The organism is Nitrospirillum amazonense (assembly GCF_029594735.1).
In the GTDB taxonomy this organism is placed as follows: domain Bacteria; phylum Pseudomonadota; class Alphaproteobacteria; order Azospirillales; family Azospirillaceae; genus Nitrospirillum; species Nitrospirillum amazonense.
The window spans coordinates 2,272,454-2,498,940 of record NZ_JARPAF010000002.1 but is presented as its reverse complement, the minus strand read 5'-3'; the positions used below and the strand labels follow the sequence as shown (position 1 = coordinate 2,498,940).

At 67.5% G+C, this 226,487-nt stretch carries 205 protein-coding genes, 1 tRNA gene, 1 other RNA gene, 1 pseudogene and 1 riboswitch (2 of these 209 running past the window's edge); of the genes and pseudogenes, 113 read left to right on the top strand and 95 right to left on the bottom strand.

Going from position 1 to position 226,487, the window contains the following annotated elements; genetic code table 11:
• From rplS to ffh, 5 genes are all read right to left on the bottom strand, one after another.
• A protein-coding gene (rplS, locus tag P5F91_RS17490) for a 50S ribosomal protein L19 (protein ID WP_145611276.1) crosses the window boundary here: on the bottom strand, positions 1-106 show its 5' end (the start). 281 nt of this gene lie to the left of the window's left edge; the window shows 106 of its 387 coding nt (coding positions 1-106); the start codon lies at positions 104-106; the stop codon falls past the left edge of the window.
• Between the two features lie 43 nt (positions 107-149).
• Entirely contained in the window at positions 150-986 is an 837-nt protein-coding gene (gene trmD / locus P5F91_RS17485; RefSeq protein WP_277907727.1) for a tRNA (guanosine(37)-N1)-methyltransferase TrmD, read from the bottom strand.
• 4 nt (positions 987-990) lie between these two features.
• The gene (rimM, locus tag P5F91_RS17480; RefSeq protein ID WP_145611278.1) at positions 991-1,626 is read right to left on the bottom strand and encodes a ribosome maturation factor RimM; all 636 of its coding nucleotides are present in this window, start codon (positions 1,624-1,626) and stop codon (positions 991-993) included.
• Between the two features lie 120 nt (positions 1,627-1,746).
• Positions 1,747-2,097, bottom strand: a complete 351-nt coding sequence (gene rpsP / locus P5F91_RS17475) for a 30S ribosomal protein S16 (protein WP_040848024.1) — start codon at positions 2,095-2,097, stop codon at positions 1,747-1,749.
• 71 nt (positions 2,098-2,168) lie between these two features.
• The gene (gene ffh / locus P5F91_RS17470; RefSeq protein ID WP_088872013.1) at positions 2,169-3,524 is read right to left on the bottom strand and encodes a signal recognition particle protein; all 1,356 of its coding nucleotides are present in this window, start codon (positions 3,522-3,524) and stop codon (positions 2,169-2,171) included.
• A gap of 659 nt (positions 3,525-4,183) precedes the next feature.
• Here ffh and P5F91_RS17465 point away from each other — a divergent pair.
• The 11 genes from P5F91_RS17465 to P5F91_RS17415 all read left to right on the top strand — a co-directional run bounded on the left by P5F91_RS17465 (position 4,184) and on the right by P5F91_RS17415 (position 16,401).
• Complete coding sequence (locus P5F91_RS17465; protein WP_246134432.1) at positions 4,184-5,386, top strand: pentapeptide repeat-containing protein; 1,203 nt, start codon at positions 4,184-4,186, stop codon at positions 5,384-5,386.
• A 102-nt stretch (positions 5,387-5,488) separates the two neighbouring features.
• On the top strand, positions 5,489-7,177 hold the full coding sequence (locus tag P5F91_RS17460) for a hypothetical protein (RefSeq protein WP_277907726.1): 1,689 nt from the start codon (positions 5,489-5,491) through the stop codon (positions 7,175-7,177).
• Between the two features lie 24 nt (positions 7,178-7,201).
• Positions 7,202-8,170: a glycosyltransferase family 2 protein gene (locus P5F91_RS17455; RefSeq protein WP_145611281.1), complete on the top strand. Its 969-nt coding sequence runs from the start codon at positions 7,202-7,204 to the stop codon at positions 8,168-8,170.
• Positions 8,171-8,174: 4 nt separating this feature from the next.
• Positions 8,175-8,642: a GtrA family protein gene (locus P5F91_RS17450; RefSeq protein ID WP_145611282.1), complete on the top strand. Its 468-nt coding sequence runs from the start codon at positions 8,175-8,177 to the stop codon at positions 8,640-8,642.
• An 88-nt stretch (positions 8,643-8,730) separates the two neighbouring features.
• Positions 8,731-9,576, top strand: coding sequence for a diaminopimelate epimerase (gene dapF, locus P5F91_RS17445; RefSeq protein WP_145611283.1), 846 nt, complete (start codon positions 8,731-8,733; stop codon positions 9,574-9,576).
• Positions 9,573-10,901, top strand: coding sequence for a tRNA (N(6)-L-threonylcarbamoyladenosine(37)-C(2))-methylthiotransferase MtaB (gene mtaB / locus P5F91_RS17440; protein WP_246134433.1), 1,329 nt, complete (start codon positions 9,573-9,575; stop codon positions 10,899-10,901). The genes dapF and mtaB overlap by 4 nt, the downstream gene beginning before the upstream one ends.
• On the top strand, positions 10,898-12,082 hold the full coding sequence (ftsY, locus tag P5F91_RS17435; protein WP_422394477.1) for a signal recognition particle-docking protein FtsY: 1,185 nt from the start codon (positions 10,898-10,900) through the stop codon (positions 12,080-12,082). Before mtaB ends, ftsY begins: the two co-directional genes overlap by 4 nt.
• 49 nt (positions 12,083-12,131) lie before the next feature.
• Positions 12,132-13,100 (top strand): catalase family peroxidase, encoded by a 969-nt coding sequence (locus P5F91_RS17430; protein ID WP_211106962.1) that lies wholly within the window; start codon positions 12,132-12,134, stop codon positions 13,098-13,100.
• 198 nt (positions 13,101-13,298) lie between these two features.
• A complete protein-coding gene (locus P5F91_RS17425) occupies positions 13,299-14,807 on the top strand; it encodes an AMP nucleosidase (RefSeq protein ID WP_145611285.1) in 1,509 nt (502 codons plus the stop codon).
• Positions 14,807-15,379, top strand: a complete 573-nt coding sequence (locus tag P5F91_RS17420; protein WP_145611286.1) for a septation protein A — start codon at positions 14,807-14,809, stop codon at positions 15,377-15,379. The genes P5F91_RS17425 and P5F91_RS17420 overlap by 1 nt, the downstream gene beginning before the upstream one ends.
• A gap of 2 nt (positions 15,380-15,381) precedes the next feature.
• Positions 15,382-16,401, top strand: coding sequence for a hypothetical protein (locus P5F91_RS17415; RefSeq protein WP_145611287.1), 1,020 nt, complete (start codon positions 15,382-15,384; stop codon positions 16,399-16,401).
• Here the strand turns inward: P5F91_RS17415 and P5F91_RS17410 are convergent.
• Positions 16,398-19,091 carry a hypothetical protein gene (locus P5F91_RS17410; protein WP_277907721.1) on the bottom strand — a complete coding sequence of 898 codons (2,694 nt, stop codon included), beginning with the start codon at positions 19,089-19,091 and terminating at the stop codon, positions 16,398-16,400. The two genes, P5F91_RS17415 and P5F91_RS17410, sit on opposite strands and share 4 nt — an antisense overlap.
• A gap of 264 nt (positions 19,092-19,355) precedes the next feature.
• Here P5F91_RS17410 and P5F91_RS17405 point away from each other — a divergent pair, with 264 nt between their 5' ends.
• Positions 19,356-19,682: a hypothetical protein gene (locus P5F91_RS17405; RefSeq protein WP_145611289.1), complete on the top strand. Its 327-nt coding sequence runs from the start codon at positions 19,356-19,358 to the stop codon at positions 19,680-19,682.
• Here the strand turns inward: P5F91_RS17405 and P5F91_RS17400 are convergent.
• From P5F91_RS17400 to sdhC, 6 genes are all read right to left on the bottom strand, one after another.
• On the bottom strand, positions 19,666-22,335 hold the full coding sequence (locus P5F91_RS17400; protein ID WP_277907719.1) for a glycosyltransferase family protein: 2,670 nt from the start codon (positions 22,333-22,335) through the stop codon (positions 19,666-19,668). The two genes, P5F91_RS17405 and P5F91_RS17400, sit on opposite strands and share 17 nt — an antisense overlap.
• Before the next feature lie 8 nt (positions 22,336-22,343).
• Positions 22,344-25,016 carry a hypothetical protein gene (locus tag P5F91_RS17395; RefSeq protein WP_145611291.1) on the bottom strand — a complete coding sequence of 891 codons (2,673 nt, stop codon included), beginning with the start codon at positions 25,014-25,016 and terminating at the stop codon, positions 22,344-22,346.
• A gap of 109 nt (positions 25,017-25,125) precedes the next feature.
• Positions 25,126-25,908 carry a succinate dehydrogenase iron-sulfur subunit gene (locus P5F91_RS17390; RefSeq protein WP_145611292.1) on the bottom strand — a complete coding sequence of 261 codons (783 nt, stop codon included), beginning with the start codon at positions 25,906-25,908 and terminating at the stop codon, positions 25,126-25,128.
• A 26-nt stretch (positions 25,909-25,934) separates the two neighbouring features.
• A complete protein-coding gene (gene sdhA / locus P5F91_RS17385) occupies positions 25,935-27,722 on the bottom strand; it encodes a succinate dehydrogenase flavoprotein subunit (RefSeq protein WP_145611293.1) in 1,788 nt (595 codons plus the stop codon).
• 12 nt (positions 27,723-27,734) lie between these two features.
• Positions 27,735-28,133, bottom strand: a complete 399-nt coding sequence (gene sdhD, locus P5F91_RS17380) for a succinate dehydrogenase, hydrophobic membrane anchor protein (RefSeq protein ID WP_145611294.1) — start codon at positions 28,131-28,133, stop codon at positions 27,735-27,737.
• Between the two features lie 16 nt (positions 28,134-28,149).
• Positions 28,150-28,548 carry a succinate dehydrogenase, cytochrome b556 subunit gene (sdhC, locus tag P5F91_RS17375; RefSeq protein WP_198924759.1) on the bottom strand — a complete coding sequence of 133 codons (399 nt, stop codon included), beginning with the start codon at positions 28,546-28,548 and terminating at the stop codon, positions 28,150-28,152.
• 377 nt (positions 28,549-28,925) lie between these two features.
• Here sdhC and P5F91_RS17370 point away from each other — a divergent pair, with 377 nt between their 5' ends.
• Both P5F91_RS17370 and P5F91_RS17365 read left to right on the top strand, forming a co-directional pair.
• Positions 28,926-29,678 carry a GNAT family N-acetyltransferase gene (locus P5F91_RS17370; protein ID WP_145611295.1) on the top strand — a complete coding sequence of 251 codons (753 nt, stop codon included), beginning with the start codon at positions 28,926-28,928 and terminating at the stop codon, positions 29,676-29,678.
• 147 nt (positions 29,679-29,825) lie between these two features.
• The gene (locus tag P5F91_RS17365; RefSeq protein WP_145611296.1) at positions 29,826-30,770 is read left to right on the top strand and encodes a hypothetical protein; all 945 of its coding nucleotides are present in this window, start codon (positions 29,826-29,828) and stop codon (positions 30,768-30,770) included.
• Between the two features lie 951 nt (positions 30,771-31,721).
• On the opposite strand, the gene P5F91_RS17360 is transcribed toward P5F91_RS17365, so the two are convergent.
• Positions 31,722-32,645, bottom strand: coding sequence for an HpcH/HpaI aldolase/citrate lyase family protein (locus P5F91_RS17360; RefSeq protein WP_145611297.1), 924 nt, complete (start codon positions 32,643-32,645; stop codon positions 31,722-31,724).
• Between the two features lie 223 nt (positions 32,646-32,868).
• Between P5F91_RS17360 and P5F91_RS17355 the strand changes: the two genes are divergently transcribed.
• Together P5F91_RS17355 and P5F91_RS17350 are read left to right on the top strand one after the other, a co-directional pair.
• Positions 32,869-33,408, top strand: a complete 540-nt coding sequence (locus tag P5F91_RS17355) for a hypothetical protein (protein ID WP_186454791.1) — start codon at positions 32,869-32,871, stop codon at positions 33,406-33,408.
• Between the two features lie 14 nt (positions 33,409-33,422).
• Positions 33,423-33,920 carry a thioredoxin family protein gene (locus P5F91_RS17350; RefSeq protein ID WP_277907718.1) on the top strand — a complete coding sequence of 166 codons (498 nt, stop codon included), beginning with the start codon at positions 33,423-33,425 and terminating at the stop codon, positions 33,918-33,920.
• Positions 33,921-34,008: 88 nt separating this feature from the next.
• Here P5F91_RS17350 and P5F91_RS17345 read toward each other — a convergent pair whose 3' ends face one another.
• Entirely contained in the window at positions 34,009-35,025 is a 1,017-nt protein-coding gene (locus P5F91_RS17345; RefSeq protein WP_145611299.1) for an aspartate-semialdehyde dehydrogenase, read from the bottom strand.
• A 174-nt stretch (positions 35,026-35,199) separates the two neighbouring features.
• Between P5F91_RS17345 and P5F91_RS17340 the strand changes: the two genes are divergently transcribed.
• The 3 genes from P5F91_RS17340 (at position 35,200) to P5F91_RS17330 (ending at position 37,262) form a co-directional block, all read left to right on the top strand.
• Positions 35,200-35,541 (top strand): Mpo1-like protein, encoded by a 342-nt coding sequence (locus P5F91_RS17340; RefSeq protein ID WP_145611300.1) that lies wholly within the window; start codon positions 35,200-35,202, stop codon positions 35,539-35,541.
• A 44-nt stretch (positions 35,542-35,585) separates the two neighbouring features.
• On the top strand, positions 35,586-35,846 hold the full coding sequence (locus tag P5F91_RS17335; RefSeq protein ID WP_040844662.1) for a hypothetical protein: 261 nt from the start codon (positions 35,586-35,588) through the stop codon (positions 35,844-35,846).
• 168 nt (positions 35,847-36,014) lie between these two features.
• Entirely contained in the window at positions 36,015-37,262 is a 1,248-nt protein-coding gene (locus tag P5F91_RS17330) for a pentapeptide repeat-containing protein (RefSeq protein ID WP_186454793.1), read from the top strand.
• A gap of 143 nt (positions 37,263-37,405) precedes the next feature.
• Here the strand turns inward: P5F91_RS17330 and leuB are convergent, their stop codons facing one another.
• The gene (gene leuB, locus P5F91_RS17325; protein WP_145611302.1) at positions 37,406-38,515 is read right to left on the bottom strand and encodes a 3-isopropylmalate dehydrogenase; all 1,110 of its coding nucleotides are present in this window, start codon (positions 38,513-38,515) and stop codon (positions 37,406-37,408) included.
• Positions 38,516-38,729: 214 nt separating this feature from the next.
• The gene (gene leuD / locus P5F91_RS17320; protein WP_040849669.1) at positions 38,730-39,344 is read right to left on the bottom strand and encodes a 3-isopropylmalate dehydratase small subunit; all 615 of its coding nucleotides are present in this window, start codon (positions 39,342-39,344) and stop codon (positions 38,730-38,732) included.
• A gap of 331 nt (positions 39,345-39,675) precedes the next feature.
• Here leuD and zapE point away from each other — a divergent pair, with 331 nt between their 5' ends.
• The 8 genes from zapE (at position 39,676) to lpdA (ending at position 52,148) form a co-directional block, all read left to right on the top strand.
• A complete protein-coding gene (zapE, locus tag P5F91_RS17315; protein ID WP_145611303.1) occupies positions 39,676-40,800 on the top strand; it encodes a cell division protein ZapE in 1,125 nt (374 codons plus the stop codon).
• 82 nt (positions 40,801-40,882) lie between these two features.
• Positions 40,883-42,136 (top strand): DUF2336 domain-containing protein, encoded by a 1,254-nt coding sequence (locus tag P5F91_RS17310; protein WP_145611304.1) that lies wholly within the window; start codon positions 40,883-40,885, stop codon positions 42,134-42,136.
• A gap of 374 nt (positions 42,137-42,510) precedes the next feature.
• Entirely contained in the window at positions 42,511-43,470 is a 960-nt protein-coding gene (gene mdh, locus P5F91_RS17305; protein ID WP_145611305.1) for a malate dehydrogenase, read from the top strand.
• Between the two features lie 225 nt (positions 43,471-43,695).
• The gene (gene sucC, locus P5F91_RS17300; protein ID WP_277907716.1) at positions 43,696-44,892 is read left to right on the top strand and encodes an ADP-forming succinate--CoA ligase subunit beta; all 1,197 of its coding nucleotides are present in this window, start codon (positions 43,696-43,698) and stop codon (positions 44,890-44,892) included.
• Positions 44,893-44,894: 2 nt separating this feature from the next.
• Positions 44,895-45,770, top strand: a complete 876-nt coding sequence (gene sucD / locus P5F91_RS17295) for a succinate--CoA ligase subunit alpha (RefSeq protein WP_145611307.1) — start codon at positions 44,895-44,897, stop codon at positions 45,768-45,770.
• A 467-nt stretch (positions 45,771-46,237) separates the two neighbouring features.
• Positions 46,238-49,177 (top strand): 2-oxoglutarate dehydrogenase E1 component, encoded by a 2,940-nt coding sequence (locus P5F91_RS17290; protein ID WP_277907715.1) that lies wholly within the window; start codon positions 46,238-46,240, stop codon positions 49,175-49,177.
• Positions 49,178-49,263: 86 nt separating this feature from the next.
• Positions 49,264-50,502: a 2-oxoglutarate dehydrogenase complex dihydrolipoyllysine-residue succinyltransferase gene (gene odhB / locus P5F91_RS17285; RefSeq protein ID WP_277907714.1), complete on the top strand. Its 1,239-nt coding sequence runs from the start codon at positions 49,264-49,266 to the stop codon at positions 50,500-50,502.
• Positions 50,503-50,735: 233 nt separating this feature from the next.
• A complete protein-coding gene (gene lpdA, locus P5F91_RS17280) occupies positions 50,736-52,148 on the top strand; it encodes a dihydrolipoyl dehydrogenase (RefSeq protein WP_277907713.1) in 1,413 nt (470 codons plus the stop codon).
• 73 nt (positions 52,149-52,221) lie between these two features.
• Here the strand turns inward: lpdA and P5F91_RS17275 are convergent, their stop codons facing one another.
• The 5 genes and pseudogenes from P5F91_RS17275 to fsa form a co-directional block, all read right to left on the bottom strand.
• Positions 52,222-53,115, bottom strand: coding sequence for a DUF2167 domain-containing protein (locus P5F91_RS17275; RefSeq protein ID WP_277907712.1), 894 nt, complete (start codon positions 53,113-53,115; stop codon positions 52,222-52,224).
• A gap of 11 nt (positions 53,116-53,126) precedes the next feature.
• Complete coding sequence (locus tag P5F91_RS17270; RefSeq protein ID WP_277907711.1) at positions 53,127-54,089, bottom strand: tyrosine recombinase XerC; 963 nt, start codon at positions 54,087-54,089, stop codon at positions 53,127-53,129.
• Between the two features lie 291 nt (positions 54,090-54,380).
• Positions 54,381-54,690, bottom strand: a pseudogene (locus P5F91_RS17265) (IS630 family transposase); the annotation flags it as partial.
• Between the two features lie 103 nt (positions 54,691-54,793).
• On the bottom strand, positions 54,794-55,504 hold the full coding sequence (locus P5F91_RS17260) for a DUF484 family protein (protein WP_277907710.1): 711 nt from the start codon (positions 55,502-55,504) through the stop codon (positions 54,794-54,796).
• Positions 55,505-55,617: 113 nt separating this feature from the next.
• Complete coding sequence (gene fsa / locus P5F91_RS17255) at positions 55,618-56,298, bottom strand: fructose-6-phosphate aldolase (RefSeq protein WP_088871978.1); 681 nt, start codon at positions 56,296-56,298, stop codon at positions 55,618-55,620.
• A gap of 202 nt (positions 56,299-56,500) precedes the next feature.
• On the opposite strand from fsa, the gene P5F91_RS17250 reads away from it, so the two are divergent.
• A complete protein-coding gene (locus P5F91_RS17250) occupies positions 56,501-58,741 on the top strand; it encodes a primosomal protein N' (RefSeq protein ID WP_277907709.1) in 2,241 nt (746 codons plus the stop codon).
• A 9-nt stretch (positions 58,742-58,750) separates the two neighbouring features.
• On the opposite strand, the gene P5F91_RS17245 is transcribed toward P5F91_RS17250, so the two are convergent.
• Both P5F91_RS17245 and P5F91_RS17240 read right to left on the bottom strand, forming a co-directional pair.
• Entirely contained in the window at positions 58,751-59,662 is a 912-nt protein-coding gene (locus P5F91_RS17245; RefSeq protein ID WP_277907708.1) for a hypothetical protein, read from the bottom strand.
• 49 nt (positions 59,663-59,711) lie between these two features.
• Entirely contained in the window at positions 59,712-60,866 is a 1,155-nt protein-coding gene (locus P5F91_RS17240) for a helix-turn-helix domain-containing protein (RefSeq protein WP_145611316.1), read from the bottom strand.
• A 247-nt stretch (positions 60,867-61,113) separates the two neighbouring features.
• On the opposite strand from P5F91_RS17240, the gene P5F91_RS17235 reads away from it, so the two are divergent.
• Complete coding sequence (locus P5F91_RS17235; protein WP_145611317.1) at positions 61,114-61,839, top strand: RT0821/Lpp0805 family surface protein; 726 nt, start codon at positions 61,114-61,116, stop codon at positions 61,837-61,839.
• 53 nt (positions 61,840-61,892) lie between these two features.
• Here P5F91_RS17235 and P5F91_RS17230 read toward each other — a convergent pair whose 3' ends face one another.
• Both P5F91_RS17230 and P5F91_RS17225 read right to left on the bottom strand, forming a co-directional pair.
• On the bottom strand, positions 61,893-62,900 hold the full coding sequence (locus tag P5F91_RS17230; RefSeq protein WP_277907707.1) for an alpha/beta hydrolase: 1,008 nt from the start codon (positions 62,898-62,900) through the stop codon (positions 61,893-61,895).
• A gap of 79 nt (positions 62,901-62,979) precedes the next feature.
• Positions 62,980-64,332, bottom strand: a complete 1,353-nt coding sequence (locus P5F91_RS17225) for a TldD/PmbA family protein (protein WP_145611319.1) — start codon at positions 64,330-64,332, stop codon at positions 62,980-62,982.
• A gap of 526 nt (positions 64,333-64,858) precedes the next feature.
• Here P5F91_RS17225 and P5F91_RS17220 point away from each other — a divergent pair.
• The 5 genes from P5F91_RS17220 to P5F91_RS17200 all read left to right on the top strand — a co-directional run bounded on the left by P5F91_RS17220 (position 64,859) and on the right by P5F91_RS17200 (position 68,880).
• Positions 64,859-65,566, top strand: a complete 708-nt coding sequence (locus tag P5F91_RS17220; protein ID WP_277907706.1) for an amino acid ABC transporter permease — start codon at positions 64,859-64,861, stop codon at positions 65,564-65,566.
• On the top strand, positions 65,566-66,237 hold the full coding sequence (locus P5F91_RS17215; RefSeq protein WP_277907705.1) for an amino acid ABC transporter permease: 672 nt from the start codon (positions 65,566-65,568) through the stop codon (positions 66,235-66,237). The genes P5F91_RS17220 and P5F91_RS17215 overlap by 1 nt, the downstream gene beginning before the upstream one ends.
• 28 nt (positions 66,238-66,265) lie before the next feature.
• The gene (locus tag P5F91_RS17210; RefSeq protein WP_277907704.1) at positions 66,266-67,039 is read left to right on the top strand and encodes an amino acid ABC transporter ATP-binding protein; all 774 of its coding nucleotides are present in this window, start codon (positions 66,266-66,268) and stop codon (positions 67,037-67,039) included.
• A complete protein-coding gene (locus tag P5F91_RS17205; RefSeq protein ID WP_277907703.1) occupies positions 67,036-67,953 on the top strand; it encodes an isoaspartyl peptidase/L-asparaginase in 918 nt (305 codons plus the stop codon). Before P5F91_RS17210 ends, P5F91_RS17205 begins: the two co-directional genes overlap by 4 nt.
• A 147-nt stretch (positions 67,954-68,100) precedes the next feature.
• A complete protein-coding gene (locus P5F91_RS17200) occupies positions 68,101-68,880 on the top strand; it encodes a transporter substrate-binding domain-containing protein (protein ID WP_277907702.1) in 780 nt (259 codons plus the stop codon).
• Here the strand turns inward: P5F91_RS17200 and P5F91_RS17195 are convergent.
• On the bottom strand, positions 68,877-69,887 hold the full coding sequence (locus P5F91_RS17195) for a LacI family DNA-binding transcriptional regulator (protein WP_277907701.1): 1,011 nt from the start codon (positions 69,885-69,887) through the stop codon (positions 68,877-68,879). The two genes, P5F91_RS17200 and P5F91_RS17195, sit on opposite strands and share 4 nt — an antisense overlap.
• Positions 69,888-69,976: 89 nt before the next feature.
• On the opposite strand from P5F91_RS17195, the gene P5F91_RS17190 reads away from it, so the two are divergent.
• Together P5F91_RS17190 and P5F91_RS17185 are read left to right on the top strand one after the other, a co-directional pair.
• Positions 69,977-70,900 (top strand): ROK family protein, encoded by a 924-nt coding sequence (locus P5F91_RS17190; RefSeq protein ID WP_422394471.1) that lies wholly within the window; start codon positions 69,977-69,979, stop codon positions 70,898-70,900.
• A gap of 15 nt (positions 70,901-70,915) precedes the next feature.
• Positions 70,916-71,674 carry a copper homeostasis protein CutC gene (locus P5F91_RS17185; RefSeq protein ID WP_277907699.1) on the top strand — a complete coding sequence of 253 codons (759 nt, stop codon included), beginning with the start codon at positions 70,916-70,918 and terminating at the stop codon, positions 71,672-71,674.
• Here P5F91_RS17185 and P5F91_RS17180 read toward each other — a convergent pair.
• The 5 genes from P5F91_RS17180 to ubiA are packed head-to-tail and all read right to left on the bottom strand — an operon-like array spanning position 71,662 to position 75,433.
• Complete coding sequence (locus tag P5F91_RS17180) at positions 71,662-71,976, bottom strand: type II toxin-antitoxin system RelE/ParE family toxin (RefSeq protein WP_145611327.1); 315 nt, start codon at positions 71,974-71,976, stop codon at positions 71,662-71,664. The two genes, P5F91_RS17185 and P5F91_RS17180, sit on opposite strands and share 13 nt — an antisense overlap.
• Before the next feature lie 4 nt (positions 71,977-71,980).
• The gene (locus P5F91_RS17175) at positions 71,981-72,220 is read right to left on the bottom strand and encodes a hypothetical protein (RefSeq protein WP_145611328.1); all 240 of its coding nucleotides are present in this window, start codon (positions 72,218-72,220) and stop codon (positions 71,981-71,983) included.
• 44 nt (positions 72,221-72,264) lie between these two features.
• Positions 72,265-73,794 (bottom strand): UbiD family decarboxylase, encoded by a 1,530-nt coding sequence (locus P5F91_RS17170; protein WP_277907698.1) that lies wholly within the window; start codon positions 73,792-73,794, stop codon positions 72,265-72,267.
• A 56-nt stretch (positions 73,795-73,850) separates the two neighbouring features.
• Complete coding sequence (locus P5F91_RS17165; RefSeq protein WP_145611330.1) at positions 73,851-74,504, bottom strand: class I SAM-dependent methyltransferase; 654 nt, start codon at positions 74,502-74,504, stop codon at positions 73,851-73,853.
• Positions 74,501-75,433: a 4-hydroxybenzoate octaprenyltransferase gene (gene ubiA, locus P5F91_RS17160; RefSeq protein WP_277907696.1), complete on the bottom strand. Its 933-nt coding sequence runs from the start codon at positions 75,431-75,433 to the stop codon at positions 74,501-74,503. Before ubiA ends, P5F91_RS17165 begins: the two co-directional genes overlap by 4 nt.
• 196 nt (positions 75,434-75,629) lie before the next feature.
• Between ubiA and P5F91_RS17155 the strand changes: the two genes are divergently transcribed.
• Both P5F91_RS17155 and P5F91_RS17150 read left to right on the top strand, forming a co-directional pair.
• Entirely contained in the window at positions 75,630-76,421 is a 792-nt protein-coding gene (locus tag P5F91_RS17155; protein ID WP_145611332.1) for a 16S rRNA (uracil(1498)-N(3))-methyltransferase, read from the top strand.
• An 86-nt stretch (positions 76,422-76,507) separates the two neighbouring features.
• Positions 76,508-77,875 (top strand): glutamate--cysteine ligase, encoded by a 1,368-nt coding sequence (locus tag P5F91_RS17150; RefSeq protein ID WP_145611333.1) that lies wholly within the window; start codon positions 76,508-76,510, stop codon positions 77,873-77,875.
• Positions 77,876-78,014: 139 nt separating this feature from the next.
• Here P5F91_RS17150 and P5F91_RS17145 read toward each other — a convergent pair whose 3' ends face one another.
• The 3 genes from P5F91_RS17145 to tldD all read right to left on the bottom strand — a co-directional run bounded on the left by P5F91_RS17145 (position 78,015) and on the right by tldD (position 80,609).
• Positions 78,015-78,401 (bottom strand): hypothetical protein, encoded by a 387-nt coding sequence (locus tag P5F91_RS17145; protein WP_277907695.1) that lies wholly within the window; start codon positions 78,399-78,401, stop codon positions 78,015-78,017.
• Positions 78,402-78,553: 152 nt separating this feature from the next.
• Positions 78,554-79,138, bottom strand: a complete 585-nt coding sequence (locus P5F91_RS17140) for a DUF5655 domain-containing protein (protein ID WP_277907694.1) — start codon at positions 79,136-79,138, stop codon at positions 78,554-78,556.
• Positions 79,139-79,175: 37 nt separating this feature from the next.
• A complete protein-coding gene (gene tldD, locus P5F91_RS17135; RefSeq protein ID WP_277907693.1) occupies positions 79,176-80,609 on the bottom strand; it encodes a metalloprotease TldD in 1,434 nt (477 codons plus the stop codon).
• Positions 80,610-81,193: 584 nt separating this feature from the next.
• On the opposite strand from tldD, the gene coxB reads away from it, so the two are divergent.
• The 10 genes from coxB (at position 81,194) to P5F91_RS17085 (ending at position 88,953) form a co-directional block, all read left to right on the top strand.
• On the top strand, positions 81,194-82,084 hold the full coding sequence (coxB, locus tag P5F91_RS17130) for a cytochrome c oxidase subunit II (protein WP_145611337.1): 891 nt from the start codon (positions 81,194-81,196) through the stop codon (positions 82,082-82,084).
• Between the two features lie 55 nt (positions 82,085-82,139).
• Positions 82,140-83,753, top strand: a complete 1,614-nt coding sequence (gene ctaD / locus P5F91_RS17125) for a cytochrome c oxidase subunit I (RefSeq protein ID WP_145611338.1) — start codon at positions 82,140-82,142, stop codon at positions 83,751-83,753.
• A 134-nt stretch (positions 83,754-83,887) separates the two neighbouring features.
• On the top strand, positions 83,888-84,799 hold the full coding sequence (gene cyoE / locus P5F91_RS17120; RefSeq protein ID WP_145611339.1) for a heme o synthase: 912 nt from the start codon (positions 83,888-83,890) through the stop codon (positions 84,797-84,799).
• 44 nt (positions 84,800-84,843) lie between these two features.
• On the top strand, positions 84,844-85,038 hold the full coding sequence (locus tag P5F91_RS17115; protein ID WP_277907692.1) for a hypothetical protein: 195 nt from the start codon (positions 84,844-84,846) through the stop codon (positions 85,036-85,038).
• 101 nt (positions 85,039-85,139) lie between these two features.
• Positions 85,140-85,769 (top strand): cytochrome c oxidase assembly protein, encoded by a 630-nt coding sequence (locus P5F91_RS17110; RefSeq protein WP_277907691.1) that lies wholly within the window; start codon positions 85,140-85,142, stop codon positions 85,767-85,769.
• Between the two features lie 186 nt (positions 85,770-85,955).
• Positions 85,956-86,825, top strand: coding sequence for a cytochrome c oxidase subunit 3 (locus tag P5F91_RS17105; protein ID WP_040845183.1), 870 nt, complete (start codon positions 85,956-85,958; stop codon positions 86,823-86,825).
• 122 nt (positions 86,826-86,947) lie between these two features.
• Positions 86,948-87,298, top strand: a complete 351-nt coding sequence (locus tag P5F91_RS17100) for a DUF983 domain-containing protein (protein ID WP_338424078.1) — start codon at positions 86,948-86,950, stop codon at positions 87,296-87,298.
• Positions 87,295-88,062 carry an SURF1 family protein gene (locus P5F91_RS17095; protein ID WP_277907690.1) on the top strand — a complete coding sequence of 256 codons (768 nt, stop codon included), beginning with the start codon at positions 87,295-87,297 and terminating at the stop codon, positions 88,060-88,062. The genes P5F91_RS17100 and P5F91_RS17095 overlap by 4 nt, the downstream gene beginning before the upstream one ends.
• 57 nt (positions 88,063-88,119) lie before the next feature.
• Positions 88,120-88,455: a ribbon-helix-helix domain-containing protein gene (locus tag P5F91_RS17090; protein WP_145611341.1), complete on the top strand. Its 336-nt coding sequence runs from the start codon at positions 88,120-88,122 to the stop codon at positions 88,453-88,455.
• A 57-nt stretch (positions 88,456-88,512) separates the two neighbouring features.
• Positions 88,513-88,953 carry a type II toxin-antitoxin system VapC family toxin gene (locus P5F91_RS17085; RefSeq protein WP_145611342.1) on the top strand — a complete coding sequence of 147 codons (441 nt, stop codon included), beginning with the start codon at positions 88,513-88,515 and terminating at the stop codon, positions 88,951-88,953.
• Positions 88,954-88,975: 22 nt separating this feature from the next.
• Here P5F91_RS17085 and P5F91_RS17080 read toward each other — a convergent pair whose 3' ends face one another.
• Together P5F91_RS17080 and P5F91_RS17075 are read right to left on the bottom strand one after the other, a co-directional pair.
• On the bottom strand, positions 88,976-89,557 hold the full coding sequence (locus P5F91_RS17080) for a hypothetical protein (protein ID WP_145611343.1): 582 nt from the start codon (positions 89,555-89,557) through the stop codon (positions 88,976-88,978).
• Entirely contained in the window at positions 89,554-90,126 is a 573-nt protein-coding gene (locus P5F91_RS17075) for a hypothetical protein (RefSeq protein WP_145611344.1), read from the bottom strand. Before P5F91_RS17075 ends, P5F91_RS17080 begins: the two co-directional genes overlap by 4 nt.
• Positions 90,127-90,450: 324 nt before the next feature.
• On the opposite strand from P5F91_RS17075, the gene thrC reads away from it, so the two are divergent.
• From thrC to P5F91_RS17060, 3 genes are read left to right on the top strand one after another with little or no spacing between them, the layout of a single operon-like run.
• A complete protein-coding gene (gene thrC, locus P5F91_RS17070; RefSeq protein WP_145611345.1) occupies positions 90,451-91,872 on the top strand; it encodes a threonine synthase in 1,422 nt (473 codons plus the stop codon).
• Entirely contained in the window at positions 91,869-93,140 is a 1,272-nt protein-coding gene (locus P5F91_RS17065; protein ID WP_145611346.1) for a M16 family metallopeptidase, read from the top strand. Before thrC ends, P5F91_RS17065 begins: the two co-directional genes overlap by 4 nt.
• A 51-nt stretch (positions 93,141-93,191) precedes the next feature.
• Positions 93,192-93,782 carry a GNAT family N-acetyltransferase gene (locus P5F91_RS17060; RefSeq protein ID WP_004272455.1) on the top strand — a complete coding sequence of 197 codons (591 nt, stop codon included), beginning with the start codon at positions 93,192-93,194 and terminating at the stop codon, positions 93,780-93,782.
• A 10-nt stretch (positions 93,783-93,792) separates the two neighbouring features.
• Here P5F91_RS17060 and P5F91_RS17055 read toward each other — a convergent pair whose 3' ends face one another.
• The gene (locus P5F91_RS17055; protein ID WP_145611347.1) at positions 93,793-94,293 is read right to left on the bottom strand and encodes a DUF2199 domain-containing protein; all 501 of its coding nucleotides are present in this window, start codon (positions 94,291-94,293) and stop codon (positions 93,793-93,795) included.
• Between the two features lie 92 nt (positions 94,294-94,385).
• Positions 94,386-98,393 carry an autotransporter outer membrane beta-barrel domain-containing protein gene (locus P5F91_RS17050; protein ID WP_277907688.1) on the bottom strand — a complete coding sequence of 1,336 codons (4,008 nt, stop codon included), beginning with the start codon at positions 98,391-98,393 and terminating at the stop codon, positions 94,386-94,388.
• Positions 98,394-98,651: 258 nt separating this feature from the next.
• Here P5F91_RS17050 and P5F91_RS17045 point away from each other — a divergent pair, with 258 nt between their 5' ends.
• Complete coding sequence (locus P5F91_RS17045) at positions 98,652-98,939, top strand: hypothetical protein (RefSeq protein ID WP_186454798.1); 288 nt, start codon at positions 98,652-98,654, stop codon at positions 98,937-98,939.
• Between the two features lie 120 nt (positions 98,940-99,059).
• A complete protein-coding gene (locus tag P5F91_RS17040; RefSeq protein WP_186454799.1) occupies positions 99,060-99,488 on the top strand; it encodes a hypothetical protein in 429 nt (142 codons plus the stop codon).
• A 1,407-nt stretch (positions 99,489-100,895) separates the two neighbouring features.
• Here the strand turns inward: P5F91_RS17040 and P5F91_RS17035 are convergent.
• From P5F91_RS17035 to P5F91_RS17020, 4 genes are all read right to left on the bottom strand, one after another.
• A complete protein-coding gene (locus P5F91_RS17035; protein ID WP_277907687.1) occupies positions 100,896-106,913 on the bottom strand; it encodes an autotransporter domain-containing protein in 6,018 nt (2,005 codons plus the stop codon).
• Positions 106,914-107,336: 423 nt separating this feature from the next.
• On the bottom strand, positions 107,337-107,774 hold the full coding sequence (locus tag P5F91_RS17030; protein ID WP_277907686.1) for an NUDIX hydrolase: 438 nt from the start codon (positions 107,772-107,774) through the stop codon (positions 107,337-107,339).
• 337 nt (positions 107,775-108,111) lie between these two features.
• Positions 108,112-108,972: a DUF3108 domain-containing protein gene (locus tag P5F91_RS17025; protein ID WP_145611351.1), complete on the bottom strand. Its 861-nt coding sequence runs from the start codon at positions 108,970-108,972 to the stop codon at positions 108,112-108,114.
• 57 nt (positions 108,973-109,029) lie between these two features.
• Positions 109,030-109,602: a YqgE/AlgH family protein gene (locus tag P5F91_RS17020; RefSeq protein ID WP_145611352.1), complete on the bottom strand. Its 573-nt coding sequence runs from the start codon at positions 109,600-109,602 to the stop codon at positions 109,030-109,032.
• A gap of 314 nt (positions 109,603-109,916) precedes the next feature.
• On the opposite strand from P5F91_RS17020, the gene P5F91_RS17015 reads away from it, so the two are divergent.
• Positions 109,917-110,399, top strand: a complete 483-nt coding sequence (locus tag P5F91_RS17015) for a peroxiredoxin (protein ID WP_145611353.1) — start codon at positions 109,917-109,919, stop codon at positions 110,397-110,399.
• Positions 110,400-110,497: 98 nt separating this feature from the next.
• On the opposite strand, the gene rnhA is transcribed toward P5F91_RS17015, so the two are convergent.
• On the bottom strand, positions 110,498-110,971 hold the full coding sequence (gene rnhA, locus P5F91_RS17010; RefSeq protein ID WP_145611354.1) for a ribonuclease HI: 474 nt from the start codon (positions 110,969-110,971) through the stop codon (positions 110,498-110,500).
• Positions 110,968-111,960, bottom strand: a complete 993-nt coding sequence (locus P5F91_RS17005; RefSeq protein WP_277907685.1) for a homoserine kinase — start codon at positions 111,958-111,960, stop codon at positions 110,968-110,970. Before P5F91_RS17005 ends, rnhA begins: the two co-directional genes overlap by 4 nt.
• Positions 111,961-112,258: 298 nt before the next feature.
• On the opposite strand from P5F91_RS17005, the gene P5F91_RS17000 reads away from it, so the two are divergent.
• The 3 genes from P5F91_RS17000 to P5F91_RS16990 all read left to right on the top strand — a co-directional run bounded on the left by P5F91_RS17000 (position 112,259) and on the right by P5F91_RS16990 (position 113,527).
• A complete protein-coding gene (locus P5F91_RS17000) occupies positions 112,259-112,405 on the top strand; it encodes a hypothetical protein (RefSeq protein ID WP_186454800.1) in 147 nt (48 codons plus the stop codon).
• Positions 112,406-112,461: 56 nt separating this feature from the next.
• A complete protein-coding gene (locus P5F91_RS16995; protein WP_145611356.1) occupies positions 112,462-113,139 on the top strand; it encodes a PspA/IM30 family protein in 678 nt (225 codons plus the stop codon).
• Between the two features lie 115 nt (positions 113,140-113,254).
• The gene (locus tag P5F91_RS16990; protein WP_081486478.1) at positions 113,255-113,527 is read left to right on the top strand and encodes a PspC domain-containing protein; all 273 of its coding nucleotides are present in this window, start codon (positions 113,255-113,257) and stop codon (positions 113,525-113,527) included.
• Between the two features lie 124 nt (positions 113,528-113,651).
• Here P5F91_RS16990 and P5F91_RS16985 read toward each other — a convergent pair whose 3' ends face one another.
• Positions 113,652-114,254 carry a methylated-DNA--[protein]-cysteine S-methyltransferase gene (locus tag P5F91_RS16985; RefSeq protein WP_277907684.1) on the bottom strand — a complete coding sequence of 201 codons (603 nt, stop codon included), beginning with the start codon at positions 114,252-114,254 and terminating at the stop codon, positions 113,652-113,654.
• 39 nt (positions 114,255-114,293) lie between these two features.
• Positions 114,294-115,241, bottom strand: coding sequence for a 4-hydroxy-3-methylbut-2-enyl diphosphate reductase (ispH, locus tag P5F91_RS16980; protein WP_004272219.1), 948 nt, complete (start codon positions 115,239-115,241; stop codon positions 114,294-114,296).
• 312 nt (positions 115,242-115,553) lie between these two features.
• Between ispH and P5F91_RS16975 the strand changes: the two genes are divergently transcribed.
• The 7 genes from P5F91_RS16975 (at position 115,554) to P5F91_RS16945 (ending at position 122,981) form a co-directional block, all read left to right on the top strand.
• Positions 115,554-116,051, top strand: a complete 498-nt coding sequence (locus P5F91_RS16975; RefSeq protein ID WP_145611359.1) for a hypothetical protein — start codon at positions 115,554-115,556, stop codon at positions 116,049-116,051.
• Positions 116,052-116,191: 140 nt separating this feature from the next.
• Positions 116,192-116,298, top strand: a riboswitch (glycine riboswitch).
• Positions 116,299-116,522: 224 nt separating this feature from the next.
• Positions 116,523-117,638, top strand: coding sequence for a glycine cleavage system aminomethyltransferase GcvT (gene gcvT, locus P5F91_RS16970; protein WP_145611360.1), 1,116 nt, complete (start codon positions 116,523-116,525; stop codon positions 117,636-117,638).
• Between the two features lie 91 nt (positions 117,639-117,729).
• Positions 117,730-118,104 carry a glycine cleavage system protein GcvH gene (gene gcvH, locus P5F91_RS16965; RefSeq protein ID WP_145611361.1) on the top strand — a complete coding sequence of 125 codons (375 nt, stop codon included), beginning with the start codon at positions 117,730-117,732 and terminating at the stop codon, positions 118,102-118,104.
• Entirely contained in the window at positions 118,104-119,447 is a 1,344-nt protein-coding gene (gene gcvPA / locus P5F91_RS16960; protein ID WP_277907683.1) for an aminomethyl-transferring glycine dehydrogenase subunit GcvPA, read from the top strand. The genes gcvH and gcvPA overlap by 1 nt, the downstream gene beginning before the upstream one ends.
• Complete coding sequence (gene gcvPB / locus P5F91_RS16955; RefSeq protein ID WP_277907682.1) at positions 119,447-121,000, top strand: aminomethyl-transferring glycine dehydrogenase subunit GcvPB; 1,554 nt, start codon at positions 119,447-119,449, stop codon at positions 120,998-121,000. Before gcvPA ends, gcvPB begins: the two co-directional genes overlap by 1 nt.
• Before the next feature lie 256 nt (positions 121,001-121,256).
• Positions 121,257-121,628, top strand: a complete 372-nt coding sequence (locus P5F91_RS16950) for a hypothetical protein (protein WP_145611364.1) — start codon at positions 121,257-121,259, stop codon at positions 121,626-121,628.
• Positions 121,629-121,811: 183 nt separating this feature from the next.
• Entirely contained in the window at positions 121,812-122,981 is a 1,170-nt protein-coding gene (locus tag P5F91_RS16945) for an aminotransferase (RefSeq protein WP_277907681.1), read from the top strand.
• A 45-nt stretch (positions 122,982-123,026) separates the two neighbouring features.
• On the opposite strand, the gene P5F91_RS16940 is transcribed toward P5F91_RS16945, so the two are convergent.
• From P5F91_RS16940 to trxB, 3 genes are all read right to left on the bottom strand, one after another.
• Positions 123,027-123,530: a PAS domain-containing protein gene (locus P5F91_RS16940; RefSeq protein ID WP_277907679.1), complete on the bottom strand. Its 504-nt coding sequence runs from the start codon at positions 123,528-123,530 to the stop codon at positions 123,027-123,029.
• 413 nt (positions 123,531-123,943) lie between these two features.
• Complete coding sequence (locus P5F91_RS16935) at positions 123,944-124,858, bottom strand: LysR family transcriptional regulator (protein ID WP_088871934.1); 915 nt, start codon at positions 124,856-124,858, stop codon at positions 123,944-123,946.
• 301 nt (positions 124,859-125,159) lie between these two features.
• Positions 125,160-126,128 carry a thioredoxin-disulfide reductase gene (trxB, locus tag P5F91_RS16930; protein ID WP_277907678.1) on the bottom strand — a complete coding sequence of 323 codons (969 nt, stop codon included), beginning with the start codon at positions 126,126-126,128 and terminating at the stop codon, positions 125,160-125,162.
• 260 nt (positions 126,129-126,388) lie between these two features.
• On the opposite strand from trxB, the gene P5F91_RS16925 reads away from it, so the two are divergent.
• Positions 126,389-128,572, top strand: coding sequence for a protein-disulfide reductase DsbD family protein (locus P5F91_RS16925; protein WP_277907677.1), 2,184 nt, complete (start codon positions 126,389-126,391; stop codon positions 128,570-128,572).
• Between the two features lie 45 nt (positions 128,573-128,617).
• Here P5F91_RS16925 and P5F91_RS16920 read toward each other — a convergent pair whose 3' ends face one another.
• The 5 genes from P5F91_RS16920 to P5F91_RS16900 all read right to left on the bottom strand — a co-directional run bounded on the left by P5F91_RS16920 (position 128,618) and on the right by P5F91_RS16900 (position 133,394).
• Positions 128,618-129,157, bottom strand: a complete 540-nt coding sequence (locus P5F91_RS16920) for a GNAT family N-acetyltransferase (RefSeq protein WP_277907676.1) — start codon at positions 129,155-129,157, stop codon at positions 128,618-128,620.
• Positions 129,154-129,429 carry a type II toxin-antitoxin system TacA family antitoxin gene (locus P5F91_RS16915; RefSeq protein WP_145617103.1) on the bottom strand — a complete coding sequence of 92 codons (276 nt, stop codon included), beginning with the start codon at positions 129,427-129,429 and terminating at the stop codon, positions 129,154-129,156. Before P5F91_RS16915 ends, P5F91_RS16920 begins: the two co-directional genes overlap by 4 nt.
• A 90-nt stretch (positions 129,430-129,519) precedes the next feature.
• Positions 129,520-131,463, bottom strand: a complete 1,944-nt coding sequence (locus P5F91_RS16910; RefSeq protein ID WP_277907675.1) for a hypothetical protein — start codon at positions 131,461-131,463, stop codon at positions 129,520-129,522.
• A 96-nt stretch (positions 131,464-131,559) separates the two neighbouring features.
• Positions 131,560-132,273, bottom strand: coding sequence for a 2OG-Fe(II) oxygenase (locus P5F91_RS16905; RefSeq protein WP_277907674.1), 714 nt, complete (start codon positions 132,271-132,273; stop codon positions 131,560-131,562).
• Between the two features lie 209 nt (positions 132,274-132,482).
• A complete protein-coding gene (locus P5F91_RS16900) occupies positions 132,483-133,394 on the bottom strand; it encodes a mitochondrial fission ELM1 family protein (protein WP_145611370.1) in 912 nt (303 codons plus the stop codon).
• A gap of 231 nt (positions 133,395-133,625) precedes the next feature.
• On the opposite strand from P5F91_RS16900, the gene P5F91_RS16895 reads away from it, so the two are divergent.
• A complete protein-coding gene (locus tag P5F91_RS16895) occupies positions 133,626-134,141 on the top strand; it encodes an Lrp/AsnC family transcriptional regulator (RefSeq protein ID WP_145611371.1) in 516 nt (171 codons plus the stop codon).
• A 92-nt stretch (positions 134,142-134,233) separates the two neighbouring features.
• Here the strand turns inward: P5F91_RS16895 and greA are convergent, their stop codons facing one another.
• From greA to carA, 5 genes are all read right to left on the bottom strand, one after another.
• Positions 134,234-134,707: a transcription elongation factor GreA gene (greA, locus tag P5F91_RS16890; RefSeq protein WP_145611372.1), complete on the bottom strand. Its 474-nt coding sequence runs from the start codon at positions 134,705-134,707 to the stop codon at positions 134,234-134,236.
• 159 nt (positions 134,708-134,866) lie between these two features.
• Positions 134,867-138,160 carry a carbamoyl-phosphate synthase large subunit gene (gene carB / locus P5F91_RS16885; protein WP_145611373.1) on the bottom strand — a complete coding sequence of 1,098 codons (3,294 nt, stop codon included), beginning with the start codon at positions 138,158-138,160 and terminating at the stop codon, positions 134,867-134,869.
• 246 nt (positions 138,161-138,406) lie between these two features.
• Positions 138,407-139,027, bottom strand: a complete 621-nt coding sequence (locus P5F91_RS16880; RefSeq protein WP_277907673.1) for a hypothetical protein — start codon at positions 139,025-139,027, stop codon at positions 138,407-138,409.
• 117 nt (positions 139,028-139,144) lie between these two features.
• Complete coding sequence (locus P5F91_RS16875) at positions 139,145-139,477, bottom strand: hypothetical protein (RefSeq protein WP_145611375.1); 333 nt, start codon at positions 139,475-139,477, stop codon at positions 139,145-139,147.
• Positions 139,478-139,629: 152 nt separating this feature from the next.
• Positions 139,630-140,799 carry a glutamine-hydrolyzing carbamoyl-phosphate synthase small subunit gene (carA, locus tag P5F91_RS16870; protein WP_040849170.1) on the bottom strand — a complete coding sequence of 390 codons (1,170 nt, stop codon included), beginning with the start codon at positions 140,797-140,799 and terminating at the stop codon, positions 139,630-139,632.
• Between the two features lie 395 nt (positions 140,800-141,194).
• On the opposite strand from carA, the gene P5F91_RS16865 reads away from it, so the two are divergent.
• From P5F91_RS16865 to P5F91_RS16845, 5 genes are all read left to right on the top strand, one after another.
• Positions 141,195-141,653: a GatB/YqeY domain-containing protein gene (locus P5F91_RS16865; protein WP_145611377.1), complete on the top strand. Its 459-nt coding sequence runs from the start codon at positions 141,195-141,197 to the stop codon at positions 141,651-141,653.
• A gap of 77 nt (positions 141,654-141,730) precedes the next feature.
• Entirely contained in the window at positions 141,731-143,596 is a 1,866-nt protein-coding gene (gene dnaG / locus P5F91_RS16860) for a DNA primase (protein WP_145611378.1), read from the top strand.
• A 455-nt stretch (positions 143,597-144,051) separates the two neighbouring features.
• The gene (gene rpoD, locus P5F91_RS16855) at positions 144,052-146,043 is read left to right on the top strand and encodes an RNA polymerase sigma factor RpoD (protein WP_145611379.1); all 1,992 of its coding nucleotides are present in this window, start codon (positions 144,052-144,054) and stop codon (positions 146,041-146,043) included.
• Positions 146,044-146,106: 63 nt separating this feature from the next.
• Positions 146,107-146,463 (top strand): BrnT family toxin, encoded by a 357-nt coding sequence (locus P5F91_RS16850; RefSeq protein WP_277907672.1) that lies wholly within the window; start codon positions 146,107-146,109, stop codon positions 146,461-146,463.
• Positions 146,450-146,767, top strand: coding sequence for a BrnA antitoxin family protein (locus tag P5F91_RS16845; RefSeq protein ID WP_277907670.1), 318 nt, complete (start codon positions 146,450-146,452; stop codon positions 146,765-146,767). The genes P5F91_RS16850 and P5F91_RS16845 overlap by 14 nt, the downstream gene beginning before the upstream one ends.
• A gap of 16 nt (positions 146,768-146,783) precedes the next feature.
• Here P5F91_RS16845 and P5F91_RS16840 read toward each other — a convergent pair whose 3' ends face one another.
• From P5F91_RS16840 to ssrA, 3 genes are all read right to left on the bottom strand, one after another.
• A complete protein-coding gene (locus tag P5F91_RS16840; protein ID WP_277907669.1) occupies positions 146,784-147,203 on the bottom strand; it encodes a TfoX/Sxy family protein in 420 nt (139 codons plus the stop codon).
• Between the two features lie 27 nt (positions 147,204-147,230).
• A complete protein-coding gene (locus tag P5F91_RS16835; RefSeq protein ID WP_277907667.1) occupies positions 147,231-147,716 on the bottom strand; it encodes an SspB family protein in 486 nt (161 codons plus the stop codon).
• 150 nt (positions 147,717-147,866) lie between these two features.
• Positions 147,867-148,190: a transfer-messenger RNA gene (ssrA, locus tag P5F91_RS16830) on the bottom strand.
• A 182-nt stretch (positions 148,191-148,372) separates the two neighbouring features.
• Between ssrA and thyA the strand changes: the two genes are divergently transcribed.
• From thyA to P5F91_RS16770, 12 genes are all read left to right on the top strand, one after another.
• Positions 148,373-149,263, top strand: coding sequence for a thymidylate synthase (gene thyA, locus P5F91_RS16825; protein WP_277907666.1), 891 nt, complete (start codon positions 148,373-148,375; stop codon positions 149,261-149,263).
• Between the two features lie 183 nt (positions 149,264-149,446).
• Positions 149,447-149,788, top strand: coding sequence for a hypothetical protein (locus P5F91_RS16820; RefSeq protein WP_145611385.1), 342 nt, complete (start codon positions 149,447-149,449; stop codon positions 149,786-149,788).
• 95 nt (positions 149,789-149,883) lie between these two features.
• Positions 149,884-151,419, top strand: coding sequence for a serine hydrolase (locus tag P5F91_RS16815; RefSeq protein WP_277907665.1), 1,536 nt, complete (start codon positions 149,884-149,886; stop codon positions 151,417-151,419).
• A gap of 93 nt (positions 151,420-151,512) precedes the next feature.
• On the top strand, positions 151,513-152,595 hold the full coding sequence (locus tag P5F91_RS16810; RefSeq protein ID WP_277907664.1) for a hypothetical protein: 1,083 nt from the start codon (positions 151,513-151,515) through the stop codon (positions 152,593-152,595).
• Positions 152,588-152,908, top strand: a complete 321-nt coding sequence (locus tag P5F91_RS16805) for a hypothetical protein (protein ID WP_277907663.1) — start codon at positions 152,588-152,590, stop codon at positions 152,906-152,908. Before P5F91_RS16810 ends, P5F91_RS16805 begins: the two co-directional genes overlap by 8 nt.
• A 78-nt stretch (positions 152,909-152,986) precedes the next feature.
• Positions 152,987-153,520 carry a dihydrofolate reductase gene (locus P5F91_RS16800; RefSeq protein ID WP_277907662.1) on the top strand — a complete coding sequence of 178 codons (534 nt, stop codon included), beginning with the start codon at positions 152,987-152,989 and terminating at the stop codon, positions 153,518-153,520.
• The gene (locus tag P5F91_RS16795) at positions 153,517-154,164 is read left to right on the top strand and encodes an elongation factor P hydroxylase (protein ID WP_277907661.1); all 648 of its coding nucleotides are present in this window, start codon (positions 153,517-153,519) and stop codon (positions 154,162-154,164) included. Before P5F91_RS16800 ends, P5F91_RS16795 begins: the two co-directional genes overlap by 4 nt.
• Before the next feature lie 146 nt (positions 154,165-154,310).
• Complete coding sequence (locus P5F91_RS16790; RefSeq protein WP_277907660.1) at positions 154,311-155,726, top strand: pyridoxal-phosphate dependent enzyme; 1,416 nt, start codon at positions 154,311-154,313, stop codon at positions 155,724-155,726.
• 47 nt (positions 155,727-155,773) lie between these two features.
• On the top strand, positions 155,774-156,967 hold the full coding sequence (locus P5F91_RS16785) for a cystathionine gamma-synthase (RefSeq protein ID WP_277907659.1): 1,194 nt from the start codon (positions 155,774-155,776) through the stop codon (positions 156,965-156,967).
• Positions 156,968-157,200: 233 nt separating this feature from the next.
• Complete coding sequence (locus P5F91_RS16780) at positions 157,201-157,350, top strand: hypothetical protein (RefSeq protein WP_277907658.1); 150 nt, start codon at positions 157,201-157,203, stop codon at positions 157,348-157,350.
• Between the two features lie 74 nt (positions 157,351-157,424).
• Positions 157,425-157,634, top strand: a complete 210-nt coding sequence (locus tag P5F91_RS16775) for an addiction module protein (protein WP_277907656.1) — start codon at positions 157,425-157,427, stop codon at positions 157,632-157,634.
• A gap of 8 nt (positions 157,635-157,642) precedes the next feature.
• On the top strand, positions 157,643-157,990 hold the full coding sequence (locus P5F91_RS16770) for a hypothetical protein (RefSeq protein WP_277907655.1): 348 nt from the start codon (positions 157,643-157,645) through the stop codon (positions 157,988-157,990).
• Here the strand turns inward: P5F91_RS16770 and P5F91_RS16765 are convergent.
• Together P5F91_RS16765 and P5F91_RS16760 are read right to left on the bottom strand one after the other, a co-directional pair.
• Entirely contained in the window at positions 157,942-158,628 is a 687-nt protein-coding gene (locus tag P5F91_RS16765) for an MT-A70 family methyltransferase (protein WP_277907654.1), read from the bottom strand. The genes P5F91_RS16770 and P5F91_RS16765 overlap by 49 nt on opposite strands.
• A 122-nt stretch (positions 158,629-158,750) precedes the next feature.
• The gene (locus P5F91_RS16760) at positions 158,751-159,665 is read right to left on the bottom strand and encodes a uracil-DNA glycosylase (RefSeq protein ID WP_277907653.1); all 915 of its coding nucleotides are present in this window, start codon (positions 159,663-159,665) and stop codon (positions 158,751-158,753) included.
• A gap of 155 nt (positions 159,666-159,820) precedes the next feature.
• Between P5F91_RS16760 and P5F91_RS16755 the strand changes: the two genes are divergently transcribed.
• The 3 genes from P5F91_RS16755 (at position 159,821) to P5F91_RS16745 (ending at position 164,284) form a co-directional block, all read left to right on the top strand.
• A complete protein-coding gene (locus P5F91_RS16755; protein WP_277907652.1) occupies positions 159,821-161,482 on the top strand; it encodes an electron transfer flavoprotein-ubiquinone oxidoreductase in 1,662 nt (553 codons plus the stop codon).
• Positions 161,483-161,650: 168 nt separating this feature from the next.
• Complete coding sequence (locus P5F91_RS16750; RefSeq protein ID WP_277907651.1) at positions 161,651-163,348, top strand: tetratricopeptide repeat protein; 1,698 nt, start codon at positions 161,651-161,653, stop codon at positions 163,346-163,348.
• A 36-nt stretch (positions 163,349-163,384) separates the two neighbouring features.
• Complete coding sequence (locus P5F91_RS16745) at positions 163,385-164,284, top strand: 4-(cytidine 5'-diphospho)-2-C-methyl-D-erythritol kinase (RefSeq protein ID WP_145611404.1); 900 nt, start codon at positions 163,385-163,387, stop codon at positions 164,282-164,284.
• A gap of 3 nt (positions 164,285-164,287) precedes the next feature.
• On the opposite strand, the gene P5F91_RS16740 is transcribed toward P5F91_RS16745, so the two are convergent.
• Positions 164,288-165,229 carry an SEL1-like repeat protein gene (locus P5F91_RS16740; RefSeq protein ID WP_277907650.1) on the bottom strand — a complete coding sequence of 314 codons (942 nt, stop codon included), beginning with the start codon at positions 165,227-165,229 and terminating at the stop codon, positions 164,288-164,290.
• 150 nt (positions 165,230-165,379) lie between these two features.
• Here P5F91_RS16740 and P5F91_RS16735 point away from each other — a divergent pair.
• The 3 genes from P5F91_RS16735 (at position 165,380) to P5F91_RS16725 (ending at position 168,431) form a co-directional block, all read left to right on the top strand.
• Positions 165,380-165,454, top strand: a tRNA-Gln gene (locus tag P5F91_RS16735).
• A 528-nt stretch (positions 165,455-165,982) separates the two neighbouring features.
• Positions 165,983-167,203 (top strand): EAL domain-containing protein, encoded by a 1,221-nt coding sequence (locus P5F91_RS16730; protein ID WP_246134438.1) that lies wholly within the window; start codon positions 165,983-165,985, stop codon positions 167,201-167,203.
• Between the two features lie 196 nt (positions 167,204-167,399).
• Entirely contained in the window at positions 167,400-168,431 is a 1,032-nt protein-coding gene (locus tag P5F91_RS16725) for a hypothetical protein (protein WP_145611410.1), read from the top strand.
• A 37-nt stretch (positions 168,432-168,468) separates the two neighbouring features.
• Here the strand turns inward: P5F91_RS16725 and P5F91_RS16720 are convergent, their stop codons facing one another.
• From P5F91_RS16720 to P5F91_RS16705, 4 genes are read right to left on the bottom strand one after another with little or no spacing between them, the layout of a single operon-like run.
• Positions 168,469-170,589 (bottom strand): hypothetical protein, encoded by a 2,121-nt coding sequence (locus P5F91_RS16720; RefSeq protein WP_277907649.1) that lies wholly within the window; start codon positions 170,587-170,589, stop codon positions 168,469-168,471.
• Positions 170,586-173,342: a DUF4159 domain-containing protein gene (locus P5F91_RS16715; RefSeq protein ID WP_277907648.1), complete on the bottom strand. Its 2,757-nt coding sequence runs from the start codon at positions 173,340-173,342 to the stop codon at positions 170,586-170,588. The genes P5F91_RS16720 and P5F91_RS16715 overlap by 4 nt, the downstream gene beginning before the upstream one ends.
• Positions 173,342-174,331 carry a DUF58 domain-containing protein gene (locus P5F91_RS16710; RefSeq protein ID WP_277907646.1) on the bottom strand — a complete coding sequence of 330 codons (990 nt, stop codon included), beginning with the start codon at positions 174,329-174,331 and terminating at the stop codon, positions 173,342-173,344. Before P5F91_RS16710 ends, P5F91_RS16715 begins: the two co-directional genes overlap by 1 nt.
• Entirely contained in the window at positions 174,331-175,347 is a 1,017-nt protein-coding gene (locus P5F91_RS16705) for an AAA family ATPase (RefSeq protein ID WP_411861219.1), read from the bottom strand. Before P5F91_RS16705 ends, P5F91_RS16710 begins: the two co-directional genes overlap by 1 nt.
• 177 nt (positions 175,348-175,524) lie before the next feature.
• On the opposite strand from P5F91_RS16705, the gene P5F91_RS16700 reads away from it, so the two are divergent.
• The 3 genes from P5F91_RS16700 (at position 175,525) to P5F91_RS16690 (ending at position 178,184) form a co-directional block, all read left to right on the top strand.
• A complete protein-coding gene (locus P5F91_RS16700) occupies positions 175,525-176,175 on the top strand; it encodes a DUF1285 domain-containing protein (protein ID WP_145611416.1) in 651 nt (216 codons plus the stop codon).
• Positions 176,172-176,828, top strand: a complete 657-nt coding sequence (locus tag P5F91_RS16695) for a CoA pyrophosphatase (protein WP_145611418.1) — start codon at positions 176,172-176,174, stop codon at positions 176,826-176,828. Before P5F91_RS16700 ends, P5F91_RS16695 begins: the two co-directional genes overlap by 4 nt.
• Positions 176,829-176,921: 93 nt before the next feature.
• The gene (locus tag P5F91_RS16690; protein ID WP_145611420.1) at positions 176,922-178,184 is read left to right on the top strand and encodes a CCA tRNA nucleotidyltransferase; all 1,263 of its coding nucleotides are present in this window, start codon (positions 176,922-176,924) and stop codon (positions 178,182-178,184) included.
• 139 nt (positions 178,185-178,323) lie between these two features.
• Here P5F91_RS16690 and P5F91_RS16685 read toward each other — a convergent pair whose 3' ends face one another.
• The 3 genes from P5F91_RS16685 to P5F91_RS16675 form a co-directional block, all read right to left on the bottom strand.
• On the bottom strand, positions 178,324-178,764 hold the full coding sequence (locus tag P5F91_RS16685) for a c-type cytochrome (protein ID WP_277907645.1): 441 nt from the start codon (positions 178,762-178,764) through the stop codon (positions 178,324-178,326).
• Positions 178,765-178,789: 25 nt separating this feature from the next.
• The gene (locus P5F91_RS16680) at positions 178,790-180,361 is read right to left on the bottom strand and encodes an NAD(P)/FAD-dependent oxidoreductase (RefSeq protein WP_277907643.1); all 1,572 of its coding nucleotides are present in this window, start codon (positions 180,359-180,361) and stop codon (positions 178,790-178,792) included.
• A gap of 352 nt (positions 180,362-180,713) precedes the next feature.
• Positions 180,714-181,700 carry a hypothetical protein gene (locus tag P5F91_RS16675; protein WP_277907642.1) on the bottom strand — a complete coding sequence of 329 codons (987 nt, stop codon included), beginning with the start codon at positions 181,698-181,700 and terminating at the stop codon, positions 180,714-180,716.
• A gap of 249 nt (positions 181,701-181,949) precedes the next feature.
• On the opposite strand from P5F91_RS16675, the gene P5F91_RS16670 reads away from it, so the two are divergent.
• The gene (locus tag P5F91_RS16670) at positions 181,950-182,495 is read left to right on the top strand and encodes a CREC-EF hand family protein (RefSeq protein ID WP_145611428.1); all 546 of its coding nucleotides are present in this window, start codon (positions 181,950-181,952) and stop codon (positions 182,493-182,495) included.
• Between the two features lie 342 nt (positions 182,496-182,837).
• Here the strand turns inward: P5F91_RS16670 and hemF are convergent, their stop codons facing one another.
• Entirely contained in the window at positions 182,838-183,794 is a 957-nt protein-coding gene (hemF, locus tag P5F91_RS16665; protein WP_277907641.1) for an oxygen-dependent coproporphyrinogen oxidase, read from the bottom strand.
• A gap of 33 nt (positions 183,795-183,827) precedes the next feature.
• Positions 183,828-184,337 (bottom strand): tRNA (cytidine(34)-2'-O)-methyltransferase, encoded by a 510-nt coding sequence (locus P5F91_RS16660; RefSeq protein WP_277907640.1) that lies wholly within the window; start codon positions 184,335-184,337, stop codon positions 183,828-183,830.
• Between the two features lie 290 nt (positions 184,338-184,627).
• Here P5F91_RS16660 and petA point away from each other — a divergent pair, with 290 nt between their 5' ends.
• From petA to P5F91_RS16645, 3 genes are read left to right on the top strand one after another with little or no spacing between them, the layout of a single operon-like run.
• Entirely contained in the window at positions 184,628-185,200 is a 573-nt protein-coding gene (gene petA, locus P5F91_RS16655; protein WP_277907639.1) for a ubiquinol-cytochrome c reductase iron-sulfur subunit, read from the top strand.
• Positions 185,201-185,223: 23 nt separating this feature from the next.
• Positions 185,224-186,555, top strand: a complete 1,332-nt coding sequence (locus P5F91_RS16650) for a cytochrome b (protein ID WP_277907638.1) — start codon at positions 185,224-185,226, stop codon at positions 186,553-186,555.
• Entirely contained in the window at positions 186,555-187,337 is a 783-nt protein-coding gene (locus P5F91_RS16645) for a cytochrome c1 (protein ID WP_277907637.1), read from the top strand. Before P5F91_RS16650 ends, P5F91_RS16645 begins: the two co-directional genes overlap by 1 nt.
• 77 nt (positions 187,338-187,414) lie before the next feature.
• Here P5F91_RS16645 and P5F91_RS16640 read toward each other — a convergent pair whose 3' ends face one another.
• Positions 187,415-188,467 (bottom strand): M48 family metallopeptidase, encoded by a 1,053-nt coding sequence (locus tag P5F91_RS16640; protein ID WP_277907636.1) that lies wholly within the window; start codon positions 188,465-188,467, stop codon positions 187,415-187,417.
• Entirely contained in the window at positions 188,464-189,549 is a 1,086-nt protein-coding gene (locus P5F91_RS16635; protein WP_277907635.1) for a YjgN family protein, read from the bottom strand. Before P5F91_RS16635 ends, P5F91_RS16640 begins: the two co-directional genes overlap by 4 nt.
• 130 nt (positions 189,550-189,679) lie before the next feature.
• Here P5F91_RS16635 and P5F91_RS16630 point away from each other — a divergent pair, with 130 nt between their 5' ends.
• Together P5F91_RS16630 and P5F91_RS16625 are read left to right on the top strand one after the other, a co-directional pair.
• On the top strand, positions 189,680-190,231 hold the full coding sequence (locus tag P5F91_RS16630; RefSeq protein WP_246134439.1) for a DUF924 family protein: 552 nt from the start codon (positions 189,680-189,682) through the stop codon (positions 190,229-190,231).
• A gap of 141 nt (positions 190,232-190,372) precedes the next feature.
• A complete protein-coding gene (locus P5F91_RS16625) occupies positions 190,373-191,269 on the top strand; it encodes a tetratricopeptide repeat protein (RefSeq protein WP_145611443.1) in 897 nt (298 codons plus the stop codon).
• 49 nt (positions 191,270-191,318) lie between these two features.
• Here P5F91_RS16625 and P5F91_RS16620 read toward each other — a convergent pair whose 3' ends face one another.
• A complete protein-coding gene (locus tag P5F91_RS16620; RefSeq protein WP_145611446.1) occupies positions 191,319-191,714 on the bottom strand; it encodes a VOC family protein in 396 nt (131 codons plus the stop codon).
• Positions 191,715-191,833: 119 nt separating this feature from the next.
• Between P5F91_RS16620 and P5F91_RS16615 the strand changes: the two genes are divergently transcribed.
• A complete protein-coding gene (locus tag P5F91_RS16615; RefSeq protein WP_145611447.1) occupies positions 191,834-192,595 on the top strand; it encodes an AraC family transcriptional regulator in 762 nt (253 codons plus the stop codon).
• Here the strand turns inward: P5F91_RS16615 and P5F91_RS16610 are convergent.
• A complete protein-coding gene (locus P5F91_RS16610) occupies positions 192,568-193,479 on the bottom strand; it encodes a LysR family transcriptional regulator (RefSeq protein WP_145611449.1) in 912 nt (303 codons plus the stop codon). The two genes, P5F91_RS16615 and P5F91_RS16610, sit on opposite strands and share 28 nt — an antisense overlap.
• Positions 193,480-193,615: 136 nt before the next feature.
• Here P5F91_RS16610 and P5F91_RS16605 point away from each other — a divergent pair, with 136 nt between their 5' ends.
• Positions 193,616-194,626: an aldo/keto reductase gene (locus P5F91_RS16605; RefSeq protein ID WP_277907634.1), complete on the top strand. Its 1,011-nt coding sequence runs from the start codon at positions 193,616-193,618 to the stop codon at positions 194,624-194,626.
• Positions 194,627-194,708: 82 nt separating this feature from the next.
• Here P5F91_RS16605 and ychF read toward each other — a convergent pair whose 3' ends face one another.
• The 4 genes from ychF to gloB all read right to left on the bottom strand — a co-directional run bounded on the left by ychF (position 194,709) and on the right by gloB (position 197,813).
• On the bottom strand, positions 194,709-195,806 hold the full coding sequence (ychF, locus tag P5F91_RS16600; protein WP_277907633.1) for a redox-regulated ATPase YchF: 1,098 nt from the start codon (positions 195,804-195,806) through the stop codon (positions 194,709-194,711).
• Positions 195,807-195,908: 102 nt separating this feature from the next.
• Entirely contained in the window at positions 195,909-196,361 is a 453-nt protein-coding gene (locus P5F91_RS16595) for a cupin domain-containing protein (RefSeq protein WP_211106969.1), read from the bottom strand.
• A 3-nt stretch (positions 196,362-196,364) separates the two neighbouring features.
• Complete coding sequence (locus tag P5F91_RS16590) at positions 196,365-196,970, bottom strand: glutathione S-transferase N-terminal domain-containing protein (protein ID WP_277907632.1); 606 nt, start codon at positions 196,968-196,970, stop codon at positions 196,365-196,367.
• Between the two features lie 42 nt (positions 196,971-197,012).
• Entirely contained in the window at positions 197,013-197,813 is an 801-nt protein-coding gene (gloB, locus tag P5F91_RS16585) for a hydroxyacylglutathione hydrolase (protein WP_186454802.1), read from the bottom strand.
• 131 nt (positions 197,814-197,944) lie between these two features.
• On the opposite strand from gloB, the gene P5F91_RS16580 reads away from it, so the two are divergent.
• From P5F91_RS16580 to P5F91_RS16555, 6 genes are all read left to right on the top strand, one after another.
• Positions 197,945-198,580, top strand: a complete 636-nt coding sequence (locus tag P5F91_RS16580; protein WP_145611456.1) for a hypothetical protein — start codon at positions 197,945-197,947, stop codon at positions 198,578-198,580.
• Between the two features lie 5 nt (positions 198,581-198,585).
• A complete protein-coding gene (locus P5F91_RS16575) occupies positions 198,586-199,122 on the top strand; it encodes a hypothetical protein (RefSeq protein WP_088871889.1) in 537 nt (178 codons plus the stop codon).
• 231 nt (positions 199,123-199,353) lie between these two features.
• Positions 199,354-199,860, top strand: a complete 507-nt coding sequence (locus tag P5F91_RS16570) for a hypothetical protein (protein ID WP_145611458.1) — start codon at positions 199,354-199,356, stop codon at positions 199,858-199,860.
• Positions 199,861-200,057: 197 nt separating this feature from the next.
• Positions 200,058-200,432, top strand: a complete 375-nt coding sequence (locus tag P5F91_RS16565; protein ID WP_145611460.1) for a c-type cytochrome — start codon at positions 200,058-200,060, stop codon at positions 200,430-200,432.
• Positions 200,433-200,640: 208 nt separating this feature from the next.
• The gene (locus P5F91_RS16560; protein WP_145611461.1) at positions 200,641-202,500 is read left to right on the top strand and encodes an autotransporter domain-containing protein; all 1,860 of its coding nucleotides are present in this window, start codon (positions 200,641-200,643) and stop codon (positions 202,498-202,500) included.
• A 106-nt stretch (positions 202,501-202,606) separates the two neighbouring features.
• Positions 202,607-203,116 (top strand): hypothetical protein, encoded by a 510-nt coding sequence (locus tag P5F91_RS16555; RefSeq protein ID WP_186454803.1) that lies wholly within the window; start codon positions 202,607-202,609, stop codon positions 203,114-203,116.
• A 68-nt stretch (positions 203,117-203,184) separates the two neighbouring features.
• Here the strand turns inward: P5F91_RS16555 and P5F91_RS16550 are convergent, their stop codons facing one another.
• The 10 genes from P5F91_RS16550 to P5F91_RS16505 all read right to left on the bottom strand — a co-directional run bounded on the left by P5F91_RS16550 (position 203,185) and on the right by P5F91_RS16505 (position 219,660).
• Positions 203,185-205,563 carry an efflux RND transporter permease subunit gene (locus tag P5F91_RS16550; RefSeq protein ID WP_277907630.1) on the bottom strand — a complete coding sequence of 793 codons (2,379 nt, stop codon included), beginning with the start codon at positions 205,561-205,563 and terminating at the stop codon, positions 203,185-203,187.
• A 72-nt stretch (positions 205,564-205,635) separates the two neighbouring features.
• On the bottom strand, positions 205,636-206,706 hold the full coding sequence (locus P5F91_RS16545) for a WD40/YVTN/BNR-like repeat-containing protein (protein WP_277907629.1): 1,071 nt from the start codon (positions 206,704-206,706) through the stop codon (positions 205,636-205,638).
• A gap of 113 nt (positions 206,707-206,819) precedes the next feature.
• Positions 206,820-209,069: a DUF1302 domain-containing protein gene (locus tag P5F91_RS16540; RefSeq protein ID WP_145611467.1), complete on the bottom strand. Its 2,250-nt coding sequence runs from the start codon at positions 209,067-209,069 to the stop codon at positions 206,820-206,822.
• Between the two features lie 238 nt (positions 209,070-209,307).
• The gene (locus tag P5F91_RS16535) at positions 209,308-212,301 is read right to left on the bottom strand and encodes an EAL domain-containing protein (protein ID WP_145611469.1); all 2,994 of its coding nucleotides are present in this window, start codon (positions 212,299-212,301) and stop codon (positions 209,308-209,310) included.
• Positions 212,302-212,421: 120 nt separating this feature from the next.
• Positions 212,422-212,823: a hypothetical protein gene (locus P5F91_RS16530; RefSeq protein WP_145611471.1), complete on the bottom strand. Its 402-nt coding sequence runs from the start codon at positions 212,821-212,823 to the stop codon at positions 212,422-212,424.
• Positions 212,824-212,892: 69 nt separating this feature from the next.
• Positions 212,893-213,300, bottom strand: coding sequence for a VOC family protein (locus P5F91_RS16525; RefSeq protein WP_277907628.1), 408 nt, complete (start codon positions 213,298-213,300; stop codon positions 212,893-212,895).
• A 144-nt stretch (positions 213,301-213,444) separates the two neighbouring features.
• A complete protein-coding gene (locus P5F91_RS16520) occupies positions 213,445-214,257 on the bottom strand; it encodes a GIN domain-containing protein (protein WP_186454804.1) in 813 nt (270 codons plus the stop codon).
• Between the two features lie 225 nt (positions 214,258-214,482).
• On the bottom strand, positions 214,483-216,756 hold the full coding sequence (gene ligA / locus P5F91_RS16515; RefSeq protein WP_277907627.1) for an NAD-dependent DNA ligase LigA: 2,274 nt from the start codon (positions 216,754-216,756) through the stop codon (positions 214,483-214,485).
• Between the two features lie 40 nt (positions 216,757-216,796).
• On the bottom strand, positions 216,797-218,482 hold the full coding sequence (gene recN / locus P5F91_RS16510) for a DNA repair protein RecN (protein ID WP_277907626.1): 1,686 nt from the start codon (positions 218,480-218,482) through the stop codon (positions 216,797-216,799).
• A 128-nt stretch (positions 218,483-218,610) separates the two neighbouring features.
• Positions 218,611-219,660 (bottom strand): outer membrane protein assembly factor BamD, encoded by a 1,050-nt coding sequence (locus P5F91_RS16505; RefSeq protein ID WP_422394470.1) that lies wholly within the window; start codon positions 219,658-219,660, stop codon positions 218,611-218,613.
• Positions 219,661-219,950: 290 nt separating this feature from the next.
• Between P5F91_RS16505 and P5F91_RS16500 the strand changes: the two genes are divergently transcribed.
• The 5 genes from P5F91_RS16500 (at position 219,951) to P5F91_RS16480 (ending at position 222,163) form a co-directional block, all read left to right on the top strand.
• Complete coding sequence (locus P5F91_RS16500; protein ID WP_145611481.1) at positions 219,951-220,874, top strand: hypothetical protein; 924 nt, start codon at positions 219,951-219,953, stop codon at positions 220,872-220,874.
• 256 nt (positions 220,875-221,130) lie between these two features.
• The gene (locus P5F91_RS16495) at positions 221,131-221,268 is read left to right on the top strand and encodes a hypothetical protein (RefSeq protein WP_157999494.1); all 138 of its coding nucleotides are present in this window, start codon (positions 221,131-221,133) and stop codon (positions 221,266-221,268) included.
• Between the two features lie 36 nt (positions 221,269-221,304).
• Complete coding sequence (locus P5F91_RS16490) at positions 221,305-221,460, top strand: hypothetical protein (RefSeq protein ID WP_186454805.1); 156 nt, start codon at positions 221,305-221,307, stop codon at positions 221,458-221,460.
• Positions 221,461-221,643: 183 nt separating this feature from the next.
• Positions 221,644-221,955 (top strand): hypothetical protein, encoded by a 312-nt coding sequence (locus tag P5F91_RS16485; protein WP_145611483.1) that lies wholly within the window; start codon positions 221,644-221,646, stop codon positions 221,953-221,955.
• Between the two features lie 64 nt (positions 221,956-222,019).
• Positions 222,020-222,163, top strand: coding sequence for a hypothetical protein (locus tag P5F91_RS16480; RefSeq protein WP_186454806.1), 144 nt, complete (start codon positions 222,020-222,022; stop codon positions 222,161-222,163).
• 110 nt (positions 222,164-222,273) lie between these two features.
• Here P5F91_RS16480 and P5F91_RS16475 read toward each other — a convergent pair whose 3' ends face one another.
• Positions 222,274-222,732 carry a DUF4265 domain-containing protein gene (locus tag P5F91_RS16475; RefSeq protein WP_145611485.1) on the bottom strand — a complete coding sequence of 153 codons (459 nt, stop codon included), beginning with the start codon at positions 222,730-222,732 and terminating at the stop codon, positions 222,274-222,276.
• Between the two features lie 306 nt (positions 222,733-223,038).
• On the opposite strand from P5F91_RS16475, the gene P5F91_RS16470 reads away from it, so the two are divergent.
• Both P5F91_RS16470 and P5F91_RS16465 read left to right on the top strand, forming a co-directional pair.
• A complete protein-coding gene (locus tag P5F91_RS16470; protein ID WP_186291146.1) occupies positions 223,039-223,176 on the top strand; it encodes a hypothetical protein in 138 nt (45 codons plus the stop codon).
• Between the two features lie 80 nt (positions 223,177-223,256).
• Entirely contained in the window at positions 223,257-223,388 is a 132-nt protein-coding gene (locus P5F91_RS16465) for a hypothetical protein (protein ID WP_276328575.1), read from the top strand.
• A gap of 187 nt (positions 223,389-223,575) precedes the next feature.
• On the opposite strand, the gene lpxC is transcribed toward P5F91_RS16465, so the two are convergent.
• A complete protein-coding gene (gene lpxC / locus P5F91_RS16460) occupies positions 223,576-224,529 on the bottom strand; it encodes a UDP-3-O-acyl-N-acetylglucosamine deacetylase (RefSeq protein WP_145611487.1) in 954 nt (317 codons plus the stop codon).
• A 497-nt stretch (positions 224,530-225,026) separates the two neighbouring features.
• Positions 225,027-226,487: the 3' portion of a cell division protein FtsZ gene (ftsZ, locus tag P5F91_RS16455; RefSeq protein WP_145611489.1), read on the bottom strand. 318 nt of this gene lie beyond the right edge of the window; only the last 1,461 of its 1,779 coding nucleotides appear in the window; its start codon lies beyond the right edge, outside the window; the stop codon is at positions 225,027-225,029.

Here is a 226,487-nt window from a genome sequence, read left to right as displayed (position 1 = left end):
CCTTCACGTTCACCTTCACGGTGTCGCCCGGGGAGAATTCCGGGACCGCACGGGTGGCGGTCAGCTTTTCAATCTGCTCTTGCTCGAGCTTCTGGATGATGTTCATGGCACTCAACTCCACATGATGACAATGGCCAGCCTCACGGCGGTCAATCCAGGTTTGGCACAGGCGCCGTTTCCGCGGTGGGGTCCACCAGGGAAACGCCATCCTCTAGGGGCGAACCGCTTCGCGGCTTGCGCCGGCGGCGGCTCTTGGCTTCGGCCTTGGGCCGGCTCTCCTCGTAGCGCTGCCACAGGTCCGGTCGCCGGTCCCTGGTGATGCGCTCCGCCTCGGCCAACCGCCAGGCTTTCACCTTCTCATGGTGCCCGGAGAGTAGAACCTCGGGCACCGCGCGGTCCTGCCAGATGGCTGGCCGCGTATAGTGGGGATACTCCAGCAATCCCCGCTCGAAACTCTCTTCGCCCGCCGTCTCGACGTTGCCCATGACGCCCGGCAACAGCCGGACGCAGGCGTCGATCAGGCACAGCGCCGCGGGCTCACCCCCCGAAAGCACAAAATCCCCGAGGCTCACTTCCTCGAGGCCCTGCGCTTCCAGGACCCGCTCATCCACCCCCTCGTACCGCCCGCACAACACGGTGAGGCTGGGCACCGACACGAGTTCTCGTACCAGCGCCTGGTCCAGCACACGTCCACGCGGCGAGAGGTAGATCGCCCGGCCCCGTTCCCTCTGGTCCTGGCTCAATCGCGACCGGCTGGCGGTCAGCGCTGCATCCAGAACGTCGGGCCGCATGACCATGCCTGGTCCGCCGCCGAACGGGGTGTCGTCCACGGAGCGGTGTTTATCACTCGCGAACGACCGGATGTCCACTGATTCCAGCGACCAGGTGCCATTTTCAAGCGCTTTCCCCGCAAGGCTCATGCCCAGCGGTCCCGGAAACATCTCCGGGAACAGGGTCAGCACCGTCACATGCCAGCCGGCCGTCATCGAATCAGGCCTCTTCGTCACCATTGGCCTCGTGGGCCTCGGGCACGCCGCCTTCCGACGCCACCGCCTCGTCAGCGGCGGGGCCGCCTTCCATCTCGGCCAATTCCTCCGGTGTCGGCTTGACCTTCTCGAACAGGCCGGCCGGCGGCTCAACCGTGACGATCCCCGCCTTCACGTCCACCACCGGAACGGCGGCGCGGGTGAAGGGGATGGTGACCATCTTGCCGGAGGCCGCGTGCGCGATCTCCAGCATGTCGCCGCCACCGAAATCGTAGATGGCCTTGATCTCGCCGAAGGGCTCGCCGTCGGCGGTGGTCGCCACCAGGCCGATCAGGTCGGCGTGGTAGAACTCATCCTCGTCGTCGGTCGCCGGCAGCTGGTCGCGGTTGATGTACAGCCGCGTGCCCTTCAGGGCGTCGGCGGCGTCACGGTCGCGCACGCCCTGCAATTCCGCCAGGAAGTGATCCTTGCCCATGCCGGTCATGGTCAGGGCGAAGGCGCGGGCGCCCGATTCGTCGGTCAGCTGGCCATAGGCGAACAGCGACTCCGGCACGGCCGTATAGCTCTTCACCTTGACGCGGCCGCGCACCCCGTGGCTGCCCACGAACTGCCCGACGCAGATGCGCGTGGCGGTTTCCATAACGATACTCTCTGGAAGACTGTAAACGGCGAAAAAGCTGAACGGGGGCGGTCACCCGCCCCCGTCGCAACCCGTCAACCTTCATGCCGGCCAACCAATGGCGAGCCGGCCTCAGGCCAATCAGCCCTCGCTGCCGGCGGCAGCGGCGGCCAGCTTGGCGCGCTCCTGGGCCTTCGCCTTCGGGGCGGACTTCTTCGGGGTCTCGCGGACCTTCGGCAGCTCGATGATGTTGGCGCGGCCCAGGAACAGGGCGACGCGGTCGGTCGGCTGGGCGCCCACGGACAGCCAGTGGCGGGCGCGCTCTTCCTTCAGGGTGATGCGCTCGGCATGGTCACGCGGCAGCATCGGGTTGTAGGTGCCGATCTTCTCGATGAAGTTGCCGTCGCGGGGCGAACGGCTGTCGGACACGACGATGCTGTAGAACGGACGCTTCTTGGCGCCACCGCGGGCCAGACGAATCTTGAGGGACATTTCTTACTTCCTGACTCTGATGTTGAACTGAAGGTGATGGTGAAAGGCGGATACTAAATTTGACTGGCGGATCAGCGGCCCTTGGGCATCAGGGCCGACAGGCCCTGGCGCATGAGGCCCTTTTTCCCCAGTTTCTTGAACTTGCGCATCATGTCGGCCATGTCCTGGTACTGCTTCAGCAGCCGGTTGACGTCGGCCACCGTGGTCCCGGACCCCAGCGCGATGCGGCGCCGGCGCGATGCGTTCAGTATCTTGATGTCGCGGCGCTCTTTCTGGGTCATGGAGGTGATGATCGCCTCCTGACGCTTCAGCATGCGCTCGTCGATGTTGGCCTTGGACAGCTGGTCCTTGATCTTGCCCACGCCGGGCAGCATGGACAGCATGCCGCCCATCCCGCCCATCTTCCGGATCTGGCGCAGCTGGGACAGCATGTCGTCCAGGTCGAAGTTGCCCTTCTCCATCTTCGCGGCAAGCTTCTCGGCTTCCTCGCGGTCGATGGTCTCGGCGGCCTTCTCCACCAGGCTGAGCACGTCGCCCATGCCCAGGATGCGGCCGGCGATGCGATCAGGGTGGAAGGCCTCCAGCGCGTCGATCTTTTCGCCGGTGCCCAGCAGCTTGATGGGGCGGCCGGTAATCTGGCGCATCGACAGGGCGGCGCCGCCCCGGGCGTCGCCGTCGATGCGGGTCATGACGATGCCGGTGACGCCGACCTTGTCATTGAAATTGGTGGCTACGGTGACGGCGTCCTGGCCGGTCATGGCGTCCACCACCAGCAGGCTTTCCACCGGCTTGGTCACGTCGCGGATGCGCACGACCTCGTCCATCAACTCCTCGTCGATGGCGAGGCGGCCGGCGGTGTCCAGCATGACGACGTCATAGCCTTCCAGTCGGCCGACGCGCATGGCGCGCTGGGCGATCGTCACCGGGTCTTCGCCGGGGACGATGGGCAGGGTGGCCACGTCCACCTGCTCCCCCAACACCCGCAGCTGTTCCTGGGCGGCTGGGCGTCGCGTGTCCAGCGACGCCATCAGCACCTTTTTCTTTTCGCGGGTCTTCAGCAGGCGGGCGATCTTGGCGGTGCTGGTGGTCTTGCCCGAGCCCTGCAGGCCCAGCATCAGCACCGGCACCGGCGCCTCGGCGTTGAGGTTGATGCCCTCGTTCTGCTCGCCCAGCATCTCGACCAGGTGGTCGTGGACGATCTTGATGACCATCTGGCCGGGGGTGATGGACCGCAGCACCTCCTGCCCGACGGCCTTTTCCTTCACGCCGTTGATGAAGGACTTGACCACGGGCAGGGCCACGTCGGCTTCGAGCAGGGCCACGCGCACTTCGCGCAGCGCGGCGCCAACGTCCTCTTCGGTGAGGGCGCCGCGCCGACGCAGCCGGTCGAAGATATCGCCGAGCCGTCCTGTCAAGCCGTCAAACATAACCCGTCCTGGCCATTGCCGTTCCGATCTTCATCCCGCCCCTAGTCCAAGCGTCCATTCAGGCCCATTTGCCCAAACGAAAAGCGCCAGTGCACGAAACTCGTGGACTGGCGTCGCGCCTTGGCGCGGGATGCGGTCTCAGTCCCGGATCTGACGGATCCAGGGCCGAGGTGGGGCTATCTAGACCTGTGGAGGGCGTCTGTCAATGCTTCTGGAGTCAAGGACGCCCCGCGGCAAGGCGGTGATGGTAACGGCGATGTCGCGCCTGGATCAGGGACGGCGGCGGCGGGTCCTTAACCAAAACGGGCGATTGTCAACGGCCTGTACACCTGTAATAGACGGGGTGACAGGCCCGCTATTTCGCCTAGAGGCTCATTTTGGGTGCGCGCCCCCTCTTCCAGCGCGCCTTTAAGATAAGGTATGAACGGGTTATCGGGGTAGTCTTTGGGTAGTGCGCCATTCCGTGGCGGATTCGAATTGCGGGGGGGACCGGCCCCGCGGAGGCTTGTATGTCGATGTCGTCCGGCAGAAATGCCGAACCCGAACGGTCCAGGATGAGCCAGACGGAGTTGCTGGCGATTGTTGGCAAGCATCGGGCGTTTCTGACGAAGCAGCCTGGGGGCGTGCGTGCCAGCTTCAAGCTGCGTGACCTTTCGCATATGGATCTGTCCGGTCTGAACCTGGCCGAGGCCGATTTCTCGGGCGCCAAGCTGTTCGGCGCCCGCATGGTGGATTGCGTCCTGACAGGGGCGTCGCTGTACGCCGCCGACCTGCGCCTGGCCAACCTGGAACGCTCCGACCTGCGCCGGGCCGACCTGCGCGGCGCCTGCATGCGCGGCGCCGTGCTGAACCAGGCCTCCATGGCCGAGGCCGACCTGCGCGAAGGCACCATCATGCACGTCCGCAAGGACGGCAGCATCACCGCCCACGAATTCGACGCTGTGCCCGTGCAGACGGAACTGTCCTGCGCCACCGTGGTGGGCGCCGACCTCAGCCGGGCCAAACTGTCCAACACCTTCCTGGTGCAGTCGGACCTGACGGATTGCATCATGCGCGGCGCCAAGATGGCGCGCGCCAACCTGACCAACACCAACCTGACCGGCTGCGATCTCAAGGGCGCGGATCTGACGGGCGCCAACCTGACGGGCGCCAAGCTGCACGGCGCGGACCTGACGGGGGCGGAGCTGGGGCTTGCCCGATTCGCCGGCGCCCTGATGATGGGCACCATCCTGGACGACAACGCGCGTCGCGCCGAAGAGGTGCTGGAGGGCATTCACGCCCCCACGCCCGAGGACGCCGGCCTGGACCTGTCCGCCATGCTGGTCCTGCATTCCGAATGGGTGGAGACGGGGGGGCGTGAGGGCGCCCGGGCCGATCTGTCCAGTCTGGACCTCAGCGGCGTCGATCTGGCGGGCGCTAATCTGTCGGCCGCCCTGCTGCACTGCGCCTGCCTGCGCAAGGCCAACCTGGTGGGCACCTCACTGCCCATGGCCGACCTGTCGCTGGCCGACCTGCGCGACGCCAACCTCAGCCGCGCCGACCTGCGCGGCGCCTCGCTGGAGCGCGCCACCCTGAATGGCGCGCAGCTGGTGCGGGCCGATCTGGGGCCTGTGTTGATTCAAAGCTCCACGGGGCGGTTGTGGAGCGCCAACCTGCACCGCGCCCGCCTGGACGGCGCCAACCTGACCGGCGCCATGCTGAAGCGGGCGGTGCTGTCCCAATCCTCGCTGGTGGGGGCGGTGCTGAAGGATGCGGAACTGTCGGACGCCAAGATGGCGGGGGCTGACCTGCGCGACGTCGACCTGGCCAATACCGACCTGGATGGGGCGGACATGGCCGACGTGGTCGGTATGGTACACTGACATGGTGCACTGATCGGCTGTCACCGACCTAGTTTCGCCCTAGTTTCCTGACAATTCTGTAGCCCAATCCGCCGCCCGCCAATTCCTGCCTGCCGGACGCCCATGCTGCTGCCCACACAAGACCGTTCCGCTCGCCGCCTGGCGCTCAGCCTGCTGCTGGCGGGCCCCTTCCTGTTCGGCCTGTGGGCGGTGCTGCTGGGCCAGGATGGCAACTGGGATTTGCGCAACTATCATTGGTACAATGCCTACGCCTTCCTGACCGGGCGCTGGGGCATGGATGTGGCGCCGGCCCAGGTGGCCAGCTTCTACAACCCCACCCTGGACCTGCCCTTCTTCATGGCCGCCCAGGTGCTGCCCGCCCGCGTGGTGGAGTTCCTGCTGGGCAGCATCCAGGGCGCGAACCTGGTGCTGCTGTACGGCCTGGCCTGGACGGTGCAGCGTTCAGCGACGCCGGAACGCCGCCGCGTTCTGGTGGCTCTGGCCGTCGCCGTCTGCGGCATGGTGGGCGGCGGCCAGGTCGGCTTGCTGGGCACCACCTTCTACGACAACGTCATCAGCCTGTTCGTCCTTGGCGGCATCCTGGTGGCCGTTGGCGGGGAAGGGGCGGCCTGGAGTGCGCCCAATGGCCCGGCCTTCCGCCGCGTGGTGCTGGCGGGCCTGCTGGTGGGCAGCGGCGTGGGGCTGAAACAGCCCACCATCGTCTTCGCCGTGGGCACCTGCGCCGCCTTCCTGGCAGCAGGCGGCACGCCCTGGCGCCGCCTGCTCCTGGCCTTCTTCTTTGGGCTGGGCGTGCTGGCCGGCATGGCGATCTTCTCCGGCCACTGGATGTGGTTCCTGTGGAGCCATTTCCAGAATCCGCTGTTCCCCTATTTCAACAACGTCTTCCATTCCCCCTGGGGCACGCCCGACCCCTACCGGGACGACAAGTTCATCCCCAAGGGGCCCGTCGCCGCCGCCCTGTTCCCCTTCGCCTGGGCCCTGGATCCCAAGCTGGTGGGTGAGATCGTCTTCCGCGATTATCGCGTGCTGGCGGCCTATGTCGTGCTGCTGCTGACGGGCCTGATGGTCCTGGCCCGCTGGCTGCGCGGACAGTTCGCGGCCGAGGGGCCGCCCGTGGTGGACACCTCCGGCCCAGCCCGCGCCCGGCGTTACCTGCTGCTGGCCGGCAGCTTGAGCTACCTGGTGTGGCTGAAGCTGTTCGCCATCTACCGCTACCTGATCCCGCTGGAGATGCTGGCGCCCGTGCTGATCCTGGCGGCCGTGGCCCTGTGGCCGGCGCCGGCCCGGGCGCGGGGCATCATCACCGCCGTCCTGCTGCTGCTGCTGGCCGCCACCGGCCAGTCGGGCACCTGGGCCCGCGTGCCCTGGGGCGACCGGCCCTTCGGCGCCAAGGTGTCCGAGGTGCAGGCACCCGTCCTTCCCCGGCCGGACCACACCGTCATCCTGATGACCGGCTACGCCCCCACCAGCTTCCTCATCCCCGGTTTCCCGCCGCAGATCCCCTTCCTGCGGGTGCAGAGCTATTTCATTCATCCGGACCAGGGCGACATCCTGCTGAACCGCCAGATGCGCCGGCGCATCGACCAGGGCATCGCCAACGGCGATGACTTCTACCTGCTGCTGGCGCATTGGGAGACCTGGACGATGGACCAGATTTTGCCACGCTATGGCCTCAAGGGTGCCGGGGAGCCCTGCCAGCCTGTCACCTCGACGCTGGACGAGCCCATGATGTTGTGCCGCATCATCCCGCTGCAACCTGCGGCGGACCGTGATATGAACCCCGTGAACTAACGCCTATTTCAAGGACTACATGCGATGGTCGACACCACCGCCCTCCAGCCCGGCAAGCCCACCGTGGCCGTGCTGGTGCCCTGCTATAACGAGGAAGCCGCCATCGCCAAGGTGGTCGCCGACTTCAAGGCGGCCCTGCCCGATGCCGTCGTCTATGTCTACGACAACAATTCCAAGGATCGCACCGTGGAGGTGGCGCGCGCCGCCGGTGCCGTCGTCCGGACCGAGCCGCTGCAGGGCAAGGGCAACGTGGTGCGCCGCATGTTCGCCGACATCGAGGCGGATGTGTACGTCATGGTCGATGGCGACGATACCTACCACGCCGCCAGCGCCCCGGCCCTGATCGACCGGCTGGTGACCGAGCAGCTGGACATGGTGAACGGCGCTCGCGTAACGGAGATCGAGGCTGCCTACCGCCCCGGCCACCGCTTCGGCAACATGCTGCTGACTGGCCTGGTGACCTTCATTTTCGGCAAGCGCACCAACGACATGCTGTCGGGCTACCGCGTCTTCTCCCGCCGTTTCGTGAAGTCATTCCCGGCGCTGGCCGGTGGCTTCGAGACGGAGACGGAGCTGACGGTGCACGCGCTGGAACTGCGCATGCCGATCGCGGAGGTGGAGACCCCCTACAAGGACCGTCCCCCCGGGTCGGTCAGCAAGCTGTCCACCTACAAGGATGGCATGCGCATCCTGTGGATGATCACCAAGCTGGTGAAGGAAGAGCGGCCCATGCTGTTCTTCGGTGTCGCCGCCATCCTGCTGGCGCTGCTGTCGATCATCCTGGGCATTCCCATCTTCATCACCTTCGTGGAGACGGGCCTGGTCCCGCGCCTGCCCACGGCGGTGCTGGCCACCGGCCTCATGACCCTGGCCTTCCTGTCGCTGACCTGCGGCCTGATCCTGGACACGGTCACCCGCGGGCGTCGCGAGATGAAGCGCCTGCGCTATTTGGAAATCCCGGCGCCGGATTTCGCCCCGCTGGGCCGGGGCTGAGGGCGTGGCTGATCTGCCAAAGGGCGATCTGCCGGATGGCAAGCCGAAACACGTGAAGGCGGAGGTCATGTCCTTCGCCCTCATCGGCGTGGCCGGCCTGTTCGTGGACATGGGGGCGCTGTGGGTGGCCCTGAACCCCTTAGGTTTGGACAAGCACAGCGCCGGCTTCTTCTCCTACTTCGTGGCCGCCACCTTCACCTGGTGGATGAACCGGCAGTTCACCTTCACCGGCGCCAGCCGGCGGGGCGCGATCCGCCAGTGGGCCAAGTTCCTGGCGGCCAACGCCGTGGGCGGCGTCGTCAACCTGGCGACATACAACCTCATCGTCTGGCTGGACGCGCCTGCCTTCGCCGTCGCCGTCTTGCCCTGGCTGCCCACCTTGTGGCCCTACGGCGCCAAGGGTGCAGGCTCCCTGGCCGGCATGGGCTTCAACTTCGTCCTGTCCAAGATGCTGGTGTTCGGCCGGAAATAGTCTTTCCCCAACCTGCGGTGGGGGCGGGGCGGCATTGCCGGGCACGCCCATGGACAGGGGGCGGATCGTCGCCATATAACCGGGCATCATGGCGCGCCGGTTTCTCAAGATGCACGGGCTTGGCAACGACTTCGTCGTTCTGGACGCCCGCCACACCCCCCTGTCCTTGACGGGCGCGCAGGCGCGCGTCCTGGCCGACCGCCGCTTCGGCGTCGGCTGCGACCAGATCATCATCCTGGAACCGCCGCAGTCGGCTGGCGCCGATGTCTTCATGCGCATCCTGAACCCGGATGGCAGCGAGTCCGGCGCCTGCGGCAACGCCACGCGCTGCGTCGCCTCGCTGGTGGCGGCCGAGGGGGCTGGGCGGGACAGCCTGACGGTGGAAACCATCAGCGGCCTGTTGCCCGCCACCCACCATGCCGATGGCACGGTGACGGTCGACATGGGCCCCGCTCGCCTGGACTGGCGGCAGATCCCGCTGGCTGAACCGGCCGACACCCTGTCGCTGGAGGTGGCCGCCGGACCGCTGTCGGCCCCTTGCGCCGTCAACATGGGCAACCCCCACGCCGTGTTCTTCGTGGACGATGCGGAGGCTGTGGACCTGGCGCAGTGGGGTCCCCAGCTGGAACACCATACCGCCTTCCCCGAGCGCGCCAATATCGAGGTGGCGACCGTGGTGACACCCGGCCAGGTGCGCATGCGGGTGTGGGAACGCGGCGCCGGCATCACCCTGGCCTGCGGCTCCGGCGCTTGCGCCACCCTGGTGGCGGCCGCCCGCCGCGGCCTGACGGGCCGCAAGGCCGAGATCGTGATGGATGGCGGCGCGCTGACCATCGAGTGGCGCGAGGACGGGCACGTGCTGATGACCGGGCCGGTGGCCACGGCCTTCAGCGGGACGCTTGATGACAGTCTGCTGGCGGGCGCCGCGCGATGAGTGCCGAGCACGCTGACACTGATCATGGGCACGAGCACCGCCAGGAAGGCTCCGGTCCGGAGATCTCCGGCGAGGCCGGCGGGCCGCAGGTCGTCACCTTCGGCTGCCGCCTGAACGCCTATGAATCCGAGGTGATGCGCGACCACGCGCGCGCCGCCGGCCTGGGCCCCGTGCTGATCTTCAACACCTGCGCCGTGACGTCGGAAGCCGAGCGGCAGGCCCGCCAGGCCATCCGCAAGGCCCGGCGGGAGAACCCGGGTACCCGCATCGTCGTCACCGGCTGCGCCGCCCAGGTGAACCCCGGCACCTTCGCCGCCATGCCCGAGGTCGACCAGGTTCTGGGCAACGATTTGAAGCTGAAGGCCGACAGCTGGACCAGCTTCGGCACCGGCCAGGCGGAGCGGGTGATCGTCAACGACATCATGTCGGTGCGCGAGACCGCCAGCCACCTGATCCAGGGCATGGAAGGCCGCGCCCGCGCCTTCATCCAGGTGCAGAATGGCTGCGACCACCGCTGCACCTTCTGCATCATCCCCTATGGCCGGGGCAATTCCCGCTCCGTCCCCATGGGCGAGATCGTGACCCAGGTGCGCACCCTGGTGGACCAGGGCTACCGTGAGGTGGTGCTGACCGGCGTGGACGTCACCAGCTACGGCCCCGACCTGCCGGGCGCCCCGACCCTGGGGCAGATGATCCGCCGCCTGCTGGCCCTGGTGCCGGAGTTGCCGCGCCTGCGCCTGTCCTCGCTGGACCCGGTGGAAATCGATGACGACCTCTGGCGCCTGATCGCCGAGGAGCCACGCCTGATGCCCCACCTGCACGTCAGCCTGCAGGCCGGCGACGACATGGTGCTGAAGCGCATGAAGCGCCGGCACAGCCGCGCCGATGCCGTCGCCTTCTGCCAGCGCGCGCGCGACCTGCGGCCCGACATGGTGTTCGGCGCCGACCTTATCGCCGGCTTCCCCACGGAAACCGATGAGATGTTCCGGAACACCCTGGACGCCGTGGCCGATTGCGGCCTGACTTGGCTGCACGTCTTCCCCTACAGCCCGCGCCCCGGTACGCCGGCGGCCCGCATGCCCCAAGTGGACAAGGCGGTGCGCAAGGAACGGGCGGCCCAGCTGCGTGCGGCGGGCGAGGCGGCGGTGCGCCGGCACCTGGCCAGCCAGCAGGGGCGCACCGTCACGGTGCTGGTGGAAAAGGGCCGTATCGGCCGTACGGAACAATTCGCCGAGGTGCGGCTGGATCGCGATTTCGCGCCGGGCACGCTCGTGGACGCCCGGATTTCCGGGCTGGATGGCGACATGCTGATGGGTTGCTGCTGATGTTCGATTGGATCAAGCGTAAGAAGCCCGCCGCCGAAGCCCCGGCCGTCGTTCCCCCCACGCCTGAAATTCCAGTCGCCGTCGAGCCTGTTTCGCCACCGGAACAATCCCCGGCGTTGTCAGAGGTAGCCCAGCCCGAGGTCGCCGAGCTGGAGCCGGTGCCGGCCCCCGTGGCCCCCCCGCTGCCAGTGACGCCCCCGAGATCCGCCCTGGTCCTGGATGTCGTCCCGGCGGCGCCGGTGGAAGAGGCGCCCACGGGCAGCTGGCTGTCGCGCCTGCGGCGCGGCCTTTCCAAATCCACCAGCCGGCTGACCGACGGCATCGGCGGCATCTTCACCAAGCGCAAGCTGGATGATGAGACGCTGGAGGAACTGGAGGAGCTGCTGATCCAGGCGGACCTGGGCCCCGCCATGGCCGCGCGCGTCACCGGCGATCTGGCCAAGAGCCGTTTCGGCAAGGAGATCTCGCCCGATGAGGTGAAGCGCTTCCTGGCGGATGAGATCGGCAAGGTGCTGGCCCCCGTGGCCCGGCCCCTGGTGCTGGACGGCAATCACAAGCCCCATGTGGTGCTGGTGGTGGGCGTGAACGGCACGGGCAAGACCACCACCATCGGCAAGTACGCGCGGGAACTGCGCGCCGCCGGCAAGACCGTGTGGCTGGCCGCCGGCGACACCTTCCGCGCCGCCGCCGTCAGCCAGCTGCAGATTTGGGGCGAACGCACCGGCGCCCCGGTGGTGGCCAAGGAGACGGGGGCCGACGCCGCCGGCCTGGCCTATGAGGCGCTGGAGAAGGCGCGGGCCGCCGGCGCCGACGTGCTGCTGATCGACACCGCCGGCCGCCTGCAGAACAAGCAGGGCCTGATGGATGAGCTGCGCAAGATCGTGCGCGTCATCAAGAAGGTGGATCCCACCGCCCCCCACACCACCCTGCTGACCCTGGACGCGACCACCGGCCAGAACGCCCATTCGCAGGTGGAGGTGTTCAAGGAGATGGTGTCGGTCAACGGCTTGATCCTGACCAAGCTGGACGGCTCCGCCCGCGGCGGTGTGCTGGTTTCGCTGGCGCAGAAGTTCGGCCTGCCGGTCCACGCCATCGGCGTGGGCGAGGGCATCGACGACCTACGCCCCTTCGACGCCCAGTCCTTCGCCGCCTCGCTGGTGGGGTTGGAAGACGGCCGGTGAGGTGAGCGTCTGAACGGCCGCAACGATGGCATGGGGGAGGGGGGTAAGGATGCGGCGTTTGACGCGATGCGCGGCGCTGGCTGGCCTGATGGCCGCCATCTCTTCCCTGGCCATGGCCCAGCCCGTCGATCCCAAGGCGACCTTGGATGCTTTGGACCAGGCCTTCGGTGGCCATCAGCCAGGTGCCCGCGCCGTGCACGCCAAGGGCCTGGTGGTGGAGGGGACCTTCGTCCCGTCCCCGGCCGCCGCCGGCGTCAGCCGGGCGCCGCACTTCCAGGCGGGCCCGACGCCCGTCACCATCCGTTTCTCCAACTTCGCCGGCATCCCCACCCAGGCGGATGGCGACGCCATGGCCAGCCCTCGTGGAATGGCGCTGAAGTTCCATCTGGCCGACGGCACCGACACCGACATCGTCGCCCATTCCGTGAACGGATTCCCGGTAGCGACGGCGGCTGATTTCCTGGCCATGGTCCAGGCGGCGGCCGCGCACGACCTTCCGACCTTCCTGGCGTCCCACCCGGGGGCCCGTGCCTTCGAGGCGTTGCCCAAGCCCATCCCCGCCAGCTACGCCACCCTGGGCTATTTCGCCGTCAACGCCTTCCGCTTCACCAACGCCCAGGGCCGGGCCACCCTCGGCCGCTACCGCCTGGTGCCGGAGGTGGGGCAGACGCTGCTAACTCCCGCCGAGGCGGCGGGCCGGCCGGCCGATTATCTGACGGCGGAGATGGCGCGGCGCCTGGCCCAGGGCCCGGCGCGCTTCCGCCTGATGCTGCAGGTGGCGGAGACCGGCGACAGGGTCGATGACGCCACTGTCGCCTGGCCGGAGACGCGGCGGCAGGTCGATCTGGGCACGCTGACCCTGACTGGCGTCGCGTCCGACCAGGACTTCCAGCAGCGCACCCTGTTGTTCCTGCCCGGCCGCCTGCCCGCCGGCATCGAGCCCGCCGACCCCATGGTCGATGCCCGCACCCCCATCTACGGCGCCTCTTTCCGCCGGCGCATGGGGGAGACTGGCTGAGTGTTCCGCCGCACAACGGTCATCAGGGTGCGCTTGACAGGGGCCTGGGTCTTGACCAACTATGAAGGATGAAGCCGCACACGGGAAAAGCCCGGTGCGGCTTTTCTATTTTTAAAAGACTTTGCTGACGAAGGGGTCCGCCGACGGCAATCCGGCCGCAGGCGGGAAGGACCCCAGAATAAAAGAGGAGTTTTCCGATTGAACGCACCGGTTTCCCTGCAGGCTGACAAGGTCGTCACCTTCACCGACGCGGATGCTGCCTTCACCCATGTGCTGGCGCTGTACAATGATGCGGTCGGGCATTTGCGGGCCCGCTTCCAGGATTATGCCAGGGGCGAGAGTTTCACCGGCCGGGTGCGCCGCTTCTATCCGTTCGTGCAGGTGACGGTGGACCATGAGCCCCGGGTGGACAGCCGCCTGGCCTATGGCTTCGTTTCCGGTCCCGGCACCTACCGCACCACGCTGACGCGGCCCGACCTTTACGCCCACTACTACCGCCACCAGTTCCAGCAGCTGCTGCGCAACCACACCACCAGCATCGAGGTGGGGGTGAGCGACATGCCCATCCCCATCCAGTTCGCCTTCCCGGAAGGCATGCATGTGGAAGGCGACCTGCCGCCGGAACATTTGCGCAAGCTGCGCGAGGTCTTCGACCTGCCCGACTTGGCGGTCATGGATGACAGCATCGTCAACGGCACCTATGAATGCCCGCCGGGCTCGCCTGAGCCGCTGGCCCTGTTCACCGGGCCGCGCGTGGACTACAGCCTGCACCGGCTGAAGCACTATTCCGCCACGGCGCCGGACCACTTCCAGAACTACGTGCTGTTCACCAACTACCAGTTCTACATCGACGAGTTCGTGCGCCGGGGGCTGGAGACCATGCAGCCGTCGGACGATCCGGAGGTGCAGGCCTACCGCTCGCAATACGTGGCCTTCGTCGAGCCCGGCGACCACGTGACTTTTAATCAGGCCGTGGAACCCGGCCGCGCCACTGAGGGGGAGCGGGTCAAGCGCCTGCCCCAGATGCCCGCCTATCACCTGAAGCGGGCGGACGGGAACGGCATCACCATCGTCAACATCGGTGTCGGCCCCAGCAACGCCAAGACGATCACCGACCATATCGCCGTGCTGCGGCCCCACGTCTGGCTGATGCTGGGCCACTGCGCCGGCCTGCGTGAGACGCAGCGCCTGGGCGACTACGTCCTGGCCCACGGCTACGTGCGCGAGGACAAGGTGCTGGACGCCGACCTGCCCACCTGGATCCCCGTGCCGCCCCTGGCCGAGGTGCAGGTGGCCCTGGAAAAGGCGGTGGGCCACGTCACCGGGCTGGAGGGCTGGGAGCTGAAGAGCCTCATGCGCACCGGCACAGTGGCCACCATCGACAACCGCAACTGGGAACTTCGTGACTACCGCGAGCCGGTGCAGCGCTTCAGCCAGAGCCGCGCCATCGCGCTGGATATGGAATCGGCCACCATCGCCGCCAACGGCTTCCGCTTCCGCGTGCCCTATGGCACCCTGCTGTGCGTGTCGGACAAGCCGCTGCATGGCGAGCTGAAGCTGCCCGGCATGGCCAACCACTTCTACCGCGCCCGGGTGGACCAGCACCTGGCCATCGGCATGCTCGCCATGGAGCTGATGCGGGAGAACGGCCTGGAACGCCTGCACAGCCGCAAGCTGCGCAGCTTCGTCGAGGCGGCGTTCCAGTAATGTCCCAGCTGATCCGTCTGCTTCTGGAATGGGGCCCGTTGGTCGTCTTCTTCGTGGCCAACGCCAAGGGTGGGATCATGGTCGCCACCGCCGCCTTCATGGTGGCGGCGGTGGTGGCCCTGCCCATTTATCGCAAGCTGGACGGCAAGTGGCCGCTGATGCCGCTGGTCACCTGCGGCTTTGTGCTGGTGTTTGGCGGCCTGACCCTGTGGCTGAACGATGAGACCTTCATCAAGGTGAAGGCCACCATCATCTACCTGCTGTTCGCCCTGGCCCTGGCCGTGGGCGTGGCCCTGCGCCGCAACCTTCTGGCCCAGGTGCTGGTGGGCGTGGAGCTGGATCCCGCCGGCTGGCGCCGCCTGACCGTGCGCTGGATGGCCTTTTTCCTGGTGCTGGCCGGCGCCAACGAGGTGGCGTGGCGTTTTCTGACCACCGACCAGTGGGTGGCCTATAAGTCCTTCGTCGTCATTCCGCTGTTCGTGCTGTTCAGCATGGCTCAGGTGCCCCTGATCCTGAAGCATCAGGTGCCGGAAGCCGGGGGCGGTGCGGACGGCCAGGGCGGCGGAGCGTAAGGATGCGCAAGCGGCGCAGCGGACTTGCGGTGGCGCTGATGCTGGGCCTGGCGGCTTGCGCCAGCAACAACGCCCAGGAACATGGCACCGCCCTGCATCATCTGGGCGGCCCCGCCGATGGGGTGGTGCTGCCGCCGGTGGAGGGCCCCCGCCAGCCCGGCGCCGACGGGGCCGATCCCCAAGTCGCGCCGGACGTGGCGCCGGTCCCTGGCGCGCCATCCGCCGCGACGACGGGCAAGCGGCCGGCCGCCGCCCTGTCACGATCCGCCCAACCTGCGCCGGCCACGGCCGCCGGGCCGTTCGCGCCGCCCCCGGACACCGGCATCCAGGAGGTGGTGGTGACGCCCTTGGACGTCAGCGGCTATTGGAAGATCACCGCCCGCTCCACCTTCGGCCTGGGCGATTCGGCTTTCTACAAGCGCTATGAGAACGACACCCACATCTGCCGGTTCGAGCAGACGCGTGGCCGCCTGCGGGCCTATTGCCCCCTGCTGGACTCGGTGGGGGAGGGGGAGCTGGAGGAGCGCCACCTCAGCCTGTCATGGAGCCTGGCGGGTGGCATCGCCTTCCATGTCGATGCCGAGGTCGAGGGAACGGCGGGCCAGCAATTATCCTTCACCGGCCAGGCCAACGGCCGGCTGGTGGGTTTCCTGCCGGTGACGGCGCAGGTGCCGGCGCGTGGCGTGCATTTCGAACCACCGGCGGACGCGGCCCCGCCCAGCCTGGCGGCCCTGCGCCAGGCCCTGGCCGACTGGGATGGCGGCCAGCTGACGCCTGGCCTCTACACCCCCAACCTGCTGCCCCGCCTGAGCAAGCTGCTGGCCCGCCCGAACCGCGCCGCGGGGCGGGGCGCCTTGCAGGGCCTGCGCTATATCGGCAGCATCGAGCGCGCGCTGAACAAGAAGGACGCGCCCGACGCCCGCGTCAGCCACGACGTCTATGAGGCGCGGTATGCCAGCGGTACCTGGCTGTGCGTGGTCCACCTGGACGCCGATGGCAAGATCAGCGATTTCGCCTGCTAGCTGCCGGCGCGGGACGCTTTTTCCCGCCCCCTCCATGTCCGCCATCCCAGGGCCGTCAGCAACAAGCCGGCGGCGAAGGCCGCGTACCCCAGGGGCATGAAGGGCGGGCGGAAGTGGAACTCCACCACCGACCGGCCCGCAGGCAGGGCGACCCGCTGGAACAGTTCCCCCTGCCGCAGGACGGGGCTGTCCTGGCCGTTGACGGTGGCTGTCCATCCAGGCAGGTAGAGTTCCCGCCGTGTCAGCGTTGCCGGCGCGGGACAATCCACGGCCGCCTGCACGCGCACGGTGGCGTCGATCGCGCACCCGTCAGCCTGGAAATAGGGTGCCGGGGGCTGGCGCATCTCATAAATGTCCATGACGGCATCGGAATAGACGGGCGCATCCACGAAGGCCGGAACGAGTGAGCCCAGGCCGATGACGGCTTCCCATCCCGGCTTGGGTACGCCGTCCAGGGCCAGGGCGCGGGGCCGGCCGGCATGGCCTTGAATGGCCCAGATGACCACCGGCACCGCGCCGCCGGACTTGCGCCATTCCAGGGTGACCGGCGCGCTGCCGGGCAGCAGGGGATGGTCCAGGGAGATGCGGGCATAGCGGCCGTCACGGGCGGTGGCCAGGTCGGTTCGCCCGGTGGCGCAGACGTCGCCCCGGCACGCCGTCACCAGCAAAGCCCCGTCGCTCTTGTCGCCGTAGGTTCCCAGCATGACGCTGACGTCATGCACCTCATTCCCCGCCGGATAATCCGGCACCTCCAGCGTCACCCGCGTGCCGTCGTCCAGGCGCAGGGGCTGGTGGCCAGGGTCGTTCGGGTCCTGGCCGGCATCCCATCCGAAGGGCGAAATGCCCGGCGGGGCGACCACGTATTTGACACCCACCTCGCGGAAGGCGTCCAGGTTGCGCATCAGGTTTTGCGCCTGGCTGCCCCGGCTGGGATCCAGGTGTCCATAGGGGCCGAAGGTCACACCGGTGGTGTTGTCGTCCAGATGGTCGTGAACGTAGCGCGTCCAGGCGGCGGGCAGGGGCAGGTCATCGTGGTTCAGGCTGGCGACGCCGTAAAAGGACCCATAGTTGGGCTGTATCGGGCCCAGGGTGTAAAAGCGCTGCAATCCCAAATTCTGCCGCAGGAAGTGGATGCCCCCCAGCTGCAGCGTGCCGGCCCTGACCGTCCACACCGCCGGCACCAGGAACAGGGCGATGGCCTCCACGACGGTGAAGGCCGCCAGGCCCAGGGCCTGGCGCCGGCCATCCAGACGCGGGAATGCCAGGATGCAGACACCCAGCGCCAAGGCCGCGGCGCAGCCCATCGATAGCCGGTACCATGTCAGGACGGCGGCGTCGTTGAAGCGGCCCCACGACAGGACGGCGGCGGCCAACACCAGCAGCGCCAGGGCGGCGGCCCCGTTCCGAAAAAGCGGGCGGGCCCACAATCGCCGCATATCGCCGGCCTGGGCCAAGTCGTGGGAGGCCAAGTCGTGGCAGGCCAAGCCGGCCAGGACAGCCAGGGCGAATTCGAAAGAGGGCGGCAGGTAGCGCGTGAAGATGCTGTTGGTGACCATGGGCACGGCGGTGACCAGATGGGTCAGGCCAGGCACGCCGTAGAGGGTGGCGATGGTGAAGAGCGACCATGCGCCCAAGGTCAGGCGCAGGCCGCGCCACCGCCGCGCCCACAGGCCCATCACTGCCATGGCCGGCATCATCATGCCGATATAGCCCCCGGCCCGCCCCCAGAAGACGCCGGCGTCCGCGGTGGTAGCGTCCGTCAGCCGCCCATGGAGGTAGGGCATCAGTAGGGTGATGAGGCGTTCCTGACCCAGTCGGACATAACGATAGCCTTCGCCGCCATGGGCGCCCACGAAAGCGTGCGGCAGATATCCCAGGAAGGCGATCAGGATGGGGGCGGCCAGCAGGACGCCGGTCCCGACGCCCAGCGCCAGGCGCGCCAGGTACATCGCGGCTTGGCGGCGTTCCAGGCCGGGCAGGCGGGCCATGGTCCAGGCGGCGGCCAGCAGCCCGTCCAGGTAGGCCATTTCCGGAAAGCCGGCGTACAGGGACAGCGCGACCCCCAGCCCGATCCAGCCCCATCCCCCCCGGCGCGTCCCCTCGCGGCCGGCGATCACAGTCAGACGGACATCCTCCACTCCCAGCAGGATCATGGGCAGGAAGCAGATGGGGTTGATGACGGCGTTGGCCAGCCAGGCGTACGTGCCGTTGAATTCGAACAGCAGGGCGGCGGTGCCGGCGGCCAGGGCGTCCGTGCCCAAGCGGCGCATCAGCAGCACGGTGAAGATGCCGGCGATGATCTGCATCGCGATGTGCATGTAAAGCTGGCCGTCCGGCAGGGCCAGCAGCGGCGTCAGGGGGAACAGCGCCGCCGACTGCATCTCTCCGGCCAGCGGCATGCCCACGCCTTCATACGGGTTCCACCAGGGCAGGTGGCCTGACAGCAGGTCCAGGGCCGCGCGATGCCCCAGCGTCTGGCTGGTGAAGCCGACGTTGGGGTCCAGCGACGACACCCCGTCGGCGTTCAGCCCGGTGACCAGGTCGCTGTTCATCAGGGCCGGGTTGGCCAGGCGCAGATGCAGGATTTGGTGCAGCTTGGCCAGCACAGGCATCAGCACCGCCAGGATGAACGCCGTGCGAAAGCCGTTGCGGCTGTTCCGGTCCGGCGGTGCGCCTGCGGCTGCGGGCATCTGGGGCATTGGCGGTCCTGCGGCTGGAGATGTTGGGACTGGATCCCTCAATGGTCCGTGGATTTCAAGTCCCGCAAGGCTCTACCGCCCTGGATTGAATCCCTCCCGTTTGAATCTCTTGCGTTACGGTGGGGCGGCCCCGCGTTACCGCCCGGTAAATTCGGGTAACCTCCTGGTTTCGCCGCCTTGTCCTTCCCCACCGTCCTTGTAGAGAGGGCGGGCGCGCCCTCGCGCGCCATCGCCATATAAGGGGAGAATAGGGCCATGCGTAACCGGATGATCTTGGGCGCCGCCATCGGCTGCCTATCCTTGAGCGGCTGCGTCATCAACGCCGACGACAGCGGCCACCACTACGACATGCCGCGCACGGCCACCACCGTCTGCCGGCGTGAGGTCGACCATGTGTACGACGACTATTACAAGATCGCCTTCGACCTGCCCATGTTGGCCACCGATGCCGATGGCCGCCAGACGGTGGTCCAGCCCTTCACCCTGATGCCCCGCCGCGACATCACCGCCGCCGCCGGCCGCCATGTCATGCGCTGCGTCGTCAAGGACACGGCCCTGATCTCGGTCAGCGAGGATCGCTGAGGTTTCGCCGCCGGCCTTGGCCCATGCCAAGCACGGTCAAGGCCAAGCCGGCGGCGAAGGCGCCGTAGCCCCACCCGATGTGCGGCGGAGTGTAGCGAAAAACGACATCCGACCGGCCGGCGGGCAGATTGACCTTCTGGAACAGCGGGCCGTCGGCCGCCATGGTCTGTTCCTGGCCGTTCACGGTGGCCCTCCAGCCCGGCATGAACAGCTCCAGCCGGGTCAGTGTGGCCGGGGCGGCGCAATCGGCCGCCAGCCGTTCCCGGCTGACCGGCGCCAAGTGGCAGCCGTCGGCACCGAAGTACGGCCGGGGGGCGGGCAGCGCGTCGATCTGCATCACGTCGTCGCGGAAGACGGGGCCGCCGCCTTCATCGGCAGGCTCGGCATCGGCTGGCTCGGCCGCGACCAGGGCGAAGGCGACATGGGGTTCCACGCCCGTGATCGGTCCGCCGTTCAGGGTAAGGGTTCGCCCCGTATCCGTCCCCGCCGTCCACATGGCCAGGCCGAAACGCTTGCGTCCGCCCACCCGGCTGATCGCCAGCGTCAGGGGCGCGTCACTCGCCAGCGGAACGGTTCCAGACAGCGGAACCAGAATGTAGCTGCCACCAACGACATCCGATAATGCGTACCCGCCGTCGGCGCATGTCGTACCCGCACAGAGGCGCAGTGTCAGGCGGCCGTCGGCGGCGCCGTTCTTCAGGGAACTGACATGCAGGCCCACGGCGGATACATGGCCGCGCCTGGCATCGAAGGGCACCCGGCTGGCGCCCGCCGGCAGGGTCAGGATCGCCGTATCCCCGTCGGCCAGGGCGAGCGGACGTTGGCTCAGGTCGACCATCCCGGGAGGAGCCCAGTCGAAGGGGCCTTTGCCTGGTATGGAAACGACGTAGCGGACGCCCATGTCGCGATAGGCGTCGGGGTTGCGCCGCAGATTTTCCACTGCGGTGGGCCCTGTGGCGGCGCGGCGGTCCCGGCCATCGAAGGCGATCGGATAGGTGTTGTCGTCCAGTTGTTGAACGACATGGTCCACCCAGGTGGCCGGCAGGGGCAGGTTGTTGTGGTTGATGCCGGCAATGCCGTAATAGGCGCTGTAGTTGGGCTGGATGGGACCCAAGGTGTAAAAGCGCTGCAGGCCCAGATGGCTTCGCAGGAAAGCGATGCCGCCCTCCCGGAGGTCGCCGGTACTCGGATAAAATACGGTGGGTACCAGCAGCAGCAGCACCGCCTCGGCCACCGCCATGCACCCCAGCCACTGAGCGCGGCGATGGCTGCCCAAGGTGGGGTGGCGCAGAACGGCCGCCATGCCCCCCAGGACCATCGCGGCCACCGCCAGCGAGCCCCAAAGCCAGGGCGAGCGGTAGGGCTTCAGCGCCAGCAGGGGGGTGGCGAGGCCCACGGCCAGCGCGATGAACGCCAGTGCCGTCAGGAAACCCAGCCTTTGCCGGCGCGTTGGCTTTGCCGCTTCCGTCAGATCCTGGCAGGCCAGTCCCGCCAGGACGGCCAGGGCGAAGGCCACCGAGGGGGCGAAATAGCGGAAGAACATGGCCCAGCCGACGCCGGGGATGGCGGTCACCAGTGTATTGACCACGGGCAGGCCATACATGGCGCCGGTGACGATGGCGACCCACCCCGCCAAGGCCAGGCGCAGGGGACGCAGGTGGGTGCCAACGGCGCCGATCATGCCCAGGGCCAGCAGGCCCACACCGGCGTAACCGCCCACTCCCCCCCAGAAGCCGAAGCTTTCGGCCGTGCCGGGGTCGCTCAGCCGGCCCAGGGCATAAGGCAGGACCAGGGTGAGCAGGCGGGCGGCGGACAGGTGCACGTGGCGGAAGCCGCCGTTACTGTGATCGCCCAGGTTGGCGTCCGGCAGATAGCCCAGGAAGGCGACCAGGATGGGCCCCGCCACCAGCAGGCCGCCCATTGCGCCCAGCGCCACCCGCGCAAGGTAATCCGCCCGCTGCCGGCGGGAAAGGTCCGCCAGCCGTGCCAGCGTCCAGACGCCGACCAGCAGGCCGTTGAAATAGGCGACCTCGGGGAAGCCGGCATAAAGCGACAACGCCAGACCCAGGATGATCCAGGCCCAGCCGCCGTGACCGCCCGCCTGGACGCGGGCCCGCACGGTTTCCACGCCCAGCAGGGTCATGGGCAGGAAGCAGATGGGATTGACGACGGCATTGCCCAGCCAGGCGTATGTGCCGTTGAACTCGAACAGCAGGGCCGCCACAGCGGATGCCATGGGCGCCAGGCCCAGCCGCCGCAGCAGAATCCAGGTGAAGAGGCCGGCCAGGACCTGCAGGCTGATGTGCATGTAGAGCTGCCCATTGGGCAGGGCCAGCAGCATCGTGAGCGGGAACAGGGCGGCGGACTGCATGTCGCCGGCCAGAGGCATGCCGACGCCGGAATAGGGATTCCACCAGGGAATGGTGCCTGACAGCCAGTCCAGCGCCGCGCGGTGGCCCAGGGCTTGGCTGGTATAGGCGATGTTGGGGTCAAGCGTGGACAAGCTGCGGCGCAGCACCCGGGCGGCGATGCCGCTTTCCAGAAAGCGGGCATCGGCCAGGCGCCAGCCCAGGATCAGGTGCAGCTTGGCCAGGATGGGGGCGATGAGGACAAGGAACAGCGGCCTTCGGCTGCTGGCGGCATTTGATGTCATCGTTGTCGTCAGGGTGTCGCGACGGAACGTCGGTTACGGGCGAAGGGCAGGGCGCTGGCTGCCGCCAAACCAAGCCCGGCAAGGAAGGCGGCATAGCCCCAGCCCATGTGGGGCGGCTGATAGTGGAAGCGCACGTCCGACCGGCCGGCGGGCAGGTCGACCTTCTGGAACAGCGGGCCGTCCTGGCCGACCGCCTGGGGCGTCCCGTTCACCGTCGCCGTCCAGCCCGGCATGAACAGTTCCAGGCGCGTCAGTGCGGCCGGGGCGGGGCAGTCGGCTGTCATCCTCTCACGGCTGGCGGGCGTCAGCCGGCATCCCTCGGCTGTGAAATAGGGACGGGCGCCGGGCAACTCGACGATGTCCATGACCTCATCGCCGGCCACGGGGGACGCGAAACGCAAGGTCACTTGCGGATTCCGTGCCGGTGCCGGCGTGGTCCACAGCCCCACAGGGAAGTCGCCCCCGACCTTGCGGAAGGTGATGGTCATGGGGCCCGCCCAAGGCACCGGCGTGTCCAAGGGAATGGACAGGTACTGGTTGTCGGCCGCCGTGGCCAGGTCCCGGCGTCCTTCCGCGCAGCGGTCGGCGGCGCAGAAGCGCACGGCCAGCGTGCCCTTGCTCTGCCCCACATACGTGGCCACCAGGACGCCGACCGACCGCACCTCGCGGTCGGCGGCCATGGACGGGTCAGGCGGCAGGATCAGGCTGGCGCTGCCGCCGTCGTCCAGGCGCAAGACCTCGGTCATGCTGACGGCCACGCCCGGCGGTTTCCAGTCGAAGGGGCTTTGGCCGGTGGGCGCCACCAGGTATTTCACGCCCAGGGCCCGATAGGCGTCGAGATTAGCGCGCAGGTTCTCCAGGGCAGTGGGGCCCCCCGCCACCTTGCGGTCATGGCCGTCGAAGGCCGATTCGATGGTGTTGTTGTCCAGATGGGTGAAAACGTGGTCCACCCAGGCCGCGGGCAGCGGCAGGTCGTTGTGGTTGATGCCCGCGATACCGTAATAGGCGCTGTAGTTGGGCTGGATGGGCCCCAGGGTGTAGAAGCGCTGCAGGCCCAGGTTGTTCTGCAGGAACTCTACGCCGGCTGTCTGTAACCGGCCGCTTTTGGGATAGTTGCGCAGGGGCAGCACGAACAGGACCACCGCCTCGGCAACGGCCGCGGTGCCCAGTACCCAAGCCCGCGTGCGGTTGCTGAAGGTACCGCCGCCCAGTTCGCGGACAGCCAGCAGCGCCACTACGGCGTAAATCAGCGACCGGGCCAGGATGGGCACGAAGGGGGCGTTCATGTACAGCCGATGGGACAGCCAAAGCGGCGCCGCCAAGCAAGCCACTCCCGCGGCCAAGCCGCTCCAGTATACGAGCCCGGGTCGTCGTTCCGCCGCCCGCTCCGCCAGGTCATGGCAGGCCAGGCCGGCCAGCACGGCCAGCGCGAACGAGATCGAGGGGTTGAAGTACCGGAAGAACATCGCGTCGCCGACCGCCGGGATGGCGGTAAGCAAGGCCACCATCGCATGCTGGCCATAGACCGCGCCCGTCACCACCACGCACCAACCGGCCAGCGTCAGCCGCAACCCGCGCAGCCAGGGGCGCCAGACCGCCATCGCGGCCACCACCACCAGGACCAGGCCGGTATAACCGCCGACGGCGCCCCAGAATATGAAGGCTTGCGCGTCCGGGGTATGGCCCAGGTCGCCCAAGGCATAGGGCAGGAACAGGGTCAGCAGGCGCTGGATGTCGAGATGCGAATGACGAAACACGCCGGCGGCATGGTTGCCCAGATAGCCGTGGCCCAGATATTCCCCGAAAGCGATGAGGATGGGGGCGGCCAGCAGCAGGCCAGCCACCGTCCCGGTGGCGATACGCGCCATGTACGCCATGGAGCGGCCCCCCAGGCCTGCCAGCCGTGCCAGGGTCCAGAGGGCGATCAGCAGACCGTTGAAGTAGGCGACTTCGGGAAAGCCGGCGTAAAGCGACAGCGCCAGACCGCCGGCGATCCATCCCCATCCGCCCGGCTGGCCGGCCAGCGCGCGGGCCCGCGCCTCCTCCACTCCCAGCAACACCATGGGAAGGAAGGGGATGGGGTTGATGACGGCATTGGCCAGCCAGGCGAAAGTGCCGTTGAATTCGAACAGCAGGCTGGCCACGATGGCGCCCAGCGCTGTGACCCCCAGGCGCCGCATGAGCAGCCAGGTGAAGACGCCCGATGCGATCTGCAGGCTGATGTGCAGATACAACTGGCCATTCGGCAGGGCCAGCAACAGGGTGGGCGGAAACAGGGCGGCGGATTGCATGTCGCCGGCCAGCGGCATGCCGATGCCGGAATAGGGGTTCCACCAGGGAATATGGCCGGACAGCCAGTCCAGCGCCGCGCGATGCCCCAGGGCATGGCTGGTGTAGGCGATGTTGGGATCCAGCGTGGACAGCCCGTCGCGCGTGACGCCGCTGGCCAGCCAGCCTTCGACGAAGCGCGGGTCCGCCGGGCGCCAGCCCAGGATCAGGCCGAGCTTGGCCAGGATGGGGGCGAGGATGAGCAGGGTGATGGCCCGGAAGCCGCTGGAGCGCCACAGAGGTGCTGGGATTTCCGCACCGGTGGGCTGTGGCGGCAGGCGTTGCATCAGGCTGTTGGGCAAGGCGTCCATCTCGGCGGTGGAGAGGCGGGTTGATCCTTTCTCATCGGCCATGCCGGACACTTTTGCAACCAGCCTGTGCCAGTGACGCCGCCCAAAGCAAAACGCCGCGACGGGCGTACCGTCGCGGCGTTTGCAATCATCGGCGCGTTGAGGACCGGCGTCAGGCGGCGCGGGCCACCATCAGCTTCTTGATCTCGGCGATGGCCTTCGCCGGGTTCAGGCCCTTGGGGCAGGTCTGGGTGCAGTTCATGATGGTGTGGCAGCGGTACAGCCGGAAGGGATCTTCCAGGTTGTCCAGGCGCTCACCGGTCATCTCGTCACGGCTGTCGGCGATCCAGCGGTAGGCCTGCAGCAGGATGGCCGGGCCCAGGTACTTGTCGCCGTTCCACCAATAGCTGGGGCAGCTGGTGGAGCAGCAGAAGCACAGGATGCACTCATAGAGGCCGTCCAGCTTCTCACGCTCCTCCGGGCTCTGCAGCCGCTCACGCGACGGCGCCGGGCTCTGGCTCTGCAGCCAGGGCTTAATGGAGGTGTACTGGGCGTAGATCGTGTTCAGATCCGGCACCAGATCCTTCACCACCGGCATGTGCGGCAGCGGGTAGATCTTGACGTCGCCCTTCACGTCCTCGATGGCCTTCAGGCAGGCCAGCGTGTTGCGTCCGTCGATATTCATGGCGCAAGAGCCGCAGATGCCCTCGCGGCACGACCGGCGGAAGGTCAGCGTGCTGTCGATGTCGTTCTTAATGTGGATCAGGGCGTCCAGCACCATGGGGCCGCACTTGTCGAGGTCGATCTCGTAGCGGTCCTCGGTGGGGTTGCTGCCCTTGTCCGGGTCGTAGCGATAGATGCGGAAGGTCTTGGCCCGCTTGGTGGCGGACGTCTTCACCGACGTGGTCTTGCCGGCGTGAACCTTGGAATTGGCGGGAAGGGAGAACTCGGCCATGGCATCGGGTCCGTTCGGCTAAGGCGTCAGTAGACGCGCTTCTTGGGCGGGATGACGTCAATGTCACCGGTCAGGGTGTACATGTGGACGGGGCGGTCACCGAGGGTGACGGTGCCCTTCTCATCCACCCAGGACGTGGTGTGCTTCATCCACTCGTGGTCGTCGCGCTCGGGGAAGTCCTCGCGGGCGTGCGCCCCGCGGCTTTCCTTGCGGTTGGCCGCCGAGTTGATGGTGACCACGGCCTGGCGCATCAGGTTGTCCAGCTCCAGCGCTTCCACCAGGTCGGAGTTCCAGATCAGCGAGCGGTCGCTGACGGCGATGTCGTCACGCTTGGACCACACGCCCTTCATCAGCTCGACACCTTCCTCCAGCACCTCGCCGGTGCGGAAGACGGCGCAGTTGTTCTGCATGATCTTCTGCATTTCCAGGCGCAGGTGGGCGACGCGGGTGCCGCCCTTGGCGTTGCGCACCTTGTCCAGGTGGGCCAGCGCCTTGTCCGTCACGTCCTGCGACAGGGTCTTGTGCGCGGCACCCTTCTTCACCGTCTCGGCGGCGCGGTTGGCGGCGGCGCGGCCGAACACCACCAGGTCCAGCAGCGAGTTGGAGCCCAGGCGGTTGGCACCGTGCACCGACACGCAGGCCGCCTCGCCGATGGCCATCAGGCCCGGGACCACTTGGTCCGGGTTCTCGGCCGTCGGGTTGATGACCTCGCCGTGGTAGTTGGTGGGGATGCCGCCCATGTTGTAGTGCACGGTCGGCAGCACGGGGATGGGCTCGCGCGTCACGTCCACGTTCGCGAAGACCTTGGCGGTCTCGGCGATGCCGGGCAGGCGCTCGTGGATGATGGCCGGGTCCAGATGCTCCAGGTGCAGGTGGATGTGGTCCTTGTGCTCACCCACGCCGCGGCCCTCGCGGATTTCCACGGTCATGGAGCGGCTGACCACGTCGCGGCTGGCCAGGTCCTTGGCCGATGGGGCGTAGCGCTCCATGAAGCGCTCGCCCGAGCTGTTGGTCAGGTAACCGCCCTCACCGCGCACACCCTCGGTGATCAGGCAGCCGGAGCCGTAGATGCCTGTGGGGTGGAACTGCACGAACTCCATATCCTGCAGGGGCAATCCTGCGCGCAGCACCATGCCGCCGCCGTCGCCGGTTGAGGTGTGGGCCGAGGTGCAGCTGAAGTAGGCGCGGCCGTAGCCGCCGGTGGCCAGCACCGTCTGGTGGCCGCGGAAGCGGTGGATGGTGCCGTCGTCCAGGTTCCAGGCCAGGACGCCCTTGCACTCGCCGTCTTCCATCAGCAGATCCAGCGCAAAGTATTCCACGAAGAATTCGGCTTCGTGCTTCAGGCTCTGCTGATACAGGGTGTGCAGGATGGCGTGGCCGGTGCGGTCGGCGGCGGCGCAGGTGCGCCGGGCCTGGCCCTCGCCGTAGCGGGTGGTCATGCCGCCGAAGGCGCGCTGGTAGATCTTGCCTTCCGGGGTGCGCGAGAAGGGCACGCCGTAGTGTTCCAGCTCGATGATGGCCGGGACGGCCTCACGCACCATGTACTCGATGGCGTCCTGGTCGCCCAGCCAGTCCGACCCCTTCACGGTGTCGTACATGTGGTAGCGCCAGTCGTCCTCGCCCATGTTGCCGAGGGCGGCGGAAATGCCGCCCTGGGCCGCCACGGTGTGGCTGCGGGTCGGGAACACCTTGGTGATGCAGGCCGTCTTCAGGCCCTTTTCGGCCATGCCGAAGGTCGCGCGCAGGCCGGCGCCGCCGGCGCCCACGACGACGACGTCGTACTGATGGTCGATGATGGGATAGGCGTTAGCCATGACAGTCCTTCCTCACGCCCCGAAGGCGATCTTGAGCACGGCGAAGACGCTCGCGGCGGCCAGCAGGATGGCGGCGCCGTTGGTCAGCCCGATGGCGATCAGGCGCGCCAGCTTGCCGTGGATGTAGTCTTCGTACACTTCGCGCATGCCGGCGGCGGCATGGTGGAAGGTGGCGATCAGGGTGATCAGCAGCAGGACCGCGTTCACCGGCTGGTGCACCCAGGCGATGGCGTCGGCATGTTCCGCCTTGGCCAGGCGGACGATGGAGATCAGGAACCAGACGGTCAGCGGCACCAGCAGGACCGCGACCATGCGGTAGGCCAGCCAATGGGCGCCGCCGCTCTTGGCGGAGCCGAGGCCGCGCACGCGGCCGAGGCGCGTGCGGAAGCCGTTGTCGGACGTAGAAGCCATGGAATGCGCGCTCCCGTCAGAGGGCGAAAGCGGCGATCCAGACGATCGCCGTCAGAACGAAGGAACCGCCGAACACCAGGGCGGAGCTGCGCTGCGCGCTGGCATTGGTGATGCCGGTGCCGGTGTCCCAGATCAGGTGCTGGATGCCCTTCAGCAGGTGGTAGCCGAAGGCCCAGGTCCAGCCCAGCAGGCAGAGCAGGCCGATGGGGCTGCCCAGCACGTGCTGGGCCGTGTCGAAGTCGTCGGGGCCGCTGGCGGCCGCCACCAGCCACCAGGTCAGTACCAGGGTGCCAACGGTCAGGGCGATGCCGGTGAAGCGGTGCGTGATCGACGACACGGCGGGCAGGGGTAGGCGATAGACCTGGAGGTGGGGCGACAGCGGCCGTGCCTTTTTGGCCACGCTGGTCTCGCTCATGATTCGCGCGTCCTCGTCCTTTTGGATTATCAGGTGCCGGTGCCGCACCGGCCATATGGCGCCCGCGACATGCGTGTCGCGACGCCGGCCGAATTGTTGCACCGCCGGGGGCGGATAGGATGTGAAGTCAATTACGCCCCCGCCTCTTGTCCGTCAACGCCCTGTCTGGGGCCGACTTTTGCGAATACAAGGGGTGGGGCGCATGGGTGCGTGATTCTTTCGACATGGCTGGCGACATGGCTGGCGACATGGCTGGCGACCCGCCCCGGCAAACGTCCTTGCCCGGCGGCTTCGCCATCGGCCGGGTCGATTGCCGCGCGTCGGGGCGGCCGGTACAGTGCCGGTGTCAACCTCGTCGCCTTGCGAAAGTTTCCATCTTGTCCGCCAACGACTTGTGCCGCCTGCTGGAAGAGCTGTGCCTGACGGCTTGGCCCGCCCTGAAAACCATCCACGATGATGGCTGGCTGCTGCGGTTTTCAGAAGGGCATTCGGGCCGCTCCAACTCGGTGACCTGCCTGTCGGCCGGCGTGCTGCCGGTGGCGGAAAAGGTGGACCGGGCGGAGGCGGCCTACACCCGCGAAGGCCTGCCCCCCCGTTTCCGCATCACGCCCCTGGCCCCGCCTGACCTGACGGCGGAACTGGATCGGCGCGGTTATCTGCGGCAGGAGGAGAACCTGGTGCAGGCGGCCACCATCCCGCCGGGCCTGGCGCCAACGGCGGATGGCCTGGACTGGCGGTTGGAAACGACACCGGCCCCTGACCTGCTGGCCAGTTACGCGGCGGCCCTGCCGCTGCCGGCGCGGGAGGCGGACCCGATGCGCCGCCTGCTGGACGCTATCGCCGTGCCCACCCTGTACCTGAGCGCGTGGGATGGCGGTCGCTATGTTGGCAGCGCGCTTGGAGTCGCCGATCGCGGCTGGCTGGGCGTCTACAAGGTGCTGGTGGCGCCGGAGCAGCGAGGCCGGGGCGTGTCGCGGCGCCTGATGACCCGCCTGCTGGCGGCGGGGGCGGACGCGGGTGTCGCCCACGCTTATCTGCAGGTGGGCGGCGCCAACCGGCCGGCGCTGGCGACGTATGCCCGGATGGGGTTCCGGACCGTTTATCGCTATCAATATCGCCAGAAAGATTAGTTGCATAGTTGATGCGCGTCGCGCCTGAAAGTAGATTGCCCCTATGGCAGCCTACCGGGTGTTGGCATGGTGACGATCAGGGGCGCCGTTTTGGGCTTGGGTTTGGTCCTGCTGGGGCCAGTCCTGGCACAGGCGGAAGAGCCGACCATGGAATCGTTGACCAGGATCGTTCAGACCCAGCTCTTTTCCGATGATCCGGCGGGGCGCGGTGGGCTGGTGGAGGTGCACGACGGTTACAAGTTCGTCCAGTGCCGGCATATGCCGCATCAGACGGCCATCATCTGCGAGGCGGCGGGAACCCGCGGGCAATCCTGGATGCGCCATGTCCTGACCAAGGAACGCAGGGCGGCCTTGAGGGAGCTGGGCTTCGCCGCCGACCGGCAGACGGGAAACTTCATCCGGCGATGGGATGCGCCGCCTGGGCCCAAGCTGCTGATGGCCTTCATGGTTCATGCCCTGGATGTCGGTTATGGCAACAGTGGGCAGGACACTGAAATGCAATATGGCTGGTTTGCCGCGGCCGAGTGCCCGGCGCGGGTTACTTCCGGGAATCCATATGGCGGGGCTGTCGTGCTTCTCGGCACCAAGGTCAAGAACCTGGCGGAGGGGTGCCGCCTGGAGCCGGAGGATGAAGCGGATCAGAAGCCCTTGCCGCGACCGCCGGCCATGCCGGACGACGCGCCGGATCTCAGATCCCGGCAATACAAGGCCATCGCCGAGGCGGTGCACTGGGTGGCTGGCGGCACCGGGCCGGAGCATCACATCGCCATCTTTTCCTGGGGCGACTTTTATATTCAGTGCCTGAAGGCGGAGGATCCCTCGATGCAGTGCGAGGTGGTGTCCGCCGACATCAATCCCCGGCTCAAGCCCGTGCTGACACCGGCTGTCGGACGGCGGCTGAAGAAATTGGGGTTCCTCGAGCCCGGCTACTCCCTGAACTACGCCCAGGTCTTTCCCCTCAAGGCAGGCGCCGCCGATGACAGCGCCAAGGCCGTCGCGGAGACGCTGGCCCAGGCGGCGCAGCAGGGCTTCGGCAACTATGCCTTCCTGCCGCTGCAGGTGGAGCGCCTCACCTCCGAACCCGCTCGTTAAAGGGCCCGCCGATTAATGGAGATGTCGATGAAGGGCGTGATGATCGTCGTGGCGGGCCTGATGATGGCTTTCGCGCCCACGTCGGAAGTTTGGGCGGGGGAAGCGCCTGAGCAGACCTTCCAAGGCGGTCGCCGTCCTGGCGCATGCCGACCAGATGGATGGGCGCGGCGCCGCGGTGGAGGCGCACGACGGCGACCAGTTCGTGCAAGCGGCGGGCGAACCTGAAGGATCTGGGCTATGTCTCCGACCGCAAGACCGGCAATTTCGTTGCGCGCCTGGACCCGTCGGAATGGCCCAACGACAAGCTGGCCGGTTTCATGGTCGCCACGCTAGCCGGTGGCTACGACGTCGCCTTGGCTGATATCATGACGGAAGCCGGCTCCTACCCTGCGGTGGCCTGCCCCCCGCGCAATCCCACCGGCCGCGACTTCGGCGGGGAAATCGCGTTCAACGACCGTTCCCAGAAGGACCTGGAGGAAAACTGCGAGGTCGCGGGCATGGATGACGAGGACGAGTCGCACTTGCCCAAACCCTTGAAATCCATCCCCATGAATCTCGACGATGCCGGGACCCAGCTCAGGCAAAGCGCCAAGGACCTGGCCGACACCTTCAAGTGGCTGGCGGAGGCGACGGGGCCCGGCCTCCGGTTCGCCATCTTCAGTTGGGGCGAGTTTTATATCCAATGCATGAAGCGGGGCGACCCGGTGATCCTGTGTGAGGTCGAGTCCGCAGACGCCAACCCTTCCCTGCGTCGTATCGTGACCACGGCGGTGGGGCGTAAATTGGAATCAATGGGGTTCCGGCCGCCGGGCTATTCCAAGAATTACATCGGGAGCATCGGCATCAAGGAAGGCAAGGCGGAGGATTGGAGCTCGGTCGTTATGAAGGCGGCGTTGATCGCTTTCGGCGGGTACGCCATCCAGCGGCCGGTCACCGTGGAGCGCCACGTTATCAAAGGGGAAACCCTGAGCGGATACTGTCAAGGCCGGTTTGATCAGGGGCACGGATCGCCGCCGCCAGCGTCACCAGCCGGTGGGCCTCCGCCACATGCAAGGCCTCCACCAGGCGGCCGTCCACCAGCACCACAGCCTTGCCCTGGGCCATGGCCTCGGCATGGGCGGCGATGACGCGGCGGGCGCGGTCCAGGGAGGCAGCGTCGGGGGCGAAGGCGGCATTGGCGGCGGCCAACTGCCTGGGATGGATCAGGGTCTTGCCGTCGAAGCCTAGCTCCACCCCTTGGCGGCAGCTGGCTTCCAGGCCGGCATCGTCGTCCAGGTCCAGGTGCACGCCGTCCAGGATGGCCAGGCCGTGGGCGCGGGCCGCCAGCAGGCAGAGGCCCAGGGCCGTGATCATGGGCAGGCGCAGGGGCGTGTGATGGGCGTGCAGTTCCTTGGCCAGGTCCGAGGTGCCCAGCACCAGGCCGGCCAGCCTGGGGGAGGCGGAAGCGATCTCCTTGGCGTTCAGCATACCCAGGGCCGTTTCCATCATGACCCACAAGGGAAGGCCGTTGGGCGTCCCGGGGGCCGCCCCATGCGCCGCCAGCAGGCGATCCGCCTGACGTACCGCCTCCGCCGACTCCACCTTGGGGATCAGCACGCCGTGGGCGCCGGACCGGGCCGCCGCCGCCAGGTCGGCATGGCCCCAGGGCGTGTCCAGGCCGTTGACGCGAATCAGCACCTCGCGCCGGCCGAAGCCGCCGGCGGCCACGGCGGCCAGCACCTGATCGCGCGCCAGGTCCTTGGCGTCCGGCGCCACCGCGTCCTCCAGATCCAGGATCAGCACGTCGGCCTCCAGTCCCTTGGCCTTCTCCAGCGCGCGGGCGTTGGACCCCGGCATGTACAGGGCGGAGCGGCGGGGACGGGCGGTGGTGGCCATGAGGCGGGCTCGTACAAGAAGGGCGAAACGGGATGGGGCAGCATAGCGCCAGCCTGTGACGGAGGCGACGGCCGGTAGTCTTCCATCCGTGGTAACAGTCTTCGCGTCCCTTTGTCCCGCGTCATGCGGCTTGCCCACAGGCTGCGGCGGGGCTACCCCTAGGACAGGCCGTCCGCCCCGTCCCTTTGGGGGCCGGTCCATTGCCACGAGGAGCCTTTCCCCGATGCCGTCGCGTCCCCGCCGTCCGATTATCTTCTCCGCAACGCGCCGTGGCACCCAACTGGAAGGCGCCCTGCTGGCGGCTTTGCTGTGTCTGGCTGCCGGCGGCGCCCTGGCTCAGGCCGCTCCGCCGCCGCAGGAAGGCGCGCCGGGTGCGGGCGAGCCCGTGACCGCCAACCAGCCGCTGCTGCGCGATCCCCGTCTAGTGGGCAACGCCAAGGCGCCCCCGCGCGACGTGGAATGCGTGGTGGGGACCGGCAGCCCTTGCACCGGCCGGATGGATTTCAACGATGGCCGCAGTTTCGGCTTCAAGATCAGCGGCCCGGGCGAGGCGCTGTTCCGCAACATCGGCAACCGCCGCTGCACCCTGGAATACATCCTGACCGACAGCACGGTGGCCACGGCCGGCCGCACCATGGACCTGGCGGCCGGCGCCGCCACCACGCTGAAGGTGCGCGACGCCCAGGGCATGCACGTCCGCCTATCGGCGCGCGGCATGGCCTCCCCTATCTGCGAATTGGAAGTGACGGCCAAGCAGTCGTGAGAGGAGCGGCCCCGATGCGCCCCCTGCTGATCGCGCTGTCCCTGGTGGTGGCGCCCCTGATAATGCCAGTGGCCGCCCATGCCGCGGACACCGCGCCCGCCGCGGTCGAGGCGTTCGATCCCGCCCGGGACGCTGCCCATGATGTGGCCGAGGCGGCGGCCCAGGCCAAGGCGCAGGGCAAGCGGGTGCTGGTGGACGTGGGCGGGGAGTGGTGCGTGTGGTGCCATCGCTTCGACGCCCTGTTCACCGATGACGCGCGGCTGCGCACGCTGCGCGACCAGGGCTTCGTCACCGTGAAGGTGAACTGGAGCAAGGAGAACAAGAACGAGGCGCTGCTGGGCCAGTGGCCCAAGGTGGCAGGCTATCCCCACCTGTTCGTCCTGGATGGCGAGGGCAAGGTGTTGCACTCCCAGGACACCGGCCTGCTGGAACAGGGCAAAGGCTACGATACCGGCAAGGTGGCGGCCTTCCTGACGCAATGGGGCACCAAGGCGCCCGGCTCCCACATCTGATGCCATGCCAGGAAAAAGGGCGCCAGCCTGATCGAGGCGGCGCCCTTTTTCCTGGGTGCGGTCAAACGGGGTGCCGTCAGCCCGCCGCCTACTTCTTCAAATGATCCTTGATCAGCCGTTCGGCGATCTGCACGGCGTTCAGCGCGGCGCCCTTGCGCAGGTTGTCGGAGACGACCCACAGGTTCAGGCCGTTTTCCACGGTGAAGTCCTCGCGCAGGCGGCTGACGAACACAAGGTCGTCGCCGGCGGCCTCGACGGGGGTGACATAGCCCTCGTCGGCCTGATGGTCGATCAGCGACACGCCCTTGGCCCGGCGCAGGGCGGCGCGGGCCTCGTCGGCGCTGATGGGGTTCTCGAACTCCACGTTGATCGCCTCGGAATGGGCGATGAACACCGGCACGCGCACGCAGGTGGCCGTCACCTTGATGGACGGGTCCAGGATCTTCTTGGTCTCCACCGTCATCTTCCACTCTTCCTTCGTGGTGCCGTCTTCCATGAAGACGTCGATGTGGGGGATGACGTTGAAGGCGATCTGCTTGGTGAACTGCTTCTTCTCGACAGGGTCGTTCACATAGATGGCGCGGGTCTGGGTGAACAGCTCATCCATCGCTTCCTTGCCGGCACCCGACACGGACTGGTAGGTCGACACCACCACGCGGCGGATGCGGGCCAGGTCGTGCAGGGGCTTCAGCGCCACCACCATCTGGATGGTGGAGCAGTTGGGGTTGGCGATGATCCCCTTCTTCCTGTAGCCGGCGATGGCCTCGGGGTTCACCTCCGGCACCACCAGGGGCACGTCCGGATCCATGCGGAAGTGGCTGGTGTTGTCAATGACCACGGCGCCGGCGGCGGCGGCCTTGGGCGCGAACTGGGCGGAAACCTTGGCGCCGGCCGAGGACAGGACGATGTCGGTGCCGGTGAAGTCGAACTTGGCCAGATCCTGCACCCGCAGGTCATCGTCGCCGAAGCTGATCTCCGACCCGATGGACCGCTCGGACGCCAGGGCCACCACCTCGCTCACCGGGAATTCCCGTTCCGCCAGGATCTGCAGCATCTCGCGCCCGACATTGCCCGTGGCGCCCACGACGGCGACTTTATAGCCCATGGTCATGCTCCTCATATCTCTGGCGGGGACCAGGGGCAGGGCCGCTTGCGGGGGCGGGGGCCGCTCTGGTCTAATCCGGCGGAGACTTAAGGCCGGCCGGCGGGCTTTGCAAGCGCGCAGGCGTCAGTGCCGCCCCGCGAACGGGCGGCGGCCTCTAGACTGGGAGGGAAGACCATGACGGTACACGAGCCGCGAATCGCCACCTATGACGCGTTCTGGCCCTTCTACCTGGGCGAACACGCCCTGCCGGCCACGCGGGCCTGGCACTTCGTAGGCACCGGCCTGGTGCTGCTGGCGCTGGCCGCCGGCCTGGCCACGGGGGATTGGCGCTACTTCGCCGCCGCCCCGGTGTGCGGCTACCTCTTCGCCTGGATCAGCCACTTCTTCGTGGAACACAACCGGCCCGCCACCTTCACCTATCCGTTATGGTCGCTGATCAGCGATTTCCGGATGTTCTTCCTGTTCGTGGCCGGGCGGCTGGGGGCCGAGCTGCGCCGCCACGGGATCAGCCGCTGACGGATCGTTACCGTTTCAGGCCTGCCACCAAAGGATAAGCCGCCTTGGCTCAGATCGTCGACACCATCGCCCAAGCCATCAAGCGCGCGGACAAAACTTTCTTTAACGAAAATTATACCAAGCAGGCCCAAGCTGTAGTCGACGGCCTGCGCAAGGCGGGTTTTGAGATTGTTCCGGTCAAACCCCCGGAAGTACTGGTGGAGTACGCCGTTGAAAACATCCCCTTCGGCCGACTGCGCCCGTCAGAGTTGATCCGTGCCCTGTACGGTACAATGGTTGAGAATTGCCGTAAGTTTGTATCCTAGAAACGACAATTTATTTCCCTGAATGCCGGTGAATCCGCTTCTAAAATGCGCGCCCCCGGTGCAACAATGTAGTCAGCGCGCCTGATTTCAGGGCGATGGTGGTAAGTCGGGTGGCTAGGCTGCATGCATCCTGAACGGCAATACCAGGACGGATTTGAATTTCGGCGGGTGACCCCGGCCGAGGTCATCGAGGCGGCCCGCAAGCATGAACGGCTGATCGAGGGACGCATCGGTGGCGCCCGTTTCGCCTTTATCCTGCACGACCTCCGGGGCGCCGTCCTGTCCACCCTGAACCTGACCGACGCGGACCTGACCGGCAGCCGCCTGGACCAGGCCCAGTTGGTGGGCACGCGGCTGCGCAACGCGTCCCTTTTCGCCTGCGATTTCCGCCTGGCCTGCCTGCGACAGGCCGACCTGTCGAAATCCGACCTGCGCGGCGTCAGCATGCGTGGCGCCGACCTGAGCAAGGCCCGCATGCGTGAGGCGGACGTGCGCGAGGCGGTGCTGGCCGTCTACCGCGGCGGAAGGCCTCTGCCCGAAACCTTCGACGGCCGCATCCCTGACCTGACCTCCGCCATCGCAGTCGGCGCCGACATGGGCGAAAGCCGCATGAATGGCGCCTGGACCCTGAACGCCGATTTCACCGACGCCAACCTGGCGGGGGTGGATTTTCGCGGCGCCGACCTGCGCGGCGCCGTGTTCAAGGGGGCCAACATGCAGGGCGCCAACCTGTCGGAAACCAGGTTGCACGGCACCTCCTTCGCCGGGGCTCTCTTGACCGACGCCATCTTCACCGACGCCATTCTCGAAGACGCCAACTTCCGTGGCGCCATCATGGAATCCGGCCTCGTCGGCCGACTGCGCGGCAAGGGTGCCGTCCTACCGGGTGAAGGCGGGGAAGGCGCCCGGCCCGTGACGGAGGTGGTGGAGGACCATGCCGTCTGGGTGGCCGCGGCCGGTCGCTCCGGTGCCCGTGCCGATCTGTCGGGCCGCGACCTGAGCGGCCTCATCCTTTCGGGGCGCAACCTGACCGCGGCCAAGATGGCCTATGCCGTTGCGCGCCGCCTGGTGCTGACGGGGTCATCCCTGGTCATGGCCGACCTGGAATGCGTGGACCTGCAGGACGCGGTATTGGTGGGCGTGGACGCCCGAGGCGCCAATTTCGAGCGTGCCCACCTGAACGGCGCCGACCTGCAGAACGCCAACCTGGGCCTGTTGGAAAGTGCCGAGCAGCCGGACCGCAAATGGCCGGCCCGTCTGACCCGCGCCCGTCTGCGCAACGCCAACCTGCGGGGGGCGAACCTGCGCGGCGCCGTGCTGCGGGAGGCGGACCTGACCGGCGCCGATCTGCGCGACGCCCAGGTGGATGGCATCGTCCTGGACGGCGCCAACACCGCGCAGGTGAGGTCACGATAACCCCTCCAGTTGCCGGGCGCCGTGATCCCGCACTCCCACCTTGGGCCCGCACCTCATAAGCAAGGGCCTGGCGGAGGGAACAGGATTCTGAAATGAAAAGGCCCGGGCATCGCTGCGCCGGGCCTTTTTGGCTTCAAGCGGGCTTAGCCCACCAGCTTGTCCAGCTCGCGCAGGATGCTGTCGCCCATCACGCTGGTGGAGCAGCGGGCCATCCCCGGGGACATGATGTCGGCGGTGCGCATGCCGCCTTTCAGGACGTTCTGCACCGCCCGGTCCAGCAGGTCGGCTTCCTCACTCCGGTCGAAGGAGTAGCGCAGCGCCATGCCGAAGCTCAGCAGCGAGGCAATGGGGTTGGCGATGTCGCGGCCGGCGATGTCGGGGGCGGAGCCGTGCACCGGCTCGTACAGCGCCTTGCGGCGGCCGCTGGCATCAGCGGCGCCCAACGAGGCCGAGGGCAGCATGCCGATGGAGCCGGTCAGCATGGCGGCCTCGTCCGACAGGATGTCGCCGAACAGATTGTCGGTGACGATGACGTCGAACTGCTTGGGGTTGCGCACCAGCTGCATGGCGGCGGCGTCGGCCAGCATGTGGCTCAGCTCCACGTCCTTGTATTCCGCCGCGTGCAGGGCGGTGACGTCCTGGTTCCACAGCAGGCCGGACTCCATGACGTTGCGCTTCTCGCAGGAGCAGACCTTGTTGCCGCGCTTGCGCGCCAGCTCGAAGGCGACGCGGGCCACGCGCTGGATCTCCGGCGTGGTGTAAACCTGGGTGTTCACGCCCCGGCGGATGCCGTTGCCCAGGTCTTCGATGCCGCGGGGCTCACCGAAATAGACGCCGCCCGTCAGCTCGCGGACGATCATGATGTCCAGGCCGCGCACCACCTCGGGCTTCAGCGTCGAGGCATCGACCAAGGCGTCAAACACCACGGCCGGACGCAGGTTGGCGAATAGCTCCATCTCCTTGCGCAGGCGCAGCAGGCCGGCCTCGGGCCGCTTGTCGAAGCTGACGCCGTCCCACTTCGGGCCGCCCACGGCGCCCAGCAGCACGGCGTCGGCGGCCAGCGCCTGGGCCATGGTTTCATCGGACAGGGGCACGCCGTAGGCGTCGATGGCGCAGCCGCCGACCAGACCTTCCGACACGGTGAACTCCAGGTCGCGGCGACGGCCCATCCAGTCGATGACGCGGCGGACCTGGCGCATGACTTCCGGCCCGATACCGTCGCCCGGCAGCATGAGAAGAGAGTAAGCGGCCATGGATGAACCCTTTTTGTCGGATGGTGCGGCGTTGCCGCGGCCGCCGGCTTCCCTGTTCGGGGGTGGGCGCGCGGCCGGCCGGGCGTGCGGCCTTTGGATATTGGTTAGCGAAAATACGGGTGGGCCGGCATCCTGCCAACCCCTGTTTCGGCCGGGAACCGCGCCGATGCGCCGGTCACCGGGCCGTCACAGGATGGTCACGGGGGGCGGCTGTTCAGCGCGCCCAGCGCCACGGCTGCCCGGTCTGCTGCTGCGCCTCGAACGCGTCGATGGCGCTGACCTGCTGCAGGGTCAGGCCGATGTCGTCCAGGCCGTTCAGCAGGCAGTGGCGGCGGAACGGCTCCACATCGAAGCCGACGCTCTCGCCATCCGGGGTGGTGATGGTCTGCTTCTCCAGATCCACGGTGAAGGTGGCGTTGGCGCCCTTGGCCGCCTCGTCCATCAGCCGGTCGACCACGTCCTGGGGCAGGGCGATGGGCAGGATGCCGTTCTTGAAGCAGTTGTTGAAGAAGATGTCGGCGAAGCTGGGGGCGATGACGCAGCGGATGCCGTAGTCCAGCAGGGCCCACGGCGCATGTTCACGGGAGGAGCCGCAGCCGAAGTTGTCGCCCGCCACCAGGATGCTGGCCTTGCGGTAGGCCGGCTGGTTCAGGATGAAGTCCGCCCGGTCGCTGCCGTCCTCGTTGAAGCGGAGGGAGGAGAAAAGCCCGCTGCCCAGACCGGTGCGCTTGATGGTCTTCAGATACCGCGCCGGGATGATCATGTCCGTGTCGATATTCTGGATCGGCAGGGGGGCGGCGACGCCGGTCAGGATGGTGAACTTGTCCATGGGCTCTCGTCCGGTGACTACAATACGGGTGACGCTGTCCCTTTCTGCCACAAGGCGGATGAGGCCAACAACCACCCGCGACAATGCGCTAACGCGCGACAGCCCCCACCGAAACGCAAGGGAAGTACGGCAATGGGTCATTCTGCGAACTTATATTGCGTCTGCGGGACAATGAGACCGGTTGGCCGGCCGCCAGGGTGGTACGGTGCAAGGGTGCGTTGATGCCCCGCCGGTTGCTGGAAACGGGCCGTTTCGATATGAGGAACGGCCCCTTTTTCCCCGCGCCCGGTGTTCGCCCCATGACTGAAGGCCCCCATGACTGAAGGCCCCCATGACTGAAGGCCCATTGTCCGTCTACCGCGCCCGCCGCGGCACCGGCACGCTGAAGGACGACCCTGCCCAGGAACTGGCGGCGGAGAAGCTGCAGAGCCTGTACCAGGCGTTGCGGGATTACCGCCCGGCGCAGGGCCAGTCCGGCTGGCGCGCCCGTTTCGGCCTTGCGCGGCGGCCGGATCCGGCGCCGCAGGGCCTGTACATCTACGGTGACGTCGGCCGGGGCAAGTCCATGCTGATGGATCTGTTCTTTGAGACGGCGCCGGTGTTGCGCCGCCGCCGCGTCCACTTCCACGCCTTCATGCAGGAGGTGCACCAGTCCCTGCACAGCCTGCGGCAGCGTCCCGACCTGCGCCGGAACGGGGCGGATGAGTCGCTGCCGGAACTGGCGCGCACCATCGCCGACCAGGCTTGGCTGCTGTGCTTCGACGAATTCCACGTCACCGACATCGCCGACGCCATGATCCTGGGCCGGCTGTTCACCCACCTGTTCGACCTGGGGGTGGTGGTGGTGGCGACCAGCAACTGGGCGCCCGATGACCTGTACAAGGACGGCCTGCAGCGCGACCTGTTCCTGCCCTTCATCGCGCTGCTGAAGGAAAAGCTGGACGTCCTGCACCTGGAAGGCGCCCGGGACTACCGCCTGGCCCGCATTCGCGGCCGCCAGGTCTATTTCGATCCGTTGGGCCCTGCCGCCACCGCCGCGCTGGAAAGAACCTTCGGTGAGTTGACGGACGCCCAGCCCACCGCCACCCACCTGATGGTGCAGGGGCGCAGGCTGCCGGTGCCGCGCCAGGCCAAGGGTGTGGCCTGGTTCACCTTCGACGAGTTGTGCCGCCAGCCCCTGGGCCCCGGCGATTACCTGGCCATCGCCACGCATTACCACACCGTGCTGCTGGATGGCGTGCCCATGCTGGATCCGTCCTTGCGCAACGAGGCCAAGCGCCTGATGACCTTCATCGACGCCCTCTATGAGCACAAGGTGCACCTGATCATGGCGGCCGAGGCCGCTCCCGGGCAGCTCTACCCCGAGGGCCAACACGCCTTCGAATTCCAGCGCACCGTCAGCCGCCTCATGGAAATGCAGTCGGAGGATTATCTGGCGGCAGGGCATCTCACTTAAGGCCTGGCCACTGGAACTGACGGTTCGCCTACCGACATGGTAATGTGGGCGCGTTAGCCCATGATCCAGCCGGAGGCAGCTTGTGTCGCCGTCCAAGCCGTCCATCGACTATGAGACCGCCAAGACGGTGGCCGCCGGGGGCGACGTGGCGGCGCGGATCGAGTTGGCGAACAGTCCCGACACCCGGCCCGAGCTGCTCTATTACCTGGCCGACGACGATGACGAGCGGGTGCGTGGCGCCGTCGTGACCAACGCCATGACGCCGGTGCGCGCCTTCGGCCGCCTGGCCCGCGACCCTAGCGACCGGGTGCGCGCCCTGCTGGCGGACAAGCTGACCCGCCTGTTGCCCGACCTGTCGCGGCCCGAGGTGGGGGCGGTGCGCGATGTCGCCTTCGCGGCCCTGGAACTGCTGGCCGCCGACCAGGTCATCCGCGTACGCACGGCGCTGTCCAGCGCGCTGGCCGACGTGGAATGCGCCCCGCCCAAGCTGGCCGTCACCCTGGCCCGCGACGTGGCCCGCGACGTGGCGGGCCCGGTGCTGCGCTGGTGCATGGCACTGTCGGACGAGGAACTGCTGGATATCCTGTCCCGTCGGCCCGAGCCCTGGGTGGTGGAGGCGGTGGCCGGCAGGCGTACCGTGTCCCGGCCGGTGGGCGACGCCGTGGTGGCGATGGGCGACCACGGCTCCTGGGCCACCCTGGCCGGCAACCCGGGCGCCGACCTGTCGCCCAAGGCCCGCCGCCTGCTGGCGGAGCGAGGCCACATGCCGATCGGCGGCGTGCCCCCCGAAGAGGTACCTGATCCAAACGCGCCGCCACCTCCGCCCGCCGGTCCGGCGGAGGTGTCGCAGCGCCTGGCCAGCGCGGTGGAGGATGCCCTGCGCGACGGCCTGGCGGGGCAGGGGCTGGACAAGGCGGGGGTGGAGGCGGTGGTGGCCGCCGCTTCCCGCCGGTTGGACTGGGCGGCCGGCTACGGCAAGCCGGAGGGCGCGGGGGACAAGGCCGCGCGCTTGGCGGTCTCCGGCGGCCTGAACGAGGATGTGGTGTGCGACGCCCTCAGCTGGGGCGACCGCGACTTCGCCCAAGAAGCGGTGGCGCTGCTGGCCCGCGTGCCGGTGGACGCCGTGCGCCGCATTCTGGCGACGCAAAGCCCCAAGGCCGTGACGGCGCTGGCCTGGCGGGCGGGCTTTTCCATGCGCGGCGCCCGCACCCTGCAGGCCCGGGGTGCTGGAATCGCCCCGCGCAAGCTGCTGAACGCGCGGCTGGGGACGGACTACCCCATGACCGACGTCGAGATGCACTGGCACCTGGAGCTGTTCGATATCGCGCCGAAGTGATTGCGCCGGGGCGGCCTGTCAGGACGCGCCCCGGCGGTGCGCCGCAGCAAGCTGCACCTGGGGTTGGCGATCGTGCGCCCGCTCGTTGGTTCTGAACCATATCTTTTGCGGGAGGCCTGCCATGGGCGACGCGCGCGCCTGATCGTGTACGGGGCGCCTTGCCCGGCAGGCGGATTCAGGCTAATCAGCCCGCCAGCGGGTTCCCTCGCTCCTCGGGCCCCGAAGGCCGGGCGCCCAGGCGCCTGGGACCCCCGCACGGCGAATTTCCGGGACTTTCGCCCGACGCCTTCAGCCTTGGGCGGCGCGGTCCCCTGTTTCGTTAGCGCCTTATTGTTGAACCCAAATTCGCAACCCAAAGTTCAAGGAACCCAACCATGGCACGCAAGAAGATCGCGCTGGTCGGCGCCGGCCAGATCGGCGGCACCCTGGCCCTGTTGGCCGGCCTGAAGGAGCTTGGCGACATCGTCCTGTTCGACATCCCTGACTTCGAGGGTGTCGCCAAGGGCAAGGCGCTGGACATCGCCGAAGCCGCCCCCGTGGAAGGGTTCGACAGCGCCCTGACCGGTGCCTCCGACTATGCCGGCATCGCCGGCGCCGACGTGGTGATCGTCACCGCCGGTGTGCCGCGCAAGCCGGGCATGAGCCGCGACGACCTGGTGGGCATCAACGCCAAGGTCATCAAGACCGTCGGCGCGGGCATCAAGGAACACGCCCCGAACGCCTTCGTCATCGTCATCACCAACCCGCTGGACGCCATGGTCGGCCTGATGCAGCAGGTCACCGGCTTCGACCCTGCCAAGGTGGTCGGAATGGCCGGCGTGCTGGACAGCGCCCGCTTCCGCCACTTCCTAGCGGACGAGTTCAAGGTCTCGGTCGAGGACGTCACCGCCTTCGTGCTGGGCGGCCACGGCGACACCATGGTTCCCTCCGTCCGCTACTCCACCGTCGCCGGCATCCCGCTGCCCGACCTGGTGAAGATGGGCTGGACCACGCAGGAGAAGCTGGACCAGATCGTGCAGCGCACCCGTGACGGCGGTGCGGAGATCGTCGGCCTGCTGAAGACCGGTTCCGCCTTCTACGCCCCGGCCGCCTCCGCCATCGCCATGGCCGAGAGCTTCCTGAAGGACAAGAAGCGCGTGCTGCCCTGCGCCGCCAAGCTGACCGGCCAGTACGGCGTGGACGGCCTGTACATCGGCGTGCCGGTGATCATCGGCGCCGGCGGCGTCGAAAAGATCATCGAGATCGAGCTGAACGCCGAGGAAAAGGCCAACTTCGACAAGTCCGTTGCCGCCGTGCAGCAGCTGGTCGAAGTCACCGCCAAGGTCGCCGGCTGATCGTTCGGGTTCCGGTATGACGTAGTGGATGGCCCCGCCCGCTTCCCGCCGGCGGGGCCATTTGCCAAACAGATACCGGAATAGCGTCCTTAGCCACCCTTCCGTCACTTTACGCGGTTGATCGCCCCGGCATTGCTCTCTACAGTGCCCGCGGCGCGGGGTTGGCCCCGCGATCGGCCGCAATCATGCGAGGCCGTTTCCCAACCGGAAGCGGGCGATCCCCGAATGAATATTCATGAATACCAGGCCAAGGGCCTGCTGAAGAAATACGGCGTGGCGGTTCCCCGCGGCGGCGTTGCCTACACCCCCGAAGAGGCCAAGACCGTGGCCGCGGAACTGGGCGGCCCCGTGTGGGTCGTGAAGTCCCAGATCCACGCCGGCGGCCGTGGCGCCGGGCGGTTCAAGGAGAACCCCGAGGGCAAGGGCGGCGTCCGCGTCGTGAAGTCGATCGACGACGTCGTGTCCAACGCCAAGGAAATGCTGGGCCACACGCTGGTGACCAAGCAGACCGGTCCGGAAGGCAAGGAGGTCAAGCGCCTCTATGTCGAGGAAGGCTGCGACATCAAGCGCGAGCTGTACCTGTCCCTGCTGCTGGACCGCGCCACCTCCCGCGTGACCGTGATCGCCTCGACCGAGGGCGGCATGGAAATCGAGGAAGTGGCCCACAGCCACCCCGAGAAGATTGTCAAGGTCGCCATCGACCCGGTCGGCGGCCTGCAGGGCTACCACGCCCGCCAGATCGCCTTCGGCCTGAAGCTGGAAGGCAAGCAGGTCGGCGCCGCCGTAAAGTTCCTGTCCGCCATGTACAAGGCGTTCGTGGAACTGGACGCCTCGCAGGTCGAGATCAACCCGCTGGTCGTGACCGGCGCCGGTGAGGTCATCGCCCTCGACGCCAAGATGAACTTCGACGACAACGCCCTCTACCGTCACAAGGACATCGAAGAGCTCCGTGACGAGAGTGAGGAAGAGGCGTCGGAGACCGAGGCCACGAAGCACGGCCTGAACTATGTGAAGCTGGATGGCAACATCGGCTGCATGGTCAACGGTGCCGGCCTGGCCATGGCCACCATGGACATCATCAAGCTGTACGGCGGCGAGCCGGCCAACTTCCTGGACGTGGGCGGCGGCGCCACCCGTGAGCGCGTGACCACCGCGTTCAAGCTCATCCTGTCCGACCCGAATGTCGAAGGCATTCTGGTCAACATCTTCGGCGGCATCATGCGCTGCGACGTCATCGCCGAGGGCGTGGTGGCGGCGGCCCGTGAGGTCAGCCTGCACGTTCCGCTGGTCGTCCGCCTGGAAGGCACCAACGTCGAGCTGGGCAAGAAGATCCTGGCCGAATCCGGCCTGCCGATCCTGTCCGCCGACAACCTGGCCGACGCCGCTGAAAAGATCGTCAAGGCCGTGAAGGAGGCCGCGTAATCATGGCCGTGTTGGTTGACAAGAACACCAAGGTGATCTGCCAGGGCTTCACCGGCGCGCAGGGCACCTTCCACTCCGAACAGGCCATCGCCTACGGCACCAAGATGGTCGGCGGCGTGACCCCCGGCAAGGGCGGCACCACCCACCTCGACCTGCCGGTGTTCGACACCGTGGCCGAGGCCGTGCACACCACCGGCGCCAATGCCTCGGTGATCTACGTGCCGCCGCCCTTCGCCGCCGACGCCATCCTGGAAGCCATCGATGCGCAGATCCCGCTGGTGGTCTGCATCACCGAGGGCATCCCGGTGCTGGACATGGTGACGGTGAAGCGCGCCCTGGCCGGGTCCAAGACCCGCCTGATCGGCCCGAACTGCCCCGGCGTGATCACCCCGGACGAGTGCAAGATCGGCATCATGCCGGGCCACATCCACAAGCGTGGCAAGATCGGCATCGTCAGCCGCTCCGGCACCCTGACCTATGAGGCCGTGGCGCAGACCACCGCGGCCGGCCTGGGCCAGACCACCTGCATCGGCATCGGCGGCGACCCGGTCAACGGCACCAACTTCGTGGACAGCCTGCAGCTGTTCCTCGACGACCCGGAGACCGAGGGCATCATCATGATCGGTGAGATCGGCGGTTCGGCGGAAGTCGACGGTGCCGAGTTCATCCGCGAGTCCAAGACGAAGAAGCCGGTCGTCGGCTTCATCGCCGGCCGCACGGCCCCCCCGGGCCGCCGCATGGGCCACGCAGGCGCCGTGATCTCCGGCGGCAACGACACGGCCGACTTCAAGGTCGAGGCCCTGCGCGCCGCCGGCATCCATGTTGCCGACAGCCCCGCCAGCCTGGGTTCCACCATGCTGAAGGCGCTGAAGGGCTGATACCGGCCTTTCGGTTGAAATGACGGGCCGGCCCGGATCACCGGGCCGGCCCGAGGAGGAACGGCGGCACCCGCCCAGCACATGTCTGGTACCCGGGGCCGCCGTTTTTCCATGGCTGGCATGAGGCATCGCATCCCCTGCGTCGCTTGACCCCGTGGGATGCTGGTGCCACCTCATTGTTAGCGTGCACATTTACAATTTTGATGGGCACGCGCCGACGCCATGATGATCACCTCGTCCAGCGTTGCGCAACAAAAAGGCCGGACGCTCTTCAGGCTCGATGGTTTTGTTGCGGAAACTGGGCGTTTCTTATGCGTGGTAGGCGTTTTCGTGGCAACGGCCCCACCGCCGTCGCATATTGAAGGCGCAGGTATCATGGCGTAAAAGAACGCGAATTTCGGTCCCATCGGGACGCCTGCCACGTAGACGCGGGCGCCCTATCCCTCCCAGATCAAGCGCAGAGCGCCATGGTAACCGATCAAAGCTCCCTGTTTTTCGCCGGCAACGCGACCTTCGTCGCCGAGCTTTACGCCCGCTACCTGCAGGATCCGGCCTCCGTCGATCCTTCGTGGAGCAGCTTCTTCGCCGGGCTGGATGATGATGCCCGCGTCGTGCTGGGCGAAATCAAGGGGGCGAGCTGGGCGCCCAACAAGGCTGCCGTCATCGGCGTGCCCGATCCCGATGCCAAGCCGGCCGCTCCGGCCAAGGGTGCGAAGGGTGCCAATGGCGCCGCCGCCCCGGCCGCCAATGGCGCCGTGGCCAGTAACGCCATTGGGGGTGGCATCACGCCCGAGCAGCTGCGTCAGGCGCAGCTGGACAGCATCCGCGCCCTGATGCTCATCCGCGCCTACCGCGTCCGTGGCCACCTGATGGCCAAGCTGGACCCGCTGGGCCTGGAGAAGCGCAGCGAGCATCCGGAGCTGGACCCCAAGACCTACGGCTTCACCGACGCCGACCTGGACCGCCCGATCTTCATCAACAACGTGCTGGGGATGGAGACCGCCACCCTGCGCCAGATCGTGGACGCGGTGCAGCGCACCTACTGCGGCCACATCGGCGTGGAGTTCATGCACATCCAGGATCCCGAGCAGAAGGCCTGGATCCAGGAGCGTATCGAGGGCATCCGCAACCAGACCGACTTCACGGTCCAGGGCAAGAAGGCCATCCTGCAGCGTCTGACGGCCGCCGAGGGCTTCGAGCGCTTCCTGCAGCTGAAGTACACCGGCACCAAGCGCTTCGGCCTGGAGGGTGGTGAGGTCTGGGTCCCGGCCATCGAGCAGATCCTGAAGCGCGGCGGTCAGCTGGGCTTGAAGGAACTGGTCATCGGCATGGCGCATCGCGGCCGCCTGAACGTCCTGGCCAACGTGATGAACAAGCCGTACAAGGCCATCTTCTCCGAATTCCAGGGCAACGCCGCCAATCCCGAGGACGTGCAGGGTTCGGGCGACGTGAAGTACCACCTCGGCACCTCGGCCGACCGCGAGTTCGACGGCAACTCCATCCATCTGTCGCTGACGGCCAACCCGTCGCACCTGGAAGTGGTGAACCCGGTCGTGTGCGGCAAGGTTCGCGCCAAGCAGGTGCAGCGCTCCACCATGCCGCCGACGGATGAGGCCCGTGCCGAGGTCATCGGCCTGCTGCTGCACGGCGACGCCGCCTTCGCCGGCCAGGGCCTGGTGCCCGAGACGCTGCTGCTGTCCGAGCTGAAGGGCTACCGCACCGGCGGCATCATCCACATCATCACCAACAACCAGATCGGCTTCACCACCGCGCCGCAGTACGCCCGTTCCGGCCCGTACCCGACGGAAGTGGCCAAGGCCATCCAGGCGCCGATCTTCCACGTCAACGGCGACGATCCCGAGGCCGTGATCCACGTGACGCGCATCGCCGTGGAGTTCCGTCAGAAGTTCCTGAAGGACGTGGTGCTGGACATCGTCTGCTATCGCCGTCAGGGCCACAACGAAGGCGACGAGCCGGCGTTCACCCAGCCGCTGATGTACAAGGCGATCCGCAACCACCCCACCACCCGCGAGCTGTACGCTAAGCAGCTGATCGCCGAGGGCGTGATCACCGCCGAGGAAGCCGACGGCTTCGTCAAGGACTTCCATAAGGCCATGGAAGCGGAGTTCGAGGCGTCGACCACTTACAAGCCGAACAAGGCCGACTGGCTGGAAGGCAAGTGGCAGGGTCTGAGCGCCGCCAAGAACGACGATCGCAAGGGCAAGACCGCCGCGCCCATGGATCTGCTGCAGGAAGTGGGCAAGGCCATCTCCGCCGTGCCGGAAGGCGTGGACGTGAACGCCAAGGTGGTGCGCCAGCTCAAGGCCAAGCAGGAGATGTTCGCCTCCGGCAAGGACCTGGACTGGGCCACGGCCGAGGCGCTGGCCTTCGGCACCCTGCTGGTCGAGGGCGTGCCCGTGCGCCTGTCCGGCCAGGACGTGGGCCGCGGCACCTTCTCGCAGCGCCACTGCGTGCTGGTCGACCAGACCACCGAGGCCAAGTACGTGCCTCTGGACCACATCCGTGCCGACCAGGCCCGGTTCGAGGTGCACGACAGCCCGCTGTCCGAAGCGGCCGTGCTGGGCTTCGAATACGGTTTCACCCTGGCGGAGCCGCACGCCCTGGTCCTGTGGGAAGCCCAGTTCGGCGATTTCGCCAACGGCGCCCAGTCCATCATCGACCAGTTCATCAGCTCGGGCGAGAGCAAGTGGCTGCGCATGTCCGGCCTGACCATGCTGCTGCCGCACGGCTATGAGGGCCAAGGTCCGGAGCACAGCTCCGCCCGTCTGGAGCGCTTCCTGCAGCTGTCCGGCGAGGACAACTGGCAGATCGTGAACTGCACCACCCCGGCCAACTACTTCCACGTGCTGCGCCGGCAGGTGAACCGCGAGTTCCGCAAGCCGCTGGTGGTCTTCAGCCCCAAGTCGTTGCTGCGCCACAAGCTGTGCGTCAGCGAGCTGTCCATGTTCACCGGCAACGAGTCGTTCCACCGCGTCCTGTACGAGACCGGCGTGGATCTGGTCGAGCCGGCGAAGATCCGCCGCGTCGTTCTCTGCTCGGGCAAGGTCTATTACGACCTGTTCCAGGAGCGGGAGAACCGGGGCGTGAAGGATGTGGCCTTCCTGCGCCTGGAGCAGCTGTACCCCTTCCCGGGCGACGCCCTGAAGGTGGAGCTGGCCAAGTATCCCAACGCCGACGTGGTGTGGTGCCAGGAAGAGCCCGCCAACATGGGCGCCTGGAGCTTCGTCGACCGCCGCATCGAGGGCGTGCTGAAGGAACTGAACCACAAGGCCGGCCGTCCGTCCTACGTGGGCCGCGCCGAGGCCGCCTCGCCGGCCGCCGGCCAGCTGAAGCGCCACAACCAGGAACTGGCCAAGTTCCTGGACGAGGCGCTGACCATCGCTTGATCCAATAACGTTCCGGGGCCCGTTGCGGCCCCGGAATGATTTTATTCTGAAACCCTTTGTTAGAAACGAACCAAGGTCCCAAAAACATGGCGACGGAAATCCTGGTGCCCACCCTCGGCGAGTCCGTGTCGGAAGCGACGGTCGCGCGGTGGCTGAAGAAGGTTGGCGACAGCGTCAAGGCGGATGAAACGCTGGTGGAGCTGGAGACCGACAAGGTCACCTTGGAAGTCAACGCCCCGGCCGCCGGCACGCTGGGCGAAATCCGCGCCGCCGAGGGCGCCAACGTGGGCGTGAGCGCCGTCCTGGGCGTGATCAGCGAGGGTGCCGCCGCCGCCGCGGCCGCCCCCGCCGCCGCTCCGGCCCCAGCCAAGACCGCCGCCCCGGCGCCGGCCGCCGTCCCGGTTGCCGCCCCCGCCAGCAACGGCGCCGCCGGCGTGATGCCGGCCGCCGCCAAGATCGCCGCCGACGCCGGCGTGAACCCGGCCACCATCGCCGGCACCGGCAAGGACGGCCGCGTCACCAAGGGTGACGTGATCGACCACCTAGCCGCCCCGAAGGCCGCCCCGGCCCCCGTCGCCGCTCCGGCCCCGATCGCCAAGGCCCCGGCCGGTCCGCGCGCCCGCGCCGATCGTGAGGAGCGGGTGCGCATGACCCGCCTGCGGCAGACCATCGCCGCCCGCCTGAAGGACGCCCAGAACACCGCGGCCATGCTGACCACCTACAACGAGGTGGACATGACCAACGTGATGAAGCTGCGCAACGAGCTGAAGGACCAGTTCGAGAAGAAGCACGGCGTGAAGCTGGGCTTCATGTCCTTCTTCGTGAAGGCCTGCCTGGTCGCCCTGAAGGAAATCCCGGCCGTCAACGCCGAGATCGAGGGCACCGACCTGATCTACAAGAACTACTACGACATCGGCGTCGCCGTCGGCACGCCGTCCGGTCTGGTGGTTCCGGTGGTGCGCGACGCCGACCAGATGGGCTTCGCCAAGATCGAGCAGTCGATCAACGAGCTGGGCAAGAAGGCCCGCGACGGCAAGCTGTCCATGGAGGACATGACCGGCGGCACCTTCACCATCTCCAACGGTGGTGTGTACGGCTCGCTGATGAGCTCGCCCATCCTGAACGCCCCGCAGTCGGGCATCCTGGGCATGCACAAGATCCAGGAGCGTCCCATGGTCGTCGGCGGCCAGATCGTCATCCGCCCGATGATGTACCTGGCCCTGTCCTACGATCACCGCATCATCGACGGCCGCGAGGCCGTGACCTTCCTGGTGCGCGTCAAGGAATGCATCGAGAACCCGGAACGCATCCTGCTGGATGTCTGATCCGACGGACGGGGGGCCCCACGGCCCCCCGTTTGCTGACCGCCTGACCACTTAATCCACAATCAGCGCCAAAGCCTCCAGCGCCATACTTTACGGAGCGCAGCGACTAGGACGCGACTGCGTCCGCCGCAGCGAGCACCGCAGGGCGCAGCGAGGATAAGCCAAGGGCCGGATGGCCCGCCGGCGTTTGAGGCTAACTGAAACCTCCGCCCGGCGCCTGAGGGAATCCAAACATGACCACCGAAACCCAATTCGATCTCGTCGTTATCGGCAGCGGCCCCGGCGGTTACGTCGCGGCCATCCGCGCGGCCCAGCTGGGCATGAAGGTCGCCTGCGTCGAGATGCGCAAGACCCTGGGCGGCACCTGCCTGAACGTGGGCTGCATCCCCTCCAAGGCCCTGCTGGTCGCCAGCGAGAAGTTCGAGGAAGCGTCCCACTCCCTGGGCAATTTCGGCGTCAAGGTCTCGGGCGTGGAGCTCGATCTGCCGACGATGATGAAGCACAAGGACGACGTGGTTAAGTCCAACGTCACCGGCGTGGAATTCCTGTTCAAGAAGAACAAGATCACCCGCTTTACCGGCAAGGGCAGCATCGCCGCCCCGGGCCAGGTGACGGTGACCAAGGAAGACGGCGCCACCGAGACCGTCACCACCAAGAACATCCTGATCGCCACCGGCTCCGACGTCATGCCCCTGCCGGGCGTGACCATCGACGAGAAGCGCATCGTCTCCTCCACCGGCGCCCTGGATCTGGCCGGCGTGCCGAAGCGCCTGGTGGTCATCGGCGGCGGCGTCATTGGGCTGGAGCTGGGCTCCGTCTGGCAGCGCCTGGGCGCGCAGGTCACGGTGGTGGAGTTCCTGGACCGCATCCTGCCCGGCATGGATGGCGAGGTCTCCAAGCAGTCCCAGCGCATCCTGGGCAAGCAGGGCCTGACCTTCAAGCTGTCGACCAAGGTCACCTCGGCCGTGGCTGCTGACACCGGCGTCACCCTGACGGTGGAGCCCGCCGCCGGCGGCACGGCCGAGACCATCGAGGCCGATGTGGTGCTGGTGGCCATCGGCCGCCGCCCCTACACCGAGGGCCTGGGCCTGGACAAGGTCGGCGTCGAGCTGGATGAGCGCAAGCGCGTCAAGACCGACCACCACTTCCGCACCAACGTGCCCGGCATCTGGGCCATCGGCGACGTGATCGCCGGCGCCATGCTGGCCCACAAGGCCGAGGAAGAGGGCGTGGTCTGCGCCGAGGTGATGGCGGGCCAGTCCGGCCACATCAACTACGACGCCATCCCGGGCGTGGTCTACACCTGGCCGGAAATCGCCGCCGTCGGCAAGACGGAGGAGCAGCTGAAGGCCGAGGGCGTGGCCTACAAGGTCGGCAAGTTCCCCTTCACCGCCAACGGCCGCGCCCGCTCCATGCAGGCCACCGAGGGCTTCGTGAAGCTGCTGGCCGACGCCCATTCCGACAAGCTGCTGGGCGCCCACATCATCGGCGCCTCGGCCGGTGAGATGATCGAGGAGCTGGCCCTGGCCCTGGAATTCGGCGCCTCGTCCGAAGACATCGCCCGCACCAGCCACGCTCACCCCACGCTGACCGAGGCCATCAAGGAGGCGGCCCTGGGCGTGCTGGGCCGCACCATCCACATGTAAGCCTTTCCGTTCGGGAATGCGGAAACGGCGCCGGGTCACACCGGCGCCGTTTTGCATTCAGGGCCCTCTTTGTTCACGACCAGGGCCCCTTGGGGCCGTCATAATCGTCGCGCTTGGGCGGTGAGGGTGGGACGGGCGGCCCCTGATCCCGCGCCGGCGGCGGCTTCGGCCCCCAATAGCGGCGCAGGCGCGGTGCCCCGAGCATCATGATCAGCACCGCCACCAGATAGATGAAGTTCTGGCTGCGGATGCCATTCCACAGATGGTCCAGCAGGCCGCCCTTCACCAGGGCGTCGCCGGCGACCAGGCCGCTGAGGCCCAGGGTGACGGATTGGTCGGCCACGGGCACGTAGTCGCGATAGCCGTTGCCGGGGGTGAAGCGCAGCATGGACAGCAGCGCCGGCATCTGGCCCTCGATGGCCGGCAGGTCGCTCATGCGGGCGGCGATGTCCAGGCCCAGCACGCCGCGCCGGCCCAGCAGGCGGGCATGGTAATCTAGCCCATCGACGGCGCCGCCGTCGGCTTGGCGCCGCGTGGCCCAGATCAGCGTGTGGCTGGCGCTGTCGTAGACCGGGGGCTGGGCCCAGCCCGTCAGACGCGATCCGCCACTGTCGGCGGATTTCAACGCCGACAGCAGGGCGTCGGCGTCCAGCCGGCCGGCATCCAGGTCGCTGACATGGCCGCTGCCGTCATAGCTCAGGGCCACCAGCCAGGCGGGGTCGGGGGCTGAGCCCACCGGCACCAGCAGGCCCAGCCCGGCACCGCCTGCCAGGGGGCGCCCCTGCCAGTGCCGGCTGAGGAAAGCCTGGGTGTCGGCACCGGCCACGTACTGGAAGGCGGGGCTGGGGGTCAGGGTGATGGCCTTGTCCGCCAGCGAGATCGGGGTTTCATCCGTGGCGGCGGCTGGTGGGGTGACGCCCAGAAGCGCGGCGCATAGCAGCGGGGCCAGCAATCTCATAAGCCGCATGGGGCCAGTCCTCAAGAGCGGTTGCCGCGACGGGCCCGGGGGTGCGCCGTCTCATAGACCGACAGCAGCTGCTCGGCATCCACGTCGGTGTAGCGCTGGGTGGTGGACAGGCTGGCATGGCCCAGCAGGTCCTGGATGGCGCGCAGGTCGGCGCCGCCGCCCAGCAGATGGGTGGCGAAGCTGTGGCGCAGGGCGTGCGGCGTGGCGGTGTCGGGCAGGCCCAACAGCTGTCGCAGGGTCTGCATGGCCAGGCGCGCCACCCGGTCGTTCAGCCGGTCGCCGCGCACGCCTACGAACAGCGGCCCGCTGGCGGGCAGGGGGTGCGGGCAGGCCTCGATATAGGCGGCCAGTGCTTGGCGCACGGCGGGCAGGACGGGCACGTCGCGCTGTTTCGATCCCTTGCCGGTGACCCGCAGGGTGTCGCTGTCCAGCGGCGCTTCGGCCCTCGTCAGGCGCAAGGCCTCATCCATGCGCAGACCGCAGCCGTAGAGCAGGGTGAACAAGGCGCGGTCGCGCAGGCCAACCCAAGGTGCCTGGGGGATGTCGGACGATTCCGCCAGCAGGATGCCGGCGTCGTCCACCGTCAGGGGGCGGGGGATGGGGCGCTTCACCTTGGGGGCGTTCAGCAGGCCGATGGCGGGGTTGTGCAGCCGGCCGGAGCGGTCCAGCCAGCGGAACAGGTTGCGCACGCCGGAAACGGCGCGGGCCCGGCTGGCGGCGATGGCACCCTCACCCGCGCGGGCCGCCAGCCAGGCGCGGAAGTCGCCCAGCTTCGCCCCGCCCAGGTCGTTCAGGCTGGGCGCCCGGCCCAGATGCTCCGTCAGAAAGGACAGGAAGGCGGCGACATCACCCTGATAAGCACGCAGCGTGTGGGGCGACGCCGTCTTCTCCGACGTCAGCCAGCGCCGCCACTCCTCCAGCACCGCCGCCACGTCGGGCGCGCAGGAATATCCCAGGGCGGGGGGCTTGGTCATGATGATCTCTCTAGTGAATCGAATCTGACGGATGTGTCCCATTGCAGGGCGCTCGCGATGTGGTGAAGTACAGACCGGATACCGCGCCCAAGATTGCGCCCAGCGGCATCGTCAATATAACGAGGAACCCCGCCCCATTGTCAGTATAGTCATTTTCCATGTAACTTATTGAAAGCCCAAATAATATAGGCCCGAAAAAGCCCAATGTTGTGCCGAGCAGACCTCCGATCAAAAGCCCTGCCATCCCTCGAAGGAAATGCCGCAACTTCATCTTTTTCCCACTGTTCTCGTTTAATCGTTTTCTCTAACTATGACCCCGCATCGCACTGCGACGATGATTTTATCCGGGTCGGGAACCATGAAAAAGGGCGGGGATTTTCGTTGGTTTCGGCAGGGAAGCGTTTGATGGCAGCCTATAATGGAACACTAAGCGCGGATGCCGGTCGAGCCAAGCGCGCACCTTCAGGTGCTTGTGGCTGCCGTAGTTGTCGAGAATGACGTGGACGCCTTTGCCGACTGGCACCTCGGTCTCGATGGCGTTGAGGAAGCGGATGAGCTACTGATGCCGGTGGCGTTGCATGCGGCGCCCGATCACCTCCCCTTATAGGCCCCGACTGGGGCCGCCGGACCTTTCCGGGAAGCGAAGTGAACCGGAAAGGGAGGATAAGCCAAGGGGTGGATGCCCCGCGGGCGCTTGAGGCAACTCAAAGAGTCAACCAATTCCGGATACACCGTTCCACCACGCGGGCCAGGAAGCTCAACAGTTCGGTACCCTGGCCAGGGTGGAACAGGTCGGCGTCGCGCGAGGCGAAGGCGAGCAGGCCCGCCGGCGCGTCGGGTGCCACTTGCAGGCGGACCAGCGCTTCCGATCGCACGATGGGCGCGGCGGGGCCGTAGATCTCGGCCAGGCCCTGGATGTTGCCGCGCAGGATGATGTCGCGCTTGCCTATCCACTGGCTGATGGCGCCGGTTTCCACCAGTTGCAGGCCACTGCGCTCGGCATGCAGCACCAGGCGGCTGTCCTCCGGCTGTTCCATCACCAGGCAGGCCAGGTCTAGGTCCAGCAGGACGGCCAGGTCGGTGGTGATGGTCTGGATGAGGTGCTCGAAGCTCTGCGCGTCCATCAGGTAGAGGGCCGCGGCGTGCACCCGGGTCTGGTTGTTGATGTTGGCGCGGGCGGTGGCGATCAGCTCTTCCTGCTGGGCCGTCAGCTCGGCCACCTCGCGTCGCAGCTTCAGCAGCATGAAGTGCTGCAGGTCGGCGACCCCGTTGCCCCGGTTCTCGGGCGGTGGGATCAGGTGGTGGACCACGTCGGGATGCTGCTGCAGGAAATCCGGGGTCTCGCGCAGGTATGTCGCCACATCCTCCGCGGTCAGGGCATCGCCCAAGGCGCTGTGCGGTGTCTTGCCGCCCATATGCTGCTCTTCCCTTCAGGCCGGCTCGCCCGGCGGTCCCATAGGTTCAAACGCAAACCGGCCCGCCCATCGCTGGGCGGACCGGTCAGGCATCCGCTGGAACGCGACAGGGATCAGCGGGTCGGCAGCGGCTGATCCAGGATAGTCTGCCCGGTCTTGGCCCAGTCCGCAACGAACTGCGCCAGGCCCTTGTCGGTCAGCACATGGTTGAACAGCTGACGGATGACCGAGGGCGGCATGGTGGCCACGTGGGCGCCCATCTTGGCCGACTGGGTGACGTGGATGGGGTTGCGGATGGAGGCGACCAGGACTTCGGTGGTGAAGTCCGGGTAGTTGTCATAGATGGTGACGATCTCTTCGATCAGGCTCAGGCCGTCCTGGCCCATGTCGTCCAGGCGGCCGACGAAGGGCGACACGAAGGTGGCGCCGGCCTTGGCGGCCAGGATGGCCTGCGCGGCGGAGAAGCACAGGGTCACGTTGACCATGGTGCCTTCCTGCGACAGATGGTGGCAGACCTTCAGGCCGGCCGGGGTCAGGGGCACCTTCACCGCCACGTTGGGGGCGATCTTGGCCAGGTGCTTGCCTTCCTTCAGCATGGTCTCGAAATCAGTCGAGGCGACTTCGGCGCTGACGGGGCCCTTCACCACGTCGCAGATCTCGGCGATCAGGTCGATGAAGCTGCTGTGACCGGACTTGGCGACCAGCGACGGGTTGGTGGTGACGCCGTCCAGCAAGCCGGTGGAGGCCAGCTCGCGAATGTCGTTGATGTCGGCGGTATCGACGAAGAACTTCATGGGGGAATGCCCTCAAGATCTGGATCAGGACCGGGGCCCGCCCCCGGGTTGGCCGGCACTCTAGCGGAGGCCGCACCAGGGTGCACGGGCTGAAATGGCGGGCCAGGGGATGGGGGGCATGCGCGCTTGGGGGCGCGTTCCCTATATAAGACCATATAGGGAACGGTGGCGCTCCAGGGCCACCTGGTGGTAACAGCAGGCCATGGATTTGTTGACGGCAAGCGGGATAGAGACGGCGGCCCCACCGGTGCGGCGGGTACGCGTCCTGCTGCCCCTGCCGCTGGCCAGCCCCTATGACTATCGCGTCCCCGACGACATGGAGCTGGAGGCCGGCGCCTATGTCGAGGTGCCGCTGGGCCCGCGCCATGTCTTCGGCGTTGTCTGGGCCGTGGGCGGCCCAGGGGACAATTGGGAGGCGGGCGTGGCGGCCAGCCGCCTGAAGCCCGTCATCCGCCGCTTCGACCTGCCGCCCATGCCCGAGGTGTCGCGGCGCTTCGTCGACTGGGTGGCGGCCTACACCCTGTCGGCACCCGGATCGGTACTGCGCATGGCGGTCAGCGTGTCGGCGGCGCTGGAGGATCCCAAGCAGCTGCTGGCTTATCTGCCGTCGGGCGAATCGCCACCGCCGGGCTTCAAGATGACGGATGCGCGCCGCCGCGTGCTGGCGCTGATGGAGGAGGACGGGCCGCCCCGGACCCCGGCCGACCTGGCGCGCGACGCCGCCTGCGGCATCGGCGTGATCCGGGGCCTGGCCGAATCGGGGCTGCTGACACCCGTTGCCCTGCGTGCCCAGCCGCGCCCGCCCATCCCCGACGCCGACAGGGCCGGGCCGGAGCTGTCACCCGACCAGGCGGCGGCGGCCGGCGCCCTGTGCACGGCGGTGGATGCCCGCGCCTATTCCGCCACCCTGGTCGACGGGGTCACCGGCTCCGGCAAGACGGAGGTGTATTTCGAGGCCATCGCCGCCTGCCTGCGTCTGGGACGCCAAGCCCTGGTGCTGCTGCCGGAAATCGCCCTGTCCAGCCAGTGGCTGGACCGCTTCGCCCGGCGATTCGGGGTGCGGCCGGTGGAATGGCATTCCGACCTCGCCGGCGCCCATCGCCGCGCCGCCTGGCGCTCCATCGCCAATGGCGAGGCGCCGGTGGTGGTGGGCGCGCGCTCCGCCCTGTTCCTGCCCTATCCCGACCTGGGCCTGATCGTGGTGGACGAGGAGCATGAGGCCGCCTTCAAGCAGGAGGACGGCGTCATCTACCATGCCCGCGACATGGCGGTGGCGCGTGCCTTCCTCGGCGGCATCCCCGTGGCCCTGGTCTCCGCCACGCCGTCGCTGGAGACGCTGACGAATGCGGAAACGGGGCGCTATGGCCGCATCGATCTGCCGGCCCGCCACGGCGGCGCCAGCCTGCCCGAGGTCACGCTTATCGACCTGCGCCGGTCCGACAGCCGGCCGCCGGCCCGCCACTGGCTGTCCCCCATCCTGACGCAGGCGATGGCCGAGACGCTGGCGGCCGGGGAGCAGGCGATGCTGTTCCTGAACCGCCGGGGCTACGCGCCGCTGACCCTGTGCCGCAGCTGCGGCTTCCGCCTGCAATGCCCCAACTGCACCGCCTGGCTGGTGGAGCATCGCCTCAGCCGCCGGCTGCAATGCCACCACTGCGGCTACACCGATCGCCTGCCTGAAACCTGCCCGTCGTGCGAGGCGGAGCATTCCTTCGTCGCCTGCGGCCCGGGGGTGGAGCGCGTGGCGGAGGAGGTGGCGCAACTGTTCCCCGACGCGCGGGTGGCGCTGATGACCAGCGATACCCTGGTCGGGCCCCACGCCATCCAGACGGTGATCGAGGAGGTGCGGGCCCACAAGGTCGACATCCTGATCGGCACCCAGGTGATGGCCAAGGGCCACCATTTCCCCATGCTGACCCTGGTGGGGGTGGTGGACGGCGACCTGGGCCTGGGCGGCGGCGACCTGCGCGCGGCGGAGCGCACCTTCCAGATGTTGCACCAGGTGGCGGGCCGCGCGGGCCGCGAGAGCCGGCCGGGGCGCGTCTTCCTGCAGACCCACATGCCGGAGCATCCGGTGATGCAGGCGCTGGCCGCCCATGACCGCGATGCCTTCCTGGCGGCGGAGGCGGACCAGCGCCGGGCCATGGACCTGCCGCCCTACGGCCGGCTGGCGGCCCTGATCATCTCCGGTGAGGATGAGCGCCAGGTGGACAAGCTGGCCCGCGACCTGGCCCGCGCGGCGCCGCAGGGCGACGACCTGCAGGTGCTGGGGCCCGCCCCGGCACCCCTGGCCCTGCTGCGCGGCCGCCACCGCCGGCGCCTGCTGCTGAAGACGGCGCGCGGGGTGGCGGTGCAGCCGCTGCTGCAGACCTGGCTGGGGTCCGTGCCCATCCCCACGGCCGTGCGGGTGCAGGTGGACGTCGATCCCTACAGCTTCATGTAGGGGGCCGCCTCATGCGGGCCCGGTCTTCGTCAGCCAGTAGGCATGCCGCAACAGGGGTAGCTGCCCGGCTTGGGCGCTGGTCGTGCTGAAGGACAGGGTGGCGCCCCGGCGGGCCAGCACCAGGCGCAGGCTGACCGGCCGCCCGTTTTCCTCCCCCGCGCCATCCGCCACCAGGGTGATGTCGTCCGGCCCGGGCCCCGCCCGGAACGCCATCACACGGTAGCAGTGGCTGGCGGTCTCCGCGATGCACCAGGTCGTGGGATCCAGGGACCATGTCTCGCGGGAATGGACGGTCTTGCCCGGCCCGTCATCGAAGGTGAAGGCCAGCACGGGCACCAGGCCGGCGGAGGCCGTCAGCCGCGTTGGCAGTATGACGCGACGGTCGCTGCCATAGTCCCGGTAATCCAGCGTGCCGGCCCAGGCGCCCGACAGGGCCGCCCCAAGGCGCGCCGCGCCCGCCGCCATCGTCCGGTCCCCACCGTCAACGCCGCCGGCCAGATCGATCACCGTGTCGAAGGGCTGTCGCCGCTTCACCCCGGGGACGGCCGCGATGGGTGGCGATGGCGTGGCGGCCGGCGCCAGATCCGATTGCGTCAGCCGGCTGTCGCCCAACCGCTTCCATTGGATGGACCACCGCTCGGGCGCGCCGCCCGGGGCTGGCCAGTGGTCGGCCGGCGCGATGGCCTGGTCCAGGCGGGACAGCCCCCAGGGCACGGGCTCGCCATTGATGGCGGTGACTTCAGACCCGGGCGGCGGCGCATCCGGCTGCCCGTCGTTGGACAAGACCATCATCCGCCCCTCCACCAAGGCGAAGCGGAAGGGGAGGGGGGCGGAACGCGGCGGCTCATCGGCATGGGCCGTGGACAAACCGGCCAAGGCACCGGCCAGCAGCAGGGGGATGAGATGGCGGGAGGGGCGCATCGGTTACCTCTGGGGTTGTGCCGGGACCCTTTCCGGCGCGGAACCCCAGCTAGCCGCCATCGCCGCCCACCGTCGCCTCATTTCCCGTAAATCCGCCGTTTTCCGCCTTTTGAGCCGCGCGCCAGGCGCTGGGGCTCATGCCGGTATGGTCGCGGAACACCCGGTTAAAGCTGGCCTTGGACGCAAAGCCGCAGTCCAGCGCCACCGACAGCAGGTCCCCCGGTTCCGCCTGGCGTAGCCGGGCCTGCACCGCCTCCACCCGCAGGCCGTTGACCAGGGCGCTGAAGGTGTGGCCCAGGCCCTGGTTGAGCGCGCGGGACAGGTAGGTCTCATTGGTGCCCAGGCGCTGGGCGACCTCGGCCAGGGTGAGGCCCGGTTCACGCCACCACCCTTCACGGCGGATGGCGGCCTGCCACCGGGTGGCGGTCTCGGTCCAGTCGCGCCCGCGCGGCCGAGGCGGTTCCGGCTCCGGCCCCGTCGGTCCCATGGGCGGATAAGCGCGTCCCGCATGACGCCAGCCCTCCAGCCCCAGGGTCAGGACAATGGCGGCGAACGCCAGGTATTGGGGGAAGCGGTCGTAGTAGCTGAGCGGTGCCACCAGGGTGTCGACGGCGTCGAAGGCCACCGTCACCACCAGCCACAAGCCCAGCGCCAGCAGCAGCGTCCGCTGCCAGGGCGGCTGTCGTTCCCGGGGATTGCTGACGGCACCCGCCAGCCAGCGGCCGTAGTGCGCGTGGAACCGGGCCGCCGCCAGGAAATAGAGCATCAGCGACAGGGCGCCCGCCCAGGTCTGCACCGGGTCGATCCAGCGGGCATGCACCGCATCGTTCCACCGCGTCTTGTCATCCAGCGGCAGGGAGAAGGCCCAGAGGGTGTAGAGCAGGTTCAGGGCCGCCGGCGCGAAATGCCAGAACCATCCGCGCGACAGGCGCGGTGTCACCAGGCGGCAGACGTAGAGGTACAGCAGCGGCCCGGTGGCCAGCGCGAAGTTGAAGGGTGCGAACGACAGCCAGGGATAGGCGTCGTAGAAGCCGGCGAAGCCCAGGACATAGGGCATCAGCCGCAGCACGGCCACGCCCAGCAGGGCCGCCAGCAGGCGGTTCGCCACGCGGTTGCCGGGGGCGTTCAGCAACAGCAGGGCCACCAGCGCGCCGAACCCGGCGGCCATGCCCAATATCGTGCTCCACGGACCGAAGCGGATCATGGCCCCTCCGTCCGTCAGTCTAGGACAGTCCGGCCGCCGGCTGGAAGGACAGGCTTTTCTGGCTACACCGGCCAGCTACACCGGCCAGCTACACCGGCCAGCTACACCGGCCAGCTACACCGGAAGGACAGATGACGCGCCCCCTCGGGCTGCCCCATGGTCGCCACGATCGGCGTCATAATGTCGCTGATACGACCCCTATCGGTGACATGCCGTCACCCAAGCATCGGAAGAAATGAGGGCCATCATGAAGCGCTCTTCCCGTCTCATCGCCGCCGCCGCGACCGCCATCGTGGCCTTGGGCGCCACCCTGCCGGCCTGGGCCGATCCGCCGCCCTGGGCGGAGGCGTCCGGCTATCGCTACCGGGACCGGGATTGGCATGACGACCACCGTGGCGATGACCGCCGGGGGGACGACCGCCGGGACGATGATCATTGGCGCGATGAGCATCGCGGGGACGACCATTGGCGCGACGACCACCGGGGCCCGCCGCCCCGTTACGTTGACCGCCGCTCCCCGCATTACCGGGAGTTCTACGCCGCCGACGTGGGCATCGATGAGGGCCGCTGCGACCGTGGCGCTGTCGGCCTGAACGTCGGCACGGTGGTAGGCGCGCTGCTGGGAGGCCTGGCCGGTTCGCAGTTCGGCCACGGCGGCGGCAAGGCCGCCATGACCGGTGCCGGCGTGCTGCTGGGCGCCCTGGCCGGCAACGCCGCCTTCAACAGCATGGACCAGAGTGACGAAGGCTGCTTCGCCCAGGCCATGGAAAAGGCGCCGGACGGCCAACAGATCGTCTGGAACAACCCCGACAACGGTGCGCGCTATCAGATGACCCCGGTCAAGACCTGGCAGGAATCGGCCGACAACTACTGCCGCGAATACCAGAGCGTGGCCACCGTGGGCGGCCGCAAGCAGACCGTCACCGGCACCGCTTGCCGGCAGCCCGACGGCCAGTGGAAGATCGTGAATTAAACACCGTCAGCGAACCGGCGGCAGGACTTCCCCTGCCGCCGTTACTGCAAACCTCACACAAACCCATGCCGGCTCAACCAGCGGCGGTATAGATCCGGCCAGGGTTCGGCGGGACGGCCCGGCGTGTCGCGGATGGCGAAGCCGTGGCCGCCGGATTCGAAGATGTGCATTTCCGTCGCCACGTTCTGGCGGCGCAGGGCCTGGAACATGGCCAGGCTGTTGCCCACGGGGACGGCGTCGTCATCGGCGGCATGGAACAGGAAGGTGGGGCAGGTGCCCGTCCGCACGATCTGGTCCGGCGAATAGGCCCTTACCTGTTCGGCCGATGGGCTGTTGCCCAGCAGATGCTGGCGCGAGCCCGGATGCGTCAGCGACTCATCCATCGAGATGACGGGATAGGCCAGGCAGGCCAGTTGGGGGCCGGCCGGCAGCTTGTCGGCCTCGTCCACCGGCGTGTACACGGTGGCGTCGTGGCGGGTGAGCAGGCTGGCAGCCAGGTGGCCGCCGGCGGAGAAGCCGATGATGCCGATGCGGCCGCCATCCACCGCCCAGGCCTTGGCCTTGGCGCGCAGCAGGCGCATGGCGCGCTGCGCGTCCTGCAGCGGCACATCCGCACCGTTCTTCCAGCCCGCCGCCGGTAGGCGGTAGGTGAGGACGGCGGCGTGCAGGCCGGTGGCGTTCAGCCAGCGGGCGATCTCATAACCCTCCTTATCGAACCACACGCTGGAGTAGCCGCCGCCGGGGATGACCAGGATGGTGGCGCGCGGGCCGGGGCTGGCGCTGCGGAAGAAGGCCAGGGTGGGGATGGACACGCCATCCGCCGAGCGGTCGGGAGGGCCGCCCACGGGGCCATGGTCGGTGACGATGTCCTTGACGGTCACGCCCTCGCCGCCCGGCGGCGTGCCGGGCCACAGGGGCAGCAGCACGTCCGGGTCGCGGCGCTGGCGCGAAAGCTGCACCAGGTCGGTCGCGGGCGTGCCATCCGCCTTCGCGGACTGCGCCAGGACGGCGCCGGCCACGGCGGCCAGGGCCAGGCCGCGGCGGTTCAGGGTGAAGGTCATGGGGGCTGCCTCCCTCAAGGCTGTTCCGTTTCTGTTACCGGTAACTTAGCCGAGAGGGCGGCGGGAATGCCAGCCCGCGTCAGGTGCCGGCCACCGTCATGCCTTCCACACGCAGGGTGGGGCTGTCCACGCCGTGGCGGAATTCCAGGTCGTTGGCCGGCCGCAGGGTCAGGTACATGTCCTTCAGGTTGCCGGCGATGGTGACCTCGGCCACCGGGAAGGCGATCTTGCCGTCCTCGATCCAGAAGCCCGAGGCGCCCCGGCTGTAGTCGCCGGTGATGCCGTTGACGCCGCTGCCCATCAGCGAGGTGACGTAGAAGCCCTGGCGGATGTCGGCCAGCAACTGCTCCGGCGTCTCCTCGCCCGGCGCCAGATAGACGTTGGTGGCGCTGGGGCCGGGCGGGCCGCCGGTGCCGCGCGACGCGTGGCCGGTGGAGGCCAGGCCCAGCTGGCGGGCGGAGCGGCAGTCCAGCAGCCAGGTGGTCAGCACGCCGCCGTCGATCAGGTTGCGGCGGCCGTTGGCCTGTCCCTCGGCATCGAAGGGCTTGGAGCGCAGGCCGCGGCGGATGTGTGGGTCGTCCACGATGGTGATGCCGGGCGCGAACACCGCCTGGCCCATCTTGTCCTTCAGGAAGCTGGTGCCGCGCGCGATGGCGGCGCCGGAGATGGCGCCCGTCAGGTGGCTGACCAGACCCCCGGCCACGCGCGGGTCGAACACCACGGGCACGGCCTGGGTCGCCACCTTGCGCGGGTTCAGGCGGGCCACCACCCGCTCACCGGCGCGGCGGCCGATGGTGACGGGCGACTCCAAATCACCGGCATAGATGGCCGAATGATAGTCGTAGTCCCGCTCCATGCCCGTGCCGCTGCCCGCCAGGACAGAAACGGACAGGCTGCGGCGGCTGACGCTGTAGCCGCCGGAAAAGCCGTTGCTGGCCGCCAGCGTGACGGTGGAGCGCGACCAGCCGGCGTCCGCCCCTTCGGAATTGCTGACACCGGGCACGGCCAGCGCCGTCTCCTCCAGCTCCGCGATCTGAGCCAGCAGATCTTCGGCCACCGGCTCGGATGGGTCGCACAGGTCCAGGTCCGGCCAATCGCGGGCCAGGCTGTCGGGATCGGCCAGGCCGCAGAAATCATCTTCCGGCACCAGGCGGGCCATGGCCACCGCCCGCTCCGCCAATTCCTTCAGCAGCGCCGGGCTGCGGTCGGTGGAGGAGACGATGGCCTGGCGCTTGCCCACGAACACCCGCAGGCCCAGGTCGCCCGATTCGGCGCGCTGCACCTCCTCCGGCTTGCCCAGGCGCTGGCTCATGGACATGGCGGCGCTGTCCACCAGCAGGGCGTCGGCGGCATCCGCGCCGGCCTTGCGCGCCAGGGTCAGCAGGTCGTCCAGGATGCCGGCGGCGGTGGCGTCGGGGGGCAGGGGGGGCATGGGTGCGCAAGCTCCAGGCTTAGGTCACGGTCCCCCAGGGCAAACCAAAGGGGCAAGGCCACATGTGGGCATTCGGTGCCAGCTTGCCAGGTGGCGGGGCCCCGGGGGAAGCCTGACCTTGAGTGAAGGCGTTCGCGCGGTGGAAAAGCCGGCCCATAGCCGGAAATGTTTCTGAAAGGTAACTGAAAGCACAATTGCAACGATTTGTTTCTTAGCCTATCAACAAGTGACATCCGTTTGTTACCGACCGGGTCTAGGTTCCCCAGACCAATGCGCGAAGGCTGCCCCGCCTGACGCATTCGGTCGGTCGAATGGACCACTACGGGGATCTGCCGCCCCGGTTCGTTCGGTCAACCTTTCGGGTTTCTTCCCGGAAGTAGTCCATCAACCTTACAGGGCCCGGGCGCCAACCCCGTGGCCCTGTTTTCTTTTCTGGCATCGGCGACGTGGATTCCCCATGGTGCTGAGGACGGTGCGGGTGATACGCTCCTAGAACTGAAACCGATTTCACCAACAGGAATCGCCTTTGCCCTTCGACCCTACGGTGCTGACGTCCCATCTCGACACGCTGTTGGCGGGCGCCTGGCTGACGGCGGAGGTGTGCGCACTGGGTATCGCCGCCGCTTTTGCGCTGGCCGCCGCGCTAGGGGTGCTGGCGGTGGGGCGCGGCTGGGCGGGGCGATTGGCGCGGCTGTATGTCGACGTCTTCCGCAATGTGCCCTTCGTGGTGCAGGTCTTCTTCCTGTTTTACGGCCTGCCCGAGGTGGGCGTGTACATCGACGCCTTCTGGACCGGGGTGCTGGCGCTCGGCCTGGTGGGCGGCGCCTATGGCAGCGACGTGGTGCGCAGCGGCATCCTGGCGATCGAGCCTGGGGTGGTCGAGGCCGCGAAGGTCGGCGGCCTATCCCGGCTCGCCATCATCCGCCGCATCGTCCTGCCCATCGCCCTGCGCACCGCCATCCGGCCCCTGGGTTCCGTCTTCGTGAACCTGGTGCTCAGCTCCTCCATCCTGTCCATGATCACGCTGGACGAGGTGACGGGGACGGCCCGGGGCGTGGCGTCGGAAACCTACCGCCCGTTCGAGGTCTACGCCTTCCTGCTGGCCGCCTACGCCGGCCTGACCTATGCCGTGTCGATGGGAATCGACGCCCTGCATCGGCGCCTTAACCGGCACATGGCGGATAACGGGGCGGCCCCCGGGGTGGCCCATGGGGCGATGAGGGGGACGGCTTGATGCGGCACGCCGGCTTCACCTGGCATGACGGCACCTTGCTGGCCCAGGGGCTGGGCGTCAGCCTGGGCCTGTTCGCCGGCACCTTCCTCATCGGGCTGGTCCTGGGATCGGCCGCGGCAGTGCTGCGCCATTTCCGTGTGCCGGCGCTGGGCACCCTGCTGCATACCGGCCTGGAGCTGCTGCGCAATTCGCCGGTGCTGGTGCAATTGTTCCTGGTCTTCTTCGGTGTGCCGGCCTTGATCCACCAGCCGCTGACGCCCGTCTTCGCCGCGGGCCTGACCCTGTCGGCCAACACGGCGGCCTTCGTCTATTTCATCGCCGTCGCCGGCCTGGATGCGGTGGGGCGGGACCAGGTGGAGGCGGCGCGCGTCTTCGGCCTCAGCCGTGTCCAGCAGGTGCGCCACATCCTGGGCCCCCAGGCGCTCGCCTTCGCGGTGGCGCCGCTGGTGGGCCTGGCGGTCAACCAGCTGCAGGTGACCTCCCTGGTTTCCGTCATCGGGGTGGTCGACCTGACCAAGGCCGGTGACATCCTGAACCTGCGCACCCTGCGTCCTTTCGCCGTGTGGACCCTGGTGGGCGTGCTGTATTTCGCGGCGGCCAAGACGCTGACACTGCTGGGCAATCGATGGGAACGGCGGCTGCGCGCCCATGCCGCCCCGCTTGGGCTTTAGGGGGCTGGGGCTTTAGGGAGATGAGGGCATGATAGCGGTGGAGGGCGTGGTCAAGCGCTTTGGCGCCCACACGGTGCTGGACGGGGTCAGCCTGACGGTGGCGCCGGGGGAGGTGGTCACCATCCTGGGGTCCAGCGGGTCGGGCAAAAGCACGTTGATCCGCTGCATCAACGGGTTGGAGACACTGGATGGCGGCCGCATCACCGTGGACGGGCTGGACGTGGCCGACCCGCGCCAGCTGGCCCAGGCACGCCGCCTGTCGGCCACCGTGTTCCAGCTGTTCAACCTTTACCCCCACATGACCGTACTGCGGAACATCACCCTGGCGCCGGAACTTGTGCTGAAGCGTCCGAAGGCGGAGGTGGACGGTCAGGCCCGCGCCCTGCTGGCCAGCGTGGGGCTGGCGGGGAAGGCCGACTCCTATCCAGGCCAGCTGTCGGGCGGGCAGCGTCAGCGCGTGGGCATCTGCCGGGCACTGGCCATGAATCCGCGCTACCTGCTGCTGGACGAGGTGACCAGCGCGCTGGATCCCGAGATGACGGCGGAGGTGCTGGCCATCCTGGGGAAACTGGCGACCCGTCAACCAGGAGGGGCCGGCACCGCCATGCTGTTCGTGACGCATGAGGTGGAATTCGCCCGGCGCATCTCCACCCGCATCGTCTTCCTGGACCAGGGGCGCCTGATCGTCGACCTGCCCAGGGACCAGTTCTTCGCCGCGGACGGGGGCCTGGCCCATCCGCGCATCCGTCAATTCCTGTCCAAGATGGCGCCCGCCGCCCCCCTTGCCGAGATTCCCGCATGATGTTGATCGCAAATTCCGAGGCTTGGCCCGGGTTCCAGACCTCCGTCGATCACCTGAGGGCGGGGGAGCGGGGCCCCGACCCCCTGGTGGCCGGCATCGCGCGGGTGGAGCGTGAGGCGACGGTGCGCAGCGTCGGTTACGGCGGGTGGCCCAACATGTTGGGGGAGATGGAATTCGATGCCGGGGTCATGGACGGCGGCACCCGCCAAGTGGGGGCCGTCGGAGCGTTGCGCGACGTCATCCCGGCCAGCGCGGTGGCCCTGCAGGTCATGCGCCGCCTGCCGCACACCCTGCTGACCGGTGACGGGGCCCGCCGCTTCGCCCTGGAGTGCGGGTTCGACGTGGAACCGACGCTGCTGGAGGATTCGCGCCGGGTGTGGTGGGCGCGGCTGGAGAAGGAGCTGCCGCCCGATGACCTCGCCGCCTTTCCCAACATCCCGCTGGCGCCGCTCAGCCGCGCCATCACCGATCCGGAGCGGGTGCGCGACACCACCGTCTTCCTGGGCCGGGATGCCGGCGGCGACCTGCACGCGGCCACCAGCACCTCGGGCTGGGCGTGGAAGTACCCCGGCCGTCTGGGTGACTCACCCGTCGCCGGTGCCGGCTTCTACGCCGACAGCCGTTTCGGCGCCGCCGCCTGCACCCATACGGGGGAGATGACGGTGCGCTGCGGCACCGCCCGCGCCATCGTCCTGGCCTTGCAACTGGGCAAATCCCTGCGTGAGGCGGTGGACCTGGCGGTGGCGGACCTGGCGGAGCTGCGCGGGGGCTTCCTGGCCGGCGTGGTCATCCACGCGCTGGACGCCCACGGCAACCATGAGGTGGTCAGCTTCCGCTGCGGTCCCGCCATCCGCTATTGGTATTGGGATCCGTCGCTGTCCGCCCCTGAAGAACGCACTGCCCGCACGGTTTAACCCAGCGGCATGGGACGCGGCTCACGCCGCTGTCGGACACGATTGTGTCCGCCGGAGGTTTTCGGGGAACGCGGTGGACTGGAAACGGAGGAAGCCAAGTCGCCGGATGGCGGCGTCCGGCGTCCGAGGATCGCATAAGGAATTCTCATGCTGCGCAAGCTGCTGCTCATGCTCGCCGCCCTCCTGGTCGTGACGCCCGCCTGGGCCGGCAAGCTGGAGGATATCCGCCAGCGCGGCGTGCTGCGCGTGGGGGTGTCGCTGGGTGGGGAACCGGTGGGCTTCCGCGACGACCGCAACGCGCCCGCCGGCTATGACGTGGACGTGGCCAAGCGCCTGGCGGACAAGCTGGGGGTGCGGGTGGAATACACCGACGTTTCCGGCGACGCGCGGGTCAGCATGCTGGTGTCGGGCCAAATCGACGTGGCGGTGGCCAACCTGACGGCCACGGCGGAACGCGCCAAGACCATCGCCTTCACGATCCCCTACAACCGCGCGGGCCTGCGCGTCATCGTCCAGAAAAGCGCCGGCATCAACCAGCTGTCGGATCTGGCGGGCAAGAGGGTGGTGGTGGGCCGCAGCACGACGGGGGAGACCTTCCTGCGCCAGGCTGTGCCGGGGGCGAAGCTGGTGCACACCGATAGCTTTGCGCCCGATGGCGTGCTGCTGCTGGTGCAGCGGCGGGTGGACGCCGGCATCGAGGATTCATCCATGATGGACTATCTGGCCAGCGTCTATCCCACTTTGAAGATACTGCCCGACCTCTATTCCAACGCGCCCATCGCCATTGGCCTGGCCCAGGGCGATCCGGAATTCCTGCGCTGGCTGAACGGCTTCGTCGCCGACTACATCAAGTCCGGGGCGTATGAGGCGAACTATCGCAAATGGTGGGGCCGGGACGCTGCCGTTCCGGCGCTGTCGGCCAGTTAGCCGGTCAGCCGGGGATGGAAGCGCGTGGGCAGGGTCAGGGGCCAGGGGCCGGTGGCCGCACCGGTCAGCACAGCGATGACCGCCGCCACATAGGCCTGCTTGTCATAGCCGATGGAAGAAATGGGATAGGCGTCGAAATCCGTCAGCGACAGGTTGTCGAAGCCATACAGGCGGGTGGTGGTGGCGCGGCCCTGGGGGAAGTCCGCCCGCAGGCGGTCCAGCACGCCCATGGCCATGGCGTCGGAGGTGCAGAAGATGGCGTCCGGACGGGGTGTGAGCGCCAGCTCCTCCCCCGCCTTGTGGCCGCTGGCATAGGAATAGTCGCCCTGCAGGCTGGCCGTCAGCCGGATGCCCTGGGCCGCCAGGGCTGCGTGGTACAAGCGGATGCGCGCCTGCTCCAGGACGGACGTGAGGCGGCCCGTCACCAGGGCGGCGCTCTTCACCCCCTGGCGTGCCGCGTGGGCCATGGCTTCGGCGATGCCCACCCGCTCATCGGGGATGACGGCGGGGGAGTCGTCATCGTGCCTGCCATTCAGCATCAGCACCTGGTCGCTGCGGAACAGCGTGCGGGCGGTAGCGGCATCGGCGAAATCGGAAAAGACGATGGCGGCATCGACGTGATAGGCGACGCCGGTACGCAGGAAGGACTCTACCCGGTCGCTGGAGCCCACCCGGATGAAAATCACCTGCTTGCCCATGTTCTGTACGGCGGCCAGCAGGGGATCGAACAGATCCAGGTCGCTCAGGTCATGGATGTGGTTGACGACGACGGCCACCAAGTTGACGCTTTTGGTGGTCAGGCTGCGGGCCAGCAGGTTGGGGCGGAATCCCAGCTCCTGCGCCGCCTGCAGCACGCGCGCCTTTTTCTCCGCCGACACCGGCCGTTGTTCGTCAGACAGCGCCCGGGACGCCACCGCCCGCGACACGCCGGCCCGTTCGGCCACGTCGCTGATGGTGGGGTTGGCTGGAAGGGGTGCGCACAGCTTGTCGGTTCCGTTCCCGTCCATCCCAACCATTCCCCATTCTTTCCCAACGCCGATAAGGTGCCGGCGGTTTCCTATAAAACCGGGCACATTAACGAAAGAAGATTTCAATCTTGATATACTGTTTCGATATCGGCGGGTCATACATTTCCCTGGGGACAGCCAGTACAGATGTCGCGGTGACAGGGGCGCTGACCCGTGTCGGTCGGGTGCCGACGCCGGCACGCGACCGCGCCGCCTTCGTCCAGGCGCTGGCCAGCCTGATCGATCAGGCGCCAGGGCCCGAGGACGCGCCGGTGGCCCTGGCGCTGGCCGGTGACATCGACCCCGCGACGGGACTGGCCAGCTGCGCCAACATCCCCTGCCTGACGGGCACGCCCCTGGTGGCCGACCTGACGGCGGCGCTCGGCCGCCCCGTGGTGGTGGGCAACGACGCCGCCTGCTTCGTCCTGGCGGAGGCGATGGTGGGGGCGGCGCGCGGCCAGGACACCGTTTTCGGCATCATCCTGGGCACGGGCGTGGGCGGCGGCCTGGTGGTGGAGGGCCGCCTGGTGCCGGGCGCTGGGGAATGGGGCCACGGGCCGGTGGTGAAGCAGGTGGCGGGCGACCCCAGCGTCACCCTGGCCCGCCTCCCCTGCGGCTGTGGCCAGGCGGGCTGCGTCGACACCATTGGCGGCGCCCGGGGGCTGGAGCGCCTGCACCACGCCCTGCACGGCGTGCGGCTGGACAGCCAGGCGCTGACGGCGGCGTGGCATGCCGGCGACCGCGACGCCACGCGCACGATGGACATCTATGTCGATCTGGTTGCCGATCCCCTGGCGGTGGTGGTGAACGCCGTGGGTGCGGGCCTGGTGCCGGTGGGCGGCGGCCTGTCCTCCGACGCCGCCCTTGTTTCGGCGTTGGACGCCGCCGTGCGCGCCCGTATCCTGCGCCGCACGGGCACGCCGCTGCTGGTGCCCACGGCGCTGGGCGGGGCGGCTGGCATGTTGGGGGCGGCCATCCTGGGCGCCCGGTGGCTGGAACGGAACAGGGCTTGAAAGGGGACGGCGGGGATGACCCGGGTGGATGCGAATCGCGTGCGGCTTGAGGTGTGCGTGGACAGCCCGGCGGGGGTGGCCGCCGCCATCAAGGGGGGTGCCAACCGGCTGGAGTTGTGCGCCGCCCTGGTGGTGGGCGGCCTGACGCCGTCGCGCGGCCTGATGGCGCTGGCGGCGGCCAGCGGGCGGCCCGCCTACGCCATGATCCGTCCCCGGCCGGGCGACTTCGTCTATGGCCCCGCCGACCTGGACGTCATGGGGGATGATATCGACACGGTGCGGGCCTTGGGCCTGCCCGGCGTGGTGCTGGGCGCCAGCCTGCCCAGCGGTGAACTAGACGCGGCCGCCCTGTCCATCCTGGTGGACCGCGCCGGCGGCCTGGGCATGACCCTGCATCGGGCCATCGACCTGACCCCCGACCCCATCGAGGCCTTGGATATCGCCATCGAACTGGGGTTCGAACGGGTGCTGACCTCCGGCGGCGCCCGCACGGCGGTTGAGGGGGCCGAGACCATCGCCGAGCTGGTGGACCATGCCCAGGGCCGTATCAGCATCATGGCCGGTAGCGGCGTCACCCCCGACAACGCCGTCGACCTCATCCGCCAGACCGGGGTGGCCGAGGTCCACGCCTCCTGCGGCATGGCCCCGGCGGTGGTGGACCAGCACCTGCTGCACTTCGGCTTCGTCCAGCCTGGTGCCCGGGAGACGGACGCGGCGACGGTCATGTGGCTGGCGGCGGCGATCCGGGACATCGAGGCCGATCAGTGGCCGTAATGCTCGTCCCGCATGATGCGTTCATGGTCGCGAGCACCATGAAGAATATGGAGAATTTCGATCGCGTTCAGTTTGGGGACTGAGCGGTAGTAGATGATATAGTTCTTGTAAGGGAAACAACGGCCGCCAGACAGAAGATGGTCGCAAGCCTTTCCGGCGGCGGGAAAAAGAGCGCGCTTCTGGCAGATGGCCTCAAGTTCTTCAGCGAACGCGAGCGCACGATCCACGTCGTCCTGGGCGATGAAATAAGTGATGTCCTTCAGGTCTTGCTCAGCCAAGGGATGGAAGAAGGCTCTCGGCATAGGCTCACTGAGCCTGCGCCTTTTTCATTTCGAGCAAGCGGGCTTTCAGGTCACCGAACACCTTTTCCGCCGGGATAGGTGTTTGCCCATCTGATGCTCTGGCCTGGAGTATGGCCCGAATATGGGCTTCCGCCTCTTCCTCCGTCGCGTCAATGATTCGCACTTCGACGCGGCGGTTGCCGGCGAAGGGGGCGAGTTCGTCTGACAGCTTGTCGACGGTGGTACGGATGATGGTTTCAGCCATGCCCCCAGCATATGCCGTGGGCTGCCGTTGCGCCAGTGGATGCCTCACTTCCGCCAGATCGGCTTGCCACTCCCCGGCAGGCCGTAGCTGGCCCATTTGCGGCTGACCTCCTCCACCACGCCCTGGTCCATGGCGATCTTCTCGCCCCATTCGCGGTGGGTTTCGGGGGGCAGCTTGTTGGTGGCGTCCAGGCCGACCTTGCCGCCCAATCCGGACTCGGGGCTGGCGAAGTCCAGGTAGTCGATGGGCGTGCCCTCGATGACGGTGATGTCTCGTGCCGGGTCCATGCGCGTGGACACGGCCCACATCACGTCCTTCCAGTCGCGGACGTTGATGTCGTCGTCCACGACGATCACCCACTTGGTGTACATGAACTGCCGCAGGAAGGACCACACGCCCATCATCACCCGCTTGGCGTGGCCCGGATAGGCCTTGCGCATCGAGACGACGGCGATGCGATAGGAACAGCCCTCCGGCGGCAGCCAGAAATCGATGATCTCCGGAAACTGCTGGCGCAGCAGGGGGATGAAAACCTCGTTCAGGGACTCGCCCAGCACGGACGGCTCGTCCGGCGGCCGGCCGGTGAAGGTGGAGAGGTAGATGGGGTCGCGGCGCATGGTGATGGCCGTGACCTGGAAGACGGGGAACTTCTCCACCGAATTATAATAGCCGGTGTGGTCGCCATAGGGGCCCTCGTCCGCGTACTCGTCCAGCGAGACGTAGCCTTCCAGGACGATCTCCGCCTGGGCCGGCACCTTCAGCGGCACGGTCTTGCAATCGACCAGGTCCACCTTCTTGCCGCGCAGCATGCCGGCGAACTGGTATTCCGACAGGGTCTCCGGCACCGGGGTCACGGCGGCCAGGATGGTGCCGGGATCGGCGCCCAGCACCACGGCGGCGGGCAGGGGCTCGCGCTTGCCGGCCGCCTTCCAGCGATGATGGTGCTGGGCCCCGCCGCGGTGCTTCAGCCAGCGCATGATGGTGCGGTCGCGCCCCAGCACCTGCATGCGGTAGATGCCCAGGTTGAAGCGATCCTCCGCCATGCCGTCCCGGTCGTTGGCGGTGGGGCCTTGCGTCACCACCAGGGGCCAAGTGATCAGGGGGGCCGGCTCACCCGGCCAGCAGCTTTGGATGGGCAGGCGGCCAAGGTCGACCTGGTCGCCGGTCAGCACCACCTCCTGGCAGGGCGCGCTGCCCACCGTACGCGGGCGCATCGCCATGACCGTCTTCACCAGGGGCAGCATCTCCCACGCGTCGCGCAGGCCGCGCGGCGGCTCCGGCTGCTTCAGGAAGGCCAGCGTCTCCCCCACGTCGCGCAGTTCGTGCGGCTCCCGGTCCATGCCCCAGGCCACCCGTTCCACCGTGCCGAACAGGTTGACCAGCACCGGCATCTCCGACCGGGTACCGTCCGCCTTGATGACGTTCTCGAAGATCACGGCGGGGCCGCCCTCGGCCAGCAGGCGGGTCTGGATCTCGGTCATCTCCAGCACGGTGGAAACCGGGGTCTTGACCCGCACCAGGCGGCCCGACTGTTCCAGCCGGTCGATGAACTCACGCAAGGAGGCGTAGGGCATGGGAAATATCCAGGTGGGAAGTCAGGCGGTAAAGGAGCGGATGCGGCCCCGCCAGGTCAAGCCTCCACCCGCCAGACGACGCTGTCGCGGTGGGTGCGGTCCTCCAGCTCCAGCGTCGTCGGCACGCGGTACGTGGCCAGGGGAACCAGACCGTCCTTCGGCAGGTATGTACGGCCGGGATCCCCCATCAGGATCACCAGTCCGTCGCCGGCCAAGGCGCGCAGCCAGGCCATGACCCGCTCCGCCATCGGTTTCTCGTAGCAGACGTCGCCCACCAGCACGACGTCGATGTCCGTCAGGGGCTGGCCCACCACGTCGCGCTCCACCGCCGTCACGGCCACGCCGTTCAGCTGGGCGTTGAGGCCGATGGCGGCGATGGCGTAGGCGTCGATCTCCACCGCCATGACGGCGGCCGCCCCCGCCTTGGCGGCGGCGATGGCGATCAGGCCGCTTCCGGCGGCGAAGTCCAGCACGCGGGCGCCCCGCACCAGCTCCGGATGGTCCAGCACGTGGCGGGCGACGGCCTGCCCGCCGGCCCAGGGGAAGGCCCAGAAGGGGGGTGGCAGATCCTTGGCCGCCAGCGTCTCCTCCGTCGCCAGCCACAGGGGCGTGATCTCGGTGGCGGTCAGCAGCGTCAGCTCGGGCACCAGGGCCGGGGCTTCCGGGGCGGTGTTGGCGCGGATGAAGGCGGCGCGATCGATGTCGCTCAAGACGCGGCCGCCATGCCCAGGATGATGCTGGCCAGCAACACCCAGCCGGCGACGCGGGCGGCGCGGAAGGCGGCCAGGCTGTCGGCCGGGTCCTCGGGGCGCCACTGCCAGGCCTGGCGCAGCAGCATGCCGCCGGTCAGGACCACGCCCAGGTAGGCCAGCGGGTGGACGCCGGCGGCCATCAGGGCCAGCGCCCACAGCGCCGTGGCGCCGGCGTAGAAGCCCAGGATCCAGCGCTTGGAGGCGGCGCCCAAGCGCAGGGCGGTGGACTTCACGCCCACCTTCACGTCGTCCTCGCGATCCTGGTGGGCGTAGATGGTGTCATAGCCTAGGGTCCACAGGATGCCGCCGGCGTAGAGCAGCACCGGCGGCCAGGCGAGCTCGCCCGTGACCGCCACCCAGCCCAGCAGGGCGCCCCAGTTGAACGTCAGGCCCAGGAAGGCCTGGGGCCACCAGGTGATGCGCTTCATCAAGGGATATGCGGCCACCAGCACCAGCGAGGCGGCGCCCATGACGATGGTGGGCCGGTTCATCTGCACCAGCACGGCCAGGCCCACCAGGCACTGGGCGATCAGGAAGGCGATGGCCTGGGGCACGCCGACGGCGCCGCTGGGGATGGGGCGCACGCGGGTGCGTTCCACCAGGGCGTCGAACTTGCGGTCGATGATGTCGTTGATGGTGCAGCCGGCGCCACGCATGACCACCGAGCCCACGGCGAACAGCACCATGAGCCACAGCCTGGGCAGGTGGCCGGGTTCCGCGGCCAGGGCGATGGACCAGAGCCCCGGCAGCAGCAGCAGCCAGGTGCCGATGGGCCGGTCCAGCCGCGCCAGCCGGGCGTAGGGGCGGGCGCGGGGGGGCACATGCCGATCGATCCAGTCGCCCTGGCGGATGTCGGTATGGCCGGCGCTTATGGTCTCGCTGGGCATTGGGGAAGCCTTGTTCGGGTGTTTGCAGGGACCTTAGCGGGAAGAGGGCGGTCAAGAAAGGGCGGCCGGTCACCCTTCAGGCGGACGGGCTGACCCTTGAAAAATGCTCGAGTGTTCAATGGTAGAATGGACAAAGGAATGATTGTTCCGCATCTAGACCTCTCCCGTTCCGTCTCCTTTCTCCGCGACTGACCCCATGGCCGACCGCCCCCGCACCCGCCTGCATATCGACACGCCCCTGGCCGCCGGCCAGTCGGCACCGCTGTCGGGCGACCAGGCGCACTATTTGCGCGGCGTGCTGCGCCAGGCACCCGGCGACCGGCTGCTGGCCTTCAACGAGGCTGGCGGCGAATGGCTGGGGGAGATATCGGCGCTGACCAAGTCGGGAGGCACCATCACCCTGCTGGAACAGACCCGGGCGCCGGTGGCGGTGCCGGACGTCTGGCTGCTGTTCGCGCCGCTGAAGGGTGGCCGCACCGAGTACGTGGTGGAAAAGGCGACGGAACTGGGCGTGGCCCGCCTCTGCCCCGTGCTGACCCGCCGGGGCGATGTGCCGCGGGTGAACCTGGACCGCTTGCGCGCCAACGCGGTGGAGGCGGCGGAACAGTGTGAGCGGCTGTCCGTGCCCGTGGTCGACCCGCTGGCCGACCTTTCGTCCGTGCTGGCCGGCTGGCCCGCTAACCCCCTGACCCGGGATCGTACGCTGTTCGTGGCGGCGGAGACGGGGGCCGCCCAGCCCCTGGCCACGGCTGTGACGGCGGCTACTGCGTCGGGGCGCCCGGCGGCGTTCCTTGTGGGACCGGAGGGGGGCCTCCATCCCGGTGAGCTTGACCAGCTTGCCAAAACACCCTTTGTTGTCCCGGTAGGACTGGGTCCACGCATTCTGCGGGCGGACACGGCCGCTTTCGCTGTGCTTGCCCTGTGGCAGGCGCTGGCGGGCGACTGGACCGCCGCCCCAGGGCAGGACGCGCGCCCGCCGTTCCGTTGAGAGTCCCGTTCCCTGTTCCCGGCCCCCAGCCGCGCTTTGATACCCAAGCCGTGTAAAGCCAAGCCGTGTAAAGAAGGACCGACCTGATGTCTGCGCCGCCGAAGAGCCCGGGTGCCCCCATCACCGACCGCCGCGAGCTGGTCGAATATCTGGAACAGGGCAACAAGCCGGCGGATGCTTGGCGCATCGGCACGGAACACGAGAAGTTCGCCTTCCGCCTGGGCGACAACCGCCCGCTGCCCTATGAGGGCGAGCAGGGCATCGGCCGCATCCTGTCCGAGATGGCGACCCGCTACGACTGGACCCCGGTGAAGGAAGGCGAGAACATCATCGCCCTGACCAGGGGCCAGGCCAGCATCACGCTGGAGCCGGGCGGCCAGTTCGAGCTGTCGGGTGCGCCGCTGAGCACCATCCACCAGACCTGCGGCGAGGTTTCGGAGCACCTGGCCCAGGTGCGTGCGATTGGCGCTGACCTCGGCATCGGCATGATCGGCCTGGGCTTCAATCCCAAGTGGAAGCGGGAAGATATTCCCTGGATGCCCAAGGGCCGCTACCGCATCATGCGCGACTACATGCCCAAGAAGGGCACCATGGGCCTGGACATGATGACCCGCACCTCCACGGTGCAGGTCAACCTGGACTTCAGCTCCGAGGCCGACATGGTGAAGAAGTTCCGGGTCAGCCTGGCGCTGCAACCCATCGCCACGGCCCTGTTCGCCAACAGCCCCTTCAAGGAAGGCAAGCCCAACGGTTTCCAGAGCCTGCGCAGCCATGTGTGGACGGATACCGACCCCGACCGCTGCGGTGACCTGCCCTTCGTGTTCGAGGATGGCTTCGGCTTCGAGCGCTACGCCGACCACGCGCTGGGCGTGCCCATGTACTTCGTCTATCGCGACGGCCAGTACATCGACGCCTCGGGCCAGGACTTCCGCGCCTTCCTGAGGGGGGAACTGCCGGCCTTGCCGGGTGAGCGGCCGCTGATCACCGACTGGGTGGACCACCTGACCACCCTGTTCCCCGAGGTGCGGCTGAAGCGCTTCCTGGAGATGCGCGGCGCCGACGGCGGCCCATGGGCCCGCCTGTGCGCCCTGCCGGCCCTCTGGGTGGGCCTGCTGTACGACACCACGGCGCTGGACGCCGCCTGGGACATGATCAAGGACTGGACGGAGGAGGAGCGGGCGCAGTTGCGCAACAACGTGCCGCGCCTGGGCCTCGACACGCCTTTCCGCAAGGGCACCGTTCTGGACCTCGCACGTCAGACGGTGGCCATGTCGCGCAGCGGCCTGGACAACCGGGCGCGCCTGGCCGGCATGGGCGACAACGAAAGCCACTTCCTGGACGCGCTGCAGGCCATCGTGGACAGCGGCGTTTCGCCGGCCACGGAGCTGCTGAACAAGTTCAACGGGGAATGGGGCGGCGATATCGATCGCGTCTACGCGGAATACGCGTACTGAGGCCGGCCGTTCAACGGACCTTAGTGCCTCGCGTTTGGTTATTTGCCCCGGCTATGGCCGGGGATTCCTCCCTATAATCGACGCCATCTGGCTTCCCCCCGGAAACCGTGGCGTCATTCCCATCGCGTGGTCCGCGGGCTTACGATCCAGGGACCTTGGTGCCCAGCGGGCGGTTCAGCATATCCTTGGGGTCGGCGTGGCTGACGTCGTTGCAATTGCCGGCCAGGCGGCTGCCCGTGTTCACGCACCGCTGCTGGGCCGCGGCCTTGGGCGCGGCGGCACTGGCCGTCTGGGCATTATCCGGCTGGGTCTGGCAACCGGCCGTGAGCAGGGCGAGACCAAAAGTTGCTGCCAATAACTGATAGTGACGCATAAAAACCCCGTTTGATGTGGATGACGCAACAAACGGATTTATGCGTACCGCGGCGATGTGGGCAACCAGTCTTTTGTCCGGAAGCGTTGCGAAATTGATACCGGTTTCCATCCAGTCCCGCGTCTGACGCATCCAGGCCGCAAGAATGGCCAAGACGCGCAAAGATCCCTCTAACGCCGCGGCATTCCGGACGGGTTGGGTAGGGTCTTCGGAAGTTGGGGGGGAAGTGGCCCGCGTGCCGGCTTGAGGTCGCCTCCCGGCCGGTTGGTCGGCGGCGGGGTGCCTGCCGCGATGGCGGCGGAAATTCAGTCGCGCGTCGCAACCCGGGCATGGGCGCGCGCCAGCCAATCCGCGACCTCCTCGGTGATGTCATCCACCGAGGCTAATGGGATCCTGTAGGTGATGCGATCGCTGGGATCCGCGGTCTTGACCGGGCTCAGGGAGACGGCGCCTGGCGGCAGGGGCTCCCGGCCCAAGGCCAGGCCCAGGTCGATTCGGCCCTTACCCGCCGGCTTGGCTTCCGCGAACTTCAACCCCGCGCTGAAGGAGACCATGGTGGACAGGACGGTGCTGGTGACATCCGCGCCCAGGCCCAGGGCTAGGGCGGTCAACCGGTTGCCAATGGGGCGCAGGGTCTCCCGCCCTTGATACAGCTTATCCAGCCGTTGTTCCGGCGATAGATCGTGGACCCCGCCCAGGGCATGGGCCGCCAGCACCTGTGCCGTGGCGCCGCCCAAGCCGTAGGCCTGCTTCAGCCAGCGGGCGCAGGCCTTGGGCTCGGCCGGCCCCTCCGCCTTGATCAGGGCGGTCCAGGCGCCCGCGTCCCGGCCGGTCTTGGCTGGTAGGTTGCGCAGGATGGCGGCCATCATCTCGTCCGGGCTCTTGCCCATGGCCACCCTCCCTCTCGTCCGGTTCAGGCCGCCTCCATCAGGCCGCGGTGCCGCCGACGGTCAGGCCGTCGATGCGCAGCGTGGGCTGGCCGACGCCCACCGGCACGCTTTGCCCCTGCTTGCCGCAAACACCGATGCCCTCGTCCAGGCAACTGTCGTCGCCGATCATGGTGACCTTGGTCAGGGCGTCCGGGCCGTTGCCGATCAGGGTCGCGCCCTTCACCGACGGGCCGATCTTGCCGTCCTCGATCAGATAGGCCTCCGAGGCGGAGAAGACGAACTTGCCGGACACGATGTCCACCTGGCCGCCGCCGAAGTTCACCGCGTACAGCCCGCGCTTCACCGAGGCCAGAATCTCCTCCTTGGTTCGGTCGCCGGAGCGCATCATGGTGTTGGTCATGCGCGGCATGGGCACGCTGCTGAAACCCTGGCGGCGGCCGTTGCCCGTGGGCTTCACCCCCATCAGGCGGGCGTTCATGCGGTCCTGCATGTAGCCGACCAGGATGCCGTCCTCGATCAGGGTATTGCACTGGCTGGGCGTGCCCTCGTCATCCACGGTGATGGAACCGCGGCGCCCCTCCAGCGTGCCGTCGTCCACCACGGTGACGCCGGGGGCGGCCACCCGCTGTCCGATGAGGGAGGAGAAGGCGGAGGTGGCCTTGCGGTTGAAGTCGCCTTCCAGCCCGTGGCCGATAGCCTCATGCAGCAGCACGCCGCACCACCCGGGCCCGAGGACCACGGGCATCTCGCCCGCCGGCGCCGGGATGGCGGCTAGGTTGACCAGGGCCTGGCGCAGCGCCTCATCGACATGGTGGCGCCAGGTTTCCGGCTGCATGTAGCGCTCATAGGCTAGGCGGCCGCCGGCGCCGAAGCTGCCGGCCTCCATGCGGTCGCCCTCGCCGACGACCACGGAGACGTTCAGGCGCACCAGCGGGCGGATGTCCGCCACGCGGTGACCGTCGGCGCGGATGATCTGCACGGCCTGCCACTCGCCGGTCAGGCTGGCGCTGACCTGGCGCACGCGCGGGTCGCGGCCCCGGGCATAGGCGTCGATGTCGGCCAGCAGCTTCACCTTGGCCTCGAACGGCACGATGGCCAAGGGGTTGTCGGCAGCGTAGAGGGCGCGGTTGGTGCCCACCGGCGGCTCCGCATAGGTGCCGCCATGGCCGGCCTGGACCGTGCGCACGGTGGCGGCCGCGCGCTTCAGCGCCTCCTCCGTCAGGGTGGAGGCATGGGCAAAGCCCGTGGTCTCCCCGGCCACGGAGCGCAGGCCGAAGCCCTGCGTGGTATCGAAGGACGCGCTTTTAAGCTTGCCGTCATCCCAGAACACGCCTTCAGACTGGGCGTACTCCAGGAACAACTCGCCATCGTCGCCGCCCTTCAGCGCGTCGGCGACGATCGATTCGGTGCGCGCGCGGTCCAGTCCGGCGCGGGTGAAAAACAGATCGTCGGTCTGGGCGAGCAGGCTCATGGTCGCGAAACTCCAAGGAACGGGCCGAAAAGCCGGGGCGGCGGCGGGGCCGGCCAACCCGGCGGGGCGTGACATCCATAACATGGCGTGTCGATGCCGCCATCGCCAGGGGAAAGGCCACCCTTCGAAGGCGGAGGTGGATGGGGTCGGGAATCCTCAAGCACGCCAAGGCTGTAGCGCCGGGCCGTTTTTGCGCCACCCTGGCGCGTCCGGCGGGCGGGTCAGTGCGCCCAACGGTATGCGCTGGGACGCGTTGTCCGCTTTACGTCAAGGATTGGGAACGTTATGGTCTGCCACGATGCAGGTGTCCCTTAACCATCGGGGGCGCTTGCGATGCTGGGTCTAAACTCCCGGACAGGTGCCCCGATCGCCGACGCCGTCGCCGCTTCGTCCCGCCGCAACGGGAGGTGGGGGCGGGGGCAGGTCGATCAAGGACGGGCCCCCATAATAAACGGGAGGATGGGACGGCATCCCGCGTTCGGTGCGGCGCCTGAACAGGGGGCGTGCAGGGCCGGCGTGGGTCACCAGGACAATCTTCGGGTGGGACGTGTCACGCGTCCCCGGCAACGAGAGAGTGGTAAGGGATGTCCGTACGCAAGAACGCCGCCGCCTTCGCGGCCCTTTTGACGGCCCTGGCGGGGCGCGCTTCCGTGGCGCTGGCCGACCCGGTGGTGAGCATGCCGGAGGCGGGCAAGCTGGGCATGCAGCATGCCTACTCGCCCGTGGCGGTGCAGCTGGAGAACTTCCACAACCTGCTGCTCTACATCATCATCGGCATCGTCGCCTTCGTGTCGCTGCTGCTGCTGACGGTCATGGTGCGCTTCAACAAGCGCGCGAACCCCGTCCCGTCCAAGACCAGCCACCACACCCTGCTGGAAGTGGCGTGGACCGTGGTGCCGGTGCTGATCCTGGTGATCGTGGCCGTGCCGTCCTTCCGCGTCCTCTACTACGGTGACCGCACGCCCAATCCTGAGATGACGGTGAAGATCACCGGCCACCAGTGGTACTGGTCCTACGAATACCCGGACAACAACGACATCTCCTTCGACAGCAACATCGTCTCCGACGGTGATCTTAAGCCGGGTCAGCCCCGCCTGCTGACCGTAGACAACGAGATGGTGGTGCCGGTGGGCACGCCCGTCCGCCTGCTGCTGACCGGCGCCGACGTCATCCACTCCTGGTACGTGCCCTCGCTGGGCGTTCAGTTGCACGCCGTCCCCGGCCGCATCAACGAGACGTGGCTGCAGGCCAGCACCGAAGGCACCTTCTATGGCCAGTGCACGCTGATCTGCGGCACCAACCACGGCTTCATGCCCATCGTCGTCCATGCCGTCAGCAAGGAGGACTACAAGGCCTGGGCCGAGAAGACCAAGACCGCCGGCATCGACGCGGGCCGCGCGTTCCTCGCGTCGCTGGAAGCGGCGAAAGGGGCCACCAAGACCGCCCTGGCGACGGACAATGGCGCCGCGCGCTGAGCCCGCCCCGTCTGATATTTAACCCCGGCAGAGATTAACGAGGGGAACTGGAATTATGGCGCACGCAGCCCACGATACGGCTCACGACGCGCATCACGACCATAAGCCCGGGTTCGTGAAGCGGTGGTTGTTCTCGACCAACCACAAGGACATCGGCACGCTCTACCTCATCTTCTCCGTGATCGCCGGCCTTATCGGCGGCGCCATCTCGGTGATCATGCGAATGGAACTGCAGGAGCCGGGCATCCAGATCCTGAACCACCTGTCGGCCGACATCGGCCAGCAGTGGAATGTGCTGATCACCGCCCACGGCCTGATCATGGTGTTCTTCGTGGTCATGCCCGCCGTCATCGGCGGCTTCGGCAACTGGTTCGTGCCGCTGATGATCGGTGCGCCGGACATGGCCTTCCCGCGCCTGAACAACATCAGCTTCTGGCTGCTGGTCCCGGCCTTCCTGCTGCTGGTTTCGTCCTCGCTGATCGGCCCGGGCGCCGGCACCGGCTGGACCATCTACCCGCCGCTGTCCTCCACCGTGGGACACAGCGGCCCCTCGGTCGACATGGGCATCTTCGCCCTGCACCTGGCGGGCGCGTCCTCCATCCTGGGTGCCGCCAACTTCATCACCACCATCTTCAACATGCGGGCGCCGGGCATGACCCTGCACAAGATGCCGCTGTTCGTGTGGTCGATGCTGGTGACCGCCTTCCTGCTGCTGCTGGCCGTGCCCGTGCTGGGCGGCGCCATCACCATGCTGCTGGCCGACCGCAACTTCGGCACCCACTTCTTCGACCCGGCCGGCGGCGGCGACCCGCTGCTGTTCCAGCACCTGTTCTGGTTCTTCGGCCATCCCGAAGTGTACATCATGATCCTGCCGGCATTCGGCATCATCAGCCAGATCGTCTCCACCTTCTCACGCAAGCCGGTGTTCGGCTACCTGGGCATGGCCTACGCCATGGTCGCCATCGGCGTGGTCGGCTTCATCGTCTGGGCGCACCACATGTTCACCGTGGGCCTGGACGTCGACACCCGCGCCTACTTCACTGCGGCGACCATGATCATCGCCGTGCCGACGGGCGTTAAGATCTTCTCCTGGATCGCCACCATGTGGGGCGGCTCCATCGAGTTCAAGCCGCCCATGGTCTGGGCCATCGGCTTCATCTTCCTGTTCACCGTGGGCGGCGTCACCGGCGTGGTGCTGGCCAACGGCGGCCTGGACGTGATGCTGCACGACACCTACTACGTCATCGCGCACTTCCATTACGTGCTGAGCCTGGGCGCCGTGTTCGCCATCTTCGCTGGCTACTACTACTGGATCGGCAAGATGTCGGGCCGGGAGCATCCGGAATGGGCGGCCCACCTGCACTTCTGGACCACCTTCATCGGCGTGAACCTGATCTTCTTCCCCCAGCACTTCCTGGGCCTGCAGGGCATGCCGCGCCGCATCCCGGATTATCCGGACGCGTTCCACATGTGGAACCAGATCTCCTCCATCGGGGCCTACATTTCCTTCGGCTCCACCTTGTTCTTCGTCGTGATGGCCCTTTATACCCTGATGTTCGGCCGGCGCGTCGGCGCCGACTACTGGAACACCGGTGAGACGACGCTGGAGTGGACCCTGTCCAGCCCGCCGCCGTTCCACCAGTTCGAGGTTCTGCCCCGCATCAAGTAAGGTGCTGAGGGTGGCACCGGCTGCATAGGCGACGACCGCGCGGGAGGGGTGGCTTCCCGCGCGGTTTTGCCTGATTAAAGACGCCATCGGTTCCCCGCATGGAGCCGGCGACGTCGGATGAGATGCGAAGACAGATGACCGATACCGCCTTCGAAGGCCAGACCGCCCCCGACCAGGCCGCCAGCCTGCCGGGCAGCGTGGCCGACTACATCGCCCTGCTGAAACCCCGGGTCATGTCGCTCGTGGTGTTCAGCGGCTTGGCCGGCTTGGTGGTGGCTCCCGGCACCCTGCACCCGGTTCTGGCGGTGGTGGCCCTGCTGTGCATCGCCGTCGGCGCCGGTGCCGCCGGAGCCATCAACATGTGGTACGACCGCGACATCGACGCCGTCATGGAGCGCACCCGCGGCCGGCCCATCCCCCAGGGCAAGGTCAACCCGGATGAGGCGCTGGCCTTCGGCGTGGTGCTGTCCGTCGCGTCCGTCCTGCTGATGGGCCTGGCGGTCAACTGGGTGGCCGCCGCCATCCTGGGCGTGGCCAACGCCTTCTACGTCTTCGTCTACACCATGTGGCTCAAGCGCCGCACGCCGCAGAACATCGTCATCGGCGGGGCCGCCGGCGCCTTCCCGCCCATGATCGGCTGGGCGGCGGTGACGGGCGACGTCAGCATCGGCCCGGTGCTGCTGTTCTGCCTGATCTTCTTCTGGACGCCACCGCACTTCTGGGCGCTGGCTCTGTTCCGCAGCGGTGATTACAGCCGTGCCGGCGTGCCCATGCTGCCCGTGGTGGCGGGCGAGGCCGCCACCAAGCGCCAGATGCTGGTCTACACCCTGCTGCTGCTGCCCATCGCCATCGCCCCCCACTGGTTCGGTGTGGGCGGTATGGCGTACCTGGTGGGCGCCACGGTGCTCAGCCTGCTGTTCATCCTCTGCGCCGTGCGGGTCATGCTGGACAAGACCCATCGCGCCGCCAAGCAGATGTTCGCCTATTCCATCCTCTACCTTTTCCTGCTGCTCGCCATCCTGATCGGTGAGAAGCTGGTGGCCTGACGCCCTCGCCTGAGAGGGCCCCTCCGCATAGGAACCCTGACCGCATGGCCAACACCATCAATCCCACCGGCCCCTCCGCTGGCACCGCCTCCCCATCTGAGCCCGTCCTCGACGCGGCCGAGCGGGCGCGCCGCCAGCGTGGCAAGAACCTGGCGCTATTCTTCTCGCTGCTGGGCTTCGTGGCATTGATCTATGTCGTGGCCATCGTGCGCATGGGGCTGCACGCGCAAGGCCAGTAACCCCCTTTCCCAATAAGAATTGGGCGGGTGAACCCGCCATCGGCGCGCAAGGACGGCCGCCTACCGCAAAGGGGCGTCGTCAAAGCCAGGGAGGCGACAGGTTGGCTGACACTCCAGGTCCCGATTCCCCGCAGACTCCGCCCGCGCGGCCTGATCTGGCCCGGCGCAACCGGCGCATGCTGGTGGGCGCGCTGACCATCGTGGCCGGCATGGTGGGGCTCAGCTTCGCCGCCGTGCCGCTTTACCGGGTGTTCTGCAAGGCCACCGGCTTCGGCGGCACGACGCAGGTGGCGGAAAAGGGCGCCGACCGCGTGGTCGACCGCACCGTCACTGTTCGTTTCGATGCCGAAGTGAACCGCGAATTGCCTTGGCAATTCCGACCCCTTCAGAATGCCGTGCAGGTTAAGCTGGGGGAGGTGCGAGAGATCCGCTACCACGCCAAGAACCTGTCGGACAAGGCGTTGGTGGGCACCGCCACCTTCAACGTCACGCCCGACAAGGCCGGCATTTATTTCAACAAAATCCAGTGCTTCTGCTTCACCCGCCAGCGGCTGGAGCCGGGGCAGGAACTGGACATGCCCGTCACCTTCTTCGTCGATCCCTCGTTGGCCGACGACCCGCACATGAAGGACGTGGCCACCATCACCCTGTCCTACACCTTCTTCCTGGCGGCCGACCAGACGGCGGCAGCCGTTCAGGACCAGGCCGTCAAAGCGCGTCCGGGCGGCTGAAGCGTACCCGGGCAACGGCTTCGCCACCGTACAACCTCTGGACGGGCGGGGCAGGAACGTTTACCAAGGGAGTGTCCAGTCCCCCGAACGCGGGGGACCAGGGAGGGCACGAATAAGGACCGGGGCGGCAATGTCCGCCGATATCTGACGACCACCGCGTTGTTTTGATCCGAGGGAAACAAGAACATGGCTGATGTCCAGGCTAACTCCGCTCCCGGAAATTCTGAGGGCATAAAGCAGCCCTACCACCTGGTGGACCCCAGCCCTTGGCCCTTGGTCGCCTCCGTCGCGGCGGGCCTGCTGACCAGCGGTGCTGTGTTGGGCATGCATGGCCATGGCTGGATCCTGGCCATCGTCGGTTTCCTGGGCGTGCTGGGCGTCATGTTTGCCTGGTGGCGCGACGTCATCGGCGAATCGGTGGTGCGCAAGCTCCACTCCCCGGTGGTGAAGATCGGCCTGCGCTACGGCATGACCCTGTTCATCGCGTCCGAGGTGATGTTCTTCGTGGCCTTCTTCTGGGCCTTCTTCGACACCAGCATCTACTTCAACGAGGCGCAGCAGATCGGCCGCGTCGCCGCCAATGGCGGCGTCTGGCCGCCCAAAGGGATTGAACCGGTCAACCCCTTCGACATGCCTATCCTGATGACCGTCATCCTGCTGCTGTCCGGCACCACGGTCACCTGGGCGCACCATGCGCTGGTCGAGGGCCGCAACAAGGAAGCGGCCCGGGCCTTGGGCTTCACCATCCTGCTGGGCCTGCTGTTCACCTGCTTCCAGGCATATGAGTACATGCACGCCGAATTCGGCTTCGCCCAGAACGCCTACACCTCGGCCTTCTTCATGGCGACCGGCTTCCACGGCTTCCATGTCATCGTCGGAACGATCTTCCTGATCGTCTGTTTCTTCCGCACCCGCGCCGGCCACTTCACGCCCAAGAGCCACTTCGGCTTCGAGGCCGCGGCCTGGTACTGGCACTTCGTGGACGTGGTCTGGCTGTTCCTGTTCGTCAGCATCTACTGGTGGGGTTCCACGCCGCGCGGCGTGATCCCGCACTGATGCCGGGACCGTCGTTCCGTTCCTGACGGAAATGAACCTTGGAACCTAATGCCTCCTCCGTCGCCCCGATCCTGGCGGGCTTGCGCTGCAAGTGTCCCCGCTGTGGTCGGGGCGATTTGTTCGTGGGTTTCCTCACCGTGGCGGAGCGTTGCCCCGTCTGCGGCCTGGAACTGGCCCGGGGCGACAGTGGCGATGGCCCGGCCGTCTTCCTGATCTTCATCCTGGGCTTCGTCATCGTGCCCGTCGCGTTGATGGTGTCCATGCGGGTGGATTGGCCCTTATGGCTGACCGGCCTGGTCTGGGGCGTTGTCATCCTGGGTGGCACGCTGGGCCTGCTGCGCCCGGCCAAGGGCGTGGTGTTCGCCCTGCAATACCGCTACCGCCGGGCCGAATTCGAAGGGCCCCCCGAAGACACGCCCGGACATGGCGCCGGGCATGGCGATAGTGACAGCGATAGGAATTCTGGCGCATGACTTCTTCGTCCACCGCTTCCCCCACCGGCGCCGCGCCTGGTCCCGTCGCGAAGGGACACCGGCGCTTCCGTCCGACCTTCTGGGCCGGCTTGGTGGCTGGGGGCGCCATCCTGTTCATGGCCGGCCTGGGCACGTGGCAGGTGCAGCGCCTGTTCTGGAAGCAGGGCATCCTGGACCACATCCAGCAGCAGATGGCGGCCGCCCCGGCCGAACTGCCGGCCAAGATCGATGATCCCAAGGCCTGGGATTATCGCCGGGTGCGCATCACCGGCCACTTCCTGAACGATCATGAGCTGTACCTGGGCGCCCGCTCGCTGAAGGGGGCCCCCGGCTACGACGTCGTTACGCCCTTCGTGCGGGCGGACGGCGGCGGCGTGGTGCTGATCGACCGCGGCTGGGTTCCCACCCAGGGCAAGGACCCGGCGCGCCGGCCTGACGGCCAGCTGGAAGGCGAGGTGACGGTGGACGGCGTGGCCCGCGTGCCGCCGCCGCGTGGCTGGATGCAGCCGGACAATCTGGTGAATGACAATTTCTGGCTCTGGTACGACCTGCCCGCCATGGCGGCCAAGGCGGGGACCGAGGTGCCGGAGCCCGTGGTGGTCGAGGCCGGCGCCACGCCCAACCCCGGCGGCTTCCCCGTGGGCGGCCAGACCCGCGTCACCATCCCCAATGACCATCTGCAGTACGCCATCACTTGGTACTGCCTGGCCATTGCCCTGGCGGTCATCGCCTACTTGCGTTTCAGCCGGGTGGAGAGCGACTGAGGCTGCTTTCTTCCGGTTGGTTGGCTTTCAAGGTCGATAGGGTTGGTGAATTGACCAATGCTGAGAGAGCATTATAATTCTTCCACGATTCCTATTCGGGCAGTTGCCATGAAAAGCGCAGCAACCCACGAAATGACCGTTACCGTATCTATGCCGAGCGACCTAAAGGCGGCTTTGGACGCGGAAGCGATTCGCGTGCAGGTTTCGCCGTCTGACTTGGTTGTAGAAGCCGTACGGCAGCATCTGAATGTGGCCGCCCCGCCGTCTGGCGGCGACGATCGTAAAGCCGCATTTGCTCGCCTTCGCTCTTTCGCTGGTACTGGCGTCGCCATTGTCGGTTCGCAGAGTGACGATGAAATTATGCGCCGTATCCGGGAAGTTAGAGAAGACTGACGCAGCCAGAGCGCGTTATCAATTGGAAGCCTTTCAATTCTAAGCTGTGAGCGCCAGATGCCCGCCGAGAGACGCGTATATCTGGATGCAAACATCTTCATTTATCTTCTTGAGGGCACGCCGGACTTCCAGCGGCGTAGTCTTCACATATTTGACGAGATAGAGAGCTGCGGCGCCTCCATATACACCAGTGAAATCACGATCGCAGAGTGCCTAGCGGGCGCCCGAAAACAAGGCGCATCGCGCCTGGTGACTAGGTATATGAGCCTATTCACTGAACCTGGCGCCATCGAACTTGTCGAGGTCAGTCGCGTGATCCTCTTTGACGCATCCGCGATTGTCGGACTTACCGGGCATAAGCTGGTAGATGCCATACATCTGGCCACAGCGATACGGATGGGGTGTGAGGTATTGTTTACGAATGATCGGGGAATTCAGTCCGTAGATGACAGTCTTGTCATCCTGAACGATGCGGCTGCCTGGAAATATCAAGACTAAAAGCTTCGTGATTCAGCGCAGCTTAACTGGCAGTCAACCTGGCCGCCTTCGCCGCCCGAGTCTCCAGCCCGCCGCCGGTGGCGGCCGGCGGGGCGGCGGCGGTGTGGCTGGGGCGCAGCATCAGTTGGCTGACACGGAAGCCGCTGCCGTGGGGGAAGCGGCGCTCCAGACGGGCTCGCGCGCCCTCATCATCGCCGGCCCACAACAGGAAGCGGCGGCGCTGCCACGGCACGGCGGCGGGCAGGGCGCTGTCGGCGACGGTGCCGCCCACCTCCACCGTGGCGATCCAGGCGGCATCGGCGGGGTTGCGGCGCTCCTCCAGCACGAAGATGCGGTTTTCCGGGCGGGCAATGCGCTTGATGTCCTGCTCCAGCCGCGCGCATTCGTCCTGCAATGTCTCCATGGTCAGCTGGATGTGGCGGCGTTGCTGCTTCAGGCTGTAGGTGGCGCGCGCCAGGCGGCGGATGCGCTGGCTTTGTTCACGCTGCCGGTTCAGGGCCTGGCGGCGGCGGGTCTTGGCCTCGCTGACGCGGGTCCAGGCGCGTTCCCCGGTCAGGCCTGCGGTGACCACCACGGCCAGCAGGGTCAGCATCAAGGCGATCATGCGATGCTCTCCTTCTGCGCGGCCGCGTCGGCCTTGCCGCTGTTGGCCAGCTGGATGCTCAGCAGCACATAGCCCAAGGGTGCGGGAAAATAGCGCTGCAGGTCGCGCCGGGCGTCGGCCAGGTTTTCCGACCACACCTCGATCATCTGCGGGCCGGCCCATTCAGGGTCTAGCGCCACGGCGGTCTTGGTGTCGCCTTGGGCCTGCTGCACCAGGCGGTTGACCATCCAGGCGACGAAGCGATTCAGGCCGGCGTCCTCACGCCCCACCACACGCACCGGGGCCTGGGCGCTACGGCGCGCATCCTCCAGGTCCTTGTCCAGGGCGTAGCGGCGGCGGCGCACCTCGCCCAAGGCGCCTTGCAGGGCCGTCAGCTCGGCGCGCAGCTCCGCCTCGCGTCCTTCCAGCCGATTCTCGACCTGGGCACCCAGGGGCAGGCGGTCGAGGGCACGGCGGAAGTCCGGCTGGCGTTCCACCGCCGCCTCGCCCAACTTGCCCAGAACCAGAATGATCAGGCCCGCCACCACCGCCAGGGCGCCGGCCAGCATGATCGCGTGCATCAGCCCCATGGTGCCGCGGAACGCCCCTTCTCGAAGACCCCACGGCGTTCCGGAACGATGCCTCGTCCGGTCCATCCTGGCGGGGAATGTTGCTATTGAACGGCGGAGCCAAGCCCCGGCCGTCGGTTCTATTGCAGCGCAACCGAAGGCGGTTTCCAAGTGTCATTTCCGGGAAAATTGGATGTCCTGGAACATCGCGCCGGGGCCTTGACACGCCGCTGTTCTTCCCATGCGAATCACCCATGTTTCCGTGAGGGGCTGGCGGGCTTGCGGGACCTTGGCGCCACTGGCTACTGTAGGGGTTCGAGTTGAGCCAAGGGATGGATGCCTAGGGTGGATTATATCAGCACGCGGGGCCGGGCGCCGGCCTTGGGCTTTGAGGATGCGCTACTGGCGGGCTTGGCCCGTGATGGCGGACTGTATGTGCCGGCGGCCTGGCCGGTCTTCGACGCCAGCGCCTTGCGCGCCCTGCGCGGCCTCAGCTATGGCGAGCTGGCCACCCGCGTGATGGCCCCCTTCATGGGCGGCGCCATTTCCGAGGATGAGCTGCGCGCCCTGGTGCATGACGCCTATGGCAGCTTCGCCCACGCCGCCGTCACCCCCCTGACCCAGTTGGGTCAGGAGGATTGGGTGCTGGAGCTTTTCCACGGCCCCACCCTGGCCTTCAAGGACGTGGCGCTGCAACTGCTGGGCCGCCTGTTCGACCATGTGCTGGCCAAGCGCGGTCGTCGTATCACCGTGGTGGGCGCCACCTCGGGCGATACCGGTTCCGCCGCCATCGAGGCCTGCCGGGATCGTGAGCTAGTGGACATCGTCATCCTGCACCCCGAGGGCCGCACGTCCGAGGTGCAGCGCCGGCAGATGACCACGGTCCTGTCGCCCAACGTGCACAACGTGGCGCTGGAGGGCACCTTCGACGATTGCCAGGCCATCGTGAAGGCCCTGTTCAATGACCAGGCCTACCGGGATGAGCTGAACATCTCCGCCGTCAACTCCATCAACTGGGCCCGCATCCTGGCCCAGGTGGTGTACTACGTGGCGGCCGGTGTGGCCCTGGGCGCGCCGGACCGGCCGGTGGCCTTCTCCGTTCCCACCGGCAACTTCGGCAACGTCTATGCCGCCTATGGCGCCCGGGCCATCGGCCTGCCCATCCAGCGCCTGGTGGTGGGCACCAACAGCAACGACATCCTGACCCGCTTCTTCCAGTCCGGCACCATGGCCACCAACGGCGTGGTCTCCACCATCAGCCCCAGCATGGACATCCAGGTGTCCAGCAATTTCGAACGCCTGCTGTTCGACCTGCTGGGCCGTGACGGCGCCGCCGTAACAGGCGTGATGGACGGCTTCGCCGCCAGCGGCCGCTTCACGGTGGACGGCCGCCAGCTCGCCGAGGCGCGGGGCCTGTTCGACGGCTTCCGCGCCGATGAGCAGGAAACGGCGGAAACCATGCGCCGGGTGTTCGAGACCACGGGTTATCTGCTGGACCCGCACACGGCTGTGGGTGTGCACGCGGCGGCCCAGGCCCGCGCCGCCGGCACCGTCCCGGCCGAGGTGCCGCTGGTGTCGCTGGCCTGCGCCCATCCGGCCAAGTTCCCCGACGCGGTCAAGGCCGCCACTGGCGTGCACCCGCCGCTGCCCCGCCACTTGGCCGACCTTTATGAGCGTGAGGAGCGCGTGACCGTCCTGCCCAATGATGTCGAAGCCGTGAAAGCCTTCGTGCGCTCCAAATCCCGCGTCACGGGAGCCGCCCGATGAGCGACGGTGGCGGAATCCAGGTCACCACGCTGGACAACGGCCTGCGCGTCGTCACCGACAGCATGGCTGGGGTGGAGACAGTGTCGCTGGGCGTCTGGGTCGGCGTCGGCACGCGGGATGAGGCGCCCGAGGTCAACGGCGTCGCCCACCTGGTAGAGCATATGCTGTTCAAGGGCACGCCCAAGCGCGACGCCTACCAGATCAGCCAGCAGATCGAGGATGTGGGCGGCCACCTGAACGCCTACACCACACGGGAGCACACGGCCTACTACGGCAAAGTGCTGAAGGAAGACGCGGGCCTGGCCCTGGACATCGTGGCCGACATGGTGCAGCACGCCAGCCTGGACGCCGACGAGCTGGCCAAGGAGCGCACGGTCGTCCTGCAGGAGATCGGCCAGGCCGAGGATACGCCCGACGACATCATCTTCGACCATTTCCAGGCGACGGCCTTTCCCGGCCAGGCGCTGGGCCGCCCGGTGCTGGGCCTGCCGGAGATTGTGGAGAGGCTCAGCCGCGATGATCTGAACGCCTATGTCCAAGGTCATTATTCCGGCCCGGCCATGGTGGTGGCGGCGTCCGGCCGCATCGAGCACGCCCGCATGGTGGACATGGCGGCCGAGATGTTCGGCGCCCTGCCGGAGCATCGGGACTGGACGCACGAAAAGGCCAGCTATCACGGCGGCGATTTCCGGGACGAGCGCGACCTGGAACAGACCCACGTCGTGCTGGGCTTCGAGGCAGTGGGCGTCCATCACGAGGACAACTACGCGACGCAGGTGCTGTCCACCCTGCTGGGCGGCGGCATGTCATCCCGCCTGTTCCAGGAGGTGCGGGAGAAGCGCGGGCTGGTCTACAGCATCTACAGCTTCGCCAGCCATTTCGCCGAGACGGGCCTGTTCGGCATCTATGCCGGCACGGGACCGGAACAGGTGGCGGAACTGGTGCCCGTGGTCTGTGGCGAGGTCGCCAACCTGGTGGGCAGCATCCGCGAGGATGAGGTGGCGCGCGCCCGCGCCCAGCTGAAGTCCAGCCTGGTCATGGCCTTGGAAAGCAGCATGGCGCGGTGCGAGCAGGTGGGGCAGCAGATGCTGATCCACGGCCGCCCCATCCCGGTGGCGGAGATGCTGGCCCGGGTGAACGCGGTGGACGTGGACGCCGTGGAACGGTGCGCCCGCCGGCTGTTGGAGAGTGAGCCGGTGGTGACGGCCCTGGGGCCGCTGGCCGGCTTGGAATCGTATGACCGCATCCGGGCCCGGCTGGGCCATTGAAGCCGGTAAGGATGGGGCGGCGGTGATGGGGGTAGGGAGGGGCTTGCGGCGGTGATACGGCTGTTACATGCCGATATCCTAAGCACACCGGCCATCCGCCTGGACGGGCCGCAGGTCTACCTGCGCCCGGCCCAGGTCAAGGATTGGCGGGAGTGGGCCGACCTGCGCGAACGCAGCCGGGACTTCCTGGCCCCGTGGGAACCCACCTGGCCGGCGGACGCCCTGCTGCGCTCTTCCTTCCTGCGCCGGGTGCGCCGGCACACGGCGGAATGGCGCAATGACGAAGCCTACAGCTTCCTGATCTTCGAACGCTCCAGCGATCGGCTGGTGGGCGGCATCGGCCTCTCCAATGTGCGCCGCGGCGTGGCCCAGATGGCCACCATGGGCTATTGGGTGGGTAAGCCCTACGCCCGGCGCGGCTATACCAGCGAGGCGGCCAAGGCCAGCCTGGGCTTCGCCTTCGGCCAGCTGGGCCTGCACCGGGTGGAGGCCGCCTGCCTGCCCACCAACCAGCCCAGCCAGGGCCTGCTGGAAAAGGTAGGCTTCGTACGCGAGGGCTATGCCCGGGGCTATCTGCGCATCGACGGCCGCTGGGCCGACCATGTGCTGTACGGCATCCTGCGTGACGACTGGCGCGGTTAGAGCGCGCCCGTCAAAGCGCGCCCAAGGCTTTCAGAATCTCATGGTGGCGGTCGGCGCCCATACCCGTCCGCTGTTCCTGGGCCAGGGGCGACATGTCGTCGTGGGTGAGTCGCAGCGTGGGCCGGGCGCTGGCGGCGCCGAACTGGATTAGCACCGGATGTCCCAGCGGCGCGTCGTAGAGGCTGATGACGTTGGCCAGCGTGCCGGGCAGCGGCGGTTCCGTACTGCCGTCCGCCTCGTATAAATCCAGATAGCGCAGGAAGGTCGAACGCCCGACCTCTGCCCACACGCCCCAGCCGAAGAAGTCCGCCTGGTGGGTGAAGGGGATGGGCAGGACGCAGCGGATGAAGAAGCGCCCGTCATAGGCGCACACGTCCTCGGTGAAATCGGCGGCGCCCTCACGGTCGCCCTCGGGAATGGCCCAGATCGCGTCGGGCAGCTTCCAGGCCCATTGGGTGGGCAGGCCCTCATGGGGCTGGCCGCAAACACTGCAGACGAACGCCTCACTCATGCCCGTTTCCCTCGCCGTTGTGCCCCCAGGATATGGCAACGGCCCGGGTGGATGCCACCCGGGCCGTTGTGAGGCATGAGTCTAAGCCCGCCTTACCAGCTGAGGCGGAAGCCGGCGGTGAAGACGTGGTCGGTCTCGTGCCGGCGGAGCGTGCCGTCGTAGTTGGCGTAGAGGTTCAGGTTGTTGCCTTCCTGCAGGGTCAGGCCGCCGCCGATGCCCAGTGCGTTAGCGCCGGTGTCGGGACCGGTCACGGCGAAGGTGGTGCCGGCCAGCGCCGCCTGGCTGGTCAGGGCCCGGTCACGGAAGTCGTGCAGCCAAGCCGCCCGCAGCGCTGGGGTGATGACCGTGCCGCCGTCCGTCTTCCAGCTGGCCGAGGCCCGGCCGCCCACGCTGCTCTGCAGGGCCGTGGCGTCCAGGTCCTGCAGCACCAGGTTCAAGGCGCCGGCGCCCGTCTCAGTGAAGCCGTCGCGGCCCACCTTCAGCCACTGGATGCCGGCCTGCGGCTCCAGCGTCAGGTTGGACACCCGCACCCGGTAGCCGGCCGTGACACCGGCGCTCAGCTCGTCACCGGTGGTGTGGCCGAAGGCCGTGCGGCTGAGGCCGCCGAAGCCCATGGTCCGCGCCGTATCGTACTGGTCGTAGGTGTAGCCGGCGTTGCCGGTGACGAACAGGCCGTCGCCGAGATCCACGTTGCCGTAGGCCGACAGGCCGTAGCTGCTGGTCTCGTTCGACCCGCCCGAGGTGCTCTGCAGCAGAACGCCGGCCAGGCCCAGGGTCACGCCCGGCGCCACTGTGCGGTCGCCGCCGAACAGGCCGCCGCCGGTGTTGCTGTGCCCGCCCGCGGCGTTGCCGTCGCTGTCCACCCGGGTGAACGCCCCCAGGCCCTGGGCCCAGAAGTGCCAGCCTTCCTCCGGCGCCGAGCCGGCGGCCGCACCGCGCTCGTCCTCAATCACTGCGCCGTCGGTGCCGCTGGCCATGCTGGTGTAGAGGGTGCGGCCGACCAACTGGGCCTGCATCGTGCCCTGCATGCCGCCCGCCACGCCATCGCGCACGGCCGCCAGGCGCTGGCCCAGCACCTGGGTGGCGGCCAGGCCCCGGTTCAGGCTGTAGGCGACGATGTTGGCCTGGCTGCTGCCGCCGATCTGGGCCAGGGCGTCCAGCGACGCCCCCACCGTGGGCAGACCATAGAGCGCCTTCAGCACGGTGCCGAGGTCAGCGTTGCCGGTGCTGCTCAGGCCCGCCACCACGCGGCCCATGGTCTGCTGGTTGGCGCTGGCGCCCAGGCTGGCCAGGGAGCCGTAGGTGGGGGTGACGTACAGGTCGATGGCGTTGCTGCCGTACAGTGCCGTGAACTGCGTGCCGGCCAGCAGCCCGCTGCCGGGCTGGGTGATGCCGGCGAAGGTGCCCTGCACGCCGCCCGCGGCCTGCACGATGGCGAAGTCCGTGCCCAGGCCCGGGGTGTAGGTGTTGCTGGCGCTGCCCGTCATGCCGCGCAGGTTGGGCTGCAGCACCGCGCCGGAGCCGATGACGTAGCTGCCGCCCGTCACCAGGACGCGGGAGTAGTTGCCAGCCCCCTTGCCGGTGCCCGTGCCATCGATATCGATGGACAGCACCGACTTGGCTGTCTGGGTCAAACCGTTAGTGAAGGTCAGCGTGCCGGGCGAATTGCCCGGACGCAGCACACCGGCCACGGTGGCCGCCCCGGTGATGACGCCGGACCCGCGCAGGGTGCCGCCGCTGCCCACGGTGACGGGGCCGGAGGCGGTGCCGTTCAAGGCCACCAGGCCGCCGTTGATGGCCAGGGGCGCCTGCACCGTGCCGCCCAGGTTCAGGCTGCCGCCCTGGACCTGCACCGCCGTCGTGCCGGCGATGGTGGACCCGGCGCCCTGGGTCAGAGTGCCGCCGCTGATGGTGCCCAGGGTGGCGCTGCCGCCGGCCAGCGCGATGGTGCCACCCGTGACGGTGCCCAGGCTGGCGGAACCACCGCTCTGCGTCAGGGTGCCGCCGCTGATGGTGCCCAGGGTGGCGCTGCCACCGGTCAGGGCGATCGCGCCACCGTTGATGGTTGCCAGAGTGGCGGTACCACCGCTCTGTGTCAGGGTGCCGCCGCTGATGGCGCCCAGGGTGGCATTGCCGCCGGTCAGGGCGATCGCGCCACCGCTGACGGTTGCCAGGGTGGCGGTACCACCGCTCTGCGTCAGGGTGCCACCGCTGATGGCGCCCAGGGTGGCGCTGCCGCCGGTCAGGGCGATCGCGCCACCGTTGACGGTGCCCAGGCTGGCCGTGCCACCCGTCTGCGTCAGGGTGCCACCGCTAATGCTGTCCAAGGCAACGTCGCCGCCCGTCAGAGCGATCGTGCCGCCGCTGACGGTGCCCACTGCGGGCGTACCGCCGGTCAGGACCAGGCTGCCACCCGTCATCTGATCCAGTGATGCGGCACCGCTGGAGATGGTGGCCGTGCCGCCGGCCGATAGGCTGCTGCCGCTCACGCGGATGATCAGGTCGGTCTGGCCGCCGACCACCGTGCTGGTGACGGTGGTGGAATCGTAGCCCGGGGCCAGCGCGGTCACGCTGGCATAGCTGGAGGCGGCGTCGCCGGCCGCCACGATAGTGTAGGCGGCGCCGCTGGTCAGGCCGTAGGCGTATTGCGAGGTCAGCACCACGGTGGCGCCGCTGATGCTGGCGCTGCCGCTGACCTGCAGGCCGCCCACGGTGCCGCCGGCCTCCAGGACCGTCAGCGTGCCGCCCGCCTGGGCATAGTTGCCGGTGATGGTGGTGGGGGCCGCCAGCACAAGGCTGCCGCCATTCTCCGCCAGGGTATGGCCGGCGACGCTGACGCTGTCGTTCAGCACGAGGTTGCCGGCCAGCGTCACGTTGCTGGCCGTGCTGGACAAGGTGCCACGGGCGCCGCCGACACCCGTCAGGGTGCCGAACACTGTGCCGCTGCCGCCGGTGATGGACAGGTCTGTGGCGGCGGTGTGGACGATGTCGCCGGCGATGACGCCGGTGTTCGTGACCGGGCCTAGGGTGCCGCTGTCACGGATGGCCGCCACGGCGCCGGTGATGGTGCCGCTGTTGGTCAGGGTGCCGATGGTGCCGGCGTTGATGATGCCGGTCTGGCCGCCCTGGATCAGGCCGCTGTTGACCAAGGTGCCGATGACGGCCGTGGCGGCGCCGTTGTCGATGCCCGCCACCGTCGTGCCCAGGATGGTCCTGCTGTTCATCAGCGTGCCGATGGTGCCGCCGATGGGGCCAGTGGTACCAATCACTAACGATGTGGAGTCGCTATAGGGAGAATAACGGAAGACCCTACTTTCCACCGTCTGGCTGGCCGAAGCGATTCCATTGACGATACCGCTTTGACCGCCGGTGATCGTGCCGCTGTTGGCCAGCGTGCCGATAATACCGCCCCCGCTGGAGGAGGTCCGAATGATAGTGGTTTGGCGGCTGGGGACATCGCTCACGGAAAAAGAGAAGTCATACAGGTGACCAATGTTGATCACGCCGTTGCCGGTGCCGCCGATGATGACACCGCTGTTGTGCAGATCACCGATGCGGTCGCTAGACCCGATGCCGTTCGCGCCGCCGGCAATGATTCCTGTATTGCTGAAGGTGCCGATGGCCAACGGCTGGGCGTCAAGACCCTCCGCCGAAGTAGAAGCATAGTGGCTTACGTCGATTGCCGTCGTGCCGCCCTTCAGTGTGCCACTGTTGCTAAGCGTGCCAATCCTGGACGACAGTAATCCCAGTCCCGAGCTTGCGCCAGCGATGGTGCCCACTGCCAGGTTCAGCAGCGTGTCCACGATGCCATAACTAATGGTGATCCCCGCCCCGGTGGTGGATGCGCCTTGGTTGGTGATCAAGCCCGCGTTGCGTAACGTGCCGACATCGGTCGCGAGTTGGATCGCCCCGGATCCGCCCATGCCGACCAGCGTGCCCTTTATCAGGTTGTCGAGCAGGCCGATAGTGCCGTGGAGTACCGTTAATGCTGCCTTGCCAGATATCAGGCCATTGTTGCTGATGGTGCCGACATTGACTTCGCTAAGATCGACAGCTGGTCCGCTGTCGACAACCGTCCCGGTCAGGACTCCGACCGCCATGATGGTGCCCGTGTTCACCATGGTGCCAATTAGCGGCGGGCTCGGCATCGAGGCGAAATAGTCAATATCTGCAATGATGCCAGCGTACGTGCCGGAAATTAAGCCATCGTTTATCAAGGACCCGACGTTGCCACCACTAATAGATAAGGCGGCACTGACGCCCGAAATTGTGCCGGAGGCGCTATTGGTCAGGTTGTTGATCTGGGCTGGGGCTATTGTCGTTCCATTAAACAGGCCCCCGTTGATATCAAGGCCAACATGGGTGCCGCCATTGATCACGCCAGCGTTGGTCAGGGTGCCGATCGTCGCGCCATAGATGTTGAGACCGTTATAATCACCGTTTACGGTGGCGCCTTGAAGATTGGCCAGAGTCCCGATGAGAACCGTCACCACGGGACTGGGATCGACGGAATAGCCGCCCAATATAGCGCTCTCAATATCAAACCCGTTGCCTCCGGCATTAATCCGCCCGGCATTGATCAGGGTATCTACTGTGGCGCCGCGTACAATGATGCCTGCGGCATTGCCAATGATGGTGCCGGTTGAATTATTGACCAGCGTCCCGATTGTCCCTGGCGTGATGTCGGTACCAAGATCCACCGCGGCGGTGATTTGAAGGCCAGCTTCCTCCCCCGCAATCAATCCGCTATTGGACAGCGTCCCAAGATGTCCCCCGGCAACCTGGATGCCGGAGTGGGTTCCGGAAATAATGCCTGTAAGATCATTGGCCAAGCTGAAGACCTGACCACCCACAAATGTCGCACCGTCATACCCCGTCAACAACGAGATGCCATAGCCACCGCCACCGATCAGTCCGGCGTTGGCGATGGTTTCAATGGTGGCACCACTGACCTGGATACCGTTGACAGCACCACTGATGGTCGCACCCACGCCGTTGACCAAGGTGCCTATGCTGCCGGGGGTCACCGTTGTACTGGAGGTGTTGGAGGCGGCGTCATAGACGCTTTCAGTCTTTCCGGTAACCACCACACCTTGCCAACCCGTGCCGATGATCTGGCCATCGTTCACCAGGGTGCCGATGGTTCCTCCCTCCAGCCGAATGCCTGTGCCGCCGGTAACCAGCGCACTGGCTGAATTGGCGAGGGTGCCCATTGTGGCCCCAACAGCTTGATAATGTCCCGTCTGCGCCACCGGATCGTAAACATAGGTTTGGTCGCCCGTTAAAGCGATGCCGACACCCCAAATGCTACCGCCTTGAATGGCGCCAACGTTGGTGAGGCCACCAATGCCCGTACCCCTGAGATCAACGCCATTGTATCCACCTTGGACGGTACCTTCGTTAAGAACGGTGCCTATGGTCCCCCCGTTGCCAAATTGGCTGATCTGGATCCCATAGTCGCCCCCCGTCGCCACCCCCGTATTGACGAAAGTGCCCAGCGTTCCGCCCGGTACCTCCAATCCGATATAGCCGCCGATAATCGTTCCGCTGTTGGTTACGGTGTCTGTGACAATCAGGATGTCGACACCCTTCAGGGCACCGTACGCTGTTCCGGAATTATTGATCTCCTTCGCAGAGCCCCAATCGACAATGCCACCACTGTCAATACCGGTCACAATGCCCGAATTATTGATCGCCTGGACGGTTCCCCAGTTAGTTATGCCTTCATGGCTGCCGGTAATTGTAGCTGTGTTATATACTGTTCCCACATATCCGAAATTAGAAATGCCACTGCCATATCCCCCGTTTCCGAGAATAGAGCCGCTATTGGCCAGGGTATTTAGCCTCCCCCAGATCTCCACACCATTCTGACTTGTACTATTAATAAAACCGGTATTTGAAAGCACGGTTGCTGAGCCGTTGACGGTTACCGCAATCCCCTGGCCGGTGCCGAGCACCGTCCCATTGACGAAAAGACTACTGCCCGACAGTTCCAAAGGTCCCGATGACCCGGTGATCGTCGTATCCGCCCGTGCCCCGGGTGAGGCCATCGCAATGGCTAATGCGGAGGCAGAAAGCAACAGGGCGTTCAAGCGGCGGGGAGAGGTTTTGGGCATTGGAATTCCCGAAATATGGTTTGGGGAGACGCGCCGAAGACGATGGAAATTGAAATTTGCGCTTATTTGGAAGATTTCATTGAAGAAATGCAATCTCCATGCCTCAAAGTGCTTGGAGATGAAAGCGCAGAATTGCGCTTGGTGGCGTAACCCCATTAGCCAGAGCTAGGTTGCTGGATCTGGGGCTGGGCAACGGCCGGGACGTGGTGCCGGGCCTATCTGCTGAGCCTTGAAGGGGCGAGCGGCGTGCCGAAGCGAACGGCATCACATACGCTGCCCGTTGCAGTGCACATTGCAACGAGCTATTGCCCCGAGCATTCCGCATTACACGAGGGCACGGCGGTCACCACATACCAATGGCTAAAGCGCCAGGGCCATTTGGCGCAGGGTTTTGCCGGGTATCGTTTCGGCGAATGGGGCGCTCGTAAACAAACGGCCCGGGTGGATGCCACCCGGGCCGTTGTGAGGCATGAGTCTAAGCCCGCCTTACCAGCTGAGGCGGAAGCCGGCGGTGAAGACGTGGTCGGTCTCATGCCGGCGAAGCGTGCCGTCGTAGTTGGCGTAGAGGTTCAGGTTGTTGCCTTCCTGCAGGGTCAGCCCGCCGCCGATGCCCAGCGCGTTGGCGCCGGTGTCGGGGCCGGTCACGGCGAAGGTGGTGCCGGCCAGGGCGGCCTGGCTGGTCAGGGCCCGGTCGCGGAAGTCGTGCAGCCAGGCCGCCCGCAGCGCCGGGGTTATCACCGTGCCGCCGTCCGTCTTCCAGCTGGCCGAGGCCCGGCCGCCCACGCTGCTCTGCAGGGCCGTGGCGTCCAGGTCCTGCAGCACCAGGTTCAAGGCGCCGGCGCCCGTCTCAGTGAAGCCATCGCGGCCCACCTTCAGCCACTGGATGCCGGCCTGCGGCTCCAGCGTCAGGTTGGACACCCGCACCCGGTAGCCGGCCGTGACACCCGCGCTCAGCTCGTCACCGGTGGTGTGGCCGAAGGCCGTGCGGCTGAGACCGCCGAAGCCCATGGTCCGCGCCGTATCGTACTGGTCGTAGGTGTAGCCGGCGTTGCCGGTGACGAAGAGGCCATCCCCCAGGTCGACGTTGCCATAGGCAGACAGGCCATAGCTGCTGGTCTCGTTGGACCCGCCCGAGGTGCTCTGCAGCAGCACGCCGGCCAGGCCCAGGGTCACGCCCGGCGCCACCGTGCGGTCGCCGCCGAACAAGCCGCCGCCGGTGTTGCTGTGCCCGCCCGCGGCGTTGCCGTCGCTGTCCACCCGGGTGAACGCCCCCAGGCCCTGGGCCCAGAAGTGCCAACCCTCCTCCGGCGCCGAGCCGGCGGCCGCCCCGCGCTCGTCCTCAATCACTGGGGCGTCGCCGCTGGCCATGCTGGTGTAGAGGGTGCGGCCGACCAGCTGGGCCTGCATCGTGCCCTGCATGCCCCCCGCCACGCCATCGCGCACCGCGGCCAGGCGCTGGCCCAGCACTTGGGTGGCGGCAAGGCCCCGGTTCAGGCTGTAGGCCACGATGTTGGCCTGGCTGCTGCCGCCGATCTGGGCCAGGGCGTCCAGCGATGCGCCCACCGTGGGCAGCCCGTAGAGGGCCTTCAGCACGGTGCCGAGGTCGGCGTTACCGGCCCCGGTCAGGCCCGCCACCACGCGGCCCATGGTCTGCTGGTTGGCGCTGGCGCCCAGGCTGGCCAGGGAGCCGTAGGTAGGGGTGACGTACAGGTCGATGGCGTTGCTGCCGTACAGCGCCGTGAACTGCGTGCCGGCCAGCAGCCCGCTGCTGGGCTGGGTGATGCCGGCGAAGGTGCCGGAGACGCCCCCCGCGGCCTGCACGATGGTGAAATCGGTGCCCAGGCCCGGGGTGTAGGTGTTGCTGGCGCTGCCGGTCATGCCCCGCAGGTTGGGCTGCAGCACAGCACCGGAACCGATGACGTAGCTGCCGCCCGTCACCAGGACGCGGGAGTAGTTGCCGGCGCCCTTTCCGGTACCCGTGCCGTCGATATCGATGGACAGCACCGACTTGGCCGCCTGGGTCAAACCGTTAGTGAAGGTCAGCGTCCCGGGCGAATTGCCGGGACGCAGCACCCCGGCCACGGTGGCCGCCCCGGTGATGACGCCGGACCCGCGCAGGGTGCCGCCGCTGCCCACGGTGACGGGGCCGGAGGCGCTGCCGTTCAACGCCACCAGGCCGCCGTTGACCGCCAGTGGCGCCTGCACTGTGCCGCCCAGGTTCAAGCTGCCGCCCTGGACCTGCACCGCCGTGGTGCCGGCGATGGTGGACCCGGCGCTTTGCGTCAGCGTGCCGCCGCTGATAGTGCCCAGGGTGGCGCTGCCGCCGGTCAGCGCGATGGTGCCACCCGTGACGGTGCCCAGGCTGGCGGAACCGCTGGTCTGGGTCAGCGTGCCGCCGGCGATGGACCCCACCGTGGGCGTGCCGCCGGTAATGGCCAGGGTGCCGCCCGTCATCTGGTCCAGCACGCCGGCGCCGCCGGCGATGGTGGCCGTGCCGCCGGCGGCCAGGCTGCTGGCGCCGATGCTGATGATCAGGTCGGTCTGGCCGCCGACCACCGTGCTGGTGACGGTGGTGGAACCGTAGCCCGGGGCGAGCGCGGTGACGCTGGTGTAGCTGGAGGCGGCGTCGCCGGCCGCCACGATGGTGTAGCTGGCGCCGCTGGTCAGGCCGTAGGCGTATTGCGAGGTCAGCACCACGGTGGCGCCGCTGATGCTGGCGCTGCCGCTGACCTGGAGGCCGCCCACGGTGCCGCCGGTCCCCACAGCAGTCAGCGTGCCGCCCGCCTGGGCATAGTTGCCGGTGAGGGTGGTGGGGGCGGTCAGCACCAGGCTACCGCCATTCTCCACCAGGGTATGGCCGGCGACGCTGACACTGTCGTTCAGCACGATGTTACCGGCCAGGGTCACGTTGCTGGCGGTGCTGGACAAGGTGCCGCGGGCGCCACTGACGCCCGTCAACGTGCCGAACACCGTGCCGCTGCCGCCGGTGATGGACAGGTCTGTGGCGGCGGTGTGGATGATGGCGCCGGCGATGACGCCGGTGTTGGTGACCGGGCCCAGGGTGCCGCTGTCCCGGATGGCCGCCCCGGCGCCGGTGATGGTGCCGCTGTTGGTCAGGGTGCCGATGGTCCCGGCGTTGATGATGCCCGTCTGGCCGCCCTGGATCAGGCCGCCGTTGACCAGCGTGCCGATGACGGCCGTCGCGGCGCCGTTGTCGATGCCGGCGGTCGCGGTGCCCAGGATGGTGCCGCTGTTCATCAGCGTGCCGATGGTGCCGCCAATGGGGCCGGTGGTGCTGACGACCGTCGATCGGGACAGGATGGAGGCGGAGAAGGCGTCACGGGTGTAAGTGATGATGGTTTTGGGCCCGGCGGCCAGCCCGTTGATCAAGCCAGTTTCACCGCCGCTGATCACGCCGGTGTTTTTCAGCGTCCCGATGGCGCCGCCCACGGTGGTGGTGACCCTGGTCGTGGTGGCAACGGCGACCGGGGCGTACCACGGCGTGGTCGTGTAAGTCGTCTGGCCCGCTGTACCGAGATTTTGAATGCCAACGGCTGTCCCGCCTATGATGGTGCCGGCGTTCGACAGGCTACCGATGCTGCCGGATGAGATGACGCCCGTGGCGCCGCCGCCGATCAGGCCGGTATTGCTCAGCGTTCCAACACTGCCCTTGAAGCTGCTCGATGATGTGAATGAGCTGTAGCTGCTGACATAAGAATAGACGTGGCTGTTGATGCCGGCTGTAGCGCCGGTAAGCGTGCCGGCGTTGTTGAGAACGCCGATGGTGTCGTATAAGCCCACGGCTGCGCCAGAAGCCGTGATCGTGCCGGTGGTGGCGTTGGTCAAGGTTCCCACCAACGCATCGACGTTGATGGCCGACGCGTGTGTGCCGGCCATGGCGCTGATCAGGCCGGCGTTGGTGATGGTATGGATGGTCCCCTCGGCATCGATGGCCGCAATCGTGCCGGTGCCGACAAGCTGACCCCCCGCCTGATTGTCGAGCAACTCCAGCGCGCCTGTTGTAACGCTGCCTGTCGTGTAGCCGTAAACCGCCAGGGCAGAATAACCAGAAATGACGCCGCTGTTCTTGATGGTTCCGACGTTGACATCGGTGAAGTCAAGAGCCGCCCCACCCGTCGTTGTTCCAGTCGCCAAGATGGTGCCGGTATTGACGATGGTGTCGATTAGCGGCCGGTTTGTATAACCATAGGAGGCGACGCCGGAGATGCCGGCTAGCATTCCAGAGATCAGACCATTGTTCACCAAGGATGTCACGGTGCCCCGTGAGACCTGGACGCCTTCGGCACCCCCTCTGATTGTGGCACCGCCATCGTTGAGGATGGCGGTGATCGACGGTTCCGGGTAGGTGCTGTCGTAAGAATAGTAGTTGCTCCGGCCTAGGGCGACGCCGGCGTAGCTCGCGCCCTGGATGACGCCGGCGTTGTGTAACGTGCCGATGGTGCCGCCGCTGGCGGCGATGCCGGTGTAACCCCCGCTAATGACAGCGCCGGCAGCGTTGGTCAGGGTGGGAATGGTGGATGGCAGATACAGCGAACCGCAATAGGTTCCAAAACAGCCGGACACACCCGCAATCTCGAGGTCGATGGCGGAAACCGAGCCGGCAATGGTGCCAGCATTCGCCAAGGTGCCGATGATGCCGCCCGTCAAGCCCAGGCCGCTATTGCCCTGGATCGTGCCCGAAGCGCTATTCGTGAGGCTGGTGATCGACCCGGCCAGGATGCTGGACGCGCCGGACGTGTAGCCGAGGTTTATCGCCGCCCCCGTGGTGCCTCGGATCAAGCCGTTGTTCTGAAGGGTGCCGATGGTATCGGATAGGGAGAGGCCACCGGCCCCTCCGCTGATTGTGGCGCCAGCGGCGTTGATGAGGGTGCCCATGCCGTGGGCGAGGGTGGTGTAGCCGCTGCCGTAGTAGACCAGGGCGGTGCCGGCGCCGGACAGAATCGTCCCATCGTTAATCAGGGTGCCGATGCTGCCACCATTGAGGAGGATGCCGTTGTTCCCGCCGTAGATCGTACCGGTACTCTCATTGAGCAAGGTGCCGATGGCGGCGGCCGATCCGGAGATGCCCGTTCCTGTGCCATAGTAGTAAGAGCCAACAGTGCCGGCGATGATCAGTCCGGCATTGTCGATCAGGTCGCTATCGCCGCCGAGTAGGACGCCGTTGTTTTGAGCTTGGATGACACCGCTGGTGCTATTGGTCAGCGTGCCCAGCCGGGACCTGAACTGTTGTGTCGTGTAAACATAGCTCGAGGTCACCGAATCGAAGACGGTGGTTCCGAGATAGGCGGAAGCGGCATTGATACCGGTGCCCGCCTTGATGGTTCCGTCATTCTGGATGACGCCGATGGTACTGCCCGTCAGGGCGATGCCGTCGGCAGCGTAGCCGTTGGCGATGATTTGGCCGCCGGCCGTGTTGACCAGGGTTCCCAGCGTGCCAGCCACATCCGTCCAAGCGGAATTACGATACACCTCATTGGCGCGCAGATCGATGGCGGCGGCGCCATACGTTGAGGTGAAGGCGCTGGCGGCGGAGATGGTGCCGCTGTTGGTCAGTGCGCCGATGGTGCTCCCGCTGAGGGCCAAGCCATCGGTGAAGCCCGAAATGGTGCCGCCGGCGCGGTTGGTGATGGCGCCGATGGTGGTGGTGAGCGCGGTCAGCGCGTTCGTCCCGTAGAAGGTTGTCGTGCCCTGCATCAGACCGGCATTGTCGATGGTGGCAATGCTGCCACTGAGGATCACGTTGCCGAAAATGCTGCCGCTAGCAGTGTTGATGAAGGTGCTGATCGACCCAGGCGACGCATATGTCTGATAAGTGAAGATCGAACCGTTGTAGGTCGGGACATAGCTACTAAAGCTGCCTACGTTGATAGCGCTGCCATTAAGCCCGCCGTTGGCGATGATCCCGGAATTGATCAGGGTATTGATCGTGCTGCCCGTGAAGTCGATTCCGCCGTACCCGGCAATGGTGCCGCCGGCGTTGTTGATCAAGGTGTCGACGACAACATTCCGTACCGTGCCGGACACCACAGAGGCGACGGCACCAATGACATTGCCGTAATAGGCATAAGATGTCGCGATAGTCCCGCTGTTGGATACGGTGTTGATCGTGGCATTGTTCAACAAAACACCCATCCAGCCGCCCTGGATGATGCCACCTGCGTTATTGGCCAGCGTTCCCAAGGCCGCCGGCGTGGACCCGTCCGTCGAACCGTGCAGGTTCAGCACAGTGCCTGAGAAGCCCGATACGAGTAGGGCGCCGCTATTGGCGATGCTGCTTAGGGAACCCGACGCATCGACCACCGCGCTGTAGGAGCCGCTGATCGTTCCACTGTTCTGCAACCCGCCCGAGGTGATGGTCACCGGACCGGAGTTGCTCGTAACCACGGTATCGGCTCGGGCAGGGCCCTGCCACGAGGTGGCGAGCGCCAGGACAGAGGCGCCGAGCAGAAGGGCCTTGGAACGGGTCGGGGTGGCGGTACGCATGGCGGCAAATGCTCCTGAAAACATGGATTTCAGTGTCGAGAATCGGTCCAGCGGCGGGATGCGCCCTGGTGGGGAGGTGGATTGCGGAGGAATGCGAGGCTTAGCCCGGCGGTACCGGGCACGAAGAAGTCCGGTGCGCGCATGCAGTTGGCGCTCGCCGGCGCGCGGCGGAGCTCAGGTTAATGTGACCTGGAACACGCATATCGATTCACAGCCCATCTCTTATACATTTTGGCTGAGACGATATAGCAAATGGATAATTTGTTAATCCATTTTTGCAAATTTAAATGCGTGCAGCTGTGAGCCGCCGGCTGTCAACGGTGCGTCCGGAAGTGAAAATACAAGTGTAGCGCATCAATTCGGAGGAGAGGGACGCCCCGGGGCATGGAAATGCAGGGCGGTCGAGACTCGGGCGGCCGGACCTTAGCCCTCGTCGCTAACCGCCACGCTGGCCAGCGACAGCAGGATGCTGACGAGGCCGCCCTCGGCCACCATCAGGGCCGCCTGCGACGGGCTGACCCAGCGGCGTTCGCGCTGGCCTTTTTCCGGCCAGTCCTCCAGCTCCCGCTCCACCTCAAAAAGGTAGGCGTCCACGGCACAGGGCAGGCGCTTGCCCGTGGGCATGACCTTGTAATAGTGGAAGGTGCCCAGCGGCTTCTTGTGGATGGTGCCGACCAGTCCCGCCTCTTCGAACGCCTCGTTCGCCGCGACGCCGCGGGCGTTCAGCTTCTTCTCCGGCCAGCCCTTGGGCACCACCCAGCGCCGCGTCTCCCGCGAGGTGATCAGCATCACCTGCAGCTGCCCGTCCTGCACCCGGACGGGAATGGCGGCGTACTGGCGTTCGGCGGCCTCGCAGCCCATGGCTGGTTTATCCGAAACGAGAAGGGGGGCGGCGTGGGGCAGGGGGTGGAACCTTGTCGCGAAAGGTGGTGTCGAAAAAAGGTGGAGGTAACCGCGGTGGCGGGGACGATCCCCGACGATCGTACACCCGCATCCTTGTTTCATATAATCCCTGAACGGTTGCCAAGCCGTAAACGTTTTCAGTCATCTAAGACCAAAATGTGCGCCGGCGCGCCCATGCGGTCGATAGGACGCCCATTCGGCCTATCCTGACCAGATGGTCAGGGGCGAAAAAGGGGTCGCTTTTACGGAAGGAAAAGGGGGTGGGGCCGACTCAGGTGCGCTTGACGGAGGTGATTCAGGGCGACGGCGGCAGGACATCGACCTGGACCAGATGGCCGATGACATGGGTGAAGAACAGTTCCGCAGCCTCCAGCCGCACCGGCACCACCGGGCCGCCCGGCACCGGCCGGCCGACCCAGAGATCGAAGCCGCGCGGCTTGCCGTCCGGCGCTGCGGTCCAGAAGTTCTGGCTACCGCGCCCCGCCGGCTGGAAGCCTGCTACCGGCAGGATGGCGACATGGCAGCCGATGGCGTCGCCGTCGAAGACCGTATAGTCCGACTTTTCGATATGGCGGCGGGGCCGGCTTTCCATCAGCACGTCATAGCGACGCCGGCCATCATAGACGGGCAGGCGGCTGGCGCAGTCGCCGCCCTCGGCATGGCGGCTGATGGCGACGGCGGCGCTCAGCAGGTCGACGGTGCCGGGGCGCTGGTCCGCCGGCACCGCGGTGGCGTCGTCGGGCGAGGGCGGTGGCGTCTGGATGAAGGTCACGGCCGTGTCGCGTGTGCCATAGGGGGCGGCATAGCTCAGCGTCGCGTCCCAGCTCTTGTCCCGCAGGGTGCGCAGGCTGTGGAAGTGGCGCGGGGCGACGCCGTTGACGCCGCCGAGGCGTCCGTCCGCCTCGGCCGCGTAGGACCATTTGATCAAACGGGCCAGCATGTCGCCGGCCTCGGCTGCCACGGTGACGCGGTAGTCCTGGCCCTTGATCTCCGTCTCCAGCGTCATGCGCCCCATTTTCAGCCCGCCGACATAGACGTCGTAGCCCAGGCGCAGGTGCTGTGGGGTTTCAGCCGTGTGGGCCGTCAGGGGGCTGGCCAGGGCCGACAGCATCAGCACGGCGGCGCGGACGGCGCGGGGAAGGGTGATGGTGGTCATGCCCCCATCCTCAGTTGTGAAGATGGCGGCGGCAAGGCGCGGCGAAAGGAAGGGCCCTCAGGCGTGCCCAACCTCGGCCGACAGCATGGGCAGGCTGACGCCCAGCTTGGCGATGGCCCGTTCCCACTTGGTGTCCATGTCGTCGTCGAACAGCAAGGTGGGGTCGGCCGGCACGTGGAGCCAGCCGTTGGCCTGCATCTCCTGGTCCAGCTGCCCTGCCGCCCAGCCGGCATAGCCCAGGGCCAGCAGGCACTGGCGGGGGCCGCGCCCTTCCGTAATGGCGCGCAGGATGTCAACCGTGGCGGTCAGCGCCACCTCATCCTCCACCCGCAGCGTCCCTTCGCGCTGGTAATCGGTGCTGTGCAGCACGAAGCCGCGGCCCGGTTCCACCGGTCCGCCGAAATGCACGCGCAGGCGGTCGTCCGGATCACCGCCGTCGATGCCCAACTGCTCCAGCAAGCCACCGGCGTCGATGCCGTCGAACAGCCGGTTGATCACCAGGCCCATGGCGCCGTCATCGGTATGGGCGCAGACATAGATAACGGTGCGGGCGAAGCGCTCGTCCGGCATGGCGGGCATGGCGACCAGCAGTTGCCCGGTCAGGAAACGTCGGATGGTGGTGTCCTTCATGGGCGGCGCCTTCCCTTGCCACGTCGGCCCCCGCCAGGGGAAGGGACCGCTGAGCACCGGCCCACGCGGCCGGCGCTGTCATACTGCCTATCCATGCCGCTCAGCGTAGCATGGCCGAAACGGTCCGTCGCCCCCGTGGGCCGCGCGTGACCGTTCCTATTCTGGTCATATTGCGCGCCGCCGGCCTGTGACAAGGGGTGGAAAGCCGTTTCCCTTGCCCATCCCGCCCCTGGGACATAGAACCACAGGGCCTGAACCATCCAGCACCTCCGGCATTTACGCTCAAGGCCAAACATCAACGGGAGTTCCAGACCATGACCATCCAGGTTGGCGATACCTTCCCCAGCGTCTCCGTGAAACACCTGACCGATGCCGGCATGCAGGAGACCAGCACCGACGCCCTGCTGAAGGGCAAGAAGGTCGTCCTCTTCGCCGTGCCCGGCGCCTTCACCCCCACCTGCTCCGCCAAGCACCTGCCCGGCTTTATCCAGAACGCCGAGGCCCTGAAGGCCAAGGGCGTCGATGCCATCATCTGCCTGGCGGTCAACGACCCCTTCGTGATGCAGGCCTGGGCCAAGGCCAACGACGTGGGCGACACGGTGTTCATGCTGCCCGACGGCAACGGCACGCTGACCCGTGAACTCGGCCTCACCATGGATGGCACCGCCTACAACCTGGGCCACCGCAGCCAGCGCTTCGCCCTGATCATCGACGACGGCGTCGTGACCCGGGTGGACGTGGAAAAGCCCGGCGCCTTCGAGGTGTCCAGCGCCGAGGCGGTGCTGAAGAACTTGTAAAACCAGCACCATAACGCCAGAAGGCCCGCGCCGGTTCCCAACCCGCGCGGGCCTTCCTTATGCCGTGCCGCCCAGGGCCGGCGCTCGAGGCGACCGAACTAACGTCCCCGGGCCTCCGCCAGTCCCTCGCGCGCCAACTGGTCGGCGCGTTCGTTCTCGGGATGGCCGGCATGGCCGCGCACCCAATGGAACACCACCTCGTGCCGGTCGGCCTGGGCGGACAGCCGCTGCCACAGATCCACGTTCTTCACCGGCTTCTTGTCTGCGGTCAGCCAGCCCTTGGCCCGCCAGCCGTGGATCCACTTGGTGATGCCGTCGCGCAGGTACTGGCTGTCGGTGTGCAGGTCCACCTTCACCGGCCGTTTCAGCGTTTCCAGCGCCTGGATGGCGGCCATCAGTTCCATGCGGTTGTTGGTGGTGTCGGGCTCCCCGCCCTTCAGCTCCCGCTCCGTGCCGTTCCAGCGCAGGATGGCGCCCCAGCCGCCGGGGCCGGGGTTGCCGCTGCAGGCGCCGTCGGTGAAAATCTCCACACGCGGGCTGGGAACCTTCTGGGGGGCGGGGGTGTCGGTCACGTCAGTTCCTCCGGCGCCAAGCCGTAATCGGCCAGGCCACGGGCCTGCTGGTGGAAGCGCAGCTTGTGCAGGTATTCCAACGGGTCCTTGCGTTTCACCAGCGCCCCGGCGGGTGTGTTTACCCAGTCATACAGCCGGGTCAGCAGGAAGCGCAGGGCGCTGCCCCGGGCCAGCAGGGGCAGGGACGCCACCTCCGCCCCCGTCAGCGGCCGCACCTTGGCGTAATTGGCCAGCAGCAGGCGCGACTTGGTGACGTTGAAGGCGCCGTCCGGCTCGAAACACCAGGCGTTCAGGCAGATGGCTAGGTCGTAGGCCAGCATGTCGCTGCAGGCGAAATAGAAATCGATCAGCCCGGACAAGGCGCCGTCGCGGAAGAAGACGTTATCCGGGAACAGGTCGGCGTGGATGATGCCCTGCGGCAGGCTGGGGCGACCGTCGCGGCCGGGCCACAAGGATGCCAGGGCGGCCAGCTCATCCGCCAGGGCCGCCTTCAGGCCGGGCTTCACGCCGTCTGCCCCATCCGCTGTCGCCGCCACCAGGGCGCGCCAGCCGTCCAGCGACAGGCTGTTGGGCCGGGGCGTGGCGTAGTCGGCCCCGGCCAGGTGCAGCTGGGCCAGGGCCGTGCCCAGGGCCGCGCAATGCTCAGGTAGGATACGGCGGGGCCACATGCCGGTAAGGAAGGTGACGATCACCGCCGGCCGGCCAGCCAGCACGCGCAAGGCCTCGCCGTCACGGCCGGGGACCGGCTGGGGACAGACGATGCCGCGCGCCGCCAGATGCCGCATCAAGCCCAGGAAGAAGGGCAGGTCGGCCGGGTTCACCCGCTTTTCATAGAGGGTGAGGATGTAAGGCCCGTCTGTCGTCACCAGCAGGTAGTTGGAGTTCTCCACGCCCTCGGCGATGCCCTTGCACGAGATCACCTCGCCGATCGCGTAATCGGCGATGAACGCGCGCAGTTCCTCATCGGTGACTTCGGTATAGACGGCCATGCCTTGCGAGGTAGCGGGATTTCCGGCCGGGGTCAATGGTCGCGGCGGAGCGGACCGCGCCTTTTCCGGCCCGTCGCCAGGAGGCGGACGGTGCTGGTGGCGAGTTCGGCGATTTAGTGGCGAGAATTGTCACGCTGCTGCGGCCCGCCATAGTCGCCAAAAAATTTTATATAGCAAAAACAATGAATTATCGTCCTGCTCCGAAACTGGCACGGCGGTTGCTTTTAAGGGGACATGGCCGACACCGCCACCGGCGACCGGCCCTCGAGACAACCGAGCTTCGCTCACGGAGACTGAAATGACCGACCTGACCATGATCGCCGCCACCCGGACCTTCACCGCCCACGCCGGCCACACCCCCCGGGGCCTGGCCGCCGCCATCCGGCACCTGCCGCTGCTGGCCGTGACCGCCCTGCTGTCGGTCGCCATCCTCAGCCTGTTCTAAGCGCCTGCCGTCACCGCCTCCGTCCGCCACCGCCTCATCTCTCAAGGACGCCTGCCATGGGACTGTTTTCCCGCCTCGGCGACATCATCGATGCCAACCTGAACGCCATGCTGGACCGGGCTGAAGACCCGGAGCGCCTGATCGGCCTGGTCATCCAGGAGATGGAGGACACGCTGGTGGAGGTGCGGGCGGAAGCCGTGCGCTCCATGGCCCGCCGCAAGGAGCTGGAGGCCCGCTACCGCGATGTCGAGTTCGAATTGCTGGAATGGGACCGAAAGGCCGAACTGGCGGTGACCAAGGGCCGCGAGGATCTGGCCCGGGGCGCCCTGGTGGCCAAGGCCCGGCTGGCCGATGCCGCTGATCCCATCCGGCGCGAGATCCAGGCCATCAGCGACAGCCTGGCCAAGGGCGCCGACGACGTGGCGCGGCTGGAGGCCAAGCTGGCCGACGCCCGGGCCCGCCAGGGCAGCCTGATGGCCCGGCACCGCAGCGCCACCGCCCGCCTGCGCCTGCGCAGCCAGATCCACGACAACCGTCTGGAAGAGGCGTTGTCCCACTATGGCACCCTGCAACGCGACATCGACCTGCTGGAAAGCGAGGCCGAGGTCATGGAGATGGGGCGCCAACCGCGCGGCTTGGCCGCCGAGATCGACGCCTTGGGCGACGACAAGGTGACCGCCGAGCTTGAGGCGCTGAAGGCCCGCGTGGCCAGCCGCGCCAACCCGCAAGGCTAAGCCCGCCCGCAAGGCCAAGTTTCAGATGACCCGCACACGACCGCAGCGCCCGCCGGCGCTGGGCTTCACTGAACACCGGCGCACCTCGCGCCTTATGAACACGGGAGAGGGGATTATGAGGAGCTTTCAGCGTATTTCCGCCACCATGCGCCGTCATCGCCTGGCCAAGGACCCCAGCCGCGCCGTCCTCTTCGGCGTCTGCGCCGGCCTGGCGCGCTACACCGGCCTGCCGGCCACCTTCATCCGCATCCTGACGGTGCTGAGCCTGTTCTGCTTCTTCGGCGCCACCTTGGTGGTCTATGGCGTCCTGGCCCTGGTGCTGGACAGCGAGTACGCCGACCGCGAGGACATCTACGTCAGCCGCAGCTTCTATCGCGCGCACTGGTAAAGGGATCGGACGGTTCGCGGGGGACCGTCCCGACCGGCCCCCGCCGCACCCGGGAACCCGGCCCAATAGGCCAGAGGTGCCCGGAAGCGCGGCGGGGGCCGGTTCCATTTTCAGCGTCCTGTTTTCAGCGCCCCGGCTTCAGCGTTTGGGGTTTGATGGCCAGGGGCAATTGGTCGAACAGGCCGGGCGGCTCGTCCTCCGTCCTGGCCTGCTCGATGGCCAGGATGCGGAACTTGGTGTCGATGCCGCCCCGGGCGGAAAAGCCGCCGGTGCCGCCGCCCGCTGCCAGCACGCGGTGGCAGGGGATCAGGATGGGAATGGGGTTGTGGCCCAGCGCCTGGCCCACTGCCCGCGCCGCCTCTTTCGGCGCGCCAATCCGGCCGGCAACCGTGCCGTAGGTCAGTGTCTCCCCGCGCGGAATGGCGCGGGTCACGGCATAAACCTTAAGGGCGAAGGGATCGAGACCGGCAAGGTCGAGGGGGATGTCGGCGATGTCCACCGCCTCCCCCGCCATCAGGGCCCGGATGCGGGCCCGGGCCTCGCCGATCACGGGCGGCAGGTCATGCTCCGCTGCCGCCATGGCGCCGGGGAAGCGCCGCGCCAGCCGGGCCCCGGCCTGCTCGGGCCCGCCCTCCGGCAATTGCGCGCCCACGATTCCATCCGGCCCCCATACCAGCGCGCAAACGCCGATGGCGGTGTCGAACAGGATGTGGGCGCGTGTCGCCATGAGAAGCCAAGGGAGAAGCCAGGGTTGAGGGACCCGGAATTACTCCGCCGCCAGGCCGCGCGGCAGCTTGAAGGTGATGTTTTCCACCGCCGTCACGACTTCCTCGATCTGGACGTCGTAGCGCTCACGGCAGGCCTCGATGACCTCCTGCACCAGGATGTCCGGGGCCGAGGCGCCGGCGGTGATGCCCAGCACCTTGACCTTGTCCATCATGGACCAGTCGATCTGGGTGGCCCGCTGCACCAGCATGGAATTGACGCAGCCGTGCTTGGCCGCGACCTCCACCAGTCGCATGGAGTTGGAGCTGTTGGGCGCGCCCAGCACCAGGATGGCATCCGCCTTCTCGGCGATGGCCTTCACCGCCGTCTGGCGGTTGGTGGTGGCGTAGCAGATGTCTTCCTTGCGCGGCCCGGCGATGGCGGGGAAGCGGGCCTTCAGCGCGGCCACGATTTGCACCGTGTCATCCACCGACAGCGTGGTCTGGGTGACGAAGGCCAGGTTCAGCGGGTCGTCCACCTGGACGGTGCGCACATCCTCTTCCGATTCCACCAGCAGCACCGCGCCCGGCGGCAGCTGCCCCATGGTGCCTACCACCTCGGGGTGGCCGGCATGGCCGATCAGGATGATCTGGCGGCCGTCGGCGAAGTGGCGTTCCGCCTCACGATGGACCTTGGACACCAGAGGGCAGGTAGCATCGACATACAGCAGTTGCCGGCTCTCCGCCTCCGCCGGGATGGACTTGGGCACGCCGTGGGCGGAAAACACGACGGGGCGGCCGTCGGGCACCTCGTCCAATTCCTCCACGAAGATGGCGCCTTTGGCCTCCAGGCCCTGCACCACGAAGCGGTTGTGCACGATCTCATGCCGCACATAGACCGGGGCGCCATACCGCTGCAACGCCACCTCCACGATCTGGATGGCGCGGTCCACACCGGCGCAGAAACCGCGCGGGGAAGCCAGGAGGATGTTGAGCGTCGGCTTGGTCATGGTGATTGGGTCTACTCGGTTCCGGTAAGCCCCGGGTACGGGGCCGATCATGGCGGCGGATCATAAAACGGCGCGTCTGTGGATCGCCAGCGCCGTTACGTTAAATCTCGTCGCCCTTCAATATAGGGACGGCGCAGTCGATGTCTTGTGCCGGTATGGCTGCTTCTCTATTGTCGCGGGGCCCCGACGCCGGCCGGCGTCCAACTCCAGACGAGCCCCGCTTCAATGAACATCCACACGGACACTAATATAGGTTCGCCCACCAGGAAAGGCACCCGCGGCCGCCTGGCCCTGCTTTTGGGGATGCCTCTCATGCTGTCGCTGGCGGCATGCGCCAACAAGAACGTCGGCTACCGCCCCGGTTGCCCGACCGTGGCCATCGTGCGCGACGCCTCTTCGGTGGGCGTGCCCGGCGCCAACGGCCAGCTGAGCTACACTGCCGTGATGCCCAACATCGAGGGCCGCTGCGAGTACAGCGAAAAGGGCGTGACCATGACCGAGCAGCTGCGCGTGGGCGCCAGCACGGGGCCGGCCTACACCGGCGGTCCGCTGCCACTGACCTATTTCGTCGCCGTGACCGATGCCGACCGCAAGATCCTGACCAAGCAGACCTACAACGTCACGCTGGACGTCAGCGCCGGCAGCGGCGGTTCGGTGGAGCGGCTGACCCAATTCATCCCGCTGAGCCCGGAAGTCGATGGCCGTTACTACGAGGTGCTGGTGGGCTTCCAGCTGACGCCGGAGCAGCTGGAGGCCAACATCCGCTTCAATTCCAAGCCGCCGGCCCCGCCGGTTGCGGCTGGGAAGTAAGGACGAAGGTATAGCGTACGGGTTCGGCCGGCCGGGCAGGGGCGCCAGGGCCGGGGAACCACCAGGAAGGCGGGTCGCGGGGCAGCGGCCCGCCTTTACTTTTTGGGGCCCGTTGGATTAGGGTGCGCACGCGAAGCTGATGACATCTCGCGGGAGAGACCGGCCCCCTGTGGGCTACCCGCTAGGACCGGCGCCGAAGGAGCAACCGCCCCCGGAAACTCTCAGGCAAAAGGACCGCGAGGAAGAAGCGCATCTGGAAAGCGGCCCGGCCTCATAGCAACGCCTGAACCACCCCCTTTGGGGTGGATTTCCGGTGTTGGAGGCCACAAGCCCACCGACGGAGTAAGCGGGACCCTCCTGGCGACAGGATTTGGGACCCGTGAATCTCTCAGGGTCCGGGACAGAGGGGGGCGAGCCCGCACGGAATCCGTCCGCGCGGGAGGAACTCGTCCGCCGGGAGTCCCAGCGCCTATGTCCAGTGAAACCGATTCGCCCCTGCTTGTTACTCCCCTGAACGCCCTGCACCGCGAGCTGGGCGCCAAGATGGTGCCCTTCGCCGGCTATGACATGCCGGTGCAGTACCCCCTGGGCGTGCTGAAGGAGCATCTACACACCCGGGAGCAGGCGGGCCTGTTCGACGTGTCGCACATGGGCCAGGTCATCCTGCGCGGCGACGGCGTGGTCGACGCCCTGGAAAAGCTGGTGCCCGGCGAGCTGAAGGCCCTGAAGGAAGGGCGCATCCGCTACAGCTTCTTCACCAACGACCAGGGCGGCATCCTGGACGACCTGATGATCGCCAACCGCGGCGACCACCTGTTCCTGGTGGTGAACGCGGCCTGCAAGGTGGCGGACATCGCGCACCTGACGGCGGGCCTGCCGGGCATCGAGGTGGAGTACCTGGGCGACGACCGGGGCCTGCTGGCCCTGCAGGGCCCCGTGGCAGCCACGGTGCTGGCGCGCTTCCTGCCCGAGGTCGCCACCATGCCCTTCATGTCCATGGTGAACGCCAGCCTGAAGGGTATTCCCGTCACCATCGCCCGCTCCGGCTACACCGGCGAGGACGGGTATGAGATCGGCATCGACGCCGACCGTACCGAGGACGTGGCCCGCCTGCTGCTGGCGGAGCCCGAGGTGACGGCCATCGGCCTGGGCGCCCGCGACAGCCTGCGCCTAGAGGCCGGGCTCTGTCTCTACGGCCACGACATCGACACCACCACCACGCCCGTGGAAGCCGGCCTGACCTGGGCCATCTCCAAGCGTCGGCGGGAGGAGGGGGGCTACCCCGGCGACGCCATCGTCCGCCGCCAGCTGGCCGAGGGCGCCGCGCGCTACCGCATCGGCGTCCAGCCCGAGGGTCGGGCGCCGGCGCGTGAGCATACCGAAATCCAGGACGCCAACGGCCAGACGGTGGGCGAGATCACCTCCGGCGGCTTCGGCCCCAGCGCCAACGCCCCCGTCGCCATGGGCTATGTCACCGCCGGCAACGCCGCCGTGGGCACGCCCCTGTCGCTGATCGTGCGCGGCAAGGCCCTGCCGGCCAAGGTTGCCAGCCTGCCGTTCGTGCCGCAGCGCTACTACCGCGGCTGATCCCCATCGCGCGGCCCGGCCGGTGCCGGGCCCGCGCTTCCTTGATGCCCGCCTTTTCCTTGATGAACGCCTTCCCCCGAGGAGCAGAACCATGACCATCCGTTTCACCGAAGACCATGAGTGGATCAGCGTCGACGGCGACGTCGCCACCGTCGGCATCACCACCTTCGCCCAGAGCCAGCTGGGCGACGTGGTGTTCGTCGAGGTGCCCGAGGCCGGCCGCGCCCTGACCAAGGGCAAGGATGCCGCCGTGGTGGAATCGGTGAAGGCCGCCAGCGAGGTGTTCGCTCCCGTGGACGGCACGGTGGTCGAGGGCAACCAGGCCGTGGTCGACGATCCGTCCCTGGTCAACAGCGATCCGCAGGGTGCCGGCTGGTTCTTCAAGATGACGCTGGCCAACCCGGCCCAGCTGGACGGCCTGATGGACCAAGCCGCCTACGACGCCTTTGTGGAAGGTCAGCACTGATGCGGTATCTGCCCCTGACCGAGGCCGACCGGCAGGAGATGCTGGCGGCCATCGGCGCCCCGTCGGTGGACGCGCTGTTCGGCGATGTCCCGGCGGCGGCCCGCCTGGACCAGCCCATCGCTGGCCTGCCCAACCACCAGGGCGAGTTGCAGGTGGAACGCGCCCTGTCGCGACTGGCCGCCCGCAACGTGCCGGCCGGCAGCTGCCCCAGCTTCCTGGGCGCCGGCGCCTATCGCCATCATGTCCCCGCCTCGGTGGACCAGCTGCTGACGCGCGGTGAGTTCCTCACCAGCTATACGCCGTACCAGCCCGAGGTGACGCAGGGCACCCTGCAGTACCTGTTCGAGTTCCAGACCCAGGTGGCGCTGATCACCGGCATGGATGTGGCCAACGCCTCCATGTACGACGGCGCCACGGCCTGCGCCGAGGCGGTGCTGATGGCCAACCGCGTCACGCGCCGCAACCGCGCCGTGCTGTCCGGTGGCCTGCACCCGCACTACCGCGACGTCACCGCCACCACCACCGGCGTGCTGGGCGTGGACCTGGTGACCCTGCCGGCTGATCCGAAGGGGATCGAAGACCTGGCGGCCGCCATCGACGACAAGACCTCCTGCGTCGTGGTGCAGAACCCTACCCTATTCGGCCATGTCGCCGACCTGACGCCGCTGGCCGAGGCCTGCCACGCCAAGGGCGCCCTGCTGGTCGTGGTGGTGACCGAGGTGGTGAGCCTGGGCATGATGCCGTCGCCCGGTTCCATGGGCGCCGACATCGTGGTGGCCGAGGGCCAGAGCATCGGCAACGGCCTGAACTTCGGCGGGCCTTACCTGGGCCTGTTCGCCACCCGCGACAAGTTCGTGCGCCAGATGCCCGGCCGCCTGTGCGGCGAGACGGTGGACGCGGACGGCAAGCGCGGCTTCGTGCTGACCCTGTCCACACGGGAGCAGCACATCCGCCGCGAGAAGGCCACGTCCAACATCTGCACCAACTCCGGCCTCTGCGCGCTGGCCTTCACCATGCACCTGTCGCTGCTGGGCGAGGTGGGCTTTACCGGCCTGGCGCGGCTGAACCACGCCAAGGCGGTGCAGCTGGCAGACAAGCTGGCGGCGGCCGGCGTCAGCGTGCTGAACCAGGGCTTCTTCAACGAGTTCACCGTCCAGGTGAAGGGCGATGCCGCCGCGCTGGTGGACAGGCTGGTGGCGGAACCCATCCTGGCCGGCGTGCCCGTTTCCCGCCTGCACCCCGGCCAGGCGGACCTCGCCGACCTGCTGCTGGTGGCGGTGACGGAGACGACGACCGAAGACGACATGGACGCCCTCGTTCAGGCCCTGGGAGGCAAGCAGTGATGAACACCCAAGGACGCAAGACCACGCCCGACGTCGAGTCGGCGGCGGCCACCGACGTGGGCACCTATACCGGCAACCGTGCCTTGGTGCATGAAGAGCCGCTGATCTTCGAACTGGATAACCCCGGCGTCACCGGCGTGGACCTGGAGGCGGCCCCGGCCGTCGCCAGCCGCCTGGGTGGCCTGAAGGCCCGCGAGGGCATCGGCCTGCCCGGCCTGTCGGAACCGACGGTGGTGCGCCATTACACGCGCCTCAGTCAGAAGAACCTGGGCATCGACAGCACGATGTACCCGCTGGGCTCGTGCACCATGAAGCACAATCCCCGCCTGAACGAGAAGCTGGCGCGCCTGCCCGGCTTCGGCGACATCCACCCGATGCAGCCGCAGTCCACCGTCCAGGGCGCCTTGGAGCTGATCGACCAGCTGGCCCACTGGTTGAAGACCCTGACCGGCATGCCGGCCGTGGCCATGTCGCCCGCCGCCGGCGCCCATGGCGAGCTGTGCGGCCTCATGGCCATCCGCGCCGCGCTGCAGGCCCGGGGTGAGACCGGCCGCACCCGCGTGCTGGTGCCGGAATCGGCGCACGGCACCAACCCGGCCACGGCGGCCTTCTGTGGCTTCACCGTGGACGCCATCCCGGCCGAGGCCAACGGCCGCGTGAGCGTCGAGGCGGTGAAGACCAAGCTGGGCCCCGATGTCGCCTGCATCATGCTGACCAACCCCAACACCTGCGGCCTGTTTGAGCCCCAGGTGAAGGAGATCGCGGACGCGGTGCACGCCGCGGGTGGCTATTTCTACTGTGACGGCGCCAACTACAACGCCATCGTCGGCCGGGTGCGCCCGGCGGACCTGGGCGTGGACGCCATGCACATCAATCTGCACAAGACCTTCTCCACCCCGCACGGCGGTGGCGGCCCGGGTTCCGGCCCGGTGGTCCTGTCGGACGCGCTGGCCCCCTACGCCCCGCTGCCCTATGTGGTGCACGGGGCCGATGGCTTCCGCCTGGTGGAGCATGAGGGCGAGGTGGAGCAGGGCGCCCAGCCCTTCGGTCGCATGAAGGCCTTCCACGGCCAGATGGGCATGTTCGTCCGCGCCCTGGCCTATATCATGAGCCACGGCGCCGACGGCCTGCGCCAGGCCTCCAGCGACGCCGTGCTGAACGCCAACTACCTGAAGGCGCGGTTGCAGGACCTGATGAGCGTGCCGTTCGACGGCTACTGCATGCATGAGGCCCTGTTCGACGACCGCTTCCTGAAGGACACAGGCGTCACCACCCTCGACTTCGCCAAGGCGATGATCGACGAAGGCTTCCATCCCATGACCATGTATTTCCCCCTGGTCGTGCACGGCGCCTTCCTGATCGAGCCGACCGAGACCGAGTCCAAGGCCACGCTGGACCAGTTCGTCGGCGCCATGCGGCACCTGGCGGGCAAGGCCAAGGCGGGGGACGCCGCCCACTTCCTGGCGGCCCCCCGCTACACCCCCCGCCGCCGTCTGGATGAGACTGCCGCGGCGCGCAAGCCAGTCCTGCGCTGGGCGCCGCCAGCGGTGTAAAGATGGGTTCGGGCCACCATCATGGCCCGGCGACATCATTGGAAAAGGGCGGAATCCTTGGGTTCCGCCCTTTTTCCTTCTGGGCGTGGCCCATTTCAGGGTCTGCGCCGTTGGCTTACCCAATCGGGTTGCAGCGCACACAAATCGGCATTGCCCCAGGGGGGCCTAGCTTCCATCTCAATTTCGGCCAAATCTCCCGTCATCACTCACCACGCGGCCGATCCGACGCCGCGACCTTCCGCCGGGACCATCCCCCATGTTGACCGTTGCCAGCTTGCCCAGGGTTGAGATCGCCCGCCTGCGCCGTCCGGCGCTGCAGGCGTCCGGCTGGCTGGTCATGGGCCTGGGTGTGCTGTCCCTGCCCATCCCCGGCCCGGTCTCCACGCCGCTGCTGGCGGTGGGTGGTCTCATGGTGCTGCGCAGCTCTGTCTCGGCCCGCCGCCATTACGTGCGCGCCCGCGACCACGCCCCCCGGCTGGTGCGCCCGCTGTTCGGCCGCTTCGACGCCTGGCGCCATCGCCACCGCGCCCCGGTTCGCGTGCCCGCAAAGGTGCTGGCCGCCGCCAACGACGTCGCCGCCAACGACCAGGGCGAGCTGGCCTCGGTGACCGTGGCCGGCAACGCCTGAAGGACCTGAGTTCCAAAGTTCGAGGCAAGGGCCGTAGCGTGGATGCCACGTCGCGGCCCTTTGTCTTTTCAACGCCTTGACCATTCCTCATTTGACCCGGACCATGGGCTTCGCGCATGGGTCGGATCCCATGCGGTACGCGGGGCCGTACGAGTCCTGAAAGGGGTTGGGAGGAAGCGCCAGGTGCGATCGGGCAACGCCGTCCTGTCAGGGTACGGGACCACCATATTCGAGGCCATGTCGCGGCTGGCGGGCGCGCACAACGCCATCAACCTGGGCCAGGGCTTTCCCGACGACCGGGGGGCGGAGGATGTGCTGCAGGTGGCCGCCCGCGCGCTGCTGGAGGGCAACAACCAGTATCCGCCCATGATGGGTTTGCCGGCCCTGCGCCAGGCCGTGGCGGCCCACGCGGCGCGTTTCTACGGCCTGGAGGTGGATTGGGAGCGCGAAGTGATGGTGACCTCCGGCGCGACCGAGGCGCTGGCCGCCTGCCTGTTCGGCCTGATCGAACCGGGCGACGAGGTGGTGCTGTTCCAGCCGCTGTACGACAGTTACGTCCCCATCATCCGCCGGGCGGGCGGCATTCCCCGCTTCGTGCGCCTGCAGCCGCCAGGCTGGACCGTGGACCCTGACGAACTGGCCGCCGCCTTCAGCCCGCGCACCAAGCTGGTGGTGCTGAACAACCCCCTGAACCCGGCGGCCAAGGTCTGGTCAGCGGAGGAGTTGCGGCTGCTGGCGGACCAGGTCATCGCCCACGATTGCCTGGCCGTGTGCGACGAGGTCTATGAGCACCTGGTGTTCGACGGCCGCCGGCACGTGCCGCTTATGACCCTTCCCGGCATGCGTGGGCGCACACTGCGCATCGGCTCCGCCGGCAAGACCTTCTCGCTGACGGGATGGAAGGTGGGGTACGTCACGGCCGCTCCGGACTTGTTGCAGCCAGTGGCCAAGGCGCACCAGTATTTGACCTTCAGTACCCCGCCCAACCTGCAGGCGGCTGTCGCCTACGGCCTGGCCAAGGATGACGCCTATTTCGGCCTGCTGGCGGCGGCGCTGGAGGCCAAGCGCGACCGTCTGGCCGCGGGCCTGGTCTCCGCCGGCCTGCCCGTTCTGCCCTCGGAAGGGACCTATTTCGTGGTGGCCGACATCACCGGCGCGCGCGGCCTGCGCCGGGGCGAGGATGACGCCGATTTCTGCCGACGCCTGACGAGGGATGCCGGCGTTGCCGCCATTCCGGTCAGCGCCTTCTATGAGGAAGGGGCGCCCACCCACCTCATCCGCTTCTGCTTCAGCAAGCAGGACGCCATCCTGGACAGCGCGGTGATGCGGCTGAAGGAATTCTTTGGGCGGTAGACCCGGCCGTTGCGAGAGGTAGCGCTACCAGCTGCGGCGCAAAAATCAGCCGACGACCTGCAGGCCTCGGCGCTTGCGGTCAAAGGCGCAGCCGACCAGCAGGCGGGCCACTTTGCCGTCCGAGCCGCCCAGGGGCAGCACCACCAGTTCGGCGGCGGGAACAGTCATGGAGGGGATGGCCGGCAGGCTGCGGGTCTGGGGCAAGCCGTTGTCGGCGCACCGGCGCAACATCTGGGCGAAGGGCACGGTGTTGGGGGAGGGGGGCAGATCCTCCAGCTGCAGGCCGGTGGACTCGCGGCGCAGCCATAAAACGTAATCGGTGCCCACCCAGAGCAGGGTGAAGGCCATCTGGTTGGGTGCCACGTCCACCAGCATGACGCCGCCGGGCGAGACCGGCAGATCCACCACCTCGACCTCGGAACTGTTGGGAAAGGCGCGGTCGCCGCGCAGGATGTCCCAATAGTCATGCAGGAGGCGCAAGGTCGAATTCTGGATTTGTAAAGGGAAGCGGGAGATTGAGGTCGCGCTCCAGGTGGCAGGTCCAGTCATTCTCGTCTCCCATCCTTACGTTCTACATGAGCGTCGCAAGTCGATGGGGCTATAACATTTGAGCCCGGACGGGACGCAAAACGGCAATGACCCGTCCTCATCCCGGCATGGAATGCGCGACGGCTGGAATGGATCAGGCAGATAAAATCAGAAAGCCCAGGCCTGCGCGTCGCAGTTATCCCGGGAGTAGCCCCAACGGGGTACTTCGCAACCACCAAGTAAAAAAACTGCCGGTAAGTCGATGACTTACCGGCGAGTTGAACAGGGAGGCTTCACGTCTGGGAGACGTTGGGCCCGAAGGCCCACTCCAGGACGGGCATCCTGGAGGAAACATCGGATGCTGCGTCGCAACATCCGATGGCCAATATTTAATCTTTTGATGCCCCGTTTAAAGGGGTGATTAGCCGTCTCAGCTATGCGGTGGGCGCATGCGTCGCGGGGAATGTTTCGGCGACCTTCTTCACCAGGAAGTCGCGGAAGACCGCGATGCGCTTGGAATGGCGCAATTCTTCGGCATAGACGAAGTAGGCGTCGATGCGCGGGCCCGTCACGTCCGGCAGGATGCGGACCAGGTCGGGGTTGCTTTCGGAAATGATGTAGTCGGGGATGGCCGCGATGCCCAGGCCGCTCTCCACCGCCTTGTACAGGGCGTACAGGCTGTTGACGCGGAAGATGGTGTCGCGCTCGCCGCCCGGCGGATCGCCCAGGGCCAGCAGCCAGTTGATGTTGGGCACCGGCGCCTTGGCGTCGGACGGATAGGCGATGAGGTCGTGCTTCTGCAGATCCTCCACCGTTTCCGGGGTGCCGCGCTTCTCCAGATAGGTGCGGTGACCGTAAAGGTGGGTGCGCACCGTCATCAGGTGGCGCTGGATCAGGTCGGGCTGGCGTGGCGGCACCATGCGGATGGCGATGTCCGCCTCGCGCATGGACAGATCCAGCTCGTTATCGTCCAGCAGCAGGGTCAGCTGCACGTCGGGGTAAATCGACAGGAATTCCCGGATGCGCGGGGTCAGCCATGTGGAACCGAAGGCGACGGTGGTGGTCACCTTGAGCGGGCCCTTCGGGTGCTCCTTGCTTTCCGAGAGCATCGCCTCTGTCATGGACAGCTTGGCGAACACCTCGCGGGCGGTGCGGTACAGCAGCTCGCCCTGTTCGGTGAGGATCAGGCCGCGGGCGTGGCGATGAAACAGCGGCACGTGGAGGCTTTCCTCCAGCGCGCTGATCTGCCGGCTGACGGCCGATTGGCTGAGGTTCAGGGTCTCGCCAGCATGCGTGAAGCTGCCGGCCTCCGCCACCGCGTGGAAAACGCGAAGCTTGTCCCAGTCCATTCCCGGTCCTTATGCGTCAAAGACGTTGCGATCCCGGAGAGCGGGACCGTCGGAAATGACGGCCTCAAGCGGGCCGCCATGCAAAGAATATATACCCAGCTTGTCCAAGACGCTACCGATTGTGGGTGTCCACACGGTTAGGCCATAGACTGATAAGGCATTTTAGCACCGCATCGTGCCGTTTTGGCAACGCCCCGGCGGCGAATTGGCGAATAGATACCGCGAATTAGTACAAAGAAGGGCACCGCCGTACCAAGACGGCGGTGCCCGCTTCAATGACTCGGGCGGCTCTGCGGGCGGCTCAATGGCCGCCCAGGAAGCGCTCGGCCTCCAGTGCTGCCATGCAGCCCATGCCGGCGGCGGTGACGGCCTGGCGGAAGACCTTGTCCTTCACGTCGCCGGCGGCGAACACGCCGGGCACGTTGGTGCGGGTGCTGTCCGGGACGGTGATGACGTAGCCCTCGTCGTCCATCTCGACATGGCCCTTGAAGATGGCCGTGGCGGGGTCGTGGCCGATGGCGACGAACACGCCGTCCAGCGGCAGCTCACGCCCCTCGCCGGTGACGGTGTTGCTGAGCGCCAGGCCGGTGACCTGCTTGGGGTTGTTGAGATCGAAGCCGCCGTCGGCCGCCCCGCCCTTGCCCAGCACCCGGTCCACCTTGTGGTTCCACAGCACCTCGATCTTCGGGTTGGCGAAGACGCGGTCGTGCAGGATCTTTTCGCCGCGGAAGGCGTCGCGGCGATGGATCAGGGTGACCTTGGACGCGTGGTGCGTCAGGTACAGCGCCTCTTCCAGGGCGGTGTTGCCGCCGCCGATGACCGCGACTTCCTTGCCCCGGAAGAAGAAGCCGTCGCAGGTGGCGCAGGCGGAGACACCGGCGCCCTGGAATTCCTGCTCCCCGGCCACGCCCAGCCAGCGCGCCTGGGCGCCCGTGGCGATGATGACGGTGTCGGCCACGAACTCGTCGCCGCTGTCGGCCTTGGCAACGAAGGGGCGCTGGCTGAAGTCGACGGAGGTGATGACGTCGTAGACCAGGGTGGTGCCCACATGCTCCGCCTGCTGGCGCATCTGCTCCATCAGGTCGGGGCCCTGCACCGCCTGGGCGAAGCCCGGATAGTTCTCCACCTCCGTGGTGATCATCAGCTGGCCGCCCGGCTGCATGCCCTGGACCAGGATGGGCTGGAGGTTGGCGCGGGCGGCATAGATGCCGGCGGTGTAGCCGGCGGGGCCGCCGCCGATGATCAGGACCTTGGTGCGATGGGTGGTCATGGGAACTGTTCCTGGCAGGGAAGGGGACCCTCTGGATTGGGGGCCGCGCCCTCGCCGCCCTCTAGATATGGTGAGGCAGGCGTGATGTTTCACTCAGACGCGGGACGATACCGGCAAGCGGCCCCGGGCTCAACGCCAGACGTCACAGAGAGGGCCATCCAGCCTTGCGAAGGTGCGGGGGCTGGGGGCGCCAAGGGTGCGGCCATTCCCCCATGGCGGCGGCCGCCCTCATGCACTACATGAGGGGGATGGGTTTGCGGATGAACTACGGAACGGCGGCGGTTATGGGCGGTTTCAGGAAATGGGCGGCGGGTTTCGTGGCGCTCGCCGGCTTGGCGATCTCCCCCGCATGGTCCGCCCCGGTGCAGACCGAGCACACCGTCAGCCAGCTGGTGGCCGAGGGCCCCGCCGTTCCCGGCCAGCCGCTGTGGGTGGCGCTGGACCAGAAGCTGCAGGACGGCTGGCATACTTATTGGATCAATCCCGGCGACTCGGGCCTGCCGACGGAGGTCAATTGGACCCTGCCGGCCGGCTGGAAGGCCGGTCCGCTGAATTTCCCGGCCCCGCACCGTTTCACCACCGGCCCGCTGGTCAACTACGGCTATGAAAAGGCCACTCGCGTCCTGGCCCGCCTGGACGTGCCGGCCGATGCCAAGCCGGGCGGCACCGTCACCCTGACAGCCGCCGCCAACTGGCTGATTTGCGCCGATGTCTGCGTGCCCGAGGACGCCACCCTGACCCTGGATGTGCCGGTCGCCGCCCCAGGGACGGCCAGCGGCGCCCCTGACCCGGCGGTGGCGCCGCTGTTCGCGGAGGCGCGGGCGGCCCTGCCGGTACCCAGCCCCTACGCCGCCAGCGTCAGCGCCACCAAGACCGCCGCCACCGTGCGCCTGGCCGCGCCCGGCCTGACGGCCGACCAGGTCAAGGACGCCTACTTCTTCGCCGAAAACCCCGACCTGGTGGAGGCTGGCGCGCCGCAGCAGCTGGCCGTCACCACGGACGGCCTGACCCTGACCCTGAAGCCCACCGGCCGCGCCACGCCCGGCCCGGTGAACGGCATCCTGGAGGTGACGGAACTGGTGAACGGCCAGCCCACCACCCAGGCGCTGGCCATCGCCATCCCCGCCGATGCCGTGGGGGCCGCACCGGCCGGTGGTGGTGTGGCGGCGGATACCGGCAGCGCGCCCGTCCTGCCCCTGTGGCAGGCGGTGCTGTTCGCCTGCCTGGGGGGCATGGTCCTGAACCTGATGCCCTGCGTCTTCCCTGTGCTGTCGATGAAGGCCATGGCCCTGGTGCGCCACCAGGGCGCCCATGCCCGCCTGCACGGCCTGGTCTACACCGCAGGCGTGCTGGCCTGCTTTGCCGCCATCGCCATCGTACTGATGGCCTTGCGCGCCGGCGGGCAGGAGATCGGCTGGGGTTTCCAGCTGCAGTCGCCCCTGGTGGTGGCGGTGCTGGCCTATGTCATGCTGCTGCTGGGCCTCAGCATGTCGGGCGTCTTCACCGTGGGCGACCAGTTCATGGGTGTGGGGCAAGGGCTGACCCAGGGGGACGGCTATGCCGGCTCCTTCTTCACCGGCGTGCTGGCTTCCGTCGTCGCCACGCCGTGCACGGCGCCCTTCATGGGGGCGGCCGTGGGCTACGCCCTGGTCCAGCCGTGGTATGTGGCGCTGGCCGTCTTCCTGGCCCTGGGCTTCGGCATGGCCTTGCCCTTCCTGGCGCTGGCCTGCAGCCCCTGGCTGCTGCGCCACCTGCCCAAGCCCGGCGCGTGGATGGAGCGGCTGAAGCAGGTGCTGGCCTTCCCCCTGTACGGCTCCGCCGCCTGGCTGGTCTGGGTGTTCGCGGTGCAGGTGGGGGCGCCCGGCATGACCGGCATCCTGGTCGGCCTGGTGCTGGTGGGCTTCGCCGCCTGGCTTTATGGCGTCACGCATTATGCCGAGGGCTGGGGCCGGCGCGGCGGTGCCCTGGCCGCCCTGGTGGCGCTGGTGCTGGCCGTCGCCGCCGTGTTGCCCCAGGCGGGAGGCAACGCGGCCTCGGCGGGCGGCCCGGTGGCGGGTGGCAAGGCCGTGGCCATGACGGACGGCTTCGAGGCGTTCTCCCCCGCGACGCTGGACAAGTTGCGCGCCGACGGCCGGCCGGTGCTGGTGGACTTCACCGCCGCCTGGTGCATCACCTGCCTGGTGAACGAGCGCGTGGCCCTGTCCAGCGACACGGTGCACCAGGCGCTGAAGGGTCACAACGTGGCCCTGCTGAAGGGCGATTGGACCAACCGTGATGCCGAGATCACCCGCGTGCTGCAGGCCCACGGCCGCAGCGGCGTGCCCCTCTACCTGTTCTACCGCCCCGGCCAGGCCGAGCCGGACGTCTGGCCCCAGATCCTGACCGAGGCCCAGGTGCTGGAGGCTGTGGGCAGCCTACCCAAGCAAAGCGCCAGCGCGCAGTAAGGGCGGGGGCTTTCCGGTTCAGGGGGCTGCAGGGCTCCGCGCAGCCTACAACGGTGGCAGTCCGGCGGCGACACGGGCCTTGTTGTATTCCGCGTAGGACATGACGAGGGAAAGCGGCCGGTCGTCCAGCGGCAAGGCGCCATAACGGGCGTACCACGCCGCCGCCGCTGCGTCCTTGGCATCAATCAGCAGGGCGGTGCCGCCCACCTGGGTCGAAACTCGCATGCAGCGTTCCATCGCACATGCCAGCAGGTGGCCGCCGAGGCTCCGGCCCTGATAGGCCTTGGCCACGGCCAAGCGCGCGAGGCGAAACCCGCCCAGCGCATAACGGCCCCCGCCGCTCGGCCGGGCGGCGAGGGGCACTTGGTGCAGATCCACTTGGCCTGGGCTGATGGTGTAGAAGCCGAGAATGGTCTTTCCGTCGGCTGCCGCGATCGCGCAATAGGTCTTCGCCGCGCCATTCTCATGGGACTGGCGGGCGTATTGAGCGATGAAGAGATTGAGGTCCGCCTGTCCGCAGTCAAAGCCCTTACGGTCGTGCTTTTTATCGATGGCCTCTTCGCGCCAAGCTGAAAGCCCGATCACTTGGCCTGCCGGTCCTTCAAGATGGCGACCATATGCGGATTGGGCTCACGCGGGTTGTCCAGAAGGTCAAGTACCTTCCGGGTGTCACGCTCCGATAGCGCGATCCGTTCCGCACGTTCGATCACCAAGTCCGCCGCCCGCAACGAATTGCGGAGCAGGAAATCCTTGAGGGTCGTGTGTTCCAACGCGGCCGCCCGGACAAGGCGCGCCTTCTCCAGCGGTGGAATATCCATCGAGAACCGGCCGTTGTCGTCAACGCTTGCCCGAGGCATGGCGGTCAGTCCCTTTCTCCGTGATCATCGTTTGTATCACGAAGAGAGGGTAAACGGCAATCCAATGCGCTTTCAAAGCGCATCGTGGTTTTAGAACCCGAACATATGATCCAGCGCGAAGGCCCCCTGGGCGCCGTCGCGGATCAAACCGTGATAGCCGAACAGGCGGCAGGTGGTGTCGCGGATCAGGACGTAGGCGTCGCGGCCCGCCTCCTTGACCTCGCTGCTCGTGAAGGTCTGGCCCACGCGGAAGTGGAAGCTGCCGGAGCAGGCGATGGTGACCGTGCGGCGGGCGACCTCCTCCCCATCCTTGGTCATCAGGATCAGGGCGGTGTTGGAGCGCGTATTCCACGGCGTGCTGGCCGGGTAGATCAAGTGGCACAGCGTGTCCACGTCCGCCGCCATGCCGGTGCGCAGGAACAGGCGGGTGGACAGGCCCGGCGCCCGGCCGGAATAGGACTGCGGCTCGTTCTTATAGGTCAGCACCGTGTTGAACATGTGGGCGCCGAAGCTGGTCTCCGCCGTGTGGCCGCTGACCCCGTCCTCATAGCGGAACAGGGCGTGCAGCCAGCCGTCGGCGTCGTTCTCGCCGGCGGCGAAGTCGTAGATCAGCTCCAGATGGCCATAGCCGGAGGGCAGGCTCTTGCCGTCCAGGATGTCGGCCGCCTCGAACACCGTCTCATGGTTGCGGGGCAGGCGGCCCAGGTCGCGGCGCGCCACTTCCGTGCCGTCGGCGTCGTAGACGATGGCGGTCAGCGGCAGATGATCTTGCGTGGTGCCCATTGGGGTGGGCAGGGCGATGGTGCGGAAGCGGCCGGCCGGGAAGATGGGGGCGGGCAGGATGAAGCCCTTGCCCATCAGGTTCGTCAGGGTGGCCAGCTTGGGGTCCGGCTTCAGGTCCACGCGTTCCACGTTCGGGTGGGCGATGCGATGGCGGGTGGCGCCGGCGGCGTCGGTGCGGATGACCTCGTAGCGCGGGCGGACGAAGTGCTTCCCGGCGCGGATTTCCACCTGCTGCGGCCAGCGGGCGTCGGGCAGCAGGCTGGCCACGTCCAGGGCGAAGGTGGCGTAGGGCGGCACTTCCCGGTCCAGTTCCACCGCCGTGTCATGGCCCATGAGGTTCAGTGCCACGGCCCCGGCGGGGATGGGGCAGGGGTGGCTGTTCTGCACCCACAGGATCACGCGCTCATCCGCGCGCGGGGCGGGCAGGCCGGCGTAGAAGTCCGACGGCCAGGCGTTGGCGTCATGGGTGCAGGACAGGGTGTCGGCGGCGTCGCCATAGGTGTCCAGCGCGTACTTCACCACATCGTGGCCGGCGGCCCCCACCACATGGATGAACAGCTGGCCAGTGAATTCCGGCAGGTCGAATTCCTTGCGCACGGCCGCGCTGTCGATGACCACGGTTCCGTCGGCGCCCGGCAGCTCCTGCGTCCAGCGCGCCAGCACCTGGCCGTCCTCGCCGAACAGGCAGAGCCACAGATAGGGCTCGGCGGCGCCGTAGCTGGACCAGTAGTTGGCTGTGACCACCCGGGTGTGGTGGCCGGCGCCATCGCGGAAGAAGGCGTAGTTGGTGGCGAAATTCAGGGGCGCCAGATAGGTGCGCCGGTCGGTCAGCAACTCGTCCGGCAGCTTCAGCGGGTCCAGGGAGTAGACCTTGGCACCGGCGGGGATCAGGTGCCGGATGTGGGCCACCAGGCGATCGGCGTCGAAGGCCGCCACGAACACGGCGTCCACGGCGGTGCCGGCCAGGGCCGTCACCGGCTGGGCCGGCCGGCCCAGCAGCGGCTGGCCGATCTTGTCCACGTTCTGGGCATAGACCGCCACCACGTTCACCGCGCCCTGGGGACCAGTCAGGTGGTGGATCTCGTCGAACGGCTCCAGCATGTTCAGCGGATCGTAGACGGCGACCCGGCCCGCGGCCCGCAGATCGGCCAGCAGCGCCTGGGCCGGTTCCGCCGCTAGCGGATGGCCGATGGCCTTGAAATAGCTGCTGCCGCCGGTGACGTTGCTGAAGGTTTCGATCTTGAGGGGCATGGACGGGTCCAAATGACAAGGGAACCGCCGGCCCTCAAGCAGGCCGGCGGTGACGCATCAGGGCGTTATACGGGCAGACGCGCCGTTTTCACAGATTCAGCGGAAGGGGTTCAGGCGCTTCATCTTGGCCGACAGGGCGTGGCGGAACTGTTCCCGCTTCACCACGCCGTCGTCCTGCACCCAGTTCAACTGGATGACGCGGCGCGGGCCGACGAAGCTGGTATGGCCATGCCAGGCGGTGGGGCCGTTCAGGAAAGCCAGCAGGGTGCCCTCGGCCGGAGGGATCTCGGTCACCGCGTTGTCCAGGCTTTCCGGGCCGCGCAGCAGCCGCAGGCGGCCGTCCGACGTTTCCCAGGCCGGATTCATGTAGAGCAGGACGGTGATGATCTTGCTCTTGCTATCCACATGGATTTGGCCGTCCTGGGCCTTGGCCCGGCCGCGCACCGTCACCATGGTGGGGTGGCCGGTCAGGTCGATGCCGAACTTCTCCTCGAACGCCGCCGTCATGGCCGGGCCCTGAATTTCCTCCAGCAGCGCCGCGAAGGCGGGGCCAAAGCTCAGTTCCCGCGCGGGGAAGCTGCCGGCCTGCTCGATCTCTGGGAAATCGCGGTGGATGGCCTCGCGCGCCTCCGCCCGCACGAAGCCAGGGATGATCAGGTGGGCAAAGGGGTCCTGGGACAGCGGCGTGGCGCGAAAGGCGTCCAGGTCGATGGCGCGACCCGGGTCTGTCGCCACCGTCTCACCAGAAGCTTGGGCGCCAGACACGGGGGAGCCAGACGCGGGGGAGGAGGTGGCGGTGGTGCCGATCATGGTCCTGCTTCTTCCAAGGCTGGCGCCTGATCGGCGCCGGGGTTAGATCGTACGTTAGAATCGTTCTTGCTGAGACTGGTTCGCAAATACCTCACCCCAGATGGGGCGGCAGCGCATCGGGGTCAATGCCGATACCATGCGATTGGCCCACCCCAGCAATGGAAAGGCCCACCGTAGCACGGGCCGCGTCCCCGTGCGCGGTCGGGGCGTCAGCGCCGGGCGGCCATGCGCCGCAGCACCTCGGCCGCAACGCGGGGCGTGTCGTCCAGGGGCGTGGGCGTCCAATTCTCCACCACGCCGGTGAAGGGGCGGGTGACGCCGCGCTCCACCATCAGCTGGTGGAAACGGTCGAACTTGGCCGACTTGCCTTCCAGGGCGATGACATAGACGGGTTTGCCGGTGCTGGCCGCCTCCGACACCATGGATACGCTGTCGCCCGTGCACAGGACGGCGTCGGCCAGGCCCAGGTAGCCGAAATAGGGGTTGGCGCCGGCACCGTCCCAGACTACGGCCGGCAATCCTTGAAGGTGCTGGCGCAGCACCGCTTCGTTTTCAGCTCCCGTGCGGCGCGAGGGCGTGACCATCAGCCCCATGCCCTGGCGGGCCAGCGTGGCCAGCCGGTCGGCCAACTGCGCGGTCACGGCCGGGGTCAGCTGGTAGACACCATTCGAGCCACCCACCAGCACGGCCACGCGCGGGCGGGGCAGGTGATCCAGCAGGGGCGCGAACTTGGCCGCCTCCGCCGCCAGGCGCCCCGCCGTCACCCGGTGCAGGGCGCCCAGGCTTTCCATCACGTTGGGCCCGGTCTTGCGGTCATGGGCCGGCATGACCACCAGGTCCAGCCAGCCGAAGGGCACGCCTGGGTTCTGGATGTGGACGCAGAAAGTGCGGCCCCCGCTTTGTCGGCGAATGGCCAGGGCGGCGCCCACCGCCTGCCGGCCGGAGGTGATCAGCAGATCCGGCCAGGGCGGCGCCAGGGTGTCGGAGTCGGGGGTAAGGCCGTGATCGAGGCTCAGCGGCAGGTAGGGGCTGAGCTGGCGCCAGGGCGTCTGAAGGTGGATGCGCTTGATCACCGGGGTGGCGCCCACGGCCTCCGCCAGGCCCAGGCACTGGTTTTCCATGCCCGCCTTGCCATCGGATAAAACCCAGCAGGTGGGCGGGGTTGCGGGCTGCGGGGCGAGGGGGACGGCGGGGGCCGCCAGGGGGCTCTGGGCGTTCATGGCGCCAGTGTAACGCGCATCACCAAAGGATGGGACCGTTTCGCGCGCAACAATCTTTCTTGCCTGGGGGCGGCGGGCAATCTATGTAATATCCTTTCAACCCCACCCCTCCCGGGAGCACAAGACAATACCATGCGGCGGGTCAAACTCGACCGAATTGATCGGCGTATCCTGCGCGACTTGCAGGCGGACGGCCGAATGACCAACGTGGAACTCGCCCGGCGGGCCGGCATTTCTGCGCCCCCCTGCCTGCGGCGCGTCCGCGCGTTGGAAGAGGCGGGCTTCATCCGGGGCTACCATGCGGACATCAACCCCGAGGCCCTGGGCTTTGGCGTGACCGTGTTCGCGCAGGTGGGCCTGTCTTCCCAGGCGGAAGCGGATCTGAAGAAGTTCGAAGGCATGGTCAACAGCTGGCCCGAGGTTCGGGAATGCAGCATGCTGGCCGGCGAAACCGACTTCCTGCTGAAGATCGTGGCCGCGGACTGGGACAGCTACCAGCGCTTCCTGACGACCAAGCTGACTGCGGCCCCCAACGTCAGCCACGTGAAGTCTGCCTTGGCCATCCGCCAGTCCAAGTACACCCCCGGCGTTCCCATCGACGTTGAAGTGGGCCCTGAGGTCCTGGACGACGAGGAAGACGAGGAATAAGCCCCGTCTTTCGGTCCTGCCGATAGCCATAAAGAAAGGCCCCCGCCGGATTGTCCAGCGGGGGCCTTTCTTTTCAGCGCGGGCGTTCCGCCTCAGCGGAAGGCGATCTCCACGATCTCGTAGCTCTTGGAGCCGCCGGGCGTGGTCACCTCGACATTGTCGCCGACATGCTTGCCGATCAGCGCGCGCGCCAGCGGGCTGGTGATCGACAGGAAGCCGTTCTTGATGTCGCTCTCGTCGGCACCCACGATCTGGTAGGTGGACTCCTCGTCCGTGTCCTCATCCGCCAAACGGATGGTGGCCCCGAACTTCACGGCGTTGCCGGTCAGCTTGCTGACGTCGATCACCTCGGCCCGGCTGATCTTGTCCTCCAGCTCCATGACGCGGCCTTCGATGAAGCTCTGGCGCTCGCGGGCGGCATGGTATTCCGCGTTTTCCGACAGGTCGCCGTGCTCACGCGCCTCGGCGATGGCCTTGATCACGGCTGGCCGCTCAACGACCTTCAAATGCTTCAGTTCTTCCTGGAGGCGGGTGTAACCCGCAGCCGTCATCGGGATTTTTTCCATAGCCTTCGATATTCCGTTACTCAGAACCCAGGGGATTTTGCCCTGGGGCGAGCCCCGAGGGGCCGCATCGCGACAACGAGAAACCCTCCCGAGGGTGATCTTGATCCCGGGATGGCGGCCGGTCGGCCGTCATCCCCTGGTCGATCGATCACCCGCAGGTTAGTAAGTCCCGCTCAGATAGGACTGAAGCGGCGCAACCTCAAGGCTGCCGGTGCGCAGCGCCGAGATGGCGTCCACGGCAGCGCGGGCCCCCGCGACCGTCGTGTAATAGGGAATGTTATTGACGAGTGCGGTGCGGCGCAAGCTGAAGCTGTCGGAGACGGCTTGGGCGCCTTCCGTGGTGTTGAACACCAGCTGCACCTCACCATCGATCATGGCGTCGACGATGTGGGGCTGGCCTTCCAGCACCTTGTTGATCTGGCTGACCGGGATGCCGGCCGCCGACAGCACCTTGGCGGTGCCGCAGGTGGCAACGATCCTGAAGCCCATGTCGACCAGGCGGCGGGCCACGGGAACCAGGGCGGGCTTGTCTCGTTCCCGAACCGAAATGAACACCGTCCCGGTGGTCGGCAGGGTTACGCCGGCGCCCAGCTGGGCCTTGGCGAAAGCCATGGCGAAGTTCGGGTCCAGACCCATGACCTCACCGGTGGACCGCATCTCCGGCCCCAGCAGGATGTCGACGCCGGGGAAACGGTTGAAGGGGAACACCGCCTCCTTCACCGCCGTGTGCGGCGGGAAGGCGCCGCCCAGCTTGAAGTCGGCCAATTTTTCGCCAGCCATGACGCGGGCGGCGATCTTGGCGATGGCGGTGCCGGTGGCCTTGGCGACGAAGGGCACGGTGCGCGAGGCGCGCGGGTTCACTTCCAGGATGTAGATGTCCTGGCCGGCCGGGCCGTTGCCGTCCGGATTCGCCTTGATGGCGAACTGGATGTTCATCAGGCCGACGACGTTCAGGCCGTGGGCCAGCGCCTCGGCCTGGCGGGACAGCTCGTCCACCACCGGCTTGGGCAGGGTGTAGGGGGGCAGGGCGCAGGCGCTGTCGCCGGAATGGATGCCGGCTTCCTCGATGTGCTCCATCACGCCCGCGACATAGACCTGGGTGCCGTCGCAGACAGCGTCCACATCCACCTCGATGGCGTCCTGCAGGTAGCTGTCGATCAGCACCGGGTTCTTGCCCGACACCTTTACGGCGTTGCCCATGTAGCGCTTGAGGCCGGCCTGGTCATGGACGATCTCCATGGCGCGGCCGCCCAGCACGTAGGACGGGCGGATGACGACGGGGAAGCCGATCTGCTCCGCCACCTTCTCCGCCTCTTCCAGCGAGCGGGCCAGGCCGTTGGCCGGCTGGCGCAGGTTCAGCTTGTGCAGCAGCTGCTGGAAGCGCTCGCGGTCCTCGGCCAGGTCGATGGCGTCCGGGCTGGTGCCCAGGATGGGGATCCCGGCCTCTTCCAGGTCGCGGGCCAGCTTCAGCGGCGTCTGACCGCCCAGCTGGACGATGACGCCCAGCACCTCGCCGTTGGCCTGCTCCGTCCGCACCAGCTCGATCACGTCCTCGGCCGTCAGCGGCTCGAAGTACAGGCGGTCGGCGGTGTCGTAGTCGGTGGAGACGGTCTCGGGGTTGCAGTTGACCATGATGGTCTCATAGCCGGCCTCGCGCAGGGCGTAGACGGCGTGGACGCAGCAATAGTCGAACTCGATGCCCTGGCCGATGCGGTTGGGGCCGCCGCCCAGGATGACGACCTTCTTCTTGTCCGTTGGCTCGGACTCGCACTCGCCGGCCACGCTGCCGTCACCCTCGTACGTGGAGTACATGTAGGGCGTCTTGCTGGCGAATTCGGCGGCGCAGGTGTCGATGCGCTTGAACACCGGGCGGATGCCCAAACCGCGACGGGCTGCGGCCACGGCCGCCTCGGTGCTGCCGGTCAGGGTGGCCAGGCGGGCGTCGGAGAAGCCCTGGCCCTTCAGCTTGGCGAAGTCGCGCTGGGTCAGGGCGGCCAGGCCCCCCTTCTGGACGGCGGCCTTCACACCGGCCTCGGCCTGCACGACCTCTTCGATCTGGCGCAGGAACCAGGGGTCGACGCGGCAGGCGGCGTGGATCTCCTCCACCGTCAGGCCGTGGCGGAAGGCCTGGGCGATGACCAGGATGCGGTCGTGCGTGGGCTTGGACAGGGCGGCGCGGATCTTCAGCGGATCGACCACGCCGGTGCCGCCGGTCAGGTCCACCTCGTCAAAGCCGGTCAGCCCGGTTTCCATGGAGCGCAGGGCTTTCTGCACCGATTCGGCGAAGCTGCGGCCGATGGACATGGCCTCGCCCACCGACTTCATCGAGGTGGTCAGCAGGGCGTCGGCGCCGGGGAACTTCTCGAACGCGAAGCGCGGCATCTTGGTGACGACGTAGTCGATCGTCGGCTCGAAGCTGGCCGGCGTGGACCCGGTGATGTCGTTGTCCAGCTCGTCCAGGGTGTAGCCCACGGCCAGCTTGGCGGCGATCTTGGCGATCGGGAAGCCGGTGGCCTTGGACGCCAGCGCGGACGAGCGGCTGACGCGCGGGTTCATCTCGATGACGACGACGCGGCCGTTCTCCGGATTCACGGCGAACTGGACGTTGGACCCGCCGGTGTCCACCCCGATCTCGCGCAGCACGGCGATCGAGGCGTTGCGCATCAGCTGGTATTCCTTGTCGGTCAGCGTCAACGCGGGTGCCACGGTGACGCTGTCACCGGTGTGGATGCCCATGGGGTCGATGTTCTCGATGGAGCAGATGATGATGCAGTTGTCGCGGCAGTCGCGCACAACCTCCATCTCATACTCCTTCCACCCCAGGACCGATTCCTCGACCAGGACCTCACCCACCGGGCTGGCGCGCAGGCCGCCACGGACGATGTCGACGTATTCCGCCTTGTTGTAGGCGATGCCGCCGCCGGTGCCGGCCAGGGTGAAGCTGGGGCGTATGATGGCGGGCAGGCCGACATAGGCCAGGGCGTCGGCGGCCTCGGCCTCCGACTTCACCATGCGCGACTTGGGGCTTTCCAGGCCGATCTTGTCCATGGCGTCGCGGAACAGCAGGCGGTCCTCCGCCTTTTCGATGACGTCGGCCTTGGCGCCGATCAGCTTGACCCCCAGCCGATCCAGCGTGCCGTCGTGGAACAGCTTGAGCGCCGTGTTCAGCGCCGTCTGGCCGCCCATCGTGGGCAGCAGGGCGTCGGGGCGCTCCTTCTCCAGGATCTTGGCGACGACGGCCGGGGTGATGGGCTCGACGTACGTGGCGTCGGCCAGGCCCGGGTCGGTCATGATGGTGGCGGGGTTGGAATTGACCAGGACGACCCGGTACCCCTCTTCCTTCAGCGCCTTGCACGCCTGCACACCGGAATAGTCGAATTCGCAAGCCTGGCCGATGATGATCGGGCCGGCGCCGATGATGCAGATGGACTTGATGTCTGTGCGTTTAGGCATGAGGGTCAGCCGCCATTTTTTGAATTCTACCGTCCGGTCAGTCCGGCCCAACCCGACGGGGGCTCCAGACTCCGGCCACACAAAACAATCCCCCGCCCTGGAATGGTGGCGCGGGGGATTGTTCGGCTGAGCCGCTTATATAAAGGGCCCCCGCCCCGGGGGGAAGCGCTGCATATGGGGTGGGGGGGTGCGCCTACCGCAACCCGCGGGGTCAAACCAGGGCTTGATCCTATGGAAACCAGCGGCTTAGGGGGCCTTGGGCACCGGGGCCGAGACCGGGGTGACGCCGTTGGCGGCGGGATTCGGCGCGGCCGGGTCCTTGCCGTAGCCGCCGCCGGGTCCGTAGTACCAAGGCAACAGCACGTCCTGTCGGGCGGTGTAGACGGTGCAGCGGGCCGTGTCCTGCTTGTCGAAGAAATAGACCGTGCCGGCCTCGCGCTTGCGGTCGGGGTCCATGAGGTTGATGGCCCAGGTGCCGTAGGCCACGCCCAGCGGGTTCTCCCTGGGGCCGAAGGCGCGGTACAGCATGTCGACGCGCTGAATGAAGCGGCCGCGGCGGCAGGCGTCCGACAGTTCGCGCGACACCGTCATCATGCGCGCCGCCGGGCCGGCGAAGGCATAGACGATGCGCGGCTGGGTATAGCGCGGTGGCAGGGGCAGGGCCACGGCCGGCGGTGGGCTGGGGTCGTGGGGGCCGGCGCCCACGTGGCCCGGCTGGGGTTGCGCCAGCTTCAGCCCATCATGCGGCGGGGTGGGGCGTACCATCCACTGCGAGGGCGTGGCCGGCGCGGTCTGCGCACACGCCGGCGCCGCAGCCAGGAAGGCCGTCGCCACGATTGCCGGTAACAGGAGAGAATAGATGCGCATCACTTGAGAATATCACCAATCGACCCTGGCGGGGAGTCGGTGCCGCAAGTGATGAAAAAGCTATTAACGGGAATTATTTAAAATTTTACCGGTATTGATTCGAGGTAGCTCGGCTGATCAGCGGGAACGCAGGTAACGCGTCAGGAAGCCCGCGACCTTCAGGCGCCGCGCCTCGTCCAGGTTGACGAAGTTGATCTTGGCGTCTTTGCCAATAATGGCGGCGACTTGGCCGTCGCAGATGAAGGCGATGTTCTCTTTGCTGTCCTTGAAGGCGACCTTCATCTTGAAGCTCGTCCCCTGGCCCAGGCCGGCGGCCCCCGTGGCGGTAAAGCTGTTGGCTGCCATGTTGTTGATGGGATAGGTCTTCGAATTGATGACCACGCTGGCAGCCAGCGCGGGCACCTTCACCTTTTCCACCACATCTTTTTTCAGGAAATCGAACACGCCCATTATTAGCCTCATGCCGCCCGCGAATGATTTTTATAGCAGCGGCGCAAGATTTTTTCGAGAGGGTGTCGGATACTCAAAAGGTGAGGGCCGGTGAAGCGCTCTTCACCGGCCCTCCAGGCACGTTCATCAATACTTTGGTCAATATTGCCGCGTCAGCGGGCGGCGATGTTCTCGATGAACCGGTCGAACAGATAATGGCTGTCCTCCGGGCCGGGGCTCGCCTCCGGGTGATACTGGACGGAGAACACCGGCTTGTCCTTCAGGCGGATGCCCTCGTTGGTGCCGTCGAACAGAGACACATGGGTCACCTCCACCGTGTCCGGCAGGCTTTCCGGCAGCACGACGAAGCCGTGGTTCTGGCTGGTGATCTCAACCCGGCCGGTGGCCAGGTCCTTCACCGGGTGGTTGGCGCCGCGGTGTCCCTTTTCCATCTTGGTGGTCTGGCCACCCAGGGCCAGGGCCAGCAGCTGGTGGCCCAGGCAAATGCCGAACAGGGGCAGGCCGCTGGCCACGATCTGCTGGATCATGGGCACGGCATAGGTGCCGGTGGCGGCCGGGTCGCCGGGGCCGTTGGACAGGAAGACACCGTCGGGTTTGTGCGCCAGGATTTCCTCGGCCGTGGCGGTGGCGGGCACCACCGTCACGCGGCAGCCGGCGTTGGCCAGGCAGCGCAGGATGTTGCGCTTGGCGCCGAAATCGACGGCCACCACGTGGTGCTTGGGATCGGTCTGTCGGCCATAGCCGCCGGCGATGGTCCAGGCACTTTCATCCCAGGTGAAGGTCTGGCCGCAGGTCACGTCCTTGGCCAGGTCCATGCCTTCCAGCCCAGGCCAGGCCTTGGCCTGCGCCAGCAGGGCATCCAGGTCGAACTTGCCGTCGGGGGAATGGGCGATGACGCCGTTGGGGGCGCCGCCGTCGCGGATGCGGCGGGTCAGGGCGCGGGTGTCCAGGCCGCCCAGGCCCACCAGGCCGTGGCTTTTCAGCCAGGCGTCCAGGTTGCGCGTGGCGCGCCAGTTCGACGGCTCGGTGATGTCGACGCGCAGAATCAGGCCCCGGGCCGCCGGGGTCACCGTCTCGATGTCCTCGTCGTTGGTGCCGACGTTGCCGATGTGCGGGAAGGTGAAGGTGATGATCTGGCCGGCGTAGGACGGGTCGGTCAGGATTTCCTGGTAGCCGGTCATGGAGGTGTTGAAGCAGACCTCGCCCACCGACTGGCCGGCGGCGCCGATGCCCTTGCCCCAATGGATGCTGCCGTCCGCCAGAACCAGCACGCCGGTGGCGCCCTCAGGCTGCGGGGGGTGGGTGGGGGCGGCTGCGGTCATCGCTTCATTCCATTCGCTGCGGGGCACTCCCCGGACGGCGTTCGCGGCTGCCGGCCTTGAAGGTGCCCTCTCATCTCATCCGGTTCGACCTTGTGGGCGCGCGCTTGAGCACGGGGCGGGAGCGCCCCCTGGAACGCGGGCATGCCGCAGGGGCCGCCCCAATGTCGTCGGAAATTCTTCTGTCACATAGAGAACACGGGCGGCCGGGTCAAGCGATGGCCCCCATGCTCGGGGCGCGGGGGCGCCTCTGTCATCTGGGCGCTGGCGCTCAAGGGGTTGGGCGGGTAAAGTTCGTCCTTCCCCATTGATTGGCTACCATCCCGCATGCGCCCCCAAAACCTGGGGCAGGCGGATGGCTTGCCGGTTGCCATGAAGCCTCTTGAGGAAGCCGACACATGCTGCGCGAGCGTTTCACCCAGGCCATGAAGGACGCCATGAAGGCGAAGGACACGCAGACGCTGTCCGCCGTCCGGATGATCATGGCGGAACTGAAGAAGCGGGATATCGACGCGCGCCCCAAGGGCCAGATGGACGGCATCCCCGAGGCCGAGATCGGCAGCATGCTGCAGACCATGGTGAAGCAGCGCCGCGAATCCGTGGCCCTCTACCGCCAGGGCGGCCGTGAGGAGCTGGCCGCCCAGGAAGAGGCGGAGATCGCCGTCATCATGTCCTTCCTGCCCAAGCAGCTGACCGAGGAGGAGACGAAGGCCGCCATCGCCCAGGCTGTGACCGACACCGGTGCCGCCAGCATCAAGGACATGGGCAAGGTCATGGCCGTGCTGAAGGACAAGTACACCGGCCAGATGGACTTCTCCACCGTCGGTCCGCTGGTCAAGGCCGCGCTGAACGGCTGAGGTGCCACCCTTTCTGGGGCCGGGCACGCCGCCCGGCCCCATCCTGACAGACCACCTCTAGGACTCCGCCACCGCCCATGGCCCTGCCGCCCCAATTCCTGGAAGAGCTGCGGAACCGGCTGACCCTGTCGGACGTGGTGATGCGGCGCGTGCGCCTGCAGCGGGCGGGGCGGGAGTTCCGCGCGCCCTGTCCCTTCCACAACGAAAAGACGCCCAGCTTCTACGTCAACGACCAGAAGGGCTTCTTCCACTGCTTCGGCTGCGGCGCGCACGGCGACGTCATCGGCTTCATCATGCGCAACGACAATTTGTCGTTCATGGAGGCGGTGGAGGCGCTGGCGCCCGAGGCCGGCTTGACCGTGCCCAAGGCCAGCCCGCAGGAGCGGGAGCGGTTCGAGCGCGAGAAGTCGCTGTATGACCTGGTGGAGCGCGCCACCCGCTGGTTCGAGGCGCAACTGCGCGCGCCGGCGGGCCGCCATGGCCTGGCCTACCTGCGCGGCCGCGGCCTGGATGACGAGGCCATGGCCCGCTTCCGCCTGGGCTACGCCCCCAGCGACGGCACGGGCCTGCGCGGGGAGCTGGTGACCGCCGGCTACACCGAGGCCGACATGGTGGAGGCCGGGCTGTTCAAGCGGCCGGACGACGGCCGTGCGCCCTTTCCCTTCTTCCGTAACCGGGTGCTGTTTCCCGTCACCGACCGGCGCGGCCGGGTGGTGGCCTTCGGCGGCCGCATCCTGGAGGGCGAGGGGCCGAAGTACATCAATTCGGCCGAGAACCCCCTGTTCCACAAGGGCGACATCCTCTACGGCATGAGCCGCGCGCGTCAGGCGGCGGCGGACGGCAAGCCGGTGATCGTCACCGAAGGCTATATGGACGTCATCGCCAGCGTCATGGCCGGGTTCGAGGGGGCTGTGGCGCCGCTGGGCACCGCGCTGACGGAGACGCAGATCCAGGCCCTGTGGAAGCTGGCGCCCGAGGGGCAGCGGATGCCCATCCTGTGCTTCGACGGTGACAACGCCGGCCGGCGCGCCGCCTTCCGCGCGGTGGAGCGGGTTCTGCCCCTGCTGGTGCCAGACCATTCCGTGCGCGTCGCCTTCATGCCGGAGAAGGAGGATCCCGACAGCCTGATCCGCGCCGGTGGTGCCGCCGCCTTCCAGGCGGTGCTGGACCGCGCGCGGCCGCTGACGGACGTGCTGTGGGACATGGAGGCGGCGGACCGCGACTTGACCCAGCCTGACGCCCAGGCCGGCATGCAGGCGGCCCTGGAGGCGCAGCTGGAACGCATTCCGGACGCCCGGGTGCGCAACGCCTATCACCGCGCCTTCAAGGATCGGCTGTACCAGTTGGGCCGTGCCGCGCGCCCCGCCTTCCAGGGCGGGCAGGGGGGTGGCTTCAACCGTGGCCAGCGGCCCGGCGCCTTGCCCTTTCCTGTGGCGCGGCAATGGGACAAGCGGTTCCGTGCCGGCGTGGAGACCGGGTCGGCGCGCTGGCGCGAACGCCTGCTGCTGGCCGTGGTGCTGAACCACCCCGTGCTGTTCGAGACCCTGGGCGAGACGCTGGCCATGATCAGCTTCGCCACCGAGGGGCTGGAACGGCTGCGCCAAGCGCTGGTCGAACGCCTGTTCCACGATTCGGGACTTGACGCCGAGGGTTTACGACGCCACTTGTCAGCTTGCGGCTTCGCCGAGGAACTGGATGAGACGCTGGGGGCGGACCTGCCCTCTTACGCCCGTCCGGAGGCGACGCCCGAATCCGCCCGCGCGGGCTGGCAGGAGGTTTGGCTCAATTCCCAGGAATTGGTGTTCCAGACCGAGCTGCGCGAGGCGGAAAGACGCCTGGCCGAGGATCCCAGTGAGGAGACCCTGGCCCGGCTGATGGCCCTTAAACGGGAAGAGTTGATACGCCGGGGCCATGCCCTGGATCCGGAAGGTGAGGGCGTCTGACGCCGCCACCCCGAGGTACCCCCGCACCGGACGGGGGCGGACGGTTCCTCCAGTCGGCACGCCCATCGCGGCGCGTTCCACGGACGGCCCGGCCGGAGGAGGTTGGAAATGAGGTTGCGCTGGGGAGCGACGATTACGCGAAAAGGCGACACGGGTCCGGCCAGGACGGACGGTTAGGGATGATGAGGGGTGGCGTTACCGGGATTTTCATCCGGTGCGGCGCCTTTTTTTCGTCCCAGCCCCTGTTTTTGGTGGGAACCGGCGCTTTCTTTGGGTATCGGAAGCACCAGTTTAGTCCGGCACCCGGTGTCGACGGCCCCCTGTGCAGACGGATCGGGCCCCGGATTGCGTGTCTGTGAGTGAAGGGTATGGGCCGGCGCCCATGAAGGCCGGCCGTCAGGGTTGAACCGGCGTTCAGTTGGTTTGCATTTCAGTTAGTCGGGGACATTGAGCGAATGGCCACGAAAGCAGCGCAGAGTGCGGACGTTTCCGAGGCGCGTGAGGAACAGGTGGACGGCCCGCTGATGGATGGCATGGGCCTGGCCGTCAAGAAGATGATCCAGCGCGGCAAGGAGCGGGGGTTCGTCACCTATGACGAGCTGAACGCGGCCCTGCCCCCCGACCAGTCCTCCTCCGAGCAGATCGAGGACACGATGGCCATGCTCAATGAGATGGGCATCAACGTCATCGAATCGGAAGAGCAGGATTCCGAGGCCAGCGGTGAAGGCGGTGGCGACGGCGAGGGCCGTGTCTCCGGTAACCTGGACGACGACGACATCGGCCGCACCGACGACCCGGTGCGCATGTACCTGCGCGAGATGGGCTCGGTGGAGCTGCTGTCGCGCGAGGGCGAAATCGCCATCGCCAAGCGCATCGAGGCCGGCCGCGAGATGATGATCGGCGCGATCTGCGAATCGCCGTTGACCATCCGTGCCATCATCCAGTGGCACGAGGCCCTGAACGAAGGGAAGATGCTGCTGCGCGACATCATCGACCTGGACGCGACCTATGGCGTCGATCCGGAGTCGGGTGAGCTGACCGAGGCCGTGCTGGGCGCCGAGGAGGCCCCGCGCGAGGAAGGGGCGGCCGAGGGTGGCGAGGGCGCCGGCGACGGTGAGGGCGGTGAGCGCCCCGAGGGCGGCGAGGGCGGTGAGCCCGGCGAAGGCGGCGAGGAAGAGGCCGGCATTTCGCTGGCCGCCATGGAAGCCGAACTGAAGCCCATGGTGCTGGAAACCTTCCAGACCATCGAGGACACTTACGACAAGCTGCACAAGATGCAGGAGCTGCGGCTGGCGGCCATCCAGCGCGGCGAGGATCTGGGCAAGGCCCAGGACAAGAAGTACGACAAGCTGAAGGCCGAACTGACCGAGCTGGTCAACTCCGTGCGGCTGAACAACAGCCGCATCGAGGCCCTGGTCGAGCAGCTGTACGGCATGAACCGCCGCCTGATGGGCTTCGAGGGCAAGCTGTTGCGCTTGGCGACCGACTGCAAGGTCAAGCGCGAGGACTTCCTGCACCACTACTACGGCAGCGAGCTGGACCCCAACTGGCTGGACCGGGTGAAGGGCAATTCCAAGGCCTGGGCCAAGTTCGCCGAGCGCAGCGCCACCGAGATCGTGAAGGTCCGCGAGGGCATCAACGAGATCGCGGAAGGCGTGCGCCTGCCCATCAGCGAATTCCGCCGCATCGTCTCGACGGTGCAGAAGGGCGAGAAGGAAGCCAGCCGCGCCAAGAAGGAGATGGTGGAGGCCAACCTGCGCCTCGTCATCTCCATCGCCAAGAAGTACACCAACCGCGGCCTGCAGTTCCTGGACCTCATCCAGGAAGGCAACATCGGCCTGATGAAGGCCGTTGATAAGTTCGAATACCGGCGCGGCTACAAGTTCTCGACCTACGCCACCTGGTGGATTCGCCAGGCCATCACCCGGTCCATCGCCGACCAGGCCCGCACCATCCGCATCCCCGTGCACATGATCGAGACGATCAACAAGCTGGTGCGCACCTCGCGCCAGATGCTGCACGAGATCGGCCGCGAGCCGACGCCGGAGGAATTGGCCGAACGGCTGATGATGCCGCTGGAGAAGGTCCGCAAGGTCCTGAAGATCGCGAAGGAGCCCATCAGCCTCGAGACGCCGATCGGCGACGAGGAAGACAGCCACTTGGGCGACTTCATCGAGGACAAGAACGCCGTCCTGCCGCTGGACGCCGCCATCCAGGCGAACCTGCGCGAGACGACCACCCGCGTCCTGGCCTCGCTGACCCCGCGTGAGGAGCGTGTGCTGCGCATGCGCTTCGGCATCGGCATGAACACCGACCACACCCTGGAAGAAGTGGGCCAACAGTTCAGCGTGACCCGCGAGCGTATCCGCCAGATCGAGGCGAAGGCGCTGCGCAAGCTGAAGCACCCTTCCCGCTCGCGCAAGCTGCGCAGCTTCCTGGATACCTGATCCCGTCAGGGATTGGGCACTGAGTAGCGAGAAGGGCGGTCCCGCTGGGGCCGCCCTTTTTGTATGGGTCATCTTGCCGCCAACCATATTTGTAGCTACATTTATGTGGCTACAAATATGGGGCCGGATGCCTTGCGCTGGACATGGGATCCAAAGAAGGCCGAGACCAATTTCCGGAAGCACAAGGTCGGGTTCGAGCTGGCTGCCCTCGCGCTTGATGATCCCTATGCCTTGACCATGGAAGATCCTTATCCCGATGAGAAACGCTGGGACACCGTGTGCTCTGTGGTCAAAGGCGCTGCGGATCTGATCTTGTTCGTGGTTCACACCCTTCCCGATGATGGGGGAGGGGCCGCCGGCCGGATCATCAGCGCCAGGAAGGCAACGGCAAGGGAAAGGGCTGACTATGAAGCTAGCTGAGAAGCGGGCGGTCTTCAGAGCGCGCAAGCGGCGCAAATCTGCGGCTGACCTTTCCCCTGAGCTGGAAGCGCAGATTAAAACCCTGGTCGCGATGCCGGATGAGCAAATCGACACGACCGACATTCCGGAAAGGACCGACTGGACCGGCGCGCAACGGGGCATGTTCCGGCCAGTGAAGCAGCAACTGACCCTGCGTCTGGATGCGGATTTGATTGCCTGGTTCCGTAAGCATCCCCATGGTCGGGGGTATCAAAGCCGCATCAATCAGGCCTTACGTGAATACGTGGACCGCCACGAAGACTGATCCCGAAAACGCGCCCCTACTCCAGCAACATGTCCGCCAGGTTCTTCCTTTTCGCCGCCGCCGGTGCCTTCGCCTTCTTCGGCGCCTTGGCCGGGGCGCGCAGGGCGGCGTCCACGGCCAGGCGGGCCCAGCGCAGCAGTTCGTCGGGATCGTCCATGGCGCCGTCGGGCGGGGTGTAGTAGCCCAGGGAACGGTGCGGCTTGTCGGCCCAGGGGGCGAAGCGGATGCAGCCGGCGGCCTCGAACTGCGGTTGGCTGATGGCGTCGGCCTTCAGGTACAGCGTGTCGTCGCGGGTGATGAGGCCGAAGTTGCGGCCGTGCAGAGTCAGGCCCCGGCCGCCGAACAGGCGCGGGGCTTCAACCGATCCTCCATATTCGTTTGAAAGGGGGGCCAGCAGGTCTAGGATGTAGTCCAGGAAATCGGGGGAGACGGGCATGGTCGCTGCTCCCCCGCGCGGGCGGGCTTATTTCTTACGAAATGCGTCCAGCGCCACGACGGTGCCGCCCTGCTTGGGCGTGTCGTCGTCCTCGCCCTCGGGGGCGACCTCTTCTTCCTCGGCGGCCTCATCCACCACGTCCTCGCCCTCTTCCTCGTCGGGGGGCTGGAACTGCAGGGCGAAGTTGACCGAGGGGTCGGCGAAGGTGGTGATGGCGGCCATGGGCACCACCAGGCGCTCATGACTGCCGTTGAAGCTCAGCGTCACTTCCACCCGCTCGTCATTCACGTCCAGGCCATAGAACTGGTACTGCAGGACGATGGTGATCTCATCCGGGTACTTGGCGCGCAGGAATTCCGGCATGCGCACGCCCGGATACTGGGTGCGGAAGCTGATGAAGAAATGATGCTCGCCGGGCAGGCCATGCTCCTGCACTTCCTTCAGCGCATCGCGCACGACGCGGCGCAGGGCGGCCTCGACCATACGGTCGTAGCGAAGGAGATCGGTGGACATGGCAGGCAAAACGCTCCGGTAGCGGGGTACAACGTCACCAATAGACCCGCCCGGCGCGCGATTTGCAAGCTTGGGCGCGCGAAAACGCCGGCAGGTGGGTCAAAGGACGGGCCGACCGGCGGCTTGGACGTCCGCCGATCGGGGCCGTTCAGTGGGGGGCTTCTGTTGCCGGGTGCCCCCCGAACCCCGTTCTTAGCTTTCCGCTAATACCCCGTTGAGGGTATTAGGCGGCCATGCGAAGAGCAGGCGCCGAATTATCGTTGGCACCTATGAAACGGCCCGATAACGGCGGAACCATGCCGAGCGAAAACCATGCCTTTACCACGCACGTCGATCCTGATTCGCCCCCATGATGGTGGAGGCGCCGGGTACCGCCCCCGGGTCCGCAACGCTTATTCCGCAAGGCGTTTATCGCCATAGTCGGGCAAGCCCGACATTCCCAATATAGGGACGCGGGCACGAAAGTGAAAGGCCTTCAGGGAATGGCAGGCCCGCGACCTTTCCGGGGAACTGGTTGGTCGGCGCCGACCATGGCCTGGGCCCCGCCGGCGTCTATGGCTTCTTGAGATATGGGGTTCCGCACGCCCGGGCGCTACATTATGTAGTGATACCGTTTCCGCGTCGGGCCGCCCGGCGATCATTTGTTGAGGGCTGCCATGGCGCATCCGGAATACCAGTACCTGTCGCTGCTGCGCCGCCTGATCGACCACGGGACCGCCCGGGTGGACCGTACGGGCGTGGGCACCAAGGCGCTGTTCGGCGAGCAGATGCGTTTTGACCTGTCGGTCGGTTTCCCCCTGCTGACCACCAAGAAGATTTTCCACCGCCAGGCCATCCACGAGATGCTGTGGTTCCTGTCGGGCGATACCAGCATCCGCCCGCTGCTGGCCAACAAGGTGCGCATCTGGACGGACTGGCCGCTGGCCAATTACCGCAGAAAGACGGGCGAGGAGATTTCGCAGGAAGACTTCGAGGCCCGCGTGCTGGCTGACGATACCTTCGCTGCCCAGTGGGGCGACCTGGGCCCCGTCTATGGCAAGCAGTGGCGGCGCTGGCAGGGGCCGGACGGTAAGGTCATCGACCAGATTCAGGAACTGGTGGACGGCATCCGCACCAATCCCACCAGCCGGCGCCTGCTGTTCACCGGCTGGAACGTGGCCGACCTGCCCGACATGGCGCTGCCGCCCTGCCACATGACCTATCAGTTCTTTGTGGCCGATGGGAAGCTGTCCGGCCTCATCTTCCAGCGCAGCGCCGACACCCTGCTGGGCCTTCCCTGGAACCTGTGCGAGGGCGCGCTGCTGATCCACATGCTGGCCCACCAGTGCGACCTTTCCGTGGGCGACCTGGTGTGGCAGGGCGGGGACGTGCACCTCTACCTCAACCACATCCCCCAGGCGGAAGAGCAGCTGACGCGCGCGCCGCGGCCCTTCCCCCGGCTGGTGATCAAGCGCAAAGCCGACAGCCTGTTCGACTATCGCTTCGAGGATTTTGAGATCACCGGCTACGACCCGCACCCGCACATCAAGGCCGACGTGGCGGTGTGATCAGGGAGGTGGCGGGCGGCAACTTTTGCCTGTGTATCTCGGCAATATTTGCTGATCCGGTTGTTGTCTCCGACCACGCATCTTCTTCCCACCGCAGCCGCCCTGGCCTTTGGTGGCGAACGCTTCTGGCACGCCAGGTGCTTGCCCCGGCCGCAGTTTCGCGCGTTCGGAGGGGGAACAGACGTGACGACGATTAACGCGGCATCCGGCGGCGCGCCGGATTTCACCCGCATGTCCCGCAGCCAGATGATGGGCGTGGCTGGCGGTCTTTATCAGTCCGGACAGATCAGCCTGGAACAGATGGGCAAGCTGGAGATGATGGGGCGCCTGGGCAAGGTGGGGCCCAATGGCCAGTTCCAGGCCTTCACGGCGCAGGAGCGCGCCAGCCTGGACAGCCAGCCGGTCAACTACATCGACCAAACCCGGAAGGTCATCAGCGCCATTGAGCAGCGCGGTGACGCCACCAATCCGCTCTCCGGCTATCAGGACTGGAAACAGCTTCTGCTGACCCTGCAAGAGGCCTGAGGCGGCCCGCCGGTGGGGCCACCGGAGTGGCCCTCAGCGTCCCGCCGCCCGCCTGTTAGCATGCCCCCGCTCAGGTGTTGATGCGGGGATGTATCATGCGCGGGATGTGGGGACTGGTGGCGCTGCTGCTGCTGACGGGGGCGCCGATGGTGGGCCAGGCGGCCACGGGCAAGGCGGTGGTGGCCGCCAACCGGGCGCCGCCGGCCGCCGGCGCGGTGGATACGGTGGCGACCCCGGTGGCGGCACAGGTCGACGCTTTCCTACAGGGCCAGATGCGGGCGCTGGGCATCCCCGGCCTGCAGGTGGCGGTCATCCAGCACGGGCGCCTGGTGCTGTCGCGCAGCTATGGCGTGGCCAACCTGCAGACGCCGGTGCCGGTGACCAATGAGACGATCTTCGCCGTCAATTCCATCACCAAGGCCTTCACCGGCGTGGCCGCGATGCGGCAGGTGCAGGCCGGGCGGCTGGACCTGGACGCGCCCGTCGGCCAGTACCTGGACGACCTGCCCGCCGCCTGGCGCCCCATCACCATCCGCCAGCTGCTGACCCACATGTCCGGCTTGCCCGACATCAACCGCGCGCCGGGCGACCGGGACGAGCGGGTGGGGGGTGACGCCATCTGGGCCTGGGTGCAGGCCCAGCCCATGAAGTTCACGCCCGGCGAGCGCTTCGATTACTGCCAGACCAACTACACCCTGGTGCAGCGGGTGGTGGACACGCTGACCGGCCAGCCGCCCGACACGCCCATCATCGGCTGGGAGATCGAGGCGGCGGGCATGACCCACACCGCCTTTGGCGACAGCAGCATGGTCACGCCGGGCAAGGCCGCCGGCTACCGCAACAGCTATGCGCCCAATCCCGCTGGGGGGCCGGATGGCGCCCCGGTGGCAACACCCCGCCCGGTCTATGAACTGTTCCGCCCCATGCATCGCGCCTCCTCCGGCCTGGACAGCACGGCGGAGGATATGGCGCGCTGGATGATCGCCGTCAGCCAGGGTCAGTTGCTGGACGCCGACAGCCTGCGCCTGCTGTGGACGCCCGCCGCCTTCAACGATGGCCGCCCGGGCCAGTGGGGCCTGGGCTGGGAGGTTTTGGACCGCGGCGGCCATCGCGCCGTGGGCATGACCGGCGGCGGCCGCTCCGCCTTCTTCCTCTACCCGGAGGATGAGGTGGGCGTGGTCATCCTGACCAACCTGTCCGGCGCGTTTCCTGAGGACATGATCGACCAGGTAGCCGCCCTCTATGGCGCCAAGCTGGCCGGCCTGGCCGCCCTGCGCGTGGACATCCAGCGCCACGGCTTCGACCAGGTGCCGGCGCTCTACGCCGCGATGAAGGCCCGGGAGCCGGGCGTGACGTTGCAGGAGGCGGAATTGAACGACTGGGGCTATCGCCTGCTCAGCAACGGCCAGCCCCGGAGCGCCCTGGCCATCCTGAAACTGGCCGCCGACCTCTACCCTGACAGCGGCAACGCCCAGGACAGCCTGGCCGAGGCGCTGGCGGCCACCGGCGACAAGCCCGCCGCCATCCTGGCCTACCAGCGCGCCCTGGAGCTGGACCCGAAGAACCAGAACGCTGAGCGGCGGCTGGTGGCATTGAGGGCCGGCGGGAGAGGGGAACAGCGCCCTTTCTAAGGCGATCTCCAATCTATACCATTGGATACGCGCTGTGGTGGTTGGATCTGGGTGGTTTTTCTCCTATGATGGCGAGATCGACCAGAAGTAGAGATGTTGGTTAATATGGGGCACTTGGTGGTCGAAGAAATTGAAGATATTGAGCTGAAGTTTGACGGAGATTTGGTTCGTCGGCTTCATGGCGCTCCCGCTGAAGCCGTACTCGCTTCATTAGGCGCTCTTCAGCGTATGCTTTTAATTATCGGCATGGGTTTCGAAGGTAAGGATTTAGGTCAACGTCTTAAGCCGAGCGCTAAAGTAAAGCGTGAATATGCGCTGATATGTAAAGCCCCAAAAGAAGGTAGTTATATACAGCCATTTAGCGTCTCGTCGCAGGCTGGAAACTCGACGCCGTCTTCCATAAATGCTCGTCTAAAGTTAGTTCGAACTTTGAAGGCGTTCAGCAGTGGGGATGAGGATAATCTGCGACGCGTTGTGCCGAGCGCACGTGAAAGAAAATTTTTAGCTGAAGCTGCTCGTGGACTTATTCCTGATCAATATGAAAATCTTCATGTGCGTATCCGAGTGGGCGCCAGCGGGCGCTATAGCTTCAAATCGGAAGCTGCTCAATCTTTAATTGAATCCTATTCTTCTTCGCAGCCTATTGAAGATTCGCGAGAGGAGATTTATGGAAGATTGAAGGTAATAGATTTTGGCCAAGCTTTGGCGACAGTCAGGACATCATCAAATAATACGGTGAAATTCGGTTACAATTTAAGAATAGAGGAATGGATTAAGGCTAATGTCAGGAAAAATATAAGCATATTTGGTGAGGCAATTCACAATTCTTCTGGAAAAATAAAAGAATTTAAGAAAGTGGAAAAAATCTCTGAGTTGGAAGCAACGCTAGATCCCATTGAATTTTTTTATTGCGGAGGCGTAAAAATAAAAGCGAATATGGCAATTCGTCCAAGAATTTCATACGTCATTGATGACGGGTTGTTTTATTTTCATGATGAACATCTAGATATAGATGTATATAGCGAGTCTTATCAAGATATAAGATCTTGCATTATTGATGAACTTCAGATGCTCTGGGTGAATTACGCCATGGCCCCTGATTCTGAACTGGCAGATGATGCCATCGTTCTGAAAAATGAATTGATCTCTCGATTCTCGGTGTTGGAAAATGAATAAAGATAAAAAAACAATTGAGGCTGCTCTTCTGAGAAAAGGATTTAAGAAATCTGATGGAGATCATCATTATTATATATATTGGAATCTAGAGGGAAAAAAGACTACGAAGAGAACAAAAATCAGCCATGGCACCGGAGCGAAATCTATAGGTGACAGCTTACTGAGCGCAATGGCTAAGCAGGTTGGACTGTGTAAGAAAGATTTTATCTCAATGGTCGATTGTCATATTGATCAAGCCAAATATGAGGCAATAGCCTTTTCTCAAATATCTTCGGCTGACATTCCTAAAGTGCAAACCAGCCCGACAAACTGATCTTCCGCATTCTCACCATCCCCCGTTTGCCGTAAAACCGCAGGCCTTGAGCGTTCATCAGCCAGGCCCCTTGATCCCATGCCCGAGTCCGCGCCCATTCCCTTGGCCCTCATCGCCGCCGTTTCCACCAACAACGTCATCGGGGTGGAGAACCGCCTGCCGTGGCGGTTGAAGGGGGATCTGAAGTATTTCAAGGAGATGACCCTGGGCAAGCCGGTGGTCATGGGCCGGCGGACGTGGGAGAGCATCGGGGCCAAGCCGCTGCCGGGCCGCACCAACATCATCGTGACGCACAAGAAGGACTATCGCGCCCACGGCGCCGTGGTCTGCCACAGCCTGGACGCCGCCATCGAGCAAGCCCGCCTGATCGCGGCGGCGGACGGCGCGGCGGAGGTCATGGTGATCGGCGGGGAGCTGCTGTTCGCCACCGCCCTGAAGACCGCGCACCGCCTGTATCTGACCGAGGTGCACGCCAGCCCGGAGGGCGACGCCTTCTTCCCCACCTTTGACCGGGCTGAATGGCGGGAAGTGTCGCGGCGCGATGTGCCGGCGCTGGAGGTGGAGGTCGACCCCGCCCCGGCGCACAGCTTCGTGGTGCTGGAGCGGGCATGATCCTCACCCCCATTCCCCTGGAGGAGTTGCCGGCCATCCTGGCCGACCTGCGCGGCCGCCTGACCGGCGCCGATCCGCTGGTCGCGGAGGTGTTCGAGCGCATCGCCGCCACCTTGGACCTGGTGCCCCTGGGCGTGGATACGCCCCAGCACCGGGCGGACGGCGTCGCGCTGGCCCACCGCTTCGGCATCGAGACCATCGATGAACTGCCCATGGCGGCCTACAGCTGGGACGGTCGCGCCATCCGAACCCAGAGCGAGTCCTATGTGCTGATCCATGAGATCGGCCACTGGCTGGTGGCGCCGCCGGAGCGGCGGGGCCTGGTCGATTTCGGCCTGGGCGCCGGGCCGGAGACGGGCCGCGTCGAGGAAGCCAACGCCGCCATCTGCGTCGACCAGGAAACCCAGATCGAGGAAGAGGCGCTGTCCTCCCTCATCGGCATCCTGTGGGAGGTGGAGCTGGGCCAGCCCGCCATCATGGCCTTCCTGGAGCAGAACTGGCTGGAAGGCTGGGACCGCGCCGCCTGCATCGACAACCTGGCCGACAATCTGGCCAATTTGCATCGACGCGGATTGATTGATGCGAATTACCGCCCAATTCCGCCAGAACATTTCGAAGTAAAGCGGCGCGTCGCAAGCTTGTAATATTGTGCATTGCGGCAAAGGCAATAAGACTTTCCGCCGGGCGCCGGCCAACAGGAAGCGTCGCGAGGGTCTATACTGACGGGGGATTGTAAGTGCCCCGCCCATCGGTCACTGTTTTGCTTAACGAACAGACCGAGAGGGTTCCCATGTCGATCGCGCACGCGTCGTCCGCCCCCATTCCGTCAACCGAGAACACCCCGGATGGCCCCGCCATCCTGTCCCTGATCGGCAACACGCCGCTGGTCCGTGTCACCAAGATCGATACCGGCCCGTGTGAGCTGTACCTGAAGCTGGAAAACCAGAACCCCGGCGGCTCCATCAAGGACCGCATCGGCCTCGCCATGGTGGAGGGGGCGGAGAAGACGGGCCGGCTGAAGCCCGGCGGCACGGTGGTGGAGGCCACGGCCGGCAACACCGGCCTGGGCCTCGCGCTGGTCTGCGCCGCCAAGGGTTATCGCCTGGTGCTGGTCATCCCCGACAAGATGGCGGCGGAGAAGATCAACCATCTGCGGGCCTTGGGCGCCGAAATCCATGTGACGCGCAGCGACGTGGGGAAGGGCCATCCCGACTATTACCAGGACATCGCCGAGCGGCTGGCCGCCGAGATCCCCGGTGCGGTCTACATGAACCAGTTCGCCAACCCCGACAACCCGGCGGCGCATGAGCGCTGGACGGGGCCGGAGCTGCTGCGCCAGATGGACGGGCGCCTGGACGCCGTGGTGGTGGGCGTGGGTTCCGGCGGCACGCTGACCGGCCTGGGCCGCTATTTCCGCGCGGCCAGCCCGCGCACCCGCATGGTGCTGGCCGACCCCCAGGGTTCCATCCTGCGCGACCTGGTGAAGACCGGCCGGCATGACGAGCCGGGCAGCTGGGTCGTGGAGGGCATTGGCGAGGATTTCGTGCCGCCCAACTGCGACCTGCAGTATGTGGAGGACGCCTACACCATTCCCGACGCCGAGAGCCTGAACGCGGCGCGCGAGCTGCTGCGCCGGGAGGGCATCCTGGGCGGTTCCTCCAGCGGCACCCTGTTCGCCGCCGCCCTGCGCTATTGCCGGGCACAGACGACACCGAAGCGCGTGGTCACGCTGGTGTGCGACACGGGCAACAAGTACCTGTCCAAGATGTTCAACGACGGCTGGATGGCCGACCAAGGCTTCCTGCCCAGCGCCCGCACCGGCGATCTGCGCGACCTTATCACCCGGCGGGTGGACAAGGGCCAAGTGGTGACCGTCTCGCCCGACGACACCCTGCTGACGGCGTACAAGCGCATGCGCATCTCCGACGTCTCGCAGCTGCCGGTGATGCAGGGCGGCCGCGTGGTGGGCCTGCTGGACGAGTCCGACCTGCTGCTGCATGTCGAGCCCGACCCGTCGCGCTTCCGCGAGGCGGTGCGGGAGGCCATGACCTCGCGCCTGGAAACCGTGCCGGTGACCGCCCCCATCAGCGCGCTGGACGCCATCTTCAGCCGCAACATGGTGGCCCTGGTCACCGAGGGGGACGCCTTCCTAGGATTGCTGACCCGCGTCGACCTGCTGAACCATTTGCGCCGGCAGCTGGGCTGACGCCCGCCCTCTGTCCCGCGCCCCGCTTTCATCCCCAAGGAATCCCCATGGCCGACCGCAGCCACAACCGCCCCCTGTCCAACCAACGGGCCTTCGCCACCCGCACCGTGCATGCGGGGCAGGAGCCGGACCCCAGCACCGGCGCCATCACCGTGCCCATCTACGCCACCTCCACCTATGTGCAGGAAAGCCCCGGCGTCCATAAGGGCTATGAGTACAGCCGCAGCCAGAACCCCACCCGCATGGCCTATGAGCGTTGCGTGGCGGATCTGGAGGGCGGGGTGCGGGGCTATGCCTTCGCCTCCGGCCTGGCGGCGGAGGCCACCATCCTGGAGCTGCTGGACGCCGGCAGCCACATCATCGCCATGGACGACCTCTACGGCGGCAGCTACCGCCTGCTGGAACGGGTGCGCAAGCGCTCCATGGGCATCACCTCCCGCTTCGTCGACATGACCGACCCGGCCAAGCTGGAGGCGGCGCTGACGCCCGACACCCGCCTGCTGTGGGTGGAGACGCCGACCAACCCGCTGCTGAAGCTTGTGGACCTGGAGGCGGTGGCCGCCTTCGCCCGGCTGCATGGGCTGATTTCCGTGTGCGACAACACCTTCGCCACGCCCTACGCCCAGCGGCCGCTGGAGTTGGGCTTCGACATCGTCGTGCATTCGGCCACCAAGTACCTGAACGGCCATTGCGACATGGTGGGCGGCGTCGCCGTGGTGCGGGAGGAGGGGGAGCTGGCCGACCGCCTAGGCTTCCTGCAGAACGCCGTAGGTGCCGTGGCCGGCCCCTTCGACAGCTTCCTGGCCCTGCGCGGCCTGAAGACCCTGGCCCTGCGCATGGAACGGCACAGCGCCAACGCCGCTGCCATCGCCGAATGGCTGGAGCGTCATCCGGCCGTGGCGGGGGTGCGCTATCCAGGCCTGGCCAGCCATCCGCAGCACGCTCTGGCCCAGCGCCAGATGCGGGGCGGCGGCGGCATGGTTTCCGTCAGCCTGAAAGGCGGGCTGGAGGCGGCACGCCGCTTCCTGGAACGGACGGAGCTGTTTTCCCTGGCCGAAAGCCTGGGCGGGGTGGAAAGCCTGATCGAGCATCCGGCCATCATGACCCACGCCTCGATTCCGGCGGAATTGCGGGCTGCGGCCGGCATCGACGACGGCCTGGTGCGCCTGTCGGTGGGTATTGAGGACGTGGACGATCTGATCGCCGACCTGGACGCCGCCCTTAGCACTACCCTGGCCTAATCCTCTAGCCTAAACCGGCGCCTAGGCTTGTCGGTTGTAACAGCCTAACCTTTTGCCACGTGGCCTTTGCCGCGAAAAAGCGGCATTCCATGCGATGTTGCTTGGGTGATCGCGCCCGTGGAATCGGTGCCCGGAATTGGGATGCCGTCCGAATGTTTGGCAGTTTGGCTTGAGGTTAGGCGATGCGGCGTCTATTCGATGCTGACGGTAAGCGGACCGCCCTTCAGGGGGTAATGGACGATCAGGCCTTGCGTGAACTGTCGGGCATCGACTATCTGCCCTTGGGCCTGACGGCCGAGCAGATGGCGGCGCTGGAGGAATCCTTCCTGGAAGCCCAGACCAGCCGCAAGGGCCGCACCTTCTGGGGGCGCCGCGGGCGGTGAAATTTTCGGGGGACCTCGACATGAGGAAGGCCGGCTGCCATCTTTAATGGGCGACTTGCTTAGGGCCGGTGCCCATGTCCGCCATAGACTTCAGCCATCTGACCGTTGAGGAGCGTCTCGAGCTGATCGGGGAGCTTTGCGACAGCTTGGAGAATGAGGCGCTACCGATATCGGAAGCGCTGGCCGCTGAACTCGATCGCCGCGATGCGACTTTTGAGGAAGACAAGCGGCATGCTGTTCCTTGGTCGGAGGTGCGTGCGACCTTGTGGCGGAGCCGGACCTGACTGGTGAAATGCTGAATCTCTATTTCCTGCCCGTCGCGCAGTCGGAAATTGAGGCGGCACGGCAGTGGTATGATGATCAGCTTCCGGATTTGGGAATACGCTTCCTGATCGCCGTCGATGGTGTGTTGGCTCGTATTCAGGGCAATCCGCACCAATTCCCCGTCGTCCGGGCGGGTATCCCGGCGAGCGATCATAAATGGTTTTCCCTGTGCGCCGTATTTCAAGGTGAGTGGCGGCAACGTCTATGTCACAGGGGGCGTTCATATGCGGCGCCATCCAAGGCGATGGCGCCGATAGGGCCGTCCGATTACTCCGCCGCCGCGACGCGGCGCTGGGTGGCGGAGTTGTGGGCGTAGGTGTCCCAGGTGGGCTCATAGCTGTCGTCGGCCTGGTTGCCCCACACGGTCCATTTGGGCCGGGCGCCGCGGGCGAACATCTCCAGGTAAGGGCCGGGGCTGCAGGCCTCGATCAGGTCGTACTGCTCATCGGGCTTGCGCGAATGCTCCCGCTTGCGCGTGCCCAGATAGTTCACCTGGGTGCGGCCGGGGTCCAGCGTGCGGGCATTCTTGCCGCGCACACCGAACAGGATCAGTTCGGTGACGTTGCGGAAGTAGAAGCCCACGCCGCGCCCGTCGGAGCCGCCGTCCTTGCGCAGCTTGTGCCACACCAGGTTGGTCTTGTACTGGAAGCCCCAGGCCTGCATGACCTGCAGCCCCTCCGGCAGCAGGGCGTTGGGCACCCACAGGTACAGATGCGCCGTATCGGCCAGCACCTTGGACACCGGCAGGGCGCAAATCTCCTCCACCGATAGGGTGCCGTAGCGCGACAGGCGGTGATGCTCCGGCGCCATCTTGCCGGTGCGGTTCACGAATCGCCAGGGCGGGTCCGCCAGCACGGTGGCGAAACGCTTCTTGCCGGCCACGGCCAACAGGTCGCGCGCCGGGTCCAGATCGGGCGTGGCGGGGGAGGGGGCGGAGGTCACAGGGAGGGTCATGCCGGCTTGCCGTCCATCCGTCCGTTCATCACTGGCCGGGAAATAAAGTGAAGAAGGCTACGGAACATATGTAGAACACGAGCGCCCGGGCGGCGCAAGGGATGATCATCGTTTATGCGGCCTTACGGGCGGGGCGGCAAGGCCTGAAGACGTTGGCGCAGCGACAGAAGGTCTCGCCAGGTCTCGCGCTTGGCGCCGGGGTTGCGCAGCAGATAGGCGGGGTGCAGCAGGGCCAGGGCGGGCAGGGGCCGGGTCAGGCCGGGGCTGCCGTAGTCGAACCACCGGCCGCGCAGCCGGGTGATGCCCTCCGTCTTGGCCAGCAGGGTCTTGGCCGAGATGCCGCCCAGGAAGACCAGGATGTCGGGGTCGGCAATCTCCACATGCCGCTGGATAAAGGGCAGGCAGGCGGCGATCTCGCTGTCCGTGGGGTTGCGGTTGCCGGGCGGGCGCCAGGGCAGGATGTTGCTGATATAGACCGCCTTGTCCGGCTCCTCGGCATGGCGGTCCAGGCCGATGGCGGCCAGCATCTTGTCCAGCAGCGCGCCGGCCGGCCCGACGAAGGGCTTGCCCTGCCTGTCCTCCTGCTCGCCCGGCGCCTCCCCCACCAGCATGACGCGCGCCTTGGGGTTGCCGTCGGCGAAGACGGTGGAGCTGGCGGTTTGCTTCAGGGGGCAGCCGTCAAAGGCCAGCAGGGCCTTGTGCAGTTCGTCCAGCGTGGTGGCGGCCATGGCGGCACCGCGGGCGCTGGCCCGGGCCTCGCTCATGCCCAAGGGGCTGCCGGGCGGACCATCGCCGCCAGCCAGGGCAGCGAGGGGAGGCGGGCCACCGAAACTTTTTTCCGGCGGTGTGGCGGAACGGCCAGGGGCGGCGGCGGACGGGGCGCCGGCCGGCGGGCGGCCCGGGCCGGCGTCGCGCGCAGTAGGCGCCCTGCGGCTGGCCACCTGGGTCCAGTCCGTCGGCTGGTCGTTGATCGCTTCGTCGGCACCGATCTCGACCAGCCAGGCCAGATCCGTGACGGCTTTTGCCGTGTCAATCATGATTTGACCCTACCATCGCTGGTGTGTTTCTTCATCAACCGCATGGGGCGAGCGCGCGCGAAAATGACGCGCTCCCTTTAGGGTTCGTCCGCGAGGGCCCGCACGCAAGCCACGGAACTCCGCACCGGTAACCTGGGAAAAAGAAGGCGAAAGACATGGAACGGGAGTCGATGGAGTATGACGTCGTCGTCGTTGGCGCCGGCCCCTCGGGGTTGTCGGCCGCGATACGGCTGAAGCAGCTGGCCGCCGCCGCGGACAAGGAGATCAGCGTCTGCGTCATCGAAAAGGGATCGGAGGTCGGGGCCCACATCCTGTCGGGCGCCGTCATCGATCCCATCGCCCTGAATGAGCTGATTCCCGACTGGAAAGAGAAGGGCGCGCCGCTCAACACCCCCGTCACCGACGACCGCTTCTACATCCTGACCGAGGTCGGCTCCATGCGCATTCCCAATGCGCTGCTGCCGCCGCTGATGAACAACCACGGCAACTACATCGTCAGCCTGGGCAACGTCTGCCGCTGGCTGGCGCAACAGGCCGAGGAACTGGGCGTTGAAATCTACCCCGGCTTCGCCGCGGCCGAGGTGCTGTACCACGACGACGGCTCGGTCAAGGGCATCGCCACCGGCGACATGGGCATCGGCAAGGATGGGGAGCCGACGGACCGCTACACCCCCGGCATGGAGCTGCATGGCAAGTACACGCTGTTCGCCGAGGGCGTGCGGGGCAACCTGTCGAAGGAGCTGATGGCCCGCTTCAACCTGCGCGACGGCGTGGATCCCCAGAAGTACGGCATCGGCATCAAGGAGCTGTGGCAGATCGACCCCGCCAAGCATAAACAGGGCCTGGTGTTGCACAGCCAGGGCTGGCCGCTGGACAGCAAGACCGGGGGCGGGTCCTTCATGTACCACCTGGAGGACAACCAGGTGGCCATCGGCTTCGTCGTCCACCTGAACTACACCAACCCCTACCTGTCGCCGTTCGAGGAATTCCAGCGCTTCAAGCAGCACCCGCTGATCCGTCCCTATCTGGAGGGGGGCAAGCGCCTGTCCTACGGCGCCCGCGCCATCAACGAGGGTGGGTTGCAGTCCGTGCCGAAGCTGACCTTCCCCGGCGGCGCGCTGATCGGCTGCGCCGCCGGCTTCGTCAACCTGCCCCGCATCAAGGGCAGCCACAACGCCATGAAGACCGGCATGCTGGCGGCCGAGGCGGCGTTCGAGCGCCTGGCGGCGGGCAGCGAGGGCCATGACGCGCTGACGGATCTTGAGACCAAGTGGCGTCAGAGCTGGGTCTTCCAGGACCTGTACAAGGTGCGCAACGTGAAGCCCAGCCTGAAGCACGGCATGTGGCTGGGCACGGCCCTGGGCGGCCTGCACATGTGGCTGAACGACCTGAAGCTGGGCTTCCTGGTGGGCTGGACCCAGCATCACGGCAAGCCGGACCATGAGAGCCTGGTGCCGGCGGCCAACGCCAAGAAGATCACCTATCCCAAGGCCGACGGCATCATCAGCTTCGACCGCCTGTCCTCGGTGTTCATCTCCAACACCAACCATGAGGAAGACCAGCCGTCGCACCTGAAGCTGAAGGACCCGACCGTCCCCATCGCCTTCAACCTGCCCACGTATGACGAGCCGGCGCAGCGCTACTGCCCCGCCGGGGTGTATGAGGTCACGCGCGACGACAACGGGCAGAACCCGCGCTTCGTCATCAACGCGCAGAACTGCGTGCACTGTAAGACCTGCGACATCAAGGACCCGACCCAGAACATCAACTGGACGGTGCCGGAGGGCGGCGGGGGCCCCAATTATCCCAACATGTAAGCCCGCTTCATGAAAAGGCGCCCAGCACCGGGCGCCTTTTTTGTTTCCGCCCGTGTCTGACCGGCGCGGTTGTTCCGGCCGCGTTTCCCGATTAGCTTGGGCACCCGGACCTTAAGAATAGACGGCGGCGATCTCGTGCGGTTTTTGCGGCGGACATCAACGGTGGTCATGGCGGGCCTGCTGACGGCGGGCCTGACGGGGGCTTGGGGGCATTCCGCCTGGGCGGCCAAGGCGCCGGAGCAGGGCGGCGGCCCCGACCCGCTGGCGGCCTTCGTCGCCGGCAAGGTGGCGCAGGGGGCGGGCGACTGGACGGCGGCGGCCGACTTCCTGGCGCTCAGCCTCAAGTCCGACCCCGATGATCTGACCCTGCTGCGCCGCGCCGTGCTGATCAATGTCGGCCTGGGCCGCACCAAGGTGGCGCTGCCCCTGGCCAAGCGCCTGGTGGCGGCCAAGGACGGCAATCCGGTGGCCCTGACCCTGCTGGCGGCCGACGCCGTGGCGGCGGGGGACGAGCCGGGCGCGCTGCACGCCATCGATGCCCTGCCCCAGGACGGTCTGGGCACCTTCATGCGGCCGCTGGTGACCGCCTGGGTCAAGGCGCGCAAGGGTGATTGGGCCGCCGCCAAGGCGGCGCTGGAACCGCTGGAGGCGCAGCCGTCCTTCCGCGCCATGGCGGCCCTGCACGCCGCCCTGATCGAGGATCTGGCGGGCCACGAGGACGCGGCCCGCAGCTGGTACGCCCAGGCCTCGGACGGTGGCCAGGTGCTGCGCGTCGCCATGCTGCGCGCCAATTTCGAAATGCGCATGGGCCATGCCGACCTGGCGCAGGCGGCGGTGGCGGCCATCCTGCAGGCGGACCCCAAGGGCCCCATGGGCGACGCCGCCCGCGCCCTGCTGTCCCGTCCCCACCCGGGCCGCATGGTGGCCAACGCCACCGAGGGCCTGGCGGAAGCGCTGTTCGACGTGGCCGCCGCCATCAACCAGGAAAAGGTGGCGGAGGTGGCTTTGCTCTATAGCCGCCTGGCCTTGCACCTGGACCCGTCCCTTGCCCCCGCCCGCATGCTGGCGGGCGAAACGCTGACGGAAATGAACCGGGACCAGGAGGCGGCGGCCGAATATGCTGCCGTCGTCGCCGACCTGGGTATGAAGACGGGGGAGAAGGCGGACGCGGGCCTGCTGTGGGCGGCGCGCCTGCGCCAGGCTGACGCCCTGGCCCGTCTTAACAAGACGCAGGAGGCGGCCGGCATCCTGCGGGCCATGGCGTCCGAGAGGCCGGACCGCAGCGACGCCCTGGTGCGCCTGGGCGATCTGCTGCGCGCCGACCATAAGCTTCCCGAGGCCTTGACCGCCTATAACCAGGCCATCGAACGCCTGGGCGGCCGCCCGAATGGCGGCGACTGGTTCCTCTATTATGCCCGCGCCACCGTGCAGGACCAGATGGGGCATTGGCCGGAGGCGGAGTCCGACCTGCTGCGCGCCCTGCAGCTGCAGCCCAATCAGCCGGGCGTCCTGAATTACCTGGGCTATGCCTGGTCGGAAAAGGGCGTGAAGCTGGACCAGGCGCGCCAGCTGCTGGAGCAGGCGGTGAAGCTGCGCCCCAACGACGGCGCCATCATCGACAGCCTGGGCTGGGCCAAGTACCGTGCGGGCGACATCCCCGGCGCGGTTGATCTGCTGGAACGCGCGGCGGAGCTGAAGTCCCGCGATCCGGCCATCAACGACCATCTGGGCGACGCCTACTGGGCCACCGGCCGGCGGCTCGAAGCGCACTATCAGTGGCAACGCGCCGCGCGCGAGAATCCGGACGACAGCCTGAAGGCCGCGCTGGATGAAAAGCTGAAGCGCGACCCCGCAGCACCCCAATAATTCCGATACCCAAGATTTGTTGAAGGACCGATCCCCGTGACCACGGTAAGCGCCGCCGCCGCCGCCAAGCTGAACCTGTACCTGCACGTGCTGGGCAAGCGGCCCGACGGCTATCATGAGCTGGATAGCCTGGTGGTGTTCGCCACCGCCCACGACCTGATCACCGTGACCGAGGCGCCGGGTTTCAGCCTGGCCATCGACGGCCCCTTCGGCAGCACCCTGGTGGCCGAGGGCACGGGCCGCAACCTGGTGTCCCGCGCCGCGCACGCCCTGGCCGACGTTCTGGGTCGCGACCCGCACGTCGCCATCCGCCTGACCAAGAACCTGCCGGTGGCGTCCGGCATCGGCGGCGGTTCGGCCGATGCTGCCGCCACCCTGAAGGCGCTGGCCGAGCTGTGGGGCGTGGCGCAGGATGATGCCCGCCTGGTGGAGCTGGCGCCCACGCTGGGCGCCGATGTGCCCGTATGCCTGTTCGGCCGCACCGCCTATTTCGGCGGCGCGGGGGAGCAGGTGGTGGCCGGGCCCACCCTGCCGCCGGCCGCCCTGCTGCTGGTGAACCCCGGCGTGCACATGCCGACCAAGGACGTCTTCGCCGCCCGCACCGGCGCCTGGTCCACCGCCGGCCGGCTGGAACGCGATCCCGTGGACGTGGCCGACTTCGCCCTGCTGCTGCGGGCGCGGGGCAATGATCTGGGGGCCGCCGCCGAAAGCCTGTCGCCCGCCATCACCGATGTGCTGGCCGCCCTGGATGCGACGCCGGGCTGCCTGCTGGCCCGCATGTCGGGCAGCGGCGCCACCTGCATCGGCCTCTATGCCGATGTCGCGGCGGCGGCCTCGGCCGCCGCCTTGATCAACCGCGTGCGCCCGACCTGGTGGGTCAAGGCCACCGCCCTGCTGCCCGAGGTGCCAGCGGCCGAGGTGGTAGCGGACGCCTGAGTCTCAGGGCCGGGAGAGGCGCGCCAGCAGGTCACGGCCGGGCCAGCCGTCCGGTGGCGGTGCCGTTTCGTCCCAAACCGCCGGGTGCGCCGCCTCATAGGCCAGGATGGCGTTGGCCGTGCGGGCGCCCAGGCGGCCGTCCGCCGGCCCGTGCAGGTACCCCAGGTCGCGCAGGCGCTGCTGGATCAGGCGCAGTTCGTCCGCGCCGACGGCGGCCGGCGGCGTGCGCGGCTGGCCGGGGACGGGCCTGGGCGCCGGCTTGACGGTGGCGGGGTCTTGCGATTGCGCCGCCAAACCAATGCCCACCACCTGTGGTGACGGCCCGCCGCGCTTGAGACGGGCCAAGGCGTGGACGGCCGCGACGTCACCCTTGGCCGCCGCCTCACCGTACAGGCGCGCGGCGGCGTCCCGGTCATGGCCGCGCTCGGCCAGGGCCCCCAGCCGCTCCAGCGCCAGCACGAGGCCGCCCTCGGCGGCGCGGCGGTACCAGGCCTCCGCCTGGGCCGCGTCCGCCGGCACGTCCACGCCCTCGTCATACAGCAGGCCCAGATTGAACTGCGACTGCACGTCGCCCAGATCGGCGGCGCAGCGGTACCAGGGCAGGGCGGCCGCGATGTTTTCCGGCCAGCCCATGCCGCCGGCCTCCAGCGTGCCCAGGGCGGCGCAAGCCTGCCGGCGGAGGACGGGGTCCGGCGTGGCGGCCGCCAGCCGGTACCAGGCGCTGGCCCGGGCCACGTCGGCGGGGCGGTCGAAGGGGACGTCGCCATAGGCGTCAGCCAGATCCAGCTGCGCCTGGGCATCACCGGCGCGCGCCCGGGCGTCCAGCGCCAGCAGGCCGGCGTCGGCTCCAGCGGGCGGCGGCTCCGGCATGCCGCTGGGGGCGGCCAGGGCGGTGCCGGCCAGCAGCAGGATGGCCAGGGCGGGAATAGGCGAGGGAAGGGGCATGGGATGGCCGGGCGAGGGAGCGTACCGCCATAGTGCCACGGCGGGGGATCGGCGCCAGCGTTTCGCGGAAAAGGTCAGGGCGATTTGGGGCGTTGCGTCCGCCGGGCTTTCTGATTATGGTGCCGCCCTCCCTGACGGGAGGCCCGGTGATGGGGCGTCGCCAAGCGGTAAGGCAGCGGATTTTGATTCCGCCATGCGGAGGTTCGATCCCTCCCGCCCCAGCCATCCCTTCCGGCTGTTTTCTCGATTCCAAGGTCAGGCGCGCCACTTGGGCGTGTATTACTGTCGTGGCTGCCGATGCCATTAGTGTGGGCCTGGCCTATACTGCACGATTCGAGGCCAATGCGGTGCCGATGGGGCGCAATGTCAGGATTCGTCAAATTTTAGGTATCGTCACCGCCTCTTCCAAAGTATTATTGCCGCAAGGATAGGTTTGCCTGTTGGGGGCGCCATCCTGAGGGATAGCGGGATATTGAATTGGCCAATGTATCGGCCATGATATCCTGTCAGGGAAGGTTGTACGCGGATGGCCCGGAGGACGCGGTGGCGGTGTGGCCCCATCCTGCGGGCGCCTGCGGATGACGGGGTTTCGGGTTGCTTGGGGCTCAAGGGCGTGGGCCCGGTCCACAGTGGAAAATTTGCCCGTCCTAGTTGTTGCCCGGAGCCTTGGGAGCATCCGGTTGCGGAGATGAGATGAATCGTCCGAATGCGCCGAAACGGGATTGGGTCCGGGTAAAGCCCGGCGAACGTCCGGTGGCGTTGCCTGAAAAGCCGGAATACGACGATCAGAAGCTGTTGACCCTGCTGCAGTCCGCCAAGCGGGAACTGCAGGGCCTGCGTCTCATCCACCTGCATCTGTCCCTGCTGAAGGACAAGAGCAACCTGGACCTCATGTCCATCAAACGCGCAATGCAGGAAACGGCGGACAATTCGTCGTACCTGCAGGTCTTCAACCTGTCCAACGACGACGTCATCGTCCTGTACAAGGGCATCAAGTTCTCGCTGATAAGCGACGTCTGCTCGAAGATCGAAAAGCTGCTGCTGTCGCGCACGACGATGACGAAGCAGAACCCCTACCGGGAAGACAGCCTCTATTCGATCATGGAGCTGTCGCTCAACTTCGTGAGCGTCATCCGCTTCATTGAAGGCCTGCAGAAGGGCGAGGGCGGCGACGCGCCGGTCGAGCAGACCAAGCCCCCCATCACGCTGGAAGAACTGGGTAAGATCGAACGCGCCGTGCAGATGTTCGACCTGTCGCCCTTCATGCTGAACCAGCCGGTGGTGAACATCCAGAACCCCACCGAGAACGAGTACGAGTATTTCGAGCTTTACATCGCCATCAAGGCGCTGGAAGAGCGGCTGTCGCCCGAGTTCGACATCACCGCCAACCGCTGGCTGTTCAGCTATTTCACTTCGCAGTTGGACCTGTCGGTCCTGCGCGCGCTGAACTACGGCGTGGACTTCCTGCGCGGCAAGCGGCTGGGCCTGAACCTGAACCTGGCCACCATCCTGTCAGCCAGCTTCGTGAAGTTCGATGAGCGGTTGACGACCGACCTGCGCGGCAACGTCGTCCTTGAAATCAACAAGACCGACCTGATCGAGAACGTCTCGATGTACAAGGAGGTCGTCGATTTCGCCGCCACCCGTGGCTACAAGATCTGCATCGACGGACTGAACGACTTCTGGGTCACGCACATGGACCTGGAATACATGGCCTGCGATTACGCCAAGATCATCTGGTCCCCCGACATGGAAAGCATGACGGAGGAGGAGATCGAGGCGCTGCAGGAAAAGGTGCGGCAGCAGGAGAACTGCCGCTACATCCTGGCCCGCTGCGGCACCGTCTCCGGCCTCATCTGGGCCGAGAAGATGGGCATCAGCCTGGTGCAGGGCCGCGTCATCGACAACATCCTGCGCAAGAGCGTCCTGGTGCGGGACGCGCTGAAGACGGCGCAGGTGATGAATGACGACTGATAGGGTAAGCCCGGTCAGCCAATGCCGCCGCCGACTTAACTACCTGGTAAGCTTGCCTCATTAAAATGAGGTTATCGCCGGGCCGGCATCTGTGTCACCTTCTGCCAGGGGGCCATCCGGTTGCAGCCGGGGAGCGCAGGGTCGTTCCCGCAGGCTGATATCAGGACGGCGTGTCGGGCGGAACTGACCGGAGACGATGTTGGGACGTGACTATCCGGTGCAGGCGGCCGCGGCCGAGGAAGGCGCTGGCGACGGTGCCGCGGGTGCGTCGCGTGCCGCCTCGGATGAGGCAGAGGCCAGCCGCAGCACGCATTTCATGTTCGAGAACAAGGTCTTCGCTGTCCCCGGCGCCTTCTTCTCCTTCACCCGCGACACCAATGAGGCCGTCTACAACGTCCAGCTGGGCGACGTGTGGGGCAAGATACCCTTCCGCACCCTGCGCGAAGCCTTCGGCATCGACGACAACAGCGCCGACGCCACCCTGCTGGGCGTGGTCGAGCGTGGCCTGAAATATGTCAAGACCATCCGGCCTGGCGACAGCATCCCGCGCGAACTGCTGGACGGCAGCGCGTCCTGGCGGGTGGAAGATAGCCACCTGCAGATCGCGCGCGGCCGAATCACCGTGCAGCTGGTGTCCTGGATCACGGGCAAGGAAACCTTGGTCACCGACCGCGGTCAGCTGGAACAGGTGGTGGAGGATCCGCAGACCAAGCAGCGCGCCCAGCAGGCCTTCAGCGAACTGGCCCGCCGCTTCGGCCTGCCCGATGACCGCAAGCAGGAGATCGTGGACAAGGTCGAGTCGATCGCCCGCGAGCTGTCTTATATCGAGGCACTACGCGACCGTTACGGCCAGGTGCAGCAGATCATCGCCGGCGTGGCCCAGGCCGGCCGCATCTATAAGACCGACCGCCAGTTGCAGGCCGACATGACGCGCATGATGGCCCTGGTCAAGCAGCCCATCCTGGATTTCGAGGACATCTTCGGCCAGCTGGATGCCCAGACCAGCGAGATCATGGCGGTGCTGAAATCCTACGACAGCCAGGTGGCCTTCATCCGCCGCATGCGCGATGAGCTGCACACCCGCCTGATGCTGTGGGACGACATGATCTATGCCTGGGACGGCGAACCGCTGGAACGCGGCCCCGAGTTGGAGGCGCGCCTGAAGAAGACCTATCAGTTCCTGGCCCAGCACTTCCTGGTGACCAAGGTCTGGCAACGGGGTGCGTGAGGCGGGGTGCGTGAGGCGTTTACGCTGATCAACCGCTTCAGCGACCCTCGCGGCGCCAGCCCAGGACCAGCAGGGCGGCCAGGACCAGCAGCGCCAGCCAGGCGGGCACCAGGGGCACGCGGGCGACGCCGGTGACGGTGTAGTCGCCGTTGGCGCGCAGGCCCAGCCAGCTACCGCCGGCGGCACTCTGGCCGGGACTGACCCGGCGAAGGTCAGGCAGGCCGCCAGCACCGGATCCGTCCACCAGCCAGAACACGCCGCCGCCGGTGGCCTTGGCCAGCGGGGCCAGGCGGTCGGGGGTGGTGCGCATGTCGGCCAGTTCCGGCGGGTTCAGGGCGCCCACCACGGCCAGGGCGGTGCGGTCGCCATCCTTCACCCGCCACAGGCCGGGCTCGGTCGCCTCCAGGCTGCCGCGCGCGACGCCGTCGGGGCTGTCGGCCAGGGGCAGGGTGGTGACGGCGTCGCCGGGGGATCGTACTTCCACCGGGTCGGCATCCGGCCTCAACGAGCGGCGTTCCACCACCAGGCGATCGCCGTCGACGTGCGCCTTGAGGTCGTCTTCCTCCAGCGCCGGCTCCTTCATCAGCCAGTGGGCCAGGCGGCGCAGCAGTTCCGCCGCCGGGCCGCCGCCCTCAAAGCCGCGCGACCATAGCCACATATGGTCGGACGCGATCTGGGCTACGCGTCCCTTGCCCACGCGGTCCAGCACCACCAGCGGCTGGTTGTTGGCGCCGTTCATCACCACCGTGCCCTGGCGCGGCACGATGTCGATCTGGCGGAACCAGCGTCCCCAGGGGGCTTTCTGCTGGTTTCCCTGAGCCGGCGCCGTCTCGCCATAACCGTCCAGGCCGGCCGTGACTGGATGGCGGCGGCCGGCCTCGGTCAGGGTGGGGGTGTAGGGCTGTTCCGTCACGGTGCCCGTGGGCTCGCCCGGCAGGATCTCGCCCAGCGGCGTGCGGTACAGCGACAGCGGCGTGGCGTAGGCGGGGCCGCTGGCCTCCAGGAAGGCGCCGCCATTGCGCACATATTCCGCGATGTTGGCCAGATAGCCCATGGGCAGGACATTGCGCTGGCGATAGCGATCGAAGATGACGAGGTCGAAGTCGTTCAGCTTCACCTCGAACAGTTCGCGAATGGGGAACTGGATCAGCGACAGCTCGCGGATGGGCGTGCTGTCGGACTTCTCCTGCGAGCGCAGGATGGTGAAGTGCACCAGATCCACCGCCGGGTCTGCCTTCAGCAGGTCGCGCCAGGTGCGCTCGCCCGCGTGCGGCTCGCCCGACACCAGCAGTACGCGCAACCGATCACGCACGCCATTGACGATGAAGGCGGTGCGGTTGTTGGCCATGGACAGCTCGGCCGGGCCGGCGTTGACCGACAGTTCCAGCAGATTGGGGCCGCCATGGCCCACGGTGATGGTCAGGGGAACGTCCTCCCCCACCGGCACCGGCACCTGGCGCTCGGGCTGGCCGTCCTGGCGAATGGTCAGCAGGGCACTGTCCGCACCCTTTCCCGCCGGCAGATCCTCCACCCGCACGGTGGCTGTGACCGTCTTGCCGACGATGCCGTAGCTGGGGCCGCGCACCAGCACCAGCCGGCGGTCGCCCTCGCCATGCTCACCCGTCAGCAGCGTGTGCACGGGGCCCAGGTCGGCCAGGCTCTCCGGCTTTTCCGGCACGTCGTGCACCTGGCCATCGGTCAGCAGGATGGCGCCGGCCAGGCGGCGGCGGGGCACGTCGGCCACAGCCTGGGTCAGGGCGTCGATGGCCCGCGTCTCCTCCCCCTTGCCGCCGGCGGTGGAGGTGCCGGTCTCCACCACCCGCAGGTCCAGGTCGGGCACCTGGGACAGCTTGGCCTTGAGGGCGGCCAGGGCGGCATCCGTGCGCTCCTTGCGGTGGCCCACGTTCTGGCTGGCGGAGGTGTCGACCACCACCACGGCCACGTCCTTCAGCGGGTGGCGGTCCTCCCGCACCAGCGCGGGGTCCAGCAACAGCAGGGCCAGCGCCGCCAGGGTGGCCAAGCGCCAGGTCAGGCCGCGCGCCCTGCGCCAGGCCATGAGTGCCAGGCCCAGCAGCGACAGCGCCCCCAGCAGGATCAGCAGCCACGCGGGCAGCAAGGGTTCAAAACTGATGCTGAGGCCGGCGAACAGGTTCATCATTGGCCCAGCCGCTCCAGGATGGCCGGCACGTGCACCTGGTCGGCTTTGTAATTGCCGGTCAGGGCGTACATCACCAGGTTGATGCCGAAGCGGTAGGCCATCTCGCGCTGGCGCTCCCCGCCCGGCACCACGGCGTTCAGCGGCCGGCCCTGGCCGTCGATGGCCCAGGCGCCGGCCCAGTCGTTACCGCCCACCAGCACGGGTGAGACGCCATCGTTCACACGTCCCTCGGAGGCTTCCGCCCATACCTGGCCCCCCGCCTGGCGGCCGGGGAAGTCCTGCATCAGGAAAAAGGTGCGGCCCAGCACGTGCTCCGGCCCCACCGGGGCCAGGGGCGGGATGTCCAGGCCGTGGGTCAGGTCGCGCAGGCGCGCCTGGATGCCGGCGTCCGGGGCGCCCTGGTCGCGGGTGTCGAACAGGATCATGCCGCCGGCGTGCAGGTATTGGTTCAGCTTGGCCACCGCCGCGTCGGACAGGGCGGTTTGGCCCGGCGTCACCACCCAGTACAGCAGGGGGAACAGGGCCAGATCATCCTTTTCCACGTTCACGCTCATGGCGCCCGCCACTTCCACCGCCGTGCGGCGGTTCAATTGCTCGCCCAGGCCCAGCAGGCCGGCCTTGGTGGTGGCGTCGGCGGCGCGGTCGCCCGTCTCGACATAGGCCAGCCAGTTGGCGGTGGTGGCCTTCACGATCTCATCGTCCGGCGTGGCGGCATGCCCGCGCGGGGCGGCCAGCACCGTTGCCAGCGCCAGCGCGACCGCCGCCGCCCCCTGGCGCCAACGCCTGTTTGGACGCAGTGAGGTGGGCAGCAGGCCGCGGACCAGCAGCGACAGGAACAGGTCGGCCACCCACAGGGCCGCCGCTGCCCCCAGGAACCAGGGACGCAGGTCCGTCTCCCGCGTGCCGCCGAAGCCCTGGTAGGCGACACCGGCCAGCGGCTCCATGGGTACCAATGGCGCCACGGACCCGGCCAGGTTCAAGGCGCGGCGCCGGTCGCCCACGCCGTAATAGCCCGGCGGGTGCAGCGGCCCCACCGGGGTGCCGGCGGCCTCATCCTTGCCCTCCGGCTCCAGCGGCTGGGCCACGGCGGAGGGGGCGATCAGCCTGCCCTGGCCGTCCAGCAGCGACAGGGGCGGCAGGGCGCCGCCGGCATTGCCGCCGATGCCGCCGGGCAAACCGTCGCTGAGGGCCACCAGGCGGCGCAGCATGTCGACGTACAGGCCCGACAGCGCCAGGTTGGACCAGGCGGGGTCGGCGCTGGTGTGCACCAGCGCCAGCCAGCCCTTGCCCCGCCGCTCGCCCGTCACCAGGGGCGTGCCGTCCTCCAGCCGCGCCCAGACCTTGTCGCCCATGTCCGGCCCGGGTTCCGCCAATACCTGGCGGCTCACGGTCACGTCGGGCGGCACCAATAGGCCGGCGAAGGGGCTCTTGTCGTCGAAGGGGGCCAGGTGAGCGGGTGTGGTCCAGGACAGGGCGCCGCCTAGCGAACGGTCGCCGCCGCGCAAGCGCACGGGCAACAGGGTCTCAGCGCCGATGGGCTCCGCCTCATGGGCCAGGCGGGTGCCGCCAAAGCGCACCAGCACGCCGCCTTGGTCTATCCAGCGGGCCAGGCGGGCGGTGTCGCTGTCGGTCAGGGCGCCGCTGTCGGGCAGCACCAGGATGGCGACGCCACCGTCCAGCAGCGCGGAGATGGTGCCGCGCCGCACCTCGGCATAGGGGGCCAGGGCCCGGTCCAGGTAATAGAGGCTGGACAGCAGGGGCTGGTTGTCGCCGCCGGGGCCGGCGGTGGCCAGGCCCACGGGGCGGCGGCGCCAGCGATCGTCCAGCAGCAGGCTGGCGCCCACGCCCGCGCGCTCCTCCAGGTGCAGACGGACGGCGGCGTTGCGCAACTCCCCGGGCAGGGTCAGGGGCAGGGTCAGCTGGCGTTGGCCGGGGGCGAAGATGCCTTCCGCCCGGCCCAGGGCGCGGCCGTCCTCACCCAGCGCCTCGACGGCGATGGGCTGGGCCTGGGCCCCTTCGGCCCGTTCCACCGGCACCATCAGCGTGCCCCCGTCGTTATTCGGCGCCCGCAGCAGCAGCGGGCCATGGTCGGCGCCGGCCGTCATCACCGTGACGCGGCCCAGGGCACGCAGGCGGCCGGCCAGGGCTGCCACGCTGCCGTCGTTCAGGCCATCGGCCAGCCAATAGCTGTCGGCGGCGATCCCGGCCAGCGGGCCGCTCTTCTGGGCGGTGTCCAAGGCGGCCAGGGCCGCGGCGCGGTCGCCGGGCCAGGGTTGCGGTGCCAGGGCCTGCACCAGCCGGCGCGCGGCCGTGGCGCTCATGGGACCCTGAACCTGTGGCGCTTCACCACCGGCGCCGGCGGCGGTGGCCAGCAGCAGGACGGGGCGGTCCTGGCGTTCCGCCTGGGTCACCAGCCGGTCCAGCGCCTGCTGCCGCTCCGGCCAGTCGCGGCCGGCGGCCCAGCCGGTGTCCACGACCAGCAGCAAGGGGGCGGTGCCCGCGACGGATGTGGCATCGGGGTGCAGCAACGGCCGGGCCAGGCCGATGATCAGCAACGCGCAGAGGGCCAGGCGCAGCACCAGCAGCCACCAGGGCGTGCGCGCGGGCGTCTCTTCCTTCGCGGTCAGGCCCAGCAGCAGGCGCAAGGCCGGGAAGGTGACGCGCTTGGGGGCGGGTGGCGTCAGGCGCAACAGCCACCACAGGCCTGGCAGCAGAACCAGGGCCCACAGCACCAGCGGGCTGGCGAAGGCCATCAGGCGCCCCCCTCGTTTGTCCAATTGGCGGGCGCGTGGGTAACGCCGGAATGGGCGGCCGCGGTCCTAACGCTTTCCTGCGACAAGGCGCCCCACAGGCCTAGCAGCGCCGTCTGCGGCGGCTTGTCGGTGTGGTGCAGGGAGAAGGACCAGCCGCTGGCCCGCGCGATCTGGGCCAGGCCGCCACGGTGGGCGGCCAGCCGCTCCTGATAGGCGCCGCGCAGACCGTCCACCCGGGGCACCAGCAGGCGGTGCTCACCCTCCACCGCGCCATGGACGGCACGGAATTCTACCCGGCCTTCATAAGGCAGGGTCTCTTCCGCCGGATCCAGGATCTGCAGCAGGTGGCCGCGCACGCCATGCCCGGCATGGAAGGCGACCGCCGCCTGAATGTCCTCCAGCGGCGCCAGCAGGTCGCCCATCACCACCAACCGCGCGTGACGGGCCAGGGGCTGGGCCGGTGGCACCGGTGGCGGCGGGGCGGAGGGGGGCCGCGTCAGCGCCAGGGCCAGGGGCTCCAGCGCCGGGCGGCCGGGCAGCGGGCGGGGACCGCCCATCAGGCCCACGCGCTCGCCACCGCGCACCAGCAGGCAGGCCAGGGCCAGGGCCAAGAGGTCGGCGCGCTCCCGCTTCAGCGGCAGCTCACGGTCCGACCGCCAGTCCATGGACGGGCCGGCGTCGCGCCACAGCCAGACGGTCTGCGCCGCCTCCCACTCGTTTTCCCGCACATAGACATGATCGCCCTTGGCCGACTGGCGCCAATCGATCTGGTCGGTGTCGTCGCCCTGCTGATAGCGGCGGAACTGCCAGAACGCCTCGCCCGTGCCCACGCGGCGGCGGCCGTGCAGGCCGGGCGTCACCGCGGCGGCCACCCTCTCCGCCGCCACCAGCAGCGGCGGCAGGCGCTGGGCCAGGGCGTCGGCGCGGTCACGCAGGCGGCTGGCCGCCGGCGCGGGATCCGTTGGATTCTGGGGAGCCTTGGGGGACATCAGGCCAGCGGCGCGCACAGGCGGTCGATGACGGCGTCCAGTGTGACGCCCTCGGCCCGCGCGCTGAAGTTCAGCGCCATGCGGTGGCGCAGCACCGGTTTGGCCAGGGCCACAACGTCGTCGAGGGAGGGGGTGTAGCGCCCATCCATCAGGGCCCGGGCGCGGCTGGCCAGCATCAGGGCCTGGGCGGCGCGGGGGCCGGGGCCCCAGGCCACGTGGCGGCGCACCTCCGCCACGTCGCTGGTCTCCGGCCGGCCGCTGCGCACCAAGTCCAGGATGCCGTCGACCACGCTGTCGCCCACCGGCACCCGGCGCACCAGCTCCTGCGCCGCCTGCAGTTCCGCCGCCGTCAGCACCGGCCGCACGGCGGCGGCGGTGGCGCCGGTGGTGGCGATCATCATCAGCCGTTCGGCGTCACGCTCGGGATAGGTGACGTCCACCTGCAGCAGGAATCGGTCCAGCTGGGCCTCCGGCAGGGGATATGTGCCCTCCTGCTCCAGCGGGTTCTGGGTCGCCAGCACATGGAAGGGGCGGGGCAGGGGATGATATTGCCCCGCCACCGAAACCCGGCCTTCCTGCATGGCCTGCAGCAGGGCCGACTGGGTGCGCGGGCTGGCGCGGTTGATCTCATCCGCCATCAGCAGCTGGGCGAAGACGGGGCCGGGAATGAAGCGGAATGCGCGGCGGCCGTGCTCCCCCTCCTCCAGCACTTCGGAGCCCAGGATGTCGGCGGGCATCAGGTCGGGGGTGCATTGCACCCGGCGTTCGTCCAGGCCCAGCACGATGCCCAGAGTTTCCACCAGGCGGGTCTTGGCCAGGCCCGGCACGCCCACCAGCAATAGGTGACCGCCCGCCAGCAGGGTGACGAGGCTGAGGTCGATCACCTCTTCCTGACCGAAGATGGCCTGGCCGATCATGGCGCGCACGCTGGCCAGCTTCAGGCCCGTGTTTTCGATGTCCAAAGCCAGGCTCGCATCCGGGTAAACCTGGTCACGGGGCAGGTCGGTGATGCTCAACGCGGGGTCTCCCAAGAGTGCAATTGTTCACCAGCGATGCCAGAACGCCGGCTCCGGGCCTTTATGCCAGCCCCCTTTATGCTAGCTTTGTGGCCGAAATCGGAAAAATTTCCGGTCCCCCCGCATCGGCCGATAGGCTGATGGGGCGGACCTTTTGGCTTGATGGTTGATTGCGTCATGACGGAAAGCAAGCCCGATGCCGGTCCTGGAACCGGCCAGGACGCCGCGGACAAACCCGCCACCGCCTCGGAAGGTCCCGCCGATCTGGCCGGCCTGCGCGCGGCGCGCGCGCCCGGCGACGGTGCGCCCGACACCCGGCCGGATGAAGGCTACGACATCCGCATCGCCCGCGACGGCACCTGGTTTTACCACGGCAGCCCCATTGGCCGGCTGCCCCTGGTCAAGCTGTTCTCCACCGTCCTTCGGCGGGACGAGGCGGGGGACTATTGGCTCATCACCCCGGCGGAGCGGGGCCGCATCCGGGTGGATGACGCGCCCTTCGTGGCGGTAGAGATGCGGCGCGAGGGCGAGGGGCGGGGCCAGGCCCTGTCCTTCCGCACCAACCTGGACCACTGGGTAACGGCCGGGGCGGAGCATCCGATTCGGGTGGCGATCGATCCGGCGACGGGGGAGCCCAGCCCCTACATTCACGTGCGCGGCGACATCGGCCGCGGGTTGGAGGCGCGCTTGAACCGCCCGGTGTTCTATGAGCTGGCCGACATGGCCTTGGCGGCAGAGGGGGCCGCAGGGGGCGACGGCCCGGTGGGGGGATACGGCCCGGCCGGGGTATGGAGCCAAGGCGTGTTCTTCCGGTTGGAGCCGGCATGACGGCGGCGGCGGCGATCCGCCGCGCTTTCGCCCAAGGCCCCCAAGGGGGCCGGCACGAGGGGGCCTTCGCGTTCGAGGGGCCGGGCATCGGCGCCCGGGGGGACCGCGACGGCAACGAGGTGGATGTTGGCGGCGTGTTCGATCCGCCACCGACGGTGCGCGACGCGGCCGTGCTGGTGCCCCTGGTTGACCGGCCGGAGGGCATGACCGTGCTGCTGACCCAGCGCAGCGCCCACCTGGCGGCCCATGGCGGCCAGATCAGCTTCCCCGGCGGCCGGGTGGAGCCTGAGGACACCGACGCCATCGCCACCGCGCTGCGCGAGACTGAGGAGGAGGTGGGGCTGGCCCCCACCCAGGTGGAGGTGGTCGGTCGGCTGGATACCTACTACACCCGCACCGGCTTCCGCGTGGTGCCGGTGGTGGGGCTGGTCAACCCGCCGTTTTTCCTGCAGCCCGACCCGTTCGAGGTGCAGGAAGTGTTCGAGGTGCCGCTCAGCTTCATCCTGGATCCCGGCAGCCGCCAGCGGCAGTCCCGCGAGTTCAAGGGCGCCCTCCGGCACTTCTGGGTCTTCCCCTACAACGACCGCTACATCTGGGGCGCCACGGCGGGGATGCTGGTGAACCTGTGCGAGGTGCTGGGACTGCCCGGCTGATGCCCGTGCCGGGCCGCCCGTATCCTGGGCGCAGCCGTTGCCGGGAGCGCGGATCCTTGATAAAATTGCGATAAAATACAACCTTAAGGCGTCATGACCTCCGTCCGCTCCCTGGTGCCCACGGGCCCGCTGGCTTCCGTGGCCAGCCGCCGTGTCCTACAGTCCCTGATGCGCACCGGGCAGGAGGCGCGATTCGTCGGTGGCTGCGTGCGGGATTGCCTGCTGGAAATCCAGGCGGCCGACATCGACATCGCCACCCCCCTGCCGCCGGAGGAGGTGATGCGCCGGCTCAAGGCCGACGGCATCCGCGTCGTGCCCACCGGCCTGAAGCATGGCACCGTCACCGCCATCATCGGCAACGAGACGTTCGAGATCACCACCCTGCGCCAGGATGTGGAGACGTTCGGGCGGAGCGCGCGGGTGGCCTTCACCGACGACTGGCTGGCCGATGCCGCCCGCCGTGACTTCACCTTCAACGCCATGTCGCTGACCGTGGATGGCGAGCTGTACGACCCCTTCGGCGGCGTGCCCGACCTGACGGCGGGGCGCGTGCGCTTCATCGGCGACGCCGAGACCCGCATCCGCGAGGACGTGCTGCGCCTGCTGCGCTTCTTCCGCTTCTACGCCCGCCTGGGCAAGGGCCCGCCGGACGCGGCGGCGCTGGACGCTTGTACCCGCCTGGCCCCTCTGGTCGGCGGCCTGTCAGGGGAGCGCGTGCGGGAAGAGCTGCTGAAGCTGCTGGCCACGGACCGCGCCGCCGACGTCTGGCGCATCATGGTCGATCAGGGGATCATGGAGCATGTCCTGCCCCAGGCCGTGGCGGTGGACCGCCTGGCGGCGCTGGACCGCCTGGAATGGATGGTGGGGGAGACGGAGCCGCTGGCCCGCCTGGCGGCGCTGCTGCCGGCCGGCCCCCTGGCCCACAGCGCGGCGGAGGCGGTGGCCGACCGGTTGCGCTTCTCCAACTTCCAGCGCGACCGGCTGGCGGCCATCGCCGCCCCGGCGGTGGACGTGCACCCCGACCTGCCGTTCAAGTCGCGGCGCATCGCCCTGCACCGCCTGGGGCCGGAGATTTACCGCGCCGTGCTGCTGCTGTCGGCGGCCGCCATGGGCACGCCGGCCTTCGAGCTGTTCGAGCCCCTGGCCGAGGCGTCGGCCTGGCAGGAAATCCCCTTCCCCTTGCGCGGCCAGGACATCCTGGATAGGGGTCAGGCCCCGGGGCCGGAGGTTGGCCGCCTGATGGGCGAGCTGGAGCGCTGGTGGATCGCCCACGACTTCCAGCCCGACCGCGACGCCTGCCTGGCGGAGCTGGAGCGGCGGCTGTTTCAATCACCATCGTCGCCGAGCGGGAGTTGATGGCAGCGGCATGAGCCTTACCGCTCATGCCGCTGTAGGCCGCGACCGTGGCCGCCGGACCTTTCCGGGGAACGAAGTGGACCGGAAAGGGAGGATAGCCAAGCCAGCGAATGCTGGCGCCTGGCGATTGAGGGGATGCCTATCTGGCCGCCTTCACATCGGCCGCCGTGACCGCGTCGGTGTAGTGGTTGCCGAAGTGGGTACGGACGTAGTTCACCACCGCCGCCACCTGGTCGTCATCCAGGAACTCCCCGATGGGGGGCATGGCCTTCTGGCCGTGCACCACCATGGCGACGGGATAGCCCGCCGCCTCCAGGTTGGGGTTGCCGGCCAGGGCGGGGTAGGTGCCGGCGCCAGTGGCGCCTTTGGCGTCCGGCATGTGGCAGCCCTGGCAGATGGCCTGGTACAGCGCGGCGCCGTCCTTCTGGCCGAAATGGCGGGGGCTGGCGAAGGCGGCGGAGCTGGCGTCCGACGCCTGGGCGCGGGCCGGGTGGGACAGGCCCCCCACCGCGACATAAAGGCCGGTTAGCAGCGCCGTCAGGCCGGCTGCCTTGACCGTGAAAGACTTGAAGATCGTCATGGATTGCCTCTCGGGATAGGGGGCGTCAGGCCGTCACGACCCGCTGGTGCAGGCGGGTGACGGCGTCGAGGGAGGACAGGACCGCCCCCTCCTGCCAGCCGGTGATGTAGCTGGCATGCTCGCCCGCCAGGGCGATTCGCCCGTCCACCTGGCACAGGTCCTGGTAATGCGCGGCCCGCGTCTCCTCGGTCCATGAGGCGTGGCAGCCCAGGGTCCAGGGCACGCGATGCCAGCCCACGGCCACGCCGGTGTCGAATTCCTTGGCGTATTGCGGATGGATCTGGGCGCCATACGCCAGGGCGCGCTTGATACGCTCCTCCGGCGGCATGGCGGTGTATTCCATGGCATAGGCGCCGAAGACGTAGGTGCCCAGCAGCACGCCCTTGCCCGGGCTGCCATAGCCGCTGTTGGGGTAGCCGATCATGGCGATGGGCAGGTCGGTGAAGCTGATGCCGCCGTAGATGGCCTCGTCCTGTTCCCAGAAGCGGCGCTTGAACTGCAGGCCCACCTTGGCGGCGGCCTCATAGGGCACGGCGCTGATGGCGTTCGCCATCTTGGGCCCTACGTTCAGCTTGATCTGGCTCAGCACCGACAGGGGGATGGTGCACAGGCACCAGTCGGCCTTGGCCGTCTGCGGCGCGCCGCCCTTCACGGTGTCGGTATAGGTGACGGTGACGCCGTGGTCGTCCTGGTGGATTTGCGTCACCTTGGTGTTGAAGCGGATCAGGTCCTTCACCTGCCGCGCCAGGGCGGCGGGGAACTGGTCCATGCCGCCCACCGGCTGGAAGATGGTGGACTGGAACTCATCCCTCAGGCCCATGCCCAGGAAACGCCACAGGCCGCCCTGCATGACGTCGCTGAGGCTGGCGGGGGTGGAGGGCACCGGCGCGCCGTTCACGCCGCCGCCGGGCGCCTTCTCGTAGCCGCGCACGTTGCTGGAGTCCAGGCTGGCGGCATAGGCGTAATTCTTGTCCAGCCCGCCCCAGGCACGCAGCGATTCCAGCAGCTTTTCCTGGTCTTCCTTGGTGACCGTGCCGTCCAGGGCGTTCTGGTGGGTCAGCTTGGCCAGCAGCTCCGCCACATGGCCGTGATAGTCGGCCTGGATCTCCCGGAAGCGCTGCGGCTTGCCGCCGTAGGCCTTGGCGGAATGGAGATAGGCGTTGTAGTTGACCTGGTTGAACGGCTCCAGCGCGACGCCGTAGCGGTGGCAGTAATCCAGCACGGCGCGGTGGTGGTAGGGGATGCGCCAGGGGCCGGGGTTGATGTACAGCCCCGGGTCGAAGCCCACCGTCTGCTTGAAGCCGCCCAGCTCGGTGTAGGTATCGCCGCCGCGCAGGGACCAGCTGCGGCCGCCGGCCTTCTCCCGGTACTCCAGCACCTGGACCTTGTACCCCGCCTTGCGCAGCTCGATCGCCGCCACCAGGCCGGCCACGCCGGCGCCCAGGATCAGGATGGACGCGCCCTTCGCGTCACCGTCCAGCTTGATGGGGCCCTTGTAGGTGGTCTCCGCCGCCAGGCCCAGGCTGGTGGCCGCCTGATACATCACGGCGCTGCCTGCCACCGTGCCGATCAGGCTCAGCAGGTCGCGCCTTTTCATGTCCCTAAAACCCATGCCCGTTCCGCCTCCATTATTTTTGAAGGGCGGCGAGTCTCCCCGTTTTATCGCTCCGGCGGCCTTGGCGGCGCCGGTTCCCTGGTCTTGCGAAAATTGGCCCGAAAATGATTGGTACACCCGTTCCGTCCCGCGCGCGATGCGCAGGCACACTTCGGATTCCACAGCCAGATGATTGAATTTGTTGACGTAAGTGCCCGTTGTTTGATGCCCCGCCGGTCCGGTGAAACCGTGATCAACCGATGGCCAGTCAGCGTTGCATGGGCCGGCGGGGCTGTCAATCCGATGGGCGCCACTCCCCTGGGCGCCACTCCCTTGGGCGCCACTCAGCCGGGGCTCAGTCCGCCAGCGTGGCCACGTAGCTTTGCACGCCGCCGCTGGCGGGGTGGTAGATGCCGACCAGATTGTTGCGCAGGATGGAGTTGGCGGTGCTGATGCTGGTGCTGGCCGGGTTGGCGGCGGCCAGCCAGCGCGCCGGACCGAAGCCGCCATCGGCCAGGCGGTCGACATGGACGAACGCGCCGCCGGCGTCGGTGGTGGCCGCTAGGGCATAACCGCCGGGTACGCCGCTGATGCCCTCGAAATGGGTGACGACGCCGGGTTTGCCCTCATAGCACAGCGCGGTGAGGCGGCTGAGTTCGCCGGTGGCGGGGTCGTAGTCTGCCAGCAGGCCGGTGTTCAGGTCGTGTCCCTGCTTATAGCCGCCGGCCAGCGTGTAGGGGGCCGGGTCCTTGGGGCCGTTCTGCCAGATGCCGTACAGGGTGGCCAGGGCACCGATGTCCAGCACCTGAAAGGTGCCGGTCACCACGTTGTAGATGAAACCGTTGCCGGAACCGGGCTTGCCCGCCAGGTCGTAATTGCCCACCACCAGGTCGCCCATGGTGCTGTGCGCCAGGGTGTTGGCCACGGTGCCGCCGGCGACGTCGGCGGGCACGTCGATCTGGGTCCAGGTGCCTGACCCGTCCAGCGGCCCCTGGTAGATCATGCCATGGTCGCCCTTGCCGCCTTCCTCGTACTGGTAGCTGCCCACCGCCCGCACGTTGCCCTGACCCAGGCTTGGGTCGAACAGGGCGGTGTTGGGGCCATAGAAGGTCGAGGTGACGATGGTCTGCCCAGGGAAGGCGGGCAAGAACGGGAAGATGCCGTTGCTGTCCGTGGGATATAGCGGCCCGCGATACAGCATCGCCTGCGGCTTGCCGCCGCCGGTCGGCTGGTAATTGCCGGACAGGACGACCGGCTGTCCGTCGCCGCCATCCTGGCGGATGCCGGTCACGAAGGAGTTGGGCGGCAGGATGTCGTTGTAGGTGATGGTTGGGCTTGTCATGGATATCTCCCCCAAAGGTTGCTTTGCTATAGGGTGTATACACGAGCGCTTTGCTCTTAGATTTTCTCTTAAGAATAGCAGGCCGTTTTTGCGGAGGGGCGGCATGACCACCACGGCACCGCAAATTTTCTCCTTGCAAATGAGAATGACTATCATTACTGATGCTGCGGACGCCGAGGGACGCGGCGTGGGGGCAGCGTGGGACGCCGGCACCCGTTATCGATACCCATTTCCAAGGATTTCCCCATCATGGCCCCCAACCGCCGCGCTTTTGCCCGCAGCCCCGCACGTTTCGCCGCGACCACGCTGGTCGGCGCTGCGCTGCTGGCCACCGGTGTGGCCCCTGTTCGCGTCGCTTGGGCCGCGTCGCACGACATCGCCAGCTTCATCAAGGAGCATGACCGGAACGGCGACGGCGTGGTCACCGCCCAGGAATACCAGGCGGTGCGCGACCGGCAGTTCACGGCGCTGGACACCAACGGCGACGGCTGGGTGAGCGAGGCGGAATACACCGCCGAGTTCGAGGCGCGGCTGAACAAGGAGAACGGGACGCCGGAACGCAAGGCCCAGCAACTGAAGCAAACCCACATCCGCTTCGTCGCCATTGACCTGGATGGGGATCAGAAGATGTCGCGGGAGGAGTTCATGGCGTCCGGCTGGCGCATGTTCGGCTTCCACGACAAGAACGGCGACCAGAAGGTGGACCAGGCCGACGTGGCCCTGGCCGCCGCCTTCAAGCCCTTGCTGGACAAGGCCCAGTCCGACAAGACGGCCGAGGCTGGCAAGGCGCCCTGAGTTTCGAATTCCTATCGGTGCCTGGGGCCTGGGCGATGCGGAGCCCTCGCCCCCGTTCAGACAGGGCACCGTACAGCCGGTCGGCGGCGCGCTAGTCGTGTGGCGCGACGGGTGGAATGGCGGCCTCCTTTCCCCTTCCGCCGACCGGCTCTTTTTATCGGGCCCCGGGGTGATGTCCTCGGGGCCCTTGTTTTTCGCCCTCAGACGGCGGGCGGACGCATCCGCGTCCTTGCCTTGTCCTCGATTTCCAGTCCGCCTTGCTCCCCGGAAATCTCCGGCGCCCGCAGTCGCGGGCTACCAGCGGCCTTGCCGCTGGGGTGGTACGCTCAGGTCAGGTTGCGCTTACGGCCATTTAACTTCCGGCGGCAGGCTCATCAGGATGGCCTCGATGTTGCCGCCGGTTTTCAGGCCGAACAGGGTGCCGCGGTCGTGCAGCAGGTTGAACTCCACATACCGGCCCCGGCGCACCAGCTGGTGGTGGCGCTGCGCATCCGTCCAGGGCATCCCCAGGCGCCGGCGCACGATCAGGGGATAGACATCCAGGAAGGCCTGACCCACGGCCTTGGTGAAGGAGAAGTCGGCCTCCCAGTCGCCGGTGTCGTGCCGGTCGTAGAAGATGCCGCCCACGCCGCGCGGCTCGTTGCGGTGGGGCAGGAAGAAGTAGCGGTCGCACCACTCCTTGAAGCGGGTGTAGTAGTCGGCGCCATGCGCGTCGCAGGCGGCCTTCAGCGCCGCGTGGAAGGTGGCGGCGTCCTCCGCCGTCTCGGCACTGTCCAGAAACATGGGCGTCAGGTCGGCGCCGCCGCCGAACCAGGCCTGCTCCGTCACCAGGTGGCGGGTGTTCATGTGCACGGCGGGCACCAGGGGGCTGCGCATGTGCGCCACCAGACTGATGCCGCTGGCCCAGAAGCGGCCGGTGGTGGCCGCCCCCGGGATCTGGGCGCGGAATTCCTCGGAGAAGGTGCCGTGGACGGTGGAGATGTTGACGCCCACCTTCTCGAACACCCGGCCGCGCATCAGCGACATGACGCCGCCACCGCCGTGGTGCTCGCCCTCGGCATCCGGCCCCGTTTCTGTTGATCTGGCCCAGGCCTTGCGTTCGAACCGGCCCGGTGCGCCATCGCCATAGGCGGGCAGGGCGGCGGCCTCATCCTCGATGGCCTCGAAGGCGGCGCAGATACGGTCGCGCAGATCCTGGAACCAGGCGGATGCCCGGGCCTTGCGCTCCTCCGCCAGAGGGGCGTCGCCGGCCAGCGCGTCGGCGGACAGAAGGCTCGAGGACAGGGGAATGTCGGTCATCGATGGGGGTTCCAGGTAGGCAGGTTCCAGAGGTCAACGGGGCCAGGCGTCCAGCTGGCGGATGGCCTCGCCCACCACCATGGCGGCGGCCATGGCAACGTTGAGCGAGCGCAAGCCCGGGCGCAAGGGGATGGCGAGGCGGGCGTCGGCGGCGGTGTGCACCTCCTCCGGCACACCGGCTGATTCCCGGCCCAGCAGCAGGATGTCGTCCGGCTGGAAGACGAAATCGGTGTAGCACAGGGCTGCGCGGGTGGTCAGTAGCAGCAGACGGGGCACGGACCCGCCCCGCCCGGGGGAGGGCTGCCCTGCGTCGCCCTGGGATTGACCGTTCGCCCGCCGACGCGTCTCGAACGCAGTCCAGGAGGTATGGCGCACCAGATCCACACCCTCCAGGTAGTCCATGCCCGACCGGCGCAGGCGTTTATCGTCCAGAACGAATCCGCACGGCTCGATGATGTCGATGCCCACATTCAGGCAGGCGCCAAGGCGCATCAAGGTTCCGGCGTTCTGGGGGATGTCGGGTTGGTAAAGGGCGATCCGCACGGGAAAGTAGTCCGATAAGTTATTGGAAAGACTAGCTCTTAAGCCGCCAAACCTTTCGCTTGTGCAGCTAAGAATAGCGTTGAGGCCACATTCATACGCTTCCCAAGGCCGTAGGCGGCATGTATATGGATTTACCGCGACCGGACAAGACGCCGGCCGTCAACCTTATTCGCCGTGGGCCTGCGCAAGGCTGGTCCGCTTGGGTAAGGATATAAGAACATTGGGAAACCCTTGTGAGGCGGGCGCCGGGGCGTTTTCAGGTGCCCCCTGACTTCGAGGAGAAGCTTGGTATGGCGGACACGACCCAGATGGCCGGGCACGGGCCGGGGAGCGGCTCTCACAGCGGCGGGGATCCCTCGCGCCGCGATTTCATATACTTGGCTGCCGCCGCGACCGGTGTCGTGGGCGCCGCCGTCACCGTTTGGCCCTTCATCGACAGCCTGAACCCCGCGGCCGACACCCTGGCGCTGGCCAGCACCGACGTGGACCTGGCGCCGGTGCAGGTGGGTCAGTCCATCACCGTGACCTGGCGGGGCAAGCCGGTGTTCATCCGCCACCGGACGCCCGAGGAAATCAAGTCCGCCACGGACGTGAACGTCTCCGAACTGCGCGACCCGCAGAAGGACGCGGACCGCGCGAAGAAGCCCGAATGGCTGGTGGTCGTCGGCATCTGCACCCACCTGGGCTGCATCCCGCTGGGCCAGAAGAATTCCGATCCCCGCGGCGAGTACGGCGGCTGGTTCTGCCCCTGCCATGGTTCGGTCTACGACACATCCGGCCGCATCCGCAAGGGTCCCGCGCCGCGTAACCTGGAAGTGCCCAGCTACGCGTTCAAGACCGACACTTCGATCCGTATCGGCTAAGCCGGACCCCCAGGGAGCGAGAAATGGCTCACGGCCCTTCATCCTCTTTCAAGAATCCGGTGGTCAACTGGCTCGACCAGCGCCTGCCGATCTTCACGATGATCCAGAAGGAATACGGGGTGTTTCCTACCCCGCGTAACTTCAACTACTTCTGGAACTTCGGCGCCATCGCCATGATCATGCTGGTGACGATGGTCGTCTCCGGCATCGTGCTGGCGATGCACTACACGCCCAATACCAACCTGGCCTTCAACTCCGTCGAGCGCATCATGCGCGACGTGAACTTCGGCTGGTTGATCCGCTACATCCACATGAACGGCGCGTCGTTCTTCTTCATCGCCGTTTACATCCACATCTTCCGCGGTCTCTACTACGGCTCCTACAAGAAGCCGCGTGAGCTGCTGTGGATGATCGGCGTGGTGATCTTCCTGCTGATGATGGCCACCGCCTTCATGGGCTACGTGCTGCCGTGGGGCCAGATGAGCTTCTGGGGCGCCACCGTCATCACCAACCTGTTCTCGGCCCTGCCGCTGGTGGGCCAGGACATCGTGACCCTGCTGTGGGGTGGCTTCTCCGTCGACAACCCGACGCTGAACCGCTTCTTCGCCCTGCACTACCTGCTGCCCTTCGTCATCGCCGCCGTCGTGTTCCTGCACGTGGCCGCGTTGCATGTCACCGGTTCCAACAACCCGCTGGGCGTCGAGCCCAAGGGCCCGCAGGACACGCTGCCCTTCCACCCCTACTACACGGTGAAGGACAGCTTCGGCACGGTGGTGTACCTGGCCATCTTCGCCGCCTTCGTCTTCTACGCCCCCAACTTCTTCGGCGAGCCGGACAACTACATCCAGGCGAACCCGATGGTGACCCCGCCGCACATCGTGCCGGAGTGGTACTTCCTGCCCTATTACGCGATCCTGCGCTCCATCACCTTCGACATCTCCATCCCCTTCACCGGGCTGAAGCTGATCGAGGCCAAGCTGGGCGGCGTCATCGCCATGTTCGGCTCCATCGCCATCCTGTTCATCCTGCCCTGGCTGGACACCTCGCCGGTGCGCAGCGCCCGCTTCCGTCCCATCTTCAAGAAGGGCATCCTGGCCTTCCTGGTCGCCTTCTTCCTGCTGATGTACGTGGGCGCCCAGACGGCCGACGCCGCCTGGCACCTGGGCGGCCTGGAAATCCCGCTGGTCTATGTCGGCCAGTTCGCCACCCTCGTTTACTTCGGCTTCTTCCTGTCGCTGCCGTTCGTCGGCCTGATCGAGAAGCCCCTGCCGCTGCCGGCCAGCATCGCCAAGCCCGTTCTGGGCGGTGGGGCCTCGGCCGCCGGTGCTACCGCCAAGCCGATGGAGAAAGCCTGATGCGTCGTCTTCGGTCCCTGATCCTCGCCGGTCTCGTCGCCGTCGCTGCGGCCGCCCCCGCGGTCGCCAGCGAAGAGATGGAGTACCCGAAGAACGAATGGAGCCACGGCGGTGTAACCCGCGGTTTCAGCAACATCTTCGGCACCTTCGACCGCAAGGCGCTGCAGCGCGGCTTCCAAGTCTATAAGGAAGTCTGCTCCGCCTGCCATTCCATGAACCTGCTGTCGTACCGCAATCTGGCCGCGCTGGGGTACAACGAGGCGGAGATCACCGCCATCGCCGCCGGCTACGACATGACCGACGGGCCCAATGACGAGGGTGAGATGTTCACCCGCAAGGGCGTGCCGGCCGACCACTTCAAGGCCCCGTTCCCCAACGAGAAGGCCGCCGCCGCCGCCAACGGCGGCAAGGCCCCGCCGGACCTGTCGCTGATCGTGAAGGCGCGCAAGGGGGGTGAGGATTACATCGTCGCCCTGATGACGGGCTTCGAGCCGGCCCCCGTCGGCTTCACCGTCCCGTCGGGCGGCAACTACAACAAGGCCTTCCCCGGCCATGTTATCGCCATGCCGCCGCCCCTGTCGGACGGTGGCGTGACCTTCGCCGACGGCACCAAGGCCACGGTGGAGCAGCAGGCCAAGGACGTGGCGACCTTCCTGGCCTGGGCGGCTGAGCCCAACCTGGAAGCCCGCCACCAGATGGGCCTGAAGGTCATGATCTTCCTGATCGTGCTGGCCGGCATCCTCTATGCCGCCAAGCGCGCCGTGTGGGCGGACCAGCACTAAGCGGGTCATCCCTTGCGGGATTGAAAAAGGGCGCTCCGGGATGACCGGGGCGCCCTTTCCATTTTGGGTGATGTCGATCAGATCTTGGCGGGGCAGGCGGCGTCGAAGGGGCGCAGCCGTTCCTCCGTCATGGGGTGGGTCGCCAGCCAGCTGGGAATGTGGCCGGCGATTGCCGCTGCCTGCTTCACCTCCGGGCTGTCGACGATCTTGCGCAGGGCCCGGGCGAAGGCGCAGGGGCTGCGCGACGGATCGTGAGACAGCCACGCCAGGGCGTCGGCGTCGGCTTCCGCCTCGAATTCGCGGGTGAAGCGCAGGTTCAGCAACAGCACGGGCGCCCCCACCAGGAAATGGCCGGCGGTGCTGGCGTCGCCCACGGCCACGGCGGCCAGCACGGACAGGCCGCTGGCGCGCAGGGCCAGGCGCAGGCCGTGGCGGTGGCGCACGTGGCCCACCTCGTGCGCCAGCACGGCCGCCACCTCCTCATCGTCCAGAATCTTCAGCAGCTGGTCGGTGACGATGATGTCGCCGCCGGGCAGGGCGAAGGCGTTGGGGCCGACCAGGGGACTGTTCAGGAAATGCAGGCGGTAGGCCTGGCCATCCTGGGCTCCCACCATGTCGGCCAGGATGCCGGCAAACCGCTTCTGGCGGGCGGGGTCGACGGTCGTCCGCTCCTTCTCATCCCGGAAGATCAGGCTCAGCCCGGCGTCGGTCAGCTTGCGCTCCACCCAGGGTGGGGTGTGCGCCGCCGCCAGATCGGCGGCCTTGGGCACGCCCCAATACCAGGTGGCGGCCCCCAGGCCGAGCAGCACGGGCACGCTGGCCAGCGCCAGGCGCCACGACCCCTCCAGCCGGGACAGCAGGCCGGGCTTGTGGCCTAGCGCCGCCGCCAGCGGGCCGCCGCCGATGACCTCCAGCGTGTCGCCGTTGGCGAAGTCGAACCGCCAATAGTTTCCGCCGACGGGCGGGACGATGGTCAGGGTGTGCCGGGGGACCGTGCGCGCCTCATCCCCGGCCGTGCCGGACAGGACCAGACCCTGGGGGCCGGCGCGCACGGTGACCGTCTCCGCCCGCGACAGGCCGGCGCGGTACAGCCGGCCCGTCCCGGTGGCGTGTGGGGCGTCGGCCGTCAAAAGCCGATCCCGACGTCGATGTCGAAGAAGGCCGCCGCCTGGTCGCCAAACGCGCCGGTCTCGCTCTGCGCACCGGCGACGAAGCTGTCCAGCCCCGTCGGGGCGTGGACCGTCAGGTGTTCCAGAACATAGCGGGCAGTGCGGCAGCGGACCCAGGGGTAGGCGAAGCCCAGGGTGAAGAGCAGCAGCAGGCCGTTACTAACGTACAGCCACAGCACCGGGCCCAGTTGCCAGCCGGCGGACAGGGTGACGTCCGCCAGGGACAGGCGCTGCACCACCGTTTTGGCCAGCCACAGGGCGACCAGAAGGGTCACCAGCAAAAGCCCAGCGTACAGCACCAACATCAGGAAGGGGGCCATTTGCGCGCTGGCCGGCGCCGGCCGGTGATTGGCCACCGCGTCCATCAAGGGATAGAGCATGGCGAACGCCGCGGCGGCGAACGCCAGCAGAGCCGCGGCCAGAATGAGGCTCAGCAGATAGAAGCGGCCCACAGCGGGCGCCATGCGCAGCGGCGTGGCGCCGTAGCGGCTGTTGTCCACCATCCAACGGTACTGCTGATGCAGGACGTAGGGATAGAGCAGGCCCAGTGTCAGCCCGCCCAGGATGGGCAGGCCCAGGAAGTTGATGTAGGCCCCGCTCATGACGCCGGCCTCATGGGAGAAGCTGAAGCGCACGCCCCGGTAGGAGGTGACGCGCAGGCGAAAGCGCAGCGCCTTGACGATGATCCAAGGGCCCGCCACCAGCAGGACGGGGACGTACACTAGCGCATAGGGCGACTGGATCTTGGCCAGGATGGCGTAGGGCACGAACAGGACCAGGACGATGATGCGCCCGATCAGGATGGACAGCGGGCGGGCATGATAACCGAATCGGGCGCCCGCCAGCTCCGTCGCTTCATGGAAATAGCGCTGGCTGCGGACCTTGGCCCAGGGCGAGTAGATGCCCAGGGTGACGATGGTCAGCAGCAGGTTCACGATCCAGATAGAGAAATACTCGCGACCCGTGCCGTGGAAACGGAAGGCATGCGAACCACCATGCGCCGGGCTGTCCGCGGCGTTGGACACATCGACAGAGTCAGGCATTGTTCCCCCATGCGATAGCGCGGCCTGTTCCCCGGTGGGCCGCGTCATTACTGTAGCTGAAATTTTGGTAAACAACACACGCAATGGATGCGATGTTGCGGATTTGGCAATCCTGTCAAGGGTGGGCGGCATGGGCGTGGTGACGGCGGCGGAGGTTCTGGCCTTCTGGTTCGGGGAACTGACGCCGGACGATTGGTTCAGCGGCGGGGCGGACATCGACGCGCGCATCCGCGACCGGCTGGCCGACAGCTATCACGCCGCGGCCGAAGGGGCGCTGGACGCCTGGGCCGATACCTCGGACGGGGCGCTGGCCCTGCTGATCCTGCTGGACCAGGTGCCGCGCAACCTGTTCCGGGGCGACGCGCTGGCCTTCGCCACCGACGCGCGGGCGCAGGAATTGGCCACCCGGGCGGTGGCCCGCGCACAGGACCTGGAACAGCCGGTGGACCGGCGCCTGTTCTTCTACCTGCCGTTCGAGCACGCGGAGGAGATTGTGCTGCAGGACTGCTGCGTCGCCCTGGTGGCGGAGCGCATCGGCGCCGGCCAACACCTGGACTATGCCGAACGCCACCGCGAGGTCATCCGCCGCTTCGGCCGCTTCCCCCACCGCAACGGCATCCTGGGCCGCGCCTGCACGGCGGCGGAGCGGGACTACCTGGATCAGCCGGGGGCGGGCTTCTAACGGCAGGATTCTGGCGACGGGCTTTTGGCGGCGGGCCTGTCGCCCCGGCCGATGGCCGCACCCCGAAGAGGGTGCTATCGCCGCCGATGGATCGCCGCTACCATATTGAACGGTCTGGATATTCATCGCGGGGAGCGGGACATGACCACACACGCCAAGGCGGCCAATAAGGCTGGTTTACTGCTGGGATTGGCCATGGGGCTCATGCTGGCCGGGGTCACCCCGTCATGGGCAGCCCCGTCGCCGGAACAGGTGAAGAAGGCGGTGGACGCGGGGGACCTGCCGGCCGCCGAGCACATGCTGCGCGAGGTGGTGCGGGAGCATGGCGACAGCGCCCGCGCCCATTACGACCTGGGTGAGGTGCTGGGCCTGGAAGGCCGCCATCAGGACGCGGTGGGCGAGCTGGAGCTGGCGCGCAAGATCGACCCCAGCCTGCACTTCGCCCGCAGCCCGGAGACCTTCCAGCAGCACCTGGCGCGCGAGCAATCCTTCCTGAAGCCGGCCGTCCAGGCGGCCCCGGCCCAGCCCGCGCCGCCAACCCACACCGCCGTGCAGGCCGCACCGCCCCCGCGCGCGGAGGGAGACAGCGGCCTGACCGTCATCCTGGTCGTGGGCGGCCTGCTGTTGGCCGCCCTGGCCATCTACCTGGTCTTTCGGCGCGCCAGTCCCGCTTACGGTGGCGGCTATCGTCCCGCCCCCGCCGGTCCGGTGCCGCCGCCCTATCCGCCGGCCTATGGCCAGCCCGGCTACGCCCCGGTGGTGGTGCAGGAGCCGGGCCTGGGCACCGGCTTCCTTACCGGCGTGCTGGCAGGCGAACTGATGGCCGGTGGTGGCCATCGCGACACCGTGGTGCACGAGACGGTGATCAACAACGTCACCGAGAACCGGGTGTACGAGAACGACCGCCGCCCCGATCCGGACTACGATTCCGGCAACAGCTCATCGTCCAACGACGGCTGGGGCGGCTCATCCGACGGCGGGTCTTCGTCCAGCAGCTTCGACAGCGGCAGCTCCGGCGGCGACAACAGCAGCTGGTGATCTGGCGACCCTAGGCGTCCACAGGCTGCGGCCGTCCGCCGTTTGAGGGCTAAAAGAAAGCCGCCGCATAGGCCGGGTCGTACTGCATGGCGCCGACCCGGTTGCCTTCCGTGTCGTGCAGGTAGATCAGGCGGCCCACCCCGTCGATGGTGTAGGGCTGCATGACGATGGTGCCGCCGTTGGCGGTGACCTTGGCCATGATGGCGGCCAGATCGTCCACGCCCACGGTGCATTCGAAGCCCTTCATGCCCGTGCCGGTCACGGGTTCGTGGCGCTGCTGCAGTGCGCCGCCCACGTGTTTCTCGCCCTCGGTCCCGGTCTGGATCAGGTAGAAGCCCGGCGGCCCCCAGGGGGTGATGCGCCAGTCGAACACCGCCTCGTAGAACGTCTTGGCGCGCTCCACATCCTCGGCATGGATGGCGAAGAAGCGCAGGTGGTTGGCCATGATGACCTCCGTGGTAGGGGCGTGGTGGTGGGGGCGTGGTGGGGAATGGCCGGATGATGCCGTATCGGGCCGTGGCCGTCTTGCGCTAGGATGACGATCTTTGTCGTAAAGGCGTCAAGATGGCCGACCCTTTCCTCATCCGCAGCCTGGCGCTGACCTTCAGCGACGGCCACCGGCTGCACAGTCACAAACACGATTGGGGCCAGCTGCTGTACGCCGCGCGCGGTGTCATGCGGGTGGTGGCGGATGGGGTCGCCTGGTTGGTGCCGCCCGCCCAGGCGGTATGGCTGCCGCCGGGCGCGGCGCACACGGTGGAGATGCGGGGCGGGGTCGCCATGCGCACCCTCTACATCGCGCCGGCCCTTGCCGCCGCAACGGGCGCCATGCCCGCCGGTTGCCAGGTGCTCGGCGTGGCGCCACTGCTGCGCGAGCTGATCCTGCATGTCGTGGCGGTGGGCATGCTGCGGGCCGATAAGGTGGACCAGGCGCGGCTGGCCGGTGTGCTGATGGACCGCCTGGCCGCGGCGGAGCGGCTGCCCCTGTCGCTTCTCTGGCCGCGCGACCGCCGGGCCCTGGCCTTGGCTGAGCGCCTGCGCCAGGACCCGGCGGACGAATCGGATCTGGAGGCGTTGGGCGCCGCCGTGGGCGCCAGCGCCCGCACCCTGCAGCGCCTGTTCAAGGAGGAGACGGGCCTGCGCTTCGGTGAATGGCGCCAGCAACTGCGCCTGCTGCACGCGGCCAGCCTGCTGGGCACCGGCCTGTCGGTGACGCAAGCCGGGCTGGAGGCCGGCTACAGCAGCACCAGCGCCTTCGTCAGCGCCTTCCGCCGCCGCCTGGGCGTGACGCCGGCGCGCTACCGGGCGCCCATCTCCGCCTCATAGTGGGCCCTCATGAAGTCGATGAAGGCGCGCAAGGGCGCCGGCACGTGACGGCGGCTGGGATAGTAGAGATAGGGGCCGGGGAAGGGGGGCAGCCACTCTTGCAGGGCCGGCACCAGCCGCCCGGCGGCCAGCGAGGGGGCCAGGAAACCCTCGAAGGTGCAGAACCAGCCCAGGCCCGCCTCCGCCGCGCTGATGGCGACGTGCACGCTGTTCCCCACCAGGCGGCCGTCGGGCTGGATGCGCACCACCTCATTCCCCCGCTCGAACTCCCAGGGCTGGACGGCGCTGTCGGCGAAGCGGTGGCGCAGGCAGGGGCGGCCGATCAGGTCGCGTGGATGGCCGGGCATGCCCTCGCGCGCGATCAGCTCCGGCGATGCCGCCAGCACGTAGCGCTGCGGCGGGCTGATGGGCACGGCCACCACGTCCTGGGCCAGGGCCTCGCCATAGCGGATGCCGGCGTCGAAGCCCTGGGCGAAGACGTCGACGAAGGCGTTGTTCTCAATGATCTCCAACGTGATGCCCGGGTAGGCCGCCAGGAAGCGCGGCACCAGCGGCGCCAGGATCAGCCAGGACACGACGATGGGAACGTTCAGGCGCAGCAGGCCGGTGGGCGTGTCGCGAAAGCTGTTCACCTCGTCCAGCGATTCCGCCACCTCGCTGAACACCGGCGCCAGCCGGGCCACCAGGCGCTGCCCCGCTTCCGTCGGTGTCACGCTGCGGGTGGTGCGGTTCAGCAGGCGCACGCCCAGATCCTCCTCCAGCCGTTTCAGGGCCAGGCTGAGGGTGCTGGGCGCCACGCCGCGTTCCTTGGCGGCGCGGCGGAAACTGCGGTGGCGGGCAACGGCCAGGAAAAGGTCGAGGTCGGCGAGATTGGGGGCGGGCATGAGGCACCATTGTTCGAAATATCGAACAGCGCATTGATGATTGCCCAGATTATCACGCGGTGCCTTCGGCGGCATAGTCCACCTCACCAACGGCCTGACGCCGTTACCAAGCCTCCCGCCACTTGAGGAAAAAACGATGCTGCAGCGTATGTTAGGCGCCAAAGGTCCCGCCACCTCCGCCCTGGGCCTGGGCTGCATGGGCATGTCCGACATGTACGGCCCCAGCGACCGGGCCGAGAGCATCGCCACCTTGCACGCGGCGGTGGATGCCGGCGTGGTCCTGCTGGACACCGGCGACTTCTACGGCATGGGCCATAACGAAATGCTGATCGGCGACGCGCTGGCCGACGCGGGGTTCACCCGAGCCCACAAACGGGACGATGTGCAGATCAGCGTGAAGTTTGGGGCCCAGCGCGACCCGGCCGGCAACTGGATCGGCTTTGACGCCCGGCCGTCGGCGGTGAAGACCGCGCTGTCCTACACCCTGCGACGCCTGCGGGTGGACCATATCGACATCTACCGTCCCGCCCGCCTGGACCCCAACGTGCCCATCGAGGACACGGTGGGCGCCATCGCCGACATGGTGAAGGCCGGCTATGTCCGCCACATCGGCCTGTCCGAGGTGGGGTCGGACACCCTGCGCCGGGCGGCGGTCGTGCACCCCATCATCGACCTGCAGATCGAATACTCGCTGATCTCGCGCGGGCTGGAGCGGGACATCCTGCCCACATGCCGCGAGCTGGGCATCGGCATCACCGCCTATGGCGTGCTGTCGCGCGGCTTGATCAGCGGGCATTGGACAAAGGACAAGGGCAAGGGCGCTGACTTCCGCGCCCACAGCCCCCGCTTCCAGGGCGAAAACCTGGACCACAACCTGGCGCTGGTGGAGGAACTGCGGCGGGTGGCCGCGGAAAAGGGCGCCACGGTCGCCCAGATCGCCATCGCCTGGGTGCTGGCCCAGGGCCAGGACATCGTTCCCCTGATCGGCGCCCGCCGCCGCGACCGGTTGGCGGAATCTCTGGGCGCCCTGGACGTGATCCTGACGGCCGACGACCTCGCCGCCATCGAACGGGCGGTGCCCAAGGACAGCGCCGCCGGTGACCGCTACAACGCGCATGCCATGGCCTCGCTGGACAGCGAGCGCTGACAAAGCAAAAGGCGGCCGGGTTACCCTGGCCGCCTTTTCATTTCGGTCACGTAACCATGCCCCTTAGCAGGGGCCTCGGCGATCAAACATTAAACCGGAAATGGAAGATGTCGCCGTCATGGACGACGTATTCCTTGCCTTCGATGCGCAGCTTGCCGGCATCCTTGGCGCCGGCCTCACCGCCCAGGGCGACGTAGCTGTCGAAGTCCACCGTCTCGGCCTTGATGAAGCCGCGTTCGAAGTCGGTGTGGATGACGCCGGCGGCCTCGGGTGCCTTGGCGCCGCGGCGCACGGTCCAGGCGCGGGCTTCCTTCGGGCCGACGGTGAAGAAGGTCAGCAGGTTCAGCAGGCCGTACCCCGCGCGGATCAGGCGGTTCAGGCCCGGCTCCTCCAGCCCCAGGGAGGACAGGTACTCGGTCTTGTCCTCATCGCTCAGCTGGGCCAGTTCCGATTCGATGGCGGCGGAGATGACGACGGACACGGCACCCTGGGCCTTGGCCATCTCGGCCACCTGGGCCGACAGGCTGTTGCCGGTGGCGGCCGAGGCCTCCTCCACGTTGCAGACGTACAGCACCGGCTTGGCGGTCAGCAGCTGCAGCTGGCGCCAGTAGGGACGGTCCTCATCCGACACCTGGACCACGCGGGCCGGCTTGCCGTCGCGCAGCACGGCCAGTGCCTGCTCGATCAGGTCGGCGAAAATCTTGGATTCCTTGTCGCCGCCCTTGGCCTTCTTCTGCAGGGCGGGCAGGCGCTTTTCCAAGCTGTCCATGTCGGCCAGCATCAGCTCGGTCTCCACCGTTTCCGCGTCGCGGGTGGGGTGGATGGAGCCTTCCACGTGGGTGATGTCGCCGTCCTCGAAGCAGCGCAGCACGTGGACGATGGCGTCCACCTCGCGGATGTTGGCCAGGAACTGGTTGCCCAGGCCTTCACCTTTGGAGGCGCCGCGCACCAGCCCGGCGATGTCCACGAATTCCAGCTGGGTGGGGACGGTCTTCTGCGACTTGGCGATGGCCGCCAGCTTGTCCAGGCGCGGGTCGGGCACGCCGACGCGGCCCACATTGGGCTCGATGGTGCAGAAGGGGTAGTTGGCCGCTTCCGCCGCCGCCGTGCTGGTCAGCGCGTTGAACAGGGTCGACTTGCCGACGTTGGGCAGGCCGACGATGCCGCAATTGAATCCCATGGGAATACTCTAGGTCTAAGGGGCCGCTTTGGCCGCGTTTATCGGGCAAAGACGGCCAGATTGCAAACCGCCGTTACGCAGGTCCGCCATCAGGGTCCGCCGTCAGGCCGGATGACCCACCCCTGGCACCCAGTCCGACGGCGCCATCTCGAAGGCGTGGAACTCGAAGGCCGGGGCCACGGTGCAGCCCACCAGGGTCCAGTCGCCCAGGGACTCCGCCGCCTGCCACTGGCCGGCCGGCACCACGCCTTGAGGCCGCTGCCCGGCGGCGAGATCCGCACCCAGGGTCAGATGGGTGGCGGTGACGCCGTCGGCGGACAGGGACAGGCGCAAGGGCGCGCCGGCATGCCAGTGCCACACCTCGTCCGCGTCGCGCACCCGGTGCCAGTGCGACCGTTCCCCCGCCTTCAGCAGGAAGTAGATGGCGGTTGAGGCACCCCTGCCACCGTCCGCCGGGGCATGGCGGTAGGTTTCCACATAGTGGCCGCCCTCAGGGTGTGGGTGCAGTCCCAGCAGGCGGATGATCCCCTCGGCGTCCAGGGAAGCGGCGTCCATTCCTTACCCCCGTGGTGGCACGGTCAGGCGGAAGCTGTCCCGGTCGCTGGCCTGGGCGAACCAGGCGGCCAGCTTGGGTGCCCGCTGGCGCCAGTGATCGCACTCCCACCGCAGGTCCAGGTAGGCCAGCGCGATCATGACCGAGATCGTCCCGATGGTCAGGCCCTGCAGCTGGTCGGCCTCCGCCTCCAGCAGCTCGACGGCGCGGGTCATGGCCTGGCGCTGGCGGTCCGTCCAGTTGGCGGAGCGCAGGTTCTCCGGCCGCAGGCCCTCCATGCGGCGTAGGATGGCGGCGTCGCAGATGCCGTCAGCGATGGCCTGCTGGCGCAGGGCCTGCCAGCGCTCCGCCCCGGCGGCGGGAAACAGGGGCTGGCCCTGGGTGCCCTGGCTGTCCAGGTACTCGGCGATGACCGGGCTGTCGAACAGGGCCATGCCGTCGTCGGTCACCAGGGTGGGGATCTTGCCCAGGGGGTTCAGGGTCGGCACCACCGTGTCCGGCGACCAGACGTCGATGGGCGACAGCTCGATCCGGGAAACCAGGCCCCGCTCATGGGCGACCATCAGCGCCTTGCGCACGAAGGGGGAGGTCTGGCTGTAGAAAAGCTTCATGGGACGGTCAGGCTTTCTAGAGGGGCTGGATCATAGGGTCTTTTACCCCCGGAAATTGTCTTTCCGGCGGCGAATTTCGGCGAAGACGGCCACCGGATCCTGACCGTCCAGGCCTACGGCGGCGGCCAGCGCCGGCAGGTCGGCCCGCAGGAAGGGGTTGGTGGCGCGCTCCATGCCGATGGTGGTCGGCAGGGTGGGGCGGTCCTGGGCGCGCAGGGCCGTGACCTCCGCCATGCGGGCCGCCAGACGGGCGTTGTCCGGTTCCAGGGTCAGGGCGAAGCGGCCGTTGCCGGCGGTGTACTCGTGCCCGCAATAGACGGCTGTCTCATCCGGCAGGGCGCGCAGGCGGGTCAGGGAATTCCACATCTGGTCCGGCGTGCCCTCGAACAGGCGGCCGCAGCCTATGGAGAACAAGGTGTCGCCGGAGAACAGCACGGCGTCCTCGGCCCCGTGGAAGGCGATGTGGCCGCGCGTGTGGCCGGGCACGTCGATGCCGGTGAGGGGGCAGGCGCCCAAGGTGACGCTTTCCCCGTCCGCGACGGCGCGATCGATGCCGGGAATGCGGTCGCGGTCGGCGGCGGGGCCGACGATGGCGGCGCCGTAACGGGCCTTCAGTTCCAGATTGCCACCGACATGGTCGCCATGGTGGTGGGTGTTGATGATCAGGTCCAGCCCCCAGCCCTGCTGCTCCAGCGCGGCCACCACCGGGGCGGCCTCCGCCGGGTCCACAACAGCGACCTTGGCCGTGGCGGCGCAGCGCAGCAGGTGGATGTAATTGTCGCTGAGCGCCGGGACCAGGGTCACGTCGAGGCGCCGGGGGGCGGTGGGGGCGGGCGGAGTCATGGCGGCAAACCTATCGCAGCGGCGGGGGTAATGCTAATGGTTGGATCCACCATCGCTTGACAGTGCCCGATCTCCGGGATTGCCTTGCGGGTGGGGGAGTTCACCAACCATATCCGGCTAAAAAGCGGCTTATGAGCGATCTGCTGACGGCGGTGGCGATCTTTATGATGGTGGCGGGGCTGTCCTACCTCGCCGCCCTGGCCATTTCGCATCTGGTGGAACGTCATCTGCACATGAGCGAAGGCGTGGACCGGGTGGATGAGCGCTTCCAGGAGGCCAACATCCTGTTCCGCAAGTTCGAGGACCGGGGCGGCAAGATCATGCCGCGTGTGGCCCGCCTGGACAATGCGCTGAAATCCGCCCGGCGGCAGAACTATATGTCGACGCGCCGCGTGGCCGACCTGGAGGCCAAGCGCGACCAGCTGATCCGCGTGCTGGGGGAGGAGGACGCCTTTACCCGCCCCGGCCGGCCCGCCCGCCATTTCGTGGCGGCCGTGATCAACCGCCATGTGCAGCGCGCGGTGATGGAGCAGAAAGAGGTCATGGGCCTGTCGCGCAGTTGGGCGCGCACCCAGAACGTCCATGCCTGGGCGCCCAATGTTGGTGACGCCAAGACCCTGGTGGAGAGCTACTACCCCCACTCCATGGGTTTCCACATCATCGAGATTCGCGAGCCCTCGCAAGACGGCCCGGGGGACCATGGCCCGGGCATGGATGACGGCGATATCCATTTGGCGGAGGCCGACACCTCCGCCCCGCGGGGCTGAGCGCCATGGCCATCAGCTTTTCCCTGCTGTTCGGCATCGCCGCCGGCCTCACCGCCGCGGGGCAGGTCGCCAGCTCCACCGCCCGCCGCATCCGCCGCATGCGCCGCGATACCCGCGCCCGCCGCCGCCAGGTGGATGAGCTGTTCCAGGCGGTGCGGGACAAGGCCAAGCTGACGCTGGATCTGAAGCGCGAGGAGCGCAAGATGACGGCGGAGCTGGAGGAACTGCGCAGCAGCGTCACCGAGCATGACCGCCTGGCCGAGGCGCGCCGCGCGGACGAGGCGCTGCTGTATGTCTATGACGAGCGCCGCATGCCCAACGACAGCGCCTTCACCGTCACCATCACCCATTCCAGTTTCCAGACGGTGTCGCGCGGCGCGCCGGAGCCGGTGGTGTCGTCGTGGCGCATGGGCCGGCGCTATCTGGTGTGGGCCTCCAGCACCAAGCTGGCCGTGTCCAAGACCCTGCAGCGCTTTCCCCCTGAACGCGGCTACGTGGTCAAGGGCGGCGATCCTTACCCCTCCGATCCTGAGGAATTGTGAGCCGGGATGGCCGTCCCATGGGCGGCCTGGGCGCTTGTCCAAGAGCCCGCCGCCACATGGTGACGCGTGGCGTTTGGCGGCAATCGCCCCGTCATGGTCCCAGCGTTGCCCGGCTTCCGCCGCAATCCCGGTGTTCAATAGCACCATCGCCGGACGCCTTCCCCCGATGGTGACTGCCAAGGGGGGTAAAGTACCGGACGGATGTTCCTCCTTCGGGATCAGCGTGTCGCCATGTTGCTCAAGACTGTCCTCCTCCCCCTGACGGCCGCCGGCTTTGGCGCCGCCGCCGGCTTGTGGGACCTGACGTCCGCCAGTCTGGACGGCACCCTGGTGATGCTGGCCATCGCCGGTTTCCTGCTGTCGGTCGCGGCCCCCCGCCAGTGGGGTGTTTGGGTCCTGGTCATTGGCGTGGGCGTGCTGCTGGCCCATGTGGTCACACCTGCCCGGCCCGGGATGCTGTTCGACCTGACCGTGGTGTCCGGGCTGGTGGCCGCGGCCGTCTCCCTGCTGCCGGCGGCCGTGGGCGCCGTCGCGGCCCTGGCGGTGCTGTGGGTGCTGCGGCCCAACCGCCCCATGCGGGTCCATGCGGCGCCCCTGGCTCAGCCCGCCAAGGCCACCCTGGTACAGCGGGGCGCCCAGGCGGCTCAGCGCGCCGCCGATCATATGGGCCGCCTCAACGGGGGGCGCTTCAACGGCGGCGCTCTGCGCGGTCAACCCACCCTGGATGTCGGCGACTGAAGCCTGAGGTGGAGGACGGTGCGCCGCCATCCTCCCCTGGCTGTGCTATCCCTCTAATCTGGCCCGCCTTTTTACGGATCGGGACAGTCCGTCCGATTGACAGCGTCATCGGCCGCCCCCTACCGTCGCGCCACTTCAGCCCAGGCCCCGCATGGCCCGGGAAATATGGTCACACGAAGAACAACAGGGGTCGTTCCATGAAGATTGTCGCCGCCCTCACCGTCCTGGCCATCGCCGTCGCCGGCACCGCCGCCGCTCAGACGGCCGGCGACCCTGTGAAGGGGGAAAAGGTGTTCCAGCGCTGCAAGGCCTGCCACAGCGCCGAGAAGGACGGCGCCGACAAGCTGGGCCCCAATCTCTGGGGCGTGGTCGGCCGCAAGTCGGCCAGCGAGGAGGGCTTCAACTACTCTCCCGCCATGAAGGCCGCCAACAAGACCTGGGACGCCGCCACGCTGGACGTCTATCTCACCAAGCCGGCGGCGCTCGTGCCCGGCACCCGCATGGCGTTCCCGGGCATCCCCTCCGCTCAGGACCGCGCCGACGTCATCGCCTACCTGTCCGGCTTGAAATAAGAGCGTCCAGTTCCGGCCCCGCCACCACCCAGCGGGGCCGGATCGTTGCGATTCCCCAACTGCTGCCGTCACGACACAACCGGTGATATTCGCCGCCTTGTGACTTTTGGGCCCTTGACTGCGGGGGATGCTTTCGTGGGACTCTGCCCTCGCGTCAAGAACGAGCGGGCCGCCTGAACGGCCCGCCGTGAAGGGATAGAGGGAGCCCATGACCAGCCGGATGTTACGCACGACCACCGCCATGGCGGTGGCGCTGATGGCGTCTTTCGTCGGTTTCACCGCGCACGCGCAGCAATATTCCGCCGGTATCGTCTTCGGTGACAGCCTCAGCGATCCGGGCAATCTGGTGCCCCTGGGTCTGGCACCACCGCCGCCCTATTACAATGGCCGCTTCTCCAATGGCCCGTTGTGGGATGAGAAGGTGGGCGCGCTGATCGGTGGCGTGCCGTTCAAGAGCTACGCCTATGGCGGCGCCCGCTCCACGGCGGAACGGCCCATCGACTTCCTGAACCAGATCAACGCGTTCTTGGCGGCCAAGCCCACCATCACCAGCAGCCAGCTGTATTCCTTGTGGATCGGCGCCAACGACTACTTCCAGTACGCCACCAGCGGTTCCTCGGTGGACGCGGCGACGGAGGCGGCCACCGTCGTGGGCAACATCGGTACCGGCGCCAGCAAGCTGATCGCCGCCGGCGCCCGCAATTTCCTGATCTTCAACCTGCCCAACCTGGGCAACACCCCGTCGATCTCGGCGGAAGGGGCGGATGCCTCGCTGCAGGCCAACCAGCTGACGGCCATCCACAATGCCGATGTGCTGGCCCTGACCAAAAGCCTCAACGGCACCAGCGGCGCCCGGGTCATCCTGGTGGACGTGAACACCATCTTCAGCATGATCCAGGCCAACCCGTCGGCCTACGGCATCACCGATGCCACCCACTCCTGCCTGCTGGGCGGCAAGGCCACGGGCTATTGCACCCCCGCCAACATCAACACCATGCTGTTCTGGGACGACGTGCATCCCACCACCACCGGTCATACCCTGGTGGCGGAATATGTGGCGGGCACCCTGACCACCGTGCTTCAGGCGCCGCAGGCGGCAGTGGCGGCCACGCAGCTGAACTTCATCGCCGATGACGGCATGACGGGGTCCGTGCGCGCCCGTCTGAACGGCATCCGCTCGGGCACGGCTGTCGCCGGCGTGGGCGGCGGCATGGGGACCGGCACCTCGACGGGGCGCGACGGCCGCGTCGGCATCTTCCTCTATGGCAACTACGGCACCGGCGACCGCGACGCCATTGCCGGCCAGATGGGCTACACCTACGACAGCTACACCGGCGCTCTGGGTGTGGACTATCGGGTATCCGACTATGTCACCACCGGTGTCGCCCTGGGCTATGGCGACAACCGCATGCATTTCCGGGGTGGCTTCGGCAAGGACGAGCTGCACGCCTACAACCTGATGGCCTATGCCACGGCCAACATGGGCGCCTTCTATGCCGACGGCATGATCAGCTACGGCTATGACGAGTTCACCCAGATGCAGCGCCAGACCGGCTTCGCGCCGCAGCCTTGGGGCAACGCCACGCCCAACGGCAGCACCTATGGCGCCAGCCTGTCCGGCGGCTACAATGTGACGCTGGGCAATGTGGCCCTGGGTCCCACAGCGGGCCTGCGCTACACCCGCGCCAGCATCCACAGCTACACGGAAAAGGACGCGGGCGCCCTGGCGCTGAGCGTGCCGGACTTCGACGCCGAAAGCTTCCGCGCCCAGGCGGGCGGCCAGCTGGCCATCCCCTTCGTCATGGGCGATGTGGTGGTGGCGCCGCAGATCCAGGCCGGCGTGCAGCATGAGTTCCTGAACTCCGGCCGCATCTTCCAGGCCACGCTGCCGGGCGGCCAGGTGGCGGAGACGGACGCGGGCGCCGGCAAGCGCACCTCCTACTATGGCGGGGGCGGCATCGCCATCCAGGCCAACGGCGTCAACGTCGCCGTCTCCTACCAGGGGACGTTCGATAATGGTGACCGCACGGACCATGCCGTCATGGGCCATATCCGCGTCGGCTTCTGAGGCTATAAGCAACAGTGCAAGGTTGACTGGGCGCGCGGGATATTCCCGCGCCCTTTTTATTGCTACCCTGGCGGCCAAGAACAATGACGCGAGGGAGAACAAGATCATGTCCCGTTTGCGGTTCCCCTTGGGCCTGGCCGCTTGCGTCCTGGCGGCACCCTTGCTGATCGGGGCCGGCCCACTGCCCAGCCCCGGCAACCCCACCGCCGCCAACCCTGCTCAGGCCATCCTGGACACCGACCGCGCCTTCGCCGCCAAGGCGCGGGAGATGGGCGTGGGGGCCGCCTTCCAGGCCTTTGCCGCAGATGAGGTCACCCTGCTGAACCGTCCGCAGGCCAAGGTGGACCGGGCGGCGCTGGCCACCCTGTTCCCGGCGGGGCTGGAGCTGGAATGGGCTCCGGAGGATGCCTCGGTCTCGGCCGACGGCACGCTGGGCTACAGCTGGGGCAAGGCCCGCTCCCGCCTTAAAAAACCCGACGGCACGGTGGTGGAGCGTCCGCCTGTCCGCTACGTCACCATCTGGCGCCGCGCGACCAAGGACGCCCCGTGGCGCTTCATTTTCGACGGTGGCACCGTGGACCCGGAATGGGAAGCCGCGCAGCCCAAGGGGCAGTAGTCCGCCCTCAAAGAAAAACCCCCGCCGGACGGACCGGACGGGGGCTTGTTTCGCCTGAGGCAAACGATCTAGTGCGCCGCGAAGGTCCGCTTCTGCGCCCGCTTGACCTCGCTCTCGAACAGGCGGGGGAACAGGCGGTAGAGCGTGGCGGCGATGGCGGGCAGCAGGATGATGGCGCCCAACATGTTGGCGATGAAGACGAAGGTCAGCAGCTCGCCCATGTTGGCCTGGAACTTCAGGGCGGAGAAGGACCAGGTGGCCACGCCCACCGCCAGGGTCAGCGCGGTGAACAGGATGGAGCTGCCGGTTTCCTGCAGGGTCTTGTAGTAGGCTTCGGCGAAGCCCAGGCCGTGCTTCAGGTAGGACTGCAGGCGGTTGAAGATGTAGAGGCCGTAGTCCACGCCGATGCCTACGCCCAGGGCGGTGACCGGTAGGGTGCTGGTCTTCAGGCCGATCTTCAGCTCGGCCATCAGGGCGTCGCACAGCACCGAGACCACGACCAGGGGCAGGACGGTGGCGATGGTGCCGACGACGGAACGGAAGGTAAGGGCGCAAAACACCAGCACGGTGCCGTAGACCCACAGCAGCATGGGTGTCTCGGCCGCCGTCACGGCCTGATTGGTGGCGGCCATGACACCAACATTGCCGGTCGCCAGGCGGAAGTGGATGGGCCCCTTATCCTTGGCGTCGGTGCCATGGGCCTTGTTGTAGGTCTCCACCGCTTTGACCACGCGGTCGATGGTCTCTGCCCTATGGTCCTTGGTGAAGATCATGATGGGCATGACGGAGCAGTCGGCGTTCAACAGGCCAGTGGAAGTCTCGACGGGTGAGACGGCGCGCACCAGCACCTGGCTGTTACGGGGCAGGACGCGCCAGTTCAGGTTGCCTTCGTTCCAGCCCATGTTGACGGTTTTCATCACCTGGGGCAGCGACAGCGTGGACTGCACGCCGTCCACATTGCGGATCTGCCAGGCGAAGTCGTCCACCTGGGACGCGACAGTGTAATCGATGCAGCCGTTGGCCGGCGCCTCGGCGATGACCTGGATGATGTCCACGCCGATGGCGAAATGGGCGGCGATGAAATCCGCATCCCTGTTGTAGCGGCTGTCCGGCCACAGTTCCGGCACGCCGGCCTCGGCGTCGCCGATGACACGGCGGCCCGATTCATGGTGCGCCCAGGCGAAGACGGCGAGGCCGATCATCAGGGCCGGAATGGCGCCCTTGGGCCGCGCGAAAACGGTGAAGACCTTCCACACCGCATCGAAGCGGTCCACCTGGCCGGAAACGCGGCGGCGGTAGCTATCGCCCAGCGGCAGGAAGGACAGGGCCACCGGCAGGATCATCAGGTGGGTGACGACGATGATGACCATGCCGACCGAGGCCGACAGCGCCAGTTCCTGGATCATCTGGATCTTGACGATGCGGATGGTCAGGAAGGCGATGGCGTCGGCCACCAGGGCGCTGGCGCCCGGCACCAGCAGGCGCTGGAAGCTGATGCGGGCGGCGGAGAAGGCGTCGGCCCCCTTGCCGATCTCCTGCGTGATGGTGCCCACGTTCTGCACGCCATGGCTGATGGCGATGGCGAACACCAGGAAGGGCACCAGAATGGACATGGGGTCCATGGCCAGGCCCATCAGCACCAGCAGCCCCAGCTGCCAGATGACGGTGACGACCGACAGGGCCAGCAGCACGGCGGTCATGCGGAACGACCGGCCGTAGACATAGACCAGGATGGCGGTGATGACGAAGGCGACGCCGAAGAAGCCGATGACGCCCACCGTGCCGTCGGCCACGTCGCCCATGGCCTTGGCGAAGCCGATGATGTGGATGTCCACCGCGTCATCGGCGTACTTGCCCCGGATGGCCTCCAGCTTCTTGGCCACGTCCATGTAGTTCAGCTTGGCGCCGGTGCTGGGGTCGCGGTCCAGCAGCTGGATGCTGACCAAGGCTGCGGTGAAGTCCTCCGCCACCAGGCGGCCCACCTGACCGGACTTCAGCACGTTGCCGCGCACCACGTTCAGCCAGTCCGGCGTGGCCTTGAACTCCGCCGGGATGACGTTGCCGCCGCTGAACCCGTCCTCAACGATCTCGATGAAGCGGACGTTGGGGGTGAACAGGGAGGTGACGCTGGCCCGGTCCACGCCCGGGATGAAGAACACCTCGTCCGTCACCTGCTTCAGTTTGGTAAAGAATTCCGGCGTGTAGATGTCGCCCTTCTTGACGCTCAGCGCCACCATGACCCGGTTGGCCCCGCCGAATTCCTTCTGATACTTCAGGAAGGTTTTCATATAGGGGTGTTCCTGCGGCAGCTGCTTCTCATAGGCCGTGTCCACCGCCAGGTGGCTGGCCTGCCAGGCGAAGAAGGCCGTGGCCAGCGCGAACAGCACCAGCACCACCTGCCGGTGGCGGAAGATCAGGGCGTCGAGGAAGCGGGGCAGGGACGTCATCGGGCACTCTGGGGAAACGGGGGAACCGGGAATAGGCGGTCTAGGGCGCGCCGTTCGGGGCAGCGCTGGCGGTCAGGGCAGCGCGCCCATCAGCTTGGGGCCCTCATCGCCCAACAGGATCAAGGTGCCGTCGGCGCCGCGGACCGCATCGGCCAGGGCCAGACGGTCGGGGCGGTAGGTCAGCTTGAAGCTGGCGCCGCCATCACTGCTGCTCAGCACCGTGCCCAACGCGCCCACCAGGACGACATGGCCATCGGGGGTGGCGACGCCGCCCATCAGGCCGGCCTTGGTGCCGGTGTCGATGGTCTGCCAGGTCTGGCCCCCGTCGGTGGAGCGGAAGGCGTGGCCCTGCAGGCCGAAGACCACCACGGTCCTGTCGTCCACCGCCACGCCGCTGAACAGCGAGCCCTCATAGGGCAGGGGACGCTTGGTCCAGGTGTGGCCCTTGTCCGGGCTGGTGTAGACGCCGCCGGCCTCCCCTACCACCATGCGGGTGTCGCCGCCGGTGGTGAAGATGGCGTTCAGGTGCAGGTCGTCATCGGTGATGCGGCGCTTGGTCCAGGTCTTGCCGCCGTCGGCGGTTTCCAGGAACAGGCCGTAGGCGCCCACCGCGATACCGTGGTCGGCATCGTCGAACAGCACATCCATCAGGGGCTGTTCCCACTCGGGCGCGAAGTTCTGCAGGGTCCAGCTTTCACCGCCATCGGCGGTGTGCAGGATGGTGGCGTCATGGCCCACGGCCCAGCCCTGCTTGGCGTCGATGAAGCGCACGCCGGTCAGGGTGGCGTTGGCCGGGGCGGGCACTTGGCGCCAGCTGTGGCCATTGTCGTCGGACAGCAGGATATGCCCGCGTTCCCCCACCGCCACCAGCCGCGTGCCCGCCAGCGTGCCGGCCAGGATCAGGGAGCGCGGGGCGAGGGGGGCCAGCAGCGCCGGGATGGGCGCATTGGCGGCCGGGGTCTTCCCGGCGATGGGTGCTGTGACCTTGACGTCGGATGATGGCGGGACGTCGGATGATGAGGGGCTGTCGCCGGCCGCCATCTCCCTCGCTCTTAGGTTGTCCCCGGGGGCGAGGCTGGAGGCCAGGACCAGGGACAGGGCGCCGGCGGCAAGCCGGGCGGCGAGGGGGCGGCATTTCATCATTCAAGTCGCGGACCGCCTCTCGGTGGCCGGCGCCCATAAAACCGGGAAAGGGATGCTGACCCTGTCACGGGCCGCCGGTGGAAATCCAGCGGTCCCGTGACGGGGCGGCAGGATTAGAAGGAGTACTTCAGGCTGAAGCTGATGAAGTCACGATCGTTGATGAGGTTGAAGTCACCACCGCCGAAGAAGTTGGTGTAGTTCACGTCGGCCGACCATTTGTCCAGGAAGGTGGCGGTCAGGCCCACCGACACGGCCTTGCGGCCGTCGATGAAGGTACCCACCGGCAGCGGCGTGGTGCCGTGCACGTCATGTTCCCAGACGACGCGGGGCATCAGGTTGATGCCACCGATGGCATTCAGGTAGTCGAAGCGGGCGACCAGGCGATAGCCCCACGAGAACTCAGTGCCGAAGCCGTTGGTGGCCACGCTTTCCATGCCGCCCAGGCCCAGGAAGTTGGCGTTGCCGCCGACGTTGGTGCCTGTGCCGCTGAAGTGCACGCCATCCGGCATGTTGTGCACGATGTCGGCACCCACCTCGCCCACCAGGATGACCTGATTGGCGCCCATCATGGGCGGCAGGTCCTTGGTGAAGGTCATCTGGACCTGGCTGATGTCGTAGCGGCCATAGCCCTGGATGGTGGTGCCGAACAGGCGCGACGCGCTCTGCTCGATCTGGGCCGTGGTGGTGCCCTGGATGCCACCCAGGCGCTGGATCAGCGCATTGGTGTTGAAGATATGGGCGGCCGCCGTGGCGGCCTGCTGCGCGCCGGCGGTGGCGCCAGCGGTGGCACCGGCCTTGGCGCCGGCGGCGGCACCCTGGGCCTGGCCCGCGGCCTGGGCCGCGGCCAGCGAGGCCGGGCCGCCGCGGGCGGCGATGGCGGCCTGGACGGTGGCCTGGACCGGAGCCGGCAGTGCTGTGAAGTTGGTGCCGACCAGCGCCGGGGCGGCGACCGACAGCACCTGGTTCACGGCCGTCTGGTAGGCGGCGGTGGCGGCGGCCAGGCCCTGCGCGGCACCGGCGGCGGCACCCTGCTGGGCACCCAGGGCCGCGCCCTGCTGGCTGCCAGTCTGGATGAAGCCGAAGACCGAGGGGGCGGCCAGCATGGCCTGCAGGACATCCACGGCGTCATACTGCAGGGGCTGGCCCTGACGGTACGAGTACTCACCCTGGATGGCGACGCCTTCAACACTGGTGCTGAAGCTGACGCCGTACATCTTGATGTCGTTGACGTAGTCGGCGAAGTAGCCGCTGTGGTTGCTGAACGTTTCCGGATTGGACGCGAAGTCGCCGAAGCTGCCCACCTTGACCGACAGGTCCGGCACCCGGTTGTTGTACTTCAGGAAGAAGATGCCGAAGTCGGTATCATCCAGTTCCGGCACGGAATAATGGACGCCGAAGCCGAACTGGCCGTCGTCGCGGGCGTTGTGATCGTTCAGGCGCGGCACGTTGGTGCCGAAGGGCGCGATGGGCGTGACCTGGCCCAGGATGGGGTTCTTGACCGTGCCGTTGGTCTCGATGGCGCCCTGGCTGGCGATGTCGTGGGCCAGCGGGTTGCCGAAGGGCAGAGACAGATAGCGGGCGCCCGGCGACAGCGCGTCGTCGCTGCTGAAGTAGGTGCCGGCCGGATCCAGCAGCGTCTTCTCCCACTTGAACTGGTAGAAGGCTTCCACGCTGAGGTTGTTGGTCAGGCCCAGGTTGGCGCTGATCATCGGCACCGGCAGGAAGACTTCCTTCAGTTCCGTGCCCGGCTGGTGCAGGGCGGAGACGTCCACCGGGTTGATGGCGTTGATGCCGTTGGGGATGAAGGTGCTTTCGCCCCAGCTCAGCACCTGGTTGCCGACGCGCATGCTCAGTGACGTGCCGCCACCCAGGTCGAAGTTGCCGTAGGCATAGGCGTCCAGCAACCGGGCGTAGGCTGCCGACTGGTCGCGGGCGGTGGAACTCAGCGTGAAGGCGCCGGTGCGGGCGGCCGAGGTGCTGTTGGCGTCGTTGTTGATCGGGTCGTAGAAGAAGGTCGCGCGGCCGAAGAAGCCGATGTTATCGTAGTCCAGCTTCAGTTCGTTGGTCATGCGGCCGGTCGTCGACACCAGGCCGGTGCCATAGTTCAGGTCGCCGTTGTCCTGGTTGATGGAGGAGGCGTTGCCGCCGTTGGCCTTGCCCACCAGGTTCTTGTCACGCTCCTGAACGCGGATCAGGCCGCCGAAGGTCAAGGTGGTGTTGAAGCTGCCTTGAAGATCGCCGCTGTTGAAGTCCAGGGCGCGCGCCGGCGATGAGGTGAACAGCGATGTGCCCAGCGCCGCGACGCTCACACCCGCCAGAATACGAGATTTCAGGCACGACTTCCCAAAGACGTTCGCCACCATGCGTCTTTCCTCCCTGTACGTTTTTTTTAAGACACGACCGTCCCTGGCATTCTTGCCTGGGACTCGCGTCCAGCCTCTGTCGCCAAGCCTCGGTTTTCCGGGCGTTGCCGTCAAGCATTGATGAACAGGATCAAGGGATTCCGCGCCGAATAGGGCAAATCTGCAACGCCGTTCAACTCGGATTCGGGGGCGTTTCGAGGGGGTGTTTGCCGGGTTGCCAGTAGGCGTCAAGCCGGGTTCAGGAGGCTACCGCGTGCATCTTTGTCGGCTTCAAAAAAGTTTTGCAGAAGTCGTCCGCCGGGCGGGGTTTTGAGAAGAAGAAGCCTTGAAGCTGATCGCACTGGTGGCGGCGCAGGAAGTCCAGCTGCTCTTCGGTCTCGATTCCCTCCGCCACCACGGTCAGGCCCAGTTGCCGGCCCATGGCGATGATGGTGGCGGCGATGGCGGCCGTGTCGGTGTTGGAGGTCGCCTCCGACACGAAGGAGCGATCGATCTTCAGCGTGGTGATGGGCAGGCGCCGCAGGTAGGACAGCGAGGAATAGCCCGTGCCGAAGTCGTCGATGGCGATGGAGATGCCCTGGGAGCGCAGTTCCGCCAGCGTGTCGGCGATATAGGCCAGGTTGGACATCATCGCCGTCTCGGTGATCTCCAGCTCCAGGAATTCGGGCCCCACGTCGTATTCCTGCAACAGCTGGCGCACCCGCTCCGCGAACTGGCCGGAGGAGACCTGGCGGACGGAGACGTTGACGGCCACGGGCAGGGGCTGCAGCCCCTGTTCCTGCCAGGCGCGGATCTGGGCCAGGGCGGTGCGCATGACCCATTCGCCGATGGGGACGATCAGACCGTTCTCTTCCGCCATGGGAATGAAGCGGGCGGGGGAGACGGAGCCCATCTCCGGATGGTGCCAACGGATCAGCGCCTCGGTCCCCACCGGCTGCAGCGTCTCCAGGTCGATCTTGGGCTGGTAGTGCAGCGTGAACTGGTTCAGGTCCAGGGCCTCGCGCAGCGCGTGCTCCATGGACAGCCGCGCCACCGCCTCCTCGTTCATGCGGGGGGTGAAGAACTGGTAGCTGTTACCGCCCGCCGCCTTGGCGTTGTCCATGGCGGTGGCGGCGTCGCGCAGCAGGGCGTCGGTGTCCGACGCGTCGCCCGGGAACAGGCTGATGCCGATGGAGGTGGTGATGAACAGCTGCTGGCCGTCGATGGCGAAGGGCCGGGTCAGTCCCACCAGGATGGCCTCGGCGATGCGGGCGGCCACCTGCGGCTCCGGCAGATCCTCGGCGATCACCATGAACTCGTCGGCGCCCATGCGGCCCACGGTGTCGGCGGCGCGCACGCAGGACACCAGGCGCTGCCCCAGGGCGCGCAGCAGCTTGTCGCCCACCTGGCTGCCCAGGCTGTCGTTCACCAGCTTGAACCGGTCCAGATCCATGACCAGCACGGCGACGGAGGTGCCCTTGCGGGCGCCATGGGCGATGGCGTGCTGCAGACGGTCCTGCAGCAGGGTGCGGTTGGCCAGGCCGGTCAGCGGATCGTGGGTGCTGACGTACAGCAGCTGCTCCTCGAAGCGCTTGCGGTCGGTCACGTCGGTCATGGTGCCGGTGAAGCGCAGGGGACGGCCCCGTTCATCCCGGATGGCCAAGCCGCGCGCTTCGATCCACAGCCAGCTGCCGTCGTTCTTGCGCAGGCGGAAGACGCTGAGGTAGTCGCCGCTCTCGCCCGACAGGTAACGCTCGATGGTGCCCATGGTGGCGGGCGCATCGTCTGGGTGCAGCAGGGCCTCCAGCGGCTTGTCATGCCAGGGGCTAGCGCCGCCGGGATAGCCCAGCATCTCCAGGAACTCGGGGCTCCACCACGTCAGGCCGGTGGCGAAGTCGGCGTCGAACACGCCGGACCGGGTGGCGCTGACGGCCTGTTTCAGCCGCTCCTCGCTTTCGCGCACGGCGCGTTCCGACCGCTTGCGCTGGGTGATGTCCTGGATGACGCAGATGGCGGTGCGGCGGGTGCCCAGGCGCATCTGGCTGACGCCGAAGGCCATGGCGAAGACGGTGCCGTCGCGCCGGCGGCCCTGCACCTCCGACCGCTGCTCCCCGCCATGGCTGCCGCCCTGGCGCCGCAGGCTGGTCATCAGCTCCATCGACACCCGCGGCCAGTCCTCGTCGGCGATGAAGCTGACGAAGGGCTGCCCCGCCGCCTGGCCTGGCTCATACCCGAACAGCTGGTGGGCGGCGCGGTTCATGGTGGCGACGCGCAGGTCCTCGTCCAGGGTGATGATGCCATCGGCCACGTTGTCCATGATGCCGGACAGGTGGGTCTCGCGCTCGCGCAGCCGGGCCTCCACCCGCTCGCGCTCCACCAGGGCGCGGTCGAATTCCAGCAGCAATTCGTTGGTGGTGCTGGCCAGCAGGCCCAGTTCGTCATCCGCGTGCTGCGGCGGCACGGTCAGCAGCAGGTCGGCCGGCCGGCGGGCGTCCACGGCGGCGATGCCGCGCGTGAGGCGCAGGAAGGGCTTGGACAGCGAGATGTAGAAGACCACGACCAGGATCAGGGCCAGCGCCACCGTCCACACCAAGCCCACGCCCAGGACGATGGCCGACCGGCGGAAGAAATCCAGCGCGATCAGGTAGCGGTCGACGCTGACCTTCAGCACGCCCACGTTCTGGTGGTGGCGTTCGATGACCAGCTGGATGGAGAAGGTTTTTTCCTGGGGCAGCAGGATTTCCGCCAGCCACTTCAGGCCCCCCTCTGCTTCCGGCCGGTCCTTGGCGGCCAGCTGGTTGCCGAAATCCTCATAGATGACGGCATGGTACAGGGGGCGGTACTCGAACAGGCCGGTCAGCACCCGTTCCGCCAGCGCCTGGTCGAAGGCGTAGGCCGCCTCCGCCGCCGGCTGGCGCGCCGTGCTCAGCACCTGCTGCACCAGCTGGTCGGTCTGCTGCTCGACGTTGAACAGGTCGTAGGTGATCTGGGCGGTGTTCAGGATGATGCCCAGCGCCAGGGTCAGCAGGGCGGTGTTGCGCGCCTGCTTGTAGGACAAGCGCTTGCGCAGCGGCAGCCGCACCTTCTTGCGCGCGGCCGCCTTGCCATCCTCCGGCCCCATGCCCGGCGCCTGGGCGCCGCCTCCTTGGCCGTTCCCATCGCGGGGCGTTCCGCCGGTGACGGACGATGCGTTCCCGAACTGTGCCAGGGTACGGGACGACGACGATGCCTCGGAGGACGGTGGGGGCGTCATGCCAACCTTTAGGTCGCGGGGCGTTCAAAACAGCGGGCGGTACAACCACCTCATCATGACCTTAAGACGTATGGGGTCCCAGAGTCTCGCACTTCCGTACGGGCCGCGCTGTGGGATAGGTCAACGCTCCTCGACGATGTTGCGGAAAATCTTCAGCCATTCGTCGGCGGTGGCGCGCTTGCGGAAACTGACGACCAGGGGCTGCGGGAAGCGGCGCGTCTTCAGCGTCATTTCGAAATGCTGGTCCTTGGCCTGGTAGCGCCAGGCCGTCAGGTCCTTGGCGGCCAGCAGCACGGGCGGGCGCTTGTCCAGGCCCTTGCCGATCACGGCCACGCGGCCGCGCGCCTCGTCGGCGGCGATGCCGGTGCCCTCATGGGCGTGGCGTTCGGTGATGGTGAACCCTTCCAGCGCGTCGAAGCGGCGGAAGATTTCGGCTTCGGACGGGCCACGCGTAGCCAGCCAGGCGACCAGCGCCAGGGCCAGGCCCACCCCCATCACAGCCAGGACGATCAGCAGCAGCATGGGGTAGGGATAGAATGAACGGGCCGGCCCCGCAACCGTGCGCTGCGGGGCGGGCCGCGGTGACGTGATTTACCAGGTGCCGGTGTTGGACATGGAGACCCAGGGCTCCTGCGGGGGCAGGGCGTCGCCGGCCTGCAGCAGCTCGATGGAGATCTGGTCGGGGGAGCGGACGAAGGCCATGTGACCGTCACGCGGTGGGCGGTTGATGGTGACGCCCGCGTCCATCAGCCGCTGGCAGGTGGCATAGATGTCGTCCACGGCGAAGGCCAGGTGGCCGAAGTTGCGGCCGCCGGTGTAGACCTCAGGATCCCAGTTCCAGGTCAGCTCCACCTCCGACTCCGGCGAGCCCGGGGCCGCCAGGTAGCGGCCCTTCTCGTAGTCGCGGCGGCGCACCAGTTCCAGCCCCAGCTTGTTGACGTAGAAGTCCAGCGAGGCGTCCAGGTCGGTGACGCGGACCATGGTGTGCAGGTATTTCATCGGCGGGGTTCCCGGGTGGCCATGTATGCGGAAGCCGACCTTAGGCCCTTGGCGCCAAAGACGAAAGCCCGCCGGTTTCCCGGCGGGCTTCCTGATGGGGTGGGGGCTGCCCCGCGCAGCGCAACCCCGGGGATGGGACGAGGCTCAGTGCCCGGCGTTGCGGATGCGCACCTGGCCGGAGCCGTGCTGGCTGATGGACTGGTTGGTGGCGACGCCGTCCATGGTGAAGTCGCCCGAGCCGGCGATATCCACCGACAGCGGGTCGGCCTTGCCGGCATGGATGGTGACGTTGCCGCTGCCGTGGATTTCGGCCGACACCGCGCCGTTGACCGAGGCCATGTCGACATTGCCGGAGCCGCTGATCTCCAGCGACACCTCGCCATTGGTCTTGCCGGTGCGCACCTTGCCGGAGCCCTTGATCTCCACCGAGACGGCCTTGGCGATGTCGCCCACGGTGATGTTGCCGCTGCCGGTCACGTCCAGGGCGGCGGACTGCACCCGCCCGACCGTCACGGAACCGGAATGAAGGTCTTCGATTGCCAGGTCGGCGTTCAGGTCGCCCGCGGTCAGGTCACCGACGAAATCGTCGATCGCCAGGCTGGTGCCGGCGGGCATGGTGACGCTGACCTTCATGAAGTCGCGGTCGCTGTAATGCTCGTGGTGGCGGTGCTCCTGCTCCACCTTGGCCTTGTCGCCCTCGCTGTGGAAGGACAGGCGGTTGACCTGGTCGTCGTCGCCGGTGGCGGTGACGGTGATCTCCTTCGCGGAGGACGACACCGTGATCTCGACATTGGCCACCAGGCCTTCCAGCTCCAGCGTGCGGCCGTGCAGGGTCTGCGGGCCGATGGTGCCGGCGTAGGCCGGGGCCGAGGTGAAGGCGATGAGTGCCGCGGCCAAGGGGGCGGCAGCCAGCGGCGCAAGGGACAGGGTGGCCAAGCGGTGGGGGGTGCGGAACATGAGGCGGGGTCTCCCTGACGATAAGGCGGGAAGCGTCAGCCCCGGTGGTGTCAGGGGCGGAGCTTCCGGATCGGTCCGGCCCATCGTGCCGAGCCGGTTACGGCCTTCATCGCAAGGGATGTGCCAATTGCAAAATCCGCAGGAATCCTGAGGCGCCCCCGGGACCATCCAACGTGAACGGCGATTTAATCGTCCTTCACGCCAGGTGGGTGGTGGATTCCGCCACTATTCCGGGGCGCCGGTCTTGCCGCTGATCAGGTCCACCCACTCCTGTTCCGTCAGGATGGTCAGGCCCAGCTCGCGGGCCTTGGTGGCCTTGGAGCCGGCGTCGGCGCCGACGACGACATAGTCGGTCTTGGCGCTGACGGAGCCGGCGACCTTGGCGCCCAGGCCCTCGGCTTTGGCCTTGGCCTCGCTGCGGCCCATGGTCTCCAGCGTGCCGGTGAAGACCACGGTCTTGCCCACGACCGGCGACCCGGTGGTGGTGGGCCGCTGGTAGGTTTCCACGGTGATCTGGGCCAGCAGGCGGTCCAGCAGGGCGCGGTTATGCTCCTCGCGGAAGAAAGCCATCATGTCGTCGGCCACGCCCACGCCGATCTGTTCGATGGCGCACAGCTCGGCATAGGCCTCACCCACCAGCTCAGGCTTGCGCTCGGTGGGTTGGGCGGTCCGCTCCTCCGCCGCCTTGATCATGGCGGCGCGCCAGTGATCCACCGTCAGGTAGTGACGGGCCAGCAGCTTGGCCGTGGCCTCGCCCACCTGGCGGATGCCCAGGGCGTAGATCAGGCGGTCCAGGCCGATGGTCCGGCGGGCCTCGATGGCGGCGAACAGCTTCTCCACCGACTTCTTGCCGAAGCCGGTCATGGTGACGATGCGGTCCAGCCGTTCGCTTTCGCGCTTTTCCAGGGTGAAGATGTCGGCCGGCTCGCGGATGCGCTCCTGGCTGTGGAACAGGCGCATGCGCTCGATGCCCAGGCCCTCGATGTCGAAGGCCAGGCGGCTGGTGAAGTGGATCAGGCGCTCCACCGCCTGGGCGGGGCAGATCAGGCCGCCGGTGCAGCGCCGCACCACGCCGTCCGGCTCGGCCACCGTTTCCTCGGGGGCGGACGCTTCCGCACCCTCAACGGCGGCACCATCATCCGGGGTGCCGCTTTCCACCGCCACCACTTCCGCCGCCGCGTCCGCCTTCTCGGCGGCGGAGCGCACGGCCAGGCTGCCGCAGGCGGGGCAGTGGGTGGGGAATTCGAAAGGATGGCTGTCGGCAGGGCGCAGGTTGGGCACGACGCCGACGATTTGGGGGATCACGTCGCCGGCGCGCTGGACGATGACGGTGTCGCCCACCCGCACGTCCTTGCGGCGGATTTCATCCTCGTTATGCAGGGTGGCGCGCGAGACGACGACGCCGCCCACGGTGATGGGCTCCAGCTCCGCCACCGGGGTCAGGGCACCGGTGCGTCCCACCTGGATGCTGATGGCCTTCAGCAGGGTTTGCGCCTTCTCCGCCGGATATTTGTGGGCGGTGGCCCAGCGCGGCGTGCGGGTGCGGAAACCCAGGCGTTCCTGCAGATCCAGCCGGTCCACCTTGTAGACCACGCCGTCGATGTCGAAGGGCAGGGTGGCGCGCTGGCCGCCGATCCAGCGGTAATAGTCCAGCAGCTCGTCGGCCGTGCGGCACAGGCGCGACGGCTCGCTGATGGTGAAGCCCAGGTCAGCCAGGCGCTGGCGGCTTTCCGACTGGGTGGCGCCCAGCGGCTCCGACAGCTCACCCCAGGTATAGGCGAAGAAGCGCAGGGGCCGGCCCGCCGTGATGCTGGCGTCCAGCTGGCGAAGGCTGCCGGCGGCGGCGTTGCGCGGGTTGGCGAAGACCTTCTCACCCTTCTCCGCCTGGGTCTTGTTCAGCGCCAGAAAGTCTTCGCGCCGCATATAGACCTCGCCCCGCACTTCCAGGACGGCCGGGACCCCTTTTCCGGAAACTGGCCCCGTCAGCGTGTTGGGGATGTCGTCGATGGTGCGGACGTTGGCGGTGACGTCCTCGCCCTCCGCCCCGTCGCCACGCGTGGCGGCCTGCACCAGCTGGCCGTCCTCATAGCGGATGGACAGGGACAGGCCGTCGATCTTGGGCTCGGCCACGAAATCCAGCGAGGCGGCTTCGTCCAGCACCAGAAAGCGGCGGATGCTGGCCACGAAGTCGGCGACGTCCTCATCCTCGAAGGCGTTGCCCAGCGATAGCATGGGCACCTTGTGCTTCACCTTGCCGAAGCCGGCGGCCGGGGCGGCCCCCACCGTGGCCGTGGGGCTGTGGGCACCGGCCAGTTCGGGGAAGCGCTGCTCGATGGCCGCCAGTCGCCGTTCCAGGGTGTCGTAGTCGGCGTCGGAAATTTCCGGCGCGTCCTTCTGGTAATAGAGGGCGCGGTGGTGGCCGATCTCCGCCACCAGCTGGGCGTGTTCTGCCCGGGCATCCTCTGGGGTCAGGGCGTCGATGGCTTGCTTGGCGGCCATGGCAGTACTCGGGATGAAGGCGGAAGGGAACGGCGCCGGCTCAGCCGGCGGCCATCAGCTCGGACGCGGCGGCGCGGGCGGCGGCGGTGATCTCGGCACCCGACAGCATGCGGGCGATCTCTTCCCGCCGCTCCTCCGGTGACAGGATGACCACGTCGGTGGTGGTTTTGCCGGCGGCCACGCGCTTGCGCACGTTCAGGTGCTGCTGGCCGCGCGCCGCCACCTGCGGGCTGTGCGTCACTACCAGAACCTGCAGGCCGGCACCCAAACGGGCCAGGCGTTCACCCACGGCATTGGCCACGGCACCACCGATGCCGGTGTCGACCTCGTCGAACACCAGGGTGGGTACGGTGCCCACCTGGGCCAGGATCACCTTCAGCGCCAACATGAAGCGGGCGAGTTCGCCGCCCGACGCGATCTTGGCCAGCGGGCCCGGGGGGGCGCCGGGATTGGTGGCGACGGTGAAGGCCACGCGGTCGCTGCCGCCGGGGCCCCACTCGGCCTCTCCCACCGGCTCCACCGCGGTGACGAAGCGCGCCTTCTCCAACTTCAGGGGAGACAGCTCTGCCATCACGGCCCGGTCCAGCTTGCCGGCCACCCGGCGCCGCTCCCCCGTCAGGGACGACGCGGCGGTGGCGTAGGCCTGCTTCGCCTCGGCGGCGTCCTTGGCCAGGCGGGTCAGCAGGTCGCCCTGGTCCTCGATCAGCGACAGGCGGCGGGCGAAGTCGGCGCGCAAGGTGGCAAGGCCGCTCACGGCGATGCCGTGCTTGCGGGCGCAGGCGCGCAGGGCGAACAGCCGCTCCTCCAACTTTTCCAGACTGGCGCCGTCATGGTCCATGTCGCCGGCCATGACCTGAAGGGTGCGCGCCGCCTCCCCAATCTCGGCGGCGGCCTGGTCCAGGACCGCGATCAGCGGGTCCAGCTGGCCGGCAGCCTTGTCGGCCACGCGGGTCAGGTGGCGCAGGGCGTTGGCGATGGCGCGCTCGGCCCCGCGCTCGCCGGAGATTTCGCCGGCCGCACCGGTCAGCGCCTCGACCAGCTTTTCCCGGTGCATCATGACGGCGCGCCTTTCCGCCAGCGCCTCTTCCTCGTTGTCCTTGGGATCCAGCGCATCCAGTTCGGACAGCGCGTGGCGGACATATTCCTCTTCCTCGCGCGCGCGGGCGGCCTCGCGGTCCGCATCGGCGCGGGCGGCCTCGGCCGCCTGCCAGGCGCGGTAAAGGCCGGACACCTGCGCGCGCTTGGGCGCCAGACCGGCGTAGTCGTCCAGCAGGTCGCGGTGGGTCAGGGGGTTGAGCAGGCCATGGGTGTCGAACTGGCCGTGCACCTCCACCAGCGTCTCACCCACGCGGCGCAGCAGGGCCACGCCCACAGGCTGGTCATTGATGAAGGCGCGGGAGCGGCCATCGGCGGTGACGGTGCGGCGGAGGACCAGGGTGGTGTCGGCATCGAGGTCCTGCTCGCGCAGCAGGGCCAGGGCGGGATGGTCCGATCCTCCATTGGCTCCACGCGCGGCCAGATCGAACTCGGCCACCACCGTCGCCTGGTCGGCACCGTGGCGCACCAGGCCGCTGTCGCCCCGGCCGCCCAGGGTCAGGCCCAGCGCATCCAGCAGGATGGACTTGCCGGCGCCGGTCTCACCGGTCAGCACGCACAAGCCTTGGCCGAACGACAGGTTCAGCCGTTCGATCAGGACCACGTCACGGATCGAGAGGGACGCCAGCATGGCAACTCACCCGGTTTTGCGAGCCTTGGGGACGATACTTCCAGACGGCACTCTTTAGACGACAAGGGCCCCGGACTGGTCTGTCGCCGATCCGGAGCCCCGCTGTCGGGATATGATTTTTCTAGGACTTAATCGCCGAAAAGCCAACCCAAGAAGCCACGGTCCTTGCTTTCCTGGCGGGGCTTCTCGCCCTTGTCGTCGGCCTTCTGGTCCGTCGTCTTCTGGTCTGGCGCCTTCAGATCGGCCGGCTTGGCGTCCGGCTTGTCCACAGCCGGTGCCGTCTGGCCCTCGGGGGCCGCGACCGGTGCGCCGGCGCGGGGGCCGGCCGCTGGGGTGGCCGCCGGCGTGTCGGCGGGCTGGGCCGTCAGGTTGACCGGGATGACGCGCGGCTTGGGCAGGTCCTTCACCAGGTCGTAGGTGTTCTGGTACCAGTCGCTGCCCGGGTAGTTGTAGCCCAGCACGGCGGCGGCCTTGCGCGCCTCATCCAGCATGCCCAGCGACAGGTAGACCTCCACCAGGCGGTGCAGGGCCTCCGGCACGTGGCTGGTGCTCTGGTACTGATCCACCACCTGGCGGAAGCGCTTCATGGCGGCCAGGTTCAGGCCCACGCTCTGGTAATAGCGCCCGATGTCCATCTCCTTACCCGCCAGATGGTCACGGGTCAGGTCAATCTTCAGCTTGGCGTCGCGGGCGTAGGGGCTGGTGGGGAAGCGGCGGATGACCTCTTCCAGGGCCTTCAGCGACTGCACGGTCGGCGTCTGGTCGCGCCGCACGTCGGAGATCTGCTCATAATAGCAGAGGCCCTTCAGGTAATAGGCGTAGGCGACGTTGGGGTTGCCGGGGTGCAGGCTGATGAAGCGGTCCAGCGAGCCGATGGCCTCTTCATACTTGTTGGCCTGGTAATAGGCGTAGGCGGCCATCAGCTCGGCGCGCATGGCCCAGGTGGAATAGGGGTGCTGCTGTTCCACGGCGCCGAACAGCAGGGCCGCCTTCTGGTATTCGCCGCGATCGATGGCGTTGCCCGCCTCGGAGTAGATCTGCTCCACCGGGCGTTCGATGTAGGGGGCCTCCTTCTCATCGCTGGAGCAAGCCGCAACCGCGAGCAGCGCCAGGGGGGCGGCGAGCGGGACCAGGCGGCGGAGGCGACGGGGCGACAAGGCAATGCGAGGGAAGGACAAGGGCATCTTCTCGGAGCGGAATAGGCGGCGGGATGCGCGACGGCGTGTTATAGCACGGGTCAACCGCCCGTCGCCAAGCGGCACATTGTCGGCCTGACAGCGAAATTTCTCAAAAACCGGGCCCGCCGGGAACCTCGGCCACCAGTGCGCTCATCCTACGCGGGTGTATAGGATGGAGGCCGGCAGGGCATTTTTGCATCGACACGCGACCGCGTTCGGGGGTGGATGTACGGCAGGGCAACCGCTAGATACTTTATTAAGTCGCCTTTCCAGGACACTCTTCCACCGCCATGCCCGACAAGACGGCCAAGCCCAGCATCACGGAATTCAACTTCGCGCATCCGGCGTTGTGCCTGCCCAATTCCTTTTTCACGCTCAGCCATGGCGAGCCGGTGCTGCAGATCGACCTGGGCGACGCCCGGGGCGCCATTCCCCTGCGGCAGGTGGCGCAGATGTTCTCCATCTCTCCGGAAAGCGGCGACGGCCAGCTCCTAGGCATGGTCGCGCAGAGCCTGCGTTTCGTGCGTATCATCCATAACGGGGACCGCATCCCATCGGAAATCGTGGACGGAACGGCCTCCTGGACCATCGAGTCCCGCCACCGCGACCTGGCTTTCATCAAGATCGGCGGGTCGCTGCTGAAGGCCATCGCCGGCGCCCGCGCCGATGCCACGGCCGCCCTGGATGAGAGCGAGGAGGCCAAGCGCCGCATGCGCGAGCAGGCGGCCGAGATCGCCGCTCTGGTCGGCGTGGCCGTCGAACGCAAGCAGGAGGTGGTGGACAGGGTGGAGGTGCTGGCCAACGAGTTGGCCTTCCTGGAGGCGCTGCGGGAGTATTTCAAACCGGTGTTCGACATCGGCCGCAAGCTGCGCGAGATGCAGAAGCTGGCGCGCGGCGATCGCGAGCTGGACCACCAGCTGCGCCGCATCCAGTCGTTGTTGAAGGTGCCGGTGGAAAAGTATCGCGCCTGGTTCGATGAGGTGGAGGCCGGCACGGGCGAGGCCGTGGCGGCGCTGAAGCAGTTCGAGGGCACGGTCGCCATGCTGCGCCGGCATAGGGACAACCTGCACTTCGAAACCCTGGCCTGGGAAGACCTTCCCCAGCGCTGGAAGGCCCTGGACCCAGCGAAGGACGAGGCGATGCTTGAGATCGGCCGCCTCTACCGCTTCCTAGCGTCCCGCTACCTCGACACCAAGGTGTGGTTCGGCGGCTGACGGGGCTGTCGATAGTGGTCCGCTGTCCGGCGATGGACGGTTCCATCTGTCCGCAAACGGACAGTGGGCGATTTCGGACGCTGAAATGGTAGTCATATTCGCCAAATGTGGCGAATGCGGCCAATTAGTGGCGCCGTCTGGTCAACGACCCATAAACCCTTAACCAAGAACGACGGAATCCCGCGGCTTTCGGCGGTTGGCACACCCCTTGCTGATAAGGCAGGCATTAACCCACCACGCTCCGATGGAGATCAAGATGTCGTCCTTCAATGCCGCGCCCCGCACCGCTTCCTTCCGTTTCTTCAAGTATCTGCCCAGCACCGAGATGGTCGAGACCGTCGCCATGCTGGCCGTGGCGCTGGTGATCAGCGTCAGCGTGAACACGATGCTTTGATCCAGACACATTGAACGAAGATAGGGATACGCAATCATGAGCACCCGGACCGTCAGCGCCCCGAACAGCAACGTCACCAGCTTCGCCGACCGCCTGAGCGCCGTCTTGCCGCGCGCTGCCGCCGTGGTCGAAACCGCTGGCATGCTGGCCGTCGCCGCCGTCATCGCGCTGTGCATCAACGCCATGCTGTAAACGTCCCCAGGGATATCCGCGCCGCTCCTGTGCGTCATAAAGGGAGCGGCGCTGGCCGGATCGCCGGCACAACCGAAAAGGCCTTCTTCCCGGATGGGGAAGAGGGCCTTTCGCTTTTGGGGTCGCGGGTGGGGAGGGTCGGAATGAGTGTCCGGAAATGGACAGTGTTCGGAGGCGCACAGGGTGGCGTCGCGTATTTTGGCAATAAATTGCAAATGCGGCTACTTAATGGCGGCGCCACTGTTAATGGTGGATGAGTTTCAGTTTAAGTTATTGAAATATATGGATTCATATGTGTTGGCACGCCCTTTGCTCTTATGGGGACATCGCCAAACGCCGATCCTGATGGAGATGACAATGACCGCCTACGCCACCGCCAGCCGCACCGCTTCTTTCCGCTTCTTCAAGGGCTTGCCCAGCATTGATGCTATCGAGACCGTCGCCATGACGGCTGTGGCCCTGCTGATCGCCGCCAGCATCAACGCCATGCTCTAAGCTGGCACCATCCAAACGCCGCCGCCTGACCAGCGGCCGTCCATAAGAGAAGGGGATAGCAATCATGACCACCGTTACCGCCAGCCGGCCCGCCACTCGCCGCACCGCCACCGCCGGCCTGATGACCCGCCTGACCAGCCTGGTCGAGGCCGCCGGCATGCTGGCCGTCGCCGGTGCCATGGCCCTGTGCATCAACGCCATGCTATGACATCGCTGATCGGAGCGCGCCCCGTCGTGGTGGGCGCGCCGGCCGGGGGTCCGGCGCAATCGAAAAGGCCTTCTTTCCATACGGGAAGAGGGCCTTTCGCTTTTGGGACATTACCTATCCGGGCCGCCGTAGTGAGCTTCTTCAAAAATCCAGATGCCCCGGTCCTCGCTCTCCATCATCAGGGCGTAGGCGGCATGCGCATCTGTGGCTGGGGGAATATCGACGATGTATCCGCGCCCACCGAACTCGCCTTCAAAGGTGCAGCCCAGCGCCTGGATGGCTTGCCAATGACGCAGGAAGTCCTGAATCGTCGTCTCCTTGGCCAGGCGAATGCGATAGGTGGAATGGCCCTGGCGGGCATGGACGCGCCGGAATAGCAGCAGGCCATCCTCCGGGTGAGCGACGACGATGTCCTGATAGCTCAGGCCATAGGCGCTGCCCGGTGAGTTCTCTAGGACGTAGAGATCGCCACCCAAAGGCGTGGCCCAGACATGCTCCATGGCACCGCCGTGCCAGTCGGTCGGGTCGGTGGGAATGGTGAGCTTGATCATGGAGCGCTTGGTATTCATCACGGCGGTTCCCGCGCGGCCTTCGGATCAGACAGCTTACCCGTGACAGCGCTCGGCACCCCCGCCTTAAACCGTACGTCAGCGGACAGGTGGATGATGTACGCAAACGGACAGTGTTCACCGTCGCACAGTATAGAATGGCTCATTTCAACACTAAATCGTCATTGCGGCCAAATTCTGGCGGTGTGATGGCGAAGCGGTGGTGCGTGAAGGCCCGCACCCCAGGATTTCCGCCATTTTGATGAGTTGGCACGGCCCTTGCTCTTATAGGGACATCACCGACCAACGATCCTGATGGAGAGAGAAATGACCGCCTTCGCCGCTTCCAGCCGCACCGCTTCCTTCCGCTTTTTCAAGGTGTTGCCCGACACCGCCGCCGTCGAGGGCGTGGCCATGATGGCTGTGGCCCTGCTGATCGCCGCCAGCATCAACGCCATGCTGTAAACCGAACCCAAACCTCACGCGCTTCTCATCAAACGACCATCGCCCGACCAGCGATCATCATTCAGAAGGGGATTAAGATCATGACCACCGTCACCGCCACCGAGACCGCCGTCACCACCGGTTTTGCCGCCCGCCTGTCCGCCTTCGTCGAGGCCGCCGGCATGCTGTCCGTCGCCGCCGTCATGGCCCTGTGCATCAACGCCATGCTGTGAGGCGCCAATACTGTCCAGACCCGACGGCCGGGATTCCCGGCCGGAAACGGAAAAGGCCTTCTTCCCGGATGGGGAAGAAGGCCTTTTCGTTTGAGGCTCAGTGATTGGTGTTTGTTTGGTTTTTGGTGCTTGTTGGCCGGACGGACGGCGGCGTGATTCGTCTATTCGAGTATCAGGTATTCAAGTATCAGGCGGTGGCCAGCAGCGGCTGCTCCCAAGCCGGGACGAAGGCGGCGTCCATTTCCTCGACAATCTCGTAGGCGGAGGCGTCGGCGAACAGAGCGCGCAGCAGCTTGTTGTTCAGGGCGTGGCCGGACCGGATGCCGGAATAATGGCCGACGATGGCGTAGCCCGCCATGTACAGGTCGCCCACGGCGTCCAGGATCTTGTGGCGTACGAATTCGTCATCGAAGCGCAGGCCGCCCTCGTTCAGGACGCGGTCACCGTCGATGACGATGGCGTTGTCCATGGAGCCGCCCCGGGCCAGGCCGGCGCGGCGCAGCATGTCCACCTCCTGCAGGAAGCCGAACGTGCGGGCCTCGGCCACCTCATCCTTGAAGCTGTCGGCTTCCAGGCGGACGAAGCCTTCCTGACGGCGGACGGCGGCGCTGGCAAAGTCGATCTCGAACGCGAAGCTGGAGCCCGAGGCCGGGGTCAGAGTGGCGACCTTCTCGCCCTCCACCACCGACACGGGGCGCAGCACGCGGATGATGCGGCGCGCGGCCTCCTGCTGGATGATGCCGGCGCACTCGATGAGGAAGACGAAGGGGGCGGCGCTGCCGTCCATGATGGGAACCTCGGCCCCGTCCAGGTCGATGAACAGGTTGTCGATGCCGCAGCCGCGCAGGGCCGACATGACATGCTCAACCGTGCCCACCGTGGCGCCGGTGGCGTTGGCGACCACCGTGCACAGGCGGGTGTCCACCACCGCGTCCCAACGGGCCGGCACGGCCGCCTGGGCTTCGGTGGCACCACCGCGCAACAGATCCACCCGACGGAAGACGATGCCGGTGTTCACCGGCGCCGGGCGCATCGTCATGGCAACGGGCAGGCCGGAATGCAGACCGACACCGGTGCAGTTGATGGGGGCCTTCAGCGTCTGCTGGCGGGCGGCGGTGGTGGGTTCACGATCGGCGTACACGGTTCCAACTTCCTTATTCGGCCGTGATACGGTCGGGCTGGGGCCTTTCCTGCATCACGTGCGCCCCAGGGTTATATCCACCGGGGACTTTGCGTTCGGACGGGGGCGGCGGGCGGGGCGGTCCAACCGTGACCACCTCAATCGCGATGTGCGGGTCCTGCCATCCACGTCCGGCGACCGGTCCGGCTATCGGTCGATTAATCGACCCTGCCGCCTTGCCGCCTTGGGCTGTGGCGCTGGTTCCGGGTGTTTAACCGCGTGTTGCGGTGCATCCAAAGCCGAACGTCACGCTGCCTAAGTAACAACGTGGGCGCCAGGCTTCAAATCACTCTTTGTTACCGAATGTTACGTGAGGCTATGCGTATCTATTTGAGCACAAATGCAATTTTGCCTTCTTTTCGCCGCAAATGAAAAGGGCCGCCTTCCTGCGGAAAGCGGCCCTTCACATGATGCAATGCAGTGACGTCAGTCACACGCGTGCCGGCAATTCGACACCGTCAGTTGGCCTGCCGGCGCAGGAACGCCGGGATGTCCAGCGAGCTGTCCTCGCCCGGCGCGCGGCCCAGGCCGGGCTCCTGATGCACGGCCGGTTGCTGGCGGGGGGCCGCCTGCGGGGCCGGGGCGTGCTGCTGCGCCGGTTGCGGGTGCTGGACTTGCGGCGCGTGCTGCTGCGGGGCGTAGTGCGCGGCGGGGGCGGGCTGACGCGGCGCCGGCTGCGGGTGCTGGACCTGCGGGGCCGGGGCCGGCTCATCACCGCCGAAACCGAACATGCGCTGGAAGATACCCTTCTTGCGCGGCTCCGCCTGCGGCGGGGTGTAGCGCTCGGGGTTGGGCGCGCCCAGGCGCGGACCGGCGTCGGCGGGACGCGGCGGGATGAAGCCGCCACCGCTGCGCTCGCCGCGCAGGGCGCCCGGAGCGGGGGCGCGCATCGGCACCTCAGTCCGGGGGGTCGGCTGCTCGGCCACAGGCTCCGGCGCCACCTCGACGGCCGGGGCCGCCGCTACGGGGGCGGGGGCCGGCTCGGCCGCCGGGGTGAAGGGCGCCGGGGCGGGAACGGCCATCTGCGGCGCGGGCTGCGCCGCCGCCGGGGCCGCAAGCGGGGCGGTCATGGCGGCCGAAACCGCCGGAGCGGCGGCCGTCGGCGCCACCGGCGCCGGGGTCAGGGCGGCGTGGTAGCTGGCGCCGGCCGGGCGGACGGGCGTGCTGACCGAGGGCGTGGCCGCCGGGGCCGGCGCACGGCGCACGGCGCTGGTGCTGACAACCGACAACTGCGGGGCAGCCGGCTGCTGGCGCGGCTGCTGGCCGGCCAGGGTCTCGATGCCGGTCGCCACCACGGAGACGCGCATCTTACCGTCCAGCTGGGCGTCGAAGGTGGAGCCGAAGATGATGTTGGCGTCGGGGTCGACCTCGTCGCGGATGCGGTTGGCCGCTTCGTCCACCTCGAACAGGGTCATGTCATAGCCGCCGGTGATGTTGATCAGGACACCGCGGGCGCCCTTCATCGACACGTCGTCCAGCAGCGGGTTGCTGATGGCGGCCTCGGCGGCCTCCACGGCCCGGCGCTCGCCGGTGGCCTCGCCCGTGCCCATCATGGCCTTGCCCATCTCCGTCATCACGGTGCGGATGTCGGCGAAGTCCAGGTTGATCAGGCCAGGCATGACCATCAGGTCGGTCACGCCGCGCACGCCGGAGTGCAGCACGTCGTCGGCCATTTTGAAGGCGTCGGCGAACGTGGTCTTCTCATTCGCCACCCGGAACAGGTTCTGGTTGGGAATGATGATCAGCGTATCGACATAGCCGGCCAGCTCGTTGATGCCCTGCTCCGCGATGCGCATGCGGTGCGCACCTTCGAAATGGAAGGGCTTGGTCACCACGCCCACCGTCAGGATGCCCTGTTCCCGCGCGGCGCGTGCGATCACCGGGGCGGCACCCGTGCCCGTGCCACCGCCCATGCCGGC

Excerpts from the sequence above, each read along its gene's own strand:
- P5F91_RS17085 (WP_145611342.1), top strand. The coding sequence starts at position 88,513 with ATGCCCGCCGAGAGACGCGTATATCTGGATGCAAACATCTTCATTTAT.
- P5F91_RS16615 (WP_145611447.1), top strand. The coding sequence starts at position 191,834 with ATGGCCGACCCTTTCCTCATCCGCAGCCTGGCGCTGACCTTCAGCGAC.
- P5F91_RS16465 (WP_276328575.1), top strand. The coding sequence starts at position 223,257 with ATGACCACCGTCACCGCCACCGAGACCGCCGTCACCACCGGTTTTGCC.
- P5F91_RS16625 (WP_145611443.1), top strand. The coding sequence starts at position 190,373 with ATGACCACACACGCCAAGGCGGCCAATAAGGCTGGTTTACTGCTGGGA.
- P5F91_RS17040 (WP_186454799.1), top strand. The coding sequence starts at position 99,060 with ATGTCCCCCGGCAACCTGGATGCCGGAGTGGGTTCCGGAAATAATGCC.
- P5F91_RS16670 (WP_145611428.1), top strand. The coding sequence starts at position 181,950 with ATGGCCCCCAACCGCCGCGCTTTTGCCCGCAGCCCCGCACGTTTCGCC.
- rimM (WP_145611278.1), bottom strand. The coding sequence starts at position 1,626 with ATGGAAACCGCCACGCGCATCTGCGTCGGGCAGTTCGTGGGCAGCCAC.
- P5F91_RS16940 (WP_277907679.1), bottom strand. The coding sequence starts at position 123,530 with ATGACTGGACCTGCCACCTGGAGCGCGACCTCAATCTCCCGCTTCCCT.
- P5F91_RS17090 (WP_145611341.1), top strand. The coding sequence starts at position 88,120 with ATGCTGAGAGAGCATTATAATTCTTCCACGATTCCTATTCGGGCAGTT.
- P5F91_RS16630 (WP_246134439.1), top strand. The coding sequence starts at position 189,680 with ATGGGCGTGGTGACGGCGGCGGAGGTTCTGGCCTTCTGGTTCGGGGAA.
- gcvH (WP_145611361.1), top strand. The coding sequence starts at position 117,730 with ATGACCATCCGTTTCACCGAAGACCATGAGTGGATCAGCGTCGACGGC.
- zapE (WP_145611303.1), top strand. The coding sequence starts at position 39,676 with ATGACTGAAGGCCCATTGTCCGTCTACCGCGCCCGCCGCGGCACCGGC.
- ffh (WP_088872013.1), bottom strand. The coding sequence starts at position 3,524 with ATGTTTGACGGCTTGACAGGACGGCTCGGCGATATCTTCGACCGGCTG.
- P5F91_RS16810 (WP_277907664.1), top strand. The coding sequence starts at position 151,513 with ATGTTGGTTAATATGGGGCACTTGGTGGTCGAAGAAATTGAAGATATT.
- P5F91_RS16850 (WP_277907672.1), top strand. The coding sequence starts at position 146,107 with ATGGGTCATCTTGCCGCCAACCATATTTGTAGCTACATTTATGTGGCT.
- P5F91_RS16835 (WP_277907667.1), bottom strand. The coding sequence starts at position 147,716 with ATGTCCACCGATCTCCTTCGCTACGACCGTATGGTCGAGGCCGCCCTG.
- P5F91_RS17405 (WP_145611289.1), top strand. The coding sequence starts at position 19,356 with ATGCGTAACCGGATGATCTTGGGCGCCGCCATCGGCTGCCTATCCTTG.
- P5F91_RS17035 (WP_277907687.1), bottom strand. The coding sequence starts at position 106,913 with ATGCGTACCGCCACCCCGACCCGTTCCAAGGCCCTTCTGCTCGGCGCC.
- P5F91_RS16740 (WP_277907650.1), bottom strand. The coding sequence starts at position 165,229 with ATGCCCCTTCCCTCGCCTATTCCCGCCCTGGCCATCCTGCTGCTGGCC.
- trmD (WP_277907727.1), bottom strand. The coding sequence starts at position 986 with ATGACGGCCGGCTGGCATGTGACGGTGCTGACCCTGTTCCCGGAGATG.
- P5F91_RS17200 (WP_277907702.1), top strand. The coding sequence starts at position 68,101 with ATGCTGCGCAAGCTGCTGCTCATGCTCGCCGCCCTCCTGGTCGTGACG.
- dapF (WP_145611283.1), top strand. The coding sequence starts at position 8,731 with ATGGCGCGCCGGTTTCTCAAGATGCACGGGCTTGGCAACGACTTCGTC.
- P5F91_RS16795 (WP_277907661.1), top strand. The coding sequence starts at position 153,517 with ATGATCCTCACCCCCATTCCCCTGGAGGAGTTGCCGGCCATCCTGGCC.
- P5F91_RS16695 (WP_145611418.1), top strand. The coding sequence starts at position 176,172 with ATGACGGCGGCGGCGGCGATCCGCCGCGCTTTCGCCCAAGGCCCCCAA.
- P5F91_RS16610 (WP_145611449.1), bottom strand. The coding sequence starts at position 193,479 with ATGCCCGCCCCCAATCTCGCCGACCTCGACCTTTTCCTGGCCGTTGCC.
- rpsP (WP_040848024.1), bottom strand. The coding sequence starts at position 2,097 with ATGTCCCTCAAGATTCGTCTGGCCCGCGGTGGCGCCAAGAAGCGTCCG.
- trxB (WP_277907678.1), bottom strand. The coding sequence starts at position 126,128 with ATGACCACCCATCGCACCAAGGTCCTGATCATCGGCGGCGGCCCCGCC.
- P5F91_RS17230 (WP_277907707.1), bottom strand. The coding sequence starts at position 62,900 with ATGACCTTCACCCTGAACCGCCGCGGCCTGGCCCTGGCCGCCGTGGCC.
- P5F91_RS16475 (WP_145611485.1), bottom strand. The coding sequence starts at position 222,732 with ATGAATACCAAGCGCTCCATGATCAAGCTCACCATTCCCACCGACCCG.
- lpdA (WP_277907713.1), top strand. The coding sequence starts at position 50,736 with ATGACCACCGAAACCCAATTCGATCTCGTCGTTATCGGCAGCGGCCCC.
- gcvT (WP_145611360.1), top strand. The coding sequence starts at position 116,523 with ATGTCCAGTGAAACCGATTCGCCCCTGCTTGTTACTCCCCTGAACGCC.
- coxB (WP_145611337.1), top strand. The coding sequence starts at position 81,194 with ATGTCCGTACGCAAGAACGCCGCCGCCTTCGCGGCCCTTTTGACGGCC.
- P5F91_RS16470 (WP_186291146.1), top strand. The coding sequence starts at position 223,039 with ATGACCGCCTTCGCCGCTTCCAGCCGCACCGCTTCCTTCCGCTTTTTC.
- P5F91_RS16910 (WP_277907675.1), bottom strand. The coding sequence starts at position 131,463 with ATGCCCCTCAAGATCGAAACCTTCAGCAACGTCACCGGCGGCAGCAGC.
- mdh (WP_145611305.1), top strand. The coding sequence starts at position 42,511 with ATGGCACGCAAGAAGATCGCGCTGGTCGGCGCCGGCCAGATCGGCGGC.
- P5F91_RS17245 (WP_277907708.1), bottom strand. The coding sequence starts at position 59,662 with ATGCGCCCCTCCCGCCATCTCATCCCCCTGCTGCTGGCCGGTGCCTTG.
- P5F91_RS17210 (WP_277907704.1), top strand. The coding sequence starts at position 66,266 with ATGATAGCGGTGGAGGGCGTGGTCAAGCGCTTTGGCGCCCACACGGTG.
- gloB (WP_186454802.1), bottom strand. The coding sequence starts at position 197,813 with ATGACTCCGCCCGCCCCCACCGCCCCCCGGCGCCTCGACGTGACCCTG.
- greA (WP_145611372.1), bottom strand. The coding sequence starts at position 134,707 with ATGGAAAAAATCCCGATGACGGCTGCGGGTTACACCCGCCTCCAGGAA.
- P5F91_RS16780 (WP_277907658.1), top strand. The coding sequence starts at position 157,201 with ATGGACGATCAGGCCTTGCGTGAACTGTCGGGCATCGACTATCTGCCC.
- hemF (WP_277907641.1), bottom strand. The coding sequence starts at position 183,794 with ATGACCGACATTCCCCTGTCCTCGAGCCTTCTGTCCGCCGACGCGCTG.
- P5F91_RS16990 (WP_081486478.1), top strand. The coding sequence starts at position 113,255 with ATGAGGAGCTTTCAGCGTATTTCCGCCACCATGCGCCGTCATCGCCTG.
- P5F91_RS16635 (WP_277907635.1), bottom strand. The coding sequence starts at position 189,549 with ATGCCTGACTCTGTCGATGTGTCCAACGCCGCGGACAGCCCGGCGCAT.
- P5F91_RS17050 (WP_277907688.1), bottom strand. The coding sequence starts at position 98,393 with ATGGCGGTCGGAGTCCTGACCGGGACGGTTGTCGACAGCGGACCAGCT.
- P5F91_RS17080 (WP_145611343.1), bottom strand. The coding sequence starts at position 89,557 with ATGATCGCCTTGATGCTGACCCTGCTGGCCGTGGTGGTCACCGCAGGC.
- P5F91_RS16760 (WP_277907653.1), bottom strand. The coding sequence starts at position 159,665 with ATGATTGACACGGCAAAAGCCGTCACGGATCTGGCCTGGCTGGTCGAG.
- P5F91_RS16875 (WP_145611375.1), bottom strand. The coding sequence starts at position 139,477 with ATGGGCGTGTTCGATTTCCTGAAAAAAGATGTGGTGGAAAAGGTGAAG.
- P5F91_RS16915 (WP_145617103.1), bottom strand. The coding sequence starts at position 129,429 with ATGCCTCGGGCAAGCGTTGACGACAACGGCCGGTTCTCGATGGATATT.
- sucD (WP_145611307.1), top strand. The coding sequence starts at position 44,895 with ATGGCCGTGTTGGTTGACAAGAACACCAAGGTGATCTGCCAGGGCTTC.
- P5F91_RS17215 (WP_277907705.1), top strand. The coding sequence starts at position 65,566 with ATGCGGCACGCCGGCTTCACCTGGCATGACGGCACCTTGCTGGCCCAG.
- P5F91_RS17175 (WP_145611328.1), bottom strand. The coding sequence starts at position 72,220 with ATGGCTGAAACCATCATCCGTACCACCGTCGACAAGCTGTCAGACGAA.
- P5F91_RS16900 (WP_145611370.1), bottom strand. The coding sequence starts at position 133,394 with ATGGAAAACCAGTGCCTGGGCCTGGCGGAGGCCGTGGGCGCCACCCCG.
- P5F91_RS16575 (WP_088871889.1), top strand. The coding sequence starts at position 198,586 with ATGGCCATCAGCTTTTCCCTGCTGTTCGGCATCGCCGCCGGCCTCACC.
- P5F91_RS16975 (WP_145611359.1), top strand. The coding sequence starts at position 115,554 with ATGCTGTCGCTGGCGGCATGCGCCAACAAGAACGTCGGCTACCGCCCC.
- P5F91_RS17455 (WP_145611281.1), top strand. The coding sequence starts at position 7,202 with ATGGTCGACACCACCGCCCTCCAGCCCGGCAAGCCCACCGTGGCCGTG.
- P5F91_RS16550 (WP_277907630.1), bottom strand. The coding sequence starts at position 205,563 with ATGACGTCCCTGCCCCGCTTCCTCGACGCCCTGATCTTCCGCCACCGG.
- P5F91_RS16785 (WP_277907659.1), top strand. The coding sequence starts at position 155,774 with ATGGCCGACCGCAGCCACAACCGCCCCCTGTCCAACCAACGGGCCTTC.
- thyA (WP_277907666.1), top strand. The coding sequence starts at position 148,373 with ATGGCGCATCCGGAATACCAGTACCTGTCGCTGCTGCGCCGCCTGATC.
- P5F91_RS16545 (WP_277907629.1), bottom strand. The coding sequence starts at position 206,706 with ATGATGAAATGCCGCCCCCTCGCCGCCCGGCTTGCCGCCGGCGCCCTG.
- carB (WP_145611373.1), bottom strand. The coding sequence starts at position 138,160 with ATGCCTAAACGCACAGACATCAAGTCCATCTGCATCATCGGCGCCGGC.
- P5F91_RS17115 (WP_277907692.1), top strand. The coding sequence starts at position 84,844 with ATGGCCAACACCATCAATCCCACCGGCCCCTCCGCTGGCACCGCCTCC.
- mtaB (WP_246134433.1), top strand. The coding sequence starts at position 9,573 with ATGAGTGCCGAGCACGCTGACACTGATCATGGGCACGAGCACCGCCAG.
- P5F91_RS16590 (WP_277907632.1), bottom strand. The coding sequence starts at position 196,970 with ATGAAGCTTTTCTACAGCCAGACCTCCCCCTTCGTGCGCAAGGCGCTG.
- P5F91_RS17340 (WP_145611300.1), top strand. The coding sequence starts at position 35,200 with ATGACGGTACACGAGCCGCGAATCGCCACCTATGACGCGTTCTGGCCC.
- P5F91_RS16565 (WP_145611460.1), top strand. The coding sequence starts at position 200,058 with ATGAAGATTGTCGCCGCCCTCACCGTCCTGGCCATCGCCGTCGCCGGC.
- P5F91_RS17235 (WP_145611317.1), top strand. The coding sequence starts at position 61,114 with ATGAAGCGCTCTTCCCGTCTCATCGCCGCCGCCGCGACCGCCATCGTG.
- P5F91_RS17430 (WP_211106962.1), top strand. The coding sequence starts at position 12,132 with ATGCGGCGTTTGACGCGATGCGCGGCGCTGGCTGGCCTGATGGCCGCC.
- P5F91_RS17015 (WP_145611353.1), top strand. The coding sequence starts at position 109,917 with ATGACCATCCAGGTTGGCGATACCTTCCCCAGCGTCTCCGTGAAACAC.
- ychF (WP_277907633.1), bottom strand. The coding sequence starts at position 195,806 with ATGGGATTCAATTGCGGCATCGTCGGCCTGCCCAACGTCGGCAAGTCG.
- P5F91_RS17075 (WP_145611344.1), bottom strand. The coding sequence starts at position 90,126 with ATGGGGCTGATGCACGCGATCATGCTGGCCGGCGCCCTGGCGGTGGTG.
- P5F91_RS17170 (WP_277907698.1), bottom strand. The coding sequence starts at position 73,794 with ATGCCCTACGCCTCCTTGCGTGAGTTCATCGACCGGCTGGAACAGTCG.
- P5F91_RS17005 (WP_277907685.1), bottom strand. The coding sequence starts at position 111,960 with ATGGCCGTCTATACCGAAGTCACCGATGAGGAACTGCGCGCGTTCATC.
- P5F91_RS16905 (WP_277907674.1), bottom strand. The coding sequence starts at position 132,273 with ATGATCGGCACCACCGCCACCTCCTCCCCCGCGTCTGGCTCCCCCGTG.
- P5F91_RS16800 (WP_277907662.1), top strand. The coding sequence starts at position 152,987 with ATGCCCGAGTCCGCGCCCATTCCCTTGGCCCTCATCGCCGCCGTTTCC.
- P5F91_RS17055 (WP_145611347.1), bottom strand. The coding sequence starts at position 94,293 with ATGAGTGAGGCGTTCGTCTGCAGTGTTTGCGGCCAGCCCCATGAGGGC.
- P5F91_RS16535 (WP_145611469.1), bottom strand. The coding sequence starts at position 212,301 with ATGACGCCCCCACCGTCCTCCGAGGCATCGTCGTCGTCCCGTACCCTG.
- leuD (WP_040849669.1), bottom strand. The coding sequence starts at position 39,344 with ATGGACAAGTTCACCATCCTGACCGGCGTCGCCGCCCCCCTGCCGATC.
- fsa (WP_088871978.1), bottom strand. The coding sequence starts at position 56,298 with ATGAAGTTCTTCGTCGATACCGCCGACATCAACGACATTCGCGAGCTG.
- P5F91_RS16935 (WP_088871934.1), bottom strand. The coding sequence starts at position 124,858 with ATGGACTGGGACAAGCTTCGCGTTTTCCACGCGGTGGCGGAGGCCGGC.
- P5F91_RS17095 (WP_277907690.1), top strand. The coding sequence starts at position 87,295 with ATGACTTCTTCGTCCACCGCTTCCCCCACCGGCGCCGCGCCTGGTCCC.
- P5F91_RS17415 (WP_145611287.1), top strand. The coding sequence starts at position 15,382 with ATGCGCAAGCGGCGCAGCGGACTTGCGGTGGCGCTGATGCTGGGCCTG.
- P5F91_RS16770 (WP_277907655.1), top strand. The coding sequence starts at position 157,643 with ATGCTGAATCTCTATTTCCTGCCCGTCGCGCAGTCGGAAATTGAGGCG.
- P5F91_RS17360 (WP_145611297.1), bottom strand. The coding sequence starts at position 32,645 with ATGGCCACCACCGCCCGTCCCCGCCGCTCCGCCCTGTACATGCCGGGG.
- P5F91_RS17465 (WP_246134432.1), top strand. The coding sequence starts at position 4,184 with ATGGATCTGTCCGGTCTGAACCTGGCCGAGGCCGATTTCTCGGGCGCC.
- P5F91_RS16950 (WP_145611364.1), top strand. The coding sequence starts at position 121,257 with ATGTTGACCGTTGCCAGCTTGCCCAGGGTTGAGATCGCCCGCCTGCGC.
- P5F91_RS17180 (WP_145611327.1), bottom strand. The coding sequence starts at position 71,976 with ATGCCGAGAGCCTTCTTCCATCCCTTGGCTGAGCAAGACCTGAAGGAC.
- P5F91_RS17355 (WP_186454791.1), top strand. The coding sequence starts at position 32,869 with ATGCCGTCGCGTCCCCGCCGTCCGATTATCTTCTCCGCAACGCGCCGT.
- P5F91_RS16680 (WP_277907643.1), bottom strand. The coding sequence starts at position 180,361 with ATGAAAAGGCGCGACCTGCTGAGCCTGATCGGCACGGTGGCAGGCAGC.
- ubiA (WP_277907696.1), bottom strand. The coding sequence starts at position 75,433 with ATGCCCAGCGAGACCATAAGCGCCGGCCATACCGACATCCGCCAGGGC.
- P5F91_RS16715 (WP_277907648.1), bottom strand. The coding sequence starts at position 173,342 with ATGGCCTTCGCCAGCCCGCTGGTGCTGTGGGCCCTGGTTCTGCTGCCA.
- P5F91_RS17065 (WP_145611346.1), top strand. The coding sequence starts at position 91,869 with ATGAGCGACGGTGGCGGAATCCAGGTCACCACGCTGGACAACGGCCTG.
- P5F91_RS17420 (WP_145611286.1), top strand. The coding sequence starts at position 14,807 with ATGTCCCAGCTGATCCGTCTGCTTCTGGAATGGGGCCCGTTGGTCGTC.
- P5F91_RS16815 (WP_277907665.1), top strand. The coding sequence starts at position 149,884 with ATGCGCGGGATGTGGGGACTGGTGGCGCTGCTGCTGCTGACGGGGGCG.
- P5F91_RS17025 (WP_145611351.1), bottom strand. The coding sequence starts at position 108,972 with ATGACCACCATCACCCTTCCCCGCGCCGTCCGCGCCGCCGTGCTGATG.
- P5F91_RS17365 (WP_145611296.1), top strand. The coding sequence starts at position 29,826 with ATGGAATCGTTGACCAGGATCGTTCAGACCCAGCTCTTTTCCGATGAT.
- P5F91_RS17240 (WP_145611316.1), bottom strand. The coding sequence starts at position 60,866 with ATGATCCGCTTCGGTCCGTGGAGCACGATATTGGGCATGGCCGCCGGG.
- tldD (WP_277907693.1), bottom strand. The coding sequence starts at position 80,609 with ATGAGCCTGCTCGCCCAGACCGACGATCTGTTTTTCACCCGCGCCGGA.
- P5F91_RS17260 (WP_277907710.1), bottom strand. The coding sequence starts at position 55,504 with ATGGGCGGCAAGACACCGCACAGCGCCTTGGGCGATGCCCTGACCGCG.
- P5F91_RS16480 (WP_186454806.1), top strand. The coding sequence starts at position 222,020 with ATGACCACCGTTACCGCCAGCCGGCCCGCCACTCGCCGCACCGCCACC.
- petA (WP_277907639.1), top strand. The coding sequence starts at position 184,628 with ATGGCGGACACGACCCAGATGGCCGGGCACGGGCCGGGGAGCGGCTCT.
- P5F91_RS16765 (WP_277907654.1), bottom strand. The coding sequence starts at position 158,628 with ATGACCCTCCCTGTGACCTCCGCCCCCTCCCCCGCCACGCCCGATCTG.
- ctaD (WP_145611338.1), top strand. The coding sequence starts at position 82,140 with ATGGCGCACGCAGCCCACGATACGGCTCACGACGCGCATCACGACCAT.
- P5F91_RS16645 (WP_277907637.1), top strand. The coding sequence starts at position 186,555 with ATGCGTCGTCTTCGGTCCCTGATCCTCGCCGGTCTCGTCGCCGTCGCT.
- P5F91_RS16710 (WP_277907646.1), bottom strand. The coding sequence starts at position 174,331 with ATGTCCCCCAAGGCTCCCCAGAATCCAACGGATCCCGCGCCGGCGGCC.
- P5F91_RS16605 (WP_277907634.1), top strand. The coding sequence starts at position 193,616 with ATGCTGCAGCGTATGTTAGGCGCCAAAGGTCCCGCCACCTCCGCCCTG.
- cyoE (WP_145611339.1), top strand. The coding sequence starts at position 83,888 with ATGACCGATACCGCCTTCGAAGGCCAGACCGCCCCCGACCAGGCCGCC.
- P5F91_RS17290 (WP_277907715.1), top strand. The coding sequence starts at position 46,238 with ATGGTAACCGATCAAAGCTCCCTGTTTTTCGCCGGCAACGCGACCTTC.
- sdhD (WP_145611294.1), bottom strand. The coding sequence starts at position 28,133 with ATGGCTTCTACGTCCGACAACGGCTTCCGCACGCGCCTCGGCCGCGTG.
- P5F91_RS16720 (WP_277907649.1), bottom strand. The coding sequence starts at position 170,589 with ATGATGAACCTGTTCGCCGGCCTCAGCATCAGTTTTGAACCCTTGCTG.
- P5F91_RS16865 (WP_145611377.1), top strand. The coding sequence starts at position 141,195 with ATGCTGCGCGAGCGTTTCACCCAGGCCATGAAGGACGCCATGAAGGCG.
- P5F91_RS16690 (WP_145611420.1), top strand. The coding sequence starts at position 176,922 with ATGACCTCCGTCCGCTCCCTGGTGCCCACGGGCCCGCTGGCTTCCGTG.
- P5F91_RS16530 (WP_145611471.1), bottom strand. The coding sequence starts at position 212,823 with ATGCTGCTGCTGATCGTCCTGGCTGTGATGGGGGTGGGCCTGGCCCTG.
- P5F91_RS16595 (WP_211106969.1), bottom strand. The coding sequence starts at position 196,361 with ATGGACGCCGCTTCCCTGGACGCCGAGGGGATCATCCGCCTGCTGGGA.
- P5F91_RS16700 (WP_145611416.1), top strand. The coding sequence starts at position 175,525 with ATGACGGAAAGCAAGCCCGATGCCGGTCCTGGAACCGGCCAGGACGCC.
- P5F91_RS16580 (WP_145611456.1), top strand. The coding sequence starts at position 197,945 with ATGAGCGATCTGCTGACGGCGGTGGCGATCTTTATGATGGTGGCGGGG.
- odhB (WP_277907714.1), top strand. The coding sequence starts at position 49,264 with ATGGCGACGGAAATCCTGGTGCCCACCCTCGGCGAGTCCGTGTCGGAA.
- P5F91_RS17410 (WP_277907721.1), bottom strand. The coding sequence starts at position 19,091 with ATGCCCGCAGCCGCAGGCGCACCGCCGGACCGGAACAGCCGCAACGGC.
- P5F91_RS17275 (WP_277907712.1), bottom strand. The coding sequence starts at position 53,115 with ATGCGGCTTATGAGATTGCTGGCCCCGCTGCTATGCGCCGCGCTTCTG.
- P5F91_RS17045 (WP_186454798.1), top strand. The coding sequence starts at position 98,652 with ATGGGTGCCGCCATTGATCACGCCAGCGTTGGTCAGGGTGCCGATCGT.
- P5F91_RS16685 (WP_277907645.1), bottom strand. The coding sequence starts at position 178,764 with ATGACGATCTTCAAGTCTTTCACGGTCAAGGCAGCCGGCCTGACGGCG.
- P5F91_RS17205 (WP_277907703.1), top strand. The coding sequence starts at position 67,036 with ATGATGTTGATCGCAAATTCCGAGGCTTGGCCCGGGTTCCAGACCTCC.
- sucC (WP_277907716.1), top strand. The coding sequence starts at position 43,696 with ATGAATATTCATGAATACCAGGCCAAGGGCCTGCTGAAGAAATACGGC.
- P5F91_RS17140 (WP_277907694.1), bottom strand. The coding sequence starts at position 79,138 with ATGGGCAAGAGCCCGGACGAGATGATGGCCGCCATCCTGCGCAACCTA.
- P5F91_RS16925 (WP_277907677.1), top strand. The coding sequence starts at position 126,389 with ATGAACTACGGAACGGCGGCGGTTATGGGCGGTTTCAGGAAATGGGCG.
- P5F91_RS16675 (WP_277907642.1), bottom strand. The coding sequence starts at position 181,700 with ATGACAAGCCCAACCATCACCTACAACGACATCCTGCCGCCCAACTCC.
- leuB (WP_145611302.1), bottom strand. The coding sequence starts at position 38,515 with ATGGCCGCTTACTCTCTTCTCATGCTGCCGGGCGACGGTATCGGGCCG.
- P5F91_RS17105 (WP_040845183.1), top strand. The coding sequence starts at position 85,956 with ATGGCTGATGTCCAGGCTAACTCCGCTCCCGGAAATTCTGAGGGCATA.
- ispH (WP_004272219.1), bottom strand. The coding sequence starts at position 115,241 with ATGACCAAGCCGACGCTCAACATCCTCCTGGCTTCCCCGCGCGGTTTC.
- P5F91_RS16520 (WP_186454804.1), bottom strand. The coding sequence starts at position 214,257 with ATGTTCCGCACCCCCCACCGCTTGGCCACCCTGTCCCTTGCGCCGCTG.
- P5F91_RS17020 (WP_145611352.1), bottom strand. The coding sequence starts at position 109,602 with ATGAAGGACACCACCATCCGACGTTTCCTGACCGGGCAACTGCTGGTC.
- P5F91_RS16725 (WP_145611410.1), top strand. The coding sequence starts at position 167,400 with ATGTTGGGACGTGACTATCCGGTGCAGGCGGCCGCGGCCGAGGAAGGC.
- P5F91_RS16895 (WP_145611371.1), top strand. The coding sequence starts at position 133,626 with ATGCGGCGGGTCAAACTCGACCGAATTGATCGGCGTATCCTGCGCGAC.
- rpoD (WP_145611379.1), top strand. The coding sequence starts at position 144,052 with ATGGCCACGAAAGCAGCGCAGAGTGCGGACGTTTCCGAGGCGCGTGAG.
- P5F91_RS17155 (WP_145611332.1), top strand. The coding sequence starts at position 75,630 with ATGGCCGACCGCCCCCGCACCCGCCTGCATATCGACACGCCCCTGGCC.
- P5F91_RS17185 (WP_277907699.1), top strand. The coding sequence starts at position 70,916 with ATGACCCGGGTGGATGCGAATCGCGTGCGGCTTGAGGTGTGCGTGGAC.
- recN (WP_277907626.1), bottom strand. The coding sequence starts at position 218,482 with ATGCTGGCGTCCCTCTCGATCCGTGACGTGGTCCTGATCGAACGGCTG.
- P5F91_RS16650 (WP_277907638.1), top strand. The coding sequence starts at position 185,224 with ATGGCTCACGGCCCTTCATCCTCTTTCAAGAATCCGGTGGTCAACTGG.
- P5F91_RS17195 (WP_277907701.1), bottom strand. The coding sequence starts at position 69,887 with ATGGACGGGAACGGAACCGACAAGCTGTGCGCACCCCTTCCAGCCAAC.
- gcvPB (WP_277907682.1), top strand. The coding sequence starts at position 119,447 with ATGAACACCCAAGGACGCAAGACCACGCCCGACGTCGAGTCGGCGGCG.
- P5F91_RS17460 (WP_277907726.1), top strand. The coding sequence starts at position 5,489 with ATGCTGCTGCCCACACAAGACCGTTCCGCTCGCCGCCTGGCGCTCAGC.
- P5F91_RS16500 (WP_145611481.1), top strand. The coding sequence starts at position 219,951 with ATGCCCGACAAGACGGCCAAGCCCAGCATCACGGAATTCAACTTCGCG.
- P5F91_RS17250 (WP_277907709.1), top strand. The coding sequence starts at position 56,501 with ATGGATTTGTTGACGGCAAGCGGGATAGAGACGGCGGCCCCACCGGTG.
- P5F91_RS16845 (WP_277907670.1), top strand. The coding sequence starts at position 146,450 with ATGAAGCTAGCTGAGAAGCGGGCGGTCTTCAGAGCGCGCAAGCGGCGC.
- P5F91_RS17270 (WP_277907711.1), bottom strand. The coding sequence starts at position 54,089 with ATGACCAAGCCCCCCGCCCTGGGATATTCCTGCGCGCCCGACGTGGCG.
- P5F91_RS17395 (WP_145611291.1), bottom strand. The coding sequence starts at position 25,016 with ATGGCCGATGAGAAAGGATCAACCCGCCTCTCCACCGCCGAGATGGAC.
- P5F91_RS16755 (WP_277907652.1), top strand. The coding sequence starts at position 159,821 with ATGGAACGGGAGTCGATGGAGTATGACGTCGTCGTCGTTGGCGCCGGC.
- P5F91_RS16750 (WP_277907651.1), top strand. The coding sequence starts at position 161,651 with ATGGCGGGCCTGCTGACGGCGGGCCTGACGGGGGCTTGGGGGCATTCC.
- P5F91_RS16790 (WP_277907660.1), top strand. The coding sequence starts at position 154,311 with ATGTCGATCGCGCACGCGTCGTCCGCCCCCATTCCGTCAACCGAGAAC.
- ligA (WP_277907627.1), bottom strand. The coding sequence starts at position 216,756 with ATGGCCGCCAAGCAAGCCATCGACGCCCTGACCCCAGAGGATGCCCGG.
- P5F91_RS17150 (WP_145611333.1), top strand. The coding sequence starts at position 76,508 with ATGTCTGCGCCGCCGAAGAGCCCGGGTGCCCCCATCACCGACCGCCGC.
- P5F91_RS17000 (WP_186454800.1), top strand. The coding sequence starts at position 112,259 with ATGACCGACCTGACCATGATCGCCGCCACCCGGACCTTCACCGCCCAC.
- P5F91_RS17390 (WP_145611292.1), bottom strand. The coding sequence starts at position 25,908 with ATGGCCGAGTTCTCCCTTCCCGCCAATTCCAAGGTTCACGCCGGCAAG.
- P5F91_RS16525 (WP_277907628.1), bottom strand. The coding sequence starts at position 213,300 with ATGAAATACCTGCACACCATGGTCCGCGTCACCGACCTGGACGCCTCG.
- P5F91_RS17225 (WP_145611319.1), bottom strand. The coding sequence starts at position 64,332 with ATGCCCCCCCTGCCCCCCGACGCCACCGCCGCCGGCATCCTGGACGAC.
- sdhC (WP_198924759.1), bottom strand. The coding sequence starts at position 28,548 with ATGAGCGAGACCAGCGTGGCCAAAAAGGCACGGCCGCTGTCGCCCCAC.
- P5F91_RS16570 (WP_145611458.1), top strand. The coding sequence starts at position 199,354 with ATGTTGCTCAAGACTGTCCTCCTCCCCCTGACGGCCGCCGGCTTTGGC.
- P5F91_RS17030 (WP_277907686.1), bottom strand. The coding sequence starts at position 107,774 with ATGGGCTGCGAGGCCGCCGAACGCCAGTACGCCGCCATTCCCGTCCGG.
- P5F91_RS16540 (WP_145611467.1), bottom strand. The coding sequence starts at position 209,069 with ATGGTGGCGAACGTCTTTGGGAAGTCGTGCCTGAAATCTCGTATTCTG.
- sdhA (WP_145611293.1), bottom strand. The coding sequence starts at position 27,722 with ATGGCTAACGCCTATCCCATCATCGACCATCAGTACGACGTCGTCGTC.
- P5F91_RS16490 (WP_186454805.1), top strand. The coding sequence starts at position 221,305 with ATGAGCACCCGGACCGTCAGCGCCCCGAACAGCAACGTCACCAGCTTC.
- P5F91_RS16495 (WP_157999494.1), top strand. The coding sequence starts at position 221,131 with ATGTCGTCCTTCAATGCCGCGCCCCGCACCGCTTCCTTCCGTTTCTTC.
- P5F91_RS16805 (WP_277907663.1), top strand. The coding sequence starts at position 152,588 with ATGAATAAAGATAAAAAAACAATTGAGGCTGCTCTTCTGAGAAAAGGA.
- P5F91_RS16880 (WP_277907673.1), bottom strand. The coding sequence starts at position 139,027 with ATGCGCATCTATTCTCTCCTGTTACCGGCAATCGTGGCGACGGCCTTC.
- P5F91_RS17350 (WP_277907718.1), top strand. The coding sequence starts at position 33,423 with ATGCGCCCCCTGCTGATCGCGCTGTCCCTGGTGGTGGCGCCCCTGATA.
- P5F91_RS16560 (WP_145611461.1), top strand. The coding sequence starts at position 200,641 with ATGACCAGCCGGATGTTACGCACGACCACCGCCATGGCGGTGGCGCTG.
- dnaG (WP_145611378.1), top strand. The coding sequence starts at position 141,731 with ATGGCCCTGCCGCCCCAATTCCTGGAAGAGCTGCGGAACCGGCTGACC.
- P5F91_RS17400 (WP_277907719.1), bottom strand. The coding sequence starts at position 22,335 with ATGACATCAAATGCCGCCAGCAGCCGAAGGCCGCTGTTCCTTGTCCTC.
- P5F91_RS16995 (WP_145611356.1), top strand. The coding sequence starts at position 112,462 with ATGGGACTGTTTTCCCGCCTCGGCGACATCATCGATGCCAACCTGAAC.
- gcvPA (WP_277907683.1), top strand. The coding sequence starts at position 118,104 with ATGCGGTATCTGCCCCTGACCGAGGCCGACCGGCAGGAGATGCTGGCG.
- P5F91_RS16775 (WP_277907656.1), top strand. The coding sequence starts at position 157,425 with ATGTCCGCCATAGACTTCAGCCATCTGACCGTTGAGGAGCGTCTCGAG.
- carA (WP_040849170.1), bottom strand. The coding sequence starts at position 140,799 with ATGACCGCAGCCGCCCCCACCCACCCCCCGCAGCCTGAGGGCGCCACC.
- P5F91_RS16555 (WP_186454803.1), top strand. The coding sequence starts at position 202,607 with ATGTCCCGTTTGCGGTTCCCCTTGGGCCTGGCCGCTTGCGTCCTGGCG.
- P5F91_RS16985 (WP_277907684.1), bottom strand. The coding sequence starts at position 114,254 with ATGGCGACACGCGCCCACATCCTGTTCGACACCGCCATCGGCGTTTGC.
- P5F91_RS16840 (WP_277907669.1), bottom strand. The coding sequence starts at position 147,203 with ATGCCCGTCTCCCCCGATTTCCTGGACTACATCCTAGACCTGCTGGCC.
- P5F91_RS17345 (WP_145611299.1), bottom strand. The coding sequence starts at position 35,025 with ATGGGCTATAAAGTCGCCGTCGTGGGCGCCACGGGCAATGTCGGGCGC.
- P5F91_RS16620 (WP_145611446.1), bottom strand. The coding sequence starts at position 191,714 with ATGGCCAACCACCTGCGCTTCTTCGCCATCCATGCCGAGGATGTGGAG.